This window comes from Streptomyces sp. NPDC048331 (assembly GCF_043201215.1).
In the GTDB taxonomy this organism is placed as follows: domain Bacteria; phylum Actinomycetota; class Actinomycetes; order Streptomycetales; family Streptomycetaceae; genus Streptomyces.
Genome location: NZ_JBICYT010000011.1, coordinates 1 through 225,014, shown reverse-complemented (window position 1 = coordinate 225,014; position 225,014 = coordinate 1). Strand labels below are relative to the sequence as shown.

Below are 225,014 nucleotides of genomic sequence, written 5' to 3'. Positions count from 1 at the left end.
CCCGTCATCGCCCAGGTCAGGGGCGACCTCGTCGCCGACGAGGTGCCCTTCGCCGACCGCATCCCGGTGACCCACCTGACCGTGAAGGTCATGGAGTACGACAATCTCGCCGCTCTCCGGAAGGGCTTCCACATGCTCGAAGTCGCGGGCGTCTGGCTCCCCGTACTGACCCTGCTCCTGGCCGCGGCGGCCGTCGCCGTCGCCGTCCACCGCCGACGCGCCGTCATGGCCACAGGAGCGGGACTGGCCGTCGGGGCCGGACTGCTGTGGCTCGCGGTGGACGTCTGCCGCCGGCTCACCCTGGACGACCTGCCCGCCGACATCGACCGACCCGCCGCCGGGGCGGTGTACGACGCCCTCACCGCGTACCTGCGCACCACCGCCTGGGTGGTGCTGGTGATCGGGCTCGCCGCCGCACTTGCCGCCTGGGTGATGGGCCGACTACGCCGCACCCCATAAGCTCGGAAGGTACCAACACACACAGAACCATGCAGAAGATCCCAGAAGAACCGAATCGCGAGCGGCGGGCACGGAAGCGGGAATGAGCACCGAACGCACCGAACACATATCGTCGCGCAGAGCCCGGCACCTTCCGCTGGCTCCGCCCTCCTGGCTGCTGGGCGGGCTGAAGCCCAGTTCCGCGCCCATCCCGTGGGCCGCCGTGGCCCGGGCCTCGGTCGCGATGTCCGTGCCGCTCGCCGTCGGTTTCGCCCTCGACGAGCCCGAATACGGCGCCCTCGCCTCCATGGGCGCCCTCGCCGGGGTCCTCGGCGACACCGCCGACGCCTACCGGATGCGCGTCCTGAACATCGCCGTCCCCCAGCTCGTCGGCGCCGTCGGAGTGGCGCTGGGCACCCTGGTCTACGGGCACGGCTGGCTGGCCGTCGGAGCGCTCACCCTCATCGCCCTCGTCTCCGGGATGATCTCTTCCATCGGCACGGTCGCCTCCGTGTCCGGACTGCTGCTCCTGCTCAACGCCGTGATCGGCGCCGGACTGCCGCTGCCCGAGCCCTGGTGGACGGCCCCGCTGCTGCTGACCGCGGGCGGGCTGTTCGTCCTCGCCCTGACCCTGCTGGGCTGGCCGCTGCGCCGCCGGCAGCCCGAGCGCACCGCCGTGGCGGACACCTACCGGGCCCTGGCCGGCGCCCTGGAGGCCGCGGGCGGCCCCGGCGCCCGCTACGAGGAACGCCGCCAGGAGGTCACCCAGGCCATCGACCACGCCTACGACCTCGTGCTCGGCCGCCGGGCCCGGGTGCACGGGCGCAGCCCTTCCCTGGTGCGGCTGCTGGCCCAGCTCAACGTGGTGATCCCGCTGGTGGAGGCCGCGCCCGCCGCGCACCTGCGCGGCCGGCCGCTGCCCCCCGAGATCCCGGCGGCCGTACGGGAACTGGCCGACGCCGTCGAGGAGGGCCGCACCACGGCCCCGGTACTGGAGCTGCCCACCGCGCACACCCCGGCCGAACGGGCCGTCGACGCGGCCCTGCGCCACGCGGCGAAGATCGTGCACGTCGCCGAACCCGACCTGCACAACGTGGACGACCGCCTCGGCCGGCCCGCCGCGCTACGCGTGCGGGCCCGGCGCGCGGTCCGCGACATGATGCTGTCCCGGGCCTCGTGGCGGTACGGGCTGCGGCTCGCGCTGTGCATCGGGATCGCGCAGTCCCTCGTATCGGTGATCGAGGTCGAGCGCTCCTACTGGGTCGCGCTGACCGTCACCTTCGTCCTCAAGCCCGACTTCGGCTCGGTGTTCTCGCGGGCCGTCCTGCGCGCGCTCGGCACCGCGGGCGGGCTGGTGATCGCGGCCGCCGTGCTCTCCGAGGTGCCGCGCGGCTGGTGGGACGTCCCGGTGATGGTGGTGCTGGCCGGCCTGATCCCCGCGTTCTCCGCCAAGGGGTACGCTTTCCAGACCGCCGCGATCACCCCGGTGATCCTGCTTCTCTCGGACCTGCTCAACCACCAGGGCTTCGACCTGATCCGGCCCCGGCTGGTGGACAGTCTGATCGGCTGCGCCATCACCCTCGTCTTCGGCTACCTGCTGTGGCCCGAGAGCTGGCACACCCGGATCGGGGACCGGCTCGCCGCCACCGTGGACGACGCCGCCCGCTACGTGGAACGGGCCTTCGCCCCGGTCGCCGACGAGGCCGCGTTCGCCGTAGCGCGGACCGCCCGCCTCCAGGCGCGGCGGCGCATCTACCGGGACCTGTCGGGTGTGCGCAGCGAGTTCCAGCGGGCGCTGACCGAGCCCCCGCCGACCGGGCCGCGGGCCGCGGCCTGGTGGCCGCTGGTGGTCGCCGTGGAGCGGATCGTGGACGCGACCACCGCCGCGCGGGTCCGGGTCAACCACGGCGCGGCCCCGCCCCCCGCCCACGAGGTCGAGTCGATCGCGCGCCGGCTGCGCGACCTGGCCGACCGGGTGCGCAGCAGTACCGTCCCGGTACGGGTGGAGGACGCGGAGCCGGCGGGCGCGGGGTCGAGCGTGCTGGCCCCCGTCCACCAGGAGATCGCGGCGGCCCTGGCCATCGCCCGCCCGGAGACCTGACCCGCGCGGGCCCGCCCGGGACCGGCGTCCCCCGAATGGGTCGCCTCCCGGGCCGGGCGCCGGCGGACGGGGCAGCATCGGATCATGCGCCGCGTCCCCGCCGTGATGGTCCTCGCCGTACTCCTGGTGGGGTGCGCCGATGTGGAGGGACTGCAGAGCGAGGGCGACCTCGGCACCGTGCACGCCCCCAGGAGCCTCTGGAGGGACATCCGCCCCGAGCCGCCCGCGGCGGACCAGAAGCCCGGCACGGCCGCCGTGGTCCCCGGGCTCCCCAAGGTGACGGATCTGAGCATGCGCGGGGTGGACGCGCTGTCCGTCGTACGCGCCGACGTCACCTCCGCCGCCGAGCAGGACGGCGGCACCGGCCGGCTCGTCGACCCGCGCGCCGTCCAGCGGCTCGCGCTCTGTACACAGGCTGTGGACGGCGGCCCCGACTGCCCGGTGCGTCCCGCGGTGCTGCACGACCTGACGGGCAACGGCCGGGAGGAGCTCATCACCGCCCTGGACATCGACGGTCGGGTCAGCGAACTGCGCGTCTACACCGTCCAGGACGACGGGAACATCGCCCGGATCCTGTCCCGGCGCGGGGTGCTGGAGGGGGTCGAGGTGGCCGCCGAGCATCTGGCGGTCCGCGAGCCCACGACGAACCCCGCCTACGTGGCCGTCTCCGACTACGTCTGGGACCCGAAGGCCGGGATCATGAACCTCTCCCAGCTCACCCTCGACGACTGCCCGGCGCTGACGCAGAACCCGGTGAACGAGGCGGGATCGCGATGCGCGCGCTGAGCAGCCTGCGCTGGAAGATCGCGCTGACCACCACCATGGTGTGCTGCATGGTCGCCGCCGCACTCGGCATCCTGGTGCACAACGTGGTCGCGCGGCAGATGGTCGGCGAGGTCCGCAAGGCCGCCGCCACCGAGCTGACCCACGCCCTGGGCCACTACGAGTACGGCACCGCGCACGGCGACGTGAACGCCGTGCTCGACCCGCCCGACCTGCCCCGGCGACTGCGCGAGCTCGTCGCGAGCGGCCAGACCGGCAGCATCGTCGGACTACAAGGGGGAAAGCCCGTCATGTGGGCGGCCGGACCCGCCGACGGCCAGGCCCTGGCGGTCTGGCTGCCCTTCGGGAGCACCCGCGAGCGGTTGCGGGACATCGACACCGCCATCCTGGCCTCCGCGGTCCTCGCGGCCGGGCTGGTGGCCCTCGCCGGCCTGTTCCTCGCCGACCGGATCAGCCGGCGGCTCGCGACCACGGCCGCCGTGGCCCGCCGGATCACCGCCGGGGACCTGGACGCCCGGGTGAACTTCCCGCACGAGGGGGACGACCCGGGCCCGCGCGGCTCCCGCGACGAGGTACGGGACGTGGCGCACGCGCTGGACTCGATGGCCAGCTCGCTCCAGGGCCGATTGGAGGCGGAGAAGCGGTTCACGGCGGATGTCGCGCACGAGCTCCGGACCCCGCTCACCGGTTCGCTGGCCGCGGCGGCACTGCTTCCCGAGGGCCGACCCAAGGAGATGATCAACAACCGGTTGCGGGCCCTGCACCTGCTGACCGAGGACCTGCTGGAGATCTCCCGGCTGGACTCGGGTGCCGAACGGGCCGACCTCGCCCGGGTGGAGCTCGGCCGGGCCGTGGAACGGGCCGTCGCCGCGGCCACCGCGGTGAGCGGGGCCGGGCCGGATGCCGAGGCGGATGCCGGGTCGGGCCCCTCGGTACGGGTGGTGCGGGACACCGTGGTGGTCACCGACCGGCGGCGCCTCGACCGGATCCTGGCCAACCTGCTGGTCAACGCCGGCAAACACGGCAGGCCGCCGGTCGAGGTGACCGTGGAGGGCCCGGTGGTGGTGGTCCGCGACCACGGGCCCGGCTACCCGCCCGAGCTGATCGCACGGGGTCCGCAGCGGTTCCGTACCGGGGACCCGGGCCGCGGTCGCGGCCACGGCCTGGGCCTCACGATCGTGATGGGGCAGGCGGCCGTGCTGGAGATCGAAGTGGGCTTCGCCAACGCGCCCGACGGGGGCGCGGTGACGACGCTCCACCTCCCCGTCGGCAGGACGCAGGAGGGGAATTGAGCGCATTGCACCGGTTGAACGGCTTGGATGCCCGAGGGGTGTGTTTCACGTGAAACACACCCCTCGGGTCAACTGGTCCGGTCAGACGCCGATGTTGCGGCCGTCCTTGCGCCACACGGACACGACCGCCGGACGGACGATCTTGCCGGGACCGTCGGGCCACACCGACTGCGGCTTCTCGACGGACGCGCCGTCGATCTCACCCGGGTGCTGGACGGAGACCAGGACGCGCTTGTCCTGGATGAGCGGGCCGCAGGTCTCGGCGCCGCGCGGAACGGTCAGGAACTGCTTCAGCTCACCGCGTCGCTCGCCGGCCGTCGCGACACCGAACAGGCCGTCGTGGGAGCCGAGCTGGTTGCCGTCCGTGGAGATCCACAGGTTGCCGTGCGGGTCGAAGGCCACGTTGTCCGGGCAGGAGATCGGGCTGACCTTGTCCTTCGGGAAGCCCGCGAAGTAGGTGGCCGGGTCGTTCGGGTCACCGGCGACCAGGAAGAGCCGCCAGGCGAACCCGTCACCCGCCGGGTTGTCGAAGTTCTCGGCGAGCTCCAGGATCTGGCCGTGCTTGTTCAGGTTGCGCGGGTTCGCCTCGGTGGCGCCTTCCTTGCCCGGCTTGCCCCGATCGGTGTTGTTGGTCAACGCGACGTAGACGCGACCGGTGCGCGGGGAGGGTTCGACGTCCTCGGGGCGGTCCATCTTCGTGGCGCCCACCTTGTCGGCGGCCAGGCGCGTGAAGACGTACACCTCCTCGGCGGTCATGCCCTCGACGTGCGAGACGTTGCCGGTGGCCAGCTTGATCCACACGCCGGAACCGTCGAACTCGCCGTCGGTGGGGAGCTTGCCGGTGCCGTCGAGCTCGGCGGCCGGGGAGTCACCGGTGAGCTTGGCGACGTAGAGCGTGCCCTCGTCGAGCAGCGTGAGGTTGTGCTCCTTCGCGGCGCGCGAATTGCCCTTCTTCATCTGCTTCGACGAGACGAACTTGTAGAAGTAGTCGAAGCGCTCGTCGTCGCCCATGTAGACGACCGGACGGCCGTCCTCGGTCAGGCGGGGCTGCGCGGCCTCGTGCTTGAAGCGGCCGAGCGCGGTGCGCTTGCGCGGGACCGAGTTCGGGTCGTACGGGTCCAGCTCGACGACCCAGCCGAAGCGGTGCGACTCGTTGGGCTCCTGCGCCACGTCGAAGCGCTTGTCGAACCGCTCCCACTTGCGCTCGGTGGCGCCGGTGGTCATGCCGTAGCGCTTGAGGCGGGCGGCCTGGGTGGGGTCGGTGACCTGGCCGGCGTTGGCGAAGTACTGGTTGAAGTTCTCCTCGCCGTGCAGGGTGGTGCCCCACGGGGTGGTGCCACCGGCGCAGTTGTTGAGCGTGCCGAGCACCTTGGTGCCGGTGGCGTCGACGGAGGTCTTCAGGAGAGCGCTGCCGGCGGCGGGGCCGGTCAGTCGGAACTCGCTCGTGGTGTGCAGGCGCCGGTTGAGCTGGTGGCGGCTGATCGCGGTCAGCTTGCCGCTGCGGTGGTCCTCCTGGACGGCGACCACGGACAGGCCGTGCGCGGCCCAGGCGATCTCGACCTGCTCACGGGTCGGGTTGTTCGCGTCGTACGCCTTGAACATGAGGTTCTCGTCCGTGTACTCGTGGTTGGCCACGAGCAGCTGCCGGCGCTCGTAGTCGCCGTCGAGCGGGAGGAGGCTCAGGAAGTCGTTGTTGTAGCCGAACTGACCGGCCTGCGCGGCGGCCGTCTGCTTGTCGGGGTTGAAGCCCGGGGCACCCTTGATGATCGGGTCGCCCCAGCGGATCACCAGGTTCTGGTCGTGGCCCTCGGGGACGGTGACCTTGTCGTCGGTGTTCGGCGCGACGGGCTTGAAGCGCAGACCACGAGCGGCCTCGCCGCCCTTGCCCGCGGCGGCCGCAGCGGCATCGGCGGAGGGGGTGGCGTTGGCGGTCTGCCCCGAGCCGCCGAACGCGACGGCGGACCCGGCGGCGGTGGCGACCGTCACGACAGCGGCGGAACGCAGCATCGAGCGGCGGGAGTAGGCGCGGGCTATGACATCGCCGACGTACTCGTTGTCGCTGGTGTTCGGCACCTCGTGGAAGCAGGCGTCGCCACAGCGGTAACGACAGGTGAGAGCGGACCGGCCGCTCCCATGCGGGTTGCCGATGAACGGCAGAAGCTTGCGCACGAGTGTCCTCCGAGTAGCTGCGTGGGCGCCGACAACCTGTCGGTACGATCCAGCCGCGACGGTAGGCCCGGGTTGCGCCGAAGCGGCGGCGCGGGGATGAACGGTCGGTGAACCCAGCACGTCGGAGCGGCAGTTCACTCAGCGTGTACGAGTGATTGGGGGACGGGCGCCACGAAAGGCGCCCCTGCCGAAGATCCAGCCGGGCGGCCGATAACCTTACGTGTCCACTCTGGGCAGGGATCATCCGCGCAGCACGGACAAATGACGCACGCACACATGCGAAAGGCCTGGCCCATGGGTATTCGGAGCTTGTTGCGCAAGGTATTCGGACGGTCCGCGGAATCCGTTCCGGAGACTACGGACACCCCGTCGGCCGCTGTCCCGAACCAGGCGGAACGGACCCCTCTGGACGTCGCCGCCGAAATGGTGGCGGCGTCCTTCGACAACCCCACGGTTCCGCCGCAGTCCACCCCGCGTGACCGTGAACCGGGTACGGTCCTCACGGCCCCCGCACCGGCGGCGGACCCGACGGTCCCGGAAGCCCGCCGGGCGCCTACGGCGAAGTCCGGCGGAGAAACCCCCGCCCCTGCGGCGGAGCCCACGCCGGCCGCCGAACCGGCTGCCGAACCGGCTGCCGCCGAGGTGGCGCAGGTCGAGGCCGAGCCGGTCCCCGCCGAGGTGGTGGAGCCCGAGGCCGAGGTCGAGGTCGAGGCTCCGGCTGCCGCCGAGGTCGAGGCCGAGCCGGTCGCGGCCGAGGCTGAGCAGCCCGAGGTCGTCGCCGAGGTCGAGGTCGAGGCGGAGCCCGTCGAGCCCGAGCCCGTCGTCGCCGAGGTGGCCGAGCCCGAGGTCGTCGCCGAGGCCGAGCCCGTCGAGCCCGAGCCCGTCGTCGCCGAGGCGGCGGAGCCCGAGGTCGTCGCCGAGCCCGAGCCCGTCGCCGCCGAGGCGGCCGAGCCCGAGGTCGTCGCCGAGCCCGAGCCCGTCGCCGCCGAGGCGGCCGAGCCCGAGGCCGTCGCCGCCGAGGCGGCCGAGCCCGAGGTCGTCGCCGAGCCCGAGCCCGTCGTCGCCGAGGCGGCGGAGCCCGAGGTCGTCGCCGAGCCCGAGCCCGTCGTCGCCGAGGCGGCGGAGCCCGAGGTCGTCGCCGAGCCCGAGCCCGTCGCCGCCGAGGCGGCCGAGCCCGAGGTCGAGGCTGTCGTCGTGGCGGAGGCGCCCGCCCACGGGGCTGCCGTCGTGCGGCGGCGCGCTCCTGAGGTCGCGGGGGCGTACAAGGCCGCCGGACAGGTCCTGCGGGGCAAGGGGAAGGCCGGGGCGCGGGCCAAGGTCTACCTCGTGCTGGACCGTTCCGGGTCGATGCGCGGGTTCTACAAGGACGGCAGCGCCCAGTACCTCGCCGACCACGCGCTGGCCCTCGCCGCGCACCTCGACGACGCGGCGACCGTGCACACGGTGTTCTTCTCCACCGAGGTGGACGGCACCGCCGACCTGGCTCTCGACGGCTACGACGCCGCCTGGGTCGAGACCCGCCACGCCGAGCTCGGCCGGATGGGCCGCACCAGCTACCACGTGGCCGTCGAGGCCGTCCTGGAGCGCTACCAGAAGGACGGCGGCGAGGGCCCGGCCCTGGTCGTCTTCCAGACCGACGGCGCCCCGGACAACCGGCAGCCCGCCCGGCAGGCCCTGGCCGACGCCGCCACCGCCGCCCCCGGCGTGCACTGGCAGTTCGTCGCCTTCGGCGACCACGACGCCAAGGCCTTCGACTTCCTGCGCAAGCTGGACGCCGAGAACGCCGGCTTCTTCCACGCCGGCCCGGCCCCGACCGAGCTGACCTCCGCCGCCCTCGTCAAGGGCATCCTGGAGCGGTTCTAACACCCGCGGAACAGCAGGCGGAACGGCACGACGACGAAGGCGGCGCCCCCCTCCGGCAAGGAGGGGGCGCCGCCTTCGGCGTATCGGCGTGCGGGACGTCAGCCGCGCGGGGACCCGGCGTCCGGGGTGACCGCGTCGGATACCGGCCGCTCCGCCGCCTTCGTCTCGACCGGCTTGCGCAGCGCGATGTTCAGCTCACGCAGACGGGCCTCCTCCAGCACCGTCGGCGCGCCCATCATCAGGTCCTGCGCGTTGCCGTTCAGCGGGAAGGCGATGGTCTCGCGGATGTTCGGCTCGTCGGCCAGCAGCATCACGATGCGGTCCACGCCCGGGGCGATGCCACCGTGCGGCGGGGCGCCCAGGCGGAACGCGCGGAGCATGCCCGCGAACTCGCGCTCGACGGTCTCGGCCTCGTAACCGGCGATCTCGAAGGCCTTCAGCATGACCTCGGGCTCGTGGTTGCGGATGGCGCCGGAGGACAGCTCGATGCCGTTGCAGACGATGTCGTACTGCCAGGCCAGGATGTCCAGCGGGTCCTTCTCCTCCAGGTCCTTCATTCCGCCCTGCGGCATGGAGAAGGGGTTGTGGGAGAAGTCGATCTTGCCGGTCTCCTCGTCCTTCTCGTACATCGGGAAGTCGACGATCCAGCAGAACCGGAAGACGTTCTCCTCGAAGTGGCCCGCGCGCTTGGCCGCCTCGACGCGGACGCCGGACATGATCTTGGAGACCTCGTCGAACTCGCCCGCGCCGAAGAACACGGCGTGGCCGGGGGCGAGGCCCAGGCGCTCGGTGAGGACCTTGACGTTCTCCTCGGTGAGGAACTTGGCGATCGGGCCGGTCAGGGCACCGTCCTCGCCCACGCGCACCCAGGCCAGGCCCTTGGCGCCCAGCGAGATCGCGTACTCGCCGAGGCCGTCGAAGAACTTGCGCGGCTGCGCGGCGGTGTCCGGAACGGCCAGGGCGCGCACGTGCTTGCCGGCGAACGCCTTGAACTCCGAGCCCTCGAACACGTCGGTGATGTCGACGAGCTCCAGCTTGGCGCGCAGGTCGGGCTTGTCGTTGCCGTACTTCAGCATCGACTCGCGGAACGGGATCCGCGGGAACGGCGAGGTGACCTCGCGGCCGTTGCCGAACTCGGTGAAGAGCTCGGTCATCAGGCGCTCGATCGGCTGGAAGACGTCCTCCTGCTCGACGAACGACATCTCGACGTCGAGCTGGTAGAACTCGCCCGGCGAACGGTCGGCGCGGGCGTCCTCGTCGCGGAAGCACGGCGCGATCTGGAAGTACCGGTCGAAGCCGGAGATCATCAGCAGCTGCTTGAACTGCTGCGGCGCCTGCGGCAGGGCGTAGAACTTGCCCGGGTTCAGGCGGGACGGCACGACGAAGTCACGGGCGCCCTCGGGGGAGGTCGCGGTGAGGATCGGCGTCGCCATCTCGTTGAAGCCGAGGGCCACCATCTTCGAACGGATCGACGCGATGACGGCGGAGCGCAGCATGATGTTGCGGTGCATACGCTCGCGGCGCAGGTCGAGGAAGCGGTACTCCAGGCGCCGCTCCTCGTTCACACCGTCGTCGGTGTTGATCGTGAACGGCAGCGGGGCGGCCGCGCCGAGGACCTCGACCGCGGAGACCTCGATCTCGATCTCGCCGGTCGGCAGCTCCGGGTTGACGTTGTCGGCGCCGCGGGAGACGACCTTGCCGTCGATGCGGACGACGGTCTCCTTGGTGACGCTGCTCAGCGCCTCGTTCGCCGCGGTGCCGGGCCGGGCGACCAGCTGCGTGATGCCGTAGTGGTCGCGCAGATCGATGAAGAGGATGCCGCCCAGGTCTCGACGGTTGTGCAGCCAGCCGCTCAGTCGGACGTCGGCGGCGACGTCAGAGGCGCGGAGCTCGCCGCAGGTGTGGGACCTGTACCGATGCATCAGTCATCCAGTTCTACGCGATACCAGGGTGGATTCAACCGTCCCAAGGTTACCGTCCGGGAAGGAGGCGGGTCGGGCACTCCCTCCAGCCTGCGCAAACGCGTCCGTGGGTCACGGCCGGACGCGTCCCACGGAACGGGCGAACAGGCACGTGACGGATATGACCTGTAAAGATGGCCGAGTGCGCACCGAGGATGTTCTGGCCGCCATCGCGACCGGCCTGTGGCGATGGGACAACGCTTCCGGGACGGTCACCCTCGACGGCGAGGCCGCCCGGCTCCTCGGGCTGCCCGCCGAACCGGTGGTGCTGCCGGAGGTCGCCGTACGGTCCCGATTCCACCCGGTGGACTGGAACGAGATCAACGGGATCGTGAACCTGGCCGTCGCCGAGGGCACCCTCGCCGAGGCCCGGCTCCGGATCATGGACGTGGACGGCCGGGTGCTGCGGACCGTACGCAGCCGCTCCAAACCCGTGGAGAACCGGGCGGCAGGGGGGTCCCCCCGGACGAAGTCCGGGGGAGGAACCACGGACTACGAGCTGATCGGCACCATCCAGGAGATCGCCGAGCCGCAACCCGGCACCACGGCCGCCCACACGCCCATCACGGGCGACTGGCGGCGCTCCCGCGAGGCCTTCCTGCTGGACGCGGGGCGGGCGCTGGCGGAGGCGCGGTCCACGGCCGAGGTGCTGCGCGTCGCCGCCTCGCTCTCCATGCCCGGTTTCAGCCCGGACGGGCTGGCCGTCTTCGGCGTGGCCGGGGACCGCCTGTCGATCATCGGGCACCACGGGCACGATCCGGGGGACGAGGGACCGTTCTCCGACATGCCGCTGGAGACGAACTACCCGGCCGCGGAGGTCGTCCGTACCGGCCGGGCGATCTACCTGCCCAGCCCCGAGGACTACAAGCGGCGCTTCCCGGCCGCCTGGCCGCTCGCCCAGCGCTTCGACCGGGTCTCCTGGGCCTTCCTGCCGCTGATCGTGGCCGGGCGGACCATGGGCGCCTGGATGGCCGCGTTCAAGCACCCGGCGTCCTTCTCGCCCGACGAACGGTCCGTCCTGACGACGGTGGCCCGGATGCTGGCCCAGGCGCTCCAGCGCGCCGTGGTGGCCGAATCCGAGCGGGAGCTCACCACCGGCCTCCAGCGGTCGATGATGCCGCAGCTCGGCCCGGAGGTCCCCGGCATGCGGATCGCGGCCCGCTACGTCCCGACCGGCGGCGGGCTCCAGGTCGGCGGCGACTGGTACGACATGATCCCGCTGCCTTCGGGCCGGTTCGCCCTGGTCATCGGCGACGTCCAGGGCCACGACGTCCGGGCGGCCGGGCTGATGGGCCAGCTGCGGATCGCCGTACGGGCGTACGCGTCCGAGGGGCACCGGCCGGACGCGGTGCTCTCGCGCGCCTCCCGCTTCCTGGCCGGACTGTGCTCCTCGCCGGAGTCCGACCCGTACACGGACGACGGCGGCCGGGACGCCGACGCCGACGCCGACTCCTACTTCCGAAGCCCGCGGTTCGCGACCTGCCTGTACGTGGAGTGCGATCCGCGGACCGGCACGCTGGAGGTGGCCCGGGCCGGCCACCCCGATCCCGCGATCCGGATGGCCGACGGCACCGTGCTGATGCGCCCCACCGCGGGCGGGCTGCCGCTGGGCATCGACCCCGAATCCGACTACCCCACCACCCGGTTCACCCTGGAGCCCGGCGAGACGATGATGCTCTGCACCGACGGGCTCATCGAGACCGGCGGGCACGACCTGGACACCGGCTGGGCGCGGCTCCGGGCGGTCCTGGAGTCCGACACGCACGAGGTCCCGGGAGCGGGCGCCGACGCGGTCGGGCATTTCGCGCCCCCGCACCTGGAACGACTGGCCGACCTGCTGGTCCAGGCCGTGCACGGGCCGTCCTCGCACCACACCACCGGCCCGCTCGCCGACCGCCGCGAGGACGACATAGCGGTGGTGCTGCTGTGCCGCGAGAGCGCGGAGCGCCCCCCGGGCACCGCGTTGCCGACCCCGGCCCGTCCCGTGCGGCGCACCGTGCTGACCGTGGCGCAGGTGGAGCCCGAACGGATCGCGGGCGTCCGGCAGCAGATCCGCGAGCTGCTGCACGACTGGGCCGACCCCGACCAGGTGGACTCGGCGGTGCTGATGGTCTCCGAGATGGTGACGAACGTGCTGACCCACACCGACGGCGACGCCCTGCTGGTCGCGGAGGCGATCGGCGAACTGGGCGCGCGCAGGCTGCGCGTGGAGGTCGCGGACGGCAGCGACGAACTCCCGCACAAGCGGCAGCCGGGGGAGATGTCCTCCAGCGGCCGCGGGGTGCTGCTGATGGAGATGCTGGCCGACGCGTGGGGCGTGGACCCGCGGGGCGAGGGCAAGTCGATCTGGTTCGAGCTGCACGAGCAGTCGAAGACGGGCGCCGACCCGGTGTTCTGACCGGGCGGCAGGGTGCGACGGGGCACGGCGCGCGACGGGCGCGGCGGGGTGTGATGGGATGCAGCGGTGTCCGATCCCCTCCTGCCCGCGCCCGTACGGCGGCTCGCCGCCTGGTGTGGCGTCGTCCTGCTCGTCACCGCGGTCCTCGCCGTCGGCGTATGGCTGTGCACCGTCTTCGAGGCCGCCGTGACGCCGGTACTGCTGGCCGTGCTCGGTACGGCACTGCTCGGGCCGATGCACCGGCGCCTGGTCCGCATGAAGATGAACCGCTCGCTGGCCGCGGCCCTGACCTGCCTCGCCGTGGTCGCCGTCGTCGGCGGGGCCGCGTACGTCGTCGTCCTCGCGCTCATCGAGACGGGCGGCGAGATCATCGAGTCGCTGCGGAAGGCCGGCGAGATGGTATCCGAGCATTTCGGGGCGGTGGGCACCTCGCTGGAGGACGTCGCGGCGAACTCCAAGGACCTGCTCGCCAAGTTCGGCGGCACGGCCGCCTCGGGCGTGGTCTCGGGGCTCAGCGTGGTGGGCTCGATGATCGCGATGGTGCTGCTCGCGCTGGTGCTGATCTTCTTCTTCCTCCGCGACTCCGACGGGGCCGTGGGAACGCTGCGCTCGATCGTCCCGAGCCGCTCGGGCGACCTGATGGAGGCCATGGGTCGGCGCGCCTTCGAGGCCGTCGAGGGGTTCATGCGCGGGACCACGTTCGTGGCCCTGGTGGACGCCGTGCTGATCGGCGTGGGTCTGCTGATCCTCGATGTGCCCGGTGCGCTGGGGTTGGCCGCTCTGGTCTTCGTGACGGCCTACATCCCGTACCTCGGGGCGATCCTGTCAGGCGCCGTGGCCGTGCTCGTGGCCTTCGCCGACCGGGGCTGGATCATCGGCCTGTGGGCGCTGGGTCTGGTCCTGCTGGTCCAGATGATCGAGGGCTACGTACTGCAGCCGGTGGTGCAGAGCCGCACGGTGCAGATGCACCCGGCCGTGGTGATGCTGGCCATCACCGCGGGCGCGAGCGTGGCCGGGATCCTCGGGATGCTGCTGGCGGTGCCGCTGACCGCCGCCGTCTTCGGCGTGATCTCGGAACTGCGGGCCCGGTACGCCGCCGAAGCGACGCCCGGACCCGGGGATCCGGCCTAGGCCGGCCCGGCCGGGCCCTGCGGGCGATCTCCGTTGTCAGACCCTCGTGTCAGCATCGCGGGACTCGCGAACCCGAAACGATCGAGGGCGGATGTGATGGGTGACAACGACGTGCGGCGGTCAGGGATCGACGTCTACGACCGGTGGACGGCGATGTGGAACGGCGACCTGGACCTCGCCGAGAAGATCATGGCGCCGGAATTCGTCCTGCGGTACGCGCAGGCGGGCACCGAGGCCTTCGACGACGTCCGCACCCCGCGGCAGCTCGCCGACATCATCGCGGTGTGGCATCGGGAGCACCGTGGGCTCCGCTTCGTGGCCGAGGGCGCGGCGGTCGTGGACCTCGCGCTCGTCGACGGCACACCGACCGGCCTGGTCGCGCGCCCCTATCTCGCCTCCTTCACGGGCGAGGACTCCCGCACGGTCTCCAGGAGCGGGACGGACACCCTGCGGATCACCGACGGTTTGATCAGCGAGGTGTGGTCCGTCTCCTCCGGCTCCGCCGGCCGGACCTTCTACCGCCGGGCCGTCTGACGGCCTGGGTTCGCCCCGCCGTCAGGCCGCGGGGGTGCCCGCGTACCGGACGCACTCGGGCACCCCCGCGCCTGCCGGATCAGTCCTGGTCCGCCGTACCCGTGCCGCGGTGGCCGAGGCCGGTGCGCGCGGTGGTGGGGATGCGGCCCAGCCGGCCCGCCTGGAAGTCGTCGAAGGCCTGCTGCAGTTCGTGCTGGCTGTTCATCACGAACGGCCCGTAGTGCGCCATCGGCTCCCGGATGGGACGTCCGCCGAGGAGCACGATCTCCAGGTCCGGGGCGTTGGAGTCCTGGGAGGCGTCCGCCCGCACGGTGAGCGAGCCGCCCTCGCCGAAGACGGCCGTCTGCCCCGTCTGCACCGGCCTGCGGTCCTCGCCGACCGACCCACGCCCGGCCATGACGTACGCCAGTGCGTTGAAGTCCTCGCGCCACGGCAGGGTGATCTGCGCGCCCGGCGTGACGGTCGCGTGGATCATCGTGATCGGGGTGTGGGTGATGCCCGGGCCCTGGTGGCCGTCCAGCTCGCCGGCGATGACGCGGAGCAGGGAGCCGCCGTCCGGGGTGGTCAGCAACTGGACCTGCCCGCCGCCGATGTCCTGGTAGCGCGGGGGCATCATCTTGTCGGAGGCCGGGAGGTTCACCCACAGCTGGAGGCCGTGGAACAGCCCGCCGGACACGACGAGGGACTCCGGCGGGGCCTCGATGTGCAGGAGGCCGGAACCCGCGGTCATCCACTGCGTGTCACCGCCGTTGATGATCCCGCCGCCGCCGTTGCTGTCCTGGTGGACGAAGGTTCCGTCGATCAGGTACGTGACGGTCTCGAAGCCGCGGTGCGGGTGCCAAGGGGTTCCCTTGGGCTCACCCGGGGCGTACTCCACCTCACCCATCTGGTCCATCATGATGAACGGGTCGAGGTACTGGTAGTTGATCCCGGCGAACGCGCGGCGCACCGGGAATCCCTCACCCTCGAACCCACCGGGAGCGGAGACGACGGCCAGCACCTTGCGCGGAACGGCGGCCTGCGGCTCGGCCACACGCGGAAGGGTCAACGGGTTCTCAACAGTCACTGCGGGCATGGTCAGGACCTCCTTCTGCGTCGAGTTTAGTTGAAACTCGAACTTTCTGCCACACCGGCACAACAGAAGGGCCCCGGAGGAAATTTCCTCCGGGGCCCCAGCGGTCCTGACCTGCGGTTACGGCGAGACGACGACCGAGTTGATCGGCGTGAGGTCGACCGGCACCCACTGGTCGACCGGGATATTGGTGCAGGTCCCCCCGCCGCCCCAGCCCGTGCACAGCTTGAACTTCCAGTTCTGCGTCTGGTTGTTCAGGACCCAGTGCCATCCGTACTGGCCGCTCAGGTTGTACGTCCCCGCCCGCGACCACTTCAGCGACGGGGTGACCGGCACCGCGTCCTGCGGGTATATGCACGCGTACCCGGACGGACATCCGGCGACCGTGTGGTCGGACGCCTGCGCGGATCCCGCCGCCAGGACCCCCGTACCCGACGCCATCACCCCCGCGGCCGCCACAGCCCCGAGCCTCGTGCGCAACGACATACGTGACATCAAAGTCTCCCTGTCCCTACGAGCGGGTGTCCCCCCGCCGCACCGATCCTCCGGGCGGACGGGGCCGGGCCGCGATCCTTTCGGGCAGACCCGAAAGGTGCGTCAGCCGCCGTTGCGGAGCAGGTCCACCCCCAAGCCCGTCACCGCGTGCAGGACCGCCTTGCCGTCGCGCTCCGTGGTGATCAGGCCTGCCGCCCGCAGGGTGCGGGCGTGCTCGGAGGCCGAGGGGAGGCTGATGTCCAGGTCCCGGGCCAGCTCACTGGTCGTACGCCGCTCGATCAACGACTGGAGCACGGCCGCCCGGGTCCGGCCCAGCAGGGCGTCCAGCGCCCCCTGCGCCGGGCCCGGCCCGACCAGGGGCAACGGCGTCAGCGCCGGGTAGAGCAGCACGCGCCTGCCCTCCGGGCCGTCCGGGCCCTCGGCGAGCAGCGGCCGGCCCGTCCAGAACGGCGAGGGCATCAGCAGCAGGCCGCGCCCGCCGAGGTGGACCTCGTAGTGCGGCGGCCCGTCCACCTCCAGCACCGTGCCCGACCAGGCGGCCCGCGGATGCGTACCGGCCAGGCACGCCTTGATGCCGTGGGCGGCCAACAGCCGGCTGCGCCAGGCCACGTCCGCCTGGAAGGACTGCCGAATCCGCGGCCAGTGCGGGGCGACCACCACCTCGTAGGCGGACCGGAGCGCGCCGCCGAGCTGCTCCCACGCCTCGCGGTCCTGGGCCCACAGGGCACGCAGCCAGGACGGGGAGCCGGGCGCCCGGGCGGCGACGCGGTGCAGCTCGCCGGGGGTCAGGAGCGGGCCGGCGTCCCGTACGACGGCCAGCCCCTCCTCCAGGGTGCGCGCGTACGGCTCGACGAACTGGGGATTGTCACCGTCGGGGCGCAGGAGATCGAGCAACGGGCGGGCACGACCGGGCAGCTCCCGGCCGACACGGCCGCGCCAGCGACCGAAAACCGCCTGCTCGTCGGTGCGCTGCCAGGCGACCAGCGCCAGCCCCAGCTCCACCAGCGGCAGCGGCTCGCTCGCGAAGGTGATGTCGAGCAGGTCCTCCGCCGTGAAATGCACGCGCAGCACGGTCCGCCCCCCGTCAGGCGTCAGCCGGTACGTCGACGGCTAGCCGTACATCCGGCGCATCGCGAAGTCGACCATCTGCTCGACCGCCTTCGCGTCGAAGACCATCCGGTGGTCGCCCTCCATGTCGAGGACGAAGCCGTACCCGGTGGGCAGCAGGTCGATCACCTCGGCGCCGGTGATCACGAAGTACTTGGACTCCTTGCCGGCGTACCGACGCAGCTCCTTGAGCGTGGTGAACATCGGGATCACCGGATGCTGCGTGTTGTGCAGCGCCAGGAACCCGGGGGTGTCGCCGCGCGGGCAGTAGACCTTCGAGGTGGCGAAGATCTGCTGGAAGTCCTCGGCGGAGAGGGACCCCGTGGTGAAGGCCCGCACCGCGTCCGTGAGGGAGGGCGGGGACGGCTCCGGGTACAGCGGCGGCGCTTGCTGCGCGTAGCCCTGCGGGGGCTGCTGGGCATACTGCTGCTGCGCGCCCGGGTTCTGGTCGTAGCCGTACATGGGCCGAAGCCTACCGAGCCGCCGCGGCAGTACCGGCCGGTACTGGCCAGTCCCCTCCCGGGGCGGGCGCGACGGACGGCCTCAGCCGGGTAGCTCCCCGGCCTTCAGCGCCCGCACGAACGGCCCCCACGCGGCGGCTGCGACGATCACGGCGGGGCCGTGGGGCCTCTTGGAATCCCGCACGGGAACGACTCCGGTGAGGCCGTCCGCCACCTCGACGCAGTCGCCGCCCGTGCCGTTGCCGTAGCTGCTCTTGCGCCACTGGGCAGCGCCGATGAAACCCTCGGCCACCTCGACGCACTCCCCGCCCGTGCCGTTGCTGTAGCTGCTCTTGCGCCAGGTCGCGGCGCTCAGGTCAATTCCGCTGCTTGCCATTTCGGTAGTCCTCTGCCGCGGCATCGAGGAGGGCCAGGGACGCCTCCGGCGGCAAGGCGGCGGCCCTCAGCAGATCGTAAGACCTGCGGTACTCCTTCACGAGGGCCGGAAAGTCGATGAGTTGGCCGCTGTGCAGGCTCTCCACGTAGACCACGGGCGGAGCGTCCGGAAAGGTCATGAACCTCGCCATGCCCATCATGAGCGCGTGTGCCGCGGTCGTTTCCGGGACGACTTGCAGAATGGACCTGGTCCGGCGGACCACGGCCGCGATGTGCTCCAGCAGCTCCGCCATATGCGGCGCCGGCAAGGCCGGGCGGCGGATCACCGACTCGTCCAGCACCACCCAGAAGTCGGGCGGGCACTCCCCGTCGAAGAGCCTCGCCCGGCCCATCCGGGCCGCCACCAGCACCTCGATCGCCTCGTCGGCCGCCCGGGGCATGGCGGCGCGGCTGATCGCCCGCGCGTACGCGGGGGTCTGGAGCAGCCCCGGCACGAGCATCGGGGCCCAGTCCTCGATCGTCTCGGCGAACGGCTCCATCTCCGCGACGTCCGCGAAGTATTCGGCGTACCCCGACTGCCTCGCGCGGCGCGCGTCTTCACAGCGGCGCTCGAAAAACCCGTCCGTCCCCAACTTCGCGTCCACGTGCCGGGCCAGGTCCAGGGGCATGCGCCGCTCGCCGCGCTCGATCTGGCTCAGGAACGGCACGCCCCGGAAGCTGCCCTCGGCCAGCTGGTCGAGCGTGAGCCCGGCCGCTTCCCGCTTGTAGCGGAGCTCCGCGCCGTAGAAGGACGGCACGTTCGCCGACGCATCCGGGTCCTTGCGAGCAGGCACAACCCACCACCGCCATTTGCCACTTGTCCAGCGCAACCGGAAACCCTTCCCACGGTACGCAGCACGGCACCACTCTGTGAGGGGTTCGTCACACTCCGCCACGGAAGGATTCGCCATGAGCGACCACCCCCACGACCGCGAGGCCACCGCTGCCCTCGACGCGCTGCGCGCCGCGCTCACCGCGCACGGGATCACCCTCCCCTCGCTCGACCTGCACCTCCCCTCCTACGCCGGTCGGTACGACTCGCCGCCGCTCATCACCCTCGGCAACTGCAACGCCGCCACCGCGCAGCGACTGGCCGACGTCCTGCGCGTAGCGCGATGAGCACCCTCACCGTCCGGCTGCTCGCCGCCCCCGAGGCGGCCCGCCTCCTGCGGCACGCCGTGCGCGAGCACCTCGGCCCGGACGGCCACCCCGACGCGGAGCTGTGCGTGACCGAGCTGCTGAGCAACGTGATCACCCACCTCGGCGCCGGCACCCCGGTCACCCTGCGCGTCAGCGGGAGCGGAAGGGCAGCCCGTACGCGGGTCGAGCTCACCGATCCCGCTCCCCGGACCCGACCCGCACCGCGCCGGGCGGCCGGTACCGACGAGTCCGGGCGCGGCCTCGCCCTGCTGGAGGCCGTGGCGCTGCGATGGGGGGTCACCGAGGGGTACCGGACCAAGACGGTCTGGTGCGAGCTTTGACCCTGGTCACAGTCCACGCGGAAGGGTTGCCGTTATTACCGGCGGGTAGCATCATGTTGTTACCGATTGGTATGTACGAGGAACCCTGTCTCCCCGAGCCTTAACGGAGCCGTTGCCATGGGGCACTACAAGTCGAATCTCCGCGACATCGAGTTCAACCTCTTCGAGGTGCTCGGCCGCGACAAGCAGTACGGCAACGGTCCGTTCGAGGAGATGGACACGGAGACCGCCAAGAGCGTCCTGTCCGAGCTCGCCCGCCTCGCCGAGAACGAGCTGGCCGCCTCCTTCGAGGACGCCGACCGCAACCCGCCGGTCTTCGACCCGGCCACCAACACCGCGCCCGTCCCGGCCTCCTTCAAGAAGAGCTACGAAGCCTTCATGGACTCGGAGTACTGGCGCCTGGGCCTGCCCGAGGAGATCGGCGGCACCACCTCGCCCCGCTCCCTCATCTGGGCCTACGCGGAGCTGCTGCTCGGCTCGAACCCGGCCATCTGGATGTACTCCTCCGGCCCGGCGTTCGCCGGCATCCTCTTCGAAGAGGGCAACGAGGCGCAGAAGAAGGTCGCGCAGATAGCCGTCGAGAAGCGCTGGGGCTCCACCATGGTCCTCACCGAGCCGGACGCCGGCTCGGACGTGGGCGCCGGCCGCACCAAGGCGATCCAGCAGGCCGACGGCTCCTGGCACATCGAGGGCGTGAAGCGCTTCATCACGTCCGGTGAGCACGACATGGAGGAGAACATCCTCCACTACGTCCTCGCGCGCCCCGAGGGCCACGGCCCCGGCACCAAGGGCCTGTCCCTCTTCCTCGTCCCGAAGTTCCACTTCGACTGGGAGACCGGCGAGCTGGGCGAGCGCAACGGCGTCTACGCCACCAACGTCGAGCACAAGATGGGCCTCAAGGCCTCCAACACGTGCGAGATGACCTTCGGCGACCAGCACCCCGCCAAGGGCTGGCTGATCGGTGACAAGCACGACGGCATCCGCCAGATGTTCATGATCATCGAGTTCGCCCGGATGATGGTCGGCACGAAGGCCATCGCCACCCTCTCCACCGGCTACCTGAACGCGCTGGAGTACGCCAAGGAGCGCGTGCAGGGCCCGGACCTGGCGAACTTCATGGACAAGACCGCGCCCAAGGTCACCATCACGCACCACCCCGACGTGCGCCGCTCGCTCATGACGCAGAAGGCCTACGCCGAGGGCATGCGCGCCCTCGTCCTCTACACGGCCTCCGTGCAGGACGAGATCCAGGTCAAGCAGGCCGCCGGCGAGGACGCCTCCGCCGAGATCGGCCTGAACGACCTGCTCCTGCCGATCGTGAAGGGCTACGGCTCGGAGAAGTCCTACGAGCAGCTCGCCCAGTCCCTGCAGACCTTCGGTGGCTCCGGCTACCTGCAGGAGTACCCGATCGAGCAGTACATCCGCGACGCCAAGATCGACACCCTCTACGAGGGCACCACGGCCATCCAGGGCCAGGACTTCTTCTTCCGGAAGATCGTCCGCGACCAGGGCGCCTCGCTGAACATCCTCAGCGAGACGATGAAGAAGTTCCTGGCCGAGGCCGTCGGGGGCGAGGAGCTGGCCGGCGCCCGCGACGCGCTCGCCAAGGCCGCCGTCGACCTGGAGGCCATCGTCGGCCAGATGATCGTCGACCTCACCGCCACCGGCGAGGACGTCAAGAACATCTACAAGGTCGGCCAGAACACCACCCGCCTGCTGATGGCCTCGGGCGACGTGGTCGTCGGTTACCTGCTGCTCAAGGGCGCCGCCGTGGCCGCCGAGAAGCTGCCGACCGCCGCCCCGAAGGACGTCCCCTTCTACACCGGCAAGATCGCCGCCGCGAAGTTCTTCGCGTCGCAGGTCCTGCCGAACGTCTCGGTCCAGCGCCAGCTGGCCGAGGTCGTCGACAACTCCCTCATGGAGCTCGACGAGGCCGCCTTCTAAGGCCGGTCGCAGCACCGCCGCACACACGCGCCAGCGGCCGGGCCCCCCGCACAGGGGCCCGGCCGCTGCCGCGTACCCGGCCTCCGGCAGCAGGCCCCTGTCCTGCGGCTTTCCCCTATGTCAGTCGTTCATGGGACGCTCGTACACATGAGTCCACAGGATCAGCACGGCAGCAGGGGGTACTCCGTCCCCACCGGGCGTCCGTACGCCCTCAAGGAGCTGCAGGCGAGCCTGGGCAGCCTCGGCGACCACCTGCGCGAGCTCTACGACGGCGCCCACCCCGCCGAGTACGAGACCATCGCCGACGCGCTGTACGTGGCCTTCCAGACGGCCACCGGACTCGCCCCCGCCAAGAGCTACACGGGCTGCCCGGAGCACCCCAACGGCGCTCTGGACCCCGAAGCACCCGAAGGCTGGGGCCGCTGCCTCATCTGCAACGACCGCCGTCGCCTCGGACAGCGCCGGCACGGCGGCCCGCCCGCCGCCCCCGCCGGAGAGCAGCGCCGCCTCGGCTACCCCGTGCCGGACCCCCCGTACACGCTCCAGCGACTGCGCGCACACGTGCGCGCCGTCGAGGAGCAGCGGTTCCACCTGGGCCTGTCCTCACCCGCGGACGACTTCGTCCGCATCGCCGACGACCTGCACCGCGCCTTCATCGTCGCCCGCGAACTGTCCCGGCCGCGCAACGCCTCGGGATGCTCCGAACATCCCGGCGCGCCGATCGACCCCGACGCTCCTCCCGGCGAGGCCTGTATCTTCTGCGCCGGACGCAAGAGACGCGCGCAGCGCTCCCCGCAGACCCCGGAGATGCTCCCGCGCATCCGCCGGGGCGAGCGCAGGCAGCTGCAGCGCCGGTTCGAGCGTCCTCCGGGCTGAAACCGACGGGACCGCAGATCACCCAGCCTGCGGACCCCGATCCCCGGCCATCCCTCGCAGTCCGGCCATGGCGAACACGACCGTCATTAAGGTGAAACACATGAGCTCTCCCGCCCGCTTCGACCGCGGCCACACCGACGATCTGATGACCTTCCTGACGGCCAGTCCGTCGCCGTACCACGCCGTGGCCAACGCGGCGGAGCGGTTGGAGAAGGCGGGCTTCAGGCAGTTGTCGGAAACGGACGCCTGGGATGCGGGCACCGGAGGCAAGTTCGTGCTCCGCGGCGGTGCGCTCATCGCCTGGTTCGTTCCCGAAGGCGCGGCCGCGCACACCCCGTTCCGGATCGTCGGCGCGCACACCGACTCCCCGAACCTGCGGGTCAAGCCGCTGCCGGACACGGGCTCCCAGGGCTGGCGGCAGATCGCCGTCGAGATCTACGGCGGCACCCTGCTCAACACCTGGCTGGACCGCGACCTGGGCCTCGCCGGGCGGCTGACCCTGCGCGACGGCACCGAGCGCCTGGTGAACGTGGACCGCGCGCTGCTGCGGGTACCCCAACTCGCCGTGCACCTGGACCGGTCGGTGAACAGCGACGGCCTCAAGCTCGACAAGCAGCGGCACATGCAGCCGATCTGGGGTCTGGGCGATGTGCAGGAGGGCGACCTGATCTCCTTCCTGGAGGAGGAAGAGGGCCTGGAGCAGGGGTCGGTGGCCGGCTGGGACCTGATGGTCCACTCCATCGAGCCGCCGTCCTACCTCGGCCGCGACCGCGAGCTGGTGGCCGGCCCGCGCATGGACAACCTGCTGTCGGTGCACGCGGGCGTCGCGGCGCTGGCCGCGGTCTCCACCTCCGACAAGCTCGACCACATTCCGGTGCTGGCCGCCTTCGATCACGAGGAGAACGGCTCGCAGTCCGACACGGGCGCGGACGGTCCGCTCCTGGGCAACGTGCTGGAACGTTCAGTCTTCGCCCGTGGCGGCTCGTACGAGGACCGCGCGCGGGCCTTCGCGGGCACCATCTGCCTGTCCTCGGACACCGGGCACGCCGTGCACCCCAACTACGGTGAGCGGCACGACCCGACGCACCACCCGCGTGCCAACGGCGGACCGATCCTGAAGGTCAACGTCAACCAGCGGTACGCCACGGACGGCAGCGGGCGCGCGGTGTTCGCCGCCGCCTGCGAGCGGGCCGGTATCCCGTGGCAGACCTTCGTCTCCAACAACTCGATGCCGTGCGGCACCACGATCGGCCCGATCACCGCCGCCCGCCACGGCATTCAGACGGTGGACATCGGCGTCGCGATCCTCTCGATGCACAGCGCCCGCGAACTGTGCGGAGCGGACGACCCGTTCCTGCTGGCGAACGCCCTGGTGGCCTTCCTGGAGGGCTGAGCCCCCAGGAAGGCCGTGCCGGCTACCCCTCGCCGTCCATCCCCGCGAGGACGAGGGGCAGCCGGGAGGCGCCGTCGGCGGTGACCCGGACGGGCACGCCCCAGTCCTGCTGGTGGACGTGGCAGGCCGGGTACTCGTTGGCGGGGTCGTCGTCGCAGGACGCCGCCATCGCCGAGACGTGCAGGACGCCCTCGGTGACGTCCGGGTTCAACGCGAGCTCCCGGAAGAAGTCACTCCCGGCGCCCTCGCCGTCCGTCAGCAGCTCGGGCGGGGTCGAGGAGACGAGCAGTCGGGTGGAGGGCCCGTAGCGGGTGTCGAGCTTCTGCCTGCTCGGCGCCTGGAAGACCACGTCGAGGCGGAGCGTGCCCGGGGCCACCTCGGTGGCGGCCCGCTGCGTGCGGTGGGCGACCGCGTCCACCCGGACCGCCTCCTCCGGCAGGCGCAGCCGGGTCAGCCGGTGCCGGGCCGACTCGACGACCACGATGTCCGCGCCGACCAGCACGGCGTCACTGGGCTCGCGCAGGTCGGTCGCCAGCGTCGAGACCTGGCCGGTGGCGGGGTCGTAGCGGCGTAGCGCGTGGTTGTACGTGTCGCACACCGCGACCGAGCCGTCGGGCAGGGCGGTCACGCCGAGCGGGTGCTGGAGCAGGGCCTGGGCGGCGTCGCCGTCGCGGTGCCCGAAGTCGAACAGGCCGGTGCCGACGGCGGACTTGACGACGTACCCGTCGTGGCCGTCGCCCGCCGCCTCCACGTACCGCAGGGCGCTGGTCTCGGAGTCGGCGATCCACAGCCGGTCCCCGGCCGCGGCGAGCCCCGAGGGCTGGGCGAACCAGGCCTCGGCGGCCGGCCCGTCGAGCAGCCCCTCGTTGGTCGTACCGGCCGCGACCTCGACCGTCCCGGCCTCCGGGTCCCAGGTCCACAGCTGGTGCACGCCGGCCATGGCGATCCAGACCCGGCCCTGCCACCAGGCCACGTCCCACGGCGAGGACAGGTCCACCTCGAGCGCCGGCCCGGAGGTCGGCGACCCCTGCCACCACTGCCGGCCGGTCCCGGCGACGGTCTCCACGTGCCCGGTGGCCGGGTCGTACACGCGCAGGGCGTGGTTGACGGTGTCGGCGACGACGACCCTGCCGTCGGGCAGCAGCGCGAGGCCCTGGGGCTCGCTGAAGCTGTCGCCGTCGAAGCCGCGCTCGCCGCTGCCGATGCGGCGGACGACGCTCTCGCCGTCGGCGGCCAGCTCCACGAGCTGGTGCCGGGTGGAATCGGAGACCAGCAGGTTCCCGGACGGCAGCAGCAGTGCCTTCCCGGGGAACCGCAGGGCGCCGGCCACCGGCTCGGGCGCCACGTACGGCCCGTCGCCACGCCGCAGCGTGCCCTTGGCCTCGTGCTCGGCCTCCAGCTCCTCGACCAGGCGGGCGATGGCGTGCGCGTGGCCCTCGCCGGCGTGCTGGGCGACGATGTACCCCTCGGGGTCGATCACGACGAGCGTGGGCCAGGCGCGTACGGCGTACTGCTTCCAGGTCGCGAGCTCGGGATCGTCCAGCACCGGGTGGTGCACCTGGTACCGCTCGACGGCGTCGACGACGGCGGCGTGCTCGGCCTCGTGCACGAACTTCGGGGAGTGCACGCCGATGATCACGACGGTGTCGCGGTGCTTCTCCTCCAGCTCGCGCAGCTCGTCCAGGACGTGCAGGCAGTTGATGCAGCAGAAGGTCCAGAAGTCGAGGATCGCAATGCGTCCCCGCAGGTCGGCGAGGCTCAGGTCCTTCCCACCGGTGTTCAGCCAGCCGCCCTTGCCGATCAGCTCGGGGGCACGGACACGGGCACGGCGGGGCGCGGGCGCGGGGGTGGGCGCCGGGGCAGCATCGTTCATCCTTCAAGCTTGCCATCCGGGTATGAACACCGGATCACGGGTCGAGGTGCACCCACAGGGGTGACGACGGTGGGACGGTCCACGTGGGAGCCTGAGGGCCGGCAGCGAAGGAGGTGTCCGGCATGACCACCCCGCACGACTACAGCGAAGGCATCGACCCCGAGCGCGCACTGAAGTACGCCATCCAGCACCACAGCGGGGACCGCACCGAAATCGTCGAAGGGGTCATCACCAACGTGACGCCGAGCTGGGACCACGAGAACGCGGCCGAAGAGATCCGCGACCAGATCCGCTCTCGGGTCAAAGAATTGGACTGTGTCACCGGCTCGGGCAACCTGGACCTACCGGGCTCGCCGAACTGGTACGTGCCTGATCTCGCCGTCGTTCCGAAGTCGCTGGCCAAGGGCGCGGGTGCGCTGTCGCCGGATCAGGCTCTGCTCGTCGTCGAGGTGACGTCCGAGTCGAACGCCGAGACCGACCGCGTCGTCAAGCGCAAGCGGTACGCCGAGTACGGAGCGCCCCTGTACCTCCTCGTCGACCGGACGGAGGAGACCGTCACCGTGTTCGCCGAGCCCGGTCGGCTCGGGTACACGAAGGTGGACGGCCCCCACCCCTTCGGCACGTCGGTGCGACTGCCCGAGCCGTTCGGGATCGATCTCGACACGGCTGGGCTCTAGGACCGCAGGGGCAGGCGGGCTATCCCGCCCGATTCCAGGGCTACGTACAGGGCGCCGTCCGGACCGAAGGCGAGACCGTGCGGTTCGGCTCCGGAGGCGGGGAGGTCGTGTTCCTCGATCCGGCCGTCGGGGTCGATCGCGCCCACCCGGTTCGTGCCCCACTCGGTGAACCAGCACCGACCGTCCGGGCCGGCCGTGATGGCGTGCGGCCGGCAACCGGGGTCGGGCAGCGGGTACTCGGTGACCTCGCCCCCGGTGGTGATCCGGGCGATCCTCCCGGCGCCGATCTCCACGCACCACAGCGCGCCGTCGGGGCCCGCCGTGATGCCGACGGGTCCGGCGTCCGGGGCGGGCAGCGGGTGGAGGGTGATCCGGCCGTCGGTGGTGATGCGGCCGACGGCGTTCGCCTGGTTGAGGGTGAACCAGAGCGCCCCGTCCGGGCCGGGCGTGATGAAGGAGGCGAGGGCGTCCCGCACGGGCAGCGGGTACTCGGTCACCTCGCCGGACGTCGTGATACGGCCGATGCGGTCGGCCTGCAGCGCGGTGTACCAGAGGGCCCCGTCGGGACCCGCCGCGATGCCGAACGGGGCGCTGCCGGGGGTGGGCAGGTCGTACGAGCGGAACTCCCCCGACACGGTGACGCGGCCGATGCGGTGGTCGCGGGACCGGGTGAACCACAGCGCGCCGTCGGGGCCCTCGGTGATGACGGAGGGCCCGCACCCGGCGGCTCCCGTGTCGTACCGGGTGACCTCACCGGAGGTGGTGATCCGGGCGAGGGCGCCCGCGTGGACCAGGGTGGTCCACAGGGCGCCGTCGGGTCCGGCGGCCAGCGCGTAGGGGCCCTCGCCGGGGGCGGCCACGGCGAGGGTGGTGGGGGTGTTCGTCACAGGGCTCCTCGGAGGGGTGCGGGGGCGGTGAGGTCGAGGCGGGCGCCGCGCCAGCGGTCGAGCAGGCGCCGGTCGTGGCTGACGACGACCAGGGCTCCCCGGTAGTGGTCGAGGGCGGCTTCCAGGTCCTCCGCCAGCGCGAGCGACAGGTGGTTCGTCGGCTCGTCGAGCAGCAGTACGTCGGCCGGTTGCGCCACCAGGTGGGCCAGCGCGAGCCGTTGGCGCTGCCCGGTGGAGAGCCTCCCGACGGGGGTGTCGAGCCGGTCGGCCGCGAACAGCCCGCAGGAGAGGAGGCGTTCGGTGCCCTCGGGGCCGAAGGCCTCGCGGGCGGTGCGGTGCTCCGGACCCGGATCGGGCTGTTGCGACAGGTGGCCCGTGCGGCCCCGACGGGTGATCAGGCCGCTGTCGGGGGCGAGTTCACCGGCGAGGATGCGGAGCAAGGTGCTCTTGCCGGCCCCGTTCGGTCCGGTGATCAGGAGCCGGTCGCCCGCCGAGAGGGCGAGGTCGAGCGGGTGCAGGCGGCCGTGGACGGCGATGCCGCGGGCGTCGAGCACCGGGCCGTGCGCGTTGCCGGCCGTCCGCGGCACGGCGGTGAACCGCAGCGGTGCCGCGGGAGCCGGGACCGGAGCGGCCAGCAGCCGGCGCAGCCGTTCCTCGGCGTTGCGGACCCGGCCTGCCAGGGACTGCTGGACGCGTCCGGCGGCCCGGTCGTACGCCATCTTGTTGCCGTCCTTGACGGCCCGGCCCGGTGCCACGCGCCGGGCGGTGGTGGCGGCGGTCTCGCGCAGTCGCTCGGCCTCGGCGCGCCACTCCTCGTGGGCCTGGGCGCGGCGGGCGCGTTCCGCGGCCTTCTCCGCGAGGTAGCCGGCGTAGCCGCCTCCGTAGCGGGTGAGCGTGCGGGTGTCGGCGTCGACCTCGACGAGGGTGGTGGTCACACGGTCGAGGAAGGTGCGGTCGTGGGAGACGGCGACGGTGGTGCCCGCCCGGCCCCGCAGGTGCTCCTCCAGCCAGGTCAGGGCCGTGTCGTCGAGGTGGTTGGTGGGCTCGTCGAGCAGCAGGACCTCGGGGGAGGCCGCCAGCAGGGCGGCCAGGCGCAGCCGGACCCGTTCGCCGCCGGAGAGGCCGCCGACGCGGCGGGCGCGGTCCAGTGCGACCAGGCCCAAGCCGTGCAGGGAGCGTTCCAGGCGGGCGTCGGCGTCGTAGCCGCCGCGGAGTTCGAAGGCGGTGAGGAGGTCGCCGTACTCCGGCATGCCGCTGTCGTCGCCTTCGGTCATGGCCCGTTCCAGTGCGCGCATCCGGGCCTCGACGGTGCGCAGGTCCGTGAGGCCGCGGTCGATGACGTCCTGGACGGTGAGGTGGCCGGGGAGGTGTTCTTCCTGGGCCAGGTGGCCGATGCCGCCGGCGGCGCGGACGGTCACGGCGCCCTGGTCGGGTGTCTCCGAGCCGGCCAGGAGGCGGAGCAGCGTGGACTTGCCCGAGCCGTTCTCGCCGATGATCCCGGTGCGTTCGCCGGGGACGAGGGAGCAGGTGACGGCGTCGAGGACGAGGCGGCCGTCGTAGGACTTGGTGATGGCGCGGAGGCTGAGCTGGGTGTGGCGGGTGATTCGGGTGGTTCCGGTCGTGGGTTGCGTGAGGACTCCCTAAAGCGACGACTGTTGCGTTAGAATCGTGCCATGTCCTCCACCTCACCCGCAAGCGGTTCACGTCCCGGGGGCCGCAGCGCCCGGGTCCGCGCCCAGGTCCTGGAAGCCACCGGGGCGCAACTGGTCGAGCACGGGTACGACTCGCTCACCGTCGACGTCGTGGCCGAGCGGGCCGGCGTCCACCGGACCACCGTCTATCGCCGCTGGCAGGACGTCGGCGGATTGCTGGCCGATCTTCTGGACGCGGCGGCCGACGACAGCTGGGAGCCGGCGGACACCGGAACGCTGGAGGGCGACCTGACGGCGCTGAACGAGGAGATCCTGGCCGGGGTCACCGCCGATCCCCCGCTGACCACGGCGCTGATCGCCGCGTCCTTCCGCTCGGCGCAGGCCGCGCGGGCACTGCGAGCCTTCTGGGAGGACCGGTACGCACGTTGCGCGGCGGTCGCGGTACGCGCCGAGGCGCGGGGCGAACTCCCGCCGGGCACCCGCGCCCGGGATCTGCTGGTCGCGGCGACCGCGCCGATGTACCACGAGTTGGTCCTGCTGGGCACGGCCCCGGACCCGCACCTCCCGGCCGCCGCGGCCCGCGCCGCCGCACTGGCGGCCCGTGCCGGCGCCTTCAGCGGGCCGTAGCCGGCCCGGCCGCGGCCCTCCCGCTACGCGTAGGCGAAGAGGGTGCTCAGTCGGGGCAGTCGGGCCGCCATCTCCTCGCCGTCGCCGAAGTCGAAGCCCCAGGCGGGGTCCAGGGCCGGGTAGCTGATCGTGAAGGAGTCCGCGGGCAGTTCGCGGCCGGTGCCCGCTTCGTAGGCGGTCCAGGCGATCGAGAGTGCGCGCTCGTCCTCCAGGTCCAGGCCCTCGGCCGCGGCCTCGGCCACCACCGGGTGCGCGGCCAGGGAGTCGGGGTCGGTCAGGGCCGTCTCGAAGGTCTCCCGGCCCTGGGTGAGGAGCCAGCCGCGGAAGTAGTCGAAGCCGTCGTCCGAGCAGCCGCCGTTGATCACGTAGGCCGCGGCCCAGAGCGGCGCCCGGTAGGACTCCGCCAGCAGGTCCCACAGCACCTGCTGGGCAGCCGCGATCTCCGACTCCGGCCGGCGCGCGAGGAGTTCGGCCGCGCGGGCGGACACCTCCTGCGGTTCCGCCTCCGCGCGGGCCGTCTCGATCAGCTTCCAGAACGTCTGCTTGTCCATGGGGAAAGCCTGGCAGCCGGGTCTGACATCAGGCGGTGGTGCTGAGGAAGGTGTGGAGGGATCTTGTGAGCGCCGTGACGAACGCGTCCTGTACCGGTGCCGGGACGAGGTCCAGGGAGAGGTACGGGTTCAGGTCCTCCAGCTCGACGAGGAGCAGCTCACCGGACGGCGCTCGGCAGGCGTCGATCCGCTGGATGCCGTGGTCGAGGGTGTTCCAGTCGACGAAGGAGCGGGCGAAGGCCAGGTCCGCCTCGGTCGGGGAGTAGGGCTCCAGCTCCCAGCGGCGGGCCGGATCGGGGGCGTACAGCGCGTACTGGAAGGCGTCGTCGACGAAGTAGAAGGACACCTCGTACGTGAAGTCGATGCGCGGCTGGATCAGCACGGCCCCGGCCGGCCCGTCCGGTGTCGCCGTGAAGTCGAGGCCGATGGAGTCGGCGCCCTGCTTCGGCTTGACGGCGTAGGTGGGGACCCGCGGCAGCTCCGCGAGCCGCGCCGGGTCGTCGATCGTCGGGATGACCGGGTGACCGGAGGCCGTCAGGTCGAGCAGGTACTGCTTGCCCGCCATGTCGCCGCGGCCGGTGAGCGGGTTGTAGACGCGGGCCCCGGTGGCGAGGGCGGCCGCGCGGAAGGAATCCCAGGCCTCCTGGTAGTGCAGGACCGGACCGCTGTTGCGGACGATCACCGCGTCGAAGCCCAGCGGCAGCATGACCTCCGCGTCGGCGGGATGGCACAGGGCCAGGTCGAAGTCGGCGCGCAGCCGGGACGTGAGGAATATGTCCTCGTCGCAGTAGCGGCGGCCGCGTGCGGGGTACGCCAGGTCGGTCACGTAGAGCAGGGGCATGAGGGCAACCTATCGCGGGCACTGATCAGCGCATGAAATACCTCGTACGGGACAAAATGCTGGCCATCGGGGACGACTACTGGATCGAGGACGAGGAGGGTCGGCACGCCTTCCTCGTCGACGGGAAGGCGCTGCGCTTCCGGGACACGCTGGAGCTGAAGGATCCGGACGGGCAGATCCTGATCACCCTGCGGGAGAAGCTGTTCACCCTGCGGGACGCGATGACGCTGGAGCGGGACGAGCGGCGGCTCGCGGTGATCCGCCGCAAAAGGCTCTCGCTGCTCCGCAACCACTTCCGGGTGACCCTCGCCGAGGGCACCGAGCTCGATGTGAGCGGGCGGATCCTGGACCGCGAGTTCAAGGTCGAGTACGACGGTGAGCTGCTCGCGCTGATCTCACGGCAGTGGTACCGGGTACGCGAGACGTACGCGGTGGACGTGGTCCGGGAGGACGCGGACGCGGCGCTGCTGATCGCGGTCGCGGTGTGCGTGATCCGGATGGTGGAGAAGGAGCGGGAGGGCGGGGTCAGTCCCGATGGTGTTCCCGGGCCGTGAGCTGCCCCTGGACGTAGGCGTCGGTCTCCGGGGAGTACGGGCCGCCGTGGTCGAACAGCAGCTCGCTGATGCGCTGCCACTCCGCGGCCTCGGCGCGGACGGACGCGTCGGCGGACTCCAGGTCGCCGGCTGCCGCCAGCACCGCCTCCAGGGTGGCCTGCGCCTCGTGGTGGGTCAGGCCGGTGGCCCGGTCCCGGACCTTCTCCCGGGCCGCGATCTCCGCGTCGGCGGGCTCGTGCGGCTCCAGGGCGGCCTCCAGCACGGCCTCTGCGTCCTCCGTCACCGCGTGCCCGCCTCTTCCTCGTGGTTGCGGCGGCCCGCGCCGCCCGTACTCCTCGTCTGCCCGCGAACCCCGCCGCCAACCGGGGTGCGCGAGGGCCCCGGGAGTCCGTCAGCGACCCAGGCGGCGGTCCTTGAGCGCCGGGAACTGGGAGCGGGTGTCGGCGACCTTGGCCGGGTCCAGGTCCACGGTGAGGACCTCCTCGCCGGGGCCGGCCTCCGCCAGGACCTCGCCCCACGGGTCCACCACCAGGCTGTGCCCGGCCTGCTCCACGCCCGCGTGGGTGCCGGCCAGCCCGCACGCCAGGACGTAGGACTGGTCCTCCACGGCGCGCGCCCGACTCAGCAGGGTCCAGTGCGAGCGGCGGCGGGCGGGCCAGCCCGCCGCGACGACCATCGTGGTGGCCCCGGCGTCGACCAGGCCGCGGAACAGCTCCGGGAAGCGCAGGTCGTAGCAGGTGGCGATGCCGAGGGTCTGCTCCGGCAGAGCCACGGTGGTCAGGGAGTCGCCGGCCGACATGAGCACGGCCTCGCCCTGGTCGAAGCCGAAGCGGTGGATCTTGCGGTAGGTGGCGGCCAGCTCGCCCGCCGGGGAGAGGACGAGGGCGGTGTTGTAGAGGGAGCCGTCGCCCGCGCGCTCGACGACCGAGCCCGCGTGCAGCCAGACGCCTGCGTCGCGCGCCGCCTTGGACATGGCCTCGTAGGTCGGGCCGTCCAGCGGTTCGGCCTCGGTCTCGAACTGCTCGTAGGCGAACGCGCCGACCGGCCACAGCTCCGGCAGGACGACAAGATCGGAGCTCTCCTGCTCCCGTACGAGTTCGGCCACGCGGGCACGTCGGGAAGACACCGACTCGCCCTCGTTCACTGCGATTTGGATCAGCGAGGCGCGCACACTACCACCGTCCTGGCGTTCAAGCCGTCAACTCGGGCCTACGATCGTCACACGAAAGCACTGCCGGGGTGCTCACCGGCAGCGTAGTTTTGGAAACTGAGTCCACAGCTTCGTGAAACGCGCCATTGAACAGCACCGCGAGGGGTCCCGTTGACCGTCCAGCCGCATCCCGCCCTCCAGCCCTATGCCGACGCGTGGACACACTCCATCGAGGCGATATCCGAGTTGGTCCTCCCGTTGCCGGAGGGGGAGTGGAACCGGGCGACGCCGTGTCCGGGCTGGTCGGTCCGTGATGTCGTGTCACACATCATCGGCATCGAGTGCGAGCAGCTCGGGGACCCGCGGCCGATCCACACGGTGGCGCGGGACCTGCGGCACGTGGTGGACGAGTTCAGCCGGTACATGGAGGTACAGGTCGACGTGCGGCGCCACCACACGGCGCCGGAGATGACCTCGGAGCTGGAGTACACCGTGATCCGGCGCTCCCGGCAGCTGCGGAACGAGAAGCGGGATCCGGCCACGATGGTGCGCGGGCCGCTCGGCGACCAGGTGACGCTGGAGCAGGCGCTGCGGCTGCGGGCGTTCGACGTGTGGATCCACGAGCAGGACCTGCGGGCGGCCCTGGGGGTACCGGGGAACTGGGACTCGCCGGGCGCGTACGTGGCCCGGGACCTCCTGCTGGCCGGGCTGCCGAAGGTGGTGGCCAAGCGGGCGGCCGCGCCGGCGAACTCGGCGGTGGTGATCGACGTGCACGGCCCGCTGGAGTTCATGCGGACGGTACGGGTGGACGCGGACGGCCGCGGGACCGTGGACAAGTCGCCGTCGCTGGGCCCCGCGGTGACCCTGACGATGGACTGGGAGACCTACGTCCGCCTGGCGGCGGGCCGGGTGCGGCCGCACACCGTCGCCGACCGGGTGAAGGTGGAGGGCGACGTGGAACTGGCGGACGCCATCCTCACGCAGTTCGCCGTGACCCCGTAACGGCACTTTCGCCGCTTCGCCCGCCGACCGGGATCCGCCCCCGTCAGACCGGCGCGCGGCCCGGTCGCGTCGGGACGGGGTCGGGGGGCGCGGCAGGGCCCGGGATCGTGGCGCGGGCGCGTTCGCGGTCGCGTTCGCGGGCCAGGGCGAGGGGGCGCAGGCGCAGGATGCTGAGGACGCCCACCGCCTCCAGCACGAAGACCGCCGAGAAGGCGATGCGGTAGTTGTCGCCGGTGGCGTCGAGCAGGATGCCCACCGTCAGCAGCGTGGTCATGGACGCGATGAAGCCGCCCATGTTCGTGATGCCGGAGGCGGTGCCCTGGCGCTCCGCCGGGTTGGCCGGGCGGGCGAAGTCGAAGCCGATCATCGACGCCGGTCCGCAGCCGCCGAGCACCAGGCACAGGGCGACCAGCAGCCACATCGGCGCCCGGTCGCCCGGGTACCCGATGACCGTCGCCCACAGCAGGGCGGTGAGGCCGACCGTGCCCAGGGCGAGCGGGATCCGCGCGGACTGGCGGCGTCCGACGATCTGGCCGTAGACCAGCCCGAGCGCCATGTTCGAGGCGACGACCAGCGTCAGCAGGCCGCCCGCGGTGGTCCGCGACAGCCCCTGCGCCTCCACCAGGAACGGCATTCCCCACAGCAGCAGGAACACCATCGCGGGGAACTGCGTGGTGAAGTGCACCCACAGGCCGAGTCGGGTGCCCGGTTCGGCCCAGGACTCGCGGATCTGGCGGCGCACGAAGCCCCCCGAGGCCCTCGGAGCGCCTGTGGGCCCGTAGCCCTCCGGGTGGTCCCGCAGGAACAGCACCAGCGGCACCAGGACCACCAGCCCCGCCAGCGCGCTGCCCGCGAACGCGGCCGTCCAGCCGACCCCGTGCAGGACCGGGGCGAGGACGAGGGTGGAGACGAGGTTGCCCGCCATGCCCACCAGCCCGGCCAGCTGCGCCATCAGCGGCCCGCGCCGGGCCGGGAACCAGCGGGTGCCCAGGCGCAGCACCGAGATGAAGGTCATCGCGTCGCCGCAGCCCAGCAACGCCCGCGCCGCGAGCGCCGTCCCGTAGGAGGGCGACAGGGCGAAGCCGAGTTGGCCGACGGTGAAGAGCACCGCGCCCAGGGTCAGGACCTTCTTGGTGCCGAGCCGGTCGACCATCAGGCCCACCGGGATCTGCATGCCCGCGTAGACGAGCAGTTGGAGGAGGGAGAAGGTGGCCAGCGCCGAGGCGTTCACGTGGAAGCGGTCCGCGGCGTCCAGGCCGGCCACGCCCAGGCTGGTACGGAAGATCACCGCCACGAAGTAGACGGCGACGCCGATGCCCCACACGGCGACGGCACGGCGGCCGCCCGGCGGGTCGGCGGGTATGCCGGGGGAGGCGTTCACCGGCCCGGCCCCCGTACCAGGGCCTCGACCCGGCCGATGTGCCCGCGGACCGCCTCGGCCGCCGCCGCCGCGTCCCCGGCGCGCAGCGCGTCCAGGATCTCGGCGTGCTCGGCGAGGGTGCGGTCCAGCCGTTCGGGGTGGGCGTGCAGGAGGGCCACGCCCATCCGCAGCTGCCGGTCGCGGAGTTGGTCGTAGAGCCGGCACAGGATCTGGTTCCCGGCGTTGCGCACGATCTCGGCGTGGAAGCCGCGGTCGGCGGCCATCATCGCGGCGAGGTCGCCCGCGTCGGCGTGCCGGCGCTGTTCGTCGAGCAGGGCGGCGAGCCGGTCCAGCAGGCCCGGTGGCGCCGGTACGGCTCTGCGCACGGTGAACTCCTCGACCAGCATCCGGGTTTCGAGGACGTCGGTGATCTCCTGCGCGGAGACCTGGAGGACCAGCGCCCCCTTCTTCGGATACAGCTTGAGCAGCCCCTCGGTCTCCAGCCGCAGCAGCGCCTCGCGCACGGGCGTACGGGAGACTCCGACGGCCGCGGCCAGTTCGCCTTCGGTCAGGAGGGTGCCGCCTTCGTAGCGACGGTCGAGCACCTCCTGCTTGACGTGCTGGTAGACGCGTTCGGCGGCGGTCACGGCAGGGGCGGGGACGGGCATGCGCACAGGATAGATACAACAGAGGTGCACGCCGTGCCGGGTCCAGGATGTGGACCCGGAGGGCCTCGGGGCCCCAGGGTGTGGACTGCGGGCCTCCCGCTGCATCGAAGGATGTACGGCGCCTTCGTCCGGCCGCAGGACGTACGGGGCCCCGCGCCCCGGGACGCTGAAGTCATGACCGACACCCTGCTCGCGCCGGCGGCGGAGAAGGCCACCAGGCTCCCGCTCCTGGACGTCCTGCGCGGCGCCGCCATCCTCGGCACGCTCATGACCAACGTCTGGATCTTCACCTCGCCCGGCTCGGAGTGGGGGGTGCTCCAAGGCGCTCTGAAGCCACCGGACCCGATCGCCGACCCCTCCGCCGCCCACCTCGCCGAGAGCGTCTTCCGCTTCCTCGCCGACGGAAAGTTCCTGGCCCTGCTGACGGTGCTGTTCGGGGTGGGCCTGGCCATCCAGTTCGACTCCGCCGCCCGCCGCGGCGACCCCTGGCCCGGCCGCTACCCGCGCCGCGCCGCCTTCCTCTTCGTCGAGGGCACCGTCCACTTCGTGCTCGTCTTCGCCTGGGACGTGCTCATGGGGTACGCCGTCACCGCGCTCCTCGTCGCCTGGCTCCTGGCCCGCTCCGAGAAGGTCCGCGGGTGGGTCATGTGGACGGCCGGCGGCCTGCACCTGGCGCTGATCGCCCTGCTGACCCTCGACTCGCTGAGCCGGCCCGCCGGAGCCCCCAAGATCCCGGACCCGGCCGCCGTCGAGCTGTACGCCCACGGCGGCTACGCCGCCCAGGTCGCCTTCCGGCTGGAACACTTCCTCGCCCTGCGCATCGAGCCGATCATCACCTTCGGACTGCTCGTGTTCCTCTTCCTCCTGGGGGTGCGGCTGCACCGCGCGGGCGCCTTCACGGCCACCGCCGAGGGCCACCGCATCCGGACCCGGCTGGCCACCTGGGGCCTGGGCCTCGGTCTGCCGCTGAACGCCGCGACCACCCTCGGCGGCTCCGACCTCTACCTCCTGGGCCGCTACGGCGCCGCCCCGCTGCTCGCCCTCGGGTACATCGGCCTGATCGGCGTCGCCCTCGACCGGCGGTGGATCCCGGCCCCCGTGCGGACCGCCCTCGGCTCCGTCGGCCGTACCGCCCTGTCCTGCTACGTCGTCCAGAACCTGCTCTGCGTGCTGCTCTGCTACGGCATCGGGCTCGGCCTGGCCGAGCGGCTCGGCGGCAGCGGCCCCTGGTGGGTGATGGGCCTGTGGGCCGGCGTGAGCCTGACCCTGGCCGCCGGGTCGTGGCTGTGGCTGCGCCGCTTCGACCACGGCCCCCTGGAAGCCGTACAGCGCACGGTCCTCAGGCCCCGCCGGTGACGGCCGGCACCTCCACGTCCAGCACGAACTCGTCGTACGGGGCCTCGTCCGGGTAGGGCGGCCGGACCTGCGCGAAGCGGATCCGGGCCCGGCCCCCGCCCGGGGGCCGCGCCCGGACCACGTAGGTCCGCTCCACCGGGGCCCCCGGCAGCGGGACCGCCCCGGGGGCGGGCGGGGGCGCGGGGGCCTGCGCCACCGTCACCACGTCCGCGTCCCCGGTGACCTGCCAGGTCCACACGTACCCCCGCGCCCCGCGGCCGGCGAGCCGCAGCTCGTACGGCTCGTCCGGGCCCAGCACGATGCTCCGTACCTCCACGCCCGCCCGGTCCTCTCAGACGGGGCCGATCACCGACCCCTCGTGCCAGCCCGCGCCGTCGCGCCAGTAGTGCTGGAGGCGGCGGTCGGTGCGCAGGACGATGACTTCCAGGTTGAACCCGAAGCTGCCCTGGAGCATCCCGGTGACCGAGGCGACGTCGTGCCCGAACACCGCGCCGCGCCGCCACGGTGAGCCGCCCGCGTTGCCGCGCCACCAGTGCTCGACCTGCCCGCCGGCGACGGCCACGCACAGCTCGTAGTTCCCCGCGGTGTCCTCGTCGGCGGCCCCGAACTGCCCCTCGATCAGGCAGGGCGCGGAGACGGCCGGGGTGCCGCTGCCGAAGATCTCCCCGGCCCGCCAGGTGAAGCCGTTCGGATCGTCGCGCCACCACAGCTGCATGCGGCCGTCGGTGAGGGTGGCGACGAGGTCGAGGTGGCGGGCGCGGGTCTGGACGAGGGCGGGCCCGTAGTGGGCGATGCCGGAGCCGAACCGGCCGCCGTCGTTCCAGGTCCAGGGGGCGCCGTTGATCCGCCACCAGTGGTTGAGACGGCCGTCGGCGGTCCGGACGACCACCTCGAAGTTGCCCGGCTTGCCGTAGTCGCTCTGGATGAACGCGGGGGTCGTACCGGCCGCCGCGTCGCCCGGCCCGAAGACGCCGCCGTCGCGCCAGACGGCCGCGGACTGCTCGTAGTACCAGTGGCGCAGCCGGCCGCCCGTGGTCACGTGCAGGGACTCCATGTTGCGGTTGTAGGTGGTGCCGGTGAAGGCGGGCTGGCCGGAGGCGTCGGTGGCGAAGGTGCCCGCGCGGGCCCAGGCGAACGGGGAGTCGCCCTCGCGCCACCAGTGCTGGAGGCGGCCGCCGGGGGCGGTGGCGAGGAGCTCGAAGTTGCGGTGGGCGCGGCCGTTGCCGCTCTCGTAGACGTTGCCGGTGTGCAGCCGGCGCTTGGTCCACGGGTCGGGGTTGGTGCCGCGCAGGCCGCACTTGGCCCAGTGGTCGATGTCGACCTCGCCGTAGGCGATCCGGCCGTAGCCGCCGACGTGGTAGCCCGTCCCCCAGGAGTTCTTGAACAGCCAGCAGCCGGCCGCGTCGTCGTAGCCGACGACCAACACGCAGTGGCCGCCCGCGAGACGGTCGCTCGTACGGTGGTACACGCCGGAGCCGAGGGCGAAGAAGTCGTCGTAGACGTCGAAGCAGGCGGTCAGCGGGCCGACGGTGTCCAGCCAGACCTTCTGCTGCTCCACGTCGCCGAGCCGTACGTAGTCGGTGATCCGCACGGTCCGGCCGGACCGGTCCCAGCTCGGCGTGTACTCGGCGCGCCAGGCGTCACGGCGGGCGGCCGGCAGCCCGTCGGGCGGGGTGCTGTACGGCCAGCAGTCCGGGTCGGCGAGCCCGCCGTTCGCCTTGATCCAGTCGAGGGCGGTCTCCGGGTTGCTGCCCTGGCCGCAGCTGAAGCGCAGGCCGTCGTGGACGTCCCCCTCGGAGCGCTCCGCCCAGACGTCGTGCTCGATCCGGACCATGGACTCCACCAGGCCGGTGGCGCCGAAGGCCCAGCAGGAACCGCACGGGTTCTGGTCCTTGACCTTGGTGATCCAGGGCCGGCCCCAGCGGTTGCGCCAGTCCACGGCGGCGGGCCGGGCTCCGACCGACGGCCCCCGGACCCCGGGCAGCAGCCCGTGGGCGGCCCGGCGTCGGGTCAGGTGCGGATTGCCGCTCGGGTGGCCGATGATCCCCGGGAGATCGATCACCCCGGCCTCCTCGGCGGTGGTCAGGTTCGCCCCGGGCTCCAGACCGAGCGAGGGCCGCGGCAGGGGCTCCTCGTCGGCGAGATGCTCCAGGACCGACCAGCGCGCCCCCCGCGCGACGAGCCGCGCGCGCAACTCCCCCACCGACTGGACAGACTCCTCCGGCATGGCGGCCCCCCAGCTGCAACCGTTCGGATCCAAGACCCGGGAGCGTCTCCCCGGCGCTCGGGGGCGTCAAGGGGGTCCGCACGGTCGCGCGGTGGCACGAGGGGGCGTGCCGCGCCACGGGTCCCGCGGACGCGGCGGGCGGCGATACGCAGTTGTGATCCACGAAGGATGCGGACGCGCATACGATCCGATCATGAACGCCTTGTCCGTGGACACCACCTCGTCGAACTATGCCGCCGGACAGGTCTTCGGATTGCTCACGGTCGCCCTCATGGCCGTCACCGCCCTCTGGGTCCTCAGCAAGCCCTGGCGCGACGCCGTGGGCCAGACCGCCCTCTCGCCGACCGCGCGCGCCGCGCTGCGGGCCAAGCCCTACCGCGTGGTCATCGAGCGACGTTCGTGATCGTCCTGTTCGTCGGGGTGCGGGCCGCCGCGATGGTCTGACGGTCGGCGGGGTTCAGCCGTCCAGCGAGAGCGCGTTCTTGGCGCGGGTCACGGATTCCTCGGAGGCGGGTCCGCCCGGGTTCTCCGTCGCCAACGCCTGGTTGAGGTCCACGAAGGGCCGCATCCGCTCCTCGTAGCGGGCGTACGCGGCGAGGTGGTCCCCGCAGGAGCGCGCGAGGGAGTCCGCCAGCACGTGGGCGCCCACGAGGGCCAGGCTCGTGCCCTGCCCCGAGAGCGGGGAGGGGCAGTAGCCGGCGTCCCCGAGCAGGGTGACCCGGCCGTGCGACCACCGGTCCATGCGGATCTGGGCCATGGCGTCGCAGTAGAAGTCGGGCGCCTCGCGGGCGGCCTCGGCCAGACGGGGCCCTTCCCAGCGCAGGGACGCCAGCCTGTCGACGACGATCCGCCGCAGGGCCTCGGGGGTGCGAAGCTCGGGGGCGAGGGGGGCGGACTCGAAGCCGAAGGCGACGCGCAGTTCGGTGTTGTCGCGTACGGGCATGATGCCGAAGCCCATGTCCGCGTCCCGCAGCCACATCTGCCAGTCCTCCAGTCCGAGGAAGTTGTCCGCGCCGAACACGGAGAGGTAGCTGCCCAGGTGGTGGGCGTAGGGCTCCTCGGGCCCGAAGGCCAGGCGCCGCACGGTGGAGTGCAGGCCGTCCGCCCCGACGACGAGGTCGAAGGTGCGCGGCGCCGCGTGCGCGAACTCCACCCGCACCCCGTCCTCGTGCTCCGCCAGCCCGGTGACGGTGTCGCCGAAGAGGTACTCGACGTCCGCGCGGGTGTGTTCGTGGACCATCCGCACCAGATCCTCGCGCAGCACCTCGATGTCCTCACCGTCGAGCCGGCCGCTGCTGTAGGTCGCCTCGGTGGAGCGGCCGACCTCGGTGCCGTCGGGACCGAGGATCGACATGCCGCGCATCCGGGTGCGTACGCGGCTCGCCCGCGCCAGCAGGCCCATGCGCTCCACCACGTCGAGGGCGACTCCACGGATGTCCACGGCCTGCCCGCCGCCGCGCACGCCCGGGGCGCGTTCGACGACGGTGGGCTCGAAGCCGTGGCCGCGCAGGAGGTGGGCGAGGACGGGACCCGCGATGCCGCCACCGGAGATGAGTACGGTCCGCATGAGAAGCTCCTTGAGTGGTTCGTACGCTGTACGCAGACTGAATGTACGACGTACGCTCAGGGCTCTCAACAGGCAAAAAGCCAAGCCTGTACTAGTTCAGCACCGTGCCGGCAGGCATCACCCCTGCTACCCTCTGCACTAGTACAGAAGAGAAGGGCGGCAGAACGTGACGCGGACCACAGGCGGGGCGGGCTCGGCGGGCTCGGCGGGCGATCCGCCCTACCTGCGCATCGTCGCCGCGATCCGGCGGCGCATCGCGGACGGGGAACTCGCGCCCGGGGACCCCGTGCCCTCCACCCGGCGGATCGCCGCGGAATGGGGCGTCGCGCTCGCCACCGCCACCAAGGCCCTGACCACCCTGCGCCTGGAGGGCCTGGTCGAGGCCCGCCCCCGGATCGGCACGGTCGTCGCCGGACGCACCCCCGCCGCACCGGACCGCCGGCGCCCCTCGCCCGCCGCCCCGGACACCGAACCGGAGCTGACCCTCGACCGGATCGTCCGCGCCGCCGTCGAGATCGCCGACGCCGAAGGACTCGCGGCGCTCTCCATGCGCGGTGTCGCGGCCCGCCTCGGCGTCGCGCCGATGTCGACCTACCGGTACGTCACCGGCAAGGAGGACCTGGTCCTCCTCATGGCCGACGCCGCCTTCGGCGAGGAGTCCCCCGCCGACGCCGCCGCCGACTCGGCCGTCGGCCCCCATGACTGGCGGGCACGCGTCGAGGTGGGCGCCCGGACCCTGTGGCGGCTCTACCGCAAGCACCCGTGGCTGGCGCGGGTCGGCTCCCTCACCCGCCCGCTGCTGGTGCCCAACCTGCTGGTCCACGGCGAGTGGATGCTGGGCGCCCTCGACGGCCACGGACTCGACCCGACCACGCACTTCGACCTCCACGTCCTGATCTACAGCCATGTGCACGGCCTGGCGGCGCACCTGGAACTGGAGGCCGACGCCGAGGCCGCCACGGGCCAGTCGGAGGACCAGTGGATGGACAGCCGCGCCCCCGTCCTGCGGGAACTGGTGGACTCCGGCCGTTTCCCGACCTTCGCCAAGGTGGTCGGATCCTTCGAGGACGGCTACGACCTGCGGCTCGACGCGCTGTTCGAGCTCGGCCTGCGGGCCCTCCTCGACGGCCTGACCCCCGCCGTCGAAGGCCGCGGACGCTCCCTCGGCCCCGGTCCGGGGCCCGTATAGGCTCGGGCCGTATGGGGACCTGGATCGCGCCGAGCGCCATCGAGAGAGAGCTGTACGAGGCCAAGACCGCCGGCGACTGGGCCGCGTACTTCGACGTACTGGCCCGGACTCCGCTGTACGTGGCGCAGTCCCGCAAGCGGTCCGACGCGCATCCCGACTCGGTGTTCTTCCACGCCACCCCGGACCGGACGCTTGTCGTCCACACCGCCGGCATGCTGCCCGCCCCCACCCCCGAGACGGTCTACGAGTCCCGGAGCCTGGGCTGGTTCGCCAAGGTCTGGAACGCCGACGACCCCGCCTTCCTCGCCGTGAACCCGCGGTCCCCCGCCGAGGCCTACCTCACCACCGCCCCCGCCGACCTGGCCCGCTGGCACGCCCACGCGGACGCCGCCCCGCACTACGGCCTGCCCGAGGGCAAGGTCCACGCCCTGTTCACCGGCGGCCCGCTGCACGGGCCCGTCGCCCACGGACTCGCCGTCGGCGGCCATCTCGCCGTGACGAACGGCGAGTTCTGGAACTCCCTCGCCTACCACGGCAGCGGCTACCAGTACGAGCGCCGCCGCGTCGCGAAGAGCTGGAGCATCACCGACCGGCCCGACTGGCTCGCCACCCTGGACACCCTGCTGGACCGCGGGATGGTCAGCCCCGTCTGGGAGTACGCCCTGCGCGTGCGGCGCGCCCTCGCCTCCGACTTCGCCGGGCCGGTGGACATCGAGCACTGGCGGCACGCCACCGAGGCGAGCCTGCGCCGCAACGTCGAGCGCGCCGCCGAACCGCAGCTCACCCCCGACGGGGTCACCGTCGCCCGGCCGCGCCCGGCCGCCGAGGTCGAGGGCGAGATAGCCGGCGTCAAACGCCTCATCGGCCGGATCGCCCGCTACGAGCAGCGCTTCCGGGCCGACGGACTGCTCCCCGAGGACGGCTGGGTCCGCTCGGTGGAGGGCTGGGACATCGGCCGGGCCTCGCAGATGGCCCGCTGGGGCGTCGGTTGCCGCTACGGGACCGTCGAGGAGGCCGAGAAGGCCGTACTGCGCGCCGGGGAGGCCGCGCGCGACACGTACCGCTCCTGGGCCGACTTTTCCGCCGGGTACGTCCTCGGCCGGTGCCTGCACTTCGACGAGGAGGAGTTCGGCACCTGGTACACGACCGCCCTCGCCGCCCACCTCGCCCTGACGACCGACCCGGCCAGCCCCTGGCTCAACATCCCTTGGAAATAGGGCCTGGAAGTAAGGCCTGGAAGGAGGGCTCGTCCATCCGTACGGCGCCCGACCTCGGGTAGTCGACGGCCTCGGCCGGGAACCGGCGGCAGGCCACCGACCCCCCGACTAGCCTCGCCACCATGACTGTTGAGCTGAACGAAACCGTGCGAGGGCTGCTGGACGCGCCGCACCCCGCCGTCCTGTCGACCATCAACCCCGACGGAAGCCCGCAGAGTTCGGTGATCTGGGTGACCCGCGACGGCGGTGACCTGCTGGTCTCCACCGAGCGGGGCCGCCGCAAGGAGCGCAACATCCTCCGGGACGGTCGGGTCGGACTGACCGTCTTCGACCTGGCCAACCCCTTCCGCTACGTGGAGATCCGCGGCACGGCCACCGTGACCGAGGACGTCGGCCGGGCGGTGGCCGTGCGCATCGCCGAGGAGTACATGGGCCCGGGCGCCGGCAAGGAGTACGCGGACGCCCCGGCGGAGGACGTCCGGGTGGTCGTCCGCATCACCCCGACCAAGGTCCTCGGCAACGCGGCCGTGTAAGGCCGCCTCGCCGCCGCGGCCCGGTCTCGCCGGGGCCACCCGGTCACCCCTCAGGGCAGTTCGGACCGGACCGCGGCCCAGGCGTCGACCGCCCGCGCCGACGGGTCGGCGTCCGTGAGGTGGGGCCGGACGAGCACCAGCCACGGGATCAGGCTCTTGATCCGCCGCAGATGCCGGATCCGGTGGTACGGGAGGTCCCGCCAGACCCGGCCCTGCGCCGCGGCCTGCTCCGGCCCCAGGTCCATCAGCGCCAGCAGTTCCCGGCACAGGGCGGCCGGGTCACCGCCCCGCTCCGGGCCGAACCGCTCGATCAGGTAGACCTGTACGGAGGCCAGCTCGGGCGCCCGCAGCAGATCGGGCCCGCCCTCGGCCCGCGCGCAGCGGTGGGTGGCGGCCAGCGCGATCCGGCCCCAGCGCAGCCGGATCCCGTCCGGCAGCCGCTCGTCGCGCATCCGCACGCCGGCCAGGACCCGCAGGGTCCGCGGGTGCGGTTCGTCCCGCAGCGGCGGGTCGGTGGCCAGCCAGGCCTCCAGCTCCTCCAGCGCGTGCCCGTCGGGCGGCACCGAGGTCAGCACCTGCCCCCGGACGAGCAGCGCGACCATGGCGCCCGCGAGGTGGACCTTCGCGATGTGCCCGGCCTCGAAGGAGCCGACGGCCCGCCCGTGGCGCTCGATGCGGCGCAGGCCGATCCGGGACTCCCCGACGGCGTAGACCTGTCCGGCCCGCGCCACCCCGCCGACGCACCGGACCACGCACACGCCGCCCGTGACGTCGGCCTCCTCGACGGAGTACACCTGCAGTTCGGCGATGGACACCCGCACCCCCTTCCCCGGGCGGAGGTTACCTCCCGGGGCGTCCGGACCCGCTCACGGGGAGCCCCGGAGGTGTCCGCGGGCACGCGGTCGCGGCGGCCCGGTCACTCCTGCGGTGCCACGACGCGTTCCAGGACCCGCGCGTACTCCCGCAGGCGCCGCCGGAAGGGCTCCGGCGAGCCCGACGAGGGCATCAGGAGCCCCGGAAGGAACGCGACCCGCCACATCAGGAACACCTCGTGGAGCGACCGCCCGCCGCCGGGCCCGCCCCACGCGCCCAACGCGCCGATCACCTCCGCGATCTCCGGGGCCCCGCACTCCACGTCGTCGCCGCCGCGCAGGGCCGCCACCCCCACCAGCGCCTGGAGGAGACGCGCCAGCTGGAGGTCGGCGCCCATCCGGGCCGTCCGGCGCACCGCTTCCGGTCCGCCGAGGTCCGGGGTGTACTCCTCGATGCATCCCGACCACATCAGCAGACCGGCCGGCGGAACCTCGTGCTCCCGCAGGTACCCGAGCCCGTCCATGACGGCCATCGACTCGGCGTGGAACGCACCCAGGCGCCGCACCACGTCCAACGTCCGGTCCAGCTCGCCGCGGTGACGCGCCACGAACTCGCCCACGGACACCGCTTCCAGCACCGCGCCGCACTCGACGAGGCCACCGAGGGGTCCGAAGACCTCGCGGACCAGGGTCGTCTCCGATGCCACGGGTGCCGCGCCCCCTCCCTCCGCCATCGCCCTTCTCCTTCCGACATCAGGCCGATGGCCGGCCTCCGCGGGGGAGACCGGCCATCGGGTGGGGCGTCGTGCGTGCCGCTACGACCAGGTGATCAGGCGGCGGGGGTGCTCCAGGACCGACGCGATGTCGGCCAGGAAGCGGGAGCCCAGCTCGCCGTCGATCAGACGGTGGTCGAAGGACAGCGCCAGGGTGGTGACGTGGCGCGGCTTGACCTTGCCCTTGTGGACCCACGGCTGGAGCTTGATCGCACCGACCGCGAGGATCGCGGACTCGCCCGGGTTCAGGATCGGCGTACCGGTGTCGACGCCGAAGACGCCGACGTTGGTGATGGTGATGGTGCCGTTCTGCATGTCCGCCGGGGAGGTCTTGCCGTCGCGGGCCGTGGCGACCAGCGCGGACAGGGACTCCGACAGCTCGCCCAGGGTCTTGGCGTGCGCGTCCTTGATGTTCGGGACGATCAGCCCGCGCGGGGTGGCCGCCGCGATGCCCAGGTTCACGTAGTGCTTGAGCACGATCTCCTGGGCCGCCTCGTCCCAGGACGCGTTGACGTCCGGGTTGCGGCGGATGGCCACCAGCACGGCCTTGGCGATGAGCAGCAGCGGGTTGATCCGCAGCCCCGCGAGGTCCGGGTCGGCCTTGAGCTCCTGGACCAGCTTCATCGTGCGCGTCACGTCGAAGGTGATGAACTCGGTGACGTGCGGCGCGGTGAAGGCCGAGCCGACCATGGCCTGCGCGGTGACCTTGCGGACGCCCTTGACCGGGATACGGGTCTCCCGCGCCGCGGCGTCGACCGCGGGGGCCGCGGCCACCGCGACCGGTGCGGCCACGGCTGCCGGGGCGGCGGCCGGAGCCGCCGCGGGGGCGGACGCCTGCGGGGTGATCGCCGCGGCGGCCGCCGCGTGGACGTCCTCCCGGGTCACGACCCCTCCGTCGCCGGTGGGGACCACCGAGGCCAGGTCGATGCCGAGGTCCTTGGCGAGCTTGCGCACCGGCGGCTTGGCCAGCGGCCGCTCACCGCTCGGCTGCGCCGGGACCGCAGGGAGCGGCGCCGGCGCGGCCGGAGCCGCGGGGGCGGCCACCGGGGCCGCCGTACCGTTCTGCGCGGCCACGGCGGGCGCCGGGGCGGCCTTGCGCGGGCGGCGCTTGGTGGAGGACTCGGAGACCCCGTAGCCGACCAGGACGGGCTGGCGGGCGGCCGGGGCCGGCTCGGCGGCGGCCGGAGCCGCCTCCACCGCGGCGGCGACGGGGGCCGGGGCCTCCGCCTCGCCGGTCTGCACCGAGATGATGACCTGGCCGACGTCGACCGTGGTGCCCTCCTCGAAGAGGAGCGCGTGCACGACACCGTCGAACGGGATCGGCAGTTCCACGGCGGCCTTGGCCGTCTCGACCTCGCACACGACCTGACCGTCGGTGACCGTGTCACCGGGCTGGACGTACCACTTGAGGATCTCGGCCTCGGTGAGGCCCTCGCCCACATCGGGCATCTTGAATTCGCGGATGGTCATGACGCGGGTCTCCTAGTACGCCAGCGAGCGGTCGACGGCGTCGAGCACCCTGTCCAGGCCGGGCAGGTACTCGTCCTCCAGGCGGGCCGGCGGGTACGGGGCGTGGAAACCGCCCACGCGCAGGACCGGCGCCTCCAGGTGGTAGAAGCACCGCTCCGTGATGCGAGCGGCGATCTCCGCGCCCACGCCGAGGAAGACCGGCGCCTCGTGGACCACCACGAGCCGACGGGTCTTCTCGACCGAGGTCTGGATCCCGTCGAAGTCGACCGGGGACATCGAGCGCAGGTCGAGGACCTCCACCGACTTGCCCTCCTCGGCCGCCGCGGCCGCCGCCTCCAGGCAGACCTTCACCATCGGGCCGTAGGCGGCCAGGGTGACGTCCGAGCCCTCACGGCTCACCCGCGCCTTGTGCAGCTCACCGGGGATGGCGTCGAAGTCGACCTCGCCCTTGTCCCAGTAGCGGCGCTTCGGCTCGAAGAAGATCACCGGGTCGTCGCTGAGGATCGCCTGCTGGAGCATCCAGTAGGCGTCGCTCGCGTTCGACGGGGAGACCACCTTGAGGCCCGGCACGTGCGCGAAGAGCGCCTCGGGGGACTCGCTGTGGTGCTCGACCGCGCCGATGCCGCCCGCGTACGGGATGCGCACGACGACGGGCATCTTGACCTTGCCCAGGGCGCGGGCGTGCATCTTCGCGAGCTGCGTGACGATCTGGTCGTACGCGGGGAAGACGAACCCGTCGAACTGGATCTCCACGACCGGCCGGTACCCGCGCAGCGCCAGGCCGATGGCGGTGCCGACGATGCCCGACTCGGCGAGCGGGGTGTCGATGACCCGCTCCTCGCCGAAGTCCTTCTGCAGACCGTCGGTGATCCGGAAGACGCCGCCGAGCTTGCCGACGTCCTCACCCATGATCAGGACCTTGGGGTCCTGCTCCAGCGCCTTGCGCAGCGACTCGTTGAGCGCCTTGGCGATCGACATCTTTTCGACAGCCATCAGTGACCCTCCTCGAAGGACGCGAGGTAGGCGGCGAACTGGGCGCGCTCCTCGTCGACGAGCGCGTGCCCGTCCGCGTAGACGTTCTCGAAGATCGCCATGGTGTCCGGGTCGGGCATGGCGCGCACGGCCTCGCGCACGCGCTTGCCCATCGCCTCGCTCTCCGCCTCCAACTCGGTGAAGAACGCCTCGTCGGCGCCCCCGGTGGCCAGCAGGTGGGCCTTCAGGCGCAGGATCGGGTCCTTCGCCTCCCAGGCCGCCGTCTCCTCGTCCCGCCGGTACTTCGTCGGGTCGTCGGAGGTGGTGTGGGCGCCCATGCGGTAGGTGAACGCCTCGACCAGGGTCGGGCCCTCGCCGCGGCGGGCGCGGTCCAGGGCCCAGCGGGTCACGGCCAGGCAGGCCAGCACGTCGTTGCCGTCGACGCGGACGCCCGGGAAGCCGAAGCCCTGCGCGCGCTGGTAGAGCGGCACGCGCATCTGGCGCTCGGTCGGCTCGGAGATCGCCCACTGGTTGTTCTGGCAGAAGAACACCACGGGGGAGTTGTAGACGGCGGAGAAGGTGAACGCCTCCGCGACGTCACCCTGGCTGGACGCGCCGTCGCCGAAGTAGGCGATGACCGCGGAGTCCGCGCCGTCCTTGGCCACACCCATCGCGTAACCGGTCGCGTGCAGCGTCTGCGAGCCGATCACGATCGTGTAGAGGTGGAAGTTGTTGGTGTTCGGGTCCCAGCCGCCGTGGTTCACGCCGCGGAACATGCCGAGCAGGTTGGTCGGGTCGACCCCGCGGCACCAGGCCACGCCGTGCTCGCGGTACGTCGGGAAGACGTAGTCCTCGTCGTTCAGCGCCCGGCCGGAGCCGATCTGCGCGGCCTCCTGGCCCAGCAGCGAGGCCCACAGGCCCAGCTCGCCCTGACGCTGCAGGGCGGTCGCCTCACCGTCGAACCGACGGGTCATGACCATGTCGCGGTACAGCCCGCGCAGGTCCTCGGTGGTGATGTCGGCGACGAAGGGGGCGAACTCGGCGTTCTCCGCGTTGTCGACGCGGTCCCCTTCGGGCGTCAGCAGCTGTACGAGCTGAGGTACGGCGTCCTGCGTCTGCGCGGTGGCAGCGGCGGGCTTGGCGGCGGCGTTCGCCGCGCCTGCCGCCCGCTTGGTGCCGCTGCTGCGTCGCGGCTTGCGCGCGGCAGTGCTCTCCACGGTCACGTGTGCTCCTCCGTCGGTCCGGCACCCGGGTTCTCCGGGGTCCAGTGCGGCTCACCTGTATCCGTAACGAGCGCACGGGGTGGGTGCGCGTCGCGTACGGGGATTCAGGCGTGACAGGTGTCCCGGCGAGTGCCCTGCGCAATGCACGTTACCCAGTGCGCCGCATAACTGCGAAACCCCGTTTGACCTGCGTTTTTGCTTGGATTTCCTAGTAAAAACGCAGCAACGGGAACAACCACTGGTCACAGCCTTGCAGGGGCCGGGAACAACGGCACGTTATCCCGGGTAACTCCGGCAGGGAAGGGGTGAGTGTGTGAAACTGACTTCGTGCGCGAAGACGGAAAAATCAAGGTATTCCTCCTGGACGACCACGAAGTGGTACGTCGGGGCGTCCACGAGCTCTTGTCGGTCGAAGAGGACATCGTGATCGTCGGCGAGGCAGGTACCGCCGCGGACGCCTTGGTGCGCATCCCCGCCACCCGTCCCGACGTGGCCGTCCTCGACGTCCGCCTCCCCGACGGCAGCGGTGTCGAGGTCTGCCGCGAGGTCCGCTCGCAGGACGAGGACGTCAAATGCCTGATGCTGACCTCCTTCGCCGACGACGAGGCGCTGTTCGACGCGATCATGGCCGGCGCCTCCGGTTACGTGCTCAAGGCGATCCGCGGCAACGAGCTGCTGAGCGCCGTGCGCGACGTGGCCGCCGGTAAGTCGCTGCTCGACCCGATCGCCACCGCCCGCGTACTGGAGCGGCTGCGCGACGGCGGCAGGACCGGCCGGGGCGACGACCGCCTCGCGAACCTCACCGAGCAGGAGCGGAAGATCCTCGACCTGATCGGCGAGGGCCTGACCAACCGCGTCATCGGCGAGCGGCTGCACCTGGCCGAGAAGACGATCAAGAACTACGTCTCCAGCCTGCTCTCCAAGCTGGGCATGGAGCGCCGCTCCCAGGCCGCCGCCTACGTGGCCCGCCTGCAGGCCGAGCGCCGCTAGCGCCGCTGACCCCACCGCTCGCCCGCCGCATCGTGGTGGGCGGAGGGCCGGTCGCGGGAATGCATTCCGGTTATCGATTCCGCATTTCGTCGGGGGCCCGGTCTTCGATCTCGCACGCACGTGCGCGCGTCGCTCTGATGCCCGCTCACGCGGATACGGAGATACCGGGATACCCGGATACGTGGACGGGCCCGGCGGAATTGATTCCGCCGGGCCCGTCCACGCAATCCGTCTCACTCCTCCGAGTTGGTGCCGCCACCACCGGGACCACCGGCGGCGCCGCCCGCGGCGGCCTCCCCCGTGGGCTTCGTCGACGGAGACGTCGAGGGCTTCGGCGACGTGCTCGTCGTGGGCTTCGTCGACGTCGTGGCGGTCGGCGAGGTCGTACCCGTCGGCGAGTGCGTCGCGCTGGGCGTCGGCGACTGACTGAAGCTCTGCTGGCGGCTACGGGTCGGCGCGGGCGAATTGTCGTTCGTGGCCGGAGTGTTGTCCTGCGTCTGCGGAGGCTGGGTGAGGTTCGGGGAGGCGGACTGGCTCGGCTGACCGCCCGGGGTGCTCTGGTTGGTCTCCGGCTTCTTCTTGTCGCCCTGGCCCACGGTGTTGACGGCGTAGGCCACGCCGCCCATGACCGCGACGATCGCGAGGACCGCGAACAGCCACCCCTTCCAACGGCTGCCGCCACGCTCTTCGTAGGGCTCGTACCCGTCGTAGCCGCCGTTGCCGGCCTGGCCGTGGCCGCCGGGGAACGCGGAGCCGTCGTCCGGGTTCAGCGACGGCACCATCGGCTGCTGGAACTGCGAGGTCGAGGCGTGCGCCCCGTACGGCTGCTGACCGCCGTTCCCGGGCAGGGGCATGGCCGTGGTGGGAGAGGCGCCGCCCCGACCGTGCGGCAGGGTCATGGTGACCGGACCGGTGCTCCAGGTGCCGGTGTTCGGCCCCTGGTCGTGCAGCATCTGGAGGGCGTACTGGACCAGCCCGCGCATCTCCTCGGCGCTCTGGAACCGGTCGTCCGGGTCCTTGGCGAGGGAGCGCATGACCAGGCCGTCGAGCTCCTGCGGGAGATGGCGACCCTCCGGCAGTTGCGAGGGCGGCACCGGCGCGTCCTGGACGTGCTGGTAGACCACCGACAGCGGGGTCTCCCCGGTGAACGGGGGACGCAGCGCGAGCAGTTCGTAGAGCAGACAGCCGGTCGCGTACAGGTCGGAGCGGTGGTCGACGGCCTTGCCGAGGGCCTGCTCGGGCGACAGGTACTGGGGGGTGCCCATGACCATGCCGGTCTGGGTCATCGTCGACTGGGCGCCGTGCAGGGCGCGGGCGATGCCGAAGTCCATCACCTTGACCGCGCCGGTCTCGGTGATGATGACGTTCGCGGGCTTGATGTCGCGGTGCACGATGCCGTGCTGGTGCGAGTACGCGAGGGCTTCGAGGACGCCCGAGGTGATGATGAGCGCCTGCTCGGGGCCCGGGGCCTCGGCGCTGAGCAGGAGGTCGCGGATGGTGCGGCCCTCGACGAGCTCCATGACGATGTACGGGACGGTGTTCGGGCCGACCCGGTCCTCGCCCGAGTCGTACACGGCGACGACGGCATGGTGGTTGAGTCCGGCGACGGACTGCGCCTCGCGCGTGAAGCGGGCCTTGGACACCGGGTCCTCGGCGAGGTCCGCGCGCAGCAGCTTCACGGCGACCGTGCGGCCCAGGCGCACGTCCTCGGCCGCGAACACCTCGGCCATGCCGCCGCGGCCCAGCCGGTGCGTCATCCGGTAACGGCCGTCGCCCACCAGGCCGCCGGCGCCCCAGTGCTCAGGACCATCGGTCATCCCGGCGCCGTTTCCATCGGGTTCGGGTGCCATCAGTCCTCGCCGTCGTATCTCTCGGCCGCCGCTCTACGGTCGTCCTCTTCGTCGGTGCTCCGGTGAACGCTACAGCCTCGGAACCGGTCACCGTTCGGACAAGGCCGCCTGTGCACGTGTGGTCACGGAACGGGCACCTGGCTTGACGTGTGCTTGCCCTGCGGCAGACTGGGCGCCATATGCGCCCGGCCAGCGGCGTGGGGACACATCCCGAGGGGAAGCAACAGTCATGAGCCAGGACGGCACTCAGGGCCAGTACGCGGGCGGCTCTCTGGCCGGTGGCCGTTACCAGCTAAGGGACTTGCTGGGTGCGGGCGGCATGGCCTCCGTGTACCTGGCGTACGACTCCGCCCTCGACCGGCAGGTCGCCATCAAGACGCTGCACAGCGACCTCGGCCGCGAGCAGTCCTTCCGCGAGCGGTTCCGCCGCGAGGCCCAGGCTGTAGCGAAACTGTCGCACACGAACATCGTCTCGGTATTCGACACCGGCGAGGGCGAAGTGACGTTCGGCGGTGCGGCCGCGGGCGACGGTGCGGTGATGCCGTACATCGTCATGGAGTACGTGGAGGGCCGGCCGCTGGGCTCGGTGCTGGAGGAGGACATCCGCCAGTACGGCGCCATGCCGGCCGACAAGGCGCTGAAGGTGACGGCCGACGTGCTGGCCGCGCTGGAGACCAGTCACGAGATGGGCCTCGTCCACCGCGACATCAAGCCCGGCAACGTCATGGTGAACAAGCGTGGCGTGGTCAAGGTGATGGACTTCGGCATCGCCCGCGCCATGCAGTCGGGGGTCACCTCGATGACGCAGACCGGCATGGTCGTCGGCACCCCCCAGTACCTCTCGCCCGAGCAGGCGCTGGGGCGCGGGGTCGACGCCCGTTCCGACCTCTACTCGGTCGGCATCATGCTGTTCCAGCTGCTGACCGGACGGATCCCGTTCGACGCCGACTCGCCGCTGGCCATCGCGTACGCCCACGTGCAGGAGGAGCCGGTCGCCCCGTCCTCCGTCAACCGGTCGCTGACCCCGGCGATGGACGCGCTGGTGGCGCGGGCCCTGAAGAAGAACCCGAACGAGCGTTTCCCCACGGCCGCGGCCATGGGGGACGAGGTCGCGCGCGTCCTGGGCTCCGGGCAGACCGGTGCGCCGGTCATCATCCAGGGCCAGGCCCCCCTGAGCAGCGGCGCGGGCGTGGCCTCAGCCGTGTTCCCACCGGTGGAGTCCGGCTACCAGACGCCCCCGCAGTCGGTGCAGCAGCCGTACCAGGCCCCGCACACCCCGACGCCGGCCCCGTACGCGCCGACGCCGGCCCCGCAGCAGCACGCGCAGGGCGGCTACGCCTACCCGCACACGCCGGCGCCGCAGCAGCAGTACGCGCCGCAGACCCCGCCGCCGTACACGATCTCCCCGGCCACGCCGGGCACGACCGCGTCCTCCGACGGCGGCAAGCGGAACATGCCGGTGCTCGTGGGCGCCATCGCGGTGGCGTTGCTGGCCGTCGGCGGTCTGATCGCGGCGATCTCCATGAACGGCGACGACAAGGACAAGGACGCGACTGCGGACCCGGGCGCCTCCACGTCCGCCTCCGCCTCCGCCAAGGCCGGGTTCAAGGGGCCGGACACCACGCGCACGATCGACCCGAAGAAGTGCACGGAGCCGGTGAAGCACTACAGCGAGTCCGGCAAGTACATGGCCCCGGACTTCAAGTACAAGAACCTGCTCTCGGTGAAGGAGTGCATCCAGGCCTCGGGCGGCAGGTACAAGATCGAGACGAAGGACGAAGCCGTGTACGGCAAGGACACGGTGCTGTTCCAGACCCCGGCCGCCGGCGACAAGATCGACAAGGAAGGCACGGAGTTCACGCTGACCGTGTCGACCGGCAACCCCGAATAGCACGACGGACACCGCCGCACGGCGGCGCGGCAGGCACCGCGGTCCGACACACCGGCATCCCGGGCACCCCGATGGGGCGTCCGGGATGCCGCTTTTACCCCACTATGTAAATCTGGGCGCATATCTCTGACGCGCAGCGAGCAGCTCGTGGCTCGGGACGGGAGGGGCTCCCCGTGATCCAAGGCTTCCGCCCGCCGCACTGGCTGGCCTGCGCGGCCCTGGCGGCCGCCGCGCTCGCGCCCACGGCCTCCGCGTACGCCGGCCCCTTCCTCACCCTGTCCCGGCACGTCGCCTCGCCGGCCTCGCCCGCCTCACCCCTGCCACCCGACGACCTCTACGAGGAACTGGCCGGCAGCCTCGCCGGCGTCGGCCGCGAGCACCCCGGGCGGCCGGCGGGCGAGCCCGCCGACCCGGAGTTGGTGATCGCCTCCCGGCCCCTGCCACCGGTCCATCCGCGCACCGAGTCCACCGCCCGGCCGAGCACCACCCCCACCGCCCCCACCGCCCCCACCTCCGCCGGCACCGCCGTCGCCGCCCCGAGCCCGCCGTCCGCCGTGGTCACCACCCTCGGCGGCGGAACCAACGACCGGGCCGCCGACCTGGCCGCGCACATACTGCCGCTCGGCACCGGATTCGCCCTGATGGGCCTCGGTCTCGGCTACCTCGGGGTGCGCCTGCGCCGCGGGATCTGAGCACCCCCGGGGTCCGCCCCGGGCCGGCGTCCCCCTTACGGCGTACACCTCAGGATGGTTGCAGGGAGTGAACATACTCGGTATACATACCGAGTATGTCGATCCGTCACGGGCTACTCGCCCTGCTGGAACGGGGTCCTCGGTACGGCTCCCAGCTACGCACCGAGTTCGAATCCCGCACCGGCTCCACCTGGCCCCTCAACGTCGGGCAGGTGTACACGACCCTCGCCCGTCTCGAACGGGACGGCCTCGTCGCCCCGGACGGCGAGGACGCCGCCGGCCACACCCTCTACGCCATCACCGACGCCGGGCGCACCGAGCTGTTCCAGTGGTACGAGCGCCCCGTCGACCGGGCCAACCCGCCCCGCGACGAGCTGTCCATCAAGCTCGCCATGGCCGTGGGCGCACCGGGCGTGGACATCCGCTCCGTCATCCAGTCCCAGCGCCACGCCACGATCAAGGCGATGCAGGACTACACCCGGCTCAAGGCCACGGCGCTCGCCGCGGTCGAGAGCGGCCGGTCCCGCGAGCGGGACGACGTGGCCTGGCTCCTCGTCCTGGAACAGCTGATCTTCCAGACGGAGGCCGAGGCCCGCTGGCTCGACCACTGCGAAGCCCGGCTCGTCCGGCTCTCCCTGCCGGCCGACCGGAGAGCCGCCGAAGCCGAACCACCCCAGGCCGCCGCGGCCGAGACCCCGGCCCCGCCCACCACCGACCGGCCCTGGCGTACCGCTCGTACGCGTCGTGGCTGAACCACCGTTCCAGGGGGGACACTCCATGCCTGACCAGCCCCAGTCCCAAGCCCAGCCCCAGTCCCGGCCCCGGGCCCAGCAGCCCGTACTGCAGTTGGACCGACTCGTCCGCACGCACGGCAGCGGCGCCACCGAGGTGCACGCCCTGCGGGGGATCGACCTCTCCGTGTTCCCCGGCGAACTCGTCGCCGTCATGGGCCCCTCCGGCTCCGGCAAGTCCACGCTGCTCACCCTCGCCGGCGGCCTCGACACCCCGAGCAGCGGCCGGGTGATCGTCGAGGGCACCGACATCACCACCGCGAGCCGCAAGCAGCTGGCCGCCCTGCGCCGCCGCAGCATCGGGTACGTCTTCCAGGACTACAACCTCATACCGGCCCTCACCGCCGCCGAGAACGTGGCACTGCCCCGGGAACTCGACGGGATCTCCGCCCGCAAGGCCCGCGCCTCCGCGGTCGCCGCGCTGGAGGAGATGGGCCTCGGTCAGCTCGCCGACCGCTTCCCCGACGAGATGTCCGGCGGCCAGCAGCAGCGCGTGGCCATCGCACGCGCCCTGGTGGGCGACCGCCGCCTGGTCCTCGCCGACGAGCCGACCGGCGCCCTCGACTCCGAGACCGGCGAGTCCGTCCTCGCCCTGCTGCGCGCCCGCTGCGACGCGGGCGCGGCCGGGATCCTCGTCACGCACGAGCCGCGGTTCGCCGCCTGGGCCGACCGCGTGGTCTTCCTGCGCGACGGCAGCGTGGTCGACGAGACCCTGCGCAGCCACGCCGACTCGCTCCTCTCCGGGCAGGCGGCCGGCCAGTGACCTCTCCGCTCCAAGGCTGGTACCACTCCTGGATCGCGGCCCTGCGCATAGCCCGCCGCGACGCCTGGCGCGCCAAGGGCCGCAGCGCCCTCGTCCTCGCGATGCTCGCCCTGCCGATCATCGGAGTGAGCGCCGCCGACCTCACGCTGCGCAGCGCCGAACTCTCGCCCGAGCAGTCGCTCACCCGGATGCTCGGCGCCGCCGACGCCCGGGTGAACGCCTCGTACATGTCCGGGGCCATCAACCAGAGCCCCGACGGCACGTCCTCCGCGCCCGTCGGCGGCTACAAGAACTACGACCCCTCGAAGGCCCAGCGGGAGAAGCCGGCACCGGTGGAGGCCGCGCTCCCGCCCGGGGCCCAGGTCCTCAAGGACACCGGCGGCTACGCCAAGGTCCGCACCACGCACGGGCTGCTCGACACCCGCCTGCGTGAACTCGACACGCACAGCCCGCTGGTGAAGGGCATGATCACGTTCGACCGCGGCCGGCTGCCGGAGAGCTCGGGCGAAGTCATCGCCACCCAGGCCTTCCTGAGGGACTCCGGCCTGTTCGTCGGCTCGTCGGTCACCCCGCGCGGCGCCACCTCCCCGTACAAGATCGTCGGCGCCTACGAGCTGCCGGACGAACTGGAACGCCCCGAGATCATCGCCCCGCCCGGGACGCTGATCGACCCGCTGAACAAGGCGGTGGCGGACACCGGCGGCCGCGCGGTGTCCCCCGACGACACCTACCTGGTCAAGGTCGGCGGCGCGGGTGTCACCTGGGACGCCGTCAAGGCGGCCAACGCCAAGGGCCTGGTCGTCATCTCGCGCGCCGTCATCCTCGACCCGCCCGCCGACTCCGAGGTCCCGCTCTACCGGGACGAGCCGAAGGCCATGTTCGAGCGCGACGGCAACAAGGTCGTCCAAATGGCCATCCTGGCCACGGTCGCGGGCCTGGCCATGCTGGAGATCTGCCTGCTCGCCGGACCGGCCTTCGCGGTCGGCGCCCGCCGCTCGCGCCGCCAGCTCGGTCTGGTCGGCGCCAACGGCGGAGACCGGCGCCACATCCGCTCCATCGTGCTCTCCGGTGGCCTGGTCCTCGGCGCCGTCGCCGCCGTGACCGGCACCGTCATCGGCGTCCTGCTCACCGTCCTCCTGCGGCCGGTGCTGGAGGGGACCCTCGGCAGCCGCTTCGGCGGCTTCGACTTCCGTCCCCTGGAACTGGCCGGCATCGCCCTGCTCGCCGTGATCACCGGCCTGCTGGCTGCGATCGTCCCCGCCGTCACCGCCTCCCGGCAGACCGTGCTGGCCTCGCTGACCGGCCGCCGCGGCATCCGCAAGGCCAACCGGGTGCTGCCCGTCCTCGGCCTGATCGCCGTCGCCGCCGGCGCCGCGATCGCCCTCTACGGCACCACCTCGCGGCTCGGCAGCACCGTCGTGGCGGGCGGCAGCGCCCTCGCCGAACTGGGCATCGTCGCCCTCACCCCGGTCCTGGTCGGCCTGTTCGGCCGGCTCGGCCGGTGGCTGCCGCTGTCGCCGCGGCTCGCGCTGCGCGACGCCGTGCGCAACCGCGGGCGTACGGCCCCCGCTGTGGCCGCCGTCCTGGCCGCCGTCGCCGGAACCGTCGCCGTGGCGACGTACGAGCGGAGCAACGACGTCCAGATGCGCCAGGAGTATCGGGCCGACCTGCCGCACGGCACCGGGGTGCTGACGGCCCATGAGAACAGCGAGTACAAGCAGGTGCCCGCCCTGCGCGAGACCCTCTCCAAGCAGCTGCCGCTGACGCAGCGGGCGGACTTCGAGCGGCTCGTCGTCGGCAAGCCCAGCTGCGAGTCCTCCGCCTCGGAACCCGGCTGCGGCCGTGTCGAGGTCATCACGCCCAAGGAGCAGCGCTGCCCGCTCTACGAGGACCCCAAGGGCGGCGAATCGTTCCCCCTGGAGCGGCAGAAGGAACTGCGCCAGGACTGGCGCTGCCAGGAGTCCCGGTACGGCACGCAGTACCCCGTCCTCGTCGGCGACGAGAAGGTGCTGAGCGTGCTCGCGGTCACCGACCCGGGCTCCGTGGCCGCCCTCAAGGCCGGTCAAGCCGTCTCCTTCGACAAGCGCCAGGTCAAGGACGGCAAGCTCACCCTGCGGGTCATCACCGCCCCGGGGGACAACGACATCATGCGCGGGCACTACGACGAGACGCCCGGTGAGGACAAGGTCCTCCCCGTCCACCAGGTACCCGACTCGGTCGTGGGCTGGGGGGTCGAGCTGATCCTGCCGCCCTCGGCGGCCAAGGCCGCCGGACTGGCCACCGCGCCCGTGGGCTCGTACTTCAGCCTCGACGGGATCCCGACCAGTGAGCAGCGCCAGAAGCTGGACGGGGAGATCGACCGGATGGGCCTGGACACCTCCCTGCGCATCGAGAAGGGCTACGAGGGCGACAACAGCCTCGCCATGCTCGCCCTCACCATCTTCGCGGGGATCGTCACCATCGGCGCGGCCGGCATCGCCACCGGGCTGGCCCAGGCCGACGCCGAGGCCGACCTGAAGACGCTGGCCGCGGTGGGCGCCGCGCCGCGGGTCCGGCGGACGCTGAGCGGCTTCCAGTGCGGGGTGGTCGCCGTCATGGGCGTCGTCCTGGGCTCGGCCGCCGGAATCCTGCCCGCCATCGGCCTGCGCCTGACGGAGCAGCGGGTGGCGGAGACGCTCCGCCTGGAGTCGATCGAGCAGGGCTTCACGCCGGTGACGGAAGCGGTGCCGTTCGTGCCGATCTCCGTCCCGTGGGAGACCCTCGGCGGGCTGCTCGTCGTGGTTCCGCTGGGCGCCGCCCTGCTGGCGGCCCTGGTCACCCGCTCCAGCGGCGCGCTGGCCCGCCGGGCCGCGGGGTAGGGCCGAGGCCCGCAACCGGTACCAGGCTGGTGCCCCCGTACAGGGTGGATCACGACTGTACGGGGGCACACCGTGTGAGTACGGAGGTGTGCGAGAGAATGACGGCATGGAGATGCCGAGGAGTGAACGGTCGCAGGACAGCCCCCCGCACGTCCTGATCGTGGGACAGGACGGGACGGCGGTCGGCGACACCGATGACGAGTCGCGCGAGGTCCCGGTGACGGAAATGGTCGAACAGCCCGCCAAGGTCATGCGGATCGGCAGCATGATCAAGCAACTCCTGGAAGAGGTACGTGCCGCGCCTCTCGACGAGGCGAGCCGGGTCCGGCTCAAGGACATCCATGCCGCCTCGGTGAAGGAGCTGGAGGACGGCCTGGCCCCGGAGCTCGTGGAGGAACTGGAGCGCCTGTCGCTCCCGTTCACCGAGGAGGCCATTCCCTCCGAGGCCGAACTGCGGATCGCCCAGGCACAGTTGGTGGGCTGGCTGGAGGGCCTCTTCCACGGCATCCAGACCGCCCTGTTCGCGCAGCAGATGGCGGCGCGGGCCCAGTTGGAGCAGATGCGCCGCGCCCTCCCGCCGGGCGGCCCGCACGACGACGACGAGGACGGCGGCCACGGCGCGATCCGCTCGGGCCCCTACCTCTAGCCTCCGGCGGACAGCGGAATCAGCGGGGCCCGACCGGGCCCCGCTTTTTCGACCCCGGCAACGGCGCCGCACCCGGCACGACACGGCACCGCATACTCATGGGCATGAGCTACGACGCGATCGTCCTGGCCGGCGGCGCCGCTCGGCGACTCGGCGGGGCCGACAAACCCGCGCTGAGCGTCGGCGGCCGCACCCTCCTCGACCGCGTCCTCGACGCCTGCCCGGACGCCCGGACCACCGTGGTCGTCGGCGGTCGCCGCGCGACCACGCGCCCGGTCCACTGGACCCGCGAGGACCCGCCCGGCGGCGGCCCCGTGGCCGCACTCGACGCCGGGCTGCGCCGGACCACCGCCGAGCTGGTCCTCGTCCTCTCCGCCGATCTGCCGTTCCTCGACCGGGAGACCGTACGGGCCCTGCTGGAGGCCCCGTCCTCGCCCGTGACCCCCGCCGCGGACGGGGCGATGCTGCGGGACCCCGACGGCCGGGACCAGCCGCTGGTCGCCGCCTACCGGGCCGAGCCGCTGCGCCGCGAGATCGCCCTGCTCGCCGCCGAGCACGGCACCCTCACCGGGCTCCCGCTGCGCGCGCTCACCGCCGAACTGGACCTCGCCCGCGTCACGTCCCGGCCACTCGCCTCCTTCGACTGCGACACCTGGGACGATCTCGCCGCCGCCCGCGCCCGGATCAGGGAGCATGGAAGCGTGCTGGAGCAATGGATCACCGCCGTCAAGAGCGAGCTGGGCATCGACCTCACCGTCGACACCAAGACCCTGCTCGACCTCGCCCGGGACGCCGCCCACGGCGTCGCCCGGCCCGCCGCCCCGCTGACCACCTTCCTGGTCGGCTACGCGGCCGCCCACGCCGCCGCCACCGGCGCCGACCCCGCCCAGGCCGTCGCCGAGGCCTCCCGCAAGGCGGCCGACCTGGCGCTGCGGTGGGCCGACGAGGCAGCGGCCGACTCCGCCGAACAGAACGGCTCCGGATGACCCCCACGAACTCCGCCGAACAGGCCCTCGACGAGGCCCTGGCGCTGGTCAGCCGCGCCCCCGAAGGCGGCGTCACCGACAGCTCGGGCGGCGCGGGCGGCGGCACGGGCGCCCACCGCGCGGCCGGCTGGCAACGGGCCCGGGACACCGCGGCCCGCGCCGGGAGCGGGGTGCCGGCCCATACCCACCGGGTGCCCCTCGCGGCGGCCCTCGGCGAGGTCCTGGCCTCCCCGCTGGACGCGCTCACCGACCTGCCGTCCTTCGACACCTCGGCCATGGACGGCTGGGCCGTCGCGGGCCCCGGCCCGTGGAGCGTGCGCGCCGGCGGCGTCCTGGCCGGCTCCGAGCGGCCGGATCCCCTCACGGACGGCGAGGCCGTACGGATCGCCACCGGTGCCCGGATCCCCGCCGACGCCACCGCCGTCATCCGTACCGAGCACTGCCGCGAGGCCGGCACCCAACTGTTCGCCGACCGGCCCGTCCTCACCGGACAGGACATCCGCCCGCGGGGCCAGGAGTGCCGCTCCGGCGACCTGTTGCTGCCCGCCGGCTCCCTGGTCACCCCGGCCGTGCTGGGGCTGGCCGCGGCCGCCGGGTACGACGAGCTGACCACCCGGCCCCGCCCCCGCGTGGAGATCCTGGTCCTCGGCGACGAGCTGCTCACCGAGGGCCTCCCGCACGAAGGGCTGGTCCGCGACGCCCTCAGCCCCATGCTCGGGCCCTGGCTCGACCGCCTCGGCGCCGAGGTCATCGGCACGCGGCGGCTCGGCGACGACCCGGCGGGGGCCGCGGCCCTGCTGGAGGCCGTCGGCACCAGCACCGCCGATGTCCTCGTCACCACCGGCGGCACCGCCGCCGGGCCCGTCGACCACGTCCACCCGGTACTGCGCCAGGCCGGCGCCGAACTGCTGGTCGACGGGGTGGCGGTGCGCCCCGGGCACCCCATGCTGCTGGCCCGCATCGGGTCCGGGGCGCCCGGCGAGAACGCGGTGCGCCATGTGGTCGGGCTGCCCGGCAACCCGCTGGCCGCCGTCTCCGGGCTGCTGACCCTCGCCGAACCCCTGCTGCGCGCCCTCGCCGGCCGCCGCAGGCGCCCCCGCTACACGGCGCCGGTGCAGAGCGACGTACCCGGCCACCCGTACGACACACGGCTGGTGCCGGTCCTGTTGAGCGACGAGCACGCGGTGCCGCTGCGCTATCACGGACCTGCGATGCTGCGGGGTGTGGCCGCCGCCGACGCGCTGGCCGTCGTACCGCCCAAAGGCGCGCGGTCCGGACAGGAACTGGAGATTCTCGACCTGCCCTGGGCTTCTGGAGGATGTTTCACGTGAAACTGCACGGCCAGGACTCCATGGCCCGCGGCGCCGACGAGAAACTCGTCTCCCGGCGCATCAAGCTGCCCAAACGCGTCGTCGAGAACCCGCTGAGGCAGGTCACCAAGCGCCTGCTGATGGCTATGTTCGTGCTCTTCCTGACGGTCTTCATCGTGTGGCTGGACCGCGGTGGCTACCACGACAACGCCAACGAGACGGTCGATCTCCTCGACTGCTTCTACTACGCCACCGTGACGCTGTCCACGACGGGCTACGGCGACATCGTCCCGTACAGCGACAGCGCCCGGCTGATCAACATCCTGCTGATCACCCCGCTGCGCGTGCTGTTCCTGATCATCCTGGTCGGTACCACCCTGGAAGTCCTGACCGAACGGACGAGGGAAGAGTGGCGGCTGAAGAGCTGGAGGAAGAACTTGCGTGAGCACACGGTCGTCGTCGGCTTCGGTACGAAGGGCCGCTCGGCCCTCCAGACGCTGCTGGCCACCGGCCTCTCCAAGGAGCAGGTCGTCATCGTCGACCCCAGCGCCAAGGTGATCGACACGGCCAACGCCGAGGGGTTCACGGGCGTGGTAGGCGACGCCACCCGCTCCGACGTCCTGCTCCGCGCCGAGCTGCAGAAGGCCCGTCAGATCGTCATCGCCACCCAGCGGGACGACACGGCGGTCCTGGTCACCCTGACGGCCCGACAGCTCAACCGTGGGGCGAAGATCGTCGCGGCGGTGCGCGAGGAGGAGAACGCCCCACTGCTGCGGCAGTCCGGGGCCGACGCCGTCATCACGAGCGCGAGCGCCGCCGGCCGGCTGCTGGGCCTCTCGGTGCTCAGCCCGAGCGCGGGCACCGTGATGGAGGACCTGATCCAGCAGGGCAGCGGCCTCGACCTCCTCGAACGCCCCGCCCGCAAGGCCGAGGTGGGCAAGTCGGTGCGGGACACCGACGACCTGGTGGTGAGCGTGCTGCGCGGCCACCGGCTGCTCGCGTACGACGATCCGCACGCGAGCCCGATCCAGCTGACGGACCGTCTCATCACCATCGTGCGGGCGACGCCGCCGAACTCGCCGCAGGTGAAGTTCGGACCCGCCGATTAGTTGCGTCGTGGCGTAGCCTCCGGGCCATGCATGCGATCACCATCGAGCAGCCCGGCGGCCCCGAGGCCCTCGTCTGGGCCGACGTACCCGATCCGGTACCCGGCGAGGGCGAGGTCCTCGTCGAGGTCGCGGCGAGCGCCGTGAACCGCGCGGACGTACTCCAGCGACAGGGGTTCTACGATCCGCCGCCCGGCGCCTCGCGCCATCCGGGGCTGGAGTGCTCCGGGCGGATCGCCGCGTTGGGGCCGGGGGTGTCCGGCTGGTCCGTGGACGACGAGGTGTGCGCCCTGCTGGCCGGCGGCGGGTACGCGGAGCGGGTGGCCGTGCCGGCGGGCCAGTTGCTGCCGGTCCCGGCGGGCATGGACCTGGTGACGGCGGCCGCGCTGCCCGAGGTCGTCACGACGGTGTGGTCCAACGTCTTCATGGTGGCCGGACTCCGCCCCGGCGAGACCCTGCTGGTGCACGGCGGGTCCAGCGGGATCGGGACGATGGCGATCCAGCTGGCGAAGGCGGTGGGCGCGACGGTCGCCGTGACGGCGGGCGGCCCGGAGAAGCTGGCGCGCTGCAAGGAGCTGGGCGCGGACATCCTGATCGACTACCGCGAGCAGGACTTCGTGGCCGAGCTGCGCGAGGCGACGGGCGGGGCGGGGGCGGACGTGATCCTGGACATCATGGGCGCCAAGTACCTCGCCCGGAACGTGGACGCCCTGGCCGTGAACGGCCGGCTCGCGGTGATCGGGCTCCAGGGCGGGGTGAAGGCCGAGCTGAACCTCGGCGCGCTGCTGACCAAGCGCGCGGCGATCACCGCCACCTCGCTGCGGGCCCGCCCGCTGGAGGAGAAAGCCGCCATCGTCGCCGCCGTACGTGAGCACGTGTGGCCGCTGGTGGCCGCCGGGCGGGTACGGCCGGTGGTCCACGCGACCTACCCGATGCGGGATGCGGCCGAGGCCCACCGCGTGCTGGAGTCCAGCAGCCACGTGGGCAAGTTGCTGCTCACGGTGTGAGAGCCGGGCGCGGCGCCGCCGCGGGGGCTCCGCCCCCGAACCCCCGTTCCTCAAACGCCGGACGGGCTGAAATTCAGCCCCGCCGGCGTTTGAGGCGCGGGGTCTGGGGCGGAGCCCCAGGCCATCCGCCCGCGCCGAGCTACAGGCTGCGCAGCAGGACCGCCGGGGATTCGACGCAGTCCGCGACGTAGCGGAGGAAGCCGCCCGCCGTGCCGCCGTCGCACACCCGGTGGTCGAAGGTGAGCGACAGCTGGACGACCTTGCGGACCGCCAGCTGACCCTCGTGCACCCACGGCTTGTCGATGATCCGGCCCACGCCCAGCATCGCCGCCTCGGGGTGGTTGATGATCGGCGTGGAGCCGTCGACCCCGAACACCCCGTAGTTGTTCAGGGTGAAGGTGCCGCCGGTCAGATCGGCCGGAGCCAGCTTCCCGGCCCGGGCGAGCTCCGTCAGCCGGGCGAACTCCGCCGACAGGGACTCCGGGTTGCGGTGCTGCGCGTCCCGGACCACCGGGACCACCAGGCCCCGCTCGGTCTGCGCGGCGAAGCCCAGGTGCACCGACGGGAGCCGGACGATCTCCTTGGCCGCCAGGTCCACGGTGGAGTTGAGCTCCGGGTACCGGGCCAGGGCGGCCGTGCAGATCCGGGCCAGCAGCGCGAGCACCGAGATCTTGGGCCCGCCCACCGCGTTCATCGCGGCCCGGGCGGCCATCAGCTCGGTGGCGTCGGCGTCGACCCAGCAGGTGGCTTCCGGGATCTCCCGGCGGCTGCGCGACAGCTTCTCGGCGACCGCCCCGCGCACGCCCTTGAGCGGGATCCGCTCGCCCTGCGCGGCCACCGTCGGGGCCGCCGGGGCGACCGGGGCCGGCGCGGGCGCCCGCAGCGCGGCCAGCGCCGCCTCGACGTCGGCCCGCAGGATCAGACCCTCGGGCCCCGACCCCTTCAGCGCGCGCAGGTCGACCCCGCCGTCCTTGGCCAGCTTGCGCACCAGCGGCGAGATCACGGGCACCGGCCCGGCGGGCACCACCGGAACCGCCGGGGCGACCGGAGCCACCACGACGGGCGCCGTGACCGCGGCGGTGACGGGTCGCACCCGTCGCCGACGCGCCGGGCGCGAGTGGTCCTCGCCGTAGCCGATCAAGGGCCGGGGCACGTTGCCGGAGCCTTCGGCCTCGGCCGCCGGCGCGGCCGGGGCCTCCGGGAGCGAGGACGCTCCCACCGCCACGGTGATCAGCGGTGCTCCGACGGGCAGTTCCGTGCCCTCCTCCCCGAAACGGGCGGTGACCACACCGCCGTAGGGGCACGGAACCTCCACCATCGCCTTGGCCGTCTCGACCTCGACCACCGGCTGGTCGATGGCGACGACATCGCCCACCGCGACCAGCCAGCGGACGATCTCGGCCTCGGTCAGGCCCTCCCCGAGATCGGGAAGCTTGAATTCCATTACCTGCGGCATCAGTTCTCCCACTGCAGGCGCGCCACGGTGTCCAGGATCCGGTCCACTCCCGGCAGGTGGTGCTTCTCCAGCATCGGCGGCGGGTACGGGATGTCGAAGCCCGTCACCCGCAGCACCGGCGCCTCCAGGTGGTGGAAGCACCGTTCGGTGACACGGGCGGCGATCTCCGCGCCCGGCCCGCCGAAGCCACCGGCCTCGTGGACCACCACCGCGCGCCCGGTGCGGCGTACGGACTCGACCACCGTCTGCTCGTCGAAGGGGACCAGCGAGCGGAGGTCCACGACCTCCAGGTCCCAACCCTCCTCGCGGGCCGCCTCCGCCGCCTCCAGGCACAGCGGCAGCGAGGGCCCGTAGGTGATCAGGGTCGCGCTCGTGCCGGTGCGCCGGACCAGTGCCTTGCCGATGCCCGGCACGGACGCCGGCGCCTCGGGCCGCCAGTCGGCCTTCGACCAGTAGAGGCGCTTCGGCTCCAGGAAGACCACCGGGTCGTCGCTCGCGATCGAGGCGCGCAGCAGCCCGTACGCGTCCTCGACCGTCGCCGGGGTCACCACGTGCAGGCCGGGCGTGGCCACGTAGTACGCCTCGGAGGAGTCGCAGTGGTGCTCCACACCGCCGATCCCGCCGCCGTAGGGCACGCGGATGGTGATCGGCAGCGGCATGGCGCCGCGGGTGCGGTTGCGCATCTTCGCCACGTGCGAGATCAGCTGCTCGAACGCCGGGTAGGCGAAGGCGTCGAACTGCATCTCCACCACCGGCCGCAGCCCGTACATGGCCATGCCGACCGCCGCGCCCAGGATGCCCGCCTCCGCGAGGGGGGTGTCCGTACAGCGCTCCTCGCCGAACTCCTTCGCGAGCCCGTCCGTGATCCGGAAGACCCCGCCCAGCGTCCCGACGTCCTCGCCCATGACGTGAACCGTCGGGTCCTCGGCCATCGCGTCGCGCATCGCGCGGGTCAGCGCCTGCGCCATCGTCGCGGGCTTGGCCCCCGTCTTCGCGGACTTCGCCGCCACCGTCGTCACGCCTGGTCCTCGGCTTCCAGCTCTGCGCGCAGCATGGCCGCCTGCTCCCGCAGGCGGTCCGTCTGCTCCGCGTACACGTGCGCGAACAGGTCCATCGGGTCCACCACCGGGTCCGCGTTCATTCCCTCGCGGAGCGCCGCGGCCATGACCTCGGCGTCCTCGCGGACCGCCTGGATCGCCGCTTCGTCGATGATCCCGCGGGCGGTCAGCTCACGCTCCAGCAGATCGACCGGGTCGTGCGCCTTCCAGGCCTCGACCTCGGCGTCGCCGCGGTAGCGGGTCGCGTCGTCGGCGTTCGTGTGGGCCTCCATCCGGTAGGTGACGGCCTCGATCAGGGTCGGGCCTCCACCGGACCGGGCCCGCCGGACCGCTTCGGTCAGCACCTCGTGCATGGCGGCGATGTCGTTGCCGTCGACCAGCCGGCCGGGCATCCCGTACCCCACGGCCTTGTGGGCCAGGGTGGGGGCGGCGGTCTGCTTGGCGAGGGGGACGGATATCGCGAAGCCGTTGTTCTGCACGAGGAAGACCACCGGGGCCTGCCAGACGGCGGCGAAGTTCAGTGCCTCGTGGAAGTCGCCCTCGCTGGTGCCGCCGTCGCCGACCATGGCGAGGGCGACGACGTCGTCGCCGCGCAGCCGGGCCGCGTGCGCCAGGCCCACCGCGTGCGGCAGCTGGGTGGCGAGCGGGGTCGAGAGCGGGGCGATGCGGTGCTCACGCGGGTCGTATCCGGTGTGCCAGTCGCCGCGCAGCAGGGTCAGTGCCTGGACGGGGTCCAGTCCGCGCGCCACGGCCGCCAGGGTGTCGCGGTAGCTCGGGAACAGCCAGTCCTGGTCCTCCAGGACCAGTGCGGCCGCGATCTCGCAGGCCTCCTGGCCCACGGTGGAGGGGTAGACGGCGAGCCGACCCTGCTTGGTGAGCGCCGTCGCCTGGGCGTTGTAGCGCCGGCCGCGCACCAGCTCGGCGTAGTAGCGGCGCATCAGCTCCGGGTCGAGCCGGTCCGCCGCCTCGGTGCCCAGCACCCGGTAGGGCTCGGGGTCCGGAAGCAGCGGAGCGGCGTCCGTACGGGGGCTCCAGGCGGGCGGCTGGGTGGATCGGTGGGACGCACCGGCACCGGGCAGCTCTTGGACCGTCATGGCGGCGTACACCTCCTCGTGGGAAGCGGGCAGGGGGTGCCCCGGGTGTGAGGCCCCTCACCTACCGATTGTTCGGTTGTCCGCGCAATTTGGCTACAGGCGGCTCCAGGCTGTGGACAAACGGGCGCCGGGGCCCTGGGATGGATGCAGGACGTCCAGGAGAGGGAGGCATCGGGCAATGCCGGATGAACAAATGGCCGGAACGGGTTCCGCACCGGCCGCGCCCGGGGGCGTCCCGGGAGCCACGGGAGCCCCGCCCGTCGCACCCCGCCCGCTGGATCCGATCGACCGGTCGATCATGCGACTGCTCCAGGCGGACGGCCGGGCGTCGATACGGTCGGTCGCGGAGCAGGTGCACGTCTCCCGGGCGAACGCCTACGCCCGGATCAACCGGCTCATCGACGACGGGGTGATCCGCGGGTTCACGGCCCGCGTCAACCACGAGCGCGCGGGCCAGGGCGCGTCCGCCTACATCACCCTGAAGATCGTCCAGAACTCCTGGCGCACGGTGCGCGAGCAGCTGCGCGAGCTCCCGGGGGCGGCGCACATCGCGCTGGTCAGCGGTGATTTCGATGTCCTGCTGCTGGTGCACACCCCGGACAACCGGACCCTGCGCGAGCTGGTCCTGACCCGCCTCCAGGCCATCCCGGAAGTCCTCTCGACCCGTACCCTGCTGGTCTTCGAGGAAACGGATCTGCTGTCCCCGGGACCGGGCCCGGGGAGCGGTCCGACGATCGCGGAGGAGTAGGCCCGCGCCGGCCCGAAGGCGCTACGCGGGCCTCCTGGCGACCGGCGCCCGGGGCCCGTCGACCGGCGGCCACACCGGGTCACCACCCGGCCGGTCGACGTCCGTCAGGGTGACGAGCAGCCGCCCGTCGACCACCGCCTCGCGCAGGTCCGTGTCCCGGGACACCACCTTCCGGGCGAACGCGGCGGGCTCGGCGCGGTCCAGCAGGAGGACGAAATGCAGGGCGAAGGGATCCCTCCACTCGTCCGGGTCCCCATCCCCGTCGACCATGAAGTTCGCCCGCCACGCGCCCCGGGCCAGGGTGGAGACGAAGACCCCGAGGAAGTCCGCGCCGAGCAGGTCGTCGGCGGCATCGATGATCACCGCGACGTCCCGCTTGCCGTGCCCGGGGCCGTGCCAGTCGCCGAGACAGTCGACCATCGCGTCCCAGTTGTGGCCGAAGTAGCCGATGAAGCCCAGGTCACGGGCGAAGGTCCGGTAGACGCAGGCCTCCGTGTCCAGTTCGCCACCGGCGATCCGCAGCACCAGCCCGTCCCTCGCGAGCAGGTCGGCCTCCGCCCGCGCCACCCAGGGGTCGTCGGCGCGGGTGAAGGTGACCCAGGGGGAGCGGCGCTCGGTGAGGGTGGGGAGGAAGGTGCTCATGCGGCATGCTCGCACCCCGGCCGGCCGAGATGCGGCGCGCCTCAGGAATTCGGCGGGTGGGGGGCGGTGCGCAGGCCGTCGAAGGCCATGTGGACGACCGCGTCCGCGAGCTGGTCGGTGCCCGTGCCCGAGTGCGGTCGGTACCACTCGACCAGGGAGTTCACCATGCCGAAGAGAAGCCGGGTGGCCAGGCGTATGTCCACGTCGGCCCGCAGGTCGCCCTCGGCCGCGGCGGCCCCCAGCAGGTCCGCGACCTGGTGGTCGAACTCGCGGCGACGCTCCAGCGCCCAGCGCTCGGTGCGGGTGTTGCCGCGCACGCGCAGCAGTAGCGTCACGTAGGGCAGCTCGCCGACCAGCACTTCGACCGTGCGGCGCGTGACGTACTCGACGCGCTCGACCGCCCGGCCGCGGGTCGCGCCCGGCTCCTCCAGGATCCCGAAGAGCCCGTCGAGGGCGCGGCTGACGGCCCGCCGCAGCAGTTCCTCCTTGCCCGCGACGTGGTGGTAGATCGAGGACTTCGAGATGCCCGCGGCCTTGGAGAGGTGCTCCATCGAGGTGCCGTCGTAGCCGCGCTCGTTGAAGACCTGGACGGCGACGGACAGCAGGGTCTCGGGGGTGTAGGTGTCCCGCTTGGCCGTCGTCATTCGTTCTCCCCCGTGTCGTCCCGGTCGCCTTCGTCGCCCTCGTCGCCGCCGGGCTCGTCGCCGTCCTCGTAGCCCAGTTTGAACAGGGCGAGCGAGGGTGCGTAGCGGCCGCCGGGAACGCGTTCGTCGAGGTTGTGCAGCAGGTCGTAGGCCCAGTCCTGGCCGAGCCGGTCGTGCCATTCGGCCGGCCCCACCGGGTAGTTCACACCGAGCCGCATCGCCGTGTCGATGTCCTCGGCGGTGGCCGCGCCGCGGGCGACGGCGTCGGCCGTGAGGTCGATCAGCATCGCGACGGTCCGCGCGACGATCATGCCGGGGACGTCGCCGATCACGGAGACCTGCTTGCCCAGCTTCTGGAAGAGGCCGATCGCCTCGGCGAGCGTCCGCTCGCTGGTGTCCGCGCTCGCGGAGAGCGCGATCCGGGTGGCGCCCCGGTAGTCCAGCGCGAGGTCGAAGTAGACGACGTCCGCGAATTCCACGGAGGTCTTGCCGTCCGCGAGGACCAGCTGGCCCTCGCCGGGCAGCTGGATGTACGGGCCGCCCTGCTCGGTGGCGACCACCGCGATCCCGGCCTCCTCCAGGAGGTCCACCAGATCGGCGGCGGGGCCGAGGTCACCGACGACCGTGACCTTCGCCGGGGCCTCCTCGGGCCCTGCGGTGTGCGGGAGCGCGGGCTCGGCGTCCGGACCGTACGGGTACCAGCCGTGCCCGGTCTTGCGGCCGAGGCGGCCCGACTGGACGAGGCGGCGCTGGGCGAGGGAGGGGGTGAACTTCGGGCTGCGGAAGAAGGACTCCCACACCGAGCGGGTCACGGCCTCGTTGACGTCCTGGCCGATCAGGTCGGTCAGCTGGAAGGGGCCCATCTTGAAGCCGCCGCTCTCGCGGAGCACGGCGTCGATGGTGGCCGGGTCGGCGCCTTGCTCCTCGTACACCGCGAAGGCCTCGGCGTAGAAGGGGCGGGCGATCCGGTTGACGATGAAGCCGGGGGTGTCGGCGCAGCGGACCGGCGTCTTCCCCCAGCCCAGCACGGTGCGGTACGCGAGCTCGGCGGCGGCCGGGTCGGTCGCGAAACCTCTGACCACCTCGACGAGCGGGAGCAGCGGGGCCGGGTTGAAGAAGTGCAGGCCGAGGAAGCGGCCGGGGTGCGTGAGCCCGGCGGCGAGCTCGGTGACGGAGAGGGAGGAGGTGTTGGTCGCCAGCAGCGCGTCCGGCGCGACCACCTCTTCGAGTGCGGCGAAGAGCGTCTGCTTCACGGTGACGTTCTCGACCACCGCCTCGATGACGAGGGCGGCCCCGGCGAGGTCCGCGAGGTCGCCCGCCGAAGCGATCCGGCCGATCGCCTCCTCGGCCTCGGCGCGGTCCAGCCGACCCTTGGCGGCCATCCGCTCGACCCGGTCCTGGACGATGCCGACGCCGTCGGCGGCGAGCGAGGCGTTGATGTCGTAGATCAGCACGCGGTGACCTGCGAGAAGGGCGACCTGGGCGATGCCCTGTCCCATGGTGCCGGCGCCGACGACCGCCACAGTGCGGGACCGCTCGATTGCTGTCATGCCCTGATCCTCCCGCACACACTTGTCCACAGGTCCGCCGGGCCCTCTTGTCCCGACCGATCGTTCGGTTACTCTAACTCCAGTCTGCTCTTCTTCGCCCGGCTCAACGAGGAGTTGGTCCCTGATGGCCGCCGAGCTCACCGTCCCCCAGCTGTCCGCCAAGCACCGGCCCACCCTGGACCAGGCCCTGTCGGCGATCCGCAGCCGTGCCTACTGGTCCCCGCACCCCGAACATCCCAAGGCGTACGGCGAGACCGCGCCCGCCGACGGGCTCGCCGCCTTCGAGGCCCTCCGCGGCACGCGGCTGGACCTGGGCCAGCCCGGCACCGACGGCTGGACGGGCGCCGAGGTGTCCCCGTACGGCCCGGAGCTGGGTGTCGAATACCCGCACGTGGACCCGGACGTGCTGCTGCCCGCGATGAAGGCCGGCATGGGTGCCTGGCGCGACGCGGGACCTGAGGCGCGCGCGCTGGTCTGCATCGAGATCCTGGCCCGCATCTCCGCCCGGACCCACGAGTTCGCGCACGCGGTCATGCACACCAGCGGCCAGGCCTTCATGATGGCGTTCCAGGCCGGCGGCCCGCACGCGCAGGACCGTGGCCTGGAGGCCGTGGCCTACGCGTACGAGGAGCAGACCCGCGTCCCGGGCCAGGCCGACTGGTCGAAGCCCCAGGGCAAGAAGGACCCCCTGGAGCTCGGCAAGACCTTCACGGCCGTCCCGCGCGGCATCGCCCTCATGATCGGCTGCAACACCTTCCCGACCTGGAACGGCTACCCGGGCCTCTTCGCCTCCCTCGCCACCGGAAACCCGGTGCTGGTCAAGCCGCACCCGCGGGCCGTGCTGCCGCTCGCGCTGACCGTCAAGGTCGCGCGGGAGGTCCTCGCCGAGGCGGGCTTCGACCCGAACCTGGTGGCGCTCGCCGTCGAGCACCCGGGCGAGGGCATCGCCAAGACCCTCGCGGTCCGCCCCGAGATCAAGCTGATCGACTACACCGGGTCCACGGAGTTCGGTGACTGGCTGGAGACCCACGCCCGCCAGGCGCAGGTCTACACGGAGAAGGCCGGCGTCAACACCGTCGTGCTCGACTCCACCGACAACTACAAGGGCATGCTGTCCAACCTGGCGTTCTCGCTGTCCCTGTACAGCGGCCAGATGTGCACCACCCCGCAGAACCTGCTGATCCCGCGCGACGGCATCGCGACGGACGCCGGCCACAAGACCTACGACGAGGTCGTCGCCGACCTCGCCGCCTCGGTCGGCGGCCTGCTGGGCGACGACGCCCGGGCCAACGCGCTGCTCGGCGCGCTGGTCAACCCGGACGTCAAGACCCGGCTGGAGGCCGCGGCCGCACTGGGCGAGGTCGCGCTGGCCTCCCGGGAGGTCACGAACCCCGAGTTCCCGGACGCGGTGGTCCGCACCCCCGTGATGGTCAAGCTGGACGCGGCCAAGCCGGACCCGGAGGCGCCGTACCTCTCCGAGTGCTTCGGCCCGGTCTCCTTCGCGGTGGCCGTGGACACCACGGCGGACGCCCTCGACCTGCTGCGCCGCACGGTGCGGGAGAAGGGCGCCATGACGGTGGGCGCGTACACCACGTCGGCGGACACGGAGCGGGCCATCGAGGAGGTCTGCCTGGAGGAGTCCGCGCAGCTCTCGCTGAACCTGACCGGCGGGGTGTTCGTCAACCAGACCGCCGCGTTCTCGGACTTCCACGGCTCCGGCGGCAACCCGGCGGCCAACGCGGCCCTGTGCGACGGCGCCTTCGTCGCGAACCGCTTCCGGGTGGTGGAGGTCCGCCGCCAGGCGTGACCGGGTAGCCGCATCACCGCATCACCGCAGCACCGCAGCACCGCAGATCCCCGGCCCGGGTGGACCGCGCCCTCCCGCTACTCCCGCCGTTCTTCGGCGAAGAGGCGGGAGGAGGCGTCCACCTGGGCCATCCTGCGCAGGGCCGCGAACACCGCGTCGCCCAGCACCGTGCCCACGACCACCGCCTCGACCAGATCCTCGCGGTCCGGCCGGAGGGCCGTGTACTCCAGGTCCACCCGGGCCACCCGCTCGGCCGCCTCGGCGTAGTCGTCGAGCCGTTCGGCCAAGGAGCCGTGGCCCACCCGCGCCAGTGAGGCGAGGGCGGCCGCGAGCGCGCCGGCAGCCTTGTTCCCGGCGTGGACGCGCCAGCCGCGCGCCTCGATCAGCCGCGCCACCCGCTCCCGGGCCAGCACCGCCTCGGCGTCGTCGCGGCCCTCCCCGTCGCCGTACTCGGGCACCAGCCGCTGGGCCGCGGCGCCGAGCAGCTTGTGCACCGGCTGCTCCTTGTCGTCGATGGCCACGAGGACGTCCGCGATGGCCGCCACCGACAGCCCGCCGACCTCCAGCAGGGCGCGGATCAGCCGCAGCCGCCGCTCGTGCCCGTCGTCGTAGCTGGCCTGGTTGGGGCTGCTCAGCTCGCCCGGCGGAAGCAGGCCCTCCCGGACGTAGTACTTGATCGTCGGTACCGGGACCCCGGTACGGCGGCTCAGCTCTCCGATGCGCATGGCGTGTTCACTCGATTCTCCTTGCCCCGTCACTGCACATCATAGATAGTGGGACTATCAGATAGCGGCGAGCGCCACTATCCATTCCTCTGGGGGACCCATGTCTGCGTTACGTACCTGGCACCGTCCGCTGACCGTGTTCGCCGGCGTGATGGCGGTGTGGGCCATCGGCTCGGCCGTGGGACTCGCCGTCGACGGCCGGGTGCTGGTCGGCGCCCCGATCTGGGCCAAGCCCTTCAAGTTCGCCGTCTCGTTCGTCGGCTACGCGCTCAGCCTGGCCTGGATGCACTCCCTGGCCGTCGCCGCCCGCCCTCGCCTGCGGAGGGCCGCCTGGTGGGCCGGTACCGTCGTCGTCGCGGCGAGCGCCGTGGAAATGCTGCTCATGACGGGTCAGGTGATCCGCGGCCGACAGAGCCACTTCAACCGGCAGACCCCCCTCGACGCGCAGATCTACGGCGCCATGGGCCTCACCGTGGTCGTGCTGTGGACGGCCACGCTCGTCATCGCCGTACTGCTCTTCCGCACCCGCGTGGTCGACCGGGCCACCACCTGGGCGATCCGGATCGCCGCCGTCCTCGCCCTCGCGGGCGCGGGACTCGGCTTCCTGATGACCAGCCCCACCGAGGCGCAGCTCGCGGTCGACGACGCACCGGTGGTGGGCGCCCACAGCGTGGGGGTGCCGGACGGCGGGCCCGCCATGCCGCTGACCGGATGGTCGACCACCGGCGGTGACCTGCGCATCCCGCACTTCTTCGGCATGCACGCCCTGCAACTGCTCCCGCTGCTCGTGCTCCTGCCGGCCGCGCTCGCCGGGCGCTTCGCGCTGCTGCGCCGGGAGCGGGTGCGGCTGCGGCTGACCCTGGTCGCGGCCGGGGTCTACGCGGCGGTGTTCGCCCTGCTGACCTGGCAGGCACTGCGCGGCCAGGCGCTGGTCCACCCGGACGGGGCGACGCTCGGCGCGTCCGCCGCGATCCTGGTCGGGGGCGTCCTAGGAGTCCTCGCCGCCCTGTTCGTGGGCCGGGGGGCCGCCCCAGTGGAAGAGGGTCATGGCCACGCTGGTGGCGAGGTTGTAGCTGGAGACCTGGGGGCGCATCGGCAGGGAGACGAGGTGGTCCGCCCGGGCGCGCAGCTCCGGTGAGATCCCGTGGCGCTCCGAGCCGAAGGCGAGCAGGGCGTCGTCCGGGAGGGTGAGGGCGCGGATGTCCGCGCCCTCGGGGTCGAGGGCATAGAGCGGCCCGGGGGGCAGCTCGTCCAGGGCGAGGCGCTCGACGGTGGTGGCGTAGTGCAGCCCGGCCCCGGCCCGGACCACGTTCGGGTGCCAGGGGTCGAGGTCGCCGCGGGTCACCACCCCGGTGGCGCCGAAGCCGGCGGCGAGCCGGACGACGGCTCCGACGTTGCCCAGGTTGCGGGGGTTGTCGAGCACGACGACCGGCGCCGGCCGGGGCAGCCGCCCCAGCCCGGCGATACCGGCGGTCCGGTCGGGGCGGACGGCGAGGGCCGCGACCCCGGTGGGGTGCACGCGGGGCAGCACCTCCTTGAGGTCGGCCCGTCGCGCGAGCCGCACCACGGCGGCCTCGACGTCCGGAGCCAGCTCACGGGCCAGCGCCCGTACGGCGCCGGGGTCCTCGGCGATGACCAGCCGCATGTCGGCCCCGAACCGCAGGGCGTGCTTCAGTGCGTGGAACCCGTCCAGCAGCACGAGGTCCCCCGCCCGCTCGGCCTCCCGCCATTCCCGCACCGTGTCGTCCATACCCCGACCCTACGGTCCGCCCGCGGCTGATCCGGACCCGCCCGCGTGTGAGGCACCGGGCCCGGGCGAAGCCCGTCTCCAGCCCCGCCGGCGTTCGAGGCGCAGAATCCGGGACGAAGCCCCGCCCTTCCAGCCCCGCCGGCGTTCGAGGCGCGGGGTCCGGGGCGGAGCCCCGTGGAACGGCGCCGCAGGGCACCGTCAGCGCGGCCCCGGCACGGACACCGGCTCGGCGGCATCCGGCACCGGCTCCACCGCCCGCGCCCGCGAGCCCCACCGGCCGCCCGGCCCCCGCGCAGCGACCCGTACCCCCAGCCACACCAGAAAGCCCGTCGGCAGGAACACCGCGTCCGCGGCGATCATCGCCAAGGAGAAGAACGGCAGCCCCAGCAGTACCGCGATCCCCGCGTGCTCCAGCATCATCAGCGCCAGCAGCACGTTCTTGATCCGCCGGTTGAACAGCGTGAACGGGAACGCCACCTGCACCGCCACCGTCCCGTACGACAGCAGCATCACCAGGGTCCCGCTCCCCGCCACCAGCGCCGACAGCGCCGGCCACGGGGTGAAGTAGTCCAGCCCCAGCGGGTAGTACAGGGCCGTCCCGTCCTGCCAACGGGACCCCTGGATCTTGTACCAGCCCGCCGTCGCGTAGATCAGGCAGACCTCCGCCATGATCACCAACATGCCCGCGTTGTGCAGCAGGTTGGCCAGGACGTCCAGTACCGCCCGCCCCTCGCTCTCCGGCTCGTAGCGGTCGACCAGCCACCACAGCCCGCAGACCACCCACACCGCCGCGAACGCGGCCAGCCAGCCGTAGCCGAACCCGCCGGTCGCCGCGCCGAAGGCGAACACCACGCCCAGCACGCCCCACAGCACCGGCCCGGCCGCCCCGGCCGTCGCCGTGCCGCGCGTACGGGCCCGGCGCGCGTCCAGCGACCAGACCTGCGCGCACCGGGTCAGCACCAGGTAGATCGCCATCAGGTGGATGACGTTGTCACCGCCGTCGCCCATGAACACGCTGCGGTTCTGCAGCGACAGCACGCCGACCATGAAGAGCACGGACGTCGCGCGCGTCCGCCACCCCAGCAGCAGCCCCACGCTCGCCAGCACGGACACCGCGTAGACGATCTCGAACCACAGCGTCGAGTCCGACCACATCAGCACGGTGAAGGCGTGGTTGGAGTCGACCAGCCGCTCCGCGAGGCCCCAGCTCCACGGCCCGTCCGGCCCGTACAGCTCGGCCCGGTTCGGGAACTCGCGCAGCAGGAAGAAGAGCCAGGTCGCGGAGAAGCCGATGCGGACCACGGCGCTCTGGTACGGGCCCAAGGCCTGCCCGGTGACCCGCGTGGCCGCCCGGCCCGCCGCCTCGCGGGCGCGCTTCACAGCGTCCACCACGGCAGCTCCCGGTAGTAGGTCTGGGTGTCGGTGGTCTCGGTGCTCCACTTCGGCGCGGGCACCGCCGTGGTCGCCGAGCGCAGCTGGATCCGCAGGATGGTTCCTTCCCGCAGCTGGGGGGCGAGCCGGTTCAGCGCGATGCGCCGGAGGTACTCCTCGGACAGCTGCCCGCGCTCGCCGTTCGGCCTGTTGTCCTCGTCGTGGGAGCCGGTGAAGAAGTCCCAGGCGCGGCGGAGCTCGTTCTGCCGGGTGTGGCTGGGCAGCAGGCTGTGCCGGATGGCCTCGCCGTCCTCGGCGCTCAGGTCGCGCCAGGGGGTGGTGACCAGCTCGCCGTACTCGCTCCTGACGTCCGCGCGCGCCTCCACCGCGATGTTCTGCTGCAGCGGGTTGGGGGCGAAGAGCTTCCAGTTCTGTTCGAACTCCGGATAGATCCAGCTGTCGATCGTCTTCGCGTGCTGCTGACTGACGGTGTTGCTCGGGGCCACGTGCAGGAAGACGAGCACGAGGTGCGTACAGGCGGCCACCGCGACCACCCCCAGGGCCAGGGCGGTCACGACCCGGTACGGGGTGGAAAGACCGGCTATTCCGGGCGCCCGCGGAGGTGACGGAACGGCCCCTTCGGCGGGCACGTGCTCGTTCGATTCCATCCCCACCCGATCGTCCGGCGTCCACAGGGTTGACCTCAGAGGTTGACACCCTACGGGCCGCCGACCCACCATTGAAGCGTATGAACCGAACGATCGGTCGGTCGGGCGGACGGCGGACTCTGGCAGGGGGCCGGAATGGTGGCAGTGACCCCGGAGACGGGGCCGGACACGGCTCTCGGGACGGACAGGACGGACGGGACAGGCATGACTGCTGACCTGGGCGCACAGCTCGCGGCGGCATTCGACGCGGCCGTGGCGGCCGACGAGCGGGTGGAACCGCGCGACTGGATGCCGGACGAGTACCGCGCCTCCCTGGTGCGCCAGATGGCGCAGCACGCCCATTCTGAGATCATCGGCATGCAGCCCGAAGCCAACTGGATCACCCGCGCGCCCTCGCTGCGCCGCAAGGCGATCCTGATGGCCAAGGTCCAGGACGAGGCCGGCCACGGCCTGTACCTGTACAGCGCGGCCGAGACCCTCGGCACCAGCCGCGACGAGCTGCTCGACAAGCTCCACTCGGGCAAGCAGAAGTACTCCTCGATCTTCAACTACCCCACCCTGACCTGGGCCGACGTCGGCGCCATCGGCTGGCTCGTGGACGGCGCGGCGATCACCAACCAGGTGCCGATCTGCCGCTGCTCCTACGGGCCCTACGCACGCGCCATGGTCCGGATCTGCAAGGAGGAGTCCTTCCACCAGCGCCAGGGGTACGAGCTGCTCCTCGCCCTCTCGCAGGGCACCGAGGCCCAGCACGCGATGGCCCAGGACGCGGTGGACCGGTGGTGGTGGCCGTCGCTGATGATGTTCGGCCCGCCGGACGGCGAGTCGGCCCACTCGGCCCAGTCGATGGCCTGGCGCATCAAGCGGCACTCGAACGACGAACTGCGCCAGCGGTTCGTGGACATCGCCGTCCCGCAGGCCGAGTCCCTCGGCCTGACCCTGCCCGACCCGGACCTGAAGTGGAACGAGGAGCGCGGACACCACGACTTCGGCGCCATCGACTGGGCCGAGTTCTGGGACGTCCTCAAGGGCAACGGTCCCTGCAACGAGCAGCGGATCGGCCAGCGGCGCAAGGCCCACGAGGACGGCGCCTGGGTGCGCGACGCGGCCGCCGCGTACGCGCGCAAGCAGACGGCACAGCAGGTGGCACAGCAAGCGGCGAAGCACGCCGGTCAGAACGAGGAGGCACGGGTATGACGCAGAACTGGCCCCTGTGGGAGGTCTTCGTGCGTTCGCGCCGCGGCCTCTCGCACACGCACGCGGGCAGCCTGCACGCGCCCGACGCGGAGATGGCCCTGCGCAACGCCCGCGATCTCTACACCCGGCGCAACGAGGGCATCTCGATCTGGGTGGTGCCCTCCACCGAGATCACCGCCTCCTCGCCCGACGAGCGGGACCCCTTCTTCGCGCCGTCCGCCGACAAGCCGTACCGGCACCCCACCTTCTACGACATCCCGGAGGGGGTGAGCCACCTGTGACCAGCACCGACACCACGCGCCTCACCGGCGCCGACGCCGCCGCGGCGCTCGCGCTCGGCGACGACGCGCTGATCCTCTCCCACCGCCTCGGCGAGTGGGCCGGACACGCGCCCGTGCTGGAGGAGGAGGTCGCCCTCGCCAACATCGCCCTTGACCTGCTCGGCCAGGCCCGCATCCTGCTGTCCATGGTCGGCGACGAGGACGAGCTGGCGTACCTGCGCGAGGAGCGGGCCTTCCGCAACCTCCAGCTGGTCGAGCAGCCGAACGGCGACTTCGCCCACACCATCGCGCGCCAGCTCTACTTCTCCTTCTACCAGCACGAGGTCTACGGGGAACTCGCGCGCGGGGACGGCCCGTTCGCGCCGCTGGCGGCCAAGGCCGTCAAGGAGACCGCGTACCACCGCGACCACGCCGAGCAGTGGACCCTGCGGCTCGGGGACGGCACCGAGGAGAGCCGCAACCGCATGCGGACCGCCCTCGACGCGCTGTGGAAGTTCACCGGCGAGATGTTCCAGCCGGTGGACGGCCAGAGCGGCCTGGACCTGTCCGCCGTGGAGGAGCGCTGGCTGGCCGCGCTGACCGGCGTACTGGGACGGGCCGGACTCGACCTGCCCCAGGGGCCGCGCACCGGCGCCTGGGCGGCGGGAGCCGGCCGGCAGGGCCTGCACACCGAGTCCTTCGGCCGGATGCTCGCCGAGATGCAACACCTGCACCGCAGCCACCCGGGGGCCTCATGGTGACCGCCGACGCCGTAACGACCCGCCTGGAGGCGGAACTGGCCGCGCTGGCCGGCTCCGTCCCGGACCCGGAGCTGCCCGTGCTCACCCTCGGCGAGCTCGGCGTGGTGCGCGGGGTGCGGATGCACGAGGACGGCCATGCCGAGGTCACCCTCACCCCCACCTACACCGGCTGCCCGGCCATCGAGGCCATGTCCGCCGACATCGAGCGGGCCCTGACCGGCCACGGCATCCCCGAGGTACGGGTGACGACCGTGCTGGCCCCCGCCTGGTCGACCGACGACATCAGCGCCGAGGGTCGGCGCAAGCTCGCCGAGTTCGGCATCGCCCCGCCCCGGCCGCACGCGGCCGGCGGGCCGGTCCCGGTCACCCTGTCGGTCCGCTGCCCCCACTGCGGATCGACCGACACCGAGCTGCTCAGCCGCTTCTCCTCCACCGCATGCAAGGCGCTGCGCCGCTGCACCGCCTGCCGCGAACCGTTCGACCACTTCAAGGAGCTCTAGATGGCCGCCCCCCGCCACGGCGCGTTCCACCCGCTGACGGTGGCGGCTGTCGACCGGCTCACCGACGACTCGGTGGCACTGACCCTGCGGGTTCCCGAAGAGCTGCGCGAGGACTACCGGCACGCCCCGGGCCAGCACCTGACGCTGCGCCGCACCGCCCCCGAGGGCGGCGCCGAGGTCCGCCGCACCTACTCGATCTGCTCCCCGGCACCGTCCGCGGACGGCCCGGGCCCGGAGCGGCTGCGGGTCGGGGTGCGGCTGGTGGAGGGCGGCGAGTTCTCCACCTTCGCCCACAAGGAGATCGCCGCCGGGGACGTGCTGGAGGTCATGGTCCCGGCCGGGCGCTTCGTGCTGGAGCCCACCGCGGCCCCCGCCTCGGGGCACTACGCGGCGATCGTCGGCGGCAGCGGCATCACGCCGGTGCTCTCGATCGCGGCGAGCCTGCTGGCGGCCCGGCCCGACGCCCGCTTCTGCCTCGTGCGCAGCGACCGTACGGCGGCCTCGACGATGTTCCTGGAGGAGGTCGCCGACCTCAAGGACCGGTATCCGGCACGGTTCCAGCTGGTGACGGTCCTCTCCCGGGAGGAGCAGGAGTCCGGGCTGCCCTCCGGGCGGCTGGACGAGGAGCGGCTGGCGTCGCTGCTGCCCGCGCTGCTGCCGGTGACGGAGGTGACGGGCTGGTTCCTGTGCGGCCCGTACGGCCTGGTGCAGGGTGCGGAGCGGGCGCTGGGCGCGCTCGGCGTCGCCCGGACCCGGGTGCACGAGGAGATCTTCCACGTCGAGGACACCGCGCCGACGGCCCGCCCCGCCGGTTCCGCGGCCCCCGCGCACGGGCGGGTCACCGCACGGCTGGACGGCCGCTCGGGTACCTGGCCGGTCCAGGACGGCGAGTCCCTGCTGGACGCGGTGCTCCGCAACCGCGCGGACGCCCCGTACGCCTGCAAGGGCGGGGTCTGCGGCACCTGCCGGGCCTTCGTGGTCTCGGGCGAGGTCCGGATGGAGCGGAACTTCGCGCTGGAGGCCGAGGAGACGGAGGCCGGGTTCGTCCTGGCCTGTCAGTCGCACCCGGTCACCGAGGAAGTGGAGATCGACTTCGACCGCTGAGCGGACGACGTCCCTTCGGTCAGGCCCCTGTCCCCGGACAGGGGCCTGACCCGTCTTCAGGTCCCGGCCCGCCTGCAGGGCCCCGGCCGGTATCACGGGCTTCCGGCTCCGAGGCCTGTCCATTTACCAGAACCTGCTCTATCTTGACGCACCGTCAGACGCGACACCGTCGGACCTGAACGCGCGGGAGGACAGGCAGTGGACTTCACCTTCACCGAGGAGCAGCAGGCCGCCGTCGAGGCGGCCCGGGCCGTCTTCGCGGATGTCGCGCCCGACGGCGTGCCCAGCCCGGCGTTGACCCCGGGGGCCGTCGCCGAGGACTTCGACCGCCCGCTGTGGGCCAAGCTCGCCGCATCGGACCTGCTGAGCCTGGTGCTCGCCGAGGAGCACGGCGGAGCGGGCCTGGACGCCGTCGCCCTGTGCCTGGTGCTGCGCGAGGCCGCCAGGGTGCTGGCGCGGGTGCCCCTGCTGGAGCACTGCGCCACCGCCATGGCCGTGCAGGCCCACGGCAGCCCCGAACTGGCCACCGCCCTGCTGCCCGGCGCGGGGAACGGCACGCTCGTGCTCACCGCCGCCGCCCACGGGCGCTCCGGACACGACCCGGCCGAACTCGCCGTCATCGCCCGCCGCGAGGGCGAGGCATGGATCCTCGAGGGCACGCAGACCTCGGTCCCCTGGGCGCACGGCGCGGACTGGATCGCCGTCCCCGCGCACACCGGCGAGGGTGAGGCCGTCCTCGCGCTCGTCCCGCGGGCCGCCGAAGGGCTGGCCCTCGCCGAACAGGTCTCCACGAGCGGGGAGCGGCTCGCGGAGCTGGCCCTCGACGGCGTGCGGGTGGAGGCGACGCACCTCATCGAGACCCCGGGAGCCTGGGAGCGGCTCCGTCAGCTCCTCTCCACCGGGACCTGCGCCCTGGCGCTGGGCCTCGGCGAGAACGTCCTGACCATGACCAGTGCGTACACCGGCAAGCGCGAGCAGTTCGGCTTCCCGGTGGCCACCTTCCAGGCCGTCGCCGTCCAGGCCGCCGACCGGTACATCGACCTGCGCGCCATGGAGGTCACCCTGTGGCAGGCCGCCTGGCGGCTGGACGCGGCGACCGGCGGCGCAGGTGGTCCACTGCCGAGCTCCGGTGATGTCGCGGTCGCCAAGATCTGGGCCTCGGAGGGTGTGCGCCGGGTCGTACAGACCGCCCAGCACCTGCACGGCGGATTCGGCGCCGACACCGACTACCCGCTGCACCGCTATCACGCCTGGGCGAAGCAGCTGGAGCTCCAGCTCGGCCCGGCGGCCGCGCACGAGGAGGCCCTGGGCGACCTGCTGGCCGCCCATCCCCTCGCCTGAACCGGCTCCCCGTCAGAGGACGAAGGCCGCGTTCCCGCTGTCCGTCACCATCGGGCGCCCGGCACCGTCCCAGGCCTGCATGCCACCGTCGACGTTCACCGCGTCGATCTCCTGGCGCACCAGGTACTGGGTGACCTGCGCGGAACGTCCGCCGACCCGGCACATCACGTACACCCGGCGACCGTCCTCGACAGCCTCGGTCAGCTCACCGAAGCGAGCCACGAAGTCGCTCATCGGGATGTGCAGAGCACCCTCGACGTGGCCGGCCGCCCATTCGTCGTCCTCACGGACGTCGAGGACAAAGCCTTCGGAGGGCACCGCGGTGGCGTCCACCGAGGGAAGCGGCCCGAAGTTCATAGCTGTCGCCTTCTCTCTTCACGAATCTGCTGCCAACCTATCCGACCACCCGGTACGGGCGAACCGGGCTCACTCGGCGGCGAGCTCCGCCGCCAGCTCCGCCTCGCGCTCGGAGACCTGCGCGAGAAGCTGTTCCGCGATCTCCTCCAGCAGCCGGTCGGGGTCCTCGGGCGCCATCCTCAGCATCGACCCGATCGCGCTCTCCTCCAGCTCCTTGGCCACGAGCGACAGCAGTTCCTTGCGACGGGCCAGCCACTCCAGCCGGGCGTACAGCTCGTCGCTCTCGCCCGGTACGGCCGCCTCGGGCGCCGGTCCGGCCGCCCATTCCTCGGCCAGTTCACGCAGCAGCCCCTCGTCGCCTCGCCCGTAGGCGGCGTTGACCCGCGCGATGAACGCGTCGCGCCGCTCCCGCTCGCCTTCCTCCTGGGCGAGGTCGGGATGGGCCTGACGGACCAGCTCGCGGTAGAGGCGACGCACCTCCTCCGAGGGCCGCACCCGCTCCGGCGGCCGCACAGGGCGGTCGGTCAGCATCGCGGAGGCGTCGTCGGAGATCCCGTCCGAGCCCAGCCAGTCGTGGAACAGCTCGTCCACCCCGGGCATCGGCATGACCAGCGAGCGTGCTTCCTTCGCCCGTCGCAGGTCTTCGGGATCGCCGCTGCGGGACGCCTTCGCCTCGGCGATCAGGGCGTCCAGTTCGTCGAGCCTCGTGTACATGGGGCCGAGCTTCTGGTGGTGCAGGCGGGAGAAGTTCTCCACCTCCACCCGGAAGGTCTCCACCGCGATCTCGAACTCGATCAGCGCCTGCTCGGCGGCCCGCACGGCCCGCTCCAGGCGCGCCTCCGGGCGCTCCCCACCGGTGACGGAGGAGTCACCGGATCCACCGGGGACTGTCTGCTCAGGCTGCTCGGTCTGCTCGCTCACCCGGCCAGCCTACGGCCCGCCCGCGCGGGCGATGTTTCACGTGGAACATCGCCCGCCGCGCCACGGCCCGCCGCGGCTCCGGCCGCCCCGCTCAGGCCCTGGTCGGAGCGCCCCCGGGCACCCGCAGGCACGCCCCGGACACCCGACGGCATCCGCGGACCCCTGTCAGACCCCGAGCTCCGCCGCGATCCGGCCGGCCCGCACGGCCGCCACCAGGTCGGCGTGATCGGCCTCGGTGCGGTCGGCGTAGGCCACGGCGAAGGTCGCCATCGCCTCGTCCAGCTCGTCGTTCTTCCCGCAGTACCCGGCCAGCAGCCGCGGGTCGACGCTGTGCGCGTGCGCCCGGGCCAGCAGGGCGCCGGTCATCCGCCCGTAGTCGTCGATCTGGTCGACGGCCAGCGCCGCCGGATCCACGCTGCCCTTGCGGTTGCGGAACTGCCGCACCTGGAAGGGGCGGCCCTCCACCGTGGTCCAGCCCAGCATGATGTCGGAGACCACCTGCATCCGCTTCTGCCCGGCCACCACCCGAAGGCCCTCGTGCTGCTCGGGGGCCGGCGCGAAGCCCAGCCCGGCCAGGTGCGGCAGCAGCACCGAGGGCCGCGCCTCCTTGACCTGGAGCACCAGCGGCTCGCCCCGGTGGTCCAGCAGCAGCACCACGTACGAGCGGGTGCCGACGCTCCCGGTGCCCACCACGCGGAAGGCCACGTCCTGGATCGCGTACCGGGCCAGCAGCGGCAGCCGGTCGCCCTGGAGCGTCCGCAGGTAGGGGCCGAGCGAGGCCGCCACGGCCGCCGCCTCCGCGTCCCCGACCCGGCGCAGCACGGGCAGCGCGTCGACGAAGCGGCGGCCGCCGTCCGGCCCTATCTCCGTGGACTTGGTCGCGAACCGCGCGGAGGTGTTGTTGCGGGCCTTCTCCGAGACCCGCTCCAACGTGCCCAGCAGATCGCGGGCGTCGGCGTGCGAGACCAGTTCCTCGTCCGCGATCGCGTTCCACGCGTCGAGTGCGGGCAGCTTCGACAGGAGCCGCATGGTGTGCCGGTAGGCGCCCACCGCGTCCCGGGCGGCCGCCCGGCAGGTGTCCTCGTCCGCGCCCGCCACCCGGCCCGCCAGCACCAGTGAGGCCGCCAGCCGCTTCACATCCCACTCCCACGGACCGAACACGGTCTCGTCGAAGTCGTTGAGGTCGATGACGAGCCGCCCGCGCGCGTCCCCGTACAGACCGAAGTTCGCCGCGTGCGCGTCGCCGCAGATCTGCGCGCCGACCCCGGTCACCGGACCACCGGACAGGTCGTGGGCCATCAGACCGGCCGCCCCGCGCAGGAACGCGAAGGGGTTCGCGGCCATCCGGCCGACCCGTATCGGTGTCAGTTCGGCGACCCGCCCGGCGTTGGACTCCTCCACCGCGCGCACGGCGTCCGGCCGCCCGGCCGGCGCCACGAAGGCGGCGTGCGCCGACCGCGGCAGGCGGGCGCGCAGGGCCTTGCCCTCCTCCTTCGGCGAACCGGCCGCCGCCCTCGGTGCGAAGCCCGCCACGTCCGGAATCCGCTGACCCGCAATCGCCGCCATCGACGCCGCCCCCACCCGTTCACATCATTGATCGCTTCTCGAACGGGCTGACCGTATCTACAGCCCGGCGTCCCTGGCCAGCAGCGCCGCCTGCACCCGGTTCTCGCAGTCCAGCTTCGCCAGGATCCGGCTCACGTACGTCTTCACCGTCGCCTCGCTCATGTGCAGCCGCCGGCCCGCCTCGGCGTTGGACAGGCCCTCGCCCAGCAGTGCCAGCACGCCGCGCTCACGGTCGCTGAGCTCCGCCACCTGACGCCGGGCCACCTCCCCGCGCACGGCGGCCTTTCCGGACGCCAGCTGGTCCACCACATGCCGGGTCGCCCCCGGCGAGAGGTACGCGTCCCCGGCGGCCGCCGCCCGGACCGCCCCGATCAGCTCGCCGGGCGCCGAGTCCTTCAACAGGAACCCCGCGCCGCCCTCGCCCAGCGCCCGCAGCACGTTCTCCTTCTCGCCGAAGGTGGTCAGGATCAGCGCCCGCACCTCCGGCACGGCCCGCCGCAGCTCGCCCAGCGCCGACAGCCCGTCCATCACCGGCATCTGGATGTCCAGCAACATCACGTCGGGCGCGTGCGAGCGGGCCAGATCCACCGCCTCCCTCCCGTTCGCCGCCTCCGCGACGACCTCGATGTCCGACGCCGAGGTCAGGATCATCCTGATCCCGGCCCGGATCAGTGGCTCGTCGTCGGCGATCACCACTCTGATCACTTCGGCTGTCACCCGTGCTCCTACTGCTTGACCTCGTACTCCTGCTTTTCCACGAGCTTGCCGTCCCTGAAGCAGAACCGGAAGATCCGGTCCGTTCCCAGGGCGCCCGGCTGGTCCTCGGCCAACAGGGCCAGACACTCCGAGCGCTCGGGCCTGGGCGGCCCCTTCCTGGCGGCCCCGGCCGTCATGAAGTTCTCCCCGGTCGGCAGCCGGTCGCGGACGGACTGCTCCGTCTCGCCCACGTGCACGGCATCGAACTCGTCCCGGTCGATCATCGCGTCACTCGCCGAGTCGATCAGCAGCACCACCCCGGCGCCGAACACGATCACCAGCAGCACCGCCGCCGCGAAGGCGATCCCGCAGCCCACCGCGACCCCACCGGACCGGCTGGGCATGCGCACGGCCAGCTCCCGGTCCACCGCATGCCAGTCCATCGGCTGCTCGCCGCCCCGCCCCGGCGGCGGACCGCCCGCGTACGCGTGGGCCTGCTGCCCGAAGTCGTCGGCCACGTCCGCCACGCCGGCCGGCTCCGCCCCGTACGGCAGGACCCCGGCCACCCGGAACCCGCCGCCCTCGGCGGGGCCCGCGTGCACCATCCCGCCGACCAGTCGGGCCCGCTCGCGCAGCCCCGTCAGGCCCTGCCCGCCCGACACCACCTCGTCGGCCGCCACGCCGATCGACGGCTCGTTGGCGATCTCCACGACCAGCGAGTCGTCCTCGAAGCGCAGCTCCACGGCGATCGGCGCCCCCGGCGCGTGCTTGTACGCGTTCGTCAGGGCCTCCTGCACGATCCGGTACGCGGCGTGGTCGCACGCCGCGACCAGCGGCCTCGGTCGACCCGAGGTGGTCATCCGGACGTCGGTCCCCGAACCCCGAGCCGCCTCCACCAACCCCGCGACGCCGGCCACCCCGCGCGCCGCGGGCTGGGCCTCCTCCACGGGCGCGGGCGCCTCCACCCCGTCGCGCAGGATGCCCACGACCTCGCGCAGCTCGTGCATGGCGGCCACCGAGGCCTGCCGCAGCACGCCCACCGCCTCACGCTGACGATCGGTGAGCTTCGGATCCACCTCCAGCGCGCCGGTGTGCACGGAGATCAGCGCCAGCTGGTGCCCGAGGCTGTCGTGCATGTCCTGGGCGATGCGCTGACGCTCGCGCAGCCGCGCCTGCCCGGCGACCATGGCCCGCTCGCGCAGCAGCTGCCCGTTGCGCTCCTGGAGCGCGCGCAGCAGGGTGCGCCGCTGCGACCAGTACCGGCTGGCCAGACCCGGCATCACGGTCGTCGCCAGGAACATCAGCGTGGAGAACACGATCACGAGCAGCGGCTGCATCTGTGCCCGCTGCTCCACCACGCTGCAGCCGATCGCCACCACGAAGGCCAGCGTGAAGGCGGCCAGTGCCCGGCCCACCCCGATGATCCGCCGGCCGGCCGACCAGCCCAGCAGGGGCAGGACGAAGAAGGTCCCGGGCAGGAAGGTGACCAGGCCCGAGGCGAACACGAGCAGGCTCCCCGGCAGCCTGCGGCGCATCAGCGTCAACGCGACCGAGACCACGGCTCCGAGCAGCATGCGCCGCCCGGAGGCGTTGCTGATCTCCTCGACGCCCAGGCCGATGATGGCGAGCACGCCACCGAGGGCCAGGTCCCCGACCAGCATCCGCCGGGTCCAGGGCTCCGGGCCCTTCAGCCAGTCCCAGCCGGCACGCGTCTTCGCCTTCGCATCCACGCGCCCGACCCTAGACACCCGAGCCCCCGGCCGACCGCCCTCTTTCGTCTCGCCCCGCACGACGAAAGTCGAACACCACCCCGTCCCGAGGCCCTCCCGCGGCGGGCCGCGACGTCGGCGGTGAGCACGAGCGATCGCGCACGTCCGCCGGCCACAACTGGTCTCACGATGCGAACAGTTGGCTCACCCTCACCCCGTCTTCGGACAGGACCACAGGTCAGGGGCGGCGAACAGGGACGTACGTCACACCCCTCGACCGGGGCAGAACGGGGTGGGGAAACACGAAACGGCCGCCACCGCTTTCGCAGTGACGACCGTCTCGTCGATGTGGGCGAGGGGGGATTTGAACCCCCACGTCCCGAAGGACACTGGCACCTGAAGCCAGCGCGTCTGCCGTTCCGCCACTCGCCCGAGCAGCGCCCCAGTGGATCTTCCCTTTCGGGCCTTTCCCCTGGCGACGTCGAAACATTAGCACGGAGAACGGGGTGGATTCACATCGCTTTCCCGGCACCCCCGCACCCCGTCGTGGACGGCCCCTCCCGCACTCCGCTCCCGGTGCGGGACACTGTCCCTGGAGCGCCCCTACGATCCCTTGTGAGGACCAACACTCGTCCTCACAGGAACGATGGGGAACCACCCGAATCCGCCACGCGTGGATACGATCAGTAAGCAGTACAGGGCGACAGCGACGGAGGAGGTGCCCCATGGGAGTTCTGAAGCGGTTCGAGCAGCGACTCGAAGGTCTGGTGAACGGCACCTTCGCCAAGGTGTTCAAGTCCGAGGTCCAGCCGGTGGAGATCGCCGGAGCCCTCCAGCGGGAGTGCGACAACAACGCCACCATCTGGAACCGCGAGCGGACCGTCGTCCCCAACGACTTCATCGTCGAGCTCAGCGCCGGCGACTACGACCGCCTGAGCCCCTACTCCGGGCAGCTCGGCGACGAGCTCGCGGGCCTCGTCCGCGACTACGCCAAGCAGCAGCGCTACAGCTTCATGGGCCCCATCAAGGTCCACCTGGAGAAGGCCGACGACCTCGACACCGGGCTCTACCGGGTCCGCAGCCGCACCCTCGCCTCCAGCACCTCCCAGCCGCAGGCCCCCCAGGGCGGGCAGCAGGGCGGGCAGGCGGCCCAGGGCGGCTACGGGTACCCCCCGGTCGCGGCCCCGCCCATGCCCAGCGCCCCGCCCCCGGGCGGACCCGGCGCTCGGCGGCCCGCTCCGGGCGGACCCGCCGGACCGGCCCCCACGGCCGGCCCGGGTGGCCCCCGGCGCCACTGGATCGAGATCAACGGCACCCGCCACCAGATCTCGCGCCCCACGCTCGTACTCGGCCGAAGCACGGAAGCCGACGTGCGGATCGACGACCCCGGCGTATCCCGCCGGCACTGTGAGATCCGGACCGGAACGCCCTCGACGATCCAGGATCTCGGGTCCACCAACGGCATCGTGGTGGACGGGCAGCACACCACCCGCGCTACGCTCCGCGACGGCTCGCGGATCGTCGTGGGCAGCACCACCATCATTTACCGGCAAGCCGAAGGGTGAAGCGGGGGCAATGTCAGAGCTGACCCTGACGGTCATGCGGTTGGGTTTCCTGGCCGTTCTGTGGCTGTTCGTCATCGTGGCCGTGCAGGTCATCCGCAGCGATCTCTTCGGGACGCGCGTGACCCAACGCGGCTCCCGCCGAGGTGGCGCGAGCGCCGGCGGCGGCGCCCCGCAGCAGGCGGGTGGCCGGCAGGCCGCCCCTCCGCAGCAGCGCCAGCGGCGCGGCGCACCCACCAAACTCGTCGTCTCCGAGGGCATCCTCACAGGAACCACGGTGGCCCTCGCCGGCCAGACGATCACGCTGGGCCGCGCGCACGACTCCACGATCGTGCTGGACGACGACTACGCGTCCAGCCGCCATGCCAGGATCTATCCCGACCGTGACGGCCAGTGGATCGTCGAGGATCTCGGGTCCACCAACGGCACGTATCTCGACCGGACCCGGCTGACCACCCCGACGCCCATTCCGCCGGGCGCACCGATCCGCATCGGCAAGACCGTCATCGAGCTGCGGAAGTAGTACGAGAATGAGCGAGCGGAGCGAGCGCGCGGCGGCGATCCGTCCCACCGAGGGCACGGACCCGAGCGCGCTCCCGACCGGAGGGTGGGCAGTGTGGCTCGAGACCGGTTGTACCCGGAGGCAGCTTCGTCGACAGGGCAGGTGCGCATGAGTCTGTCCTTGCGGTTCGCCGCCGGATCACACAAGGGCATGATCCGTGAGGGGAACGAGGACTCCGGCTACGCCGGTCCCCGGCTCCTCGCGATCGCCGACGGCATGGGAGGCCAGGCCGCCGGCGAGGTCGCGAGCTCCGAGGTGATCTCCACCCTCGTGCAGCTCGACGACGACGTCCCGGGCTCCGACATCCTCACCTCGCTGGCCACGGCCGTGCAGCGCGCCAACGACCAGCTGCGCGTGATGGTCGAGGAGGACCCGCAGCTCGAGGGCATGGGCACCACCCTGACCGCCCTGCTGTGGACCGGCCAGCGCCTCGGCCTCGTGCACGTCGGCGACTCCCGCGCCTATCTGCTCCGCGACGGCGTCCTCACCCAGATCACCCAGGACCACACCTGGGTGCAGCGCCTCGTCGACGAGGGGCGCATCACCGAGGAAGAGGCCACCACCCACCCGCAGCGCTCCCTGCTGATGCGCGCGCTCGGCAGCGGCGACATCGTCGAGCCCGACCTCTCCATCCGTGAGGTCCGGGCCGGTGACCGCTACCTGATCTGCTCCGACGGGCTCTCCGGCGTCGTCTCCCACCAGACCCTGGAAGAGACCCTCGCCGACTACCACGGCCCCCGCGAGACCGTGCAGTCGCTGATCCAACTCGCGCTGCGCGGCGGCGGCCCCGACAACATCACCTGCATCGTCGCCGACGTCCTCGACACCGACAGCGGCGACACCCTCGCCGCGCAGGTCAGCGACACCCCGGTGGTCGTCGGCGCGGTCGCCGAGAACCAGCACCAGCTCTTCGACGGCGGCAACGCCATGCAGTCCGCGGCCGGCCGGGCCGCCGGTCTCGGCCGCCAGGGCCGGCCCCCCGCCGGCGCCTTCGGCCCCCCCGGCAGCGGCGACGCCACCGGCTACGGCTACTCCGGTGACCAGGGCAAGGGCGCGGGCGCGTACGGCACCTTCGGCGAAGCCGACGCGTACACCCCCGACCCCGGCTACGAGGACACGTACGATCACCCCCGCAGGCGCCGCAGCAAAGGGCGCAAGTGGACCACGCGTACGCTGACCCTGCTCATCGTCGCCGGCGTCGTCGGCGGTGGCCTCTACGCCGGCTGGCGCTGGACCCAGACCCAGTTCTACGTGGGGGTGAAGGGTGAGCACGTCGCGCTCTTCCGCGGTATCAGCCCGAAGCTGGGGCCCCTGGAGCTCTCCAAGGTGGAGACCGACCGCCCCGACATCGAACTGAAGTACCTGCCGCCCTTCAAGCGGAAGCTGGTCGAAGCCACCATCAGCGAGAACAGCTTCGACGCGGCGCGCAAGAAGCTCGACGATCTCGGTGTCCAGACGTCCGCCTGCAAGAAGGACGAGGAGCGCCGCAAGGCCGAGGCGCAGAACAGCCAGACGCCCGCCCCCAGCCTGACTCCCGAGGAGCAGGCACTGGTCGGGCTGTGCGGCAAGTAGTAGACATACGCGGGCGCAGGGGGCCTGCCACACCATGAGCGTAGTCACCAACACCACCACGATCGGCGCCATCGAGCTGCCGAGCAGGCGGAACACCGAGCTCCTGCTGCTCGGCTTCGCCGTGCTCATCCCGATGTTCGCCTACGCCAACGTAGGCCTCGCGATCAACGGCAGCCTGCCCCCCGGCATGGTGCTCTACGGCCTCGGCCTCGGCGCCCTCGCCGGGATCGCGCACCTCGTCGTGCGCCGGTACGCCAAGTACGCCGACCCGCTGCTGCTGCCCCTCGCCACGCTCCTCAACGGGCTCGGCCTCGTGCTGATCTGGCGCCTGGACCAGTCCGAGCGCCTGCAGAACCTGGCGAAGCGGGCCTTCGGCGGGTTCTCCCCCTCCGCGCCCCGCCAGATGATGTACACGGCCGTCGCCATCGCCCTGTTCGCCGCCGTCCTGCTGATCCTGAAGGACCACCGCGTCCTGCAGCGGTTCACGTACATCTCGATGGCGGGCGCCCTGGTCCTGCTGATCCTGCCCGTCATCCCGGGCCTCGGTGCCGACGTCTTCGGCGCCAAGATCTGGATCAGCGTGGGCGGCTTCTCCATCCAGCCCGGTGAGTTCGCGAAGATCGTCATCGCGATCTTCTTCGCCGGCTACCTGATGGTGAAGCGCGACGCGCTCGCGCTGGCCAGCCGCCGCTTCATGGGCCTCTACCTGCCGCGTGGCCGCGACCTCGGACCGATCCTGATGATCTGGGCGATGAGCCTGCTCGTCCTCGTCTTCGAGAACGACCTCGGCACCTCGCTGCTCTTCTTCGGCATGTTCGTGATCATGCTGTACGTGGCCACCGAGCGCACCAGCTGGATCGTCATCGGCCTGCTGATGTCGGTGGGCGGCGCCGTGGTCGTCGGCACCTTCGCCAGCCACGTCCAGGCCCGTGTCAACGCCTGGCTCGACCCCTTCGCCTGCTACACCACCTCGGGCGCCTGCGAGCAGGTCGGCCAGTCGATCATGAGCTTCGGTTCCGGTGGGGTACTCGGCGCCGGCTGGGGCCAGGGCAACTCCGACCTGATCGGCTTCGCCGCCAACTCCGACTTCATCTTCTCGACCGTCGGCGAGGAACTCGGCCTCGCCGGAGTGATGGCCTTCCTGCTGCTCTACGGGCTCATCATCGAGCGCGGCGTGCGCACCGCCCTCGCCGCCCGCGACCCCTTCGGCAAGCTCTTCGCCATCGGCCTCTCCGGAGCCTTCGCGCTCCAGATCTTCGTGGTCGCCGGCGGAGTCATGGGCCTCATCCCCCTCACCGGCATGACGATGCCCTTCCTCGCGTCCGGCGGTTCCTCCGTCCTCGCGAACTGGATCCTCATCGCCATCCTCATCCGGATCAGCGACACCGCACGCCGCCCCGCACCGGCCCCCGCCCCGTCCCCCGACTCCGAGATGACCCAGGTGGTCCGTCCGTCATGAACAAGCCCCTGCGCCGCATCTCGCTGTTCTGCGGGCTGCTCGTCCTCGCCCTGCTGATCCGTACCAACTGGCTGCAGTACGTGCAGGCGGAGGAGCTCAGCACCCGCAAGGAGAACCGGCGGGTCCAGATCGCCCAGTACGCGACCGAGCGCGGCAACATCATCGTCAAGGGCGAGCCGATCACCGGTTCCAAGGTGACCGACGGCAGCGACTACAAGTTCAAGCGGACCTACACGAACGGTGAGCTCTGGGCTCCCGTCACCGGGTACGCCTCGCAGGCCTTCGGCTCCACCCAGCTGGAATCCCTCGAGGACGGCATCCTCACCGGCAACGACGACCGGCTGTTCTTCGACCGCACCATCGGCATGTTCACCGGGGAGAAGAAGCAGGGCGGCAACGTCGTCACCACGCTCAACCCCGATGCCCAGAAGGCCGCCTTCGAGGCGCTGGGCACGAAGAAGGGCGCCGTCGCGGCCATCGACCCGCGCACCGGCGCGATCCTGGCCCTGGTCTCCACGCCCTCGTACGACCCCTCGCGCTTCGCGGGCAACTCCAAGGACGACGAGAAGGCCTGGGTCGAGCTGAAGGACAGCGAGGAGAAGAACCTCGTCAACCGCGCCCTGCGCGAGACGTACCCGCCGGGCTCCACCTTCAAGGTGGTCACCGCGGCGGCCGCCCTCGAACACGGCGTCGTCCAGGACATCAACGCTCCGACGGACACCCCGGACCCGTACTTCCTGCCGGGCACCAGGACCGAGATGATCAACCACGCCAAGGGCTGCGAGAAGGCGAGCCTCAACGAGGCGCTGCGCATCTCCTGCAACTCGGTCTTCGCGAACATGGGCGACAAGGTCACCCGCGACAAGATGGTGGAGACCTCGGAGAAGTTCGGCTTCAACAACGACAAGATCGACGTTCCGGTCCGCGCGTTCGCCAGCATCTACGACAAGAAGATGGGCAAGGACGGCAACGCCCAGAGCTCCATCGGGCAGTTCAACACCGCCGCCACCCCGCTGCAGATGGCCATGGTCACCGCCGCGATCGCGAACGACGGCAAGCTGATGAAGCCGTACATGGTGGACATGCTCCAGTCGCCCAACCTGGACATCATCGAGAAGCACGAGCCGCAGGAGATGAGCCGGCCGCTCTCCGCCGCCAACGCGGAGAAGGTGCAGGAGATGATGGTCAACGTCGTCCAGAACGGCACCGGCAACAAGGCCAAGATGAGCGGTGTGACGGTCGGCGGCAAGACCGGTACGGCCCAGCACGGCGAGGGCAACAAGAAGCGCCCGTACGCCTGGTTCATCTCCTACGCCGAGACCCCGGACAAGAGCTCGCCCGTCGCGGTCGCCGTCGTGATCGAGGACAGCGAGGCGGACCGTGAGGACATCAGCGGTGGCGGTCTGGCCGCTCCCGTCGCCAAGGCGGTCATGCAGGCGGTGCTGAACAGCCAGAAGTGACCGAGGGATCACGGCCCGGAGCGCAGTGACTCAGATCACAGAATTCCGGCCGGGTCCGAGCGTACGGTACCGGTCCAGTATCAGCCTGTGGCCACGAACCGATCACGGACGATCGGCCGGTAGCCTTTGCGCGAACAGCACACCGCCGGACCACACACAGGTGCGGTCGGGACTGACGGAGAGGGCTGCAACGTTATGGAAGAGCCGCGTCGCCTCGGCGGCCGGTACGAGCTGAGCCACGTGCTCGGCCGTGGTGGCATGGCCGAGGTCTACCTCGCCCACGACACCCGGCTCGGCCGTACCGTCGCCGTCAAGACCCTGCGTGCCGATCTCGCCCGTGACCCGTCCTTCCAGGCCCGGTTCAGGCGCGAGGCGCAGTCGGCCGCGTCGCTGAACCACCCGGCGATCGTCGCGGTCTACGACACCGGCGAGGACTACGTCGACAACATCTCCATCCCGTACATCGTGATGGAGTACGTCGACGGTTCCACGCTGCGCGAGCTGCTGCACTCGGGCCGCAAGCTGCTGCCCGAGCGCACGCTGGAGATGTGCATCGGCATCCTCCAGGCCCTCGAGTACTCGCACCGCGCCGGCATCGTGCACCGCGACATCAAGCCGGCCAACGTGATGCTGACGCGCACCGGCCAGGTCAAGGTCATGGACTTCGGCATCGCCCGGGCCATGGGCGACTCCGGCATGACCATGACGCAGACGGCCGCCGTCATCGGCACCGCCCAGTACCTCTCGCCCGAGCAGGCCAAGGGCGAGCAGGTCGACGCGCGCTCCGACCTCTACTCCGCGGGCTGCCTGCTCTACGAGCTCCTCAGCGTCCGGCCCCCGTTCGTCGGTGACTCCCCCGTGGCCGTCGCCTACCAGCACGTCCGGGAAGAGCCGCAGCCGCCGTCGAACTTCGACCCCGAGATCACGCCCGAGATGGACGCCATCGTCCTCAAGGCACTGGTCAAGGACCCCGATTACCGCTACCAGTCGGCCGACGAGATGCGCGCCGACATCGAGGCCTGCCTCGACGGCCAGCCCGTCGCCGCCGCCGCCACCATGGGCGCGGCCGGCGGCTACGGCTACCCCGATCCGGGGAGCGGCTACGGACACCAGGGCTACGACCAGCCCACCACCGCCCTGCGCACCACCGACCCCGGTGCCCAGACGTCGATGATGCCGCCCATGCCCCCGGGCGACGGCGGATACGGCCACGGCGGCTACGACCAGGGCCCGGGCCGCCGCCAGAAGAAGAGCAAGGCGTCCACCGTCCTGCTCGTCGCGGCGGGCGTCCTCGTCCTGGTCGGCGCGATCCTCATCGGCCGTGCCCTCTTCGGCGAGGGCGCGGACAACCGACCCGCCGTGCCCAAGCTCATCGGCCAGACCTTCGAAGCGGCGCAGACGAGCGGCAACAACGTCGACCTCAAGGTGGTCAAGGGCCCCGACGCGCCGTGCGCCGACCAGCCCAAGGGCAACGTCTGCAAGCAGAGCCCCGCGGCCGGCGAGAAGGTCGACGAGGGCTCCACCGTCACGGTGACGGTCTCCACGGGCGCGCCCAAGGTGACGGTCATCAACGTGCAGAGCCTCAGCTTCGAGGAGGCCGAGAAGCAGCTCAAGGAGGCGGGCTTCCAGGTCGACCGCAAGCCGCAGGAGTCCGACCGGCCGGCCGGGACCGTCCTGGAGCAGAACCCGAAGAGCGGCACCGAGGCGGAGCGGAACACCGTCGTGATGCTGACCGTCGCCAAGGAGATCTCCAAGGCCACGGTGCCGGAGCTGCGCGGCAAGAAGAAGGACGACGCGGCCAAGGCCCTCACGGACGCCAAGCTCCGGCTCGGCAGCGTGACGGAGACCGAGCAGCCCGGAGCCGCTCCCGGCACGGTGATCGCCCAGCAGATCGAGGCGGGCCAGGAGCTCGAGGTGGGCAAGACGGTGAACATCACCATCGCCAAGGCCTCGGCGCAGACCACGGTGCCCAACTTCAACGGCCTCACGGTGGACCAGTACAAGGACGAGCTGCGGCGGGCCAACCTCCGGCTCGGCGTCGTCACCGGCTCGACGGACGGCAACGCGATCATCGTGCGCACCGACCCGCTGCCGGGTACCCCGATCGCCACGGGCCAGCCCGTGAACGTCATCGCCCTCGGTGGTGGCGGCCAGCAGCAGGGCGGCGGCAACAACGGCGGCAACAACGGCGGCGGCTTCTTCGGAGGCTGACGCGCCCGACGCGCCCGCCGTGGCCCCGGCCACCGGCACTACGAAAGGTCCGGCCTCCTCCCCGTTCCCGGGGCAGGAGGCCGGACCTTTCGCACGCCCGGCCGTCAGCGCCGCCGTCACGTCCCGGCGCTGTACGGCCGCGTGCGCCCGTCTCCGGGGCCGGTGGGTCCATGGGGCCCAGGAGGTGTCGGCGCCTCCCAGAGGGGCCTTCCGGGGCCCTGGTGGCGCCGGGGCCGGTCAGGTCCCCGAGAGCGCTCAGCCCAGCTCGGCCGGCGGGGTCCGCTTCGCGTCCACCTTCTCCGTGCGGACCAGTTCGCCCCACACGATGTACCGGTACTTCGAGGTGTAGACCGGCGTGCAGGTGGTGAGCGTGACGTACCGGCCGGGCGCGGTCTTCCCCGAGTCCTTGGGGACCGCGTTGATCACGTCGGTGTTGAACTTCGAGGTCTGGCGCAGCTCCGCGAAGACCTTGTAGACGTACCAGGTGTCGCGGGTCTCGAAGACGATCGCGTCGCCGTTCCTGACCTTGTCGATGTTGTGGAACTTCGCCCCGTGGCCGTCCCGGTGCGCGGCGAGCGCGAAGTTGCCCTTCTCGTCCCACGGCAGCGCCGACTTCACCGGCTCCGTGTAGTACCCGGCCACGCCGTCGTCGAGGGTGTCCGGGTCGGTCCCCGCCTTGACGAGCACCTCGCCGTTGCGCATCGCCGGTACGTGCAGGAAACCGACGCCGTCCTGGGTGTCCAGCGCCCCCGGCGGGGCGGCCTGCGGGGACGGGGCCTGCCACTGCTGTCGGATCTCGTCCCCGCGCGCCGACGCCTGTCGGTCCGCGAGCACGTTGGTCCACCACAGCGAGTAGGCCACGAACAGGCCCAGCACCAGGCCCACGGTGATCAGGACCTCGCCCAGCAGGCTCAGGAATCCGGCGAGCACACTGCGGTTGCCGGCGGGCGGGGCCGCGGCGCGGCGGCGGGCACGAGACACTGCTGATTCGTCCTTAACTGGTCAGCGCGGGCGGCGGGCCCTGGCTGCGGGGGCGTTCATCGGTCATCCTGCCCCATACGATCAACCGGTAGGTGCTGGTGAACTCCGGGGTGCAGGTGGTCAGGGTGATGTACCGGCCCTCGGATGTGAATCCCGAACCCTCCGGCACGGGCTTGATCACCGCCACGTTCGTCGGCGGTGTCTGCGCGAGCGACGAGGTCGTCTCGTACGTGTAGTACGCGTCCCGGGTCTCGACCACGACGGGATCCCCGGGCACCAGCCGGTTGATGTAGCGGAACGGCTCGCCGTGGGTGTTGCGGTGTCCGGCCAACGCGAAGTTGCCCTGCTTGTCGGCCGGCATCGCCGTCTTCAGCGCGCCCTCGCCGTAGTGCCCGACCATGCCCTTGTCGAGCACCTTCGGCTTGCTGATGCCCTCCGCCACCGGGACCTTCACGTCCAGCTTCGGGATGTGCAGGATGGCGAAGCCCTGGCCGGGCTCGAAGGCCGTCACGGGCGGTGCGGCGGCCCCGGAGCCGCCGGGATCCTTCTCCCAGTTCTGGCGCAGGGAGCCGGCGGCGCCGTTCGCCACCCGCTCCGCCAGCAAGTTCGTGTACCAGAGCTGGTAGGCGACGAACAGCAGCATCACCAGGCCCAGCGTGATGAACAGCTCTCCGCCCAGCCGGCTCGCGATGACCACCGGGCCGCCCGAGGCCGGCCGCCTGCGCCGCCGGCCGCCTCGCCTGCGGCTGCGTCGGGCGGCCTGTTTCGCGGCCTCCTGAGCGGCCCTGCGTCGCGCGGCCCGGCCCTGCGTGGGCGCGGACGGCGCGACCGCGGTCACGCGACGGCCTTGCCCACCACCGGGGCCAGCCCCACCGAGCGCTCCACGGCGCCCGCGTCACCGCAGCGCACCAGCCAGTTGGCGAGCATCCGGTGACCCCACTCGGTCAGCACCGACTCGGGGTGGAACTGCACGCCCTCGACGTCGTGCTCCCGGTGCCGCAGGCCCATGATGATCCCGTCCTCGGTGCGCGCCGTGACCTCCAGCGCGTCCGGCAGGGTCCCGGGCTCGGCGGCGAGGGAGTGGTAGCGGGTCGCGGTGAACGGCGACGGCAGGCCCTCGAACACGCCGAGCCCCTCGTGGATCACGGGTGAGGTCTTGCCGTGCAGCAGCTCGGGCGCCCGGCCGACGACGCCTCCGTAGGCGACCGCCATCGACTGCATGCCGAGGCACACGCCGAAGACGGGGACGGCCGTGCTCGCGCAGTGGCGGACCATGTCGATGCAGACGCCGGCCTGCTCCGGGGTACCGGGGCCGGGGGACAGCAGCACGCCGTCGAAGCCGTCCTGCGCGTGCGAGAGCTCGACCTCGTCGTTGCGCAGCACCTCGCATTCGGCACCGAGCTGGTAGAGGTACTGGACCAGGTTGAAGACAAAGCTGTCGTAGTTGTCCACAACCAGAATGCGCGCGCTCACGGAGTGGCTCCCGATCCCTCGTCCACCGTCACATCGTTGAACGGAAGGAGCGGCTCGGCCCACGGGAAGACGTACTGGAACAGCACGAAGACCACCGCGAGAACGAGTACGAGCGAGATCAGCGCGCGTACCCACGCGTTTCCCGGCAGGTGCCGCCAGATCCAGCCGTACATGCCGCCCGATTCCTTTTCGTCCACGTTCGTTCAACGCACCGCGGGGGCGGTACGCGAACAGACTAAAGGCAGCGGCCCGAAAGGGTGGGTCACCCGGACAAACCCTCCGGCCGCCCCTCGGCCGCGGGGCGCGTCCCGGTCAGCTCGGCCCAGACGACCAGTCGGTGGCTGTGACCCCATTCCGGATCGCAGGTCGTCAGCGTCAGATAGCGGCCGGGCGTCCGGAACGGCGATTTTTCCGGGACCGGGTCGACGACGGCGACGTCGGTGGGCAGCGTGCGCAGGGGCGCGGAGCGGAGCGTGTAGGTGTACCAGGTGCTCGCGTCCTTGAGGATCACCACGTCCCCCGGGCGCAGTCGCGGGAAGTCCTTGAAGGGATCCCCGTACGTACGCCGGTGGCCGGCCACCGAGAAGTTCCCGACCGCGCCGAGGGGGGCAGTGGCGGCGTAGTGGCCGAGGCCCTTCTTCAGCAGTTCGGGGTCGGTGCCCTCCAGGACGGGCTTGACCCAGTCCGGGCCGAAGCGCGGGACGTACATCTCGGCGAAGGCGCGGCCGGCGGGGTGCCGCTCGGCTCGCGCCGGGGGTGACGGGGCGGGGGCGGCGGCCGACGGCGTCGGGGCGGGAGCGGGGGCGGCGGCGGGGGCGGGGGCGGCCGCCCAGCGGTCGCGCATCCGGTCCATCTCCCCGTCCATGGCCAGGTCGGCCTTGACCCCGGTCCACAGCAGGACGTAGGCGACGAAGAGCACGATGAGGGTGCCCGCCGTCAGGCACACCTCGCTGAACGTCCGTACCACCAGGCGTAGTACGACGTCAGGACGGATCCGATCACGGGGTGGGCGCCACCGGCTTCGCATAGTGGAGGTCCACTGTGCCGGAGTAGCCGGGAAGTGTCAGCGCCTTGTGCTCGTCCACTTTCCAGCCGAGCCCGTACGCGTTCACGTACAGCTGGTAGTTCTGCAGGGCCGGGGAGGCGGCGAGTGCCTTCTTCAACGCGCCCGGGTCGCCGACCGCCGAGATCTTGTACGGGGGCGAGTAGACGCGGCCCTGGAGGATCAGGGTGTTGCCCACGCAGCGCACCGCGCTGGTGGAGATCAGCCGCTGGTCCATGACCTGGATGCCCTGGGCGCCGCCGCGCCAGAGAGCGTTGACCACGGCCTGCAGGTCCTGCTGGTGGATCACCAGGTCGTTGGGCTGCGGCTCGGGCACGTTGGGGATCCGGGCGGTGGCGTTCGGCGGGGCGTCGTTGAGGGTGACCGTCAGGCCCTTGCCGGTCAGCTCCTCGGTGCCGGAGGCGGCGCGCAGGGCGGCCAGCTTGGCGTCCTCGGCCTTGGTGCTGCCGTCGTCACGCTCCGCGAGGGTGTCCACCCGGCCGCGTACGGCCGCGGTGCTCTGCTCCAGCTCCGCGTTGTCCTGGCTGCGCTCCTTGATGAGGTCCGACAGCTTCAGGAGTGAGGCGTCCGTCCGGATGTTCGTACCCTTGGAGGTGTTGAAACTGGTGACGAAGAGCAGCCCGGCCAGGGCGAAGACGGCGGCCGTCAGCAGCCGGACCGGCCTGGCCCGGCGACGGGGACCCGCGGAGGAGTCGTCTGAATTGCTCAACGTACCCTTCTCCTTCAACGCCACAGGTCCACTACGCTAACGGACGCCCGGGGCAGGCAAGGTCCCCAGCGCATCGACAGGAGAGCCCCTCGTGCCGAAGTCACGTATCCGCAAGAAGGATGACTACACGCCGCCGCCGACCCGGCAGCCGCAGAGCATCCGGCTGACGAATCGCAGCTGGGTCGCCCCGGTCATGCTGGCGTTCTTCCTGATCGGACTCGCGTGGATCGTGGTTTTCTACGTGACCGAGACCCAGCTGCCGATCGAGTCTCTGGGCAATTGGAACATTGTGGTCGGTTTCGGCTTCATCGCTGCCGGATTCGGCGTATCCACGCAGTGGAAGTAGCACCCGAAAGCCCCTGAGGGAAGCTCTCCCCATGAGTTATCCACAGCGTCATCCACACCTGAGGAAAAGACAGAAGATCTGTGGATAACTCTGTGGAGAGTTGACGCCGGTGTGATCAGGTGAGTTCCGCGGTGCGGATCAGGATCAGCATCACGGCCAGCAGGAAGGCCACCGCGCAGGTACCCCACTGGACGAGCGCGCGATGCCGGCCCGCGGCGGGCATGAGCATGCCCAGACCCACCAGCGCTCCGGTGACCAGGCCACCCACATGGGCCTGCCAGGACACCGTGAGCGCGCCACCGAGCGGTACGAAGGTCAGCACCAGCATCAGCACGACCATGACGATCACCGGCCGCATCTCGTAGCGCAGCCGCTTCGCCAGGACGACGGTCGCGCCCAGCAGTCCGAAGACCGCGCCGGACGCGCCGAGGGTCGGGACGTTCGGCTCGCTCAGCAGATAGACCAGCGCGCTCCCGCCCAGGCCCGAGAGCAGGAAGACCGCGAGATAGCGGACCCGGCCCAGCGCCGCCTCCAGCGGCCCGCCGATGACCCACAGGCCGATCATGTTGCCGATGATGTGCCACCACTCGACGTGCAGGAACACCGAGGTCAGCAGCCGGTGGTACTCACCTGTGGAAACCCCGTGGACGGGGCCGGCGAGGTACGCGAACTCCCGGTACCGGCCGATCAGCTCCATCGGGACCGCGAGCGCCGGGTCGGCGAGCACCGCGAGGAACACCAGGACGTTGATCCCGATGAGGATCTTGGTGACCAGATGGGGATCGGCGGCGACCACCCCGCCCGCGATGGTGCGCGGCGCGTTCGCGCTCGGTTGGTGTCCGGTGCCGGAGCCCCCGCGGACGCACTCGGGGCACTGGAAGCCGACCGAGGCGCTGATCATGCACTCGGGGCAGATGGGGCGCTCGCAGCGGGTGCAGGTGATCCCCGTGTCGCGATCCGGGTGGCGGTAGCAGCCCGGCAGACGGTCGGTGTCCATCGGTTCCCTCGGTCGGCGGCGAGGCAGGGCGGCCCCGCCGGTACGTATCCAGTACGGACGGGCGGGGCCGGAAGGTTCCCGGGCGTCAGCGCTTCTCGACGACCACGGACTGGATGATCACGTCGTCCAGGGGGCGCTCGGTACGCGGGTTGGTGGGGCCGGCGGCGATGGCCTGCACGACCTTCTGGCTGGCCGGGTCGGTGACCTCGCCGAAGATGGTGTGCTTGCGCGTCAGCCAGGCGGTGGGCGCGACGGTGATGAAGAACTGCGAGCCGTTGGTCCCCGGGCCGGCGTTGGCCATGGCGAGCAGGAAGGGCTTGGTGAAGGCCAGGTCGGGGTGGAACTCGTCGGCGAACCGGTAGCCGGGGCCGCCGGTGCCGTTGCCGAGCGGGTCGCCGCCCTGGATCATGAAGCCGCTGATGACACGGTGGAAGACGGTGCCGTCGTACAGGGGGTCCGTGGTCTTCTGACCGTCGGTGGGGCGGGTCCACTCCCGGGCACCCGTGGCGAGCTCGACGAAGTTCCTGACGGTCTTCGGGGCGAAGTTCTCCAGCAGCTCGATCTCGATGTCGCCGCGGTTCGTCTTCAGGGTGGCGTAGAGCTTCTCGGCCACGGATCTGCCTTCCATAGTCATCACTGTCGGTCCAGATGGTCGCACGGAGCGCTCCGCGGCACTGAAATCCTCCACCCGTATGCCCTGTCACGCATGCCTGTCCGCGATATGGCAGGCATGATCCGACAAAGGGTGGAAAGGTGAACTGTGTCCGCCACCGAGGAGGAGGATCCCGTGACCGGCAAGGAGAGCATGCGCCTGGCAGCCGAGAGTGCCAGGGAGAGTGTGCGACACGCGACGGAAGTGGTGGCACCGTACGCGGAATCCGCCAGGGAAGCCGCGGTGCACTACGCCCAGGAAGCGAACGAGCGGCTGGCACCCAAGGTGTCGTACGCGGCCACCAGCGCCGCCCAGCACGCCCGTTCGACCTACGACTGCCATCTGCATCCCCGGCTCAAGGCGGCGAGGGCCCATGTCCCGCCCCCCGTGGACCGGGCGGCGACCCAGGCGCGCCGGGCGGCGCGGCAGGCCGCCGAATACACCCAGCCGAGGATCGAGAGCGCGATCGCGGCCGCCACTCCGGTGGCCGAGGAGGCCGCGTCCCGGTCGACGGCGGCCTTCGCGGCGCTGCGCGGCCAGGTGACGGCCAAGGAGGTGCAGAAGCTGGTGCGGCGTCATCAGCGTCGTGAGCGCAACGGAAAGATCCTGCGCGGCGCCGCGCTGGTCGGCGTGCTCGCGTGCGTCGCCTACGCGGCGTGGCGGTGGTGGGACCAGCAGTCGAATCCGGACTGGCTCGTCGAACCGCCGGCGGCCACCGAGCTGTCGGGGCGCGACGCGGCGCCGACCGGCTTCGACGAGGAGCTGGCCGAGAAGGAACGCGAGGCCGGGTCGGGCCCCGAGGACAAGCGGTTCTGATCGGCGCACGGGAAGGGGCCCGGATCCTGTCACCAGGATCCGGGCCCCTTTGCGCGTCCGCGGGGCGTCAGCCGGGGAGGGTGAGGACCGTGCCCGGGCGGATGAGGTCGGGGTTGGGGCCGACCGCCCCCCTGTTCATCGCGTAGAGCTCACGCCAGCGGGCCTCGTTGCCCAGTTCCTGACGGGCGATCGCGGGGAGCGAGTCGCCGGCCCGCACGGTGTACGTGCGCTTCTTCGCGGTGGACCCGGGCCCCCGCAGCGGGGCCGCCGGTACCGCCTTGTGCGCGGCCGAGTGCGGGGTGGGCGTGTGCATGGCGCCCGGCGCTGCGGGGGAGGCGGCCCCGGGCTTCGGCATCGCGGTCGGCCGGGGGGCGGCGGGCACCGCCTTGTGCGCGGCGGAGGTGGGGGTCGGGGTCGCGGGGCTGGGCCTGGGCGGCGCGGCCGCCGCCATGCGCTCGGCGGTGGCGCGGGTGGCGGAAGCGGCGTCGGCCGCCGAACCCGCGGGAGGCCTCCTGGCCTCGCCCGCCGGCTGCTGGACCTGCTCCTTCGCCTTCTCGGCGGCGTCGTGCGCCTTGTGTTTGTCGGACTTCAGGAAGTCGAAGAGTCCCATGTCTGTACGCCTCCGGCGTGCTGGTCCCCCCTGGGATCGTGCCCTTCTTCCACTGTCCTGCACCGGCCGTCCGAAGGCCCTGCGGCGGGGCCGTCCGGGGGACGCCCGGACCGGGCGCCGGCCCGCGCGGGGCTCCGGTCCACCCGGGAACGCGGCGGGAAGGGACCGGGAAGACCCGACGACACCATCGTGGGACACGATGGAGGAGATTTCTGTGATCATCAGACAGACCGCGGAGCGGGTGGTTCTGGTCAGGCCCGGACCGGGGCTCGTGAGCGCCGCGATCGTGGCGGGCCTCGACGTCTGGGTGGTGTCCGATCCCGGACCCCGCCCACCGAACGCGCGACTTCCCGCGGAGCTGCCCCCGCAGCGCGTCCTCCGGGTGGACTTCGACGACACGGCCGCACTGCGCACCCTGCTGACGGACACGGTCCGGCGGCACGGGATCGGGCAGGTCCTCCACCTCGCGAGCGATCTGGAGAAGGGCCTCGGCAGCGGGGCGGCGGCCGCCGCCGAGGAAGTACTGCGGGAACTGTCCACCGACCGCGGGAAGCCGGCCCGCGGATTGCCGGACGCGGTCACGATCCGGCGGATCCTCAACGAGAGCCGGACCTCGGCGGTGCGTGCCGAGGAGGCCCGGTCCGTCACCGAGGCCTGCTCGCTGGCGGAGGACTTCCCGCTGCCGGTGGTCATCAAGTCGGCCGACAAGGGCGGGTGTTGGTGGACCGTCGCGGTGCACGACCGGCCCGCGCTCGCCCGGTGGGCCGAACAGGCCGTCACCGCCCGGCACTCGGCCCCCTATCTCGTCGAAGAGCTGCTGACCGGGGACAAGTTCAGGGTGGAGACGCTGACCGTCGACGGCATGCATCTGGTCGCCGACATCGCCCCCGAGGGAACGGCGCCGCCGCTCCACGACGCGGAGCAGGCCCAGATCCGCTCGACCGTCCGGGCCCTGCTGGATCTGGCCGGGTACGAATCGGGCACCACGCGGACGGATGTGCTGGTCAGCGCGCGGGGATCGCGTATCGCGGCGGCCGTGGAACCGGACCGGGAACAGGCCGGGAACAGCCGTTCCCGCAGCGCGGCCACGGGCGGTATCGAGAGGGGAACGGACCGGTAAGCGCCTCGGCCACTCTTTGTCCTGTCGAGAGCGGCCACCGCACCACACGGGAGCCGCACCGGGTACACACCAGGGGGTTCAACACATGCGCAGCAAGCTGGCTGGACTGATCGGAATCACCGCGGCGGCCCTGGCGTTCGGGCTCGGTGTGACGGTCGAGAGCCCGGCCGACCCGGGTCAGCCCTCCGGCTACCAGGTCCTCGCGGAGGACAAGGGCCCCGGTGTCGCCTCCCCGGCCCCGTCCCCGGCCCCCTCCACCCGTAGGTGACCCGCTTGCCGCGCACATCACGGAACTGCCCCGCACCGGAGTCCGGTGCGGGGCAGTTCCGTGTCCGCGCTCAGTAGGTGCGGAGGTGCGCCGGCAGGCCCATGAAATCGGACAGCTCCTCGGCGGCCGCCCGGTGTCCGGCGGCGGCCGCGGGATCACCGAGCACCTCGGCCGCCAAGGCGAGGCCCACCAGCGCGGACGCCTCCTCCGCCCGAAAACTCATCGGCGCCGCGATCTTGTGGGCGTGGCCGTGCAGGGCCAGCGCCACCTCGTGCTCCCCCCACACGAGGTGGAGCCGGCCCAGGACGTTCTCGACCCTCGCGAGTCGGATCGGGGCCCCGCTCGTCCGCCCGAGCACGAGGGAGCGCTCGGCGAAGGCACGCGCCTGCAGCACGTCACCGCGCTCGTGCGCGACCTGGGCGGACAGGGCCAGTACCAGGGCAACGTCCCCCGGCGACCTGGTCTCGTCGCTCAGGTCCCGGGCCCGCTTGAGACTGGCGTCCGCGTCCGCGAACTCGCCGAGGCCCACCTGGGCGAAGGCCAGATCGGTCAGGGCCACGATCTCGTTGCTGCGGTAGCCCAGGTCACCGTCGATCTCGATCGCCCGGCGAGCGGCCTCCGCCGCTTCCGGGAAGCGACCCCACCGCTCGTACAGCGTGCTGAGGATGGTCAGGCTCTCCGACTCCGCGCGCGGATTGCCCAGTTCCTGAGCCATGGAGACGGACCGCTCCACCAGCGGTAGAGCCTCCTCGTACCGGCCGAGCATCGACATCAGCAGCCCGATGGTCGATTCGCTGTTCGCCTCGGTGTGCCGGTCCCCGGCACGGACCGCGGTGTCGCGCGCCTCACGGGCCACCTCCAGCCCCTCCTCGAAACGGCCCAGCTTCCAGCAGGCCGCGCCCAGATTGGCCAGGCTGATACCGAGGAGCGCCGGATCGTCGAGCCGACGGGCGGCGGCCACCGCGAGGTGCCCGACGCTCCAGAACTCGTCGAGCCGTCCGTGCATGTGCAGGTGGAAGCCGACGTTACGGCTCAGGCAGGCCGCGTACCGGTCGTGGCCGAACCGCTCGGCCAGTGACACGGCCGCGAGCAGCCCGCCCTGTTCCCTGTCGAACCAGCTCAGGGCCTGCTCGGTGTCCCTTAAGGACGGCCGTTCGCCCTGGTACGGCGGGATACCGGTGGGACGGCGCTCACGGCTGGGGAACAGCACCTCGCAGGCGGCGTCCGAGGTCGTCAGGTAGTAGCCGAGCAGCCGCTCGACCGCCGCCGCGTCGTCGTCCGCCGTCGCCGGCCCCCGCAGGCTCTGGGCGAAGCTGCGCACCAGGTCGTGGAAGGTGTAGAGGCCGATGTCGGGCTGCTGCACCAGATGCACGTCGAGCAGGAACTCCAGGGCGTCCTCGGCGTCCCGGACCGTCGTGCCGAGGAGCGCCGCCGCCGAATGGACGTCGGTCCCGGCACACGGGTACAGGCTGAGGATGCGGAACGCGGTCCGGTACTCCTCGTCCATCGCCAGGTAGGACAGGCGCAGGGTCGCCGCGACACTGCGCTCCCCCGAACTCAGCTCGTCCATCCGGCGCTTCTCGTCGCGCAGCCGCTCGACCAGGTAACGCACCGTCCAGCGCGGCCTGTTGCGCAGCCGGGCGGTCGCGATCCGCAGCGCCAGCGGCAGGTGCCCGCACAGCTCGGCCAGCTCCGCCGCGGCCCCCGGCTCGGCGGCCACCCGGGTGGTACCGAGGGTCTCCGCCATCAGGCTGGTGCTGTCCTCGGGCTCCATCATCCCGATCGACACCCACTCGACGCCGTCGAGGTCCAACAACCGCCCGCGGCTGGTGATCAGGGCCAAGGAGCCGGGCGAGGCCGGCAGCAGGGGCCTGATCTGCGCCGCGTCGACGGCGTTGTCGAACAGCAGCAGCATCCGCAGGCCGTCCAGCTTGGAGCGCCACACGGCGGTGCGCCCCTCCAGGTCCTCCGGGATCCGGTCGCCCGGAGTACCGAGGGTCCGCAGCAGGCCGTCGAGCGCCGCGGCCGGTGTCACGGGCTCGCGGCCCGGGGTGAATCCGTGCAGGTCGATGTGGAGCTGCCCGTCGGGATACCGGTCGGCCAGCCGGTGCGCGGCGCGCACCGCCAGGGTGGTCTTGCCCATGCCGCCCATGCCGTCGATGGCCACGATCCGGGCGTAGCGCTCGCCGCCGCGGCCCTCGTCCCGTACGTAGTCGAAGAGCTCGGCCAGTTCCTTGGCGCGGCCGGTGAAGTCGGGCAGGTCGTAGGGCAGGGTGCACGGGGCGTCGACCGGCGTGGCGCGCGTTCCCGGCTCCTCTTCCCGGTCCGCCTCCGTGCGGGCCGGGGCCTCGGGCGCCGCGCCCTCGGGCACCGCGGTCACGGGCACCGCGGTCACGGGAGGGGCCGGTTCGGGCACCGGATCCACCGCGGCCGCGGGTTCGGGCACCTGACGTACGGGGGCCACGGGCACCGGCACCGGCCGTTCGGGCGCGGCCAGCTCGGGGCTGTCCCGCAGAATCGCCTCGTACAGTTTCGCGAGCCGCGGACCCGGGTCGATGCCCAGCTCGTCCACGAGCAGCTCGCGGACCTCCCCGTACTCCTTGAGCGCCTCGGCCTGCCGCCCCGAGCGGTACAGGGCGAGCATCAGCTGGCCGCGCAGCGTCTCCCGCAGCGGGTGCTGGGTGATCAGGGCGCGCAGGCCCGAGATGAGCTCGCCGCTCTCGCCCAGTGCGAGGCACAGGTCGAAGAACTGCTCCGCGGCGGCCAGTCGGCGCTCCTCCAGCGCGGTCGCCGCGGCCTCGATCACCGGTCCGCCGGTGCCGGACAGGACCGATCCCCGCCACAGCGCGAGCGCGGCCCGCAGTGCCTCGGCGGCCGCGAACCGCTCTCCTTCCCGCAGGGCCTGGCCCGCCGCCCTGGTCAGGGCGTCGAACTCCAGCAGGTCGACCTGATCGTCCGCCACCACCACGCGGTACCCCGGCCCGTCGGTGGCGATCACCTCGGTGCCGGTGGGTATCCGCCGCCGCAGATCGGCGACGGCCTTGCGGACCTGGTGCGCCGCGGTCACCGGCGGGTCCTTCTCCCAGGTCGCCTCGACGAGGCGGGCCACGGGAACCACCCGGCCGGCTTCGAGCAGCAACATGCACAGGACCCGTTCCTGGATCGCTCCCCCCAGCCTCAGCCGTACCTCGCCGAACCATCCCTCGAGCGATCCGAGCACGTGAAAGCGCAGCCTGCCCCCCGCAGGATTCGCGCCACGTCTCTCCCCGGACTCCGCATCCGCCCCCGGCATCGGACATCCACCCCCAAATGAACATGACCCCTGGCCAGGTCAAGTCAACCGGATCATAGGGGTTCCCCCTAGCAGGCGGTAAGCATCCGGTAGCAGATCAGGAAGGGCGACACGGACAGTTCATGGGCGGCCCGGAGCAGGCAGCACACGGAGCGAGTACCGAAGGAGCAGGCTGTGGGAAGACTGGAGAGACCACTGGCCCCCGATGCCGGACCAGTCACCGCGTTCGCCCGGGAGTTGCGCAGGCTGCGGACCGCGGCCGGCAGTCCCGGCTACCGCGACATGGCCACCCGTGCCATGTTCTCCGCGTCCGTTCTCTCCGACGCGGCCGCCGGCTACCGCCTCCCGACCCTTCAGGTGGCCCTCGCCTTCGCCGAGGCCTGCGGCGGCGACCGCGCCAGCTGGGAGCGCCGTTGGCACGAGGCGGCCCGCGCCGACGGGGACGACGGAGGGGCCCGTCCGGCGGTCAAGGCGGTGCAGCAGCACCAGGAGAACGAGCTGCGGGCGGCCGACGTACGCGCCGTGCTGCCGCCGCCCTCACAGCTGCCGATGGAGGCTCATCCCCTGGTGGGACGGCGTGAGCTGCTCCAGCGGGCCCGGGCTCTGACCGCTCCCTCCTACGACGGACAGCGGCTCGCGGCGCCCCTGGTGATCAGCGGTCAGGTGGGTGTGGGCAAGACGGCCTTCGCCCTGCGCCTCGCCCACGAACTCGCCGTGAACCTGCCCGACGGACAGCTCTACGCGAACCTCGACCCGGCCGCGGACGGACGCAAGGACGCCGCCGGCATCGCGGGCGGATTCCTGGAGGCGCTCGGCATCCCCACCGACCGGATCCCGAACGATCCCGGTCAGAGAATTGGCCTGTACCGGTCGCTCCTGCACCGGCGACGGCTGCTCGTGGTGCTCGACGGCGTCCAGCACGAGCGGCAGATCCGGGAACTTCTTGTCGCGGCGCCCGAGAGCCGTGTCCTCATCACCAGCCGATCGCGTCTACTGGGCCTCGACGGAATTGGCCGGATCCGGCTGCCCGCGCTGGACCGCGACGAGTCGATGGAACTGCTCGCGCAGCTCCTCGGCGGCGACCGGGTGGGTACCGAGCCGCGCGCCTGCCTGCGCCTCGCCGACGCCTGCGGGGACCTGCCGCTGGCGCTCAACCTGGCCGGCCGGCGCATCGCGGCCCGCCCCGAGTGGATGCTCCAGGACTCCGTGTCCGAGCTGCTCGGCGACGGTCCGGGCGGGCCGGGCGGCCACCACGGACGCGACGGGCACGACGGACCGCGGGCACCCGGCCGCTTCCTGGCCCGGCTGCAGATCGGGGACGACGCACTGAGCACCCGCCTCGACAGCGCCTACCGGCTGCTGACCCCGTGGGCCCGCCTGATGCTGCGCCAGTTCGCCGGTTCCGACAATCCGCCCTCCGTGGACAACGTGGTGTACGAGTCCGCGGACGCGCTCGCCATGCTGGTCGAACGATCCGCGCAGCCGGTGGAGGACCTCCTCGAACGGCTCCTCGACGCGGGCCTGCTCGACCACTCCGACCTGCCGGGCCAGTACGGACTGACGCCGATGGCCCGGGCGTACGCGCTGACGCAGCCGGACCCCACGGAGGAGGACCCGGCGCCGGCGTCCGCGCCCGCGGCGCGGGGCCAGGCGCACGCGCGGCAGCCGAGGTAGGCCCGGCGCGCGGACGACGCCACCGGCCGGCTCAGGCCGCGTAGGTGATCGTGACGTACAGGTGCTCGTCGAGGATCTTCGCCAGGGACACCCCGGGGCGACCGATCTCGGCGCACAGGGCGGCCTCGCCGATCCCGCCGCTCTCCTCCAGCACCGTACGCGCCCAGCTCCGCCCGAGCTCCAGGTGGCGGGCGAAGGCCGCCCGGTCCCGGGCCCCGTGCAACCGCTGCGCGATGGCCGCGTCCCACGGCATGACCGAGTCGGGCCGCAGTGCGTACAGCGCCTTGGCCGCGGCGGTCGGGCCGAGGGCGCGGCGGCCGATCGGCAGCGCCGCGAGCTCCTCGTAGGCGGCGGCGAACCCGGCGATCTCCCGCGGGGTGAGCCGGGCCAGCGGCGTGTGCGCGGGCTCGTGCCGCTCCGCCCATCCGGCGAGCCCCGCGCCGAAGGTGTCGGGCTCGCCCTCGCGCGGGTAACGGATGCGGCAGCCCCAGGAGTTCAGCCAGCGGTGCAGGGCGCCGCGGTGCGCGGCGAGCGAGAGGTCGAGGGCGCGGCCGGTCTCCTCGTGCAACGCGAGCCAGCTCCGGTCCACACCCGGGAACCCGTTGAACACCTCGGCCGAGGACCGCAGCTCGGCCAGGGACGGCGCGGGAGGCAGCGCCGGCGCGGTCGGCGGGTCCAGATGGGCGCGGGCGACCTTGGCGGGCACCACCATCCGCCAGGCCTCGGTGACCAGCTCCGTCAGCTCCTCGGCGTCCAGGGCCGCCAGATGTGCCTCGACCCAGTGGAAGCGCAGATCGGACTCGCGGGGCAGGAAGAACTTGTCCGGCTCGGCGGCGACCAGCGCCGCCCGTTCCTCCTTGGGGAAGGCGAAGCCCAGTTCGCTCTCGTCCCGGGACAGGGCGAGGTAGACGATGCCGCCGATCCGGAACTTCACCCGATCCCGGATCAGGTGTTCCTCGGTCCTCGGCAGGCTCAGCGCGAGCCGCCGTACGTCGTCCACCGTTGCCACTGCCCGCTCCTCGCTCATCCTGCCGCCCCTCACAGACCCGCGAGCTGCGGGGCGTGGACGTCCAGCGGTGGCCCGTCGAGCGCACCGAGGCCGATCAGGGACGGACTCCGGCCGATCAGCCGGTCGGCCAGCGACCGTGCGATGAGCGGCGCGAACTTGAAGGATGTGCCACCGCAGGCCGCGTACGCGAATCCCGCGCCGCCGAGGGCGACCAGCAGGGGGCCGCCGGTCTCGGTGAAGGACGAGTAGTAGGCGTCCTTGGCCGCGGTGACCCAGGCCGGGCCGAAGCCGGGGAGGATGTCCCCGAACTCCTTCTCCAGCTTGCGCTGCCAGTACGGGTCGGTGGCGTGATCGGTGATCCCGTCCACCTCGCGGCAGGCGGTCGCCGAAGTCAGTTTGAGGGCCGTCCCGGCCACCGGCGGGATCAGCCAGGCGCCGCCCGCGGTGCCGAGGGCCGGTATGGCCGGAGTGGCCGCCCAGGCCTGCGACTGCTGCCGGGGCACCCGGCAGTAGAGGAGGGACTGGCGATACAGGGTCAGCCGCTCGGAGATGCTCGGCGGCAACAGGTCCCGGGACCAGGGGCCCACGGCCACCAGCACCGCGTCGCTGCGCAGCACCCGCCCGTCCACCAGCCGTACGCTTCCGCTCTCGCCGTCGACGGCGGTCACGGCGCGGTGCTCGATCAGCTCGATGCCCCGCTGCCACTTCAGCCAGCCGACGCAGGCGGCGAGGACCCGTTCGGCGAGCAGCACGCCCGCCTCGTCCTCCAGCACGGCGCCGAGGCCGCCGCCCACGTGCAGGTGCGGATAGCGGTCGGCCAGGCCGGCCGGCGTCAGTTCCCGCGCGTGGCCGCCGGCGTCGGCGAGCATCGCCGCCGCGTCCGTCGCGGCCGCGGGCGGCAGGACGGTGAGGGAGCCGACCTGCTCGTAGAACCGCGTCAGGAACAGTTCCTCCAGTTCGACCCAGCGGTGGTGGGCACGCAAGGCGGCCGCCGTGGTCCGCGGGTCCGCCGGGTGCAGGGCCCGCAGGATCCGGTGCTGGTCGAAAGAGGTGGCTCTGCTGTGCGGGATGGGGCCCTGGTCCACGACCGTGACCTTGTGTCCGTCGAGCACGCACTCGACCGCCGTGAGCAGGGCGATCACTCCGCCGCCCACTACCGTCACGCTTGTCGACATCACACACCTCCCTTCAGTTCTCGTTGAGCCGGCGGGTCAGCCGGCGAGGACGATCGTGGTCAGTGCGGCCGCCTTGGCGAGGGACTCCTCGCAGCTCAGGAAGGTGTCTCCGGCGCAGATCAGGTTGGCGTAGCGGCTGAGGTAGCCCTCGGGCGGCAGCAGCAGCCGCACTCCGGGCGACACCATCACGTTCGTCTCCAACAGCCCCGGTACGTCCGAGAGGGCGGGTACGTCGACCGAGTCGACGGTGCCGTTCTCCGGCGGGTACAGGAAGCGGATCCCCACGGTCCGGGACTCGGTCGGTTCCCAGGAGGGGCGGCGGCCTGCGGCCACCTCGGCGGCCAGCTCCCCGGGCTGCACGCCGGTGGCGAGGCTGCCGAGGTAGGGGATGAGGTCGCCGCCGAGTCGGGCGTTCACCTCGATGATCACCGGGCCGCGGGTGGTGAGCTTCACCTCCGTGTGGGTGATCCCGTAGCCGATCCCCAGCTCCCGGTGGGCGTCCCGCAGAACACCCAGCAGCTCCTCGTCGGCGAGCAGCGGGTCGGTGGCGCTGACCACGTGGCCGGTCTCCTCGAAGTAGGGCGCGAGGCCCACTTCCTTGTGCGCGAGGAACAGCGGGGTCCACTCGCCGTCGAAGACCACTCCGTCGATGCTGATCTCGGGGCCCATGACGCACTCCTCGACCAGCACCCCGCCCTCGTAGTCGCTGTTCCCGCCGCGGCTCGCGGCGTCGGCGACCTCGAAGGCGGCGCGGACACCGGAAGCGTCGTCGACCCGGATGACGCCGATGCTCGCGCCCATGCCGCGCGGCTTGAGGACGACCGGGTAGCCGAAGGAGTCGGCCGTGGCGAGGGCCTCCTCGGCGTCGGTCACGTAGGCGAAGTGCGGCTGGGGCAGGCCGGCGGCGGTCAGCAGCTGCCGGGTGTTGTGCTTGTTGCGGCAGTTGTCGGCGCCCCGGGAGGTCAGACCCGGCAGTCCGAGCCGCTCGGCCATGAGCGCGGTGGTCACCACGAGCGTCTCGTCGTAGCTGAACACGCCGACCACGCGGTGCTCGGCGGCCACCGCCTCGGCGGCCTTGATCAGGCCTTCCGTGTCGGGGACCAGGCGTTCGCGGTCGAGCAGTTCCACCGTGGTGGAGCCGCGTACGTACTCCCGCTGCCAGGTCGGGTCGGCGGCGTCCAGGATCCAGATCGGGCGGCGCCGGGCGGCGCCGGCGAGCAGGTACTCGCGGTAGGCGCGCTGTCCGCTGCCGACCAGGATCACCACGCCGTCATCGGTCGTGCGGTCGTCGTCCGTCATCTTCGTCACCTCGCGGAGTGGGTCAGGACCCGGTCGCCGGCCGTCGCGATCGCCGCGAGCTGCGGCTGGGCGAGGGCCAGGTAGTCGGGGGTGGACAGGGCCACGGAGCGGTCCAGGCGGGCCGCGTTGAAGTAGATCTCTTCGGTGAGGATCAGGCCCTCGTCGACGACGAGGTGCAGATCCGGGTGGAAGCTGAGCGGCATCACCGTGCCGCAGACGCTGCCGGCCAGGCGCTCGGCGATCTCGGGCGTCGCGAAGGCGGTCCGCCCGCCGCCGAAGAGTGCGCCGACCGCCTCCAGGTCGACCTGCCGGTCGCCGGGAACCACCGCGAGCACGTACTTGCCGACCCGCTTGGTGATGCTCACGCGGACGACGATGCATTTGGCGGCCTGGTCCAGCGGGTGGCCGCGCAGGACGCTCGCCAGGTCGGTCCGGCCCTCGGCCGGATGGTCGATCAGCCGGTAGCGGGCCTGACGGTCGTCGAGGAGGCCGATCAGTCGCTGGTACATCAGAGCACCTCGCCGACGTAGTACCAGTCCTCGGGGTTGATCAGTCCGAAGGGGTTGATCGGAGCCACGCCCTTCAGGTCCTTGGCCACTTCCAGGAGGCGGAAGGGGAAGTTGGGCATCCAGATGACCGGGACCTGCCGCGCGATGTGGTCCTGGTAGGCGTGCAGGTCCGCCAGGTCGTCGCTGACCACGGTCCGGGCGATGAGCTCGTCCGCCGTGGGGTCGCTGTAGCTGCCGAAGTTCACCGAGGAGCCGGTCGAGTAGAGCGCCTCACCGGTCGGGTAGAAGCCGGGGCCGTAACCCCAGCCGCCGTTCCAGTCGCTGAACTCCCACAGGCAGGGGCTGTCGGGGCCCGGGGTGCAGGTGGTGTCCTCCAGCACCAGGACGCTCGCCTCGACCTCGGTCAGCACGATCTCGATACCCGCCTTCGCGGCGTCGGCGGCGAACTTGCGCATGACCGCGGTCAGGGTCTCGTGGCCCTGGGCGTACCGCATCGAGAACCGCAGCGGGGTCCCTGCCGGGATGCCCTCGCCGGCCTCGCCGGGGCCGGTGCCCTCGCGGACGCAGAGCGCCGGGGTGGTGCCGGTGTCCCAGCCGTTCTCGGTCAGGAAGGCACGGGCCGCCTCGACGTCGAAGGGGTACGGGTCCTCGTGCGCGGCGGGCGAGAGCAGCGGGCTGTCCGGCAGGGCCGGGATGGGCCCGGTGGTCGGGTAGCCGTAGCCCTTGTAGACGTCGCGGATGGCGCCCCGGGAGTCGAGGCAGGACTGCAGTGCCTGGCGGAAGTAGAGCTGCTTGAAGATCTTTCCGGAGACGGTGGGGTTGTTGAAGTTGATCGGGAAGTAATGGATTTTGTAAGTGAGTTGGGGCACGAGGTCGTAGTGCTCGCCGAGCGGGTTGGGCCCACCGACCAGCGGGTCCTCGGCCGGCTCGGTGACCTCGTCGAAGGGCAGGAAGCCGATCTGCACACCGTCCAGGGCCTCCGGGCCGCGGCGGAGCATCTCGTACTGCTCGGTGTCGGAGCCGGTGGGTATCAGCCGGAACTCGTCCAGGTAGGGCTTGTTCGGGCCGCCGTAGGTCTCGTTGGGCACCAGGACGGCCTCGCCGGAGACCCCGTCGATCGTGTAACTGCTGAGCTTCCAGGGTCCGTTGACGACGCTCCAGACGGGGCTGGTGTCCCAGCTCTTACGCTCGTCGTTGCAGGCCCGCAGGTAGGCGTAGACGGCTGAGGCCTGCGCGGGGTCGTGGGTGGCGTCGGCCGGCCGGTCGTCGCCGGTGCGGTCCCAGGCCTTCGGCAGCGGGGTGATGGTGCTGAACTGGTTCATCAGCACCCAGTTGTGCGAGTAGGCACGGTCGAAGGTGAAGCTGACCTGGTCCTCGGCGACCTTCTCGTAGCCGGTCAGGTTGTCCGGGAAGAAGCCCGGCGTGTACCCCCCGAAGCTGTGCTTCTCGGCCTCCAGGAGGTGCATCCACAGCATCACGTTGTCGGCGTTGACGCTCTCGCCGTTCGACCACCGGTACGGCTTGATCGTGATCGTCGCCGTGCGGCCGTCCTCGCTCCACCGCGGGGGCTCGGCGAGGCTGCGCTCGTAGTCGACCGTCGGCTGGCCGCCGGTCCCGTACCAGTACAGCGGGCGGTACATCAGGGTCTGGAACTCGTGCAGGTTGGCCACCCCGTAGTACTCGCCCGGGGTGAAGGGGAAGATGAAGACCGGGCTGAAGCCGCTGGTGCAGGCCCAGGTCACGCTGCCCCCGCGGAGCGGGGTGGTGGGCGGGGTCATGTCGGTACCTCCTCCAGTGCGGACACGCCGCTGTCCGCGTGGGCTCCGTAGCGCTCCCAGCGCTCGTTGAGCCGGATCCGTCCGTCGTCCAGGAATTCGGGGGTGCTCCAGCACCGCCCGGCGACCACCTCGCCGTCCGCGAGGACCATCGTGTAGGCGAACTCCAGGTTCCCGTCGGGCTCCACGCGCCCGTTCAGCGAACCTCTGCGGACGGGGCCTCCGTCGAAGTCGGCCCAGAGCAGGTCGCCGTCCTGGCGGTAGTGGCCGACGGGGGCGTCCACGCCCGCCGGGTAACCGGTGTTGCGGAAACTTCTGCCGTCGTAATCGATCACGGGCGTCGTATCTCCTGAGTGATGCATTTGACCGCGCCACCGGCCTTCAGCAGCTCGGACATGTCCACGGGGTGCGGCTCGAAGCCGCGTTCGCGCAGTTCGCCGATCAGGTGCGTGGCGGTCTCCGTCACCACCACGTTCAGTCCGTCGCTCACCGCGTTGAGGCCGAAGGCGTCGGCGTCCTGGCGGGTGGCGAGGATCGCGTCCGGGTACAGCTCGCGCAGTACCCCCTGGCTCTCCTCGGAGAAGGCGGCGGGGTAGTACGCCACCAGGTCCTCGTCGAGGACGAACAGCGCGGTGTCCAGGTGGTAGAAGCGGGGGTCGGTCAGGGTCAGGCCGACCACCGGCAGGCCGAAGAACGCGGCGAGCTCCTCGTGTGCGCCCGGGTCGCTACGGAATCCCGCGCCGGCCAGGATCCGCCGGCCGGCGGGGGCGAAGTCGCCCTCGCCCTCGTTGACGTACCTCGGGAGGTGGATGTCGGTGTAGCCGCGGGCCTCGTACCAGGCCCGGTGGGCGTCGGCCTCGGCCGCCCGCTCCCGGTGGCGGAACTTCGCGATCAGCACCTTGCCGTCGACCACGGTGGCTCCGTTGGCGGAGAAGACCATGTCCGGCAGGCCCGGGACGGGGTCGATGAAGGAGACCTCGTGCCCGAGAGCGAGGTACAGGTCCCGGATCCGCTCCCACTGGGCCAGTGCCAGGTCGGCGTCCATCGGCTTCTCGGGGTTCATCCACGGGTTGATCGCGTAGGTCACCTCGAAGTGGGTCGGCCGGCACATCAGGTAGTGCCGCGGGGTGGCCGTACGGCGCGGGGTCTCAGCCATGCTCCGGCCTCATCTCGGTGCGGATGCGGCCGGCCGCGACGTGCGCGGTGGTCAGCGCCTCCGTCAGGGAGGTGCCGGTGGCGCCGATGAAACCGAGGATGTTGTTGCCCGCCGGGGGCCGCTTGACGACCGTCCCCGCCGTGGCCGTGATCTTGAGGAAGAACAGCGCCGGGTCCTCGGCGACCTCGGTCGGCACCTCGATGGACTCGACCGTGCCCGCGCCGCTGATCAGGCACATCGCGGCGGTGTGCACGCCGGTCGGCGCGTAGTGCGAGACGTCGGGCCGGATGCCGCGGGCCACGTCCGCCACGCATCGGATGGGGTCGTGGCCGGCGCTGATCCGCGCCATGTGGTCGAGCCCGCCGCCGCCGGGACGGATCGCGATCTCCAGGATGAAGGGCGCACCCTGGTGGAAGCGCACCTCGGCGTGGAGCACGGACCGGCGCAGTCCCTGGGCGTGGGCCGCGTCGCGGACCACCTCGTGGACCGCGGCGATCTGCTCGGGGGTCAGGGAGCTCGGCGCGTGGTGGACGTCGTCGTCGAAGGTGCCGCTCTCGACCGTGATCCGGTCCACGATGGAACCGAGGTACACCTCGTCGTCCCAGGCCAGCGCCTCGATGAGGTGCTCGTGGCCGTCGAGGTAGCCCTCGACGATGATCCCGTTCGGGCCGAGGTCCAGTCCGTCGGCCTCCATCAGGGCCCAGGTCATGGTCTCGATGCCGGAGGTGGCGTCCGCGAAGCGGGCCCGCATCTCCTCGGGGTCGTCGACCTTGAACACGAAGTTGCTGGCGGCGCCCAGGGTGGGCTTGAGGATCAGCGGGTACCCGAGCTCCGCACCGGCCGTCAGGGCGGCCTCGACGTCGGGGGCGTAGCGGAAGCCGGGGTGCGCGGCGCCGCCGCGCTCGTGGGCCTGGCGCATCAGGAGCTTGTTGCGGCTGGTGCGGGCGGCCTCGAAGCCGATGCTCGGCAGGCCGAGCGCCTCGGCGACGACCGCGACCGTGACGACTCCGGACTCCGAGAAGGTCAGGACCCCCTCGAACTCCTCCTCCGCGTGCCAGATCTTGGCGGCGGTGACGATGTCCTCGATCTGCTTGGAGCCGGCGATCCGGTAGCGGTCCGCGTCCCAGAAGTCCTCCGTGCCTATGCCGTTGAGGACGTGGACCTCGGCCCCGAGGGCCTCGATCTGCTGGTAGCGCGAGATGTAGTAGGTGGCGTTCTGACTGGCTTCGATCGCGAGCAGCTTCATCTGTGCCGACCCCCCTCAGACCTTGGCCGGGACGGGCTCGGCGGCTTCGGCGGCTTCGGTGACCTCGGCGGCCTCGGCGACCGGCGCGGAGACGGCCTCGGCGGCGGCCTCGGCGGCGGCGACCTCACGGTCGTGCTTGCGCAGCGAGAGGACGGTGAGGGTGGAGATGACGACGACCAGGGCGGAGAGGGCGTAGAAGCCGTTCTTCACGTGGGTGGAGTCGACCAGGAGCGAGATCAGGACGACGGAGGCGGTACCGGCGGCGAGGCCGAAGGCGTTGGTGGCGCCGAAGACGAAGCCCGTCTTCTCCTCGGGGGCCGCGCTCATCAGGGCGGTACGGGCCGAGATGCGGGCCACGCAGAAGGCGATGGCGGCGAACGGGATGACGGCCATCATGGCGTACAGGTGGATGGACTCCATGGACAGCAGCACCGCGAAGGCGAGGTAGCCGATCAGGGCGGTCTTCAGCACGGTGGCCTTGGAACTGATCTTCTTGAAGGCCCAGGCCGCGAACAGGGCGCCGATGCCGAACAGGGCGTCGACGATGCCGAGGTAGCCGGCGTTGGACTTGAAGCCCTCGATGACCAGGACCAGCATGATGCTGTTGCCGACGATGATGACGATGTTGCCGATGATGTAGAGCAGCGCGAGACGGGCCAGCGGCGGGCGGGTGGCGGTCAGGCGGGCGGTGGCGGCCGACGCGGCCTTGGCCGCGGCCTCGGTGACGGCCTGGCCGGCCGGACGACGGCCGATGAAGAACAGCAGGGCGGCGGAGAGCAGGAACGTGATCGCGTTGAAGTAGAAGAGCGACGTGGTGCCCACCCAGACGATCACCCAGCCGCCGAGGGCCGCCGAGGCGAGCGTGCCGGCCTGGATCGCGATCTCGGCGTTGCCGTTGAACTGGGCGAGCCGGGACTCCGGGATGCGCTCCTTGATCAGGGCGTTGCTGGCCGGGAAGAACAGGGCCGCGGAGATCGACAGGACGAAGCTGGCGACATAGCTGACGGTGGAGGGGTTACCGCCGAGGGCCAGCCAGACCGGCAGGGCGATCGCGGCGACCGCGCTGGCCAGGTCCGAGATCATCGCCAGCGTGCGGCGGTCGAAGCGGTCGGCGAGCTTGCCGAAGAAGAGGGACAGCGCCACCTGCGGGATGGTGACGGCGATCATCAACCAGCTGACCGCCAGCATGGTGTTGGCCTCGGTGAAGACCAGGTACGAGGCGGCGGTGAGCTGGATGCCGTTGCCCAGGTTGGTGATGAAGGTCGCGGGGATCAGCAGTCGTTCTGCCCGATTGGGAAGGGGCGGGGCGATCGTGGACACAGTGCTCCTCGGAGGTCAGGCTCGGATGACGGCCGGCTCGGCCACGGGCGCGAAGGCCCCGACCGCGGTGGACAGGAGGGGGAGTCGCAGCGGAGCGACGGGGTCGGCCGGGAAGGCACCGGCCGGCAGACTCAGATCGGCGCCGGCGCGCTCGGCCCGGGCCGCGAGGTCGACGAGCAGCGGAGCGGCGCACGCGGTCAGCGTCCGGACGGCGAGGACCAGGTCACCGAGGTCGCTCGGGACGCTCGCCACCACCCGGTCCGCCTGCTCCAGCAACCGGTCGATGTGCACGACGATCAGGTCCGCGGCCCGGTGCAGGCTGAAGCTCTCGAGCTCGTAGTGGGAGCGGAACCGCTCGACGACGATCCCCGCCTCCCGGGCACCGGTCGCGGAGACCGGCAGCGGCGCGTCCGCCGGATGCCCGGCGAGCAGCTCCGCCAGCCGGCCCGCGAGGTGGTTCCACGGATCGACCAGCCGGGTGCGCGACAGGGTGTCGAGCGCCTCCCGACTGAAGTTCGTACGGGAGTGCTCCGGCGCGGTGAGCGCCAGGTAGAAGCGCACCAGGTCGCGGGGGACCTCGGCCACCAGATCGGCGGCCCAGACCACGTGACCTTTGCTTGTGGAGAACTTCTGGTTCTCCAGTTCGTAGAACTCGTTCGACACGATGGCGTGCGGCTCGACGTACCGGTCGCCGTGCGCCATCAGCAGGGCCAGGTGCGTCATTCCCCAGAAGTAGACGTTGTCGAATCCGAGGAAGTACACAAGGTCGATGCCGTGCTCGGACAGCCAGTGCTCGTCGAAGCGGTCGGCGTGCTCACCGAGCTGCTCCGCCGCGTACCAGGTGCAGTACATCGACGCGGCCATGCCCTCGGCCCAGGCGTTGAGGACCTGGCCCGGCGTCTCGGTGAACGGCGCCGGGATGCCCCACGCGGTCGGGTAGGTGATCGGGAAGTCCGGCAGCGGCCGGTCCAGCGCCTCCCGGACGAGCTGCGCGGTGTGCGGGCGCAGCACGTCCCGGTGCCGGACGTAGTAGTCGGCGAGCCGGTCGCGGTACTCCTCCATCGGCAGCACGAGGATCTGCGCCTCGCGGTGCGTGACGACGGCGTCCGGGTCGACGGTGGAGCGCGGTCGCAGCAGCTCGTCGAAGTTGTTGGGGTGGCCGCAGGACTCGCACAGTCCGCCGCGGCTCTCCACGAGGCACACCGGGCAGTCGCCGGCGACCAGGCCCTCCATCAGGTACTCGCCGGTGGCCTCGACGTACGGCAGCAGCACCGTCTTCAGGCGGAAGGCGCCCTCGCTGTGGAGGTCGGTGACGAAGTCGATGACGGTCTGGCGGTAGCCCTTGTCGAAGGGGGCGAAGCCGTCGACGGAGACGCCGGCCGCCTCCAGGGTGGCGCGGATCTGCGTGGCGGAGCGCAGGGCCAGCTCCTCCGGGGTCAGACCGGCCCGGGCGGCGCTGGCCACCACGTAGGTCTGGCTGTCGTCGGTACCGCTGGTGAAGATCACCGGCCGGTCCGACGCCCGCAGGTAGCGTGCGTACACGTCGCCCGCCAGGTACGGGCCCGCCAGGTGTCCGGTGTGCAGGTCCCCGTTGGGGGTCGGCGGCGGCGCGATGATGACCGTACGGCGTGTCATGCCTGGGCTCCTTCGTGGCGAGCTGCGAACCGCTGTGTCATGTCGAGGTCCCACCAGACGCTGTACATCTCGAAGTCCTCGTCGGACTCGTTGATCACCCGGTGGTCGGAGCCCGGGGTGAAGTGCACGATGTCCCCGGTCGTGAAGGGCTTGCGGACGCCCTGGGACTCCAGGACGGCGGAGCCGGCGACGGCGATGAAGATCTCGTACTCGTGGTGGGCGTGGGCGGTGGACGCCGTGCCGGGCCGGATCACGCACCAGGACCCCTCGAAGGGGGCGTTGAGCTCGGGCCAGGGCAGCAGCCGCTGCGCGTCGAGGCCGTTCTCGTGCGTCAGTCCTTCGCGGTCGAGTGGCTGGGTGAGCATGTGCTTCGTTCTCTCCTCGGCTGGCGGGTACGGCTGGTGAGGGGTGCGCGGGTCTCAGACCGCGCCGGCGAGCGCGAGCTCCCGCGGGGCCGTGGCCTCGGCGGATCGGCTCCGGCGATGCGCCAGGATGTCCTCGGTGATCTCGGCGGAGCGGCCCGCGAGCACGCTGAGCAGCGAGTCGGCGATGCCGTGGGTGGCCTCGTTGACGCCCTGGAGGTAGCAGGCGGCGGTCGCGGGGCGGCCGAGGTCGAGCCGGTAGTTGCGGCTGACGTTGATCTCCTCGACACCGATCGACTCCGCGAGGGCCTTGACCGCCCACGGCATCTCCCGGACGAAGCCGGTGCCCAGGAGCACCAGGTCCGTGCGCATCTCCCGTTCGGCTCCCGACTTGCGGTCGACGAGGGTCAGGACGACCTCGTCGCCGTCCATGCGGGCGCCGGTCACGTCCGTCATGGGGTGCATGCCCAGGCGCTCCTGGCCGGAGCGACGGTCCTGGTAGAACTGCCGGTACAGGCCGTCCAGGGTGGCCGGGGAGAGACCGCCGTAGTTGGAGCGGTACATCTCGCCGAGGAGCTGGCGGCGGGCCTCGGGCGAGGATGCGTAGAACTCGTCGATGAAGGACGTGTAGTAGAGCTCGTTGGTGAACTTGCTGCTCTCGTAGCCGTTCAGACCGATGGAGCGCATGATCATCGTCGGCTTGCACTCGGGCAGGTCCCGCAGCGCGGCGCCGAACAGCTCGGCCGCGCTCTGGGCGCCGCCGATCACCGCGACGCGGTGCGGCAGGTCGGCCCGCACATCGGCGATGCGTTGCGTGTACTGCGTGCTGTGGATGACGCGCTCGGCCGGCAGGCCGTCGAACACGGCGGGGATGTGGGCGTCACGGCCCGCACCGATCACGAGGTAGCGGCACCCGATGGTGTCGCCGTCGGCAAGGGTGACCAGCCAGCCGGCCAGCTCGCCGTCGTCGCCCGTCACCGCTTCGACGCCGGCGCATTCGCGGCCGTATTCGACCTGCACCGTGGCGAGTTCGTCGGCGACCCACTGCAGATATTCGGATATCTCGCTGCGGTAAGGAACGAAACTCGCGAGGTTGACGAAAGCGTCGAGACGTTTCTGCGAGTGAAGGAAATTGACGAACGAGAATCTGCTGGTCGGATTGCGCATGGTGACCAGGTCCTTGAGGAAGGACACCTGGCTGAGCGCGTCGGGCAGCAGCATGCCGCGCTGCCACACGATGTCCTGCTCGCGCTCGATCAACAGGGTGTCACCGGCCAGCTCGGGTGCGAGCTCCTCGACGGCGACCGCCAGCGCCAGGTTCGCCGGGCCTGCGCCGACTGCGAGCAGTTCGACATTGCGATGCGCCATGGAAGTACCTCCAGATGGAACAGGTGGACAGGTTCGTACGGTCAGGCAGGACGGTTCGCGTCCTTGCGTTGCCTCCCGGGTGATGTCCACATTCCATGGCAGCGCCCGATTGCCCGGAAGGCGTCCCGGCCACGGACAATCAACTCGGCGGCAGCCCTCGCGGGCGGGTTGATTGGCCGGTACCACCGATTACTTCCGGTCAATGCGAAGCCCCCTTTCCATGGGGCCACGTGATCAGTTGCGTCACACGCATCCGGCTGGCCGAACCATCCCTCGGACAGCCGGGCTTCCATCGAAACCCCATGAGAAGGAGCCCTCGTGCCGCTCACCGAGCCCATCACCCCTGCCGGCGCCCTCTACCGTTCCGAGAGCCCCACCCGGGTCGCCACGCGCCGACGTCTGCTGATGTGCCGGCCCCGGCACTACGACGTCACGTACTCGATCAACCCGTGGATGAACCCGCAGCACGCGACGGACAACGCGCTCGCGGTCAGCCAGTGGGAGGGGCTGCGCGACCTGTACCTCGAACTCGGGCACGTGGTCGAGGAGATAGACCCCATCGAGGGCCTGCCCGACATGGTGTTCGCGGCCAACGGCGCCACCGTCGTCGACGGCAAGGTCTACGGGGCCCGCTTCCGGCACGCGGAACGCACCGCCGAGGGACCGGCATACCTGCGGTGGCTGGAGGGACGCGGCTACACGGACTCCCTCTGGCCCGAGTTCGTCAACGAGGGCGAGGGCGACATCCTCACCGTCGGCCGGCGCCTCCTGGCCGGTACCGGCTTCCGCACCGACCCGCGGTCCCACTTGGAGGCGCAGGAGTTCTTCGGCCTCCCGGTCACCTCGCTGACCTTGGTGAACCCGGAGTACTACCACCTGGACACCGCGCTCTCCGTGCTGTCCGAGGACGAGGTCATGTACTACCCGGCCGCCTTCTCCCAGGGCAGCCAGGCCGTACTGCGCGCGATGTTCCCCACCGCGATCCTGGCCTCCGCCGAGGACGCGGCCGTCTTCGGCCTCAACGCCTTCTCCGACGGGCGCCACGTGCTGCTGCCGGCCGCGGCCACCGGCCTGCACGCCAAGCTGCGGGCGCGCGGTTTCGAGCCGATCGGGGTCGAGCTCTCCGAGCTGCTCAAGGCCGGCGGCAGCGTCAAGTGCTGCACGCTGGAACTGCGCGACCGCTGACCGCGCAACCCTTTCGGCGGCGACGGTGTTTCTACCGTCGCCGCACGGCCCTGGCGGTGGGCCGGGTCGTGACGGACGAGGATCATGACGAACGAAGGAGTCCCGCCATGCCGACCCCCGGTCCGCTCAGCGCCGCCACCGCCACGGTGGCGATCCATCCCACGGCCTTGGGCCCGCTCGTGCTGGCGGCGACGGACGACGCGCTCGTGCTGTGCTGCTACGGCACCACCGAAGCGGCCGCGGAGCGCCTGGCCCGGGGCGGACTGCGCCCGGCCGGACCGGGGGACGCGAGCGGACCGGGGCAGAAGGTCCTGGACGAGGCCCGGGAGCAGATCGCCGCCTATCTGGCCGGGACGCGCCGGGACTTCACCGTCGCGACGGACCTGCGGCTCGCCACCCCGTTCAGCCGGCGCACGAACCTGATGCTGGCCGAGTTCGTGCCGTACGGGCGCACCGCGACCTACGCGGACCTCGCCCGGGCGCTGGAGCGGCCCGGCGCCGCGCGTGCCGTCGGCACGGCGCTGGGCGCGAATCCGCTGTGCGTGGTGCTGCCCTGCCACCGGATCATCGGCTCCACGGGCAGCCTCAGCGGCTACGCGGGAGGGCTGGAGGCCAAGCGCCATCTGCTCGTCCTCGAAGCCGCCGCGCCGGCCGCCTGAATCCGCCCTCCCCTCCGCAGAAAGCAGAGCATGTGAGCGCGTACGAGCCGTCCCAGCTCCCGGGCCTCGAACTCCCCGGCCCGACCTTCGCCCCACCCGCGCCCGGAAACCTGGACTGGCAGCGGCTGGCCGCGGAACTGAACACCGAGGGGGTGGCGGTGACCCCGCCACTGCTGTCGCCCGAGCAGTGTGCGCAGCTGCGGGACCTCTTCGACCACCCCACGGCCTTCCGCAGCACCGTGACGATGGCGCGGCACCGCTTCGGTGAGGGCCTCTACCGCTACTTCGCCTACCCGTTGCCGGAACTGGTCCAGGACCTGCGGGAGCGGCTGTACCCGCCGCTCGCCCTGATCGCCAACGAATGGGCCCGGCGCCTGGGGCAGCCGGCCTTCCCCTCCGACCACGAGGGACTGCTCGGGGCGTGCGCGGCCGCCGGGCAGCACCGCCCGACCCCCCTCCTGCTCCGGTACGGGCGGGGCGGCTACAACTGCCTGCACCAGGACGTCTACGGCGACCTGACCTTCCCGCTCCAGGTGGCGATCATGCTCGACCGGCCGGACGAGGACTTCACCGGCGGGGAGAGCGTGTTCGTCGAGCAGCGCCCGCGCGCGCAGTCCCGCCCGCTCGTCAGGCGGCCGACCCAGGGCCAGGGCCTGATCTTCACGGTCGACCACCGCCCGGTGCGCTCGGTGCGCGGCTGGAGCCGGGTGACGCTGCGGCACGGGGTGAGCGCCGTCCTCAGCGGGGAGCGCCACGTGCTGGGCGTCATCTTCCACGACGCGCGCTGAGGGCCGTCCCGTAGGCCGTCCCTATACCGGGAGGCGGCGGAATCTACCGGTCCGAGGACCCGGTTTCTGCCGCCCCGTTCCAGCGGACCGGCACGGCGGGCGGGTTCCCGCGGGTCAGCGTCCCGTACGGCGGGCCCGCGCCCGGCAGAACCGCCGCTCGCACTGAAGTTCCGCTGGAGTTCCGCCCCATCACGTTTCCGTACGGTCGCCTTGCGACGGAGCGCCGATCTTGACGAGCCGTCGTGCACCTCGGCTGATCGGGCGGTCCAACGTGAGGAGCGGTGGCGAACATGCAGCACGTCCAGGGCGCACAGGTCGCGACATCAGGGCACGATCCCGGACCCGAAGGTCCGAGCCTGTCGCTCAACAGCTCTCAACACCGGCTCATCACCGCGTCCCTGCAATCGCTGGCGCAGGAGATGAACGACATCGCCGAGCAGGCGTCCGCACTGCTCACGACACCCGCGGGCCGTCCGTCCACCGACTCCGAGGTCTTCACCCGGATCGCCCGCAGAACCGTTCCCCGCTGGCACTTCGCCATGCTGAACGACACCGAGCGCAATGACGCCCTGGCCGGCGCCTTGGCTCGGGGCATCCCGTCCGGAGCGACCGTGCTGGACATCGGGTCGGGGAGCGGACTGCTCGCCATGGCGGCGGCCCGGGCCGGCGCGGCCCGCGTCATCACCTGCGAGATGAATCCGCTGCTCGCGGAGGTGGCCCGGCAGGTGATCGACGCCCACGGCTACGGCGACGTCATCACGGTGATCGGAAAGCCGTCGACCTCGCTGGAGATCGGCCGTGACCTCGACGGCCCGGTGGACGTCCTCGTCTCGGAGATCGTCGACTGCGGACTCATCGGCGAGGGGCTGCTGCCGTCGATCCGGCACGCCCGCCGGCATCTGCTGAAGCCCGGCGGGATCATGTTCCCCTCCGCGGCCCGGATCCTCGGCCGGCTGGTCAGCAGCGAGGACATCCTGCGGCTCAACCAGGTCACGACGGCGAGCGGCTTCGACGTCTCGCTCATGAACACCCTGTCCACCCGCGGCCACCTCCCGGTGCGCCTGGGCACCTGGCCCCACCGGTTCCTGTCCGAGACCGCCACGGTCCTGGACTTCGACCTGGCCGAGGACGCCCTGGAGCCGGGGGAGCGCCAGATCGACCTCACCGCGAGCACCGACGGCGAGGCGCACGCCCTGGTCGTCTGGTTCGAGCTGGACATGGCGGCCGGCACCACACTGACCAACTCCCCCGAGAACACCCGCTCGCACTGGATGCAGGGCTGGGTCCCGCTCGAGAAGTCCGTCCCGGTGAAGGCGGGCGAAAGCGTCCCGCTCCGGCTCCGGTGGAGCGACTTCTCCCTCGGCGTGCACGTCTGACCCACACCACCGGCGGGCCCACCCCGTACCGCCGGTCGTACCTCCTGCGCATCCGGACCAAGGAGAACGCAATGAGTCACGTACCCGAGCACGTCCCGTTCGAGCTCAGCGGCACCGCACTGCGCGACGCGATCGTGCAGTACGCCACGAACCCGATCTTCCTCGACAACCTGGACTGGCAGAACGACGACAACCCCTACCGTCGCCAGCTGCGCCCCCAGGTCCTGCCGCACCTCGACTTCGACAAGGTGCCGGGCCGGGAGAACATCCTCGACTACACGAGCCTGGCCGTGCAGCGCCTGCTCACCTCCGTCTACGAAGCCGACCTGGTGTTCTTCCCCAAGTCCGGCCTGGAGGGCAAGGAGGAGGACTTCCGCGCGTTCTACAGTCCGGCCAACCGGGCGCTCGGGGAGCGAATACGTCCGGCTCTGGAGCGGTACGCCTTCGGTTTCCTCGACGACGAGGTCGAGACGTCCGGGAAGTGGACGAAGGCGAGCCTGGACAGTTACCTCGACTCGCTCGACATGGGCGGCGGCGAGGAGCTGTCACCGATCGAGGCCGCCGTCACCGGCTCCACCGACCCCGAGCGCGCCGCCCGTATGTGGCTGGTGCAGTTCGCCCCGGACTTCCTCTCCGAGGCGTCGCCGATGATGCGCAACGTCCTGGGCTACTACGGGCCGGTCCAGTCCGAATGGTTCAAGGTCGTCATCGACGAGTACGGCTACGGCGTGCACGACACCAAGCACAGCACGCTGTTCGAGCGGACCATGGAGTCGGTCGGCCTGAAGTCCGACCTCCACCGGTACTGGCAGTACTACCTCAACAGCAGCCTGCTGCTGAACAATTACTTCCACTACCTGGGCAAGAACCACGAGCTGTTCTTCCGCTACGTCGGCGCCCTGTTCTACACGGAGAGCTCGCTCGTCGACTTCTGCCGGCGGGCCGATCGCCTGCTGCACGGCGTCTTCGGCGACTCCGTCGACACCACGTACTTCACCGAGCACGTGCACATCGACCAGCACCACGGCCGGATGGCGCGCGAGAAGATCATCGCCCCGCTCATCGAGGCCCACGGCGAGGGGATCATCCCCGAGATCGTGCGCGGGATCGAGGAGTACCGGGTGTTGCTGGAGGTCGCCGACAAGGACTTCGTCGCGCAGATCTCCTGGATGGACGACCAGCCTGAGCTCAAGAAGCTGCACGGTCCCGTCTACGAGGCCATCAAGGAGGGCCGGGTCCAGGCGCCGGTGGCGCACCTGGTCGAGCCGTTCAACGAGCTCTCCAACACGCACTGCCACGAGGGCGACGAGCTCTGCCACATCGTCTCCGGAACCATGCGGTTCGAGAGCGGGCTCGGCTCGTCGCTGACGCTGGAGGCGGGCGAGGGGGTCGTGATCCGGCGCAACCGGCTGCACGGCGCCGACATTCTGTCCGAGGAGTGCGTCTACGAGATCCACTCGGTGGGGGATTACCGCAAATGCCTGTAGTGAGCTTCCCGGTCGCGGGGCGGGAGAACTGCGTGGTCGTCTCCGGGACGGCCTACGTGTACGCCACGGTCGACGGCCGCGGCTTCGTGATGAACGCCCAGTGCCCCCACCGCGGCGGCCCGCTCCACCTGGCCGGTGTGACACCGGACGCCGGCCGGCTGATCTGCCCCTGGCACGACCGCAAAACGTCCGCGGCGCGGCTGCGGGGCGAGATCCCGGCCGTGCGGACCGGGAACCGGGTCACGGCGGTCTTCCCCGACCGTCCCGCCCGCCCCACGGGGGCCCCGGCCGACGTATGCGGCCGCACCAGCCGTGAGTACCGGCCATTGTCGGCCGAACTCGCCCGCCCGGGCGCCGCGGTCTGATCCCATCCCGTTGCACCCGGCGTCGGACATCCGGCGCCGGGTGCAACGGCCTGCACCGACCCGGTGTTCTACAGGTGGCGGCGCACCGGCCGAAGGCATCACGACGAACGAGGAGTGTGGACCATGGCGTGGGACGGCGAGAAGCCGCTTCTGCTGTTGATCGGAAGCAGCGGTCAGCGCAGCAGGGAGTTCATTCTGCGGACGGTGAGCACGCGTTACGCGTTATGGCTGCTCCAGCCGGCACCGGTGAGCTGGGAGGAGCCGTACGTCGTGGGCTCCACGACCGTGGACAACACCGACCCGGACGCGCTGACGGATGCCGCCCGGCAGGTGGCCGCCGCGCACGAGGTGGCCGGTGTGTTCTGCTACGACGAGGGGCTCGTCACTCCCGCCGCGCATGTGTCCCGGGCCCTCGGGCTGCCGGGCAACTCCCCCGAGTCCGTCATCGCCTGCCGGGACAAGGCCGCCACGCGGGCCGCGCTGGAGACGGCCCGCGTGCCCCAGCCGGCCTCGATCGGCGTACGGTCCCTGGCCGAGGCCCGAGCGGCGGCGGAGAAGATCGGCTTCCCCGTCGTGCTGAAGCCGCGCGGGCTGGCCGGCGGAATGGGCGTGCGCAAGGCCGACGGCCCCGAGGACGTGGAGAGCGCCTACCGGGCGGCGTCCGGCGCCTCCTACCCCGGTGTTCCCGTCTTCGACGTGTCGGTGCTCGTCGAGGAGTTCGCCGACGGCCCCGAGATCAGCGTCGACGCGGTCTTCTTCGACGGGGAGTGCGTACCGCTCGTCGTCGCCCGCAAACAGGTCGGCCTGGCGCCCTTCTTCGAGGAGACGGGTCACGAGGTCGACGGCGCCGACCCGCTGCTGACCGATCCCGAGCTGCTGAACGCGCTGCGAGCCGCGCACGCCGCCCTGGACTTCCACACCGGCGTCAGCCACACCGAGTTCCGCATCACCGCCGGCGGACTGCGTCTGATGGAGGTCAACGCCCGCCTCGGCGGCGACATGATCCCCTACCTCGGGGAGCTCGCCACCGGTGTCGACGTCGCGATGGCGGCGGCGGACACCGCCGCAGGGGTCCGCCCGGACACCGAGGTCCGCCACCGCAAGGCCGCGGCCATAGCCTTCCTGTACCCGGAGCAGGACATCGAGATCGACGCCGTGACCGTCCACGAGGACCGCTTCCCGGCCGATGTCCACAGCGCCGACGCGATGGCGGGTCCCGGCGCGGTGCTGCGACTGCCGCCGCGCGGCTACATCTCCCGCTACGCCCGCGTGATCGCCCTCGCCGACTCGGTGGAGCGGGCCCGCGCAGCCCTGCTGACCGCCCCCGAGATCGTGGAGCTCGACGCCCGCCCGGCGGAGGTACCCGCTCCGTGACGAACACCGGACACGACTCCCCGGAGGGCCGCAAGGCCGCCCGGCCGTCCGTCGTACAGACCCTGCGCGGGATCCCGGGACCGATCTGGCTGGTCCTGGTCGGCATGCTGATCAACCGGCTGGGCAACTTCCTCCAGATCTACCTGGTGCTCTACCTCACCGACAAGGGCTTCAGCACCTCCGCGGCCGCCTTCGCCCTCGGCGCGTACGGGGTGGGCTCGGTCGTCGGCGTCCTGGCGGGCGGCTCGATCTCGGACCGGGTCGGCTACGCGTGGACCATCGTCGGCTCCATGGCCCTCGCCGGCCTGCTCACCCTCAGCCTGGTCTTCCTCGACAACCTGCCCGTGGTGATCACGGTGGCCGCGGTGATCGGCATCGCCGCCCAGGCCTACCGGCCCGCCTCCTCGGCGCTGCTGGTGGAGGCCACCCCCGAGGAACACCACGTGATGGTGTTCGCGGTCTACCGCATGGCGTTCAACCTGGGCACCACCGCGGGCCCGCTGCTCGGCGCCCTGCTCATCAGCTACTCGTACGACCTGATGTTCTACATCGACGCGGTGACGTCCGTCGGCTTCGCCCTCTTCGCCCTGGTCCTGGTCCGCACGGGGACGACCGCCGGCTCCGGCACCCGGGATCCGCAGGCCGACGGCGCCTCGTACCTGGCCGTACTCCGCGACCGTCGCTACCTGCTCTTCCTGCTGGCGCTGTTCCTCAACGCCGTCGTCTACATCCAGCACACCTCCGCGCTGCCGCTCCAGCTCAAGGCCGACGGCCACGGGCCGACCTTCTACTCCACCCTCCTCTCCCTGAACGCGGCCATGGTCATCTGCCTGGAGCTGCTGTTCACCAAGTACGTGCAGCACCTGCCCGGACGGTTCGCGGTCGCGCTGGGCGTCGGCCTGGTCGGCGTCGGCATGAACCTCTACGTCGCCGGTCCCGGCATGGCCATGTTCGTGATCGCGACGGTGGTCTGGACGGTCGGCGAGATGATCGGTACCCCGACCGCCTCCGCCTGGCCCGGCAAGGTCGCCCCCGCGCACCTGCGGGGCCGCTACATCGCCGCCTCCGCCTTCCCGATGCAGATCGGCTACGCGGTCGGGCCCGTGATCGGCATCGCGGCCTGGCAGGCCTCGGCCGCCTCCGTGTGGTGGCTGTGCGGGGCGCTGACCGCCGTCGCCGTCGTCGTCACCCTGATCGGCATGGCCGAGCCCCCCGCCGACAAGCGGCGGCCGGCCGCGGACGCCGAACCGTCGGCCACGCCAGCACCCGCCGAAACACCCTGAGCCCCCTCCCCCGTGCCGCGGTTCTCCGGCACGCCGTGATCCGGAAGTGAGCGAAGCTGCCCATGGCCTACGCAGACGGCATCGAGAATTTCGTGAAGACCGTCGACGGCGCCCTGCCGCCGGACTTCTACACCTACCCCGTCGAACGACAGCGCGCCCTGTACGACGGGCTGACCGAGGTCCTCCCGATCCCCGTGCCCGAGGGCGTGACCCACCGGGACGCGAGCGTCACCCACGGCGGACGGACCGCCCGGATCCGCATCTACGAGCCGGCCCGGCGCACGGGCGACGCCGTGCTCTTCTACATACGCGGCGGCGGCTTCGTCATCGGCTCCCTGCACAGCCACCACAGCCTGGTCGCCGAACTCGCCGACCGCACCGGCCTGGTGGCGATCGCCCTCGACTTCGGCATGGCCCCGGAGAACCCGCACCCCGGCCCGCTGGAGGACTGTTACGCCGGACTGTGCGGCACCCTGGCCGACCTGCCCGCCCTCGGCCTCGACTTCATCGACCCCGAGGCCGCGGTGCTCTGCGGGGAGAGCTCCGGCGCCAACATGGCCGTCGTCCTCTCGATGATCGCCCGCGACCGGGGCGGCCCCCGGCTGCGCGGCCAGGCGGTCATCAGCCCGGTGCTCGACTTCACCCGGTGGCGGCACGGCGGCGAGGACGCGCCCCTGCTCTCCGGCGGGGAGATGGAGTTCTACACCGCCTGCTACTGCCCCGAGCCCGGACAGGCGGAACTCCCGTACGTCTCCCCGCTGCTCACCGGCACCTTCCACGACCTGCCGCCCGCGTACGTGGTGGGCTGCGAGATGGACTCGCTGCGCGTGGACGCCGAGAAGTACACGGCCCGACTGCGCCAGAACGGCACGCCGGTGACGTACGTGATGGAGGAGGGGATGGTGCACGCCCCGGTGCGCGCCCGCCGGATCAGCGAGCCGGCCGGCCGGTTCTTCGCGCGCTACTGCGACGCCGTCGCCGCCCTCGCGGCCGGAGAGGCGGTCGACCGTGACGCGCGCTGAGCGGATCCCGGAGGCGCCGCAGGGCCCCTGCGTGATCGTCGACCCGTACTCCTCGGGCGCCCTGTTCGCGCAGACGCTGGCCGACCACGGCGTCCCGGCGGTGGCGGTGGTCACCGGCCCCCGGCCCCCGGAGGCCTACGCCGGCTCCTACCGGCCGCAGGACTTCCCCGAGATCATCGTCCACGAGGGCGACCTGGAGGCCGTCGTGGAGCGGCTGCGGGCGCTGGACCCGCGCTGTGTCGTGGCGGGCTGCGAGTCCGGGGTGGAACTGGCCGAACGGCTCGCCCCGCTCGTGACGCCCGAGCGGTGCAACGTACCCGAACTCGCCGACGCCCGCCGGGACAAGAGCGCCATGGCCGCCGCCGTCGCGGCGGCCGGCCTGCCGGTCATCCCGCAGCTCTGCACCGACGACGCGGACGAGGTGGCGGCCTGGCTGGAGCGCGAGGGCCTGGCCGGGGCGGACCTGGTCGTCAAACCGCCCAAGAGCGCCAGCACCGACGGTGTGATCAAGCTGGTCGGCGGCGAGGACTGGCGGGCGGTGTTCGCGCGCCAGCTCGGCCGGGTCAACCAGTTCGGCGAGGTCGACGACCGGCTCCTGGTCCAGAAGTTCGTCACCGGCACCGAGTACGTGATCGACACCTTCAGCCACGACGGCAAGCACGCCGTGGTCGACGTGTGCGCCTACCGCAAGGTCGACAACGGTCCGCACATGGCCGTCTACGACACCATGCGCTGGCTCCCCCCGGACGATCCGGCCCTGCCCGGCCTCACCGAGTACGTCTTCGGCGTCCTGGACGCGGTGGGTCTGCGCTTCGGCTCCGCCCATGTCGAGGTGATGGGGACGGCGGAGGGACCGCTGCTCATCGAGCTCGGTGCCCGGCCGCACGGCGGCGGCCAGCCGCGCTTCAACCGCAACGCCACCGGCGACAGCCAGATCGACCGGACCGTGCGCTGGCTGACCGGGGGCGAACTCCCGCAGGGGTACGAGCTGCTCGTCCACCAGATGTGCGTCTTCCACATCGCGCCCCGCTCCGGAACGGTCAGCGGCACGGCCGCCCTGGACGGGGTCCGCGACCTCCCCAGCCACCACTTCTCGATCCAGAACCTGAGCGACGGAGACCACGTCCCCGCCACCCGGGACCTGGTCGACAGCCTCAACTTCGGATTCGTGATCCTCGCCCACCCCGACGCCGAACAGATCCAGCGGGACTACGAGGCCGTCCGGGCCGCGGAGCGCCTGCTTTCCATCGAGGAGCAGCGATCAACACCGCCGCTTTCCTGATCAGTTCCCTGGTGGTGATCATGACGCCCGGACCCGACCTCGTCATGATCACCAACCTGGTGCTGAACGGCTCCCTACGGGTGGCCACCGCCGCCGCCCTCGGCATGATCACCGCGGGAGCCGTACAGGCCGGACTCGGCGCGGCCGGGCTGGCCGCCCTCCTCACGGCCAGCCCGGGGCTCTTCGCGGCCTTCCGCTGGGCCGGCGCGGTCGTGCTGCTCGGCTGGGCCGTGCTCGCCGTGCGGCGGGCCACCGCCCGGGTCGGCGCCGGGGCCCCCGCGCCGAGCGCCGAGGTCACGGCCGTCCCCGCACCCGCGGCGGGTGAACCCTCGGTGCGCCAGGCCTTCGGGCAGGGCCTGCTGTGCACCGGGTCCAACCCCAAAGTGGGCATCTTCCTGATGGCCTTCCTGCCCCAGTTCGTGCCCGTGGGCATGGCTCCCGAGATCGGTGTCCCGCTGCTGGCCGCCTGCTATCTGGCCCTGGGCCTGCTCTGGCTCCTCACCTGGATGCGGCTGGTCCACCGGCTCGCCCCGCACCTGAGGTCCCCGCGGGTGCTGCGGATCACCGACGGCCTCACCGCCGTCGTGTTCGGGCTGTTCGCGGTCCGGCTGGCACTGGGCGGGTGACCCGGCCTCCCGCCCCCTGCGGTCACACCGACCGCAGCGGGCACTGCGCGTCCTCCCGCAGCGCCAGTCTGCGCGCATAGCGCAGCAGCGGTGCGGGGAGGGAGAAGCGGTTGGGCGCGCACTCGCGCAGCAGGCTCACCCCGACCAGGCGGCGCAGGGCGCGGGTCGCCTCCAGCGGGGTGGTGCCCGCCAGGTCCGCCATGGCGTAGCCGCTGACGAGCCGTCCCTCGGTCCGGGCGAACAGCCGGAACCAGCGGCGCAGGGGCTCGGGCATGGACACGTAGGAGAGTTCGAACGCCGCGTGGACCGCGGTGAACAGGTCGTCGCTGTCGACCGGCAGTTCCCGGAACGCCCCGGCTTCCTGCAACTCCACGCAGAGCTGGGCGATTCCGACCCGGGGGTGCTCCTCCAGCCGTGCCGCGAGCAGCCGGATCGCCAGCGGCAGACCTCCGCACCGCCGGTTCAGCGCCCGTGCGGCCAGCGGCTCGGCGTCCACCCGCCCGCTGCGCAGCAGCCGGGCCAGCAGGGTGAACGCCTCGTCCTCACCGAGCACGTCGAGGTCGAGCCGCGGCACCCCGTCCCGGGCCACCAGTCCGGGCAGGGTGTCACGGCTGGTGACGAGGACCGCGCAGCCTGCCGCGCCCGGGACGAGCGGACGGATCTGGCTCTCCTGACGCGCGTTGTCCAGCACGATCAGCATCCGCCGGTCCGACAGCAGGGTGCGGTACAGGTTCGCGGCCTCGTCGAGGGACCGGGGGAGCTCCCCGTCGGGGACGCCCAGGGCGCGCAGGAAGGAGGCGAGCACCTCCTGCGGGTGCAGCGGCCGCCGTTCGGCGTACCCGTGCAGGTCGACGTACAGCTGGCCGTCGGGGAACCGGTCGCGCACCCGGTGCGCCCAGCGCACGGCCAGCGCCGTCTTGCCCACGCCGGGAAACCCCGTGACCAGCACGGCCGGGACCTGCCCGACCTGCTCACCGGTGGGCAGGAGCAGCCGGTCCAGCCGTTTCAGTTCGGCGGCGCGGCCGACGAAGCCCGTGCTCACCGCCGGTGTCTGGGAGGGCCGGGGTCTCGGCGGGGGCGCGGCCGGTCGGGGCGGGGGCGCGGGCGCCGCGTCGAACGCGGCCCACGCGGCGGCCGGACCCGTCCGCGGCCAGGGCAGCTCCTGGTGCAGGATCCGCAGGTGGGCGCGGCGCAGTTCGTCACCCGGCTGGACACCCAGCTCCCGGTCGAGCCGGCGGGCCACCTCGGAGTAGATCCGCAGGGCCTCCCGCTGCTCCCCGCAGCTCGCCAGCACCAGCATCAGCCGTGCCTGGAGGCCCTCGTGCAGCGGTTCCTCCTCGGTGGCGGCGCGCAGGGCTCCCAGTACCCGCTCGGGGCGGCGCACCTGCAGCGAGAGGTCGGTGTACAGCAGCAGGCTCTCCACCCGCTGCCGGGCGGCCGCCATGGCGGCGGGGTGGTGCGGCAGCAGCGGTTCGCCGGCCAGCAGCGGGCCGCGCCAGCAGCCGTAGGCGCGTTCGGCCAGCTCGTGGGCCGCCTCCGCGTCCCCGGCCCCGTGCGCCTGCCGCGCCCGTTCCCACAGGTCCTGGAACTGCGTCAGGTCGACCTGGTCGCGCTCCAGTTCCAGCACGTAGCCCGTGTGGGTGCGTGCCAGGAACGAGGGGGCCGGTGCCCCCGCTTCGCCGCCGGGGAGCAGCAGCACCCGGCGTGCCTGGCTGACGTAGGTGTGCACCAGGTTCTGGTACGACCGCGGCGGGTCCTTCGGCCACAGCGCGTGCGTGATCTCCCCCAGGCCGGCCGCCTCCGGGTAGCGCACGGCGAGCAGGGCCAGCAGGCGCCGCACCTTGGCGGCATGGACATGGGTCTCGACACCGCGGTACCGGACGGACAGCGGGCCGAGGATGCCGATGTGGAGTCGCTCGCTCCCGGGGCGTACGGCCTCCCGCGCGGGAGGCGCCAGCTGTCGCGCGGTGTCCGCGTCCAGGCCCAGGACCCGGGCCAGGAGCCGTACGGTCCGCGTCTGGGGCCGGTGCACCCGGCCGTGCTCGATGTCGCGCAGGACCCGCACGCTCACCCCGGCGCGTTCCGCCAGTTCGCGCTGCGTCAGTCCCTCGCGTCCCCGGAACGAGAGAAGCCGTTCACCGAAGGACCAACTGCCGCCGCGTAAGTCTTCGTCCGCGGGCGCCGTGCCGCGGACGCGGTTCCCCATCATGCCGGGAATGCGGGTACGGACGAAAGGAGGACCTGAAGGCGAGGTCTTGTGAATCGTTTTTCCATTGCTGTGAGCAGAACGGTCGCCACCACGCCTCCCCCGAGACCTCACCGGATCTTGAGCGACCCGGACCGTGAGCGACCCGGCTGTGCGCCCACAACTCGTTCGCAACTCTAGCTTCGCGGTGCGACCACTGGTCAAGGGGCTCGCCCCCTTTTGTTCCGAACCGGTCACATCGCACCCCTTGCACCTCCGACTTCGGCAATCCTGCGAATATCGGCCAAGTGGCGAAAAATGTTCAGCAGTTCATGATCCTGTTCGCCCACGATCTCCACCCCGCCCGGGAAGATCGCATCAGCCCGCCCGATATCCGGCCGACATAAAGGGAACGGATATCACACCGAAAGCGAATGGCAGGCAAAGGAAAAGAATTTTCGCGACAGCTGCAACGTTCTCGCGCGACCCGGTGTTCACAAGGAGGATGGACGAGACGACTCCCCAGCTGACGGAACTACTGGCGACCGACCTGGACGACGGGTTCACCGAACTCGTACGCACCCAGGCCGGCACCGTGCGCGCCGTCCTGCTGCGTCTCTCCGGCTCCGCGCGGGACGCCGACGACCTGGGTCAGGAAACGTTCCTGCGCGCCTACTCCGCCCTGCGCGGGTACTCGTCCGAGCGCCGCGGGCAGCTCCAGCCGCGCGCCTGGCTGCTCACCATCGCGGCGAACGTATGGCGCAACCACCTCCGCACCCTGAGCCGGCGGCCCGGCGTCGCCGACGGTGTCGAGGTGACGGCCATCGAGATCCCGGACGGCTCGCCCGGGCCGGAGCAGCTCGCGCTCGACGGCGCGCGCCGGGCCCGGCTGGTGGCCGCGCTGTCCGGGCTGCCGGACCACCACCGGCTGCCCGTGGTCCTGCGGCACATCGGAGAGCTGAGCTACCAGGAGGTGGCCGGGATCCTGGACTGCCCGGTCGGCACGGTGAAGGCCCAGGTGTCGCGGGGGCTCGCCGCCCTGCGTGCGGAGCCCGGCCTGGCCCCCGACCGTACGGCGGCCGGAGCGGCGGGAGCGGCCGGAGCGGCACCCGGGGGAACGACGGCGAGGACGGCACACGACCCGGCCAGGACGGAAAGGAAGGAGGCGACGGGATGAGACTGCCCGACGAGTTGGACACGTTGCGCGAGGCGGCACCCGCGGGGTTCGCGGCGCGCGTGCTGGAGCACGTCGGCGTTCCGGCACATCGCTACGACTGCTACGTGCGGGCCGATTCCCCGGTCGGCCCCCTCTACGTCGCCCACGGTCGGGGCGCGGTGACCGGCGCCGCCGCCACGGACTGGTACGCCGACGACCGGGCGTTCGAGGACGCCTACCGGGCCCGGACCCGCCGGTCGGCGGTTTCCGGGATCAAGCCCCCGCCGGGTCTGGCACGGGCCCTGCGCGGCCGGGACCGGACCCTGCGTTACGACTTCGGGCCGCTCCCCGACGAACAGCGGGCCGTCCTGCGGGCCACCCGGGCCGTCCCGTTCGGGCAGCTCCGTCCGGCGGCCTGGCTGGCCCGCGAGGCCGGACTGCCGGACCTCGCGCCCGAGGCGGTCCTGGCGGCGGTCCGGGCCAACCCCGTCCCCGTGCTCGTCCCGGCGCACCGGCTGTGCACGGACGACGGGCTCCCGGCGGACTGCGGACTGCCGGCCGGGTTCGAGGAGCGGCTGCGGGAGTGGGAGGGCGTGGACGCCGAGCGGGTGGAGCGGTTCGTGCGGGCGGGCGCCCGGTTCCTGGGCAGCGGCACCACCCGGATCTTCTGCTATCCGACCTGCGCGCACGCGCGCCGCATCACCGCCCGCCACGAGGTGCCCTTCACCTCGGCGGACGAGGCGTGTGCCGCCGGATTCCGGGGCTGCCTCAGCTGCCGACCGGCCGTGGTCTGACCTCCTTCGTCGCCGAACGGCCGGCCGTCACTCGCTCAGCGCTCGGCGGTGATCAGGTCGAGCAGGCCGGGGAAACGCCGGTCCAGGTCCGCGCGCCGCAGCGTGGCCGCCCGGCTGTTGCCCCGGTCCACCTGCCGCACCAGGCCCGCCTCGCGCAGGACCCGGAAGTGGTGGGTGGTCGTCGACTTGGAGACCGGGAGTGCGAAGGAGGCGCAGGTGCGCTCCGCCCCCACCGGTTCCCTCAGCAGCTCGCTCACGACGGCGTAGCGCAGCGGATCGGCGAGCGCGGTCAGCACGGCCTGCAGGCTCATCTCCTCCGGCGAGGGGTGGCCGTCCTCGTCGGGCATCGCACCCTCCTCCCTTAGGTACGTCTTGCATCATACCTCTCTCCTGTGCCAGCTTAAGGTTCGATCAAAACCGAACCTGGCTGTCAATGAGCCGGGCCGAACCTGGAGTTGTGCCCCCATGAGTACGCAGACCACGTCGCCGCCCACGCCGCCGGCACGGGAGCAACGGCGGCCGGGCAGCACCGTCACGCTGGCCGCGGTACTCCTCGCGGTGTTCGTCGTCCCGATGTCGATCTCCGGCACGGCCGTCGCGCTCCCCGAGATCGGCGCCGACACCCACGCCGGCCTCGCCCCTCTGCAGTGGGTGGTGAACGCCTTCAACGTCGCCTTCGCCTGCTTCACCCTCGTCTGGGGTTCCGTCGCCGACATCGTCGGCCGGGTCAAGGCCTTCGCCGCCGGCGCCGCCGTGTACGCCGTGGCCTCGCTGGGCGGCGCGCTCGCCACCGACGTGCTGTGGCTGGACGCCACCCGCGCACTCGCCGGGATCGGCGGCGCGGCGATCTTCTCCTGCGGCGCCGCGATCATCGCGACCGTGTTCGACGGACCGGCGCGCGCCCGGGCCTTCGCCCTGTTCGGCACCGTCGCGGGCGCCGGGGTGGCGATCGGTCCCTCGCTGGCCGGGGCGCTCGTCCAAGCCCTCGGCTGGCGCTGGGTGTTCGCGGTGCACGCGCTCGCCCTGCTGCTGGTGCTGCTCGCGGTACCCGCCATCGCCGGGGCCGTACCCTCCGACGGCGGCAGCGGGGCCCGCGTCGACGTGCCGGGCAGCGCGCTGTTCGTCGTCGCCATGGTGCTCATGACCACGGCCGTCGTGCAGGGCTCGCAGTGGGGCTGGGGCAGCCCCGGCGTCCTCGGGCTGTTCGCGGGCGCGGCCCTGGTCCTCGCGGTCTTCGCCGCCGTCGAGAACCGCCGCGAGCACCCCGTGCTGGACCTGGGCCTGCTGCGGAACCGGCGCTTCGTCGGCCTGTGCCTGGTACCGGTCGCCGCGTCCTTCGGGTTCGTCACCATGCTCACGTACCTGCCGAGCTACCTGAGCGCGGCCACCGGCCGCGACAGCGGCGCGGCCGGGCTGACCATGCTGTTGCTCACCGCGCCCGTGCTGGTCTGCCCGATGGTCGCCGCGAAGCTGGTCACCCGCGGGGTCCCCGCGCTCACCCTCGTCCTCGTCAGCCTCGCCTGCCTGGTCGTCGGAGATCTGGCGCTCACCCTGTTCTCGCCCGACGTGACGACCCTCGTCGTCGCCCTGCCGATGCTCGTCACCGGCGCCGGCATGGGCCTGTCGGCGGGGCTCGTGGACGGCCGGGCGCTCGAACTGGTCGACCCGGCCAAGGCGGGCATGGCGGCCGGCTTCCTCAACACCCTGCGGCTCGGCAGCGAGGCCATCGCCGTGGCGGTGTACGGATCGGTCCTCGCGACCGTGCTCCGCGGCCGCGTCGAGGACGGCATCGGCGGCCACCACGGCGCCGCGCAGGCGGACCGGGTCGCCGACCGGGCAGCGGGCGGCGACCTCGCCCGGGCCACCGAACTGTCCGGCGCGGTGGACACCGAGGGCTTCACCCGCTTCCTCGCCCGGTCCTACGACTCCGCCTTCCACACCGTCCTGTGGGGACTCACCGCGGTCTGCGCCGTCCTGTGCGCCGTGATCGCCACCCTGCTGCGCGGCGGCTCCCCCAGGAGGACCGCATGACACACACCCAGGTACTGGTCGTCGGCGGCGGGCCCGTCGGGATGCTCGTCGCCGCCGAACTCGGGCACCACGGCGTCGCCACCGTCGTCCTCGAGGCCGAGCCGCGGACCGTCGTCCGACCCAAGGCCGGCACCCTGCACGCCCGCACCGTGCAGGGCCTGGCCCGGCGCGGCCATCTGCCCGCGCCCGTCGCGACCGAGGACCTGCTGCGTCGGGGCTCGGCCGACACGTTCCACTTCGCGGGGGCGCCGGGCCTGGTCATCACCGCCCCGGGCACCGAGCCCGGACCCCTGGTCGGCCGCTCCCAGGCCGACCTGGAACGGGACTTCGAGCGGCGGGCCCGCGAACGGGGCGTCACGGTGTTGCGCGAGCACCGCGTGACCGACGTCGTCCAGGACCCCGACGTCGTCCGGGTCACCGCGCGGGGACCGGACGGCTTACGGGAGTTCACCGCCGAGTACGTGGTCGGCGCGGACGGCGCCCGCAGCACCGTGCGCGAGCGGCTCGGCTTCACCGCGGACACCCATCCGGCCACCGTCGCCGCCCTGCTCGGCCTGGTACGGCTGACCGACCCCGACACCGTGCCGTACGGCTGGCACCGCACCCCGCGCGGCTGGACGGTCGCGGGCGTCTCCCCGTACGGGCACAGCCGGTTGATCACGATGGACTTCCGCGGCCCGCACCCCGACCGGCACGCCCCGCTCACCCTCGACGAGCTGCGCCGGGAGGGCGAGCGCATCGTCGGCCACCACCTGCCGATGACCGACGCGCGACACCTCTCCCGCTTCAGCGACTTCGCCCGGCTGGTGCGCACCTTCCGCCAGGGCCGCGTGTTCCTCGCCGGCGACGCCGCCCACATCCACTTCCCGGTGGGCGGGCAGGGTCTCAATCTGGGTCTGCAGGACGCTCTCAACCTGTCCTGGAAGCTCGCGCACACCCTCGCGGGCGCCGCCGGCAAGGACCTGCTCGACACCTACGACACCGAACGCCGGCCCGCCGCGCGGCGCGTCATCGACAACACCCGGGCCCAGGTCGCCCTGATGCGGCCGGACCCCGGGCTCGATCCCCTGCGCGACCTCTTCGCCGAACTCCTCGAACTCGACGCGGTGAACACCCACATCGGCGGGATGATCAGCGCCCAGGAGACGGTGTACCCCGGCCGCACCGGGCGCGGCTCGCACTGGGAGGGCCGGTTCCTGCCGAACCTGCCGCTCACCACCGCCGACGGCCCCACCGACCTGACCCGGCTGCTGCTGCCCGGCCGTCCCGTCCTGCTCCTGCTCGGGGAGGCGGGCCGGGCCCGCCTCGGGCAGGGCGCGGGCTGGGCCCACGCGGTGCGCACGGTGTCCGCGACCAGCGCGCGGCCGCTGCCCTGGGACGCCGTCCTCGTCCGGCCCGACGGGTACGTCGCCTGGACCCCGGCCGGCGACTCCCTGGGCGGCGCCCTGCGCGACTGGTTCGGCGAGCCCCGCCGACAGGCATGAAAAAATGCCCTCCGACCTGCGTTTCCGCAGGTCGGAGGGCATTTGACTGTGGAGCCTAGGAGATTCGAACTCCTGACATCTGCCTTGCAAAGGCAGCGCTCTACCAACTGAGCTAAGGCCCCTCGGAAGTGGACGCACCCCTCCCGTGCGGGCGGTGTGGTCGTTCCGCAGAACAGAGTACCGGGTGTACCCCCTCATCTCGCAAAATGATAGGGACTCCCGCCGTGCGACCACTCTCCGTAAGATGCTCGCGAGGTTCGCACCAGCGAAGGGGAGTAGTAAGAGTGGACGCGGTACAACAAGAGGCCACGGCCAGAGCCAGAGAGCTTCAGCGCAGTTGGTACGGGGAGCCGCTGGGAGCGCTCTTCCGCCGGCTCATAGATGACCTCGGCTTGAACCAGGCCCGCCTCGCTGCCGTCCTCGGACTGTCGGCGCCCATGCTGTCCCAGCTGATGAGCGGCCAGCGAGCCAAGATCGGGAACCCGGCCGTGGTCCAGCGCGTCCAGGCCCTCCAGGATCTCGCCGGCCAGGTCGCCGACGGAAGCGTCAGCGCGGGGGAGGCCACCGACCGGATGGACGAGATCAAGAAGACCCAGGGGGGTTCCGTCCTCAGCAACAGCGGCCAGACCACCACCGGCTCCGGCGCACCCACGGTCAAGCGGGTCGTCCGCGAGATCCAGTCGCTGCTGCGCTCGGTCTCCGCGGCCGGCGACATCATCGACGCGGCGAACACCCTCGCCCCCAGCCATCCGGAACTGGCAGAGTTCCTCCGGGTGTACGGCGCGGGCCGCACCGCCGACGCGGTCGCGCACTACGAGGCCCACCAGAACTGACACGCACGAAGGCGGACGACGGGTGACGGGGGACGGGCGCAGCGATGGGTGAGGTGTTCGCCGGTCGGTACGAGCTGATCGATCCGATCGGACGCGGTGGCGCGGGTGCCGTATGGCGGGCCTGGGACCACCGCCGTCGCCGCTATGTCGCCGCGAAGGTCCTCCTGCAGAGCGACGCCCACACGCTCCTGCGGTTCGTACGGGAGCAGGCACTGCGGATCGACCATCCGCACGTACTGGCTCCGGCCAGCTGGGCGGCCGACGACGACAAGGTCCTCTTCACCATGGACCTGATCGGCGGCGGCTCGCTCGGCCATGTGATCGGGGACTACGGTCCCCTGCCGCCCCGTTTCGTGTGCGCCCTGCTCGACCAGCTCCTGTCGGGGCTCGCGGCGGTGCACGCGGAGGGCGTGGTGCACCGCGACATCAAACCGGCCAACATCCTGATGGAGGCCACCGGAACCGGGCGGCCGCACCTGCGGCTGTCCGACTTCGGCATCTCCATGCGCAAGGGCGAGCCGCGGCTGACCGAGACCGATTACGTGGTCGGCACGCCGGGCTACTTCGCCCCCGAACAACTCCTGGGCGCCGAGCCCGACTTCCCCGCCGACCTCTTCGCCGTGGGGCTGGTCGCCCTGTACCTCCTCCAGGGCCGCAAGCCCGATTCCCAGGCGCTGGTGGAGCACTTCTTCGCGCAGGGCACCCCGGGCGCCCCCGAAGGCGTTCCCGCACCGCTCTGGGACGTGATCGCCGGCCTCCTGCAGCCGGACCCCCAGAGCCGCTTCCGGACGGCCACGGGGGCGCGCAAGGCCCTTGCCGAGGCCGTGGAGCTGCTGCCGCCGCCCGCCCCGGACGAGGAACCGCTGGAGGTGTTCGACCAACTCGGCCCGCTGCCGCCCGGATTCGGCCCCCAGGGCCCGCTGAGCACGGCGGCCGCGCCCCCGCGGGCGCCCGCCGCCGAGGGGGCGACGCCGGGGGCCTCCGCCTCCGTGACGGTGCCTGCGGAGCCCGCCCGGCCCGACCCGCGCGGTACGGCGCGCACCGCTCCGGCGGCCCTGCCCACGCCGACGACCCCGTACCCGGCCGCCCCGGTCCCCGCCGTGCCGGCCGTCCCGGCCCAGGCGCCCGGGTACGGGCCCTCGGAGACGGGCAGTTTCCACCTCCCGCCGCCGACGACACCGGCCGCGCCGGTCCCCTCGGCGCCGGCCACCGCGCCGGTGCGGCCCGGCCGCGGGATCGCCCCGCCCCCGGCGAAGGCGGTGGCGGGGCTGCTCGCCGCGGCGCTGCTCTGCTTCGCGGTGGGCGTCTGGGCCCTCACGCAGCTGTAGGGCCGCGCCCCCGACGCCGCCCGAGCAGCGTCCAGCCGCCCAGCACCAGCAGCAGGACCGTCCCGGTGCCGAAGCCGGCGCCCGCCACGATCCGCATCGTGGAGTGCCGCTCGGCGGCCTCGGCCGCCTCCGGGGCGGTGAGCCCCTCCTCGGCCGCGACCCGGTCCGCGTCGCCCACCCCGAAGCCGCCCGCGGCCGGACTGCCCTGGTACGCGGGCCCCTTGGCCGGCGTACCCGCGACGTCCAGGCGCAGGGTCAGCGGCACGGGCACCGCGTCCTCGGTGAAGTCGGCGACCTTCGCGCCCATGGTCACGGCGACGTAGTACCAGCCCGCGACGGAGACGGGTTGCACGGTCCCGGCGCTCGCGAAGCGGTTCTCGTAGGTGACGGGCGGGGTCTTCTCCAGGGTGATCCCGGCCTGCTTGCCGTCGTACGAGACGTCCTTGTCGGAGATCAGGCCCCGGTACGGGCTGTAGAGGGAGACGGTGAGCCCGCCCGAGGCCGAGCCGTAGGTCTTGGTCATCTTCGCGGCGGCCAGTTCGGCGCCGAGGCCCAGTTGCTGTCCCCAGTCCAGCGGGACCCGGTAGAAGCGGGTCTGCCCGGGGCGCATCTCGTCGCGCCACACGCCGGCGTCCAGGGCGCGGGCGTCGTTGAATCCGGTGCCGCCGCTGCGGGGCACCGCCTGGGTGCCGGGCAGCACGGGGGCCCCCGAGGGCCAGGCGTCGGGCGCGGCGGTGGGGGCGCCCGGGCCGCGGCCGGGCTCCCGCTGGACCTTGATCTCCAGTGGCCAGGGGCTCTGGTCGTAGCCCTTGGCCGAGGTCCGCGTGACCTTGGCGTAGTACACGCCCGCGGGCGCGCAGTCCTCGTCCTCGGAACCCCTGCGGACACCGGCGGCGGCGATCGGGTAGGCGTCGTAGCCGAAGTTCGCCCGGCCGCCGCCGCGCGGGCAGGAGCGCCCGGCGGTGGTCATGATCTCCACGTCGATGCCGTCGCCGCCGGAGACCTTGGCGCCCGTGGCGGGGCGGACCACGGCGGATACGTAGACGTCGGACCCGTCCTTGTCGAGGACCAGCCGGTACAGGCGTTCGCCCGGCCCGAGCGTGTCCTCGTAGACGTTCCCGGCCTCGATCAGCGGGGCGTCCGCCGTGGAGGGCTTGCCCTCGACGGCCTTGGCCCCGTCGGCGGCCCGATAGGGCGGCAGGGGTCCGGGCGCGGCCCCGTCGGCGTAGGCGACCCCCGGCAGCCCCGCCACCAGGCCCAGGGCCGCCGCCCACACTGCCGTCCGTCCCCGAACCATCACGCCCACCCCGGATTTGCTCACGCAAGCCAAATATTTACATAACGGAAGTTTTCGTCACAGAGCAGCACAAAGCCCCGGCGGCAGCGGCAGCCGGGGCTTCATGGGATCAGCCTTGGGTCTCACACACCGGAACCAGAGGGCACGGAGTCAGTCGCCTCCGTCCACAGGTCCTGCTCGGCGCGGTCCGCCTGGATCTGGCGGTACACGAGGAGCCCGCCGATGGCGGCCAGTGCGACCAGGAGCAGCTTCTTCACCGCGCGACCTCGTCTTTCGTTGACGTAGGGGACTTCTGGCGCCCAACAATACACACCGACCGATATCCGATCGCCGGCCTTCCGAGCAGCACGGCCCACCAACTGGCCCAACGACAAAGACCCCCAGGCCTTGGCCTGGGGGTCTTCGACACTGTGGGGCTAACAGGATTTGAACCTGTGGCCTCATCCTTATCAGGGATGCGCTCTAACCAACTGAGCTATAGCCCCATCCGCGCTGCGCGCTGACTCCTGAAGATTAGCGCACAGACCCGGTCAGGCCAAAATCCGTTGCCCGGGGGCGTCTGCGCAGGTCATCCGACCCGTCGCGGGCGCCCGGACGGAGGGCCTACTCGTCCTCGGCGAGGGTGAGCTCCACACCGCCGACGAAGCCCGCCGACAGGTTGTAGATGAACGCGCCCAGCGTCGCCAGTGCCGTCGCCAGCACCACGTCGATCACCGCGATGACCGACGTGAAGATCAGAACGCGCGGCAGCGACAGGAACGACTGGAGGTCGAAGCCGTTGCCCTCGTTCGAACCGGTCGCCTCGCTGATCGTGCCGCCGACGGTCGAGAAGACGCCCATCGCGTCCATGACCATCCACAGCACGGCCGCCGCCACGATCGTGCAGATGCCGAGCGCGATCGACAGCAGGAAGCTGACCTTCATGACCGACCACGGGTCGGCCTTGGCCACCCGCAGTCGCGCCTTGCGCGTGCGGGGGGCCGTACGGACCCCCGTGCGCGGCTTGCGCTGCGCGCCCGCTCCCTTGCCGCCGCCCGTCCCCGGGCCCGAGGGCGCCGGGTAGGCCTGCGGCGGGTGGTACGGCTGTGCGGGCTTGTCCTGGCCGGCGTCCGCGCCGACCGAAGGCTTCGGTCCTCGGGTGTCCGTCACGGTTCCCCCCTGGGAGTCCGCGGCAGGGCCACGGGCACCGTTCGCTCCAGTCTTGGCCGGTCCGGCGCCCGTGGCTCCACTCACGACTTACTCCTCGTGCTCCCCGGCCGAGGGCTGCGTGCCCTCGGCGGCCTCGGCGACCTGTCCGTCGGCCACCTCGGTGTCGTTCTCGTCGGCCTCGACCTCGTCAGCTTCCTGACCGGCCTCGGCGTTCCGGGCGATGCCGACCACGGCATCGCGCTTACCCAGGTTGATCAGCTGGACGCCCATGGTGTCACGGCCGGTCTCCCTGACTTCGTTGACGCGCGTACGAATCACACCACCGCCGAGCGTGATGGCGAGAATCTCGTCCGTTTCGTCGACCACGAGTGCCCCGACGAGCGAACCGCGGTCCTCCACGATCTTGGCGGCCTTGATACCCAGACCGCCACGGCCCTGGACGCGGTACTCGTCGACCGGCGTCCGCTTGGCGTAGCCGCCGTCGGTCGCGGTGAAGACGAACGTACCCGGCCTCACAACGCTCATGGACAGCAGTTCGTCACCTTCGCGGAAACTCATGCCCTTCACGCCCGAGGTGGCGCGGCCCATCGGGCGCAGCGCCTCGTCGGTCGCCGTGAAGCGGATCGACTGCGCCTTCTTGCTGATCAGCAGCAGGTCGTCCTCGGCGGACACCAGCTCCGCGCCGATCAGCTCGTCATCGCTACCGTCCTCCGTCTCCCGGAGGTTGATCGCGATGACGCCGCCCGAGCGGGGCGAGTCGTAGTCCTTGAGCGCCGTCTTCTTCACCAGGCCGCCCTTGGTGGCCAGGATCAGGTACGGCGCCGCCTCGTAGTCACGGATCGCGAGGATCTGGGCGATCTTCTCGTCCGGCTGGAAGGCCAGCAGGTTCGCCACGTGCTGCCCGCGGGCGTCACGGCCGGCGTCCGGCAGCTCGTACGCCTTGGAGCGGTAGACCCGGCCCTTGTTCGTGAAGAACAGCAGCCAGTGGTGCGTGGTGGAGACGAAGAAGTGGTCGACCAGGTCGTCCTGCTTCAGCTTGGTGCCGCGCACGCCCTTGCCGCCGCGCTTCTGCGAGCGGTAGTCCTCGGTCTTGGTGCGCTTGACGTAGCCGCCGTGCGTGATCGTGACGACGATGTCCTCTTCGGCGATGAGGTCCTCGATGGACATGTCACCGTCGAAGGGCACCAGCTTGGAACGCCGGTCGTCGCCGAACTTCTCGACGATCGCCGCCAGTTCCTCGCTGACGATGGAGCGCTGACGCTCCTCCGAGGCCAGGATGGCGTTGTACTCGTTGATCTTGGCCTGGAGCTCGTCGTGCTCGGCGACGATCTTCTGGCGCTCCAGGGCCGCGAGGCGGCGGAGCTGCATCTCCAGGATCGCGTTCGCCTGGATCTCGTCGATCTCCAAGAGGCCCATCAGGCCCTCGCGCGCGATCTCGACCGTGTTGCTGCGTCGGATCAGCGCGATGACCTCGTCGATCGCGTCCAGCGCCTTGAGCAGGCCGCGCAGGATGTGGGCGCGCTCCTCCGCCTTGCGCAGGCGGAACTTCGTACGCCGGACGATGACCTCGATCTGGTGCGTCACCCAGTGGCGGATGAAGGCGTCGATCGACAGCGTGCGGGGCACGCCGTCCACCAGCGCCAGCATGTTCGCGCCGAAGTTCGTCTGCAGCTCGGTGTGCTTGTAGAGGTTGTTCAGCACGACCTTGGCGACGGCGTCGCGCTTGAGCACGATCACCAGGCGCTGGCCGGTCCGCGACGAGGTCTCGTCACGGACGTCGGCGATACCGCCGACCTTGCCGTCCTTGACCAGGTCCGCGATCTTCTGCGCGAGGTTGTCGGGGTTGGTCTGGTACGGGAGCTCCGTGACCACCAGGCACTGGCGGTTCTGGATCTCCTCGACCTCCACCACCGCGCGCATCGTGATGGAGCCGCGACCGGTCCGGTAGGCCTCCTCGATGCCCTTGCGGCCCACGACCAGGGCGCCCGACGGGAAGTCCGGGCCCTTGATCCGCTCGATCAGCGCGTCCTGGAGCTCCTCGTGCGAGGCCTCCGGGTGCTCCAGCGCCCACTGCGCACCGGCCGCGACCTCGCGGAGGTTGTGCGGCGGGATGTTGGTCGCCATGCCGACGGCGATGCCGGCGCTGCCGTTGACCAGCAGGTTCGGGAAGCGCGCCGGGAGCACGGTGGGCTCCTGGTTGCGACCGTCGTAGTTGTCCTGGAAGTCGACGGTCTCCTCGTCGATGTCCCGGAGCATCTCCATGGCCTGCGGCATGAGCTTGCACTCGGTGTAGCGCATCGCGGCCGCCGGGTCGTTGCCCGGGGAGCCGAAGTTGCCGTTGGAGTCCACCAGCGGCATGCGCATCGACCACGGCTGGGCCAGGCGGACCAGGGCGTCGTAGATCGAGCTGTCACCGTGCGGGTGGTAGGTACCCATGACGTCGCCCACGACGCGGGCACACTTGTAGAAGCCCTTCTCGGGCCGGTAGCCGCCGTCGTACATCGCGTACAGCACGCGGCGGTGCACCGGCTTGAGGCCGTCGCGCACGTCCGGCAGGGCGCGCGAGACGATGACGGACATCGCGTAGTCGAGGTAGGAGCGCTGCATCTCCGTCTCGAGCCCGACGGGCTCGATGCGCAGCATGGGCTGCTCCTCCGCGGGATTCTCTGCGGTGGGGGTGGTTTCGTCGGCCATTGCTGGTCAGAAGTCCTTTCAGGCGGCGGTCAGCGGAGCCGACTCAGATGTCGAGGAAGCGGACGTCCTTGGCGTTGCGCTGGATGAAGGAGCGCCGCGCCTCGACGTCCTCACCCATCAGCACCGAGAACAGGTCGTCGGCCTGCGCGGCGTCGTCCAGGGTGACCTGGCCGAGCACGCGGTGGTCGACGTCCATGGTGGTGACGCGCAGTTCCTCGGCGTTCATCTCGCCCAGACCCTTGAAGCGCTGGATCGAGTCTTCCTTGATCCGCTTGCCGTTCTGCTTGCCGAGCTCCACCAGCGCGTCGCGCTCGCGGTCCGAGTACGCGTACTCGAAGTCGTCCCGACCCCACTTGATCTTGTAGAGCGGCGGGCGCGACAGGTACACGTGCCCGGCCTCGACCAGCGGCCGCATGAAGCGGAAGAGGAAGGTCAGCAGCAGGGTGTTGATGTGCTGGCCGTCGACGTCGGCGTCCGCCATCAGGATGATCTTGTGATAGCGGAGCTTCTCGATGTCGAAGTCCTCGTGCACACCGGTACCGAAGGCACTGATCAGCGCCTGGACCTCGGTGTTCTGGAGGATCTTGTCGATCCGCGCCTTCTCGACGTTCAGGATCTTGCCTCGGATCGGCAGGATGGCCTGGTACATCGGGTTGCGGCCGGACTTCGCGGAGCCACCGGCCGAGTCACCCTCGACGATGAAGATCTCACACTTGGTCGGATCGTTCGACTGGCAGTCGGACAGCTTGCCCGGCAGCGAGGCGCTCTCCAGCAGACCCTTGCGACGGGTGAGGTCACGGGCCTTACGGGCCGCGACGCGCGCCGTGGCCGCCTGGATCGACTTGCGGATGATGTCCGCGGCCTCGACCGGGTTGCGGTCGAACCAGTCGTTCAGGTGCTCGTGGACGACCTTCTGCACGAAGGTCTTGGCCTCCGTGTTGCCCAGCTTGGTCTTCGTCTGACCCTCGAACTGGGGCTCGCCCAGCTTGACCGAGATGATCGCCGTCAGACCCTCGCGGATGTCCTCGCCGGCGAGGTTGTCGTCCTTCTCGCGCAGCAGCTTCTTGTCGCGCGCGTAACGGTTCACCAGACCCGTCAGGGCCGCACGGAAGCCTTCCTCGTGCGTACCGCCCTCGTGCGTGTGGATCGTGTTCGCGAAGGAGTAGACACCCTCGGTGTACTGCGAGTTCCACTGCATCGCGATCTCGACCGAGAGCATGCGCTCCTTGTCCTCGGCCTCGACGTCGATGACGGTCGGGTGGATCAGCTCGCCCTTGCGCGAGTTGAGGTACTTCACGAAGTCGACGATGCCGCCCTCGTAGTAGTACTTCACCGTGCGCGCGGTGGGCTCCGCCGCGTCCGCGTCGGGGTCGTCCGCACCGACGGTCGCCTTGGCCGAGTCGCGCTCGTCGGTCAGCGACAGGGTGAGGCCCTTGTTGAGGAAGGCCATCTCCTGGAAGCGCCGCGACAGCGTCTCGAAGGAGTACTCGGTCGTCTCGAAGATGTCGCCGTCGGCCCAGAAGGTGACCGTGGTGCCGGTCTCGGCGGTCTCCTCGTTCTTGGCCAGCGGGGCCGTCGGCACGCCCAGCTTGTAGTCCTGGGTCCAGCGGTGGCCGTCCGTCTTGACCTCGACCGCGACCTTCGTCGACAGGGCGTTCACGACGGACACACCGACACCGTGCAGACCACCGGAGACGGCGTAACCGCCGCCGCCGAACTTGCCGCCCGCGTGCAGGACCGTCAGGACGACCTCGACGGCCGGCTTGCCCTCGGACGGCACGATGCCGACCGGGATGCCGCGGCCGTTGTCGACCACGCGCACCCCGCCGTCGGCGAGGATCGTCACGTCGATGGTGTCCGCGTGCCCGGCCAACGCCTCGTCGACCGAGTTGTCGACGACCTCGTAGACGAGGTGGTGCAGACCACGCTCGCCCGTCGAGCCGATGTACATACCCGGCCGCTTGCGGACGGCGTCCAGGCCCTCGAGGACCTGGATCGCACTGGCGTCGTAATTCTTCTCGTTGGAGTCGCCGGAATCGGCCACGAAGCGCCCTTTCTGGCACAGCGCAGCCCGTACTCCGGACCAGCCAAATGCGCCGGCGGAGCGGCCGCGTCGATCTGCGTTGTCTGCGTGATCCCGCGAACGGGCGGGATTCGCTCCAGTCTACCGGTACCACGGACATGAATGGGGGTTTGCCGGTACCTGAGTCCGCATGTGCCGCCCTGAACCTCCTCTCTCCGACTCCCCACATCCGGGGAGGGGCTCAAAGAGGCTCACACGGGCACCCAGCGCTTCGGCCTGTCAACCTCCGGCTACCGTGAGGGACGCCACCCGCCGGACCGCCTACTCACCCGTAGGTGTCGCCCGGGCCCTTGCTGCCCGGCGCCCGCCACGGCCCGTAGCCCTTCGGCCGTCCGCCGGGCCCCTGGACCTTGATCAGGCGTACGGTTCCCTGCCCCAGATCCGCGTTCAGCCGCGCGACCAGCTGCGGAGCCAGCAGCTTCAGCTGCGCCGCCCACGCCGAGGAATCGCACCGCACGACAAGCTCACGGTCCTCGTACCGTTCCGGTTCACAGTGGGCCGCGATCTCCGGGCCGACGATCTCCGGCCAGCGCTCCATCACGCCCGCCACCGCCATCGGCATCTCCCAGCCGCGTTCGGTGCGCAGCCGGTCCAGCGCGGCCATGAGCGGCATCGGGTCCCGGCCGTCCGCACGGGCCCCCGAGCGCAGCCCCGGCTGCCGGCGGTTCTTCCCGCCGCCGACCGCGTTGCCCCGGGCCCGGGCCTGCTCGCGCGCCGCCGCGAGGGCCTGGCGCGCGAGGTCCACCCCGGAGACCTCCGGGGTACCGCGACCCTCCTGCGGGTCCTTGGCGTGCTCGTTCACAGCCGGGTCACCTCACCGCCGGACACCCCGAACCGCGTTCCGACCAGCACCCCCGGGACGTCGTCGTCCACCGCCGCCGTCACCAGGACCTGCTCGCCGGGGGCCACCAGCTCGGCCAACCGCTCCCGACGCCGGGTGTCCAGTTCCGCGAACACGTCGTCCAGGATCAGCACGGGCTCGCTGCCCTCCGAGCGCAGCAGCTCGTACGAGGCCAGCCGCAGCGCCAGCGCGTACGACCACGACTCCCCGTGGCTCGCGTACCCCTTCGCGGGCAGCTCCCCGAGGCGCAGCACCACGTCGTCGCGGTGCGGACCCACCAGGGTCACACCGCGCTCGATCTCCTGCTTGCGCACCTCGGCCAGCGCGGCCAGCAGCACCTCGTAGAGGGCCTCGCGGGTGCGCGCCGCACCGCTGTCCACCGGCTCGCCGACCGAGGACTTGTACGCCAGGCCCAGCGGGCCGCCTCCGGGCGCGAGCTGCTCGTAGGCCTTGTCGGCCTGCGGCAACAGGGTCGCGATCAGGTCCAGCCGCTGGGCGAGCAGCTCGGCGCCCACGCGCGCGAGGTGCTGGTCCCACACGTCGAGGGTGGACAGGTCCAGGGAGCGCCCGCCGTGCCGGCGGGCCATCGCCGCCGACTTCAGGAGGGTGTTGCGCTGCTTGAGCACCCGCTCGTAGTCGGAGCGGACGGCGGCCATCCGCGGCGAGCGCGCGGTGACCAGTTCGTCCAGGAACCGACGCCGCTCGCCCGGGTCGCCCTTGACCAGGGCCAGGTCCTCCGGGGCGAACAGCACCGTCCGTATGATCCCCAGCACGTCCCGCGGCCGGACCTGCGAGGAACGGTTGATCCGGGCCCGGTTCGCCCGGCCGGGATTGAGTTCCAGCTCCACCAGTTGCTGCCGCTCGCCCTGGGTGACGGCGGCCCGGACGATCGCGCGGTCCGCTCCCATCCGCACGAGCGGGGCGTCCGAGGAGACCCGGTGGCTGCCCAGGGTCGCGAGGTAGCCGATCGCCTCGACGAGGTTGGTCTTCCCCTGACCGTTGGGGCCCACGAAAGCGGTGACGCCCGGGTCGAGGGGAACCTCGGCCCGGGCGTACGAGCGGAAGTCGGCCAATGAGAGATGCGAAACGTGCATACGGCGCCGACCTCCCCCGGCTTCCCACTACTCGCTGTGGTGCTGTGCTGCTGTGGTGCGGTGCCTCGGGGCCGCCGGGCCCCGGGCCGCGACGGACTACTTCTTCTCGACCGCGTGGCCGCCGAACTGGTTGCGCAGGGCGGCGATCATCTTCATCTGCGGGGAGTCGTCCTGCCGCGAGGCGAAGCGCGCGAACAACGACGCGGTGATCGCGGGCAGCGGTACGGCGTTGTCGATCGCCGCCTCCACCGTCCAGCGTCCCTCGCCGGAGTCCTGGGCGAAGCCGCGCAGCTGCTCCAGGTGCTCGTCCTCGTCGAGGGCGTTCACGGCCAGGTCCAGCAGCCAGGAGCGGATGACGGTGCCTTCCTGCCAGGAGCGGAAGACCTCGCGGACGTCGGTGACCGAGTCCACCTTCTCCAGGAGCTCCCAGCCCTCGGCGTAGGCCTGCATCATGGCGTACTCGATGCCGTTGTGGACCATCTTCGCGAAGTGGCCCGCGCCGACCTTGCCGGCGTGCACGGCGCCGAACTCGCCCTCGGGCTTGAGGGCGTCGAAGACCGGCTGTACCCGGGCCACGTCCTCGGCGGCGCCGCCGTACATGAGCGCGTAGCCGTTCTCCAGGCCCCAGACGCCGCCGGAGACACCGCAGTCGACGAAGCCGATGCCCTTGGCCTTCAGCTCCTCGGCGTGCTTCTCGTCGTCGGTCCAGCGGGAGTTCCCGCCGTCGACGACGATGTCACCGGGCGACAGCAGCTCGGCGAGCTCGTCGACCGTGGACTGGGTGGCCGCACCGGCCGGGACCATGACCCACACGACGCGGGGGGCCTGCAGGCTGTCCACAAGTTCCTGCAGGCTGTGGACATCCGCGAGGTCCGGGTTGCGGTCGAATCCGATGACGGTGTGGCCTGCGCGGCGGATGCGCTCGCGCATGTTGCCGCCCATCTTGCCGAGACCGACGAGACCAAGCTCCATCAGGTGGTTCCTTAAGCGTTGTGGCCGTCTTTGCCGGGGCTTCCCCGGCCGTGTCCGTGCCGGACGCGCAGGGGGTCGCCCACCGGATCCGAGCCTACGCCGGGCCGTGGCGGCGGGCCCTGCGGGCGCTCCATGGCGGCCGGTCCGGCTTTACGGGTTTCCGGGCTTCCCCGGAATCCGGGCTTCGCCGGTTTCCGGCGTGCGGGGCTTCCGGGTCGTCCCCGGCGGATCCCCACCCTGTGGACGACGTCGGGCCCGGTCCCGCGGCGTGCGAGACCGGGCCCGGCGTCCACAGGTGGAGCGTCAGCCGGACAGTCGCACCGGCATGATCAGGTACTTGTAGGCCTCGTCCGCCTCCGCGTCGATCGCCGGGCGGCCGCTGAGCAGCGCCGGCTTGGTCGACGTGGTGAAGCTGAGCTGGGCCACCGGGGAGGCGATCGCGCTCAGGCCGTCCAGCAGGAAGGTCGGGTTGAAGGCGATCGAGATGTCGTCGCCGTCCAGCTGGGCGTCGACCCTCTCCACAGCCTGTGCGTCGTCGGAGGAACCGGCCTCCAGGATCAGCACGCCCTTCTCGAAGCTGAGGCGGACCGGGGTGTTGCGCTCGGCCACCAGGGCCACGCGCTTGACGGCCTCGACGAAGGGCGCGGTCTCGATCACGGCGATCGAGTTGAACTCCGTCGGGAACAGCGTCCGGTACTTGGGGAGGTCGCCCTCGAGCAGCCGGGTGGTGGTGCGGCGGCCGGCGCCCTCGAAACCGATCAGGCCCTCGCCCGCACCGGAGCCGGACAGTGCCAGGGTGACGGTGTCACCGCTGGTCAGCGAGTTGGCGATCTCCTGGAGCGTCTTGGCGGGCACCAGGGCCACGGCCGACGCCTCCGGGTTCTCCGGCTTCCACAGGAACTCGCGGACCGCGAAGCGGTAGCGGTCGGTGGAGGCCAGGGTGACGCGGTCGCCCTCGATCTCGATGCGGACACCGGTCAGCACCGGCAGCGTGTCGTCACGGCCGGCGGCGGTGGCCACCTGCTTGGCGGCGGAGGCGAAGACCTCGCCCGCGACGGTGCCGGTGGCGGTCGGCATCTGCGGCAGTGCCGGGTACTCCTCCACAGGCAGGGTGTGGAGTGTGAATCGCGAGGAGCCGCAGACCACGGTCGCCCGTACACCGTCTGTGGAAATCTCCACCGGGCGGTTGGGGAGGGCGCGGCAGATGTCGGCGAGCAGTCGGCCGGAGACCAGGACGGTGCCGTCCTCCTCCACGTCCGCCTCGACCGAGACCCGCGCCGAGACCTCGTAGTCGAAGCCGGAGAGGCTCAGGGTGCCTTCCTCGGCCTTGAGCAGCAGGCCCGCGAGGACGGGCACCGGCGGCCGGGCCGGGAGGCTACGGGCCGCCCAGGCCACCGCCTCCGCGAGTACGTCGCGCTCCACCCGGATCTTCACCGGAACCGCCTCCTGCTGTTGCTCGCTCGTCTGCCGGCCTTCGTCGTCGGCTCGTCGATGCCTCGACCGATGCCGGGGACCAGTCTGACGTACGGCGCCGACACTCGGTGCGGCCGGCGGTCAAGTCGGGAGCGAGGCGTCGGGGCGGGCGATCGACGAGTTGTGCACAGGACCCGCTTGAAAACCGAAACCGGCCTAACTCTCCATGGGGGTAGTAGTAGGGCCTGTGGAAACGGTGGATAAGCCCGTTCTCGCAGGTCAACCCCGGTTTTTTATCCACCGACCCTGTGGGTGGCACCGGTGGACAACCCCGTGTCTCTGTGGAGAACGAAAAGTTCTGCACAGGCTGTCCCCAGGTGACCCCGATTACTCCACAGGTGCGTCCCCAGCTTTCCCCCGGTACTCCACAACCCAAACGTCTACATCCGTGTGACCGCTTTCACTCCGGGCGGTGAGAGGGGGTGGTGTGTTGCCGAACAGTGGACAAGGGTGTGGAGAAGGCCGCGCATCCTGTGCACAGGACGTGGAAACCTGTGGGCCGACGGTGGACAACGCCGTGGACAGCGCTGTGGACGAAATATTTGTCCACAGCCTGTGGATGATGTTTGTGCACAATTCCACAGGGGTCTGACCTGCCCTGATGGAGCCTCACCCCGCATGCCTGTGGACAGATTGTGGGTGACGCGACCCGTCCCCAGGGTGTGGACGGAAGAAAGTCTCCCAATCTGTGGATGAGTTGCTCCGGCGGGGGCGTATTCGAACAGGTCAGGGGCGCGCGAACGAAGAAGGGCGCCCCCGTTGTGGACCGGGAGCGCCCTCTGGATGCGTTTGAAGGGGCCCTGAAGCGGCCCCGAACCGGGTGTCGGGGGGCCGCGCTCAGGCGTTCTTGATGCGGTTGGTGAGCTCGGTGACCTGGTTGTAGATAGAGCGGCGCTCGGCCATCAGAGCGCGGATCTTGCGGTCCGCGTGCATGACGGTCGTGTGGTCGCGGCCGCCGAACTGCGCCCCGATCTTGGGCAGGGAGAGGTCGGTGAGCTCCCGGCACAGGTACATGGCGATCTGCCGGGCGGTGACCAGGACCCGGCTGCGCGAGGAGCCGCACAGGTCGTCCACGGTCAGGCCGAAGTAGTCGGCGGTGGCCGCCATGATGTCGGAGGCCGTGATCTCCGGGGCGCTGTCCTCGCCGCCCGGGATCAGGTTCTTCAGGACGTCCTCGGTCAGGCCCAGGTCGACCGGCTGCCGGTTGAGGCTCGCGAAGGCCGTGACCCGGATCAGCGCCCCCTCCAGCTCGCGGATGTTGCGCGAGATGCGGGAGGCGATGAACTCCAGTACCTCCGGCGGGGCGTTGAGCTGCTCCTGGACGGCCTTCTTGCGCAGGATCGCGATACGGGTCTCCAGCTCGGGCGGCTGGACGTCCGTGATCAGGCCCCACTCGAAGCGGTTGCGGAGCCGGTCCTCCAGGGTGACCAGCTGCTTGGGCGGCCGGTCGGAGGAGAGCACGATCTGCTTGTTGGCGTTGTGGAGCGTGTTGAAGGTGTGGAAGAACTCCTCCTGCGTCGACTCCTTGCTCGCGAGGAACTGGATGTCGTCGACGAGCAGGATGTCCATCTCGCGGTAGCGCTTGCGGAACGCGTCGCCCTTGCCGTCGCGGATCGAGTTGATGAACTCGTTGGTGAACTCCTCGGAGCTCACGTACCGCACCCGGGTGCCGGGGTAGAGGCTCCGCGCGTAGTGCCCGATGGCGTGCAGCAGGTGCGTCTTGCCGAGGCCCGACTCCCCGTAGACGAAAAGGGGGTTGTAGGCCTTCGCGGGCGCCTCGGCGACGGCCACCGCGGCGGCGTGCGCGAAGCGGTTGGACGCGCCGATGACGAAGGTGTCGAAGAGGTACTTGGGGTTCAGCCGCGCGGTCGGCTCCAGCGGGCCAGAGGTGGAGCCGCCGGACGGCGCCGAGGGCCGGCCGGGGGCCTGCCGCGGCGCCGGCTGCTCGTACTGCTGGGGCTCGTACTGCTTCGCCTCGTACGACTGCTGCTCGTATTGATGGGACTGGTGCTGCTGCTGCGGCTCGTACGGGGACTGCTCGTACTTCTGCTGCTCGTAGGACCCCTGGTCGTAGCCGGAGGGCTCGGACTGCTGGAGGTAGCCCGGCTGCGGGGAGGCGTACGGGTCGCGCTCGGGGAATCCGCCGAGGCGCGGCTGCTGCCAGCCGTAGTCGTCCTGTTGGCCACCGCGGGGCCAGGCGCCGGGCTCGGGGCGCTGCTGCTGGTAGTCCGGATAGGCCGGGCGGGCGGTGGGGAGCTGGTCGTCACCCGGGCCGCCGCCGGGGCGCTGGCCGCCGTACGGCTCGTACCCGCCCTGCTGCTGGACGGGCGGGGCGGGGGGCGCGGGCTCGCCGGCGGAGTCGTCCACGGTGATGGCGATCCGGATGGGCCGGCCGCACTCACGGCTGAGCGCGTCACTGATCAGCGGGGCGAGGCGGCCCTCGAGGACGCGCTTGCCCCATTCATTGGGGACGGCCAGCAACGCGGTGTCGGCGACGAGCGCCAGGGGCTGACAACGCTCCACCCACTGCTTGTCCTTGGGCTCGATCCCCGGCTGTCCCTCCCCGAGGAGCTTTTCGAGCACCCTTGGCCACACTGCGGCAAGATCGGCAGGTACGTCAGCCACAGAGCACGCTCTCTCACAGGGGTCCCACGAATGTGTGGTTCTTTGGGACGGTCGGGACAAAAAATCCGGGGTCAGGCAACGGTAGTCAGGCCAACGGGTACGGTTCAAGTCGTTGTCCACAGCCTGTGCACAGTGTGGGGCCATGCCGGCTCGGTTTGACCGGATGGCGTAGCCGCGCGTACCGTAACGAGGTCGAGTTGTCGATGGCTGCTGCCGCCTGCCTACCGATGGGCGAAGGTCACTGATAGTGATCATTTAGCGGTGCCACTCGGGCGAACACGCGAGTTTCCTCGTGGGCGCACGGTGACAGCCAGGCGATGTCCCGCCACAACGATTCATTCTCTGGAGCCCCCGAGTGAGCAAGCGCACCTTCCAGCCGAACAACCGCCGTCGTGCCAAGACCCACGGCTTCCGCCTGCGGATGCGTACCCGTGCCGGTCGCGCGATCCTCGCGAACCGTCGTGGCAAGGGCCGCGCCGCCCTTTCCGCGTAACCACACGCAGGTCGTGACGTCGTGCTGTCTCCCGAGAATCGGCTGAGGCGGCGCGAGGACTTCGCGAGCGCGGTACGTCGAGGTCGTCGGGCTGGTCGCCCGCTCCTCGTCGTCCATCTACGTACAAGCGGTGCAACGGACCCGCACGAGTCGGGGGAGATCGATCCCTCGTCGCGTGCGGGTTTCGTCGTCAGCAAGGCTGTCGGCAACGCCGTCGTACGTAACCGGGTCAAGCGCCGTCTGCGCCATCTGGTCCGCGAGCGGCTGTCCCAGCTGCCCGCCGGTAGCCTGGTGGTGGTACGCGCGTTGCCCGGAGCGGGTGATGCCGGCCCCGACGAGCTGGCCCGGGACCTGGATGCCGCTCTGGTGCGGCTCCTGGGAGGCGTGGCTCGATGAAGTACCCGCTGCTCGCTTTGATCAAGCTGTACCAGTGGACGATCAGTCCGCTGCTCGGGCCGGTGTGCCGCTACTACCCGTCGTGTTCGCACTACGGGTACACGGCCATCGACCGGCATGGTGCGGTGAAGGGGACGGCCCTGACCGCCTGGCGGATCCTGCGGTGCAATCCGTGGTCCCCGGGTGGCGTGGACCATGTCCCACCCCGTAAACGCCCGCGTTGGCACGAGCAGCTGCGCAGTGCGTTGCGTAGATCTCGCAATGCTCAAGGAGCCTGATTAGTGGACACGATTGCCAGTCTGTTCAGCTTTATCACTTACCCCGTCTCGTGGATCATCGTCCAGTTCCACTCGATGTACGGGGCGATCTTCGGTGAGTCGAGTGGGTGGGCCTGGGGCCTGTCCATCGTGTCCCTGGTGATCTTGATCCGTATCTGTCTGATCCCGCTCTTCGTGAAGCAGATCAAGGCGACGCGGGGTATGCAGGCGCTCCAGCCGAAGATGAAGGCGATCCAGGAGCGCTACAAGAACGACAAGCAGCGTCAGTCCGAAGAGATGATGAAGCTGTACAAGGAGACGGGTACCAACCCGCTCTCCTCGTGCCTGCCCATCCTGGCGCAGTCCCCGTTCTTCTTCGCGCTGTACCACGTGCTGTCGAACATCGCCGACGGCAAGGCGGTCGGCGCGATGGACCAGCAGCTGGTCGACAGCGCCCGCGCGGCCAAGATCTTCGGTGCGCCGATCGCCGCGAAGTTCATGGACAGCCCGGAGAAGGTCGCCGCTCTCGGCGCCACCCTCACGGACGTCCGGATCGTCACCGCGGTCATGATCATCATGATGTCGCTGTCGCAGTTCTACACCCAGCGTCAGCTGATGCAGAAGAACGTCGACCTCTCGGTCAAGACGCCGTTCATGCAGCAGCAGAAGATGCTGATGTACATCTTCCCGGTGATCTTCGCGGTCATGGGCATCAACTTCCCCGTCGGTGTTCTCGTCTACTGGCTGACCACGAACGTGTGGACCATGGGCCAGCAGATGTACGTGATCAACCAGAACCCGACGCCGGGCAGCAAGGCGCAGGACCAGTACCTGACCCGCCTGCTGAAGCAGATCACCTCGCACGGTGAGCTCAAGGGCCGGGGCAAGAAGCGGGTCGTCTCGGCGATCGTCGCCAAGGGCCCGGACCGCAACGACAACGAGCGCAAGTTCGTCGCCGCCCTGAGCAAGCAGGGCATGGCCGCCCAGGCGGACGGCTCCGTGATCAAGAGTGTCGAGGCCACGGCGGACTCGGATGCGGCGAGCGGCGGTGCCGCGAAGCGGCAGCAGCCGAAGCGCCAGTCGAAGTCGCAGCGTCAGACCCCCAGCAAGCCCGCTCCCAAGAAGTAAGAAGGAGTCCCTCCCGTGACGGAAGGCACCACCACCGCCGCCGCTGAGAGTGGCGACACCCTGACCCGCCTCGAGCAGGAGGGTGAGATCGCGGCTGACTACCTCGAGGGTCTGCTGGACATCGCCGACCTGGACGGCGACATCGACATGGACGTCGAGGCCGACCGGGCCGCGGTGTCGATCGTCAGTGACTCCGCCAGCCGTGATCTGCAGAAGCTCGTGGGCCACGACGGTGAGGTCCTGGAGGCTCTGCAGGAGCTGACCCGCCTCGCCGTGCACCGGGAGACCGGGGACCGCAGCCGGCTGATGCTGGACATCGCCGGGTTCCGCGCGAAGAAGCGCGAGGAGCTGGCGGCGCTGGGCGCTCAGGCCGCGGCGGACGTGAAGGCGTCCGGCGAGCCGCTGAAGCTGGCTCCGATGACCCCGTTCGAGCGGAAGGTCGTCCACGACGCCGTGGCGGCCGCCGGTCTGCGCAGCGAGTCGGAGGGCGAGGAGCCGCAGCGCTTCGTCGTTGTGCTCCCGGCCTGATCGTCGACGCGAGTTGTCTCGGCCCCGTCTGTGTCGCAGGCGGGGCCGATGTTTGTCAGCCTGGCCTGACAGGTGAACGACGCCTCATCTTGAAGTCGTGGTTTTTCAGAACCATGCGGTACGGAAGGACGGTCCCCGTGACGGAGGCAGCTGAGCTTCCCCCGGCGCCTGAAGAGGCGCGCGCGGTGTTCGGTGAGTTTTTCCCGGAAGCTGTGCGGTACGCGGAGCTGCTGGCGGACGCAGGAGTCAAGCGGGGCCTGATCGGGCCGCGTGAGGTGCCGCGCCTGTGGGAGCGGCACCTGCTGAACTGCGCGGTGCTGTCGGAGGTGGTCCCTCAGGGGGTCACCGTGTGCGATGTGGGCTCGGGTGCGGGTCTGCCCGGTATCCCGCTCGCCTTGGTGCGCCGTGATCTCAAGATCACGCTGTTGGAACCGCTGCTGCGGCGTACGACCTTCCTCCAGGAGGCCGTCGAGCTGCTGGGCCTGGACCACGTCACGGTGGTGCGGGGGCGGGCCGAGGAGGTCCTGGGCAAGCTGCAGCCGGTGCATGTGGTGACGGCGCGGGCGGTGGCCCCGCTGGACCGGCTGGCCGGCTGGGGTGTGCCGCTGCTGCGGCCGTACGGCGAGATGCTGGCCCTGAAGGGCGACACCGCGGACGAGGAATTGGTGTCGGCGAAGACGGCGCTGGCGAAGCTGGGTGTGGTGAAGACCTCGGTGCTGCACGTGGGCGAGGGTCTGGTGGATCCTCTGTCGACGGTCGTGCGGGTCGAAGTCGGAGAAAGCCCTGGAGGGGTGAGGTTCGCGGCCAAGCGGGCTAAGGCGGCGCGGGTGGGACGTACCCGCCGTCGCCGGTGATCCTCCGCTGATTCGCCGAGAGCCGGGGCCCACACGGGAGTTTTCCTCCGTGTTGGGCCCTATAGGTATGGATTTCGGAGTGTCGTAGAGGCCGGGGGACTCCCTCCGGGCATCGTGTTTCACGTGAAACGTCGCTCTCTGCTGCACGGAATCATCAGCCGCGGTCGTGCGGCTGCGTCGCCCCTTCAGCGCAAGGACGCAAGGGGGACAGAGTTGTCCACAACGGTGGATTCATCCACAGGAGTACGGGCCCCGCTGGTTCGCGACCCGGGTGACATGGGAGGCTCTGTTCATCGCGAGCCTGATGTCGAGGAGAGTGACACCGTGCGGTCCGACGCCAACCTCGCGGGGCCCATGGCCGATCCGGTCCCCGGTCCCCGCTCTGAATCGGCGGGTGAGGATGTTTCACGTGAAACATTGCCACCGCCTCTTGTAGACAACGACACCCCCATCGGCCGAGCTGCCCAGCAGGCGGTCGAGACGTTGGGGCGCGCCGGTGAGAGGCTGCCCCGCCCGAATCAGACCCGGGTGATCGTGGTCGCCAACCAGAAGGGCGGCGTGGGTAAGACCACGACGACCGTGAACCTGGCGGCCTCACTCGCGCTGCACGGTGCACGGGTCCTGGTGGTCGACCTCGACCCGCAAGGCAACGCGTCCACGGCGCTGGGCATCGACCACCACGCCGATGTGCCGTCCATCTACGACGTGCTCGTGGACAGCCGGCCCCTGCTGGAGGTTGTCCAACCGGTGGTGGACGTGGAGGGGCTCTTCTGTGCCCCGGCCACGATCGACCTGGCGGGCGCCGAGATCGAGCTGGTGTCGCTCGTGGCACGGGAGAGCCGCCTGCAGCGGGCGATCCAGGCGTACGACCAGCCCCTCGACTACATCCTGATCGACTGTCCTCCCTCGCTCGGACTGCTGACGGTGAACGCCCTGGTGGCCGGCGCGGAGGTGCTGATCCCGATCCAGTGCGAGTACTACGCGCTGGAGGGCCTGGGGCAGCTGCTGCGCAATGTCGATCTGGTGCGGGCCCACCTCAATCCGACGCTCCACGTGTCGACCATCCTGTTGACGATGTACGACGGCAGGACGCGGCTGGCCTCGCAGGTGGCGGAGGAGGTACGCAGCCACTTCGGCAAGGAGGTGCTGCGGACGAGCATCCCCCGGTCGGTGCGCATTTCCGAGGCGCCCAGCTATGGGCAGACGGTGCTCACGTACGACCCGGGTTCCAGTGGTTCCCTCTCCTACCTGGAGGCAGCGCGAGAGATCGCGTATCGGGGGGTCGGCATTCAGTACGAGGCTCGGCACGCCCATCTGGGCCCGGGCACGAACAGCACGCAGAGTGTGGCGGAGGGGATCCAGTGAGTGATCGACGTAGGGGTCTGGGGCGGGGGCTCGGTGCGCTGATCCCCGCGGCTCCGCAGGAGAAGACGCCCCCGGTGATCGGTGCCGGTTCGACGTCCCCGTCGGCGGTGCCGACGCTGGCTTCGGAGCGGGGGGTCGCGGCGGCGAAGCTCGCTGCGCTCGTACAGGCCGATGTTTCACGTGAAACATCGCTCGCGATCGTCCCGGAGGCCGGTCCGGAGCCTCAGCCCGAGAACGAGATCGAGAGCAATACGGTCGCGGGGGCCACGTTCGCGGAGCTCCCGATGGACGCGATCACGCCGAACCCGCGCCAGCCGCGCGAGGTCTTCGACGAGGACGCGCTCGCCGAGCTGGTGACCTCCATCCAGGAGGTGGGCCTGCTCCAGCCGGTGGTGGTGCGGCAGTCGGCCCCCGGCCGCTATGAGCTGATCATGGGTGAGCGTCGCTGGCGCGCCTGCCGCGAGGCCGGGCTGGAGGCCATTCCGGCGATCATCCGCGCGACGGACGACGAGAAGCTGCTGCTGGACGCGCTGCTGGAGAACCTGCACCGGGCTCAGCTGAACCCGCTGGAGGAAGCCGCGGCCTACGACCAGCTGCTGCGTGACTTCAAATGCACCCACGACCAGCTGGCCGACCGGATCGGGCGCTCGCGTCCCCAGGTGTCGAACACACTGCGGCTCCTGAAGCTGTCCCCCTCGGTGCAGCGCCGGGTCGCCGCGGGTGTGCTGTCGGCCGGGCATGCGCGTGCGCTGCTCTCGGTGGAGGACTCCGAGGCGCAGGACAAGCTGGCACACCGGATCGTGGCCGAGGGCCTGTCGGTGCGCGCGGTCGAGGAGATCGTGACGCTGATGGCCTCGGAGCCGTCGAGTGTGGTGAAGCCGAAGGGCCCGCGCGCGGGTGCCCGGGTGGCTCCGGCGCTCAACGAGCTGGCGACGCGACTGTCGGACCGGTTCGAGACGCGGGTGAAGGTCGATCTGGGCCAGAAGAAGGGCAAGATCACCGTTGAGTTCGCCTCGATGGAGGATCTGGAGCGGATTCTGGGGACGCTGGCGCCGGGCGAGGGTCGGGTGCTGGATCAGGGTCTTGCCGGGGAGTGATCCCCGGGCCGCCGAGGGGCGGATCGCAGCGGTGCGAACCGGTGCGATCCGCCCCTTCGCTTTGCTGTCGAAGAACGATGGACCAGTGGATACGATGCGGTCATGGGTCGTCGGCTGGTACCGCTCACGCTGGACAACCTCCAGGACCTGCCCCGTCGTTGCCGGTCCTGCGTCTTCTGGGAGCTGGACCCGGTCAGCGGCGAGGCCGCCGTGAAGGCCGGTACTCCGGCGCAGGAGAAAGAGGCGTGGATCTCCGCCGTTCTGCTGGAGTGGGGTTCGTGCGGCCGAGTGGTCTACGTGGACGAGGTTCCGGTGGGCTTCGTCCTCTACGCGCCGCCGGCGTACGTGCCGCGGGCCACTGCCTTTCCGACCAGCCCGGTCTCGCCCGATGCCGTGCAGCTGATCACCGCCTGGATCATGCCGGGGTATCAGGGGCAGGGGCTCGGACGGGTCATGGTCCAGACGGTGGCCAAGGACCTGCTGCGGCGAGGATTCCGGGCGATCGAGGCGTTCGGGGACGCGCACTGGGAGGGGCCCGCCTGTCTCCTGCCCGCAGACCATCTCCTGGCGGTGGGCTTCAAGACCGTACGGCCGCATCCGGTGCATCCGCGGCTGCGGCTGGAGCTGCGCTCGACGTTGTCCTGGAAGGAAGACGTGGAGCTCGCGCTGGATCGGCTGCTGGGCGCGGCGCGCAAGGAGCCTGCGCTGCGGCCGCTGTGAGCGCGAGACGCGGAACAGGGCCGCCCCCTGGAGGGGCGGCCCCGTTTCACGTGAAACATCGAGCGCGTCAGGCGGTCTTGACCTCGACGAACTCGTTGAGGTCGCGCAGGATGGCGGCCTTCGGCTTCGCACCGACGATGGTCTTGGCGACCTCGCCGCCCTGGTAGACGTTCAGCGTCGGGATGGACATGACGCCGTACTTGGCGGCCGTGGCCGGGTTCTCGTCGATGTTGAGCTTGACGATCTCGATCTGGTCGCCGTACTCGGCGGCGATGGCCTCGAGGGACGGCGCGATCTGGCGGCACGGTCCGCACCAGGCGGCCCAGAAGTCCACCAGTACGGGCTTGTCGCTCCTGAGAACCTGCTCGTCGAAGTCAGCGTCGGTCACGTTCTTGAGGGTGCCGGCCACAGCGGCCTCCTTCTTCTTTCCTGCGGGGTGTGGGGTGGGGCGGAGTGGGGGTCAGACCGGTCAGACCGCTGCGTGGACCTTCTCGGCGTCCGCGAGCGCCGCGAGGAAGCGCTCGGCGTCGAGGGCGGCGGAGCAGCCGGTGCCCGCAGCGGTGATGGCCTGACGGTAGGTGTGGTCCACGACGTCGCCGGCGCCGAACACGCCGGTGGCGCTGGTCCGGGTGGAGGGGGCCTCGACCTTGAGGTAGCCCTCCTCGTCGAGGTCGAGCTGGCCCTTGAAGAGCTCGGTGCGCGGGTCGTGGCCGACGGCGATGAAGAGGCCGGTCACGGGCAGCTCGGAGGTCTCACCGGTCTTGGTGTTGCGCAGGGTGAGGCCGGAGAGCTTCTGGTCGCCGTGGATCTCCGCGACCTCGCTGTCCCAGGCGAACTTGATCTTCGGGTCGGCGAAGGCGCGGTCCTGCATGGCCTTCGAGGCGCGCAGGCTGTCGCGGCGGTGGACGATCGTGACGGACTTGGCGAAGCGCGAGAGGAAGGTGGCCTCCTCGATCGCGGTGTCGCCGCCGCCGACGACGGCGATGTCGTGGTCCTTGAAGAAGAACCCGTCGCAGGTGGCGCACCAGGAGACACCGCGGCCGGAGAGGGCGTCCTCGTTGGGGAGGCCGAGCTTGCGGTGCTGCGAACCGGTGGTGACGATGACGGCCTTCGCGCGGTGCACGGTGCCGGCGGTGTCGGTGACGGTCTTGATCTCACCGCTGAGGTCCACGGCCACGACGTCGTCCGAGATCAGCTCGGCGCCGAAGCGCTCGGCCTGGGCACGCATGTTGTCCATGAGGTCGGGGCCCATGATGCCGTCCTGGAAGCCCGGGAAGTTCTCCACCTCGGTGGTGTTCATCAGGGCGCCACCCGCGGTGACGGCTCCTTCGAAGACCAGGGGCTTGAGCGAAGCGCGTGCGGTGTACAGGGCGGCGGTGTAACCGGCCGGCCCGGAGCCGATGATGATCACGTTTCGGACGTCGCTCACGGGTTTCTTCCTCGTCTCTGCGGACTGCGTACTGCCTACCGGGGGCCGGTGCGGACTCTCACCCCACCCAACGGATCCTACGGCGCATGCATTCCCCGCTTGTCCCACCACGGCCCTGAACGCCTCGGCTACCGCGCGTAGGTGTTCGTCAGAAGGACCTTTCCGGGGCTGTCCGAACCGGTCTGCTCGCATGCCGTGTCGACGAGGTAGGCGTCCACGCGGGCGGAGTCGGCAGGGTGCGGCAGGACGAGGAGGTAGACGGGGGTGCCCTGGTAGCTGCCGCGTTCGGCGCCGAGCGGGGCGTCGGGCCGGCCGGTGGCCTGTTGGACGCAGGCCGGGACGGACGTCGCTCCCCGCTTGTCCCCCGGGGCGGGTGCGGTGTTCTCCAGCCCGAGGGTGTTGTTCTGCTCCTGGGGAACGTTCTTGGCGCCCGGGCCGCCCGCGATGAGCTGCCGGACGCTGTCCGGGAGTCCTTGAGCGGTGTACGTGTCCCCGCCCGAGGCAGCGGCGGACGGCCGCTCGGCGGAGTCGGACGCCTGGCCACTCGTGGCGGTTTCGTGGGTGGGCGGGCCCGAGAAGTCGCCGAACAGGAAGATGCCCAGGGCGCAGGCCGCGGCTCCGGCCAGCCCGGTGAGGACGGCGATCCGGCGACGCGCGCGCCGTCGCCCCGGTCCGGTTGGGCCGGTCGGGTGACCGGCGGGCGCTGTTCCACGTGAAACATCGCGGTCGGGTGTACGGGGACGGTCGGCCGGTACGTCGCGCACCCGCGGCCGGGTGGAATCGAGAAGGGCCTCCGCGGCGAGGGCCGCGTCGATGCGTCCGGCGATGTCGGAGGGCATCCGGGCCGGGCCCGGGAGGGTGCCGAGGAGGGAGCGGATCTCCTCCAAGGAAGCGAGGACATCGGCGCACAGGGCGCAGTCGTCGAGATGGCGCCGGATCTCGGCGGTACGGGACGGGGAGAGGAGACCTTCGGTCAGGTCGGAGATCTCCGAGACGTCCGGGTGCCGGATCGTGCCGGTCGTGCCGGACATGCCAGTGGGCGGGGTCATGATCGTCCACCTCCGCCCTTCACAGCGTCTGGGTCTGGATGCCTGGGTTCTGCCGCTGGTGGGACGGGCGGGCCCGGCGTCCGGTTCCTTCCCCGCTCGGTGGCGGTGTTATCCCCGGCATTCGTGCGCAGATGAGTGAGGAGTGGCACGAGTTTCGCCCGGCCGCGCGCGCACCGGCTCTTGACGGTGCCGGTGGGCACGTCGAGGAGCCGGGCGGCCTCGGCGACGGGGTATCCCTGCATGTCGACGAGGACCAGCGCGGCCCGCTGATCGGCCGGGAGGGTACTCAGAGCGGCCAGGAGCTGGCGATGGAGGTCCTGGCGTTCCGCCGGGGCCTCCGCGGACTCATGGGGCTCCAGAAGGCGCTCCAGGCGGTCCGTGTCCTCGATGGGCGAGGTCCGGCGGGAGGCGGCCTTGCGGGCCCGGTCCAGGCAGGCGTTGACGGTGATCCGGTGCAGCCAGGTGGTGACGGCGGAATCCCCGCGGAAAGTGTGGGCGGCCCGGTAGGCGGAGACCAGGGCGTCCTGTACGGCGTCCGCGGCTTCCTCCCGGTCCCCGAGGGTCCGCAGCGCCACGGCCCACAGCCGGTCGCGGTGACGCCGGACGAGCTCACCGAAGGCCTCGGGATCCCCGGCCACGTGCTGCGCCAGGAGCTCCTGGTCGCTGCGGCCTTCCGTGGTTCCTTCTCGCATCACACCCCTGCTTCCTCCCCGGACGGAGCCTAGGGGCGCCGGCCGGGCGCGTAAAGAATCACGCGGCCCGCCCGGCGAGCGGGCCGCGTGCGGCCGATGGGAGTGCGCTCAGGACGACGAGCCGAGCACCTTGATCTCGTTGATCCCGCCCCGGTAGCCGCCGCCGGAAGAGGGCAGCTCGGTGATGTGGATCAGCACGTAGCGGGCACGGATCGGGGTGTCGAGCGTGGTCTCGATCTTCTTGTCGGTGCGCTTCAGCTCGGTTATCCGCTGGGCGAAGCCGGAGACGGAGCCAGGGGCGGCGCTGTCTGCGGTGGCGGCGAGGATCTCGACCGTCTGTCCCGGCAGATACATGTCGATGTCGAGCCCGGACACGTACCGGACCTCGCCCAGGTCGACGATGATCCCGCTGCCGTCGTTCTCCGTCTCCAGACGGCCGAAGTTGGCGTAGTTGTAGTACTCGGGGGTGATCCAGGCGGATCCGGGGTCCCCGTCGATGGTCTTCGGAGCCAAGGCGGGCTTCACCGAGCCCCCGAGCACGGAGACGTCCCGGATCTTCAGTTCCTTGCCGGGTTCGGGCTGCTTCGGGTTGTCCTCGGTACCGGTCTGCGGGTTGTTGTTGGTGCCGCTGTTGCCCTGCTGGCCCCTGTGGTCCAGGAGCTTGTCGGCCAGCTGCCAGCTGCCCAGGCCGAGGGCGGCGATGAGCAGGGCGGCGACGCCCCACTTGAGCGCCCGGCCGGTACGGCTCTGCAGCGGGGGCGGCGGGGGTACGACGGGCCGGCTCTGCGCGGTGTTCACGCCGGGAGGCGTGGGACGGCCGTAGTTCCCCTGCTGGTAGGTGGTGTGCTGGTACTCCGGCGGCGCGGTGAAGGCGGGCTCCGGCGGCCGGATGCGGGGCATCGCGGCCACGGCCTTGGCCAGCTCGTCGGGGGTGGTGCAGGCGGGTTCCTGACGGGAGGCGGTGGCCCCGTCGTTGGCGAGTGCGCGCATGGCGAGTTCGCCCAGGCCCCGGTGCACACCGGCGCGTACCTGGTCGGGGGCGATCAGGCCGACGCCCTTGGGCAGGCCGGTGAGGCCGTACGCGTCGCTCTCGTACGGCCAGCGCTGGGTGAGGGCGGCGTACAGCAGGGCGCCGATGGCCTCGGTGTCGGCCCGCTGCGGAGTCTCGCTGGTGATGCCGCGCAGGGCGGCGTTCACGGCGAGGCCACGGATGCGGTACTGGCCGGTGGAGGTGCGCAGTATCGCGCTCGGCGTCAGCCGCAGATGGGCGAGACCTTCACGGTGTGCGGCGGCCATGGCCTGGGAGACCTGGCTGACGAGCTGGTAGGCCTCGTGGGCCTCCAGGGGGCCGAGGGCGAGGAGGGCGGTGAGTTCGGTGGCGTCGGGCAGCCACTCGTGGACGACGTAGACGAGGTCGTTCTCCTCCACGGCGTCCAGGACCTGGACGAACCGCGGGTCGCCGAGCAGGGCGGAGGACCGTGCGGCGGCCAGGACGGAGCGGGCGCGCGCGTGGTCGGCGGGCATCAGGTGCACACCCACGGCTCGGCGCAGTTTCTCGTCCATCGCGCGCCAACTGCTGAATCCGTCCACACGGGTGACGCACTCTTCCAGCCGATAGCGTCTGGCGAGCTTGTGTCCGCTGTGCAGTTCGGGTGCGGCCGCAGGGGCCGCGTTGGTGCGTTCGCCGTCCTTGTCGGGCATGGGTCCGTCCGCGGCTCGTCCGTTCTGGGTGTCCACCCCGTCGGACGTGGCCTGTGCCGCCTGAGCGGTCAGCGGCTCATTGCCGCTGTCGGCCACGTCGACGGCAGCCGTGCTACGTTCCGCCACCGTCGTTCCCGCCTCCCCATCCGTTGCGCGCTGTCGGCCAGTCTGCGAAGCCATGCCAATTGTGCCCACAGTCCGACGCTAAGCACGACACACGAAAGGGGGCGACGGTTGTGCGCATCAGCGCCCCAAACGTCCGCGGACCATTCCGACCATCGCGTTGAGCTCTTCGATCCGCATCCGCTTGGCGGCGATGAGGAACACCGCGGCCAGGGCGATCCCGCCGGCGACGAGGGACGCGGCGGAGCCGGTGACTCCGCTGCCCAGCCACTGGGTGACCCCGTAGGCGGCGGCGCCGGCCACGGCGGCGGCCGGGACGCAGGCACCGGTGAGACGGGCGTAGGTGCGCATCACGTGCGCCCCGTCGAGGTCGCCACCGAGCCGGGCACGCAGCCGGCGCCAGGCCACTCCGACGCCGACGGCGTAGCCGAGCCCGTAGGCGGCGGCCATGCCGACCACCGCCCACCGGGCGGGGAGCACGAAGAAGGAGAGCGTGGAGACCGCCGCGTTGACGGCGGCGACGATGCAGGTGTTGTAGAAGGGCGTGCGGGTGTCCTCGTAGGCGTAGAAGCCGCGCAGGACCACGTACTGGATCGAGTACGGGATCAGGCCGAGGCCGAACGCCATCAGGATGTAGCCGATGTTCTGGGCGCCCGAGCCCGAGCCGGCGTAGAGCAGGGTGGCCATCGGGACACCGAGGGCGAGGAACGCGAAGGCGCAGGGCACGATCGCGACGGCCGAGGTGCGCAGCCCGTACGAGATGTCGTCGCGGACCGCGGCGGCGTCGCCGTCGTGGGCGGAGCGGGAGATGCGGGGCAGGACGGCCGTCATGACGGAGACGGTGATGATGGCCTGCGGCATCTGCCACAGCAGCAGCGCGTAGTTGTAGGCGGTGATGCCGGTACCGGGGTGGCCCTGCTTCTCCGCCACGGAACCGGCCCAGGTGGCGAGCTGGGTGACGACCACGAGGCCGACCTGGTTGGCGAGGACGAAGAAGAACGTCCACTTGGCCAGGCCGGCGGCCTTGCCGAGGCCGTGGCCCCGCCAGTCGAAGCGCAGGCGCGGCTTGAAGCCCGCGTCGCGCAGGTACGGCAGCATCGCGAGGGCCTGGACGGTGAGGCCGAGCAGGGTGCCCAGGCCCAGCAGGCGCACCCCCTCGGGGGTGACGGTGGTGGCGTTGACGCCGGAGGTGGTGAAGCCGCCGAAGGCCCAGATGAAGGCGCCGAAGGTGGCGATGACCACGATGTTGTTGAGGACCGGGGTCCACATCATCGCGCCGAAGCGGCCGCGGGCGTTGAGGATCTGACCCAGGACCACGTGGATGCCCATGAAGAACATGGTGGGCAGGCAGTAGCGGGCGAAGGCGACCGCGACGTCCATCTGTTGCGGGTCGGAGGCGATCTTCGGCGACATCATCGTGATGAACACCGGTGCGGCCAGGACACAGATGGTGGTGATGCCCGCCAACAGCACCACGACGAGGGTGAGCAGCCGGTTGGCGTACGCCTGTCCGCCGTCGTCGTCGTTCTTCATGGCCCGGACGAGCTGCGGGATGAAGACGGCGTTCAGGGCGCCGCCGCCGACCAGCACGTAGATCATCGTGGGCAGGGTGTTGGCGATCTGGTACGTGTCGTTGAAGGTGCCGACACCGATGGCACCGGCGATGACCAGGGTCCGCAAGAAGCCGGTGATGCGGGACACGATGGTGCCCGCGGCCATCAGCGCGCTGGACTTCAGCAGGCCGGAGGCCCGTCCGGCGGGCTTGCTCGGCGCCGGTGCGGCGACGGGCGCCTCCTCGGCGGGGGTGCGGGGCGCCGCCTCCTGGTCCCGGTACAGGTGCGCGAAGGCGTCGGGTTCGAGCTGCTCTTCCGAGGCGTTGGTGACCAGGGAGTCCACGCCGACGAACTGGGTGGTCGTGGCGTGGTCGCCGTACGGCAGGTGGCGGGAGGGGCCGTCCGGCTCCGGCGGTGGGGTCTGGGCCCAGACGTGCGGGTCGGGAGAGTACGCGGGCGCGGTCGGCGCGGCGTAGAGCGGGCCGGGCTCCTGGTAGGTGCCGGGCGGCGGCGGCGGGTGCGAGGCCCGGTCGTAGAGCACCTCGGCGACGGGGTCCTGGGCCGACAGGTCCTGGGCCCGGTACGGGTCGTGGTCGTAGGCGTCCTGGACATACGGGTCACGCTCCGGCGCGGGCGCAGGCGCGGGAACCTGCCCGGGCACCGGGGTGCCCGGGGCAGTGCCCTGGGAGGGCGCAGGCCCACCAGTGCCCTGCGCGCGGTCACCGTCGTACGGCGCGTTCATCGAAACCCCACCTCATCGTCCCCAGGCCGACCGGCCACGGCGTCAATCAACGGTCCACTGTCTCACTCGTGCCGGACCCCTCGGTGCTTTGCGCTGCGGTGTCCGGGGACTCGTCACTCGGCTGCGTGCTCTCCTCGGCGGCCGCGCGTGCTGCGACGCGCTTGCGACTGGCGTACATCTTGATGCCTGCCAGGACCAGGAGGAGCACACCGCCGGCGATGACGAGCATCACGGTGGGCGTGATCTCGGTGGCCTCGACGGTGAACTTGCGTTCCTTGCCGTAGGGGACGCCGTCCTTGGTGAACAGCTGCGCCGTCACCTCGACGGGGCCGCTCGCCGTGGCGTTGGCGGTGAACTTGACCGTCTGGGTGTGGTCGCCCTGGACGGTGACCTGCTGCTCGGCCTCGCCCTTGTCGCCGAACATCAAGCGGGTCGGGTTGGCGGACTTCACACGCAGGACGAGGTCGTGGACGTCCTGGACCAGGCTGTTCTGGACGCTGACCGGGATGGTGGCGCTGTGTCCGGACAAGGTGGCGTCCGACTTCGGGATGACCTTGACCTTCTCGGTGAGACCGATCAGGTAGTTCTGCACCTCGTCCCGGTACAGGCGGGCCTCGTCGGGGCGGCCGCGCCAGGAGGTGGACATCTCCCGGTTGGTGGTGTTGCCGAAGGGGATCACCACGCGGTCGGGCGCGGCGAGGATCACCTTGAAGCGGTCGAGGGTGTTCTGCGTCGTGCGGATCTTCTCGAAGGCCGCCACCGGCATCTCCTGCTTGCGCAGGGCCTCGGGGTACTGACCGGCGCCCGGCACCTGGGTGGTGGCTCCGGGGTCGGGCTTGGCCGCGGCCGCGGCCTCGAGGTCCGTCGGCTGGGTCCAGCGGCCCGCCTGGAGGCCGCGTACGGCAGCGGCCATCGACTGGACCTGGCTGACGCTGGGCGTCCGCTGAGGGGCGACGACGAAGCTGCGCGGCTCGTCGGTGCCCTGCAGGTTCAGGGCGAGGCTGTGGGCGAGGAACCGCTGCACGGCGAGCGTGGAGGTCCCGGCGTTCAGCATGTCGCCCTCGAAGGCGGTGGACAGGTCGGCGTCGGCGACGACGGCAGTGGTGCCGGCGCCGATGGGGCGGGCGGCCGAGGGCGTGTAGCCGAGGGCTCCGCTCTCCACGAGGCTGTCACTACGGGTGAGGACGTTGTGCGCGCCGGCCGAGGTGGCGACGTTCACGATCGACGGATCGATGGCGCCGTCCACGGGCCAGGAGAAGTCGGTGGACGCGGGGACGTGCAGGACCGTCTCGACGGCCTGCTTCGCCTTGTCGGTGGCGGGGCGCAGCTGGCCCAGGGTGCCCGAGACGTCCTTGCCGTGGTGGGCCAAGGAGGCGAGGTCCGGGTCGGCGAACGGCAGGGCGACGACCTTCTTGCCCTGGACGGCCGCCTCCAAGGAGCTCAGCCACTGCTCGGCGACGGCCTTGCTCTTGCCCTGGACGGGCTTGCCGCCCGGGCTGCGGACCCGGTAGCCCTTGGTCATCGCGTCGACCGTGTAGAGCAGGTCGGGGTCGATGACCCAGGTGATCGGCAGGTCCTTGCCGAGGGTGACCATCTGCTCCAGGCGCCCGCCCGGCCTGAGCTCATCGGCGAGGGAGTCGTCGAGGAACACGGGGGTCTGGAGCTCGTCGGAGCCGGTCTCCGCCGTCACGCGGGTGCTGGAGATCAGCGGCCAGGCATAGGTGAGCTGGGAGCGCTTGGCGGCGGCCTCCGGCTGCCAGGGCAGGAAGGTCCGCTTGATGCCCATCACCTGCTCGGACGGGCGGCTGTCGGTCACCCCGGACAGGGAGACGCCGAGCTGGTAGACGCCGTCCTTGTCGAGCTCCAGCTTGTTCACCGGGATGGTCAGCGTGAATTCCTGGCTGACCTTCGACGGCAGGGAGTCGATCTTCACCGCGTAGGCCGGGTCGATCTCACCCGGGTCGGCGCCGGCCCGGAAGCCGGTGCGCTCCGCCGCTTCGTCGATGGACGAGCGGTCCGCGAGCGCGGGCCCGACCCGCAGACCGACGTGTGCGCCGGTGATCTTCTCAGGGCCGGTGTTGAGTACGGTGCCCTTGATGGTCAGGGTGTCGCCCTTGACCGGTGCCGTGGGGGCCATGGAGGTCAGCTGGACGTCCACGGACGCGGCCTGAGCGGCCTCGGCCCGGGGGGCGGGCGAGTAGATCAGGGCAGCCAGCACGGGCGTCCCGGCGAGCAGGACGATCGCCCGCCGCAGCCACCTACGCCGGGCAGGAGCGGGGGACGCCCCCTGGTTGTCTGCCGCCTCGGCCACGCGCTAGCCCGTCCCTCGAAGTGTCAGTGGTCGTCTTTTGTGCGTCCACGCATGGTAACGAGGCCCGCTGTGTGCGAGTGCCGCGCCTTGCTCCACATGATCGGCTCAGGGGCCCGGTGGTCGGGTACCGGGGTGGCCGCAAAACGGGGCGGCCCCTGGGGGGACGGGCACGTACCCTTTTCAGTTGTGCCGAACGCCAACGAAGACAACCCCAGTGCCCTGAGTCAGGTGCAGCGCCGCGCGGTCAGTGAACTGCTGCGGGTCGCTCCTGTCGCCGACGAGCTCGGCCGCCGTTTCCAGGAGGCGGGCTTCCGCCTCGCCCTGGTCGGTGGGTCCGTCCGCGACGCGCTGCTGGGGCGTCTCGGCAACGATCTCGACTTCACCACCGATGCCCGCCCCGAGGACGTTCTGAAGATCGTCCGGCCGTGGGCGGACTCGGTGTGGGACGTCGGTATCGCTTTCGGCACCGTCGGGGCGCAGAAGAGCGCCCGCTCCGGGGACGTCGTACGGAATTTCCAGATCGAGGTGACGACGTACCGGTCGGAGGCCTACGACCGTACGTCGCGCAAGCCCGAGGTCTCCTACGGCGACTCGATCGACGAGGACCTGGTCCGGCGTGACTTCACGGTCAACGCCATGGCCCTGGCTCTGCCCGAGCAGGAGTTCATCGACCCGCACGGCGGTCTGGAGGACCTGGCCGCCGGCGTGCTGCGCACTCCCGGAACCCCGGAGGAGTCCTTCTCCGACGACCCGCTGCGGATGCTGCGGGCGGCACGGTTCGCCGCGCAGCTGGACTTCGAGGTCGACCTCGAGGTCGTCGCGGCCATGAAGGCGATGTCCGAGCGGATCGAGATCGTTTCCGCGGAGCGGATCCAGGGCGAGCTGAACAAGCTGATCCTCTCCGCCCACCCGCGCAAGGGTCTGGGGCTGCTGGTGGACACCGGACTCGCCGACCGGGTGCTCCCCGAGCTGCCCGCGCTGCGGTTGGAGAGTGACGAGCACCACCGGCACAAGGACGTCTACGACCACTCGCTGATCGTGCTGGAGCAGGCGATCGCGCTGGAGGAGGACGGCCCGGACCTGGTCCTGCGGCTCGCGGCCCTGCTCCACGACATCGGCAAGCCCCGCACCCGCCGGTTCGAGAGCGACGGCCGGGTCTCCTTCCACCACCACGAGGTGGTGGGCGCGAAGATGACCAAGAAGCGGCTCACCGCTCTGAAGTACTCCAACGACATGATCAAGGACGTGTCCCGGCTCGTGGAGCTGCACCTGCGCTTCCACGGTTACGGCGACGGGGAGTGGACCGACTCCGCGGTGCGGCGCTACGTCCGCGATGCCGGGCCGCTGCTGGAACGTCTGCACAAGCTGACCCGGTCCGACTGCACCACGCGCAACAAGCGCAAGGCCAATGCCCTCTCCCGGACCTACGACGGGCTGGAGGAGCGCATCGCGCAGCTGCAGGAGCAGGAGGAGCTGGACGCGATTCGGCCCGATCTGGACGGCAACGAGATCATGCAGGTGCTCGACGTGGGCCCCGGTCCGGTGATCGGCAAGGCCTACGCCTTCCTGCTGGAGCTGCGGCTGGAGAACGGCCCGATGGGCCGTGACGCCGCTGTCGTCGCGCTGAAGGAGTGGTGGGCCGCGCAGGCCTGAGTCACGGATCACGGGGTCGATGTTTCACGTGAAACATCGACCCCGTGATCCGTCGGCGCTGATGTTTCACGTGAAACGTCGTTCGCCCCGGGCCAGCAGCACGGCGGTCGCGGCGTAGAGGACGGACACGATGAGGACCAGGGCCACGGACCGCCCGTCGGCGGGCAGCATCAGGGAGGCCACCGCCGCCGCGCCGACGAACGCGACGTTGAAGAGCACGTCGTAGACGGAGAAGACGCGGCCGCGGTAGTCGTCGTCCACCCGGGATTGCACTTCGGTATCGGTGGCGATCTTGGCGCCCTGGGTGGCGAGGCCGAGCACGAAGGCGGCGGCCAGCATCGGTTCCGGGGCGAAGAACAGCCCGAGGGCGGGCACCAGGACCGCGGCGCCCGCGGAGCAGGCGGTGATCCAGCCCAGCGGGCCCAACCGGCCCACCAGCCAAGGGGTCACCACGGCGGCGGCGAAGAAGCCGGCCCCGGAGGCGCCGACGGCGATGCCCAGCAGGGCCAGCCCGTCGGACTCGTTGTCCGACCAGGCGTAGCGGCAGAGCATCAGGAGCATGACGAACAGGGCCCCGTAGCAGAACCGCATCATGGTCATCGCGGCGAGCGCGCGGGCGGCCTCGCGCCGGGATGCGAGGTGGCGCAGGCCCTCGGCCATCCCCCGCACCGTGAGGGCCACGCCTTCGGCGACCGAGGGATGGGCCCGGCCGGCGGGGTGGTCCGGGCCGAGGAGGCCGATGGCCAGCTGTAGGGAGACCAGGGCGGCGGACAGGTAGAGCCCGGCACCCAGGAGCACCACGAGGGCGTTGGAGTCGGAGGCCAGCAGCCGAACGAGGAAGGCCAGCCCGCCCCCCGCCACCGCCGCGAGGGTTCCGGCGGTGGGGGAGAGAGCGTTCGCGGTGACCAGCTGATCGGGCCCGACGACATGGGGCAGCGAGGCGGCGAGCCCGGACAGCACGAAGCGGTTGACGGCGGTCACGGACAGGGCCGAGGCGTAGAAGAGCCAGTCGGGCACCTGCGCGACGATCAGCATCCCGGTGACGCAGGCGAGGAAGGCCCGCAGGAGATTGCCGTAGAGGAAGACCTGGCGGCGCCGCCAGCGGTCGAGCAGCACCCCGGCGAAGGGGCCGATCGCCGAATACGGCAGCAGCAGTACCGCCATGGCGGAGGCGATGGCCGCCGGGGAGGTCTGCTTCTCCGGGGAGAAGATGACGTAGGTGGCGAGTGCGACCTGGTAGACGCCGTCCGCGGCTTGGGAGAGCAGCCGTACGGCGAGCAGGTTGCGGAAATCTTTCAGGCGCAGGAGTACGCGCAGATCACGTACGACAGGCATGAGGGCAAGGGTCACATACGCGGAGGGTCCCCGGGCACATTGCCCGGGGACCCTCCGCGGAAGAACTGCCGAAGTCCAGGTGTCGTGTCGACCCTTGGGTTCGGTTAGCGCTCGACCTCGCCCTTGATGAACTTCTCGACGTTGGCCAGGGCCTCGTCGTCGAAGTACTGGACCGGCGGGGACTTCATGAAGTAGCTGGACGCCGACAGGATCGGGCCGCCGATACCGCGGTCCTTGGCGATCTTCGCGGCGCGCAGGGCGTCGATGATGACACCGGCCGAGTTCGGGGAGTCCCACACCTCGAGCTTGTACTCGAGGTTCAGCGGGACGTCGCCGAAGGCGCGGCCCTCGAGGCGGACGTAGGCCCACTTGCGGTCGTCGAGCCACGCGACATAGTCGGACGGGCCGATGTGGACGTTCTTCTCGCCGAGCTCACGGTCGGGGATCTGCGAGGTGACGGCCTGCGTCTTGGAGATCTTCTTCGACTCGAGGCGGTCGCGCTCGAGCATGTTCTTGAAGTCCATGTTGCCGCCGACGTTGAGCTGCATCGTGCGCTCGAGACGGACACCGCGGTCTTCGAACAGCTTCGCCATCACGCGGTGCGTGATGGTGGCGCCGACCTGGGACTTGATGTCGTCGCCGACGATCGGGACACCGGCCTCGGTGAACTTGTCGGCCCACTCCTTGGTGCCGGCGATGAAGACCGGGAGGGCGTTGACGAAGGCGACCTTGGCGTCGATGGCGCACTGGGCGTAGAACTTCGCCGCGTCCTCGGAACCGACGGGCAGGTAGCAGATCAGGACGTCGACCTCGCGGTCCTTGAGGACCTGGACCACGTCGACCGGAGCCTCGGCGGACTCCTCGATCGTCATGCGGTAGTACTTGCCCAGGCCGTCGTAGGTGTGGCCGCGCTGGACGGTCACACCGGCGTTCGGGACGTCACAGATCTTGATGGTGTTGTTCTCGCTGGCGCCGATGGCGTCCGAAAGGTCGAGGCCGACCTTCTTCGCGTCGACGTCGAACGCGGCGACGAACTCGATGTCACGCACGTGGTAGTCGCCGAACTGGACGTGCATCAGACCGGGGACCTTGGCCGCCGGGTCGGCGTCCTTGTAGTACTCGACGCCCTGCACCAGCGAGGCGGCGCAGTTGCCTACGCCGACGATGGCTACGCGAACCGAACCCATTCCGGTTGCTCCCTGTTTGTTCTCGGACGAGGTCTGCGAGATGCAGGCCTCATTTTTCAGTTTCGTCGGACGGGCCGGATCGTCTGCGATCCCGTCCCGCCCGCTCACTCTCGATGAGCTCGTTCAGCCAGCGCACTTCGCGCTCCACGGACTCCATGCCGTGCCGCTGCAGCTCGAGCGTGTAGTCGTCGAGGCGCTCCCGCGTCCGGGCGATCGAGGCGCGCATCTTCTCCAGCCGCTCCTCCAGCCGGCTGCGGCGGCCCTCCAGCACCCGCATGCGGACGTCTCGTTCGGTCTGGCCGAAGAAGGCGAACCGGGCGGCGAAGGACTCGTCCTCCCAGGTGTCCGGGCCCGTGTGGGAGAGCAACTCCTCGAAGTGCTCCTTACCCGCGGCCGTCAACCGGTAGACGATCTTGGCGCGGCGCCCTGCGAGTGAAGCGGCGAGCGCGTCCTCCGGGGCGTTGCCCGGTTCCTCGATCAACCAGCCGTTGGCGACCAGCGTCTTGAGGCAGGGGTAGAGCGTCCCGTAGCTGAAGGCTCTGAACACCCCCAGCGAGGTATTGAGCCGCTTGCGCAGCTCGTAGCCGTGCATGGGGGATTCGCGGAGCAGGCCGAGGACGGCGAACTCGAGGATGCCTGAGCGTCTGCTCATCCGCCTGCCTCTCCTCCGCCCCTGAGTCTTTATGCCGAGCTGATGTATCGGCTCGATACATCCAGACGATAGAACGGGGCGCTCTGATCGACAAGGGGAGACGTAGTGACCGGTGTCACATCACCAATTCGCACCAGGCAGGTTGCCTGATTTGGGGTGAACTTCGGCACTGGGCGCGTTTTGAGCGTGCGTAGTCTGTGCGCCAGGACACCGGGGGGGACCGGAACTGAATTTGCCGCTTCCAGGCCACTCGCCTGCCCGAGGAGTAGTCGTTCGATGAGCGAGCACCGTCGCAAACCGCCGCAGCCCGAGGGCGGTGGGCGCGCCTCAGCCCGCCGCGCCGCCCAGCCGCGCCCTGGAAGGGGCGCGGCCGGACGTGACGTCCCCACGGCGTCTCACAGCGGCCCGTACGCACCGCAGCCCGCCCAGGGCAGCCGTGCCGAGACCCGCCGTGCCGGCCAGAGAGGCAGCGGCCGCGGGAGAGGAACCGGCACCGCCACGCGCGGCACCGGGCGCCCGGACAAGCGGCTCATCAACTACCCGCGGTCCGACAAGGACGGCTGGAAGCGCTTCGTGCCGTCCTGGAAGTTCGTGGCCGGGACGGCCCTGGGCTTCTTCGCCGTCATCACGGCCGGTGCCGGCATCGGCATCGCCATGGTGAGCACGCCGGACCCGAACAAGGCGGCGCAGGCACAGAACAACGTCTTCTACTGGGCCGACGGCAGCCAGATGGTGGCGACGGGCGGTTCGATGAACCGGCAGATCGTGCCCATCTCCAGCATCCCCCGGTCGATGAGGGACGCCGTGATCTCGGCCGAGAACGAGTCCTTCGAGACGGACAAGGGCGTGGACCCGATGGGCGTCGCCCGCGCCGTGTACAACATGGCCACGGGCGGCTCCACCCAGGGCGGCTCGACCATCACCCAGCAGTACGTGAAGAACACCTACCTGGACTCCGACCAGACGCTCAAGCGGAAGGCCACCGAGCTCTTCATCGCGATAAGGCTGGGTGTCACCGAGGAGAAGGACAAGGTCCTCGCGGGCTACCTGAACACCGCCTACTACGGCCGTGACGCCTACGGGATCCAGGCCGCGGCCCGCGCCTACTTCGGCAAGGACAGCCAGAACCTGAACCCCTCCGAGTGCGCCTTCCTGGCCGCCGTGCTGAAGGGACCCAACCTCTACAACCCGGACGGTGGCATCGGCGCCGCCGCCACCCCCGCCCTCAACGAGAAGCGGGCCCGGGAGCGCTGGTCCTGGGTGCTGGACCGCGAGGTCGAGGTCGGCCGGATGGACAAGGCCGAGCGGGCCAAGTTCACGGACGCGGACTTCCCGCCGCGCGTGGAGTCGGAGCAGGCCCGCGGCATGACCGGCCAGATCGGCTACCTGGTCGACACGGCCAAGGCCTACGTGATGAAGACCAAGGGCATCACCCCCGACCAGATGGCCCTGGGCGGCTACCGGATCAAGACCACCTTCCAGAAGCCGAAGGTGGACGCCATGGTCAAGGCGGTCGAGGACACCCGCAACGGGTTCATCGACGAGAAGGGCCGCCCCGAGACGGACACCTTCGTACAGTTCGGCGCGGCCTCCGTGGACGTGAAGACCGGGGCCCTCGTCGCCCTGTACGGCGGCCCGGGCTGGGACCACAAGTACTTCAGCAACAACGCCAACACCAGCGGTGTCCCGGTCGGTTCGACCTGGAAGCCGTACGTGCTGGCGGCGGCCATGGAGTACGGCACCCAGAACTCCAAGGGCAAGGGCATCTCGGCCGACAGCAAGTACATGGCCAACGACCTCACAGTGATCAACAACCGTGAGGGCAAGCCCCTGCGCGACGCGTCCGGCCTGCCGTTCAAGCAGAAGAACGAGAGCCCCACCCCCTTCGGGTACGTGACCCTCAACGAGGCGATGGAGAAGTCCATCAACGTGCCGTTCGCCCAGCTCGTCTTCGACGTCGGCCACGACAAGGTCAGGTCCGTGGCCAAGTCCACGGGCATCCTGGAGGAGTCGATCAACCCGAACACCGACGCCTCCTTCGCCCTCGGTACCTCCACCCCGAGCGCCATCCGCATGGCCGACTCCTACGCGACCTTCGCCGCCTCCGGCACGCACCGCGAGCCGTTCTCCGTGACCGAGGTCGAGAAGAACGGCGAGAAGCTGCCCGGCTTCGAGGCCCCCAAGGACCAGCGGGCCATGGACAGCGCCGTCGCCGACAACATCACCAAGGTCCTGGAGAACGTCGTCGAGAACGGCACCGGCAAGAAGGTCCAGAAGCTGGGCCGACCCGCCGCGGGCAAGACCGGTACCACGGACGAGAACAAGTCGGCGTGGTTCGTCGGCTACACCCCGGAACTGTCGACCTCCGTGGTCCTCTTCCGTACCGACCCGAACTCGCCGGACAAGAAGCTGATCTCCATGAAGGGCGTGGGCAACATCCCCTCCCTCCACGGTGGTGACATCCCGGCCGAGATCTGGACCGAGTACATGGGCGCGGCGCTCAAGGGCACCCCGGTCAAGCAGTTCCCGGAGGCCGAGGACATCGGCGTGACCGCCGACTCCGCCGGCGCCCCCTCCCCCACGCCCTCGGCCGTCGTCCCGCCGTCCCCGTCCCCCTCGACGGAGCCGTCGAGCTCTCCGTCGCCGTCCCCGTCCCCGTCGAAGGGCGGCCGGCCCTCCTGCCCGCCGTGGAAGCTGTACTGCGACCCGGACACCACGCGCGGGACCACCAACGGAGGCGCGAACACCGGTACCACGACCGGCAACACCTCCGGTAACACGTCCGGCAACACCTCCGGGGTGATCGGCGGACCCAGCGGATCACCGTCCCCGACGCAGACCGGCAAACCGGGCCGCCCGGGCGGCATCACCGGCGGGTTCGACGACTCCGGCTCCGAGTGACCCGTAGCGCCGCTCCCTGAGCCCTTGAAGGCCGTCGCACCCACCGTGCGACGGCCTTCTCCCATGTCCGGTCCGGTACGGCAGGATGACCCCCATGACCAAGGTGCACGAGGACCGCCCCGTACTGCCCACACAGCAGGACGAGGTCGCCGCAGCCGGCAGTGAGCTCATCGGCGGCCCGCTCGGCCGCTACGCCCGGCTCGGCGGGCACTGGCTGGGGCCGGTCCGGATCGTGGCGCTCATCGCCATCGGCATGTTCGCGCTCGGCATGGTCCAGAAGCTGCCCTGCTACGACTGGGCGTGGTTCCGGGGGGCGGGCTCGCAGTACACCCACGCCTGCTACTCCGACATCCCGCACTTGTACGCGGTCCGCGGCTTCGCCGACAACCTGACGCCCTACTTCGACCGGCTCCCCGGCGACATGGAGTACCTGGAGTACCCGGTGCTCACCGGGCTCTTCATGGAGGTCGCCTCCTGGCTGACCCCCGGCAGCGGCTCCATGCAGCACCGCGAACAGATGTACTGGATGGTCAACGCGGGCATGCTGATGGCCTGCGCGGCCGTCATCGCCGTGTGCGTCGCCCGTACCCACCGCCGCCGCCCCTGGGACGCCCTGCTCTTCGCCCTGGCGCCCGCCTTCGCCCTGACGGCGACGATCAACTGGGACCTGCTGGCCATCGCACTGACCGCCGCCGGGATGCTCATGTGGTCCCGCGGCCGGACGGTCCTCTTCGGCGTCCTCATCGGCCTGGCCACCGCGGCCAAGCTCTACCCGGTCCTGCTGCTCGGCGCGCTGTTCGTACTCTGCTGGCGGGCCGGGAAGTGGCGCGCCTTCGGCGCCGCGGTACTCGGCGCGGCCGGGGCCTGGCTCGTGGTGAACCTGCCGGTCATGTTGTTCGCCTGGGACGGCTGGAAGAAGTTCTACACCTTCAGCCAGGAGAGGCCCATCGACTTCGGCTCGGTGTGGCTGCTGATCTCCCAGCGCTCGGGCAACTCGTTGGACGGCGCCAACACGTACGCGACCGGGCTGACGCTCCTGCTGTGCGGGGCCGTGGGACTGCTCACGCTGACCGCGCCCCGCCGGCCCCGCTTCGCCCAGCTGGCCTTCCTCGTCGTCGCCGCGTTCATCCTGTGCAACAAGGTCTACTCGCCGCAGTACGTGCTGTGGCTGATCCCGCTCGCCGCACTGGCCCGGCCGCGCTGGCGGGACTTCCTGATCTGGCAGGCCGGCGAGGTCGTCTACTTCCTCGGGATCTGGTTCTACCTCGCCTACACCGCCAGCGCCGACAAGCACCAGGGCCTGCCCGTGGAGGGCTACCAGCTGGCGATCACCGCGCACCTGCTGACGACCCTGTACCTGTGCGCGGTCATCGTCCGGGACATCCTGATGCCCGACCGGGACGTCGTACGGCGGGACGGCTCGGACGACCCCTCCGGTGGCGTCCTGGACGGCGCGGAGGACGTGTTCGTGGTGTCGGACGCGGCGAGGGCGCCGCGGTACGCGACGCCCTCGGAGGGACAGCGGGTCGACTGGGGCGCGAGCTCCCAGGACTGACCGGTCGGACTCAGGCGTCGAGCACCCGGTCGAACTGGGTGGTGGTGTGCCGCAGGTGCGCCACCAGCTCGTCGCCGACCTTCGGCTCGGTCGCGTCCGAGGGCACGAACAGGATCGACACCTGCATGTGCGGCGGCTCCGCGAACCAGCGCTGCTTGCCCGCCCACACGAAGGGCGAAAGGTTCCGGTTGACCGTGGCCAGACCCGCCCGGGCGACGCCCTTGGCGCGGGGCATCACACCGTGGAGCGCCTTGGGGGCCTCCAGGCCCACGCCGTGCGAGGTACCGCCGGCGACCACGACCAGCCAGCCGTCGGAGGCGGCCTTCTGCTGGCGGTAGCCGAACCGGTCGCCCTTGGCCACGCGCGTGACGTCGAGGACCGCGCCGCGGTACTCGGTGGCCTCGTGGTCGCCCAGCCACAGCCGGGTGCCGATGCGGGCCCGGAAGCGGGTCTGCGGGAACTGCTGCTGCAGCCGAGCGAGCTCGGCGGCCTTCAGGTGGCTGACGAACATGGTGTGCAGCGGCAGCCGGGCCGCGCGCAGCCGGTCCATCCAGCCGATGACCTCCTCGACGGCGTCCGAGCCGTCCGGGCGGTCCAGGGGCAGGTGCAGGGCGAAGCCCTCCAGCCGGACGTCCTCGATCGCGGCGTGCAGCTGGCCGAGGTCCTGCTCGGAGATGCCGTGCCGGCGCATCGAGCTCATGCACTCGATGACCACCCTGGCTCCCACCAGACCGCGCACCCCGTCCAGCGACGCGACCGAACGGATGACCCGGTCCGGGAGCGGCACCGGCTCCTCGCCCCGCCGGAACGGGGTCAGGACGAGCAGGTCTCCGCCGAACCAGTCCTTGATGCTGGAGGCCTCGTACGTCGTTCCCACGGCCAGGATGTCGGCGCCCATACGGGTCGCCTCCTCGCAGAGCCGTTCGTGACCGAAGCCGTATCCGTTGCCCTTGCAGACCGGGATCAGGCCGGGGAACTGGTCCTGGATCTGCTTCTGGTGCGCACGCCAGCGCGCGGTGTCGACGTAGAGCGTGAGCGCCATGCCCGTCCGGAACCTCTCCTGAGAAGCTGCGTGGTGCAGCGATGCAGCGGTGGTGTGTGTGCGTGTGCGGGATGGGGCCGGGTCAGCGGCGCGACATGTAGATGTCGAGGGCCTTGTGCAGCACCTTGTTGAGCGGGAAGTCCCACTCGCCGACGTACTCCACGGCCTCGCCGCCCGTACCGACCTTGAACTGGATCAGACCGAACAAGTGGTCGTTCTCGTCCAGCGTGTCAGAGATGCCGCGCAGGTCGTAGACGCTTGCGCCGAGCGCGTACGAGTCGCGCAGCATCCGCCACTGCATGGCGTTCGAGGGGCGGACCTCGCGCTTGTGGTTGGCGGACGCGCCGTACGAGTACCAGACGTGCTGGCCGACGGTGAGCATCGTGGCGGCGGCCAGCGGCTCTCCCTCGTGCGTGGCGATGTAGAGCCGCATCCGGTTGGGGTCCTCGGAGTTGAGGGCCGTCCACTGGCGCTGGAAGTAGCTGAGCGGACGCGGGCGGAACTTGTCGCGCTCGGCCGTGATCTCGTACAGGTGCTGCCAGGTCGGCAGGTCTTCGTAGCCGCCCTGGACGACCTCGACACCGGCCTTCTCGGCCTTCTTGATGTTGCGGCGCCACAGCTGGTTGAAGCCCTTGAGGACGTCGTCCAGCGAGCGGTTGGCCAGCGGTACCTGGAAGACGTAGCGCGGCTGGACGTCACCGAAGCCGGCGCCGCCGTCCTCGGCCTGCTGCCAGCCCATGCGGCGCAGTTTGTCCGAGACCTCGAAGGCGCGGGGCTCGATGACCGAGGCCTCCACGTCGCGCAGGCGCTTCACGTTCGGGTCCTGGATACCGGCCTTGATGGCGGTCGAGTTCCAGCGGCGGATGACGACGGGCGGGCCCATCTTCACGGTGAAGGCGCCCTGGTGCTTGAGGTGGGCCAGCATCGGCTGGAGCCATTCCTCCAGGTTCGGGGCGTACCAGTTGATGACGGGGCCCTCGGGCAGGTACGCGAGGTACCGCTTCACCTTGGGCAGCTGCCGGTACAACACGAGGGCTGCGCCGACCAGTTCTCCGGACTCGTCGAACCAGCCGAGATTCTCGGAACGCCACTCGTTCTTCACGTCGGCCCACGCCGGGACCTGGCAGTGGCTCGCCGAGGGCAGGCTCTGGAGGTAACCCAGATGCTGCTCTCGGCTGATGGTCCTCAGGGACAGGCTCATGCGGGGCGTCTCCTCGGCGGCTTCGCTGGCTATGGCGCGAAGCCTACTGCGACAAGGGCGCCACCCTTCTGGGGGACGGGCCGTGGGCCCGGGCCGGTGCGTGGCCGGCGCCCTGCCGCGGAGGTGTCCCGGTCTGTGCCGGCGGGCCCGCTCAGCCCCCGAAGAGGCCACCGTGGAACATGCCGAGGTAGAAGCCGATGGCAGACGCGCCAAGGCCGATGATCAGCGCGAAGCGCTCGCGTGTCGTGACGGAGACGAACTGTCCGTACGCGCCGGTCAGGATTCCGATCAGCCCGGCCCACGAGCTGATCAGGTGCAGGTTGTGGAAGAAGGCCGTGACGAACGCCACGGCGCCGAGGGTCAGAGTGACCGCCATCAGGGTGTCCTGCAGCGGGTGGGGCTTGCCGTCGGTGGAGAGGAGCGAGATCTGAGGGGGCCGCATTGCCTGTGCCATCGGAAGGGCACCTCCTGGCTGAAGCTGGCGGTGCTGCGGGCTTCCTCCGGCAAGGGGCCGAGGGCATAGCACCGAGCACACCCGATGCATACAGATTGTGGCCCTCTCCCGGCGGATTTCAACCGGAAGGACGCGAGCAGGTAGTCTGTACAGCTGCGCGGTGTCTGCTCTACGGACACCGTGCTCACGCATCACGACCCTCCTGCCACGGAACGACCGTGGCCGCTGAGTCCAAAGGAGGTGGGTTCCACATGCGTCACTACGAAGTGATGGTCATCCTCGACCCCGATCTCGAGGAGCGCGCTGTCTCCCCGCTGATCGAGAACTTCCTCTCCGTCGTCCGTGAGGGCAACGGAAAGGTCGAGAAGGTCGACACCTGGGGCCGTCGTCGTCTCGCTTACGAGATCAAGAAGAAGCCCGAGGGCATCTACTCGGTCATCGACCTTCAGGCCGAGCCTGCGGTCGTCAAGGAGCTTGACCGACAGATGAACCTGAACGAGTCGGTTCTCCGGACCAAGGTCCTTCGCCCCGAGACCCACTGAACTTCGGTTCAGCGGTAATCGGGATCGAGTAGCACAGCAGCCCAGCAGCAATCCCCGCCGAGAGGTTCATCCATGGCAGGCGAGACCGTCATCACGGTCGTCGGCAATCTCGTCGACGACCCCGAGCTGCGCTTCACCCCCTCGGGTGCGGCGGTCGCGAAGTTCCGTGTCGCGTCCACCCCCCGCACCTTCGACCGTCAGACCAATGAGTGGAAGGACGGCGAGAGCCTGTTCCTGACCTGCTCGGTGTGGCGGCAGGCGGCGGAGAACGTCGCCGAGTCCCTCCAGCGGGGCATGCGCGTCATCGTGCAGGGCCGGCTGAGGCAGCGGTCGTACGAGGACCGTGAGGGTGTCAAGCGCACGGTCTACGAGCTGGACGTCGAGGAAGTCGGCCCCAGCCTGAAGAACGCCACGGCCAAGGTCGCCAAGACCACCGGTCGCGGTGGCCAGGGTGGATACGGCGGCGGCGGTCAGCAGCAGGGCGGCGGCGGTGGCAACTGGGGCGGAGCCCCCGGTGGCCAGCCGCAGCAGGGCGGCGGAGCTCCCTCCGACGACCCGTGGGCGTCCAGCGCGCCGGCCGGTGGCCAGCAGCAGGGCGGCGGCGGGGGCGGTTGGGGCGGAAGCTCCGGCGGCTCCGGCGGTGGCTACTCGGACGAGCCGCCCTTCTAGGGCAGCTCGCATCCCCACTTCTTGATCACACAGGAGAGACACAATGGCGAAGCCGCCTGTGCGCAAGCCTAAGAAGAAGGTCTGCGCGTTCTGCAAGGACAAGACCGCGTACGTGGACTACAAGGACACGAACATGCTGCGGAAGTTCATTTCCGACCGCGGCAAGATCCGTGCCCGCCGCGTTACCGGCAACTGCACGCAGCACCAGCGTGACGTCGCCACGGCCGTCAAGAACAGCCGTGAGATGGCGCTGCTGCCCTACACGTCCACCGCACGATAAGGAAAGGGTGACCGACTAATGAAGATCATCCTGACCCACGAGGTTTCTGGCCTCGGTGCCGCCGGCGATGTCGTCGACGTCAAGGACGGTTACGCTCGCAACTACCTGGTCCCGCGTGGTTTCGCGATCCGCTGGACCAAGGGTGGCGAGAAGGACGTGGCGCAGATCCGCCGCGCCCGCAAGATCCACGAGATCGCGACCATCGAGCAGGCCAACGAGGTCAAGGCCAAGCTCGAGGGTGTGAAGGTCCGTCTGGCCACCCGCGCGGGTGACGCCGGTCGTCTCTTCGGTTCCGTGACCCCGGCCGACATCGCCACGGCGATCGAGTCCTCGGGTGGCCCGAAGGTCGACAAGCGCCGCGTCGAGCTCGGCTCCCCGATCAAGACCCTCGGTTCGTACCAGGTCTCCGTGCGTCTGCACGCCGACGTGGCCGCGAACGTGGGCATCGAGGTCGTCGCCGCCTAAGGGCTGCGCACGAAGGGCCGCACCCCTCAGGGGTGCGGCCCTTCGTCGTTGTCGGGCGTTGTTTCACGTGAAACAGCGCCCGTTCACGTGAAACACCACCGGCCCGCCCTGGATGTTTCACGTGAAACACGACCGGGGCCGGACGGGACACCCCTCAGCGGGTGGCCCCCGCGATCAGCCATCGGCCCGAGCCGGCGCGCAGCCGGAGGGTGATCATCCGAACCACCATCATCAGCGTCATGGCCCACCAGAGCGCCGTCAGGCCGCCCCCGAGGAGTGGCACGAGCAGCGCGGCCGGGGCGAAGGCAGCGAGGGTCAGGAGCATCGCACGGGCCAGGTAGCGGCCGTCCCCGGCCCCCATCAGGACCCCGTCGAGCACGAAGACGATGCCGGAGACGGGCTGGGAGAGGGCCACGACCAGCAGGGCCGGCAGCAGGGCCGCCTCGACGGCCGGATCGCTGGTGAACAGCGGGATGAAGATCGGGCGGGCCAGCGCGACCAGCAGCCCGAGTACGACGCCCGAGACGATCCCCCACCGCACCATGCGACGGCAGACGGCTCGGGCGCCGTCGGTGTCGCCCGCGCCCAGGTAGCGGCCGATGATCGCCTGCCCGGCGATCGCTATGGCGTCCAGGGCGAAGGCGAGCAGGCTCCACAAGGAGAGCAGGATCTGGTGCGCGGCGATGTCGGCGTCGCCGAGCCGGGCGGCCACGGCGGTGGCGATCATCAGGATCGCGCGCAGCGAGAGAGTGCGGACCAGCAGCGGAGCGCCCGCCTGTGCGCAGGCCCGGATGCCCGCGCGGTCGGGGCGCAGCGAGGCACCGTGGCGCCGGGCGCCGCGGACGACCACGACGAGGTAGGCGGCGGCCATGGCGCACTGGGCGATGACCGTGCCCCAGGCGGAGCCGGCGATGCCGAGGCCCGCACCGTAGACCAGGGCGACGTTCAGGCCCGCGTTGAGGGCGAAGCCGCCGATGGCGACGTAGAGCGGCGTACGGGTGTCCTGGAGGCCGCGGATGACCCCCGTGGCGGCCAGGACCATGAGCATGGCCGGGATGCCGAGGGCGGAGATCCGGAGATAGGTGATCGCGTACGGGGCCACGGTGTCGGAGGCGCCGAAGAGCGAGACCAGTGCGGGGGTCGCGGGCAGTACCACGGCGACGACGGCCGCGCCCAGCAGGAGGGCGAGCCAGATGCCGTCGATCCCTTGCCGGATGGCCGCCCGGAGGTCACCCGCGCCGACGCGGCGGGAGACTGCCGCGGTGGTGGCGTAGGCGAGGAAGACGAAGACGCTCACCGCGGTGGTGAGTACCGCGGCGGCGATGCCGAGGCCGGCCAACTGGGGGGTGCCGAGGTGTCCCACGATGGCGCTGTCGGCCATCACGAAGAGGGGCTCGGCGACGAGCGCGCCGAAGGCAGGGAGAGCGAGTGCGAAGATCTCTCGGTCATGGCGACCCGGGCCTGCCTTGGGTGCTGCGAGAGCCTGTGTCATGCGCTCAATCTAATCTTCCACAGGTAATAGATGCAACCACCTTAGGATCCTTACTGACGCGTTGACTTGCGCGTTCCTCACACCTCGTTGGAGGCGATCTTGAGACCGGGGCGAAGAATTTTCTCCACCGTTGTCTCTGGAGGAGGAAAGTGCAGGTCAGCATGGGTAACGGGGCGCCCCGGGTGATTTTGTCCACAGCGTCGTCCCCCGGTCCGTACACAGCTTCCGGCGAGTTACCCACAGCATTGGCGCGGTCATCCACATGTCATCCACACACCCTGTGGATAACAAGATTGGCTGACGCCGCTCTCGGGCCTACCGTGGTTCGTTGCCCGACTCGCCGACAGCGGATTCGGGTGCCCCAAATGTCAGAGCCGTGTCGTAGAAAGAGTGACACGGCGAGGTCCGCGTTGCGGACGGGAGGAGGCGGCCCGGTGAGCATGCCCGAGCCCATGGACGACCCCTGGGCCGACAGCGGTCCGGGTGACCGTCTGCCCGCCCGTCCGCGCCGTAACAGCGAAGGCCGTGGCCGCGGGGACGAACAGCACGACCGGGGCCGCGAGGGCGGCTCCTGGGACTCCGGCGGTGGCGGCGGCTTCGAGCGCGTTCCGCCCCAGGACCTCGACGCCGAGCAGTCGGTGCTCGGCGGCATGCTGCTCTCCAAGGACGCCATCGCGGATGTCGTGGAGGTCCTCAAGGGCCACGACTTCTACCGGCCCTCGCACGAGACGATCTACCAGGCCATCCTCGACCTGTACGCCAAGGGCGAGCCGGCCGACCCGATCACCATCGGCGCCGAACTGACCCGTCGCGGCGAGATCAGCAAGGTGGGCGGGGCCTCGTACCTGCACACCCTGGTCCAGTCCGTGCCGACCGCGGCGAACGCCGAGTACTACGCGGAGATCGTCCACGAGCGGGCCGTCCTGCGCCGCCTGGTCGCCGCCGGCACGAAGATCACCCAGATGGGCTACGCGGCCGACGGTGACGTCGACGAGATCGTCAACAGCGCCCAGGCCGAGATCTACGCCGTCACCGAGCAGCGGACCTCCGAGGACTACCTGCCGCTCGGCGACATCATGGAAGGCGCCCTCGACGAGATCGAGGCGATCGGCTCCCGCAGCGGCCAGATGTCGGGCGTTCCCACCGGCTTCACGGACCTGGACTCGCTGACCAACGGCCTCCACCCGGGCCAGATGATCGTCATCGCCGCCCGTCCCGCCATGGGTAAGTCCACGCTCGCGCTGGACTTCGCCCGGGCCTGCTCCATCAAGAGCAACCTGCCGAGCGTGATCTTCTCCCTGGAAATGGGCCGCAACGAGATCGCCATGCGCCTGCTCTCGGCGGAGGCCCGGGTGGCGCTCCACCACATGCGCTCGGGCACGATGACGGACGACGACTGGACCCGGCTCGCCCGCCGGATGCCGGACGTCTCCGCCGCCCCGCTCTACATCGACGACTCCCCCAACCTCTCGATGATGGAGATCCGGGCCAAGTGCCGTCGGCTCAAGCAGCGCAACGACCTCTCGCTCGTGGTCATCGACTACCTCCAGCTGATGCAGTCGGGCGGCTCCCGCCGTCCCGAGAGCCGTCAGCAGGAGGTCTCGGACATGTCCCGAAACCTCAAGCTGCTGGCGAAGGAGCTGGAGGTCCCGGTGATCGCGCTCTCGCAGCTGAACCGTGGTCCGGAACAGCGCACCGACAAGAAGCCGATGGTCTCCGACCTGCGTGAATCGGGTTCGATCGAGCAGGACGCCGACATGGTGATCCTGTTGCACCGCGAGGACGCGTACGAGAAGGAGTCCCCGCGCGCGGGCGAGGCGGACCTGATCGTGGCGAAGCACCGTAACGGCCCCACGGCCACGATCACGGTGGCTTTCCAGGGACACTATTCACGCTTCGTGGACATGGCCAACACGTAGCATCCGATCATGGATGAGCTTGCTGAGGACCTGGAACTTCTCCCTGCCACCCGGCGCGCGCTGAGGCACCGGATCGCCGTCGCCCAGAGCGAAGGGCGGGCGCCGTCCGTGGTGGCGGCCGTCCTGCGGGGCGGAGAGGTGGTCTGGGAGGGCTCCCGGACCTCGGTCGAGGGGCACGGGCCGGACGGTGACGTGCAGTACCGGATCGGCTCGATCACCAAGACGTTCACGGCGGTCCTCGTGATGCGGCTGCGGGACGAGGGCCTGATCTCCCTCGCCGATCCGCTGGAGAAGCACCTGCCGGGAACCGGGGTCGGGCAGGTGACCATCGCTCAACTGCTGTCCCACACCGGTGGGTTGGCGGCGGAAACGCCGGGTGAGTGGTGGGAGCGGACCCCCGGCGAGCAGCGGCCCGAGCTCGGCGACGTGGTGGGGGAGGAACCCTTCAAGCTGACGCCGGGGACCAGGCACCACTACTCCAACCCCGGTTACACCCTGCTGGGTTCGCTGGTGGAGGCGGTGCGCGGACGGTCCTGGGAAGAGGCGTTGCGGGCCGAGGTGCTGGAGCCGTTGGGGCTGGAGCGCACGAGCGGAGAGCCGCGGGCCCCGCACGCGGGCGGCTGGGCGGTGCATCCCTGGGCGGACGTGATGATGCCCGAACCGCTGGAGGACCTCGGGCTGATGGCCGCGGCCGGTCGACTGTGGTCCACGACCCGGGACCTGACCCGGTTCGCCGCCTTCCTGCTGCGTGGTGACGAGCGCGTCCTGTGCGCGGAGTCCCTACGGGAGATGCGTACGGCCGCCTCGCCGCCGGAGCCCGGTCTCGCCGAGCACGGCTACGGGCTGGGCCTGCAACTGGCGGGCGTCGGCGGTCGCAAGCTCGTGGGGCACAGCGGATCGTTGCCCGGCTTCGTCGCGGGGCTGTGGCTGAGCGAGGCCGACGACGTGGCGGCGGTGGTGCTGGCGAACTGCACCTCCGGACTTCCGGCCTCGACGGTCGCCGCGGATCTCGTGGGGATCGTGGCGGACGCCGAACCGCGCTTCCCGCGGCCGTGGCGGCCGTTCCTGGAGTCGGACCACGTGCCGCTCGAACTGTGCGGCCCCTGGTATTGGGGGACGTCGCCCCAGGTGGTGCGCCTGACCGCGGACGGGCTGCTGGAACTGGGTCCGGTGGGCGCCAGCGGGCGCACGGCCCGCTTCCGGGCGGAGTCGGACGGCAGCTGGACCGGACTCTTCGGCTACTACGCCGGTGAGACGCTGCGGGCGGTACGCCGTGCCGACGGCTCCGTGAGCCATCTCGACCTGGCGTCCTTCGTGTTCACCCGGGAGCCGTACGCTCCCGACGCCCCCGTGCCCGGCGGGGTGGACCCGCAGGGCTGGCGGGGCATCGGCTGACGGCCCGGCTCCGGGTCCCTCGCAGGAGCAGGAGCAGGGTCAGGAGCAGGGCACGGAGCCGTGAGCGGTTCAGGCGACGAGCTCACGCTCCAGCGGAGTACGGAAGCGCGGGGTGATCCGGGCCTCGCCCACCCAGGCGGCGAGCCGGCCGGCCTCAACGGTGATCGCCTGTTCGGCGGCTCGGCCGGGGTCGGCCGACAGGCGCCAGACGATCTCGCCGTCGGAGCGCTGTGCCCAGCCGCCGACGATCTCGCCGTTCCACCACACGGTGGGGCCGATGTTGCCCGCGTAGTCGAACAGGGCGCTCCGGTGCGCGGGGTCGAGGTGGAAACCGCGGTCGGCCCAGCCCATCGCGGTGGGGTCAAGGGCGGGCAGCAGCGCCGCCCACGGCTCCGGCGCCGGTTCGGGCTCGGTGTCCCCGGGGCTCACCAGGGCGGTGGTGCCGTCCTCCAGGGCGACCCGGTCGGGGCCCAGGGCGGCGAGGGCCTTGCGGACCTCCGTGAGGGTCCAGCCGGTCCACCACTTGAGGTCGGCTTCGGTGGCGGGGCCGTACGCGTGCAGCCATCGGCGGGCGATCTCGACGCGGGCCTCGGCGGCGGGTACGGCGGGCCAGGGCTCGGTGTGGACCCAGCGGTACTGGCTGGAGGTCCACGAGCCGCGCGGTCGGTCACGGCGGATCCGGCCGTCGGCGGCGAGGAGTCGGATGACCCGGGTCGCGACCCCCTGCTCGGCCTCGTACTTCTTGCCCCGACTGATGGTGATCTTCTGGCGCAGCGGGGGTACGGCCGCGGACAGCTGGCTTCCCGTGGAGGGGCCGTGCGCATCGAGGGCGGCGAGCGCTGCGGCCTCCGCTCCGGCGAGCCACGCGGCGTCGAGTCCCTGTCCGTCCTCGTCGAGGTGCTTGAGGAGGGTGCGGCGTTCCTTCGCGGCGATCGCGCGGGCCGTGGAGGCGTCGACCTGCGGGGCGAGTGCGGCGGAGACCGCGAAGAGCGTGTTGCGCATGCTGAGCAGGCGCACGAGGCTGACGTCCTCGTAGAGCGCCCGCTCGATCACCTCCGGGCCGCCTGCGGTGAGCCGGGCACGGGCCGAGAGGAAGACGGTCGCGGCGTCGGTGGCGTGCAGGGCGACGACGGAGTCCGCCGCCTCGGCGACGGTCGCGGCGCGGGCCGAGGGAGCCAGGCAGTGGCGCCGGCCGAGCCGGTGACGTCGCTCGGCGGTGGTGACGAGGGGGAGGGTCATCCTCCCGATCGTAGGCCGGGCCGCCGACGCGGCGACCCGGCGTGCGGGAACGTCCGGTCAGAGCTGGAGCTTGAACCCGACGTGCGAGGCGGTGAATCCGAGCCGTTCGTAGAAACGGTGGGCATCGGTCCGGGTCGCGTCCGAGGTCAGCTGCACGAGCGCGCAGTTCTCGGCACGGGACTTCTCGACAGCCCATTCGACGAACCGGGTGCCCAGCCCGCTGCCGCGTTCGTCGGCGTGCACGCGGACGCCCTCGATGATGGAACGGGTGGCCCCCTTGCGGGAGAGGCCCGGAACGATCGTCAGCTGGAGGGTGCCCACCACACGGTCGGCGCGGACCGCGACGACCAGATGCTGGTTCGGGTCGTCGGTGAGGCGCTTCAACGCCGCGAGGTACGGGGTGAGGTCGTCCGGGGACTCGCGGGTGGCGCCGAGTGGGTCGTCGGCCAGCATGGCGACGATGGCGGGCACATCGGCCTCGATGGCCGGCCGGATGGTCAGCTCGGGAGTGTCGGTCATGATGCGTCGTCCTCTCAGCCCGCGGCCACGGTGAGCGGTGCCCACCGACGGGTCCAGTCGCCGGGCAGACCGGGGAGGTCCCGGGTCATCACGGAGTTGAAGGCCACGGAGGTCAGACCCCGATCCTTGAGCCAGGCGACGAGCTCCTCGTGCCGTACGTCGACATCGGTGCGCAGCTCCCGGTCGGTGCCGACCGCCAGCGCGGTGACCAGGGACTGCGCGGTGGCGGTGTCATGGGCGATCAGTGGGCCGATGACCTGGGTGTTCATATTGGGCCAGGCCGCGGCGTAGCCGGTGAGCCCGCCGTCTCCGGAGGGGGCCTCCGCGACGAGCAGCTGGTCGGCGAAGGCGGGGAGCCGGGTGATCATGTGCGTGCGGTCGGTGCCGAAGACCTCGGCGTCCAGGCGCAGGATGCGGGGCAGGTCCTCGGCGGTCGCCGGCCGGACCAGGGAGGTCCCGTACGTGGCGGGGGCGCCTTCGTGCCGGAAGGCACCCTTCAGCATCTCGGCGCGGCCGGTGGTCTCGAAGCCCAGTTCCTCGTACAGGGGGCGCCCGTAGGGAGTGGCGTGCAGGGTGAGGGGGACACCCTTCAGCACGTCGTCGCAGACGTGGGTCATCAGATGGCGGCCCAGACCTTGGCGGGCGAAGCGGTCGGCCACGAGAACCATCCCGATGGCGGCGAGCTCGGGTCCGGCATGCGATTCGCCGTAGCGGGTGACGACGCATGCGGCCGCGAGTCCCCGGCCGTCCGGGGCGTCGACGCCGTAGCCGTTTCCCGCGGCGAGGAGCAGACGCCACTTGTGGTCCTCGCGGAGCCATCCGCGATCTTCGGACAGGTCGGCGCAGCGGTGGAGATCATCCACGGTCAGCGCCCGGATCGGTAGATCGGTGAGGTGTGGTGGTGTCACCTGGCCCAGACTGGATCATGGACCGGGCGTCGTCCAGGGGGTTTGCGGGTGGATGTTTCACGTGAAACATCAGGTACCCCGGCGCGGGACGCCGGACGATGTTTCACGTGAAACGCGGTGTTTCACGTGAAACGGACCGGCTAGCCTCGTTGGCTATGACCCTCCTGCACCTCTTCGATCTCGACGGGACGCTGATGTACGGCTCGTCATCGCCGGTCGAGATCTCCCGGCAGCTCGGGCTGAGCGCCGAGATCGCCGAGTTGGAACGGGCCTTCGGCGCGCAGAAGATGAGGCCGCACCAATTTTCGGTGGCCGCCCACGCGCTCTGGGCCGAACTGACGCCCGCGCACGTCCGGGCGGCATTCGACGGGGCCCCCTGGCTCACGGGGATCCGGGACGTGTGGCAGGAGATCCGGGAACGCGGAGACTACTGCGCGGTGATCTCCCTGTCTCCGTCGTTCTTCGTGGAACTGCTGCTGGAGTGGGGTGCGGATGCCGCACACGGCTCGGTCTTCCCGGCGGTGCCGTTCACCCGTCCGGTGGAGGAGTCCGGGATCCTCACGCCCGAGGGCAAGGTCACGGTGGCGGACCGGCTCTGCGCGCAGTTCGGTGTGACGCGGGACGACTGCGTCGCCTACGGGGATTCGGTGACCGACGCGTTGCTCTTCGATGTGGTGCCGGTCTCGGTGGCGGTCAATGCGCGGCCTTTCCTGGCCGAACGGGCGACTCATGTCTACGAGGGCCGGGATCTGCGGGAGGCATACCAGCTCGTGGGGCTGACGCGCCCGGGAGTTGACGCATCTTAGGAGGAAAGTGGGTTCGAAACGCGGACTTTCTGCATTTCCCCGCAGGCCTCTGATGCAGGCCGGCACGCTGTGAAACCCGGAACCACGGATTCATAGGCCGTGGCGTGTGCAGACCGACCGAGATGCTCGAAGCGAGGCACCGCATGGACGCTCCGCCCACCAGATCGGCCAGACGCGAATCGGCCCGGATATCCGGCGAGGGCGGTGCGATCGAGCCCTCACCGGATGCCGTACTCATCCGCCGGACCCTCGCGGAGATCGCCCCCGTCGCCGACAAGGTGACCTCGTACTTCTACGCTCTGGTCTTCACCGGGCACCCCGAAGTGCGCGACATGTTCCCCGCCGCCATGGACGTGCAGCGGGACCGCCTGCTGAAGGCGCTCCTGACCGCGGCCGAGCACATCGACAATCCCGCCGTCCTGGTCCCCTACCTGCGACGCCTGGGCGCCGGGCATCGCAAGTACGGCACGATGGCCGGTCATTACCCGGCGGTCGGCGAAGCCCTCGTCGGGGCACTGGCCCGCTACGCGCACAACAGCTGGGGGCCCGAGGCCCAGGCCGCCTGGGTCCGCGCCTACACCGGGATCTCCCAGATCATGATCGACGCGGCGGCGGCGGAAGAGGTGAAGGCCCCGGCCTGGTGGAACGCCGAGGTGGTTTCCCACGATCTGCGCACCCCGGACATCGCGGTGCTCACGGTCCGCCCCGACCAGCCCTACGCCTTCCTCGCCGGCCAGTACGCGAGCCTGGAGACCCCGTGGTGGCCGAGGGTATGGCGGCACTACTCCTTCGCCTCGGCGCCGCGCGCCGACGGACTGCTGTCCTTCCACGTCAAGGCCGTCCCCGCGGGCTGGGTCTCCAACGCGCTGGTGCGACACGCCCGCCCGGGAGACGTCCTGCGCCTCGGACCGCCGGCCGGGTCGATGGTGGTGGACCACACCACGGACAACGGCATGCTCTGCCTGGGCGGGGGCACGGGGATCGCGCCGATCAAGGCGCTCATCGAGGACGTGGCCGAACACGGCGAGCGGCGGCCGGTCGAGGTGTTCTTCGGAGCCCGCAGTGACAGCGACCTCTACGACAAGGACACGCTGCTGGGGCTCCAGCGCTCGCACCCGTGGCTGTCGGTGCGCCCGGTGGTCGGCGACGGGCTGGCCGGGCAGTTGCCGCACGCGGTGGGCGAGCACGGGCCGTGGAGCTCGTACGACGCGTTCGTCTCCGGACCTCCCGCGATGATCCGCAACGGAGTGGACGAGCTGCTGCGGATCGGTATCCCCGGCGAGCGGATCCGGTACGACGCGGTGGAGGAGCTCGCCGGCATCGCCGGCTGAGACCGGAGGCAGCCCGCCGGTCTCAGGCCGGCCTCAGCCCAGGTCGGGCGCGTGCATGGCGCGGACACCCTCGATGTTGCCGTCGAGGTAGTGGCGGAGGGACAGCGGGACGAGGTGGACGGCGGCGATGCCCACCCGGCTGAAGGGCACGCGGACGATCTCGTACTCGCCCTCGGGCTCGTCGACCTCGGGGCCGTGCCGCAGGCTCGGGTCCATCGATTCGAGGCGGCAGACGAAGAAGTGCTGCACCTTCACACCGGTCACCCCCCTGTCGGCGATGTGCTCGACGGTGTCGACGAAGCAGGGCACCACATCGGTGATCTTCGCGCCGAGTTCCTCGTGGACCTCCCGGTGGAGGGCGTCGACGACCGTGGAGTCCGAGGACTCCACTCCCCCGCCGGGGGTGAGCCAGTACGGGTCGACACCGGGCCTGGTGCGTTTGATGAGGATGAGGTCGTCACCGTCGAGCAGGATCGCGCGGGCGGTGCGTTTGACGACGGGACGTTCGGTCATGGGAGAAGAGTGGCCCGCCATTCCGCTTCTGAAACGCGCCACGGCCGGAAAAGGGTCGACTCACCAGTGCGCCGCGGCCTCCAGCAACCGGTCGTGCGCCCGGGCCAGGTGGGCGAGGGCCAGGCTCCCGGTCCGTACGACCAGGAACCAGGTACGCAGCGGCGGCACCGCAGGCTCCGCCAGGGCCACGATCCGACCGCTGTCGAGGGCGTCCTGGCACAGGTAGCGGGGCAGGACGGCGAGGCCGGCGCCGGCCCGGACGCATTCCAGCACGGCACGCAGGTCCGGCACGACCACGGTGGCCGCCAGGCACCGGGCATCGGGCAGGGTGTCGAAGACGGCGGCCCAGTAGCGGGTGACGAGCGGCAGGCTCTCGTGGACCTCGACCAGGGGGATGCCGTCCAGCGCGGCGGAACCCTCCTGGCGCAGCCGGTCCATGTCGACGAGTGCCGCCCAGTAGGGCGCGGCGACCAGGACGTGCTCCTCGTCGCACAGCGCGGTGGCGGTGAAGAGCCCGCCCCGGGGGTGGGCGGTGGTGACGACGAGGTCGTGATGGCCGGTGGCGAGCCCGTGGAGGGTCGCCTCGGCATCGGTCTGGGGGGTGGCGCGCAGGGTGTGCCCCTGGCCGACCAGGAGGGAGAGGGCCGGGAGTACGCGCAGGCACAGGAACTCGGGAGACCCGGCGACGTGGAGGGTGCGTAACGCTCCGGCGGCCTCGCGCTCGGTCTCGGTGATCCGCAACAGGGCGTCGAGGTGCGGGGCGGCCTTGTGGGCCAGCTCGTCGCCGACGGCGGTGGGGGTGACGCCACGGGCCCGGCGGTGGAACAGCGGGCGCCCCAACTGCCGCTCCAGGGTGCGGATCTGTGAGGTCACGGCGGGCTGGGACAGTCCGAGGAGGGCGGCCGCGCGGGTGAACGAACCGGCCCGGTGGACGGCGACGAAGGTGCGCAGCAGGGTCAGGTCCATCGCTGCACCTCTCGGTGGGGGCCTTCAACTATAAAGATGCAGATAGGTCCCTGTCGTTACCGTGATTGGACTCTGACGCAGAGTCAATTAGCCTTGACGTGTGGTTCCTCGCGCGCGGAACCCGAAGCGGTCCGAGCCACCAGGGGGGAGGCTCGGACCGCTTCTCCACGACGGCGGCCGTCCCCGGATCAGTCCCGAGCGCCCGCGTGGTCGAGGGCGCGCAGCACGTCCGCGACCAGGTCCTCGGTGTCCTCCGCGCCGGCGGAGAAGCGGATGAAGCCCTCCGGCACGGCGTCGCCGCCCCAGCGTCCGCGCCGCTCCGCGGTGGACCGCACCCCGCCGAAACTCGTGGCGTCCTCGACCAGGTGCAGGGCCGCCATGAACCGCTCCGCGTGCGCGCGGTCGGGCAGGGTGAAGGAGACCACCGACCCGAAGCCCCGCATCTGCCGGGCGGCCGTCTTGTGGGAGCGGTCCGTGGGAAGCCCCGGGTAGCGCAGCCCGCTCACGTCCGTCCGGTGCGTCAGCGCCTCGGCCACGGCCAGTGCGTTGGCCCATTGGCGCTGCGCGCGCAGCTGGATCGTGGCGAGCGAGCGGTGGGCGAGCCAGGCCTCCATGGGGCCCGGGATCGCACCGACGATCTTGCGCCACCGTCGGACGCGGGCGGCGAGCTCCGGATCGCGGCACACGACGTACCCGAGCAGGACGTCGCCGTGGCCGGTGAGGCCCTTGGTGCCGCTCGCCACCGAGAAGTCCGCCCCCAGCTCCAGCGGCCGCTGCCCGAGCGGGGTGGCCAGGGTGTTGTCCACGGCGACCAGGGTCCGGCCGGCGTGCGCCGCGTCCACGAGGCGCCGTACGTCGCACACGTCGAGCCCGGGGTTGGACGGGGTCTCGATCCACAGCAGCCGGGCCCCGTCGAGGGCCGCGAGCTGGGCGTCGTCACCGGTCGGAGCGGTGCGCACGTGGATCCCGTACGCCTCCAGCTGTTCACGCAGCAGGGGCAGCGCCTGGTAGCCGTCGTCGGGCAGGACCACGGTGTCGCCGGTGTGCGCCTGGGAGAGGAGGACGGCGGAGACCGCCGCCATGCCGGAGGCGAAGACGATGGTGTGCACGTCCTCGCCCGGTGCCTCCAGTTCCCCGATCGCCCGTTCCAGCAGCGTCCAGGTGGGGTTGGTGTCGCGGCCGTACGCGTAGGGGCCTTCGACATCGCCGGGGAGGTGGAAGTGGGCGGCGAAGACCGGTCCGGGCAGGGGCGGCTCGTTCTTGACGACCTCGGGCAGTCCGGCCCGGACGGCGCGGGTGCCGTCGCCGAACGCGGCCGCTCCGGTTCCCTGGGGGGCGTATTCGTTCATGGGGTGGGCTCCTTCACAGCGGCGCGTACGGCATCCAGCAGGCCGGGGCTCGCGGCCTCGACCAGCTCCAGGCACTCCTCGAATCCGTCGAGCGGCCCGTAGTAGGGATCCGGTACGTCGGTCTCGGCGGCCGAGGCCGCCGGATCGTAGGACCGCAGCAGCCGCACCTTCGCGGCGTCCTGCGCGGTGGGCGCGAGCGCCCGGAGGTCCCGCAGATGCCCGGCGTCGAGTGCGATGACGAGGTCCAGGCGCGCGAACCAGGAGGCGTGGAACCGGCGGGCCCGGTGGTCCTGCTCGTAACCGGCCGCCTCCAGGACGGAGATGGTGCGGGGATCGGCGCCGTCCCCCTCGTGCCAGCCGCCGGTGCCGGCGCTGTCCACCTCGACCAGGGCGGCGAGCCCGGCCGCCGCCACATGGGCACGGAAGACCGACTCGGCCATGGGGGAGCGGCATATGTTGCCCGTGCAGACGAAGCAGACGCGGTACATGGCAGGCCCGTTCAGTTCTTGTCGGGCAGGACCATGTTCATGGCCCAGGAGACGATGGAGATGATCAGGCCGCCGAGGAGGGCGGTCCAGAAACCGTCGACGTGGAAGCTGAGATCGAGCTTCGAGGCCAGCCACGAGGTCAGCAGCAGCATCAAGGCGTTCACGACGAGGGTGAACAGGCCGAGGGTGAGGATGAACAGCGGCAGCGAGAGCAGCTTCACCAACGGCTTGACGAGCAGGTTGACGAGGCCGAAGACCAGCGCGACCAGGATGAGGGTAAGAGCGCGTCGGCCGGTGCTGCTGCCGTCGTCGAGGGTGATGCCGGAAAGCAGCCAGATGGCGACGGCCAGGGCCGCCGCGTTGGCGAGCGTCTTGACTACGAAATTCGTCATGTGTCTGATCGTGGCAGAGAAGATCCCGGTGGGACATCCGCAGATCAGCGGATGCGAGGCAACGATCGAGTACAAGGGGCACAACGACGATGAAAGCCTTCCGGCTTGACGATCTCGAAGCGGAGCGGGCCGCGAACGACGGCGCCTATCTGCAGTTCCTGCGGGAGCGGAACATGTCGGTCGGGCTGTACGCGCTCGACGCCGGACAGGTCGATCCGCAGCTTCCGCACCGACAGGACGAGGTGTACTTCGTCGTCAGCGGCCGGGCCTCGATCACCGTCGGGGAGGAGACGACGACCGTGGCGCGCGGCAGCGTCGTCTACGTCCCGGCGGGTGTCGCCCACAAGTTCCACCACATCACCGAGGACCTGAAGGTGATGGTGGTCTTCTCCCCTCCGGAGGGCTGAACGACCCGGCCGGATGAGGGTCGCGGCCCTGATCCCCCTAAGGGGCGGATCAGGGGACTCCGAGGGCTCGCGGGCCCCGATACGAGGCCCTGCGCTCCTAGCATCGAGAGCAGGGAACGACGGACGGACCCACGGACGAAGAAGAGGTCGAGGACATGGACGGGATCCGAGAGACATTCGCAGGCATGCCCTGGTGGGTGAAGTGGGTGGCGGTTCCGCTGCTGGCGCTCTTCGTCTTCGGCGGTGTGATCACCAGCATCCTGGGTGCGCTGATCGGGCTCGTCTTCAAGCTGCTCCTCTTCGTCGGCCTCGTCGGCGGTCTGATCTTCGTCGTGAAGAAGTTCAGCGGTGGCGGCACGAAGTCCTCCTCCGGCGAGTGGTGATCAGGAGCGGTCCGGGCGGGTCCGGGATTGAGCCAGGTGAGGGAACCTGACCCGCTGAACGGCTCATCTCCCCGGAATCGGTGGATAGAGTGGCAATCTATGCCGTTCCCTGGGCACCGAAAGCCGGTACCACCGCTCCGACCTGCCGCCCTGACCAGCGGCGACGCAAACGAGCAGCCGAGTACGACCCCCAGGATCCACGGCACGCGCGGGGGCGGCCCCCGCAGGGCGGGCCTCCCCAAAGGCCCGCCGCCACGCCTGGGGGTGACCTTTGTCTCCGGTTCACAATGCCGGTGTGCCGACTCTGATCGCTTCGGTGCAGCGCGCGCTGAGGCTGTTGGAAGCGGCGGGGTCCCATAGCGGGGGAGCCCCGGCGAAACAGCTGGCGCGCGAGGCCGGACTCCCGCTTCCCACCGCGTACCACCTGCTGCGCACTCTGACGCACGAGGGCTATCTGCGCAGAGTGGGCGGAGTGTTCGTACTGGGCGAGGCCGCGGCGCGGCTGGCCGGCGGGGGACTCCAGCAGAAACGTCGCAGCATGATCCTCGACTCGCTCGCGCACTTCCGCGACACGGTCGGGGCCCCCGTCTACTTCGCGATCTACCGCGAGGGTGAGATCGAGGTCGTGGGTGTCTCGGACACTCCGGCCAGCCCGGCCTGCGAGGAGTGGGCCGACTTCCGTGAGACCGGCCATGCGCACGCCATCGGGCAGTGCCTGCTCGGGCAACTCGACGAGAAGGCGCGCAAGGACTACTACGACCGTCATCCGGTCGAGGCCATCACCCCCTATACCGTCCGCGATCTACGGTCCCTCGAAAACCGGATCGAGGCGTTCGGGCGAATGCAGCCGGTGATCGAACGTCAGGAATATGCACTCGGCACGATCTGCGCCGCCATCCCCATGATGGCCGGCGATACGGTCGCGACCATGGCCATTTCTCTACCTCTCCACCAAGAAGAACGATTGCGCTATGTAGTCAATCGGCTACGGAGTGAAGTAGGCGCGCTGTTGAGCACCCTCTCGTTCTCTATCAGTATCTGAAAACTCACTCCTTGTGATCTGCTACCGCTTCCACCACTCTTGTCAAGTGGGTCTTGGGGGATCATTCCTGGCCACTTCAACTACAGCGGGGTAGTCAATGCGCGAGTCGGTACAGGCAGAGGTCATGATGAGCTTCCTCGTTTCCGAGGAGCTCTCGTTCCGGATTCCGGTGGAACTCCGGTACGACGCACGCGACCCCTACGCGGTCCGCCTGACCTTCCACCTTCCCGGAGACGCGCCCGTGACCTGGGCGTTCGGCCGGGAGCTCCTTCTCGACGGCATCAACAAGCCGTGCGGTGACGGCGATGTGCACATCGCCCCCACCCACCCGGAGGATCTGTCCGACGTCCACATCCGCCTCCAGGTCGGCGGCGACCGGGCCCTGTTCCGCGCCAGCGCGGCCCCGCTCGTCGCGTTCCTCGACCGGACCGACCGGATCGTTCCGCTCGGACAGGAGCGCAACCTCGGGGACTTCGAGGAGAACCTCGACGAGGCCCTCGGCAAGATCCTCGCCGAATCGCAGCAGAACGAGCGGAACGCCGGCTGATCAGCGCTTGCGCCGCCGGCCCCGGCCGCGGACCGGCCCGGTGGCCGGGGCAGCGGCCGGGGATCCCGGTCGGTCGGCGGAAACCACCAGCGCGGCCAACGCCGTTGTCACGGGGACCGAGGCCACCAGGCCGATCGACCCCACGAGGGTCCGTACGATCTCCTCCGCCACCAGTTCGCTGTTGGCCACCGAGCCCATGCTGCTGTTCGCGATCGAGAACAGCAGGAGCAGCGGCAGCGCGGCACCCGCGTAGGCCAGTACCAGTGTATTGACCACCGACGCGATGTGGTCGCGACCGATCCTGATCGCCGCCCGGTAGAGGGCGCGCGGCCCCATCGAGGGGTCCGCGTGGTGCAGTTCCCATACCGCCGACGTCTGGGTGACCGTCACGTCGTCGAGTACGCCCAGCGATCCGATGATCACGCCTGCGAGCAGCAAACCGCTCATGTCGATGTCCGGGTACAGCCCGTGGATCAGCCCGGTGTTGTCGTCGGTGTTGCCGCTGAGGAACGCCCAGTCGATGAATCCCGAGCCGAGAAGCCCGATCAGCAACAGCGAGACGAGCGTGCCGAGGACGGCCACCGAGGTACGGGCGGTCAGCCCGTGGCACATGTAGAGCGCGATCAGCATGATGGCGCTCGCCCCGACCACCGCGACGACCAGCGGGTTCGAACCCTGCAGGATGGCCGGGAGGATGAAGAGGGTCAGCACGCCGAAGCTGACCACCAGGGCGACCAGCGCGAACAGCCCGCGCATGCGCCCGACGAGGACGACGGCGGCCGCGAAGATGCCGGCCAGCAACGCCATCGGAAGCTTGCGGTTGACGTCGATCACCGAGTACTGGAGGTCGCGCGGCGCGTCCGGCGCGTACGCCACCACCACCTCCTGGCCGTCATTCAACTGCCGTGGCGCCCCCGGCTGGACGATCTCCACGAAGGTGCGGCCCTTGTCCGGGCCGCTGCTGACCTCGACGGTCGCCTTCTTGCACTCACCGGTCTGCCGGCCCCGTGCCTGGGCGCCCTCCGGGTCGGAGGGGTTCTCGGCCGGCGGCGCCTGCGCGGCGTTCACGCTCTTGCAGTCGACCTGTTCGAGGGCGGTGACCACACCCTGCTGCGTCTGCCGGTCGAAGCCGACCCCCGTGCGCTCGTGGCCGGGGGCGCCGCCCGGCCAGAGCACCACCATGCCGACGAAGACGGCCGCCGCGAAGGGGATCAGTACGGCGGCGATGACCTTGCGCAGGTGCTTCGAGACGGGGGCCGCCGGGCCGTGTCCATGGCCGTGTCCGTGGCTGTGGCCGTGGCCGTGGCCGTGGTCGTGGCCGTGGTCGTGGGACCGGTCCGAGGAGCCCCCGCCGGCGTCCCCTCCGGAGATCCCGTCGGCATGCGGGTCGGCATACGGGTCGGAACGGCCGCCTGAGTGCGGGGCGAAGTGCCCGTCGGACGGTCTGGCGGACGGTTCGGGGCTCGCATGCGGGTGGCCGATGTGGCCATGGGTCTCTGTGGGCTCGGTGGGGGGCTGCGGCGAGGGCGTCACCAGCAGATCATCGCAAGAGATGAGGGGGCCCACTGTTCAGCACGCCATGGATGACGCTAGCGTGGGGGCACCTTTGCACAACGCGGGAGCTCGGAGCACCGGGCTGAGAGGACGCTGATCACCGTACGGGCATCACAGATGCGTACGGGAAGAGGCTGCGTCGACCGCCGAACCTGTTACCGGGTAATGCCGGCGTAGGGAGATCAGGTCTCATGACCATTCAGGACGCACGCACGCCTGCCGTCAGCCAGGACACCGACGGCCAGACCGAGCGCCAGCCCGGCTGGCACAAGGGATACCTCGCGGGCTCCCGCCCCGACCTCCGGGTGCCGGTCCGCCAGGTCCACCTCACCAACGGCAAGGACGTGACGCTCTACGACACGTCCGGTCCGTACACCGACCCGCAGATCGAGACCGACGTCCGCCGCGGCCTCGCGCCCCTGCGCGAGAACTGGATCATCAGCCGCGGGGACACCGAGGAGTACGCGGGCCGCCCCGTGCGCCCCGAGGACGACGGCATCAAGCACACCTCGCCGCGCGGTGGCCTCAAGAACCTCGACGCGGTCTTCCCGGGCCGCCCCCGTCAGCCCCGCCGCGGCCGCGACGGCGCCGCCGTCACGCAGCTCGCGTACGCCCGCCGGGGCGAGATCACCCCGGAGATGGAGTACGTCGCGATCCGCGAGAACGTCTCCCCCGAGGTCGTCCGCGAGGAGATCGCCGCAGGTCGCGCCGTGCTTCCGGCGAACGTGAACCACCCCGAGATCGAACCGATGATCATCGGCAAGCGGTTCCTGGTGAAGGTCAACGCCAACATCGGCAACTCCGCGGTCACCTCCTCCATCGAGGAGGAGGTCGACAAGATGACCTGGGCGACCAAGTGGGGCGCCGACACGGTCATGGACCTCTCGACCGGCCGCAACATCCACACCACCCGCGAGTGGGTGCTGCGCAACTCCCCCGTCCCGATCGGCACCGTGCCGCTCTACCAGGCGCTGGAGAAGGTCGACGGCCGCGCCGAGGACCTGACCTGGGAGATCTACAAGGACACGGTCATCGAGCAGGCCGAGCAGGGCGTCGACTACATGACGGTCCACGCCGGCGTCCTGCTGCCCTACGTGCCGCTGACCGCCCGCCGCAAGACCGGCATCGTCTCGCGCGGCGGCTCGATCATGGCCGCGTGGTGCCTGGCGCACCACAAGGAGAACTTCCTCTACACGAACTTCGAGGAGCTCTGCGACATCCTCGCGACGTACGACGTCACCTACTCCCTCGGTGACGGCCTGCGCCCCGGCTCGATCGCGGACGCCAACGACGCGGCCCAGTTCGCCGAGCTGAAGACGCTGGGCGAGCTGAACACCATCGCCAAGCGGCACAACGTCCAGACGATGATCGAGGGCCCGGGCCACGTCCCGATGCACAAGATCAAGGAGAACATCGACCTCCAGCAGGAGATCTGCGAGGAGGCGCCGTTCTACACGCTCGGCCCGCTGACCACGGACGTCGCGCCCGCCTACGACCACATCACCTCGGGCATCGGTGCCGCGATGATCGCCTGGTGGGGCACCGCGATGCTCTGCTACGTGACGCCCAAGGAGCACCTGGGCCTGCCCAACCGCGACGACGTCAAGACCGGCGTCATCACGTACAAGATCGCGGCGCACGCCGCGGACCTGGCCAAGGGGCACCCGGGCGCCCAGGAGTGGGACGACGCCCTGTCGGACGCGCGGTTCGAGTTCCGCTGGGAGGACCAGTTCAACCTGGCCCTGGACCCGGACACGGCCCGCGAGTTCCACGACGAGACCCTTCCGGCGGAGCCGGCCAAGACCGCGCACTTCTGCTCCATGTGCGGCCCGAAGTTCTGCTCGATGAAGATCTCGCAGGACATCCGCCGTGAGCACGGCGGGGACCTGAAGGCGGAGGAGATCCAGGCGGGCATGGCGGAGAAGTCCGCCGAGTTCGCGGCCTCGGGCAGCCGCGTCTACCTGCCGCTGGCCGACTGACGCACGCGGTCGTCGGGCAGAGCAGGACAGGCGGACGGACAGAGCCGCAGGACAGGCAAACGGCACAGCACAGCTGACGGCGAGGACCCGCGACCCTATGGGGGGAGTCGCGGGCCCTCTCCCTCAGGCCACCACCTGGTACTCCGGGTCCAGCTTGTGGCGGGCGAAGTCGACGTTGCCGAGGACCCGGGCCCGCTGGTCCTCGGGGAGCGACCCCTCCTCGAGGAGGCGCTCGCTGCAATCCAGCGACTCCTGGTAGGCGCCCGTCCAGTACGCGGCCACCGCCAGCTCGTCGAGTGCGCGCCACTCGTACCAGTCGGGCTCGACGAAGAGGATGTCGTCGGGACGCGGGATCCGTACCGCCTGCCGGGCGAACATGTACGCCAGTGGCCAACGGCTCCCGACCCGGCACAGGCGGGCGAGATCACCGAGGGCCTCGGCGCGCGTGGGGCGGCTCTCGTACGCGCGCAGGTACCGGTCCATCACCTCGGCCGGCGGTCTGTCGAGGTGTGCCGCGAGCCGCGCCGCGTAGAGCCGTGCGCAGTAGGCCTCCTCGGCGAATCCGCCCATGTCGGCCCGGAGGTCGTAGGCGGCCAGCGACTTCGCGGGCTCGCCCGCGTCGCGCCAGCTCTGGGCGAGGTAGAACGCGTAGCGGGTGTTCTCGGGCTCTTCGAGCAGCCCTTGTTCGAGGATCCGCGCGTCGCGCAGGTACTTCTCCCGCTCGCTCCCCTCCCGGCCGCGCGCCCCGCCGCCGACGATGAGGATGTTGGCGCCTTCGAGGACTCCGTTGCTGTACGAGCCTTCGCAGTGCAGGTACTCGTGCAGTACGCCGACGTACCGCCAGGGCAATCGGGTGGAGACCAGGGCGGGACGCCAGTGGATGACGGGGCGGTGGTGCACCGCGAGGCGGTAGGTGTCGAGGGTGAGATCCGGCATGCGGAATCCGGGCTGCACCTCCATCACGTCGTCGGCGTCGAGGAACAGCAGGTAGTCCGCGGCGGGGCGGGCGAGTTCGATCGCCTCGGTGCGGCTGGCGCCGAATCCCTGCCATGGCCGTTCGTGCAGCACGCCGGGCAGATCGCCGAGGAACTCCCGGATGATCTCCTGGGTGCCGTCCGTCGAGCCCGTGTCCACGATCACCCAGGTGTCGATCAGGGGGCGTACGGATTCGAGGCACCTCCGGATCACCGGTGCCTCGTTCTTGACGATCATGTTCAGGCAGACCGTTGCTCTCAAGGTTCCCGTCCATTGTCGCGATGAATGGCCCGAATCCCGGGACGCTAACGATCGCTTCCGGCCCGTTGCCCATGACTCGCCGTGCCGGGGCTCCATCCGACGTAGAACAGGCGGCCATAGGGATTGGACCGCTGGGCCGATCCGCTGATGTCTGTGCGAGGCGTCGCCGCGGACGCGGCCGGGATCCCCACCATGACGCAGGCGGGCTGATTGTCAGACCGCAGATCGTTCGGATCCGGTTCAGAAGGAGCGACGTACATGACCCCCGAGAACAGGCCCAGGCCCCGTCTGGGCCCGCTGCCGAGACGCGGCAGCTGGCTGACTGGCGGAACCCTCGCATCCCTCGCCCTGGTGATGGCGGGAGTCGCGAGCCCCGCGATGGCCGCGGCGCAGAGCATTCAGGCAGCCGAGACGGTCGTCGCGGCCACCCCGGCCGGTGGGGGTGACTGCAAGGAGAAGCCGAAGGGCAAGCACGACAGGCCGAGGTCCATGGCTGTCGAGGCCGCGGGAGGCCACGACAAGTGCGACGAGGGCAAGCAGGGGCCGCCCGGACCTCCCGGACCGCGAGGCCCGAAGGGCGACACGGGCCCCGCCGGCGCGACGGGTGCGACGGGCGCCACGGGTAACGATGGTGCTCCGGGTGCGACGGGTGCGACCGGTAACGACGGTGCTCCGGGTGCCACGGGCGCGACGGGTGCCACGGGTGCCAGTCTCTGCGTCGACATCGACTCCGTCCGCGACAACAACGACCGCGAGTTCAAGGCCGTGGTCCCCGGCGACGGCAACACCTACGCCGGTATCCGCGAGCTGTCGAACGGTGGCGCCACGGTCGGACCTTGGACCTGGTACGACCTGACCTTCAACCCCACGGGTGGCTACCCGGCGGACGCCTGTGGGGTCTCCATCGGGCACCAGGCCAACCGACTGGTGATCGAGGTGGTCACGGAAACAGGCTTGATCTACGAGACCTTCTGTACCGTCCAGCCCGGTCCCGGCACCCTCACCTGCAACGGGGTATGGAACCTGGACAACCCGCAGCCGGAGCCGGGTGACCCGGCCCAGCGCCGAGGCCCCGCCACCGCGCCGATCCGCCCGATGGACCCCAACCACCTGCCGAAGACCCTGAAGTAGCGAACGAGGTCAGTTCTGGCCCGGCGAGTGTTCCGGGCCGCCGAAGTCCGGGCTCGTGAAGTCCGGAGGTGTGTAGCCGGGCCGGGGGCTCTCCGACGGAGACCCCGGACTGGTGAAGTCCGGCCGGCTGTATCCCAGGTTGGGGATGCGGCCGGCCGCCGGCGTGCGGGGGGTGGGAAAGCCCGGCCCGGCGCTCGGGTCGGCCAGCGCGTCCCGCAGGAACGGGATGATGCCGCGCTCCAGCAGCGCGTGCCGCCAGGCCTCACGGGCCCGTGCGACCTCGTCGGGTATCGCCTCGGTCTCGTCCGCCGCCACCTCGGTCGCGCTGTTGCGGACGGCCGTCACCAGCAGCCCGATCACCGCGAAGAGCAGGGCGGCCGCGGTGAGTCCGCCGAAGAGCCAACCCGCCGTCAGCATCGTCTCGGCGAAGGCCGGTTCCGGCTCGATCATCTTCAGGATGTAGCCGACGAGCAGGAAGATCAGCATGGCGGTGCCCGCCAGGACCGGCGCGAGGACCGCGACCACGGCGCTGATGCCCGCGCCGCCACCGCCGCCCTGGGTGTCGTCCTCGTCCACCGTCGTGCCGGGCGAGGCCAGGACCCCGTCGCGTCGTTCCTCGCGGACCTTCACGTAGTGGTCGTACTCGGCGGCGGCCGCGGCCGCCAGCAGGGCGCTGGCCCCCTGGGCCATGGTGCGCAGCTGTTCGGCGTTCAACCGTTCGCCGAGGGTGGCGAGCTCGGGCCGCTCGTGCGCGGCGCGCAGCGCCTCGTCGACGAGCCGATCGAACTCCGGTCGGTCTTCGGTCAGCAGGTGCGGAGCGCTGGTCATGTGCATCCCCCGATGCTCCGTAGAAGCCGGTATGCCCGCGTAGACCCGGGCGCCGGCACAAACGGAGGAGAGCCTGCTACGGATAGAGCGATGGTAGAGCGCCCACGCCACGCCGTGACAGGGGCTTTGCGGAAATACCCCTCTCCGTAAGCTCTCAGTCGCTCAGGGGGAGTTGTACGACAAGCAGTTTGCCTGCCATCGTCACTCCGCCGTCCATCGCGATGGCCAGCCCCTCCGCGTACACGTGCGGGCCGTCCACGGCCTCGGGGCCGCGCGCGTCGTCGCCGTCCTCGGTGCCGACCTCGCCGAGCAGGTACGGGATGGGGCTGTGCCCGTGGACGACGCGGCTGCCGCCGTAGGTGTCGAGGAGTTCCCGTACGGCCGCGGGCCCCGTTCCCTCGTCGCGGAAGGCGAACCGCTTGGTGAACTTGCGGAAGAGGTCCCAGGTGATGTCGGCGTCACCGCGGTTGAGGAGCTCGTGGATGGTGTCGTTGACGTCCTCGATGGAGTCGCCGTAGTCGAGGTAGGCCGTGGTGTCGGAGTGCAGCAGCAGGTGGCCCTCCTCCAGGACGGCCGCGTCCAGGCGCGACATCCACTGCAGGTGGACGTCCTGCAGGCGCTCCATGTCGGTGCGCTGGCCGCCGTTGAGGAGCCAGGCGGCCTGGAAGGTGGCGGTGCCGGCGCCGGAGACGACCGGGGTGTCGCCGAACCGCTTGGCGCCGATGAGTAGGAGTTCGTGATTGCCCATCAGGGCCTTGCAGTAGCCGCCGGCGGCGGCGGCCTCGGCGGACAGCCGCATCACGAGGTCGATGACGCCGATGCCGTCGGGACCGCGGTCGGTGAAGTCGCCGAGGAACCAGAGTCGGGCGTTGCCGGCGGACCAGCGGCGCTCCGAGTCGATCAGACCCTGGGCGTGGAGTTCGGTGACGAGCTCGTCGAGGTAGCCGTGGACGTCGCCGACCACGTAGAGCGGGCCGGGGCCCGCGGTCTGCTCCTGGGGCACGTACTGGACCTGGACGGTGTCGCCGGGGCCGCCGAGTGCGCCACGGCCGATGACGGGCAGGTCCCGGTAGGTCGGCGTGTAGCCCTCGGGTTCTTCCTCGTCGGGGGCCTGGGTCGACGCGTGCGCCGGTTCCACGACGGCGTGCGGGTGGAGACGGGTGTCGGGGTACGAAGGCTGCTGCGCGGGCTGCTGAGGCCCGGCCGGCTGCTCCGGTACCGCCGGCTGCTGCGGCACGACCGGCCGCAGTACGGGCGGCTGCGGCGGATAGCCCGGCTGCGGGGGCGTGTTCGGCGCGCCGTCCTCGTAGTACGCCGGGTACTCGCCGTAGACCGGAGTCTCGCCGGGCAGCCCGGTGGACGTGGATACGGCGTACAGGGCGGGTTCGGTGACGGGAACCCGGAAGTCCCGCAGCGTGTCCGTCCGCATCGCGGGTCCCTGACCGGCCCCCTGAGTCATCGACCCCTCCACCACCGTCGCGCTGCCGTACACCTGCGGACCCTCCTGACCTCCAGGGAGGAGGGTCCGTGATGTCGTGCGCCCATCATAGGAATGCGGCTCGCGCTCTGTGACGCACCAGGGGTGGTGAATCCTTTACGGAGCGGAACGTTCCTACCGTTTTCTACCGATATCGGTGTTGCGGAAATCGTCGGCCGGTCCTTGGTCGGTGCTCGGGCGGTGTTCGGATGACCTTCGGACGGTCCTGGGTCGGCCCTTCGACAGGCCGACCGGACGGTCGGCCTGTCAGTCCTGGGCCGGCGAACGGGGTGGGCTGACGGTCGTGCGGGGCTGCCTGCGCTGCGACGAGGTACGGATGATCAGCTCGGTCGGGACGACCTGCTCGACGGGGCGTCCCGTGTTCACTCCCTCGATCGCGTCGATGAGGAGCTGGACGACGGCGGTCCCGATGCGGCGGGGTTTGAGGGACAGGGTGGTGATGGGCGGCTCGGTGTTCGCGTAGACGGTGGACTCGCTGCAGCACACGAGCAGCAGGTCCTCGGGGACGCGCAGGCCGTAGCGGCGGGCGGCGGCGAGCAGATCGGTGCCGTTGGGGTCGAAGAGCCCGTAGACCGCGTCGGGCCGGTCGGGGCGGGCGAGGAGCCGATCGGCGGCGACGGCGCCCGCGCACGGGTCGTGCGCGGGGTAGGACTCGTAGACGGGGTCCTGGCCGACGCGCTCGCACCAGCTGAGGTAGGCGGTGGTGGAGAGCCGGGTGTAGGTGTCGGTGGTGGTCCCGGTCAGGAGCCCGATCCGGCGGGCGCCGGCGGCGGCGAGGTGGTCGAGCAGGCCGAGTACGGCGGCCTCGTGGTCGTTGTCGACCCAGGCGGTGACGGGGAGGGAGCCCGCGGGGCGGCCGTCGGAGACCACGGGCAGACCTTGGCGGACCAGTTCGGTGACGACGGGATCGTGGTCGGAGGGGTCGATGACGACGGTGCCGTCGAGGGCGACGTTGGACCACACGTCGTGGCGGGAGGTGGCGGGGAGGATGACCAGGGCGTAGCCGCGGGCGAGCGCGGCGGAGGTGGCGGCCCTGGCCATCTCGGCGAAGTAGGCGAATTCGGTGAAGGTGAAAGGTTCATCCCCGTACGTCGTCACGGTCAGGCCGATGAGGCCGGACTTGCCGGTACGGAGGGTGCGGGCGGCGGCCGACGGGCGGTAGCCCAGCCGGTCGGCCACTTCGCGAACGTGGCGGCGGGTGGCGTCGGGCAGCCGTCCCTTGCCATTGAGCGCGTCGGAGACGGTTGTGATGGAGACGCCCGCCGCGGCGGCCACGTCCCTGATGCCGGCCCGGCCCTGTCGGCCGGCGGCCCGCCGGGTGGTCTCGGTCCGGCTCACCTGATGCTTCCCTGCTGCTGTCATGGCGAGCCGATAGTAGGGCTCGGTGGGGAGGGTGGTCCGGGTGCATATGCAGGCGTTGACAGGCACGTTTCTGCATGGTTCGCCACCCCCAATGACCTTGGAAATGAAGGTGTTTGATCGCTGAGGGTGAGCGTGGAGCTTGTCGTCGGGTCCGGGCATGCCAAAACGATGTGATCCCGGACGGTTCTCAACTCACCTGCACGAGGGATGCGCGCCACGGCGCAGGCCACCGGCGCGCGCATATATGCGTGCGCTCCCCCGCATTCCTGGCGCCCCCATTCTCGGAACGGCGGAATCCTCATAAGGTGAGCAGTATTGAGTCGACGGCGACGTCGGACGGGACGGTCGAGGAGGACCTGCGGTGAGCGAGAAGAGCCCGAAGCTGCGCGCCGAGCTGGATGGCATTCCGACGTACAAGCCCGGCAAGCCGGCTGCCGCGGGAGGGCCTGTCGCGTACAAGCTGTCCTCGAACGAGAACCCGTACCCGCCGCTGTCCGGCGTGCTGGAGACCGCGGTCGCCGCGGCCGGGAACTTCAACCGGTACCCCGACATGGCCTGCACCGGCCTCGTGAACGAGCTCGCCGAGCGCTTCGGCGTGCCGGTCGAGCACATCGCCACGGGCACCGGCTCGGTCGGTGTGGCCCAGTCGCTGATCCAGTCGACCGCCGGTCCGGGCGACGAGGTGATGTACGCCTGGCGCTCCTTCGAGGCCTACCCGATCATCACGCAGATCTCGGGCGCGACCTCGGTGCGGGTTCCGCTGACCGACGGGGACGTGCACGACCTGGACGCGATGGCCGCGGCGATCACCGACCGGACCCGGCTGATCTTCGTCTGCAACCCGAACAACCCCACCGGCACGGCCGTGCGCCGCGCCGAGCTGGAGCGCTTCCTGGACCAGGTGCCCTCGGACGTCCTGGTGGTCCTGGACGAGGCGTACCGCGAGTTCGTCCGGGACGCGGACGTACCGGACGGCATCGAGCTCTACCGGGACCGCCCGAACGTCGCCGTGCTGCGTACGTTCTCCAAGGCGTACGGGCTGGCCGGCCTGCGGGTCGGCTTCGCGGTGGCGCACGAGCCGGTCGCGGCGGCGCTGCGCAAGACGGCGGTGCCCTTCGGTGTCAGCCAGCTCGCGCAGGACGCGGCGGTGGCCTCGCTGCGCGCCGAGGACGAGCTGATGGGTCGCGTGGGGGCGCTGGTGAGCGAGCGCACGCGGGTGCACGAGGCGCTGATCGCCCAGGGCTGGACCGTGCCGGACACGCAGGCGAACTTCGTGTGGATGCGGCTGGGGGAGCGGACCGGAGCGTTCGCGGAGGCCTGCGAGAAGGCCGGTGTGGTGGTCCGGCCCTTCGCGGGCGAGGGCCTGCGGGTCACGATCGGTGAGACCGAGGCGAACGACCTCTTCCTGCACACGGCCGAGGCGTTCTTCAAGGAGCTCTAGGCGCTGCCGGCGGGATCTGCCGGTCCTGCCGGATCGCCTTGGGCGACTGATGCGACTGATGCGACTGACGCGACTGACGCGACTGAGGCGGCTGAGGCGGCTGAGGGGCTCAGGCGAGTTCCACGCGGACGGGATCGCCGTCGCGGACGGTGGACAGCAGGCGCGGGTCGCCGTCGAAGGAGCCGAGCACGTTGCACGGACTCGCGAGGCGGCTCTCGCCTGCGCGTGAGATCGGCGTGGGGCCGTAGGGCAGCGCGAGTGCGTCGCCCTCGGTCCAGAACGCGACCGTGCCCGGGGCGACGACCTGCTGGGCGTCGTTCTCCAGGACGACGGAGACCCCGGTGTCGAAGTAGACCTCCTCGCCCCACGTGTTGGCGGAGGCGGAAATCGGGAGGGCCTCGACCAGCGCCTTGCTGGTCGGGGTCTCGTCCAGGGTTGCGGTGAGCTGGCCCGCGGGCCAGGAGATTCGTATCTGCATGAGCTGAATTCAACAATCTGTTGAATAAATTGGCTAGAGGGGTACCCCCCTCGAAGGTGGCCGAGAGTGGTACGACATAATGCTTGTGAATGTGAACGCGTTCACAAGCGTGTCCTGCTTCCTCCCGGTATGGGGGAACCCGCCAGGCAGACTGCGGCTGTGACCACGGCGACGACAAGGAGAAGACGACGTGGACCTAGCTTTGGCGCCGGAGACATTGGCGCGATGGCAGTTCGGCATTACGACCGTCTACCACTTCCTCTTCGTGCCCCTGACGATCTCGCTCGCCGCCCTGACGGCGGGCCTGCAGACCGCGTGGGTGCGCACCGAGAAGGAGAAGTACCTCAGAGCCACGAAGTTCTGGGGAAAGCTCTTCTTGATCAATATCGCGATGGGTGTCGTCACCGGCATCGTCCAGGAGTTCCAGTTCGGCATGAACTGGTCCGACTACTCGCGATTCGTCGGCGACATCTTCGGGGCCCCCCTGGCCTTCGAAGCGCTGATCGCCTTCTTCTTCGAGTCGACCTTCATCGGTCTGTGGATCTTCGGATGGGACAAGCTGCCGAAGAAGATCCACCTGGCGTGCATCTGGATGGTGTCCATGGGCACCATCCTGTCCGCCTATTTCATCCTGGCGGCCAATTCCTGGATGCAGCACCCGGTCGGGTACCGCATCAACGAGGAGCGGGGCCGGGCCGAGCTCACCGACTTCTGGCTCGTGCTGACCCAGAACACCGCGCTCACCCAGTTCTTCCACACCATCACGGCCGCCTTCCTGGTCGGTGGCGCGTTCATGGCCGGAATCTCGGCCTTCCACCTGGCACGCAAGAAGCACATCCCCGTGATGCGGAGCTCGCTCCGACTCGGCCTGATCGTCATGATCATCGCCGGTATGGGTACCGCGATCAGTGGTGACCTGCTCGGCAAGGTGATGTTCAAGCAGCAGCCCATGAAGATGGCCGCCGCCGAGGCGCTCTGGGACGGCGAGGCGCCGGCTCCCTTCTCGGTCTTCGCCTACGGCGACGTCGAGAAGGGCCACAACAAGGTCGCGATAGAGATCCCGGGCCTGCTGTCCTTCCTGGCCAACGACGACTTCACCTCCTTCGTCCCGGGCATCAACGACGTCAACAAGGCGGAGCAGGAGAAGTTCGGCCCCGGTGACTACCGGCCCAACATCCCGGTCGCCTACTGGGGCTTCCGCTGGATGATCGGCTTCGGCATGGCCTCCCTGGGCGTCGGAGTGCTGGGCCTGTGGCTGACCCGCAAGAAGTTCATGTTGTCGCCGGGGCTGCGTACCGGGGAGGACGAGGTTCCCCACCTGGTGCTCTTCAAGAAGCCGCTGAGCCCGAGGTTCGCCGACCTGTACTGGCTCGTCGCGCTCTGGACGATGGGCTTCCCGCTCATCGCCAACTCCTGGGGCTGGATCTTCACCGAGATGGGCCGCCAGCCCTGGGTCGTCTACGGGGTCCTTCGGACCCGGGACGCGGTCTCGCCGAACGTGTCCCAGGGCGAGGTGCTCACCTCGATGATCGGCTTCACGCTCCTGTACGCGGTGCTGGCCGTGATCGAGGTCAAGCTCCTCGTCAAGTACGTCAAGGCCGGACCGCCCGAACTCACCGAGGCAGACCTCAACCCGCCCACCAGGATCGGCGGGGACGACAAGAACCCCGACCGGCCCATGGCCTTCTCGTACTGAGGCAGAGGAGCGCCCACCATGCAACTCCACGACGTCTGGTTCGTACTCATCGCCGTCCTGTGGACCGGCTACTTCTTCCTGGAGGGCTTCGACTTCGGGGTCGGCGTCCTGACCAAGCTGCTCGCCCGGGACCGCACGGAGAAGAGGGTCCTGATCAACACGATCGGGCCCGTGTGGGACGGGAACGAGGTCTGGCTGCTCACCGCGGGCGGTGCCACCTTCGCCGCCTTCCCCGACTGGTACGCCACCCTCTTCTCGGGCTTCTACCTGCCGCTGCTGCTCATCCTGGTCTGCCTCATCATCCGTGGCGTCGCCTTCGAGTACCGGCACAAGCGCCCCGAGGACCGGTGGCAGACCAACTGGGAACACGCGATCTTCTGGACCTCGCTGATCCCCGCGTTCCTGTGGGGCGTCGCCTTCGCCAACATCGTGCGCGGCGTCCGGATCGACGAGAACAAGGAGTACGTCGGCACCTTCCTCGACCTGCTGAACGCCTACTCGATCCTCGGCGGCCTGGTCACCCTCACCCTGTTCACCTTCCACGGAACGGTCTTCACCTCGCTCAAGACCGTCGGTGACATCCGGGACCGCTCGCGGAAGCTGGCGACCCGGCTGGGCGTCGTGACCGCCGTACTGGCCTTGGTCTTCCTTGTGTGGACCCAGGTCTCGCGCGGTGACGGCACGAGCCTGATCGCGATGATCGTCGCGGTACTGGCGCTGGTCGGGGCCCTCGGCTTCAACCTCGTCGGCCGCGAGGGCTGGTCGTTCGCACTGTCCGGGGTGACCATCGCGGCCGCCGTCGCGATGCTCTTCCTCACGCTGTTCCCGAACGTCATGCCGTCCTCGCTGAACGAGGCCTGGAACCTCACGGTCACCAACTCCTCGTCCAGCGCGTACACCCTGAAGATCATGACCTGGTGTGCGGCCGTGGCCACCCCGCTCGTGCTGCTCTACCAGGGCTGGACGTACTGGGTGTTCCGCAAGCGGATCGGGACGCAGCACATCGTCGATGTGCACTGATCCGTCCACCGATCCGTGCGTCGACGGGGTACCGGGCCCCGCACCCGGTCCCCGCGACGCATGACCCGCCTGTCCGGCTGACGACCTCCCCGAGGGGATGTTTCACGTGAAACCGATCGACCCGCGCCTGCTCCGGTACGCCCGGTCCACCCGCCTCTTCCTGGGGGCGGTGGTGGCCCTGGGCCTTGCCGGGGCGGGGCTGGTCGTCGGTCAGGCGATGCTGATCGCCGAGATCGTGGTCGGAGCCTTCCAACAGGGGCTCGACGGCCAGGCGCTCCGCAGCCCCCTGCTGCTGCTCGCGGCGGTGGCGCTCGGCCGCGGGCTGATCGCCTGGCTCACGGAGCTGGCCGCGCACCGGGCGGGGGCGGCGGTCAAGTCGGAGCTGCGGCGCCGGCTGCTGGACCGGGCCGCGGAGCTCGGGCCCGGCTGGTTGGCCGGGCAGCGAACCGGATCACTGGTGTCACTGGCCACCCGTGGCGTGGACGCGCTCGACGACTATTTCTCCCGTTACCTGCCCCAGTTGGGGCTCGCGGTGGTCGTGCCGGTGGCCGTGCTGGCCCGCATCGTCACCGAGGACTGGGTGTCGGCGGCCATCATCGTCGTGACGCTGCCCCTGATCCCCGTTTTCATGATCCTCATCGGTATGGCCACCCAGTCCCGGATGGACCGCCAGTGGCGCCTGCTGTCCCGGCTCTCGGGGCACTTCCTCGACGTGGTGGCAGGGCTTCCCACCCTCAAGGTCTTCGGCAGGGCGAAGGCGCAGGCCGAGTCGATCCGCAAGATCACCGATGACTACCGACGCGCGACGATGCGGACCCTACGCATCGCCTTTCTCTCCTCCTTCGCCCTGGAGCTGCTGGCGACCCTGTCGGTGGCCCTGGTGGCCGTGACCATCGGCATGCGACTGGTCCACGGCGAACTGGACCTCTACACCGGGCTGGTCATCCTGATCCTGGCGCCCGAGGCGTACCTGCCGCTGCGGCAGGTGGGGGCCCAGTACCACGCTGCGGCCGAAGGGCTGGCGGCCGCCGAGGAGATCTTCGAGGTCCTGGAGACCCGCACCACCGGTGCGACCGGTACGGCCGAGCTGCCGGCCGGGGCTCCCCTGAGGATCGAGATCGAGGGCATTGCCGTCCGTTACGAGGGCCGCGGAGAGGACTCGCCCCGGCCGGTCTCGCTGACGGTCGGGCCGGGAGAGTGCGTGGCCCTGACCGGCCCCAGCGGAGCGGGAAAGTCCACACTGCTCCAGGTGTTGCTGGGATTCGTGACGCCGACCTCCGGGCGGATCCGGGTCGCGGGCGTGGACCTGGCCGAGCTGTCGCCGGCGCAGTGGCGGCAGCGGATCGCCTGGGTGCCGCAGCGGCCGCACCTGTTCGCCGGAACGATCGCGGAGAACGTACGGCTGGCCCGTGCGGAGGCCTCCGACGCCGATGTGGCCGAGGCGTTGAAAGATGCCGGGGCCTGGGAGTTCGTGACCGCGCTGCCGCACGGGGTGGAGACCCTGCTGGGCGAGGGCGGTGTGGGGCTGTCCGCAGGACAGCGGCAGCGGCTGGCCCTGGCGCGCGCGTTCCTGGCGGACCGGCCCGTGTTGTTGCTGGACGAGCCGACGGCGGCGCTGGACGGCGAGACCGAGGCGGGGATCGTGGACGCGGTCCGGCGGCTCTCCCATGGACGGACCGTGCTACTGGTCGTGCACCGGCCGGCGCTGCTCGCCGTCGCGGACCGGGTGGTGACGATGGCGGCGGGCGACGGCCCCGAGGGGCGCCTCTCCGATCGACCACTCCCCCACCGCGGCGCTTTCCCGGTCGGCGCCGAACCGCTGCCCTCCGGCGCGGCCGGCGACCGCGGTGAGCACCTCCCCGACACCGGCGAGTGGATCCTCGGTGGGGCGCGTGAGCGGGCGGGGGTACCTGTCGACGGTACGACCGGTGCGGGTGCGGGTGCGGGTGCGGCGGGTGCGCGTGCGAGAGATCCGCTGCGCCGGGTGCGAGCGGTCGCCAGGGCGTGGCAAGGACGGTTCAGGCTCGGTCTGTTGCTCGGCGCCCTGGCCGTCGGATGCAGCGTCGGCCTGATGGCCGTGTCGGGCTGGCTGATCTCGCGGGCCTCGGAACAGCCGCCCGTGCTCTATCTGATGGTGGCCGTCACCGCCACGCGGGCCTTCGGAATGGGCCGTGCCGTCTTCCGGTACGCCGAGCGGCTCGTCTCGCACGACGCCGTGCTGCGGATGCTCGCCGATCTGCGGGTATCCGTGTACCGCCGACTGGAGCGCATCGCCCCCGCCGGGCTGCGCGAGCACCGGCGCGGGGACCTGCTGGCCCGGCTCGTGGCCGACGCCGACGCACTGCAGGACCACTGGCTGCGTTGGCTGCTGCCGGTCGGCACCGCCGTCCTCGTCGGAACGGGCTCGGTCGCCTTCACCGCCTGGCTGCTACCCGAGGCCGGAGCCGTGCTCGCCGTCGGACTGCTCGCCGCCGGTATCGCGGTACCGCTGGTCAGCGGGGCCTGTGCCCGCCGTGCCGAGCGCAGGCTCGCGCCCGCCCGGGGCGAACTGGCCACCCGGGTGGCCGATCTGCTCACCGGGACCGCGGAGCTGACCGTGGCCGGAGCACTGGAGGACCGCAAGGGCCGGACGCGAGAGAGCGACGGCCTGCTGACGCGCATCGCCGCGCGGGGCTCCGCCGCGGCCGGACTGGGCGGCGGCCTGTCGGCTCTGGTGTGCGGGCTCACCGTCGTGGCCGCCGCGGCCGTCGCCGCGAACGCCGTCCACGACGGACGGCTGTCCGGGGTGGCCATGGCCGTCGCGGTGCTGACGCCGCTGGCCGCCTTCGAGGCGGTGAACGGGCTTCCGCTCGCCGTCCAGTACCGGCAGCGGGTGCGCCGTAGCGCCGAGCGGGTCTACGAGGTCATCGACGCGCCGGTCCCGGTCGCCGAGCCGGAGCAGCCCACCGAGGCCCCCACTTCGCCGTTCCCGCTGCGATTGACGGGGCTCACCGCCCGCCACCCCGGCCAGGAGCGTGCCGCGCTGCGGGACCTGGACCTGACCCTGGAGGCCGGCCGCCGCATCGCCGTCGTCGGTCCCTCGGGATCCGGCAAGACGACCCTGGCCCAGGTCCTCCTCCGGTTCCTGGACCCTGCCGACGGCGCGTACAGCCTGGGCGGGAGCGACGCGCGCACGCTCGACGGCGATGACGTCCGCGCTCTCGTGGGCCTGTGCGCCCAGGACGCCCACATCTTCGACAGCTCGGTACGGGAGAACCTGCGCCTGGCCCGGACCGGGGCGAGCGAGGAGCAACTGCGGCAGGCGCTGGCCTCGGCCCGCCTGCTGGAGTGGGCCGACGGCCTTCCGGACGGACTGGACACGCTGGTCGGCGAGCACGGCGAGCGGATCTCGGGTGGCCAGCGCCAACGACTGGCCCTGGCCCGGGCGCTGCTCGCGGACTTCCCGGTGCTGGTCCTGGACGAGCCGGCCGAGCATCTGGACCTGGCCACGGCGGACGCCCTCACCGCGGACCTGCTCGCCGCGACGGAGGGCCGGACCACCGTGCTGATCACGCACCGGCTGGCCGGCCTGGAGGCGGTCGACGAGGTGCTCGTGCTGGACCGTGGCGAGGTGGTGCAGCGTGGCCCGTACGCGGAGCTGGCCGCCGCCGAGGGACCGCTGCGGCGACTGCTGGAGCGGGAAAGGACGACGGACGGAACTTTGGCCAACTTTCCCCGCCAATAGGGACTAACTACGCTCAGGACCATGTCAGCGCAGCAGTCGCAGGAATCACCGGATCCCTCGTCGGGGCCCTTGCCGGATCCGTTGCCGGGACCCCTGGGACCACCGGGTCCGGCGCGGGTCTCGGAGGCTCCGGATCCGCTGGTGGCCGCCGCCCAGGCCACCCGGAGTCTGCAGGGCCTGTCCACCGAGCTCACGGCCCGGGTACCGCAGCTGCTGGAGGCCATGAGGTCGGTCGGGACCGGACTCGAACTGCACTCCACCCTGGACCGCATCTGCGAGACCGCGGCAGAGCTCGCGGACGCCCACTACGCGGCGATCGGCGTCGTGGACACGGAGGGCCGTGGGCTCTCGGACTTCGTCACCCACGGGATCAGCCCCGCACAGGCCCGGAGGATCGGACACCGCCCCGACGGGAAACGGGGTCTGCTCGGAGCACTGATCTCGCACTCGGACACGGTGCGGCTCGCCGACCTGACGAAAGATCCGCGCTCGGCCGGGTTCCCGCCGCACCACCCGCCCATGAAGACCTTCCTCGGAGTGCCGATCCGGGTGCAGGGAGAGATCTTCGGCAATCTCTACCTCGCCGAGAAGAACGGCGGCGGCGAGTTCAGCGACTACGACGTACACATGGTCCGGGTGCTGGCCACCGAGGCGGGCATCGCCATCGGCAACGCCCGGCTGTACGAGGCCGCCACCCAGCGCGAGCGCTGGATCGACGGATCGGTGGCCGTCACCACCGCCCTCCTGTCCGGCGGGGACGCGGACGACGCCCTCGCGGTGGTCGCCGAACAGGCCCGCCGGCTGGCCGACTCCGACGCCGGGATCGTCATGCTGCCGGCCGACGAAGGCGGGATGGAGATCGTCGCCGTCTCCTCCGAGAACCCGGCCACCTCGCTCGGTGTGGTGGTCCCGGCCGAGAGCCCGGTGGTCGATCGGCTGCTGGAGGGCGAGCCGGTCTTCGTGGACGACGCCGCGTCCGACCCCCGCATGACCAGTGAGCTCACCAGCCGGTACGGCCCGTGCATGCTGCTGCCGCTGCAGAGCGGCGGGCGGGTGCTGGGTGCGTTGGTCACGCCCCGGGCCCGCGGCGGGCGGGCGTTCACCGAGGTCGAGCGGACCCTGGCCACCCAGTTCGCCTCTCAGGCGGCGCTCGCCCTGATGATGGCCGAGGCGCAGCGCGACCGTGAGCGGCTGGCGGTGTTCGAGGACCGTGACCGGATCGCCCGCGACCTGCACGACCTGGTCATCCAGCGGCTCTTCGCCACCGGGCTGATGCTGGAGGGCGCCCAGCGCCGGACCGCCGTCCCCGAGGTGCGCGACGGAGTCGGCAAGGCGGTGGACGAACTGGACGTGACGATCCAGGAGATCCGGACCGCGATCTTCGCCCTCCAGCAGGGTCCGGCGGAGGCCCCGTCCGGGTTGCGCACCCGGGTGCTACGGGAGATCAACATGGCTGCGGTGCCCCTGGGCTTCAAGCCCGCCCACCGTTTCCTCGGCCCGATCGACACGGTCGTCGGTGAACTGGTGGGCAAGAACTTGATCGCGGCGCTGCGCGAGGCGTTGTCCAACGCCTTCCGTCACGCCGAGGCGAGCCGGATCGACGTGGTCATCGACTCCACCGTCACGCTCGCCGACGGCCGGCCCGGGGTCCGGCTGGAGGTCGCCGACGACGGGGTGGGCATCCCCGAGGGCGGCCGCCGCAGCGGGCTTCGGAATCTGCGCCGCCGGGCCGAGTCACTGGGCGGTGCGAGTTCGTACGGCCCGGGCATCGGCGAGGGCGGCGGCGGGACCACCGTGGTGTGGGAGGCCCCGCTCGAACCGGCGGTCTAGTAGGGCTTTGTTAGGTACCCCGGATGATCAAGCAGGAGTAGGGTTGTGATCTTCTTTCAGGTGTGACACCTGAGGAGATGGAAGAGGTCCG

The 225,014-nt window shown here is 71.2% G+C and carries 202 protein-coding genes, 3 tRNA genes, 2 pseudogenes and 1 riboswitch (1 of these 208 running past the window's edge); of the genes and pseudogenes, 101 read left to right on the top strand and 106 right to left on the bottom strand.

Annotated elements, in window-relative coordinates:
• The 4 genes from ACGFYY_RS18660 to ACGFYY_RS18645 all read left to right on the top strand — a co-directional run.
• Positions 1 to 459: the 3' portion of a hypothetical protein gene (locus tag ACGFYY_RS18660; RefSeq protein ID WP_393710608.1), read on the top strand. Its footprint begins 369 nt before the window's first position; 459 of the gene's 828 nt are visible here — the last part of the coding sequence; the start codon falls outside the window, past its left edge; the stop codon is at positions 457 to 459.
• 82 nt (positions 460 to 541) lie between these two features.
• A complete protein-coding gene (locus ACGFYY_RS18655) occupies positions 542 to 2,539 on the top strand; it encodes an FUSC family protein (RefSeq protein ID WP_365269809.1) in 1,998 nt (665 codons plus the stop codon).
• Between the two features lie 84 nt (positions 2,540 to 2,623).
• The gene (locus ACGFYY_RS18650; protein ID WP_393710605.1) at positions 2,624 to 3,325 is read left to right on the top strand and encodes a hypothetical protein; all 702 of its coding nucleotides are present in this window, start codon (positions 2,624 to 2,626) and stop codon (positions 3,323 to 3,325) included.
• Positions 3,313 to 4,614, top strand: a complete 1,302-nt coding sequence (locus tag ACGFYY_RS18645) for an ATP-binding protein (RefSeq protein WP_393710603.1) — start codon at positions 3,313 to 3,315, stop codon at positions 4,612 to 4,614. Before ACGFYY_RS18650 ends, ACGFYY_RS18645 begins: the two co-directional genes overlap by 13 nt.
• 81 nt (positions 4,615 to 4,695) lie before the next feature.
• Here ACGFYY_RS18645 and ACGFYY_RS18640 read toward each other — a convergent pair whose 3' ends face one another.
• Positions 4,696 to 6,783, bottom strand: a complete 2,088-nt coding sequence (locus ACGFYY_RS18640) for a PhoX family phosphatase (RefSeq protein ID WP_365269818.1) — start codon at positions 6,781 to 6,783, stop codon at positions 4,696 to 4,698.
• Positions 6,784 to 7,077: 294 nt separating this feature from the next.
• On the opposite strand from ACGFYY_RS18640, the gene ACGFYY_RS18635 reads away from it, so the two are divergent.
• Positions 7,078 to 8,646 (top strand): VWA domain-containing protein, encoded by a 1,569-nt coding sequence (locus ACGFYY_RS18635; RefSeq protein WP_393710600.1) that lies wholly within the window; start codon positions 7,078 to 7,080, stop codon positions 8,644 to 8,646.
• A gap of 98 nt (positions 8,647 to 8,744) precedes the next feature.
• On the opposite strand, the gene aspS is transcribed toward ACGFYY_RS18635, so the two are convergent.
• Positions 8,745 to 10,568, bottom strand: a complete 1,824-nt coding sequence (aspS, locus tag ACGFYY_RS18630) for an aspartate--tRNA ligase (protein WP_393710598.1) — start codon at positions 10,566 to 10,568, stop codon at positions 8,745 to 8,747.
• Between the two features lie 181 nt (positions 10,569 to 10,749).
• Here aspS and ACGFYY_RS18625 point away from each other — a divergent pair, with 181 nt between their 5' ends.
• The 3 genes from ACGFYY_RS18625 to ACGFYY_RS18615 all read left to right on the top strand — a co-directional run bounded on the left by ACGFYY_RS18625 (position 10,750) and on the right by ACGFYY_RS18615 (position 14,670).
• The gene (locus ACGFYY_RS18625) at positions 10,750 to 13,005 is read left to right on the top strand and encodes a SpoIIE family protein phosphatase (protein ID WP_393710596.1); all 2,256 of its coding nucleotides are present in this window, start codon (positions 10,750 to 10,752) and stop codon (positions 13,003 to 13,005) included.
• A 66-nt stretch (positions 13,006 to 13,071) separates the two neighbouring features.
• Positions 13,072 to 14,136, top strand: coding sequence for an AI-2E family transporter (locus tag ACGFYY_RS18620; protein WP_393710594.1), 1,065 nt, complete (start codon positions 13,072 to 13,074; stop codon positions 14,134 to 14,136).
• A gap of 96 nt (positions 14,137 to 14,232) precedes the next feature.
• Positions 14,233 to 14,670, top strand: a complete 438-nt coding sequence (locus ACGFYY_RS18615) for a nuclear transport factor 2 family protein (RefSeq protein WP_393710592.1) — start codon at positions 14,233 to 14,235, stop codon at positions 14,668 to 14,670.
• Between the two features lie 79 nt (positions 14,671 to 14,749).
• On the opposite strand, the gene ACGFYY_RS18610 is transcribed toward ACGFYY_RS18615, so the two are convergent.
• The 6 genes from ACGFYY_RS18610 to ACGFYY_RS18585 form a co-directional block, all read right to left on the bottom strand.
• A complete protein-coding gene (locus ACGFYY_RS18610) occupies positions 14,750 to 15,745 on the bottom strand; it encodes a pirin family protein (RefSeq protein ID WP_030755028.1) in 996 nt (331 codons plus the stop codon).
• 117 nt (positions 15,746 to 15,862) lie between these two features.
• Positions 15,863 to 16,228 (bottom strand): hypothetical protein, encoded by a 366-nt coding sequence (locus ACGFYY_RS18605; protein ID WP_393710590.1) that lies wholly within the window; start codon positions 16,226 to 16,228, stop codon positions 15,863 to 15,865.
• 111 nt (positions 16,229 to 16,339) lie between these two features.
• Positions 16,340 to 17,299 carry an ArsR/SmtB family transcription factor gene (locus tag ACGFYY_RS18600; protein ID WP_393710588.1) on the bottom strand — a complete coding sequence of 320 codons (960 nt, stop codon included), beginning with the start codon at positions 17,297 to 17,299 and terminating at the stop codon, positions 16,340 to 16,342.
• A 48-nt stretch (positions 17,300 to 17,347) separates the two neighbouring features.
• On the bottom strand, positions 17,348 to 17,806 hold the full coding sequence (locus ACGFYY_RS18595; protein WP_033215170.1) for an SseB family protein: 459 nt from the start codon (positions 17,804 to 17,806) through the stop codon (positions 17,348 to 17,350).
• An 81-nt stretch (positions 17,807 to 17,887) separates the two neighbouring features.
• Positions 17,888 to 18,181 (bottom strand): DUF397 domain-containing protein, encoded by a 294-nt coding sequence (locus tag ACGFYY_RS18590; RefSeq protein ID WP_393710586.1) that lies wholly within the window; start codon positions 18,179 to 18,181, stop codon positions 17,888 to 17,890.
• Positions 18,162 to 19,013, bottom strand: a complete 852-nt coding sequence (locus tag ACGFYY_RS18585; protein WP_393710584.1) for a helix-turn-helix domain-containing protein — start codon at positions 19,011 to 19,013, stop codon at positions 18,162 to 18,164. Before ACGFYY_RS18585 ends, ACGFYY_RS18590 begins: the two co-directional genes overlap by 20 nt.
• A gap of 115 nt (positions 19,014 to 19,128) precedes the next feature.
• On the opposite strand from ACGFYY_RS18585, the gene ACGFYY_RS18580 reads away from it, so the two are divergent.
• The 5 genes from ACGFYY_RS18580 (at position 19,129) to ACGFYY_RS18560 (ending at position 23,913) form a co-directional block, all read left to right on the top strand.
• Entirely contained in the window at positions 19,129 to 19,338 is a 210-nt protein-coding gene (locus ACGFYY_RS18580) for a hypothetical protein (protein ID WP_393710582.1), read from the top strand.
• Positions 19,335 to 19,700 carry an ATP-binding protein gene (locus tag ACGFYY_RS18575; protein WP_393710579.1) on the top strand — a complete coding sequence of 122 codons (366 nt, stop codon included), beginning with the start codon at positions 19,335 to 19,337 and terminating at the stop codon, positions 19,698 to 19,700. The genes ACGFYY_RS18580 and ACGFYY_RS18575 overlap by 4 nt, the downstream gene beginning before the upstream one ends.
• 117 nt (positions 19,701 to 19,817) lie before the next feature.
• Positions 19,818 to 21,644, top strand: coding sequence for an acyl-CoA dehydrogenase (locus ACGFYY_RS18570; protein ID WP_393710577.1), 1,827 nt, complete (start codon positions 19,818 to 19,820; stop codon positions 21,642 to 21,644).
• Positions 21,645 to 21,791: 147 nt separating this feature from the next.
• On the top strand, positions 21,792 to 22,520 hold the full coding sequence (locus ACGFYY_RS18565) for a hypothetical protein (protein ID WP_365269857.1): 729 nt from the start codon (positions 21,792 to 21,794) through the stop codon (positions 22,518 to 22,520).
• A gap of 100 nt (positions 22,521 to 22,620) precedes the next feature.
• Entirely contained in the window at positions 22,621 to 23,913 is a 1,293-nt protein-coding gene (locus tag ACGFYY_RS18560) for a M18 family aminopeptidase (RefSeq protein ID WP_030714316.1), read from the top strand.
• Positions 23,914 to 23,935: 22 nt separating this feature from the next.
• On the opposite strand, the gene ACGFYY_RS18555 is transcribed toward ACGFYY_RS18560, so the two are convergent.
• Entirely contained in the window at positions 23,936 to 25,786 is a 1,851-nt protein-coding gene (locus ACGFYY_RS18555) for an NHL domain-containing thioredoxin family protein (RefSeq protein ID WP_393710574.1), read from the bottom strand.
• A gap of 122 nt (positions 25,787 to 25,908) precedes the next feature.
• On the opposite strand from ACGFYY_RS18555, the gene ACGFYY_RS18550 reads away from it, so the two are divergent.
• On the top strand, positions 25,909 to 26,463 hold the full coding sequence (locus ACGFYY_RS18550; protein WP_393710572.1) for a Uma2 family endonuclease: 555 nt from the start codon (positions 25,909 to 25,911) through the stop codon (positions 26,461 to 26,463).
• Here the strand turns inward: ACGFYY_RS18550 and ACGFYY_RS18545 are convergent.
• Both ACGFYY_RS18545 and abc-f read right to left on the bottom strand, forming a co-directional pair.
• Positions 26,460 to 27,350 (bottom strand): virginiamycin B lyase, encoded by an 891-nt coding sequence (locus tag ACGFYY_RS18545; protein WP_393710570.1) that lies wholly within the window; start codon positions 27,348 to 27,350, stop codon positions 26,460 to 26,462. The genes ACGFYY_RS18550 and ACGFYY_RS18545 overlap by 4 nt on opposite strands.
• Entirely contained in the window at positions 27,347 to 28,954 is a 1,608-nt protein-coding gene (gene abc-f, locus ACGFYY_RS18540; protein WP_393710645.1) for a ribosomal protection-like ABC-F family protein, read from the bottom strand. Before abc-f ends, ACGFYY_RS18545 begins: the two co-directional genes overlap by 4 nt.
• Positions 28,955 to 29,023: 69 nt before the next feature.
• Between abc-f and ACGFYY_RS18535 the strand changes: the two genes are divergently transcribed.
• A complete protein-coding gene (locus tag ACGFYY_RS18535) occupies positions 29,024 to 29,629 on the top strand; it encodes a TetR/AcrR family transcriptional regulator (protein ID WP_393710568.1) in 606 nt (201 codons plus the stop codon).
• Positions 29,630 to 29,652: 23 nt separating this feature from the next.
• Here the strand turns inward: ACGFYY_RS18535 and ACGFYY_RS18530 are convergent, their stop codons facing one another.
• Entirely contained in the window at positions 29,653 to 30,180 is a 528-nt protein-coding gene (locus ACGFYY_RS18530) for a DUF4240 domain-containing protein (protein WP_393710566.1), read from the bottom strand.
• Between the two features lie 28 nt (positions 30,181 to 30,208).
• A complete protein-coding gene (locus tag ACGFYY_RS18525) occupies positions 30,209 to 31,021 on the bottom strand; it encodes a hypothetical protein (RefSeq protein WP_393710564.1) in 813 nt (270 codons plus the stop codon).
• Between the two features lie 32 nt (positions 31,022 to 31,053).
• Between ACGFYY_RS18525 and ACGFYY_RS18520 the strand changes: the two genes are divergently transcribed.
• Positions 31,054 to 31,575 carry an LURP-one-related/scramblase family protein gene (locus ACGFYY_RS18520; protein ID WP_393710562.1) on the top strand — a complete coding sequence of 174 codons (522 nt, stop codon included), beginning with the start codon at positions 31,054 to 31,056 and terminating at the stop codon, positions 31,573 to 31,575.
• Here ACGFYY_RS18520 and ACGFYY_RS18515 read toward each other — a convergent pair.
• A complete protein-coding gene (locus tag ACGFYY_RS18515) occupies positions 31,547 to 31,858 on the bottom strand; it encodes a hypothetical protein (protein ID WP_393710560.1) in 312 nt (103 codons plus the stop codon). The two genes, ACGFYY_RS18520 and ACGFYY_RS18515, sit on opposite strands and share 29 nt — an antisense overlap.
• 108 nt (positions 31,859 to 31,966) lie before the next feature.
• Positions 31,967 to 32,746, bottom strand: a complete 780-nt coding sequence (locus tag ACGFYY_RS18510) for a carbon-nitrogen family hydrolase (RefSeq protein WP_365269882.1) — start codon at positions 32,744 to 32,746, stop codon at positions 31,967 to 31,969.
• A 150-nt stretch (positions 32,747 to 32,896) separates the two neighbouring features.
• Here ACGFYY_RS18510 and ACGFYY_RS18505 point away from each other — a divergent pair, with 150 nt between their 5' ends.
• Positions 32,897 to 33,727 carry a maleylpyruvate isomerase family mycothiol-dependent enzyme gene (locus ACGFYY_RS18505; protein ID WP_393710558.1) on the top strand — a complete coding sequence of 277 codons (831 nt, stop codon included), beginning with the start codon at positions 32,897 to 32,899 and terminating at the stop codon, positions 33,725 to 33,727.
• 43 nt (positions 33,728 to 33,770) lie between these two features.
• On the opposite strand, the gene ACGFYY_RS18500 is transcribed toward ACGFYY_RS18505, so the two are convergent.
• Both ACGFYY_RS18500 and ACGFYY_RS18495 read right to left on the bottom strand, forming a co-directional pair.
• Entirely contained in the window at positions 33,771 to 35,108 is a 1,338-nt protein-coding gene (locus ACGFYY_RS18500; RefSeq protein ID WP_393710556.1) for a nitrate/nitrite transporter, read from the bottom strand.
• Entirely contained in the window at positions 35,105 to 35,755 is a 651-nt protein-coding gene (locus ACGFYY_RS18495) for a GntR family transcriptional regulator (protein ID WP_365269888.1), read from the bottom strand. The genes ACGFYY_RS18500 and ACGFYY_RS18495 overlap by 4 nt, the downstream gene beginning before the upstream one ends.
• Positions 35,756 to 35,929: 174 nt before the next feature.
• Between ACGFYY_RS18495 and ACGFYY_RS18490 the strand changes: the two genes are divergently transcribed.
• Positions 35,930 to 37,111: a DUF418 domain-containing protein gene (locus ACGFYY_RS18490; RefSeq protein ID WP_393710553.1), complete on the top strand. Its 1,182-nt coding sequence runs from the start codon at positions 35,930 to 35,932 to the stop codon at positions 37,109 to 37,111.
• Here the strand turns inward: ACGFYY_RS18490 and ACGFYY_RS18485 are convergent.
• Both ACGFYY_RS18485 and ACGFYY_RS18480 read right to left on the bottom strand, forming a co-directional pair.
• Entirely contained in the window at positions 37,095 to 37,427 is a 333-nt protein-coding gene (locus ACGFYY_RS18485; protein WP_393710551.1) for a protease inhibitor I42 family protein, read from the bottom strand. The genes ACGFYY_RS18490 and ACGFYY_RS18485 overlap by 17 nt on opposite strands.
• Before the next feature lie 15 nt (positions 37,428 to 37,442).
• Positions 37,443 to 39,338 carry a C1 family peptidase gene (locus tag ACGFYY_RS18480; protein ID WP_365269897.1) on the bottom strand — a complete coding sequence of 632 codons (1,896 nt, stop codon included), beginning with the start codon at positions 39,336 to 39,338 and terminating at the stop codon, positions 37,443 to 37,445.
• Between the two features lie 193 nt (positions 39,339 to 39,531).
• Between ACGFYY_RS18480 and ACGFYY_RS18475 the strand changes: the two genes are divergently transcribed.
• Positions 39,532 to 39,741: a hypothetical protein gene (locus ACGFYY_RS18475; protein ID WP_393710549.1), complete on the top strand. Its 210-nt coding sequence runs from the start codon at positions 39,532 to 39,534 to the stop codon at positions 39,739 to 39,741.
• 54 nt (positions 39,742 to 39,795) lie between these two features.
• Here ACGFYY_RS18475 and ACGFYY_RS18470 read toward each other — a convergent pair whose 3' ends face one another.
• A complete protein-coding gene (locus ACGFYY_RS18470; protein ID WP_393710547.1) occupies positions 39,796 to 40,905 on the bottom strand; it encodes an FAD-dependent monooxygenase in 1,110 nt (369 codons plus the stop codon).
• Between the two features lie 166 nt (positions 40,906 to 41,071).
• Here ACGFYY_RS18470 and ACGFYY_RS18465 point away from each other — a divergent pair, with 166 nt between their 5' ends.
• From ACGFYY_RS18465 to ACGFYY_RS18455, 3 genes are all read left to right on the top strand, one after another.
• On the top strand, positions 41,072 to 42,094 hold the full coding sequence (locus tag ACGFYY_RS18465) for a TetR/AcrR family transcriptional regulator C-terminal domain-containing protein (protein WP_393710545.1): 1,023 nt from the start codon (positions 41,072 to 41,074) through the stop codon (positions 42,092 to 42,094).
• Positions 42,095 to 42,105: 11 nt separating this feature from the next.
• Entirely contained in the window at positions 42,106 to 43,311 is a 1,206-nt protein-coding gene (locus tag ACGFYY_RS18460; RefSeq protein ID WP_365269907.1) for a DUF1266 domain-containing protein, read from the top strand.
• A gap of 122 nt (positions 43,312 to 43,433) precedes the next feature.
• On the top strand, positions 43,434 to 43,844 hold the full coding sequence (locus ACGFYY_RS18455; protein ID WP_393710542.1) for a PPOX class F420-dependent oxidoreductase: 411 nt from the start codon (positions 43,434 to 43,436) through the stop codon (positions 43,842 to 43,844).
• A gap of 50 nt (positions 43,845 to 43,894) precedes the next feature.
• Here ACGFYY_RS18455 and ACGFYY_RS18450 read toward each other — a convergent pair whose 3' ends face one another.
• From ACGFYY_RS18450 to pdhA (ACGFYY_RS18430), 5 genes are all read right to left on the bottom strand, one after another.
• On the bottom strand, positions 43,895 to 44,659 hold the full coding sequence (locus ACGFYY_RS18450) for a hypothetical protein (RefSeq protein WP_393710540.1): 765 nt from the start codon (positions 44,657 to 44,659) through the stop codon (positions 43,895 to 43,897).
• A gap of 101 nt (positions 44,660 to 44,760) precedes the next feature.
• Entirely contained in the window at positions 44,761 to 45,390 is a 630-nt protein-coding gene (locus tag ACGFYY_RS18445; RefSeq protein WP_393710538.1) for a hypothetical protein, read from the bottom strand.
• Positions 45,391 to 45,471: 81 nt separating this feature from the next.
• Positions 45,472 to 46,899 carry a dihydrolipoamide acetyltransferase family protein gene (locus tag ACGFYY_RS18440; protein ID WP_393710536.1) on the bottom strand — a complete coding sequence of 476 codons (1,428 nt, stop codon included), beginning with the start codon at positions 46,897 to 46,899 and terminating at the stop codon, positions 45,472 to 45,474.
• Positions 46,900 to 46,911: 12 nt separating this feature from the next.
• Positions 46,912 to 47,892 carry an alpha-ketoacid dehydrogenase subunit beta gene (locus ACGFYY_RS18435; protein WP_030755115.1) on the bottom strand — a complete coding sequence of 327 codons (981 nt, stop codon included), beginning with the start codon at positions 47,890 to 47,892 and terminating at the stop codon, positions 46,912 to 46,914.
• Complete coding sequence (pdhA, locus tag ACGFYY_RS18430) at positions 47,892 to 49,094, bottom strand: pyruvate dehydrogenase (acetyl-transferring) E1 component subunit alpha (protein ID WP_033214801.1); 1,203 nt, start codon at positions 49,092 to 49,094, stop codon at positions 47,892 to 47,894. The genes ACGFYY_RS18435 and pdhA (ACGFYY_RS18430) overlap by 1 nt, the downstream gene beginning before the upstream one ends.
• A 327-nt stretch (positions 49,095 to 49,421) precedes the next feature.
• Here pdhA (ACGFYY_RS18430) and ACGFYY_RS18425 point away from each other — a divergent pair, with 327 nt between their 5' ends.
• On the top strand, positions 49,422 to 50,084 hold the full coding sequence (locus ACGFYY_RS18425; protein ID WP_393710533.1) for a response regulator: 663 nt from the start codon (positions 49,422 to 49,424) through the stop codon (positions 50,082 to 50,084).
• Between the two features lie 233 nt (positions 50,085 to 50,317).
• Here the strand turns inward: ACGFYY_RS18425 and ACGFYY_RS18420 are convergent, their stop codons facing one another.
• Positions 50,318 to 51,934 carry a protein kinase gene (locus ACGFYY_RS18420; RefSeq protein WP_365272283.1) on the bottom strand — a complete coding sequence of 539 codons (1,617 nt, stop codon included), beginning with the start codon at positions 51,932 to 51,934 and terminating at the stop codon, positions 50,318 to 50,320.
• A gap of 229 nt (positions 51,935 to 52,163) precedes the next feature.
• Between ACGFYY_RS18420 and ACGFYY_RS18415 the strand changes: the two genes are divergently transcribed.
• The 10 genes from ACGFYY_RS18415 (at position 52,164) to ACGFYY_RS18370 (ending at position 63,984) form a co-directional block, all read left to right on the top strand.
• Positions 52,164 to 53,825: a protein kinase gene (locus ACGFYY_RS18415; RefSeq protein WP_393710530.1), complete on the top strand. Its 1,662-nt coding sequence runs from the start codon at positions 52,164 to 52,166 to the stop codon at positions 53,823 to 53,825.
• 173 nt (positions 53,826 to 53,998) lie between these two features.
• Entirely contained in the window at positions 53,999 to 54,517 is a 519-nt protein-coding gene (locus tag ACGFYY_RS18410; RefSeq protein ID WP_393710528.1) for a hypothetical protein, read from the top strand.
• Between the two features lie 95 nt (positions 54,518 to 54,612).
• Positions 54,613 to 55,269: a PadR family transcriptional regulator gene (locus ACGFYY_RS18405; RefSeq protein WP_393710526.1), complete on the top strand. Its 657-nt coding sequence runs from the start codon at positions 54,613 to 54,615 to the stop codon at positions 55,267 to 55,269.
• A 25-nt stretch (positions 55,270 to 55,294) separates the two neighbouring features.
• Positions 55,295 to 56,071 (top strand): ABC transporter ATP-binding protein, encoded by a 777-nt coding sequence (locus ACGFYY_RS18400; RefSeq protein ID WP_393710524.1) that lies wholly within the window; start codon positions 55,295 to 55,297, stop codon positions 56,069 to 56,071.
• Positions 56,072 to 56,172: 101 nt separating this feature from the next.
• On the top strand, positions 56,173 to 58,929 hold the full coding sequence (locus ACGFYY_RS18395) for an ABC transporter permease (RefSeq protein WP_393710643.1): 2,757 nt from the start codon (positions 56,173 to 56,175) through the stop codon (positions 58,927 to 58,929).
• 106 nt (positions 58,930 to 59,035) lie between these two features.
• Complete coding sequence (locus tag ACGFYY_RS18390) at positions 59,036 to 59,575, top strand: bacterial proteasome activator family protein (protein WP_393710522.1); 540 nt, start codon at positions 59,036 to 59,038, stop codon at positions 59,573 to 59,575.
• Between the two features lie 104 nt (positions 59,576 to 59,679).
• Positions 59,680 to 60,561 (top strand): NTP transferase domain-containing protein, encoded by an 882-nt coding sequence (locus ACGFYY_RS18385; RefSeq protein WP_365272270.1) that lies wholly within the window; start codon positions 59,680 to 59,682, stop codon positions 60,559 to 60,561.
• Positions 60,558 to 61,892: a molybdopterin molybdotransferase MoeA gene (locus tag ACGFYY_RS18380; RefSeq protein WP_393710519.1), complete on the top strand. Its 1,335-nt coding sequence runs from the start codon at positions 60,558 to 60,560 to the stop codon at positions 61,890 to 61,892. Before ACGFYY_RS18385 ends, ACGFYY_RS18380 begins: the two co-directional genes overlap by 4 nt.
• Positions 61,880 to 62,980: a potassium channel family protein gene (locus tag ACGFYY_RS18375; RefSeq protein ID WP_393710517.1), complete on the top strand. Its 1,101-nt coding sequence runs from the start codon at positions 61,880 to 61,882 to the stop codon at positions 62,978 to 62,980. Before ACGFYY_RS18380 ends, ACGFYY_RS18375 begins: the two co-directional genes overlap by 13 nt.
• A 26-nt stretch (positions 62,981 to 63,006) precedes the next feature.
• Positions 63,007 to 63,984 carry an NAD(P)H-quinone oxidoreductase gene (locus tag ACGFYY_RS18370; RefSeq protein WP_393710515.1) on the top strand — a complete coding sequence of 326 codons (978 nt, stop codon included), beginning with the start codon at positions 63,007 to 63,009 and terminating at the stop codon, positions 63,982 to 63,984.
• A gap of 139 nt (positions 63,985 to 64,123) precedes the next feature.
• On the opposite strand, the gene ACGFYY_RS18365 is transcribed toward ACGFYY_RS18370, so the two are convergent.
• From ACGFYY_RS18365 to pdhA (ACGFYY_RS18355), 3 genes are read right to left on the bottom strand one after another with little or no spacing between them, the layout of a single operon-like run.
• On the bottom strand, positions 64,124 to 65,440 hold the full coding sequence (locus ACGFYY_RS18365; protein ID WP_365272259.1) for a dihydrolipoamide acetyltransferase family protein: 1,317 nt from the start codon (positions 65,438 to 65,440) through the stop codon (positions 64,124 to 64,126).
• A complete protein-coding gene (locus ACGFYY_RS18360; RefSeq protein ID WP_365272289.1) occupies positions 65,440 to 66,408 on the bottom strand; it encodes an alpha-ketoacid dehydrogenase subunit beta in 969 nt (322 codons plus the stop codon). Before ACGFYY_RS18360 ends, ACGFYY_RS18365 begins: the two co-directional genes overlap by 1 nt.
• 47 nt (positions 66,409 to 66,455) lie before the next feature.
• Entirely contained in the window at positions 66,456 to 67,592 is a 1,137-nt protein-coding gene (gene pdhA / locus ACGFYY_RS18355; protein WP_030755153.1) for a pyruvate dehydrogenase (acetyl-transferring) E1 component subunit alpha, read from the bottom strand.
• 178 nt (positions 67,593 to 67,770) lie between these two features.
• On the opposite strand from pdhA (ACGFYY_RS18355), the gene ACGFYY_RS18350 reads away from it, so the two are divergent.
• Entirely contained in the window at positions 67,771 to 68,340 is a 570-nt protein-coding gene (locus ACGFYY_RS18350) for an Lrp/AsnC family transcriptional regulator (RefSeq protein WP_393710512.1), read from the top strand.
• Positions 68,341 to 68,361: 21 nt separating this feature from the next.
• Here ACGFYY_RS18350 and ACGFYY_RS18345 read toward each other — a convergent pair whose 3' ends face one another.
• From ACGFYY_RS18345 to ACGFYY_RS18335, 3 genes are read right to left on the bottom strand one after another with little or no spacing between them, the layout of a single operon-like run.
• Positions 68,362 to 68,982: a barstar family protein gene (locus ACGFYY_RS18345; RefSeq protein ID WP_393710510.1), complete on the bottom strand. Its 621-nt coding sequence runs from the start codon at positions 68,980 to 68,982 to the stop codon at positions 68,362 to 68,364.
• 41 nt (positions 68,983 to 69,023) lie between these two features.
• The gene (locus ACGFYY_RS18340) at positions 69,024 to 69,626 is read right to left on the bottom strand and encodes a TetR/AcrR family transcriptional regulator (protein ID WP_393710508.1); all 603 of its coding nucleotides are present in this window, start codon (positions 69,624 to 69,626) and stop codon (positions 69,024 to 69,026) included.
• Positions 69,623 to 71,176 (bottom strand): 3-hydroxyacyl-CoA dehydrogenase, encoded by a 1,554-nt coding sequence (locus ACGFYY_RS18335; RefSeq protein WP_393710506.1) that lies wholly within the window; start codon positions 71,174 to 71,176, stop codon positions 69,623 to 69,625. The genes ACGFYY_RS18340 and ACGFYY_RS18335 overlap by 4 nt, the downstream gene beginning before the upstream one ends.
• Positions 71,177 to 71,300: 124 nt before the next feature.
• Here ACGFYY_RS18335 and paaN point away from each other — a divergent pair, with 124 nt between their 5' ends.
• Positions 71,301 to 72,983 carry a phenylacetic acid degradation protein PaaN gene (paaN, locus tag ACGFYY_RS18330; RefSeq protein WP_393710504.1) on the top strand — a complete coding sequence of 561 codons (1,683 nt, stop codon included), beginning with the start codon at positions 71,301 to 71,303 and terminating at the stop codon, positions 72,981 to 72,983.
• A 77-nt stretch (positions 72,984 to 73,060) separates the two neighbouring features.
• On the opposite strand, the gene ACGFYY_RS18325 is transcribed toward paaN, so the two are convergent.
• Complete coding sequence (locus ACGFYY_RS18325; RefSeq protein WP_393710502.1) at positions 73,061 to 73,708, bottom strand: MerR family transcriptional regulator; 648 nt, start codon at positions 73,706 to 73,708, stop codon at positions 73,061 to 73,063.
• Between the two features lie 100 nt (positions 73,709 to 73,808).
• Between ACGFYY_RS18325 and ACGFYY_RS18320 the strand changes: the two are divergent.
• A pseudogene (locus ACGFYY_RS18320) lies at positions 73,809 to 74,744 on the top strand (hypothetical protein); the annotation flags it as partial.
• On the opposite strand, the gene ACGFYY_RS18315 reads toward ACGFYY_RS18320, so the two are convergent.
• From ACGFYY_RS18315 to ACGFYY_RS18305, 3 genes are all read right to left on the bottom strand, one after another.
• Positions 74,697 to 75,458, bottom strand: a complete 762-nt coding sequence (locus tag ACGFYY_RS18315) for a TrmH family RNA methyltransferase (RefSeq protein WP_393710500.1) — start codon at positions 75,456 to 75,458, stop codon at positions 74,697 to 74,699. The pseudogene ACGFYY_RS18320 and the gene ACGFYY_RS18315 sit on opposite strands and share 48 nt — an antisense overlap.
• A 198-nt stretch (positions 75,459 to 75,656) precedes the next feature.
• Positions 75,657 to 76,850 carry an HTTM domain-containing protein gene (locus tag ACGFYY_RS18310; RefSeq protein ID WP_393710498.1) on the bottom strand — a complete coding sequence of 398 codons (1,194 nt, stop codon included), beginning with the start codon at positions 76,848 to 76,850 and terminating at the stop codon, positions 75,657 to 75,659.
• A complete protein-coding gene (locus ACGFYY_RS18305) occupies positions 76,835 to 77,497 on the bottom strand; it encodes a DUF5819 family protein (RefSeq protein ID WP_393710496.1) in 663 nt (220 codons plus the stop codon). The genes ACGFYY_RS18310 and ACGFYY_RS18305 overlap by 16 nt, the downstream gene beginning before the upstream one ends.
• 135 nt (positions 77,498 to 77,632) lie before the next feature.
• Between ACGFYY_RS18305 and paaA the strand changes: the two genes are divergently transcribed.
• The 6 genes from paaA to ACGFYY_RS18275 all read left to right on the top strand — a co-directional run bounded on the left by paaA (position 77,633) and on the right by ACGFYY_RS18275 (position 82,660).
• On the top strand, positions 77,633 to 78,694 hold the full coding sequence (gene paaA / locus ACGFYY_RS18300; RefSeq protein ID WP_393710494.1) for a 1,2-phenylacetyl-CoA epoxidase subunit PaaA: 1,062 nt from the start codon (positions 77,633 to 77,635) through the stop codon (positions 78,692 to 78,694).
• Positions 78,691 to 78,975: a 1,2-phenylacetyl-CoA epoxidase subunit PaaB gene (gene paaB / locus ACGFYY_RS18295; protein ID WP_030817166.1), complete on the top strand. Its 285-nt coding sequence runs from the start codon at positions 78,691 to 78,693 to the stop codon at positions 78,973 to 78,975. Before paaA ends, paaB begins: the two co-directional genes overlap by 4 nt.
• Positions 78,972 to 79,715, top strand: a complete 744-nt coding sequence (paaC, locus tag ACGFYY_RS18290) for a 1,2-phenylacetyl-CoA epoxidase subunit PaaC (RefSeq protein ID WP_365272227.1) — start codon at positions 78,972 to 78,974, stop codon at positions 79,713 to 79,715. Before paaB ends, paaC begins: the two co-directional genes overlap by 4 nt.
• Positions 79,709 to 80,215: a 1,2-phenylacetyl-CoA epoxidase subunit PaaD gene (gene paaD, locus ACGFYY_RS18285; RefSeq protein ID WP_365272225.1), complete on the top strand. Its 507-nt coding sequence runs from the start codon at positions 79,709 to 79,711 to the stop codon at positions 80,213 to 80,215. Before paaC ends, paaD begins: the two co-directional genes overlap by 7 nt.
• The gene (paaE, locus tag ACGFYY_RS18280) at positions 80,216 to 81,319 is read left to right on the top strand and encodes a 1,2-phenylacetyl-CoA epoxidase subunit PaaE (RefSeq protein ID WP_365272222.1); all 1,104 of its coding nucleotides are present in this window, start codon (positions 80,216 to 80,218) and stop codon (positions 81,317 to 81,319) included.
• A gap of 198 nt (positions 81,320 to 81,517) precedes the next feature.
• Positions 81,518 to 82,660 (top strand): acyl-CoA dehydrogenase family protein, encoded by a 1,143-nt coding sequence (locus ACGFYY_RS18275; protein ID WP_393710490.1) that lies wholly within the window; start codon positions 81,518 to 81,520, stop codon positions 82,658 to 82,660.
• Positions 82,661 to 82,672: 12 nt separating this feature from the next.
• Here ACGFYY_RS18275 and ACGFYY_RS18270 read toward each other — a convergent pair whose 3' ends face one another.
• The 6 genes from ACGFYY_RS18270 to ACGFYY_RS18245 all read right to left on the bottom strand — a co-directional run bounded on the left by ACGFYY_RS18270 (position 82,673) and on the right by ACGFYY_RS18245 (position 88,341).
• Positions 82,673 to 83,017 (bottom strand): rhodanese-like domain-containing protein, encoded by a 345-nt coding sequence (locus ACGFYY_RS18270; RefSeq protein ID WP_393710488.1) that lies wholly within the window; start codon positions 83,015 to 83,017, stop codon positions 82,673 to 82,675.
• Between the two features lie 69 nt (positions 83,018 to 83,086).
• A complete protein-coding gene (locus ACGFYY_RS18265; RefSeq protein WP_365272286.1) occupies positions 83,087 to 83,848 on the bottom strand; it encodes a hypothetical protein in 762 nt (253 codons plus the stop codon).
• Positions 83,849 to 84,103: 255 nt separating this feature from the next.
• Positions 84,104 to 85,504, bottom strand: a complete 1,401-nt coding sequence (locus ACGFYY_RS18260) for a DUF2252 domain-containing protein (protein ID WP_365272214.1) — start codon at positions 85,502 to 85,504, stop codon at positions 84,104 to 84,106.
• Positions 85,505 to 85,561: 57 nt separating this feature from the next.
• Positions 85,562 to 86,221 (bottom strand): response regulator transcription factor, encoded by a 660-nt coding sequence (locus ACGFYY_RS18255; protein ID WP_365272212.1) that lies wholly within the window; start codon positions 86,219 to 86,221, stop codon positions 85,562 to 85,564.
• 8 nt (positions 86,222 to 86,229) lie between these two features.
• Positions 86,230 to 87,930, bottom strand: a complete 1,701-nt coding sequence (locus tag ACGFYY_RS18250) for a sensor histidine kinase (protein ID WP_393710485.1) — start codon at positions 87,928 to 87,930, stop codon at positions 86,230 to 86,232.
• A 328-nt stretch (positions 87,931 to 88,258) separates the two neighbouring features.
• Positions 88,259 to 88,341: transfer RNA gene (locus ACGFYY_RS18245), tRNA-Leu, on the bottom strand.
• Between the two features lie 293 nt (positions 88,342 to 88,634).
• Between ACGFYY_RS18245 and ACGFYY_RS18240 the strand changes: the two genes are divergently transcribed.
• The 6 genes from ACGFYY_RS18240 (at position 88,635) to pknB (ending at position 96,735) form a co-directional block, all read left to right on the top strand.
• On the top strand, positions 88,635 to 89,474 hold the full coding sequence (locus tag ACGFYY_RS18240; RefSeq protein WP_365272207.1) for a DUF3662 and FHA domain-containing protein: 840 nt from the start codon (positions 88,635 to 88,637) through the stop codon (positions 89,472 to 89,474).
• 10 nt (positions 89,475 to 89,484) lie between these two features.
• Complete coding sequence (locus tag ACGFYY_RS18235) at positions 89,485 to 89,994, top strand: FHA domain-containing protein (RefSeq protein WP_365272204.1); 510 nt, start codon at positions 89,485 to 89,487, stop codon at positions 89,992 to 89,994.
• A gap of 93 nt (positions 89,995 to 90,087) precedes the next feature.
• Entirely contained in the window at positions 90,088 to 91,605 is a 1,518-nt protein-coding gene (locus ACGFYY_RS18230; RefSeq protein WP_393710482.1) for a PP2C family protein-serine/threonine phosphatase, read from the top strand.
• A gap of 34 nt (positions 91,606 to 91,639) precedes the next feature.
• Positions 91,640 to 93,064, top strand: coding sequence for an FtsW/RodA/SpoVE family cell cycle protein (locus ACGFYY_RS18225; protein WP_030714098.1), 1,425 nt, complete (start codon positions 91,640 to 91,642; stop codon positions 93,062 to 93,064).
• Positions 93,061 to 94,524 carry a penicillin-binding protein 2 gene (locus tag ACGFYY_RS18220; RefSeq protein ID WP_365269138.1) on the top strand — a complete coding sequence of 488 codons (1,464 nt, stop codon included), beginning with the start codon at positions 93,061 to 93,063 and terminating at the stop codon, positions 94,522 to 94,524. Before ACGFYY_RS18225 ends, ACGFYY_RS18220 begins: the two co-directional genes overlap by 4 nt.
• A 195-nt stretch (positions 94,525 to 94,719) precedes the next feature.
• A complete protein-coding gene (gene pknB, locus ACGFYY_RS18215) occupies positions 94,720 to 96,735 on the top strand; it encodes a Stk1 family PASTA domain-containing Ser/Thr kinase (protein WP_393710479.1) in 2,016 nt (671 codons plus the stop codon).
• Between the two features lie 255 nt (positions 96,736 to 96,990).
• Here pknB and ACGFYY_RS18210 read toward each other — a convergent pair whose 3' ends face one another.
• From ACGFYY_RS18210 to ACGFYY_RS18185, 6 genes and pseudogenes are all read right to left on the bottom strand, one after another.
• Complete coding sequence (locus tag ACGFYY_RS18210) at positions 96,991 to 97,716, bottom strand: class E sortase (protein WP_393710477.1); 726 nt, start codon at positions 97,714 to 97,716, stop codon at positions 96,991 to 96,993.
• Positions 97,717 to 97,729: 13 nt separating this feature from the next.
• Positions 97,730 to 98,380, bottom strand: a pseudogene (locus ACGFYY_RS18205) (class E sortase); the annotation flags it as partial.
• 170 nt (positions 98,381 to 98,550) lie between these two features.
• The gene (locus ACGFYY_RS18200) at positions 98,551 to 99,189 is read right to left on the bottom strand and encodes an aminodeoxychorismate/anthranilate synthase component II (protein ID WP_365269129.1); all 639 of its coding nucleotides are present in this window, start codon (positions 99,187 to 99,189) and stop codon (positions 98,551 to 98,553) included.
• Positions 99,186 to 99,386: a hypothetical protein gene (locus ACGFYY_RS18195; protein WP_158721000.1), complete on the bottom strand. Its 201-nt coding sequence runs from the start codon at positions 99,384 to 99,386 to the stop codon at positions 99,186 to 99,188. Before ACGFYY_RS18195 ends, ACGFYY_RS18200 begins: the two co-directional genes overlap by 4 nt.
• Positions 99,387 to 99,451: 65 nt before the next feature.
• On the bottom strand, positions 99,452 to 100,216 hold the full coding sequence (locus ACGFYY_RS18190; RefSeq protein WP_393710475.1) for a class E sortase: 765 nt from the start codon (positions 100,214 to 100,216) through the stop codon (positions 99,452 to 99,454).
• A complete protein-coding gene (locus ACGFYY_RS18185) occupies positions 100,188 to 100,961 on the bottom strand; it encodes a DUF881 domain-containing protein (protein ID WP_365269124.1) in 774 nt (257 codons plus the stop codon). The genes ACGFYY_RS18190 and ACGFYY_RS18185 overlap by 29 nt, the downstream gene beginning before the upstream one ends.
• Before the next feature lie 91 nt (positions 100,962 to 101,052).
• Here ACGFYY_RS18185 and crgA point away from each other — a divergent pair, with 91 nt between their 5' ends.
• Positions 101,053 to 101,307, top strand: coding sequence for a cell division protein CrgA (crgA, locus tag ACGFYY_RS18180; RefSeq protein WP_365269121.1), 255 nt, complete (start codon positions 101,053 to 101,055; stop codon positions 101,305 to 101,307).
• Between the two features lie 115 nt (positions 101,308 to 101,422).
• Here the strand turns inward: crgA and ACGFYY_RS18175 are convergent, their stop codons facing one another.
• Positions 101,423 to 102,304, bottom strand: a complete 882-nt coding sequence (locus ACGFYY_RS18175; protein ID WP_393710472.1) for a rhomboid family intramembrane serine protease — start codon at positions 102,302 to 102,304, stop codon at positions 101,423 to 101,425.
• A gap of 85 nt (positions 102,305 to 102,389) precedes the next feature.
• Positions 102,390 to 102,917, bottom strand: coding sequence for a peptidylprolyl isomerase (locus ACGFYY_RS18170; protein WP_365269147.1), 528 nt, complete (start codon positions 102,915 to 102,917; stop codon positions 102,390 to 102,392).
• Positions 102,918 to 103,091: 174 nt separating this feature from the next.
• Here ACGFYY_RS18170 and ACGFYY_RS18165 point away from each other — a divergent pair, with 174 nt between their 5' ends.
• A complete protein-coding gene (locus ACGFYY_RS18165; RefSeq protein ID WP_393710640.1) occupies positions 103,092 to 103,772 on the top strand; it encodes a DUF5324 family protein in 681 nt (226 codons plus the stop codon).
• A gap of 67 nt (positions 103,773 to 103,839) precedes the next feature.
• Here the strand turns inward: ACGFYY_RS18165 and ACGFYY_RS18160 are convergent, their stop codons facing one another.
• On the bottom strand, positions 103,840 to 104,382 hold the full coding sequence (locus ACGFYY_RS18160) for a LysM domain-containing protein (RefSeq protein WP_365269115.1): 543 nt from the start codon (positions 104,380 to 104,382) through the stop codon (positions 103,840 to 103,842).
• A gap of 214 nt (positions 104,383 to 104,596) precedes the next feature.
• Here ACGFYY_RS18160 and ACGFYY_RS18155 point away from each other — a divergent pair, with 214 nt between their 5' ends.
• Positions 104,597 to 105,502 (top strand): hypothetical protein, encoded by a 906-nt coding sequence (locus ACGFYY_RS18155; protein WP_393710469.1) that lies wholly within the window; start codon positions 104,597 to 104,599, stop codon positions 105,500 to 105,502.
• Positions 105,503 to 105,587: 85 nt separating this feature from the next.
• Positions 105,588 to 105,770: a hypothetical protein gene (locus ACGFYY_RS18150; protein WP_393710467.1), complete on the top strand. Its 183-nt coding sequence runs from the start codon at positions 105,588 to 105,590 to the stop codon at positions 105,768 to 105,770.
• A 70-nt stretch (positions 105,771 to 105,840) separates the two neighbouring features.
• Here ACGFYY_RS18150 and ACGFYY_RS18145 read toward each other — a convergent pair whose 3' ends face one another.
• Positions 105,841 to 109,062: a BTAD domain-containing putative transcriptional regulator gene (locus tag ACGFYY_RS18145; protein ID WP_393710465.1), complete on the bottom strand. Its 3,222-nt coding sequence runs from the start codon at positions 109,060 to 109,062 to the stop codon at positions 105,841 to 105,843.
• 174 nt (positions 109,063 to 109,236) lie between these two features.
• Between ACGFYY_RS18145 and ACGFYY_RS18140 the strand changes: the two genes are divergently transcribed.
• Positions 109,237 to 110,736, top strand: coding sequence for an NB-ARC domain-containing protein (locus ACGFYY_RS18140; protein ID WP_393710463.1), 1,500 nt, complete (start codon positions 109,237 to 109,239; stop codon positions 110,734 to 110,736).
• 31 nt (positions 110,737 to 110,767) lie between these two features.
• On the opposite strand, the gene ACGFYY_RS18135 is transcribed toward ACGFYY_RS18140, so the two are convergent.
• Genes ACGFYY_RS18135 through ACGFYY_RS18080 form a run of 12 tightly spaced genes read right to left on the bottom strand, consistent with a single transcriptional unit; the run spans position 110,768 to position 123,590 of the window.
• Positions 110,768 to 111,745, bottom strand: coding sequence for an MmcQ/YjbR family DNA-binding protein (locus ACGFYY_RS18135; protein WP_393710461.1), 978 nt, complete (start codon positions 111,743 to 111,745; stop codon positions 110,768 to 110,770).
• A gap of 29 nt (positions 111,746 to 111,774) precedes the next feature.
• The gene (locus ACGFYY_RS18130) at positions 111,775 to 112,920 is read right to left on the bottom strand and encodes an NAD(P)/FAD-dependent oxidoreductase (RefSeq protein ID WP_393710459.1); all 1,146 of its coding nucleotides are present in this window, start codon (positions 112,918 to 112,920) and stop codon (positions 111,775 to 111,777) included.
• A 36-nt stretch (positions 112,921 to 112,956) separates the two neighbouring features.
• The gene (locus ACGFYY_RS18125) at positions 112,957 to 114,219 is read right to left on the bottom strand and encodes an ATP-grasp domain-containing protein (protein WP_393710457.1); all 1,263 of its coding nucleotides are present in this window, start codon (positions 114,217 to 114,219) and stop codon (positions 112,957 to 112,959) included.
• 5 nt (positions 114,220 to 114,224) lie between these two features.
• Entirely contained in the window at positions 114,225 to 114,728 is a 504-nt protein-coding gene (locus tag ACGFYY_RS18120; protein WP_365269093.1) for a YbaK/EbsC family protein, read from the bottom strand.
• Positions 114,728 to 116,506: an ABC transporter substrate-binding protein gene (locus tag ACGFYY_RS18115; RefSeq protein WP_365269091.1), complete on the bottom strand. Its 1,779-nt coding sequence runs from the start codon at positions 116,504 to 116,506 to the stop codon at positions 114,728 to 114,730. The genes ACGFYY_RS18120 and ACGFYY_RS18115 overlap by 1 nt, the downstream gene beginning before the upstream one ends.
• On the bottom strand, positions 116,503 to 116,838 hold the full coding sequence (locus ACGFYY_RS18110; protein WP_393710454.1) for a hypothetical protein: 336 nt from the start codon (positions 116,836 to 116,838) through the stop codon (positions 116,503 to 116,505). Before ACGFYY_RS18110 ends, ACGFYY_RS18115 begins: the two co-directional genes overlap by 4 nt.
• A complete protein-coding gene (ddaH, locus tag ACGFYY_RS18105; RefSeq protein ID WP_393710452.1) occupies positions 116,835 to 117,659 on the bottom strand; it encodes a dimethylargininase in 825 nt (274 codons plus the stop codon). Before ddaH (ACGFYY_RS18105) ends, ACGFYY_RS18110 begins: the two co-directional genes overlap by 4 nt.
• A complete protein-coding gene (locus ACGFYY_RS18100) occupies positions 117,652 to 118,905 on the bottom strand; it encodes an ATP-grasp domain-containing protein (protein ID WP_393710449.1) in 1,254 nt (417 codons plus the stop codon). The genes ddaH (ACGFYY_RS18105) and ACGFYY_RS18100 overlap by 8 nt, the downstream gene beginning before the upstream one ends.
• Before the next feature lie 15 nt (positions 118,906 to 118,920).
• A complete protein-coding gene (locus tag ACGFYY_RS18095) occupies positions 118,921 to 120,225 on the bottom strand; it encodes an MFS transporter (RefSeq protein WP_393710447.1) in 1,305 nt (434 codons plus the stop codon).
• 15 nt (positions 120,226 to 120,240) lie between these two features.
• Positions 120,241 to 121,860, bottom strand: coding sequence for a class I tRNA ligase family protein (locus tag ACGFYY_RS18090; RefSeq protein WP_393710445.1), 1,620 nt, complete (start codon positions 121,858 to 121,860; stop codon positions 120,241 to 120,243).
• Entirely contained in the window at positions 121,857 to 122,225 is a 369-nt protein-coding gene (locus ACGFYY_RS18085) for a cupin domain-containing protein (protein ID WP_030755280.1), read from the bottom strand. Before ACGFYY_RS18085 ends, ACGFYY_RS18090 begins: the two co-directional genes overlap by 4 nt.
• 54 nt (positions 122,226 to 122,279) lie before the next feature.
• On the bottom strand, positions 122,280 to 123,590 hold the full coding sequence (locus tag ACGFYY_RS18080; protein WP_365269073.1) for a SidA/IucD/PvdA family monooxygenase: 1,311 nt from the start codon (positions 123,588 to 123,590) through the stop codon (positions 122,280 to 122,282).
• Positions 123,591 to 123,908: 318 nt separating this feature from the next.
• On the opposite strand from ACGFYY_RS18080, the gene ddaH (ACGFYY_RS18075) reads away from it, so the two are divergent.
• The 11 genes from ddaH (ACGFYY_RS18075) (at position 123,909) to ACGFYY_RS18025 (ending at position 135,037) form a co-directional block, all read left to right on the top strand.
• Positions 123,909 to 124,775 carry a dimethylargininase gene (gene ddaH / locus ACGFYY_RS18075; protein WP_365269071.1) on the top strand — a complete coding sequence of 289 codons (867 nt, stop codon included), beginning with the start codon at positions 123,909 to 123,911 and terminating at the stop codon, positions 124,773 to 124,775.
• A gap of 107 nt (positions 124,776 to 124,882) precedes the next feature.
• Entirely contained in the window at positions 124,883 to 125,434 is a 552-nt protein-coding gene (locus tag ACGFYY_RS18070; protein WP_393710442.1) for a methylated-DNA--[protein]-cysteine S-methyltransferase, read from the top strand.
• Positions 125,435 to 125,466: 32 nt separating this feature from the next.
• A complete protein-coding gene (locus tag ACGFYY_RS18065) occupies positions 125,467 to 126,222 on the top strand; it encodes a 2OG-Fe(II) oxygenase (protein ID WP_393710440.1) in 756 nt (251 codons plus the stop codon).
• A gap of 290 nt (positions 126,223 to 126,512) precedes the next feature.
• On the top strand, positions 126,513 to 127,598 hold the full coding sequence (locus tag ACGFYY_RS18060; RefSeq protein WP_393710438.1) for a 50S ribosomal protein L11 methyltransferase: 1,086 nt from the start codon (positions 126,513 to 126,515) through the stop codon (positions 127,596 to 127,598).
• Between the two features lie 71 nt (positions 127,599 to 127,669).
• Complete coding sequence (locus ACGFYY_RS18055; RefSeq protein ID WP_393710436.1) at positions 127,670 to 129,085, top strand: iron-containing redox enzyme family protein; 1,416 nt, start codon at positions 127,670 to 127,672, stop codon at positions 129,083 to 129,085.
• Positions 129,076 to 129,450 (top strand): Rieske 2Fe-2S domain-containing protein, encoded by a 375-nt coding sequence (locus ACGFYY_RS18050; protein WP_393710434.1) that lies wholly within the window; start codon positions 129,076 to 129,078, stop codon positions 129,448 to 129,450. The genes ACGFYY_RS18055 and ACGFYY_RS18050 overlap by 10 nt, the downstream gene beginning before the upstream one ends.
• 123 nt (positions 129,451 to 129,573) lie before the next feature.
• The gene (locus tag ACGFYY_RS18045; RefSeq protein ID WP_393710432.1) at positions 129,574 to 130,824 is read left to right on the top strand and encodes an acetyl-CoA carboxylase biotin carboxylase subunit family protein; all 1,251 of its coding nucleotides are present in this window, start codon (positions 129,574 to 129,576) and stop codon (positions 130,822 to 130,824) included.
• Entirely contained in the window at positions 130,821 to 132,107 is a 1,287-nt protein-coding gene (locus ACGFYY_RS18040) for an MDR family MFS transporter (RefSeq protein ID WP_393710430.1), read from the top strand. Before ACGFYY_RS18045 ends, ACGFYY_RS18040 begins: the two co-directional genes overlap by 4 nt.
• 62 nt (positions 132,108 to 132,169) lie before the next feature.
• The gene (locus ACGFYY_RS18035; protein ID WP_365269047.1) at positions 132,170 to 133,129 is read left to right on the top strand and encodes an alpha/beta hydrolase; all 960 of its coding nucleotides are present in this window, start codon (positions 132,170 to 132,172) and stop codon (positions 133,127 to 133,129) included.
• Positions 133,116 to 134,411 carry an ATP-grasp domain-containing protein gene (locus ACGFYY_RS18030; RefSeq protein ID WP_365269044.1) on the top strand — a complete coding sequence of 432 codons (1,296 nt, stop codon included), beginning with the start codon at positions 133,116 to 133,118 and terminating at the stop codon, positions 134,409 to 134,411. Before ACGFYY_RS18035 ends, ACGFYY_RS18030 begins: the two co-directional genes overlap by 14 nt.
• A 20-nt stretch (positions 134,412 to 134,431) precedes the next feature.
• Positions 134,432 to 135,037 carry a LysE family translocator gene (locus tag ACGFYY_RS18025; protein WP_393710427.1) on the top strand — a complete coding sequence of 202 codons (606 nt, stop codon included), beginning with the start codon at positions 134,432 to 134,434 and terminating at the stop codon, positions 135,035 to 135,037.
• 22 nt (positions 135,038 to 135,059) lie between these two features.
• Here the strand turns inward: ACGFYY_RS18025 and ACGFYY_RS18020 are convergent, their stop codons facing one another.
• A complete protein-coding gene (locus tag ACGFYY_RS18020) occupies positions 135,060 to 137,246 on the bottom strand; it encodes a BTAD domain-containing putative transcriptional regulator (protein WP_393710425.1) in 2,187 nt (728 codons plus the stop codon).
• A gap of 481 nt (positions 137,247 to 137,727) precedes the next feature.
• Here ACGFYY_RS18020 and ACGFYY_RS18015 point away from each other — a divergent pair, with 481 nt between their 5' ends.
• Together ACGFYY_RS18015 and ACGFYY_RS18010 are read left to right on the top strand one after the other, a co-directional pair.
• Positions 137,728 to 138,399, top strand: coding sequence for an RNA polymerase sigma factor (locus ACGFYY_RS18015; protein WP_393710423.1), 672 nt, complete (start codon positions 137,728 to 137,730; stop codon positions 138,397 to 138,399).
• Positions 138,396 to 139,172 (top strand): MGMT family protein, encoded by a 777-nt coding sequence (locus ACGFYY_RS18010; protein WP_393710421.1) that lies wholly within the window; start codon positions 138,396 to 138,398, stop codon positions 139,170 to 139,172. Before ACGFYY_RS18015 ends, ACGFYY_RS18010 begins: the two co-directional genes overlap by 4 nt.
• 35 nt (positions 139,173 to 139,207) lie before the next feature.
• Here ACGFYY_RS18010 and ACGFYY_RS18005 read toward each other — a convergent pair whose 3' ends face one another.
• A complete protein-coding gene (locus ACGFYY_RS18005) occupies positions 139,208 to 139,519 on the bottom strand; it encodes an ArsR/SmtB family transcription factor (protein ID WP_393710419.1) in 312 nt (103 codons plus the stop codon).
• A 118-nt stretch (positions 139,520 to 139,637) separates the two neighbouring features.
• Here ACGFYY_RS18005 and ACGFYY_RS18000 point away from each other — a divergent pair, with 118 nt between their 5' ends.
• Together ACGFYY_RS18000 and ACGFYY_RS17995 are read left to right on the top strand one after the other, a co-directional pair.
• On the top strand, positions 139,638 to 141,203 hold the full coding sequence (locus ACGFYY_RS18000; RefSeq protein WP_393710417.1) for an MFS transporter: 1,566 nt from the start codon (positions 139,638 to 139,640) through the stop codon (positions 141,201 to 141,203).
• The gene (locus ACGFYY_RS17995; RefSeq protein WP_393710415.1) at positions 141,200 to 142,687 is read left to right on the top strand and encodes an FAD-dependent monooxygenase; all 1,488 of its coding nucleotides are present in this window, start codon (positions 141,200 to 141,202) and stop codon (positions 142,685 to 142,687) included. Before ACGFYY_RS18000 ends, ACGFYY_RS17995 begins: the two co-directional genes overlap by 4 nt.
• Positions 142,688 to 142,736: 49 nt before the next feature.
• Here ACGFYY_RS17995 and ACGFYY_RS17990 read toward each other — a convergent pair.
• Positions 142,737 to 142,809, bottom strand: a tRNA-Ala gene (locus tag ACGFYY_RS17990).
• A gap of 162 nt (positions 142,810 to 142,971) precedes the next feature.
• On the opposite strand from ACGFYY_RS17990, the gene ACGFYY_RS17985 reads away from it, so the two are divergent.
• Positions 142,972 to 143,520: a transcriptional regulator gene (locus tag ACGFYY_RS17985; protein ID WP_030383913.1), complete on the top strand. Its 549-nt coding sequence runs from the start codon at positions 142,972 to 142,974 to the stop codon at positions 143,518 to 143,520.
• A 44-nt stretch (positions 143,521 to 143,564) separates the two neighbouring features.
• The gene (locus tag ACGFYY_RS17980) at positions 143,565 to 144,848 is read left to right on the top strand and encodes a protein kinase (RefSeq protein WP_393710412.1); all 1,284 of its coding nucleotides are present in this window, start codon (positions 143,565 to 143,567) and stop codon (positions 144,846 to 144,848) included.
• Here the strand turns inward: ACGFYY_RS17980 and ACGFYY_RS17975 are convergent.
• From ACGFYY_RS17975 to dnaA, 11 genes are all read right to left on the bottom strand, one after another.
• Positions 144,835 to 146,169: a hypothetical protein gene (locus ACGFYY_RS17975; RefSeq protein WP_393710410.1), complete on the bottom strand. Its 1,335-nt coding sequence runs from the start codon at positions 146,167 to 146,169 to the stop codon at positions 144,835 to 144,837. The genes ACGFYY_RS17980 and ACGFYY_RS17975 overlap by 14 nt on opposite strands.
• Positions 146,170 to 146,267: 98 nt before the next feature.
• On the bottom strand, positions 146,268 to 146,402 hold the full coding sequence (locus ACGFYY_RS17970) for a DLW-39 family protein (RefSeq protein ID WP_208809277.1): 135 nt from the start codon (positions 146,400 to 146,402) through the stop codon (positions 146,268 to 146,270).
• Positions 146,403 to 146,556: 154 nt separating this feature from the next.
• Positions 146,557 to 146,630: transfer RNA gene (locus ACGFYY_RS17965), tRNA-Ile, on the bottom strand.
• Between the two features lie 118 nt (positions 146,631 to 146,748).
• Positions 146,749 to 147,378, bottom strand: coding sequence for a DUF3566 domain-containing protein (locus tag ACGFYY_RS17960; protein ID WP_393710408.1), 630 nt, complete (start codon positions 147,376 to 147,378; stop codon positions 146,749 to 146,751).
• 3 nt (positions 147,379 to 147,381) lie between these two features.
• Entirely contained in the window at positions 147,382 to 149,988 is a 2,607-nt protein-coding gene (gyrA, locus tag ACGFYY_RS17955; protein WP_393710406.1) for a DNA gyrase subunit A, read from the bottom strand.
• 43 nt (positions 149,989 to 150,031) lie between these two features.
• Positions 150,032 to 152,053 carry a DNA topoisomerase (ATP-hydrolyzing) subunit B gene (gene gyrB, locus ACGFYY_RS17950; RefSeq protein ID WP_030755343.1) on the bottom strand — a complete coding sequence of 674 codons (2,022 nt, stop codon included), beginning with the start codon at positions 152,051 to 152,053 and terminating at the stop codon, positions 150,032 to 150,034.
• A 283-nt stretch (positions 152,054 to 152,336) separates the two neighbouring features.
• Positions 152,337 to 152,873 (bottom strand): DUF721 domain-containing protein, encoded by a 537-nt coding sequence (locus ACGFYY_RS17945; protein ID WP_393710404.1) that lies wholly within the window; start codon positions 152,871 to 152,873, stop codon positions 152,337 to 152,339.
• Positions 152,870 to 154,006 carry a DNA replication/repair protein RecF gene (gene recF / locus ACGFYY_RS17940; protein WP_365273998.1) on the bottom strand — a complete coding sequence of 379 codons (1,137 nt, stop codon included), beginning with the start codon at positions 154,004 to 154,006 and terminating at the stop codon, positions 152,870 to 152,872. The genes ACGFYY_RS17945 and recF overlap by 4 nt, the downstream gene beginning before the upstream one ends.
• A gap of 96 nt (positions 154,007 to 154,102) precedes the next feature.
• Complete coding sequence (gnd, locus tag ACGFYY_RS17935) at positions 154,103 to 154,978, bottom strand: phosphogluconate dehydrogenase (NAD(+)-dependent, decarboxylating) (RefSeq protein WP_393710401.1); 876 nt, start codon at positions 154,976 to 154,978, stop codon at positions 154,103 to 154,105.
• Between the two features lie 303 nt (positions 154,979 to 155,281).
• Positions 155,282 to 156,412, bottom strand: coding sequence for a DNA polymerase III subunit beta (gene dnaN / locus ACGFYY_RS17930; protein WP_030713963.1), 1,131 nt, complete (start codon positions 156,410 to 156,412; stop codon positions 155,282 to 155,284).
• A gap of 876 nt (positions 156,413 to 157,288) precedes the next feature.
• On the bottom strand, positions 157,289 to 159,076 hold the full coding sequence (dnaA, locus tag ACGFYY_RS17925; RefSeq protein ID WP_393710398.1) for a chromosomal replication initiator protein DnaA: 1,788 nt from the start codon (positions 159,074 to 159,076) through the stop codon (positions 157,289 to 157,291).
• A gap of 355 nt (positions 159,077 to 159,431) precedes the next feature.
• Between dnaA and rpmH the strand changes: the two genes are divergently transcribed.
• From rpmH to ACGFYY_RS17880, 9 genes are all read left to right on the top strand, one after another.
• The gene (gene rpmH / locus ACGFYY_RS17920) at positions 159,432 to 159,569 is read left to right on the top strand and encodes a 50S ribosomal protein L34 (RefSeq protein WP_008741645.1); all 138 of its coding nucleotides are present in this window, start codon (positions 159,432 to 159,434) and stop codon (positions 159,567 to 159,569) included.
• 21 nt (positions 159,570 to 159,590) lie between these two features.
• A complete protein-coding gene (gene rnpA, locus ACGFYY_RS17915) occupies positions 159,591 to 159,965 on the top strand; it encodes a ribonuclease P protein component (RefSeq protein ID WP_078851074.1) in 375 nt (124 codons plus the stop codon).
• Positions 159,962 to 160,243, top strand: a complete 282-nt coding sequence (gene yidD, locus ACGFYY_RS17910) for a membrane protein insertion efficiency factor YidD (protein WP_076043740.1) — start codon at positions 159,962 to 159,964, stop codon at positions 160,241 to 160,243. Before rnpA ends, yidD begins: the two co-directional genes overlap by 4 nt.
• Before the next feature lie 3 nt (positions 160,244 to 160,246).
• On the top strand, positions 160,247 to 161,350 hold the full coding sequence (gene yidC / locus ACGFYY_RS17905) for a membrane protein insertase YidC (protein WP_393710394.1): 1,104 nt from the start codon (positions 160,247 to 160,249) through the stop codon (positions 161,348 to 161,350).
• Positions 161,351 to 161,365: 15 nt separating this feature from the next.
• Positions 161,366 to 161,878 carry a R3H domain-containing nucleic acid-binding protein gene (locus tag ACGFYY_RS17900; protein WP_365273990.1) on the top strand — a complete coding sequence of 171 codons (513 nt, stop codon included), beginning with the start codon at positions 161,366 to 161,368 and terminating at the stop codon, positions 161,876 to 161,878.
• 137 nt (positions 161,879 to 162,015) lie between these two features.
• Entirely contained in the window at positions 162,016 to 162,732 is a 717-nt protein-coding gene (gene rsmG / locus ACGFYY_RS17895; RefSeq protein ID WP_030008407.1) for a 16S rRNA (guanine(527)-N(7))-methyltransferase RsmG, read from the top strand.
• Between the two features lie 276 nt (positions 162,733 to 163,008).
• Positions 163,009 to 164,097 (top strand): ParA family protein, encoded by a 1,089-nt coding sequence (locus ACGFYY_RS17890; RefSeq protein ID WP_365273987.1) that lies wholly within the window; start codon positions 163,009 to 163,011, stop codon positions 164,095 to 164,097.
• Positions 164,094 to 165,194 carry a ParB/RepB/Spo0J family partition protein gene (locus tag ACGFYY_RS17885; protein WP_365273984.1) on the top strand — a complete coding sequence of 367 codons (1,101 nt, stop codon included), beginning with the start codon at positions 164,094 to 164,096 and terminating at the stop codon, positions 165,192 to 165,194. The genes ACGFYY_RS17890 and ACGFYY_RS17885 overlap by 4 nt, the downstream gene beginning before the upstream one ends.
• A 102-nt stretch (positions 165,195 to 165,296) precedes the next feature.
• Entirely contained in the window at positions 165,297 to 165,914 is a 618-nt protein-coding gene (locus ACGFYY_RS17880; RefSeq protein WP_030008404.1) for a GNAT family N-acetyltransferase, read from the top strand.
• Between the two features lie 67 nt (positions 165,915 to 165,981).
• On the opposite strand, the gene trxA is transcribed toward ACGFYY_RS17880, so the two are convergent.
• The 7 genes from trxA to ACGFYY_RS17845 all read right to left on the bottom strand — a co-directional run bounded on the left by trxA (position 165,982) and on the right by ACGFYY_RS17845 (position 175,514).
• Positions 165,982 to 166,323, bottom strand: a complete 342-nt coding sequence (trxA, locus tag ACGFYY_RS17875) for a thioredoxin (protein ID WP_365273981.1) — start codon at positions 166,321 to 166,323, stop codon at positions 165,982 to 165,984.
• 60 nt (positions 166,324 to 166,383) lie between these two features.
• A complete protein-coding gene (gene trxB / locus ACGFYY_RS17870; RefSeq protein WP_033214950.1) occupies positions 166,384 to 167,343 on the bottom strand; it encodes a thioredoxin-disulfide reductase in 960 nt (319 codons plus the stop codon).
• A gap of 128 nt (positions 167,344 to 167,471) precedes the next feature.
• Entirely contained in the window at positions 167,472 to 168,392 is a 921-nt protein-coding gene (locus tag ACGFYY_RS17865; RefSeq protein ID WP_393710389.1) for an anti-sigma factor family protein, read from the bottom strand.
• Positions 168,389 to 169,084, bottom strand: coding sequence for an RNA polymerase sigma factor SigM (gene sigM, locus ACGFYY_RS17860; RefSeq protein WP_365273975.1), 696 nt, complete (start codon positions 169,082 to 169,084; stop codon positions 168,389 to 168,391). The genes ACGFYY_RS17865 and sigM overlap by 4 nt, the downstream gene beginning before the upstream one ends.
• A 108-nt stretch (positions 169,085 to 169,192) precedes the next feature.
• Entirely contained in the window at positions 169,193 to 170,911 is a 1,719-nt protein-coding gene (locus ACGFYY_RS17855) for a protein kinase family protein (RefSeq protein ID WP_393710386.1), read from the bottom strand.
• 117 nt (positions 170,912 to 171,028) lie between these two features.
• A complete protein-coding gene (gene murJ, locus ACGFYY_RS17850) occupies positions 171,029 to 173,203 on the bottom strand; it encodes a murein biosynthesis integral membrane protein MurJ (protein WP_365273969.1) in 2,175 nt (724 codons plus the stop codon).
• A gap of 46 nt (positions 173,204 to 173,249) precedes the next feature.
• Entirely contained in the window at positions 173,250 to 175,514 is a 2,265-nt protein-coding gene (locus ACGFYY_RS17845; protein WP_393710383.1) for a DUF6049 family protein, read from the bottom strand.
• Positions 175,515 to 175,700: 186 nt separating this feature from the next.
• On the opposite strand from ACGFYY_RS17845, the gene ACGFYY_RS17840 reads away from it, so the two are divergent.
• Positions 175,701 to 177,167: a CCA tRNA nucleotidyltransferase gene (locus ACGFYY_RS17840; RefSeq protein WP_393710381.1), complete on the top strand. Its 1,467-nt coding sequence runs from the start codon at positions 175,701 to 175,703 to the stop codon at positions 177,165 to 177,167.
• A 66-nt stretch (positions 177,168 to 177,233) separates the two neighbouring features.
• Here the strand turns inward: ACGFYY_RS17840 and ACGFYY_RS17835 are convergent, their stop codons facing one another.
• The 3 genes from ACGFYY_RS17835 to ACGFYY_RS17825 form a co-directional block, all read right to left on the bottom strand.
• Positions 177,234 to 178,502, bottom strand: coding sequence for an MFS transporter (locus ACGFYY_RS17835; RefSeq protein ID WP_393710379.1), 1,269 nt, complete (start codon positions 178,500 to 178,502; stop codon positions 177,234 to 177,236).
• 104 nt (positions 178,503 to 178,606) lie between these two features.
• Positions 178,607 to 179,689: an inositol-3-phosphate synthase gene (locus ACGFYY_RS17830; protein WP_189737960.1), complete on the bottom strand. Its 1,083-nt coding sequence runs from the start codon at positions 179,687 to 179,689 to the stop codon at positions 178,607 to 178,609.
• A 49-nt stretch (positions 179,690 to 179,738) separates the two neighbouring features.
• On the bottom strand, positions 179,739 to 180,341 hold the full coding sequence (locus ACGFYY_RS17825; RefSeq protein WP_030008393.1) for a PadR family transcriptional regulator: 603 nt from the start codon (positions 180,339 to 180,341) through the stop codon (positions 179,739 to 179,741).
• A gap of 276 nt (positions 180,342 to 180,617) precedes the next feature.
• Between ACGFYY_RS17825 and ACGFYY_RS17820 the strand changes: the two genes are divergently transcribed.
• Entirely contained in the window at positions 180,618 to 183,242 is a 2,625-nt protein-coding gene (locus ACGFYY_RS17820) for a transglycosylase domain-containing protein (RefSeq protein ID WP_393710376.1), read from the top strand.
• Positions 183,243 to 183,336: 94 nt separating this feature from the next.
• The gene (locus ACGFYY_RS17815) at positions 183,337 to 184,797 is read left to right on the top strand and encodes a glycosyltransferase family 87 protein (RefSeq protein ID WP_393710374.1); all 1,461 of its coding nucleotides are present in this window, start codon (positions 183,337 to 183,339) and stop codon (positions 184,795 to 184,797) included.
• Positions 184,798 to 184,807: 10 nt separating this feature from the next.
• On the opposite strand, the gene ACGFYY_RS17810 is transcribed toward ACGFYY_RS17815, so the two are convergent.
• The 3 genes from ACGFYY_RS17810 to ACGFYY_RS17800 form a co-directional block, all read right to left on the bottom strand.
• Positions 184,808 to 185,839 (bottom strand): alanine racemase, encoded by a 1,032-nt coding sequence (locus ACGFYY_RS17810; protein ID WP_365264793.1) that lies wholly within the window; start codon positions 185,837 to 185,839, stop codon positions 184,808 to 184,810.
• Between the two features lie 82 nt (positions 185,840 to 185,921).
• A complete protein-coding gene (locus ACGFYY_RS17805) occupies positions 185,922 to 187,040 on the bottom strand; it encodes a lipid II:glycine glycyltransferase FemX (protein ID WP_393710371.1) in 1,119 nt (372 codons plus the stop codon).
• 151 nt (positions 187,041 to 187,191) lie between these two features.
• The gene (locus tag ACGFYY_RS17800) at positions 187,192 to 187,494 is read right to left on the bottom strand and encodes a hypothetical protein (RefSeq protein ID WP_030008388.1); all 303 of its coding nucleotides are present in this window, start codon (positions 187,492 to 187,494) and stop codon (positions 187,192 to 187,194) included.
• Between the two features lie 251 nt (positions 187,495 to 187,745).
• Here ACGFYY_RS17800 and rpsF point away from each other — a divergent pair, with 251 nt between their 5' ends.
• From rpsF to rplI, 4 genes are all read left to right on the top strand, one after another.
• Entirely contained in the window at positions 187,746 to 188,036 is a 291-nt protein-coding gene (gene rpsF, locus ACGFYY_RS17795) for a 30S ribosomal protein S6 (RefSeq protein WP_004950685.1), read from the top strand.
• A 72-nt stretch (positions 188,037 to 188,108) separates the two neighbouring features.
• A complete protein-coding gene (locus tag ACGFYY_RS17790; RefSeq protein ID WP_052870565.1) occupies positions 188,109 to 188,705 on the top strand; it encodes a single-stranded DNA-binding protein in 597 nt (198 codons plus the stop codon).
• 43 nt (positions 188,706 to 188,748) lie between these two features.
• Positions 188,749 to 188,985, top strand: coding sequence for a 30S ribosomal protein S18 (gene rpsR, locus ACGFYY_RS17785; protein ID WP_005315025.1), 237 nt, complete (start codon positions 188,749 to 188,751; stop codon positions 188,983 to 188,985).
• 18 nt (positions 188,986 to 189,003) lie between these two features.
• Entirely contained in the window at positions 189,004 to 189,450 is a 447-nt protein-coding gene (gene rplI, locus ACGFYY_RS17780; RefSeq protein ID WP_030008386.1) for a 50S ribosomal protein L9, read from the top strand.
• 154 nt (positions 189,451 to 189,604) lie between these two features.
• Here the strand turns inward: rplI and ACGFYY_RS17775 are convergent, their stop codons facing one another.
• Positions 189,605 to 190,942 (bottom strand): MATE family efflux transporter, encoded by a 1,338-nt coding sequence (locus ACGFYY_RS17775; RefSeq protein WP_393710365.1) that lies wholly within the window; start codon positions 190,940 to 190,942, stop codon positions 189,605 to 189,607.
• 452 nt (positions 190,943 to 191,394) lie between these two features.
• On the opposite strand from ACGFYY_RS17775, the gene dnaB reads away from it, so the two are divergent.
• Both dnaB and ACGFYY_RS17765 read left to right on the top strand, forming a co-directional pair.
• Positions 191,395 to 192,861: a replicative DNA helicase gene (gene dnaB, locus ACGFYY_RS17770; protein WP_109779476.1), complete on the top strand. Its 1,467-nt coding sequence runs from the start codon at positions 191,395 to 191,397 to the stop codon at positions 192,859 to 192,861.
• Between the two features lie 9 nt (positions 192,862 to 192,870).
• Positions 192,871 to 194,256: a serine hydrolase domain-containing protein gene (locus ACGFYY_RS17765; protein WP_393710363.1), complete on the top strand. Its 1,386-nt coding sequence runs from the start codon at positions 192,871 to 192,873 to the stop codon at positions 194,254 to 194,256.
• Between the two features lie 69 nt (positions 194,257 to 194,325).
• Here the strand turns inward: ACGFYY_RS17765 and ACGFYY_RS17760 are convergent, their stop codons facing one another.
• From ACGFYY_RS17760 to ACGFYY_RS17750, 3 genes are read right to left on the bottom strand one after another with little or no spacing between them, the layout of a single operon-like run.
• Positions 194,326 to 195,495, bottom strand: a complete 1,170-nt coding sequence (locus tag ACGFYY_RS17760; RefSeq protein ID WP_393710361.1) for a winged helix DNA-binding domain-containing protein — start codon at positions 195,493 to 195,495, stop codon at positions 194,326 to 194,328.
• 57 nt (positions 195,496 to 195,552) lie between these two features.
• Positions 195,553 to 196,014, bottom strand: coding sequence for a GNAT family N-acetyltransferase (locus ACGFYY_RS17755; protein WP_393710359.1), 462 nt, complete (start codon positions 196,012 to 196,014; stop codon positions 195,553 to 195,555).
• Between the two features lie 14 nt (positions 196,015 to 196,028).
• Positions 196,029 to 196,922 (bottom strand): GNAT family N-acetyltransferase, encoded by an 894-nt coding sequence (locus ACGFYY_RS17750; RefSeq protein ID WP_393710357.1) that lies wholly within the window; start codon positions 196,920 to 196,922, stop codon positions 196,029 to 196,031.
• A 155-nt stretch (positions 196,923 to 197,077) separates the two neighbouring features.
• Here ACGFYY_RS17750 and ACGFYY_RS17745 point away from each other — a divergent pair, with 155 nt between their 5' ends.
• A complete protein-coding gene (locus tag ACGFYY_RS17745) occupies positions 197,078 to 197,728 on the top strand; it encodes an HAD-IB family phosphatase (RefSeq protein WP_365264812.1) in 651 nt (216 codons plus the stop codon).
• A 122-nt stretch (positions 197,729 to 197,850) separates the two neighbouring features.
• Positions 197,851 to 199,059, top strand: coding sequence for a globin domain-containing protein (locus ACGFYY_RS17740; protein WP_365264814.1), 1,209 nt, complete (start codon positions 197,851 to 197,853; stop codon positions 199,057 to 199,059).
• 33 nt (positions 199,060 to 199,092) lie between these two features.
• Here ACGFYY_RS17740 and ACGFYY_RS17735 read toward each other — a convergent pair whose 3' ends face one another.
• The 5 genes from ACGFYY_RS17735 to ACGFYY_RS17715 all read right to left on the bottom strand — a co-directional run bounded on the left by ACGFYY_RS17735 (position 199,093) and on the right by ACGFYY_RS17715 (position 202,767).
• Positions 199,093 to 199,572 (bottom strand): NUDIX domain-containing protein, encoded by a 480-nt coding sequence (locus ACGFYY_RS17735; protein WP_266383201.1) that lies wholly within the window; start codon positions 199,570 to 199,572, stop codon positions 199,093 to 199,095.
• 60 nt (positions 199,573 to 199,632) lie between these two features.
• Positions 199,633 to 200,538 (bottom strand): LysR family transcriptional regulator, encoded by a 906-nt coding sequence (locus ACGFYY_RS17730; protein WP_365264818.1) that lies wholly within the window; start codon positions 200,536 to 200,538, stop codon positions 199,633 to 199,635.
• 188 nt (positions 200,539 to 200,726) lie between these two features.
• Positions 200,727 to 201,887, bottom strand: coding sequence for a cystathionine gamma-lyase (locus ACGFYY_RS17725; RefSeq protein WP_393710353.1), 1,161 nt, complete (start codon positions 201,885 to 201,887; stop codon positions 200,727 to 200,729).
• The gene (locus ACGFYY_RS17720) at positions 201,884 to 202,375 is read right to left on the bottom strand and encodes a low molecular weight protein-tyrosine-phosphatase (protein ID WP_393710351.1); all 492 of its coding nucleotides are present in this window, start codon (positions 202,373 to 202,375) and stop codon (positions 201,884 to 201,886) included. Before ACGFYY_RS17720 ends, ACGFYY_RS17725 begins: the two co-directional genes overlap by 4 nt.
• 11 nt (positions 202,376 to 202,386) lie before the next feature.
• Entirely contained in the window at positions 202,387 to 202,767 is a 381-nt protein-coding gene (locus tag ACGFYY_RS17715) for a phage holin family protein (RefSeq protein ID WP_030713863.1), read from the bottom strand.
• Positions 202,768 to 202,856: 89 nt separating this feature from the next.
• Between ACGFYY_RS17715 and ACGFYY_RS17710 the strand changes: the two genes are divergently transcribed.
• The 4 genes from ACGFYY_RS17710 to ACGFYY_RS17695 all read left to right on the top strand — a co-directional run bounded on the left by ACGFYY_RS17710 (position 202,857) and on the right by ACGFYY_RS17695 (position 205,146).
• The gene (locus ACGFYY_RS17710) at positions 202,857 to 203,174 is read left to right on the top strand and encodes a cupin domain-containing protein (RefSeq protein ID WP_365264824.1); all 318 of its coding nucleotides are present in this window, start codon (positions 202,857 to 202,859) and stop codon (positions 203,172 to 203,174) included.
• Positions 203,175 to 203,329: 155 nt separating this feature from the next.
• Positions 203,330 to 203,557 carry a DUF5326 family protein gene (locus ACGFYY_RS17705; RefSeq protein ID WP_365264826.1) on the top strand — a complete coding sequence of 76 codons (228 nt, stop codon included), beginning with the start codon at positions 203,330 to 203,332 and terminating at the stop codon, positions 203,555 to 203,557.
• A 295-nt stretch (positions 203,558 to 203,852) separates the two neighbouring features.
• Positions 203,853 to 204,599: an IclR family transcriptional regulator gene (locus tag ACGFYY_RS17700; RefSeq protein ID WP_393710347.1), complete on the top strand. Its 747-nt coding sequence runs from the start codon at positions 203,853 to 203,855 to the stop codon at positions 204,597 to 204,599.
• Between the two features lie 97 nt (positions 204,600 to 204,696).
• Positions 204,697 to 205,146 (top strand): SsgA family sporulation/cell division regulator, encoded by a 450-nt coding sequence (locus ACGFYY_RS17695; protein WP_365264830.1) that lies wholly within the window; start codon positions 204,697 to 204,699, stop codon positions 205,144 to 205,146.
• Here ACGFYY_RS17695 and ACGFYY_RS17690 read toward each other — a convergent pair whose 3' ends face one another.
• Positions 205,147 to 206,679 (bottom strand): YibE/F family protein, encoded by a 1,533-nt coding sequence (locus ACGFYY_RS17690; protein ID WP_393710345.1) that lies wholly within the window; start codon positions 206,677 to 206,679, stop codon positions 205,147 to 205,149.
• A 72-nt stretch (positions 206,680 to 206,751) separates the two neighbouring features.
• Positions 206,752 to 206,897, top strand: a riboswitch (TPP riboswitch).
• On the opposite strand from ACGFYY_RS17690, the gene thiC reads away from it, so the two are divergent.
• Positions 206,892 to 208,679 (top strand): phosphomethylpyrimidine synthase ThiC, encoded by a 1,788-nt coding sequence (gene thiC / locus ACGFYY_RS17685; protein ID WP_109779312.1) that lies wholly within the window; start codon positions 206,892 to 206,894, stop codon positions 208,677 to 208,679. (Overlaps the previous riboswitch by 6 nt.)
• 123 nt (positions 208,680 to 208,802) lie before the next feature.
• Here thiC and ACGFYY_RS17680 read toward each other — a convergent pair whose 3' ends face one another.
• The gene (locus ACGFYY_RS17680; protein WP_393710342.1) at positions 208,803 to 209,915 is read right to left on the bottom strand and encodes a glycosyltransferase; all 1,113 of its coding nucleotides are present in this window, start codon (positions 209,913 to 209,915) and stop codon (positions 208,803 to 208,805) included.
• A gap of 258 nt (positions 209,916 to 210,173) precedes the next feature.
• Between ACGFYY_RS17680 and ACGFYY_RS17675 the strand changes: the two genes are divergently transcribed.
• The gene (locus ACGFYY_RS17675; RefSeq protein WP_393710340.1) at positions 210,174 to 211,046 is read left to right on the top strand and encodes a hypothetical protein; all 873 of its coding nucleotides are present in this window, start codon (positions 210,174 to 210,176) and stop codon (positions 211,044 to 211,046) included.
• Between the two features lie 9 nt (positions 211,047 to 211,055).
• Here the strand turns inward: ACGFYY_RS17675 and ACGFYY_RS17670 are convergent, their stop codons facing one another.
• From ACGFYY_RS17670 to ACGFYY_RS17660, 3 genes are all read right to left on the bottom strand, one after another.
• Positions 211,056 to 211,880, bottom strand: coding sequence for a hypothetical protein (locus ACGFYY_RS17670; protein ID WP_393710338.1), 825 nt, complete (start codon positions 211,878 to 211,880; stop codon positions 211,056 to 211,058).
• Between the two features lie 148 nt (positions 211,881 to 212,028).
• Complete coding sequence (locus ACGFYY_RS17665) at positions 212,029 to 213,348, bottom strand: metallophosphoesterase (protein WP_393710637.1); 1,320 nt, start codon at positions 213,346 to 213,348, stop codon at positions 212,029 to 212,031.
• 270 nt (positions 213,349 to 213,618) lie between these two features.
• Positions 213,619 to 214,734 (bottom strand): LacI family DNA-binding transcriptional regulator, encoded by a 1,116-nt coding sequence (locus ACGFYY_RS17660; RefSeq protein WP_030010171.1) that lies wholly within the window; start codon positions 214,732 to 214,734, stop codon positions 213,619 to 213,621.
• Positions 214,735 to 215,095: 361 nt separating this feature from the next.
• Between ACGFYY_RS17660 and hisC the strand changes: the two genes are divergently transcribed.
• Positions 215,096 to 216,175 carry a histidinol-phosphate transaminase gene (hisC, locus tag ACGFYY_RS17655; RefSeq protein WP_365264843.1) on the top strand — a complete coding sequence of 360 codons (1,080 nt, stop codon included), beginning with the start codon at positions 215,096 to 215,098 and terminating at the stop codon, positions 216,173 to 216,175.
• A 109-nt stretch (positions 216,176 to 216,284) separates the two neighbouring features.
• Here hisC and ACGFYY_RS17650 read toward each other — a convergent pair whose 3' ends face one another.
• Positions 216,285 to 216,653 (bottom strand): cyclophilin-like fold protein, encoded by a 369-nt coding sequence (locus tag ACGFYY_RS17650; RefSeq protein ID WP_393710335.1) that lies wholly within the window; start codon positions 216,651 to 216,653, stop codon positions 216,285 to 216,287.
• A 190-nt stretch (positions 216,654 to 216,843) separates the two neighbouring features.
• On the opposite strand from ACGFYY_RS17650, the gene ACGFYY_RS17645 reads away from it, so the two are divergent.
• From ACGFYY_RS17645 to ACGFYY_RS17630, 4 genes are all read left to right on the top strand, one after another.
• On the top strand, positions 216,844 to 218,349 hold the full coding sequence (locus ACGFYY_RS17645; protein ID WP_393710333.1) for a cytochrome ubiquinol oxidase subunit I: 1,506 nt from the start codon (positions 216,844 to 216,846) through the stop codon (positions 218,347 to 218,349).
• 18 nt (positions 218,350 to 218,367) lie between these two features.
• Entirely contained in the window at positions 218,368 to 219,369 is a 1,002-nt protein-coding gene (cydB, locus tag ACGFYY_RS17640; RefSeq protein ID WP_393710331.1) for a cytochrome d ubiquinol oxidase subunit II, read from the top strand.
• 106 nt (positions 219,370 to 219,475) lie between these two features.
• Positions 219,476 to 223,093 carry a thiol reductant ABC exporter subunit CydD gene (gene cydD / locus ACGFYY_RS17635; protein ID WP_393710329.1) on the top strand — a complete coding sequence of 1,206 codons (3,618 nt, stop codon included), beginning with the start codon at positions 219,476 to 219,478 and terminating at the stop codon, positions 223,091 to 223,093.
• A gap of 21 nt (positions 223,094 to 223,114) precedes the next feature.
• Entirely contained in the window at positions 223,115 to 224,923 is a 1,809-nt protein-coding gene (locus tag ACGFYY_RS17630; protein ID WP_393710327.1) for a GAF domain-containing sensor histidine kinase, read from the top strand.
• The last annotated feature ends 91 nt before the right edge of the window (positions 224,924 to 225,014 follow it).

Excerpts from the sequence above, each read along its gene's own strand:
- ACGFYY_RS18655 (WP_365269809.1), top strand. The coding sequence starts at position 542 with ATGAGCACCGAACGCACCGAACACATATCGTCGCGCAGAGCCCGGCAC.
- ACGFYY_RS18650 (WP_393710605.1), top strand. The coding sequence starts at position 2,624 with ATGCGCCGCGTCCCCGCCGTGATGGTCCTCGCCGTACTCCTGGTGGGG.
- ACGFYY_RS18645 (WP_393710603.1), top strand. The coding sequence starts at position 3,313 with ATGCGCGCGCTGAGCAGCCTGCGCTGGAAGATCGCGCTGACCACCACC.
- ACGFYY_RS18635 (WP_393710600.1), top strand. The coding sequence starts at position 7,078 with ATGGGTATTCGGAGCTTGTTGCGCAAGGTATTCGGACGGTCCGCGGAA.
- aspS (WP_393710598.1), bottom strand. The coding sequence starts at position 10,568 with ATGCATCGGTACAGGTCCCACACCTGCGGCGAGCTCCGCGCCTCTGAC.
- ACGFYY_RS18615 (WP_393710592.1), top strand. The coding sequence starts at position 14,233 with ATGGGTGACAACGACGTGCGGCGGTCAGGGATCGACGTCTACGACCGG.
- ACGFYY_RS18610 (WP_030755028.1), bottom strand. The coding sequence starts at position 15,745 with ATGCCCGCAGTGACTGTTGAGAACCCGTTGACCCTTCCGCGTGTGGCC.
- ACGFYY_RS18605 (WP_393710590.1), bottom strand. The coding sequence starts at position 16,228 with ATGTCGTTGCGCACGAGGCTCGGGGCTGTGGCGGCCGCGGGGGTGATG.
- ACGFYY_RS18595 (WP_033215170.1), bottom strand. The coding sequence starts at position 17,806 with ATGTACGGCTACGACCAGAACCCGGGCGCGCAGCAGCAGTATGCCCAG.
- ACGFYY_RS18590 (WP_393710586.1), bottom strand. The coding sequence starts at position 18,181 with ATGGCAAGCAGCGGAATTGACCTGAGCGCCGCGACCTGGCGCAAGAGC.
- ACGFYY_RS18580 (WP_393710582.1), top strand. The coding sequence starts at position 19,129 with ATGAGCGACCACCCCCACGACCGCGAGGCCACCGCTGCCCTCGACGCG.
- ACGFYY_RS18575 (WP_393710579.1), top strand. The coding sequence starts at position 19,335 with ATGAGCACCCTCACCGTCCGGCTGCTCGCCGCCCCCGAGGCGGCCCGC.
- ACGFYY_RS18570 (WP_393710577.1), top strand. The coding sequence starts at position 19,818 with ATGGGGCACTACAAGTCGAATCTCCGCGACATCGAGTTCAACCTCTTC.
- ACGFYY_RS18565 (WP_365269857.1), top strand. The coding sequence starts at position 21,792 with ATGAGTCCACAGGATCAGCACGGCAGCAGGGGGTACTCCGTCCCCACC.
- ACGFYY_RS18560 (WP_030714316.1), top strand. The coding sequence starts at position 22,621 with ATGAGCTCTCCCGCCCGCTTCGACCGCGGCCACACCGACGATCTGATG.
- ACGFYY_RS18555 (WP_393710574.1), bottom strand. The coding sequence starts at position 25,786 with ATGAACGATGCTGCCCCGGCGCCCACCCCCGCGCCCGCGCCCCGCCGT.
- ACGFYY_RS18550 (WP_393710572.1), top strand. The coding sequence starts at position 25,909 with ATGACCACCCCGCACGACTACAGCGAAGGCATCGACCCCGAGCGCGCA.
- ACGFYY_RS18535 (WP_393710568.1), top strand. The coding sequence starts at position 29,024 with ATGTCCTCCACCTCACCCGCAAGCGGTTCACGTCCCGGGGGCCGCAGC.
- ACGFYY_RS18530 (WP_393710566.1), bottom strand. The coding sequence starts at position 30,180 with ATGGACAAGCAGACGTTCTGGAAGCTGATCGAGACGGCCCGCGCGGAG.
- ACGFYY_RS18525 (WP_393710564.1), bottom strand. The coding sequence starts at position 31,021 with ATGCCCCTGCTCTACGTGACCGACCTGGCGTACCCCGCACGCGGCCGC.
- ACGFYY_RS18520 (WP_393710562.1), top strand. The coding sequence starts at position 31,054 with ATGAAATACCTCGTACGGGACAAAATGCTGGCCATCGGGGACGACTAC.
- ACGFYY_RS18495 (WP_365269888.1), bottom strand. The coding sequence starts at position 35,755 with ATGCCCGTCCCCGCCCCTGCCGTGACCGCCGCCGAACGCGTCTACCAG.
- ACGFYY_RS18490 (WP_393710553.1), top strand. The coding sequence starts at position 35,930 with ATGACCGACACCCTGCTCGCGCCGGCGGCGGAGAAGGCCACCAGGCTC.
- ACGFYY_RS18480 (WP_365269897.1), bottom strand. The coding sequence starts at position 39,338 with ATGCCGGAGGAGTCTGTCCAGTCGGTGGGGGAGTTGCGCGCGCGGCTC.
- ACGFYY_RS18475 (WP_393710549.1), top strand. The coding sequence starts at position 39,532 with ATGAACGCCTTGTCCGTGGACACCACCTCGTCGAACTATGCCGCCGGA.
- ACGFYY_RS18470 (WP_393710547.1), bottom strand. The coding sequence starts at position 40,905 with ATGCGGACCGTACTCATCTCCGGTGGCGGCATCGCGGGTCCCGTCCTC.
- ACGFYY_RS18460 (WP_365269907.1), top strand. The coding sequence starts at position 42,106 with ATGGGGACCTGGATCGCGCCGAGCGCCATCGAGAGAGAGCTGTACGAG.
- ACGFYY_RS18455 (WP_393710542.1), top strand. The coding sequence starts at position 43,434 with ATGACTGTTGAGCTGAACGAAACCGTGCGAGGGCTGCTGGACGCGCCG.
- ACGFYY_RS18445 (WP_393710538.1), bottom strand. The coding sequence starts at position 45,390 with ATGGCGGAGGGAGGGGGCGCGGCACCCGTGGCATCGGAGACGACCCTG.
- ACGFYY_RS18440 (WP_393710536.1), bottom strand. The coding sequence starts at position 46,899 with ATGACCATCCGCGAATTCAAGATGCCCGATGTGGGCGAGGGCCTCACC.
- ACGFYY_RS18435 (WP_030755115.1), bottom strand. The coding sequence starts at position 47,892 with ATGGCTGTCGAAAAGATGTCGATCGCCAAGGCGCTCAACGAGTCGCTG.
- ACGFYY_RS18420 (WP_365272283.1), bottom strand. The coding sequence starts at position 51,934 with ATGGCACCCGAACCCGATGGAAACGGCGCCGGGATGACCGATGGTCCT.
- ACGFYY_RS18415 (WP_393710530.1), top strand. The coding sequence starts at position 52,164 with ATGAGCCAGGACGGCACTCAGGGCCAGTACGCGGGCGGCTCTCTGGCC.
- ACGFYY_RS18405 (WP_393710526.1), top strand. The coding sequence starts at position 54,613 with ATGTCGATCCGTCACGGGCTACTCGCCCTGCTGGAACGGGGTCCTCGG.
- ACGFYY_RS18400 (WP_393710524.1), top strand. The coding sequence starts at position 55,295 with ATGCCTGACCAGCCCCAGTCCCAAGCCCAGCCCCAGTCCCGGCCCCGG.
- ACGFYY_RS18395 (WP_393710643.1), top strand. The coding sequence starts at position 56,173 with ATGCTCGCCCTGCCGATCATCGGAGTGAGCGCCGCCGACCTCACGCTG.
- ACGFYY_RS18390 (WP_393710522.1), top strand. The coding sequence starts at position 59,036 with ATGGAGATGCCGAGGAGTGAACGGTCGCAGGACAGCCCCCCGCACGTC.
- ACGFYY_RS18385 (WP_365272270.1), top strand. The coding sequence starts at position 59,680 with ATGAGCTACGACGCGATCGTCCTGGCCGGCGGCGCCGCTCGGCGACTC.
- ACGFYY_RS18380 (WP_393710519.1), top strand. The coding sequence starts at position 60,558 with ATGACCCCCACGAACTCCGCCGAACAGGCCCTCGACGAGGCCCTGGCG.
- ACGFYY_RS18375 (WP_393710517.1), top strand. The coding sequence starts at position 61,880 with ATGTTTCACGTGAAACTGCACGGCCAGGACTCCATGGCCCGCGGCGCC.
- ACGFYY_RS18370 (WP_393710515.1), top strand. The coding sequence starts at position 63,007 with ATGCATGCGATCACCATCGAGCAGCCCGGCGGCCCCGAGGCCCTCGTC.
- ACGFYY_RS18365 (WP_365272259.1), bottom strand. The coding sequence starts at position 65,440 with ATGCCGCAGGTAATGGAATTCAAGCTTCCCGATCTCGGGGAGGGCCTG.
- ACGFYY_RS18360 (WP_365272289.1), bottom strand. The coding sequence starts at position 66,408 with ATGGCGCAGGCGCTGACCCGCGCGATGCGCGACGCGATGGCCGAGGAC.
- pdhA (WP_030755153.1), bottom strand. The coding sequence starts at position 67,592 with ATGACGGTCCAAGAGCTGCCCGGTGCCGGTGCGTCCCACCGATCCACC.
- ACGFYY_RS18350 (WP_393710512.1), top strand. The coding sequence starts at position 67,771 with ATGCCGGATGAACAAATGGCCGGAACGGGTTCCGCACCGGCCGCGCCC.
- ACGFYY_RS18345 (WP_393710510.1), bottom strand. The coding sequence starts at position 68,982 with ATGAGCACCTTCCTCCCCACCCTCACCGAGCGCCGCTCCCCCTGGGTC.
- ACGFYY_RS18340 (WP_393710508.1), bottom strand. The coding sequence starts at position 69,626 with ATGACGACGGCCAAGCGGGACACCTACACCCCCGAGACCCTGCTGTCC.
- ACGFYY_RS18335 (WP_393710506.1), bottom strand. The coding sequence starts at position 71,176 with ATGACAGCAATCGAGCGGTCCCGCACTGTGGCGGTCGTCGGCGCCGGC.
- paaN (WP_393710504.1), top strand. The coding sequence starts at position 71,301 with ATGGCCGCCGAGCTCACCGTCCCCCAGCTGTCCGCCAAGCACCGGCCC.
- ACGFYY_RS18325 (WP_393710502.1), bottom strand. The coding sequence starts at position 73,708 with ATGCGCATCGGAGAGCTGAGCCGCCGTACCGGGGTCCCGGTACCGACG.
- ACGFYY_RS18315 (WP_393710500.1), bottom strand. The coding sequence starts at position 75,458 with ATGGACGACACGGTGCGGGAATGGCGGGAGGCCGAGCGGGCGGGGGAC.
- ACGFYY_RS18305 (WP_393710496.1), bottom strand. The coding sequence starts at position 77,497 with ATGGAATCGAACGAGCACGTGCCCGCCGAAGGGGCCGTTCCGTCACCT.
- paaA (WP_393710494.1), top strand. The coding sequence starts at position 77,633 with ATGGTGGCAGTGACCCCGGAGACGGGGCCGGACACGGCTCTCGGGACG.
- paaB (WP_030817166.1), top strand. The coding sequence starts at position 78,691 with ATGACGCAGAACTGGCCCCTGTGGGAGGTCTTCGTGCGTTCGCGCCGC.
- paaD (WP_365272225.1), top strand. The coding sequence starts at position 79,709 with ATGGTGACCGCCGACGCCGTAACGACCCGCCTGGAGGCGGAACTGGCC.
- paaE (WP_365272222.1), top strand. The coding sequence starts at position 80,216 with ATGGCCGCCCCCCGCCACGGCGCGTTCCACCCGCTGACGGTGGCGGCT.
- ACGFYY_RS18270 (WP_393710488.1), bottom strand. The coding sequence starts at position 83,017 with ATGAACTTCGGGCCGCTTCCCTCGGTGGACGCCACCGCGGTGCCCTCC.
- ACGFYY_RS18260 (WP_365272214.1), bottom strand. The coding sequence starts at position 85,504 with ATGGCGGCGATTGCGGGTCAGCGGATTCCGGACGTGGCGGGCTTCGCA.
- ACGFYY_RS18240 (WP_365272207.1), top strand. The coding sequence starts at position 88,635 with ATGGGAGTTCTGAAGCGGTTCGAGCAGCGACTCGAAGGTCTGGTGAAC.
- ACGFYY_RS18235 (WP_365272204.1), top strand. The coding sequence starts at position 89,485 with ATGTCAGAGCTGACCCTGACGGTCATGCGGTTGGGTTTCCTGGCCGTT.
- ACGFYY_RS18225 (WP_030714098.1), top strand. The coding sequence starts at position 91,640 with ATGAGCGTAGTCACCAACACCACCACGATCGGCGCCATCGAGCTGCCG.
- ACGFYY_RS18220 (WP_365269138.1), top strand. The coding sequence starts at position 93,061 with ATGAACAAGCCCCTGCGCCGCATCTCGCTGTTCTGCGGGCTGCTCGTC.
- pknB (WP_393710479.1), top strand. The coding sequence starts at position 94,720 with ATGGAAGAGCCGCGTCGCCTCGGCGGCCGGTACGAGCTGAGCCACGTG.
- ACGFYY_RS18190 (WP_393710475.1), bottom strand. The coding sequence starts at position 100,216 with ATGCGAAGCCGGTGGCGCCCACCCCGTGATCGGATCCGTCCTGACGTC.
- ACGFYY_RS18175 (WP_393710472.1), bottom strand. The coding sequence starts at position 102,304 with ATGGACACCGACCGTCTGCCGGGCTGCTACCGCCACCCGGATCGCGAC.
- ACGFYY_RS18160 (WP_365269115.1), bottom strand. The coding sequence starts at position 104,382 with ATGGGACTCTTCGACTTCCTGAAGTCCGACAAACACAAGGCGCACGAC.
- ACGFYY_RS18150 (WP_393710467.1), top strand. The coding sequence starts at position 105,588 with ATGCGCAGCAAGCTGGCTGGACTGATCGGAATCACCGCGGCGGCCCTG.
- ACGFYY_RS18145 (WP_393710465.1), bottom strand. The coding sequence starts at position 109,062 with ATGCCGGGGGCGGATGCGGAGTCCGGGGAGAGACGTGGCGCGAATCCT.
- ACGFYY_RS18130 (WP_393710459.1), bottom strand. The coding sequence starts at position 112,920 with ATGTCGACAAGCGTGACGGTAGTGGGCGGCGGAGTGATCGCCCTGCTC.
- ACGFYY_RS18125 (WP_393710457.1), bottom strand. The coding sequence starts at position 114,219 with ATGACGGACGACGACCGCACGACCGATGACGGCGTGGTGATCCTGGTC.
- ACGFYY_RS18120 (WP_365269093.1), bottom strand. The coding sequence starts at position 114,728 with ATGTACCAGCGACTGATCGGCCTCCTCGACGACCGTCAGGCCCGCTAC.
- ACGFYY_RS18115 (WP_365269091.1), bottom strand. The coding sequence starts at position 116,506 with ATGACCCCGCCCACCACCCCGCTCCGCGGGGGCAGCGTGACCTGGGCC.
- ddaH (WP_393710452.1), bottom strand. The coding sequence starts at position 117,659 with ATGGCTGAGACCCCGCGCCGTACGGCCACCCCGCGGCACTACCTGATG.
- ACGFYY_RS18100 (WP_393710449.1), bottom strand. The coding sequence starts at position 118,905 with ATGAAGCTGCTCGCGATCGAAGCCAGTCAGAACGCCACCTACTACATC.
- ACGFYY_RS18090 (WP_393710445.1), bottom strand. The coding sequence starts at position 121,860 with ATGACACGCCGTACGGTCATCATCGCGCCGCCGCCGACCCCCAACGGG.
- ACGFYY_RS18085 (WP_030755280.1), bottom strand. The coding sequence starts at position 122,225 with ATGCTCACCCAGCCACTCGACCGCGAAGGACTGACGCACGAGAACGGC.
- ACGFYY_RS18080 (WP_365269073.1), bottom strand. The coding sequence starts at position 123,590 with ATGGCGCATCGCAATGTCGAACTGCTCGCAGTCGGCGCAGGCCCGGCG.
- ACGFYY_RS18070 (WP_393710442.1), top strand. The coding sequence starts at position 124,883 with ATGCCGACCCCCGGTCCGCTCAGCGCCGCCACCGCCACGGTGGCGATC.
- ACGFYY_RS18060 (WP_393710438.1), top strand. The coding sequence starts at position 126,513 with ATGCAGCACGTCCAGGGCGCACAGGTCGCGACATCAGGGCACGATCCC.
- ACGFYY_RS18055 (WP_393710436.1), top strand. The coding sequence starts at position 127,670 with ATGAGTCACGTACCCGAGCACGTCCCGTTCGAGCTCAGCGGCACCGCA.
- ACGFYY_RS18050 (WP_393710434.1), top strand. The coding sequence starts at position 129,076 with ATGCCTGTAGTGAGCTTCCCGGTCGCGGGGCGGGAGAACTGCGTGGTC.
- ACGFYY_RS18045 (WP_393710432.1), top strand. The coding sequence starts at position 129,574 with ATGGCGTGGGACGGCGAGAAGCCGCTTCTGCTGTTGATCGGAAGCAGC.
- ACGFYY_RS18035 (WP_365269047.1), top strand. The coding sequence starts at position 132,170 with ATGGCCTACGCAGACGGCATCGAGAATTTCGTGAAGACCGTCGACGGC.
- ACGFYY_RS18025 (WP_393710427.1), top strand. The coding sequence starts at position 134,432 with ATGACGCCCGGACCCGACCTCGTCATGATCACCAACCTGGTGCTGAAC.
- ACGFYY_RS18020 (WP_393710425.1), bottom strand. The coding sequence starts at position 137,246 with ATGATGGGGAACCGCGTCCGCGGCACGGCGCCCGCGGACGAAGACTTA.
- ACGFYY_RS18015 (WP_393710423.1), top strand. The coding sequence starts at position 137,728 with ATGGACGAGACGACTCCCCAGCTGACGGAACTACTGGCGACCGACCTG.
- ACGFYY_RS18010 (WP_393710421.1), top strand. The coding sequence starts at position 138,396 with ATGAGACTGCCCGACGAGTTGGACACGTTGCGCGAGGCGGCACCCGCG.
- ACGFYY_RS18005 (WP_393710419.1), bottom strand. The coding sequence starts at position 139,519 with ATGCCCGACGAGGACGGCCACCCCTCGCCGGAGGAGATGAGCCTGCAG.
- ACGFYY_RS18000 (WP_393710417.1), top strand. The coding sequence starts at position 139,638 with ATGAGTACGCAGACCACGTCGCCGCCCACGCCGCCGGCACGGGAGCAA.
- ACGFYY_RS17995 (WP_393710415.1), top strand. The coding sequence starts at position 141,200 with ATGACACACACCCAGGTACTGGTCGTCGGCGGCGGGCCCGTCGGGATG.
- ACGFYY_RS17980 (WP_393710412.1), top strand. The coding sequence starts at position 143,565 with ATGGGTGAGGTGTTCGCCGGTCGGTACGAGCTGATCGATCCGATCGGA.
- gyrA (WP_393710406.1), bottom strand. The coding sequence starts at position 149,988 with ATGGCCGACGAAACCACCCCCACCGCAGAGAATCCCGCGGAGGAGCAG.
- recF (WP_365273998.1), bottom strand. The coding sequence starts at position 154,006 with ATGCACGTTTCGCATCTCTCATTGGCCGACTTCCGCTCGTACGCCCGG.
- gnd (WP_393710401.1), bottom strand. The coding sequence starts at position 154,978 with ATGGAGCTTGGTCTCGTCGGTCTCGGCAAGATGGGCGGCAACATGCGC.
- yidD (WP_076043740.1), top strand. The coding sequence starts at position 159,962 with ATGAAGTACCCGCTGCTCGCTTTGATCAAGCTGTACCAGTGGACGATC.
- ACGFYY_RS17890 (WP_365273987.1), top strand. The coding sequence starts at position 163,009 with ATGGGAGGCTCTGTTCATCGCGAGCCTGATGTCGAGGAGAGTGACACC.
- ACGFYY_RS17880 (WP_030008404.1), top strand. The coding sequence starts at position 165,297 with ATGGGTCGTCGGCTGGTACCGCTCACGCTGGACAACCTCCAGGACCTG.
- ACGFYY_RS17865 (WP_393710389.1), bottom strand. The coding sequence starts at position 168,392 with ATGACCCCGCCCACTGGCATGTCCGGCACGACCGGCACGATCCGGCAC.
- sigM (WP_365273975.1), bottom strand. The coding sequence starts at position 169,084 with ATGCGAGAAGGAACCACGGAAGGCCGCAGCGACCAGGAGCTCCTGGCG.
- murJ (WP_365273969.1), bottom strand. The coding sequence starts at position 173,203 with ATGAACGCGCCGTACGACGGTGACCGCGCGCAGGGCACTGGTGGGCCT.
- ACGFYY_RS17835 (WP_393710379.1), bottom strand. The coding sequence starts at position 178,502 with ATGCCTGTCGTACGTGATCTGCGCGTACTCCTGCGCCTGAAAGATTTC.
- ACGFYY_RS17830 (WP_189737960.1), bottom strand. The coding sequence starts at position 179,689 with ATGGGTTCGGTTCGCGTAGCCATCGTCGGCGTAGGCAACTGCGCCGCC.
- ACGFYY_RS17825 (WP_030008393.1), bottom strand. The coding sequence starts at position 180,341 with ATGAGCAGACGCTCAGGCATCCTCGAGTTCGCCGTCCTCGGCCTGCTC.
- ACGFYY_RS17820 (WP_393710376.1), top strand. The coding sequence starts at position 180,618 with ATGAGCGAGCACCGTCGCAAACCGCCGCAGCCCGAGGGCGGTGGGCGC.
- ACGFYY_RS17815 (WP_393710374.1), top strand. The coding sequence starts at position 183,337 with ATGACCAAGGTGCACGAGGACCGCCCCGTACTGCCCACACAGCAGGAC.
- ACGFYY_RS17810 (WP_365264793.1), bottom strand. The coding sequence starts at position 185,839 with ATGGCGCTCACGCTCTACGTCGACACCGCGCGCTGGCGTGCGCACCAG.
- ACGFYY_RS17805 (WP_393710371.1), bottom strand. The coding sequence starts at position 187,040 with ATGAGCCTGTCCCTGAGGACCATCAGCCGAGAGCAGCATCTGGGTTAC.
- ACGFYY_RS17800 (WP_030008388.1), bottom strand. The coding sequence starts at position 187,494 with ATGGCACAGGCAATGCGGCCCCCTCAGATCTCGCTCCTCTCCACCGAC.
- rpsF (WP_004950685.1), top strand. The coding sequence starts at position 187,746 with ATGCGTCACTACGAAGTGATGGTCATCCTCGACCCCGATCTCGAGGAG.
- ACGFYY_RS17790 (WP_052870565.1), top strand. The coding sequence starts at position 188,109 with ATGGCAGGCGAGACCGTCATCACGGTCGTCGGCAATCTCGTCGACGAC.
- rpsR (WP_005315025.1), top strand. The coding sequence starts at position 188,749 with ATGGCGAAGCCGCCTGTGCGCAAGCCTAAGAAGAAGGTCTGCGCGTTC.
- rplI (WP_030008386.1), top strand. The coding sequence starts at position 189,004 with ATGAAGATCATCCTGACCCACGAGGTTTCTGGCCTCGGTGCCGCCGGC.
- ACGFYY_RS17775 (WP_393710365.1), bottom strand. The coding sequence starts at position 190,942 with ATGACACAGGCTCTCGCAGCACCCAAGGCAGGCCCGGGTCGCCATGAC.
- dnaB (WP_109779476.1), top strand. The coding sequence starts at position 191,395 with ATGGACGACCCCTGGGCCGACAGCGGTCCGGGTGACCGTCTGCCCGCC.
- ACGFYY_RS17765 (WP_393710363.1), top strand. The coding sequence starts at position 192,871 with ATGGATGAGCTTGCTGAGGACCTGGAACTTCTCCCTGCCACCCGGCGC.
- ACGFYY_RS17760 (WP_393710361.1), bottom strand. The coding sequence starts at position 195,495 with ATGACCCTCCCCCTCGTCACCACCGCCGAGCGACGTCACCGGCTCGGC.
- ACGFYY_RS17755 (WP_393710359.1), bottom strand. The coding sequence starts at position 196,014 with ATGACCGACACTCCCGAGCTGACCATCCGGCCGGCCATCGAGGCCGAT.
- ACGFYY_RS17745 (WP_365264812.1), top strand. The coding sequence starts at position 197,078 with ATGACCCTCCTGCACCTCTTCGATCTCGACGGGACGCTGATGTACGGC.
- ACGFYY_RS17740 (WP_365264814.1), top strand. The coding sequence starts at position 197,851 with ATGCTCGAAGCGAGGCACCGCATGGACGCTCCGCCCACCAGATCGGCC.
- ACGFYY_RS17735 (WP_266383201.1), bottom strand. The coding sequence starts at position 199,572 with ATGACCGAACGTCCCGTCGTCAAACGCACCGCCCGCGCGATCCTGCTC.
- ACGFYY_RS17730 (WP_365264818.1), bottom strand. The coding sequence starts at position 200,538 with ATGGACCTGACCCTGCTGCGCACCTTCGTCGCCGTCCACCGGGCCGGT.
- ACGFYY_RS17725 (WP_393710353.1), bottom strand. The coding sequence starts at position 201,887 with ATGAACGAATACGCCCCCCAGGGAACCGGAGCGGCCGCGTTCGGCGAC.
- ACGFYY_RS17720 (WP_393710351.1), bottom strand. The coding sequence starts at position 202,375 with ATGTACCGCGTCTGCTTCGTCTGCACGGGCAACATATGCCGCTCCCCC.
- ACGFYY_RS17715 (WP_030713863.1), bottom strand. The coding sequence starts at position 202,767 with ATGACGAATTTCGTAGTCAAGACGCTCGCCAACGCGGCGGCCCTGGCC.
- ACGFYY_RS17710 (WP_365264824.1), top strand. The coding sequence starts at position 202,857 with ATGAAAGCCTTCCGGCTTGACGATCTCGAAGCGGAGCGGGCCGCGAAC.
- ACGFYY_RS17705 (WP_365264826.1), top strand. The coding sequence starts at position 203,330 with ATGGACGGGATCCGAGAGACATTCGCAGGCATGCCCTGGTGGGTGAAG.
- ACGFYY_RS17695 (WP_365264830.1), top strand. The coding sequence starts at position 204,697 with ATGCGCGAGTCGGTACAGGCAGAGGTCATGATGAGCTTCCTCGTTTCC.
- thiC (WP_109779312.1), top strand. The coding sequence starts at position 206,892 with ATGACCATTCAGGACGCACGCACGCCTGCCGTCAGCCAGGACACCGAC.
- ACGFYY_RS17675 (WP_393710340.1), top strand. The coding sequence starts at position 210,174 with ATGACCCCCGAGAACAGGCCCAGGCCCCGTCTGGGCCCGCTGCCGAGA.
- ACGFYY_RS17670 (WP_393710338.1), bottom strand. The coding sequence starts at position 211,880 with ATGCACATGACCAGCGCTCCGCACCTGCTGACCGAAGACCGACCGGAG.
- ACGFYY_RS17660 (WP_030010171.1), bottom strand. The coding sequence starts at position 214,734 with ATGACAGCAGCAGGGAAGCATCAGGTGAGCCGGACCGAGACCACCCGG.
- ACGFYY_RS17650 (WP_393710335.1), bottom strand. The coding sequence starts at position 216,653 with ATGCAGATACGAATCTCCTGGCCCGCGGGCCAGCTCACCGCAACCCTG.
- cydB (WP_393710331.1), top strand. The coding sequence starts at position 218,368 with ATGCAACTCCACGACGTCTGGTTCGTACTCATCGCCGTCCTGTGGACC.
- ACGFYY_RS17630 (WP_393710327.1), top strand. The coding sequence starts at position 223,115 with ATGTCAGCGCAGCAGTCGCAGGAATCACCGGATCCCTCGTCGGGGCCC.